The 223,795-nt window shown below is 61.0% G+C and carries 228 protein-coding genes, 3 tRNA genes, 3 rRNA genes and 4 pseudogenes (2 of these 238 cut by a window edge); 105 read left to right on the forward strand and 133 right to left on the reverse strand.

The genetic code is table 11. From position 1 onward, the window contains the following. Positions 1-6, reverse strand: partial view of a MarR family transcriptional regulator gene (locus ACZ5C7_RS05890; protein ID WP_464375421.1) — the beginning only. 354 nt of this gene lie to the left of the window's left edge; only the first 6 of its 360 coding nucleotides appear in the window; the start codon lies at positions 4-6; its stop codon lies beyond the left edge, outside the window. Between the two features lie 122 nt (positions 7-128). Between ACZ5C7_RS05890 and pcp the strand changes: the two genes are divergently transcribed. Both pcp and ACZ5C7_RS05900 read left to right on the forward strand, forming a co-directional pair. Continuing rightward, the gene (pcp, locus tag ACZ5C7_RS05895; RefSeq protein WP_464375422.1) at positions 129-770 is read left to right on the forward strand and encodes a pyroglutamyl-peptidase I; all 642 of its coding nucleotides are present in this window, start codon (positions 129-131) and stop codon (positions 768-770) included. A gap of 77 nt (positions 771-847) precedes the next feature. Continuing rightward, positions 848-1,141 (forward strand): DUF5808 domain-containing protein, encoded by a 294-nt coding sequence (locus tag ACZ5C7_RS05900; RefSeq protein ID WP_464375423.1) that lies wholly within the window; start codon positions 848-850, stop codon positions 1,139-1,141. 108 nt (positions 1,142-1,249) lie between these two features. On the opposite strand, the gene ACZ5C7_RS05905 is transcribed toward ACZ5C7_RS05900, so the two are convergent. Both ACZ5C7_RS05905 and ACZ5C7_RS05910 read right to left on the reverse strand, forming a co-directional pair. Next, positions 1,250-2,422 (reverse strand): sensor histidine kinase, encoded by a 1,173-nt coding sequence (locus ACZ5C7_RS05905; protein WP_464375424.1) that lies wholly within the window; start codon positions 2,420-2,422, stop codon positions 1,250-1,252. Positions 2,423-2,526: 104 nt separating this feature from the next. After that, a complete protein-coding gene (locus tag ACZ5C7_RS05910; RefSeq protein ID WP_464375425.1) occupies positions 2,527-4,218 on the reverse strand; it encodes an NADH-quinone oxidoreductase subunit D in 1,692 nt (563 codons plus the stop codon). A gap of 82 nt (positions 4,219-4,300) precedes the next feature. Here ACZ5C7_RS05910 and ACZ5C7_RS05915 point away from each other — a divergent pair, with 82 nt between their 5' ends. Further along, entirely contained in the window at positions 4,301-4,951 is a 651-nt protein-coding gene (locus tag ACZ5C7_RS05915) for a helix-turn-helix domain-containing protein (RefSeq protein ID WP_464375426.1), read from the forward strand. 544 nt (positions 4,952-5,495) lie between these two features. On the opposite strand, the gene ACZ5C7_RS05920 is transcribed toward ACZ5C7_RS05915, so the two are convergent. Further along, positions 5,496-5,834, reverse strand: a complete 339-nt coding sequence (locus ACZ5C7_RS05920) for a hypothetical protein (protein ID WP_464375427.1) — start codon at positions 5,832-5,834, stop codon at positions 5,496-5,498. Positions 5,835-6,163: 329 nt separating this feature from the next. Between ACZ5C7_RS05920 and ACZ5C7_RS05925 the strand changes: the two genes are divergently transcribed. The 3 genes from ACZ5C7_RS05925 (at position 6,164) to ACZ5C7_RS05935 (ending at position 8,290) form a co-directional block, all read left to right on the forward strand. Then, entirely contained in the window at positions 6,164-6,712 is a 549-nt protein-coding gene (locus ACZ5C7_RS05925; RefSeq protein WP_464375428.1) for an XTP/dITP diphosphatase, read from the forward strand. Positions 6,713-6,935: 223 nt separating this feature from the next. Beyond that, positions 6,936-7,250 carry a nucleoside triphosphate pyrophosphohydrolase gene (locus ACZ5C7_RS05930; protein WP_464375429.1) on the forward strand — a complete coding sequence of 105 codons (315 nt, stop codon included), beginning with the start codon at positions 6,936-6,938 and terminating at the stop codon, positions 7,248-7,250. Positions 7,251-7,399: 149 nt separating this feature from the next. After that, positions 7,400-8,290 carry a hypothetical protein gene (locus ACZ5C7_RS05935; protein ID WP_464375430.1) on the forward strand — a complete coding sequence of 297 codons (891 nt, stop codon included), beginning with the start codon at positions 7,400-7,402 and terminating at the stop codon, positions 8,288-8,290. 368 nt (positions 8,291-8,658) lie between these two features. On the opposite strand, the gene ACZ5C7_RS05940 is transcribed toward ACZ5C7_RS05935, so the two are convergent. The 4 genes from ACZ5C7_RS05940 to ACZ5C7_RS05955 all read right to left on the reverse strand — a co-directional run bounded on the left by ACZ5C7_RS05940 (position 8,659) and on the right by ACZ5C7_RS05955 (position 11,573). After that, complete coding sequence (locus tag ACZ5C7_RS05940; RefSeq protein WP_464375431.1) at positions 8,659-9,150, reverse strand: DUF7384 family protein; 492 nt, start codon at positions 9,148-9,150, stop codon at positions 8,659-8,661. Continuing rightward, the gene (locus tag ACZ5C7_RS05945; RefSeq protein ID WP_464375432.1) at positions 9,147-9,299 is read right to left on the reverse strand and encodes a hypothetical protein; all 153 of its coding nucleotides are present in this window, start codon (positions 9,297-9,299) and stop codon (positions 9,147-9,149) included. Before ACZ5C7_RS05945 ends, ACZ5C7_RS05940 begins: the two co-directional genes overlap by 4 nt. A gap of 73 nt (positions 9,300-9,372) precedes the next feature. Next, positions 9,373-10,485 carry a putative sulfate/molybdate transporter gene (locus tag ACZ5C7_RS05950; RefSeq protein ID WP_464375433.1) on the reverse strand — a complete coding sequence of 371 codons (1,113 nt, stop codon included), beginning with the start codon at positions 10,483-10,485 and terminating at the stop codon, positions 9,373-9,375. A gap of 260 nt (positions 10,486-10,745) precedes the next feature. Further along, positions 10,746-11,573: a hypothetical protein gene (locus tag ACZ5C7_RS05955; RefSeq protein ID WP_464375434.1), complete on the reverse strand. Its 828-nt coding sequence runs from the start codon at positions 11,571-11,573 to the stop codon at positions 10,746-10,748. A 151-nt stretch (positions 11,574-11,724) separates the two neighbouring features. Between ACZ5C7_RS05955 and ACZ5C7_RS05960 the strand changes: the two genes are divergently transcribed. The 9 genes from ACZ5C7_RS05960 to ACZ5C7_RS06000 all read left to right on the forward strand — a co-directional run bounded on the left by ACZ5C7_RS05960 (position 11,725) and on the right by ACZ5C7_RS06000 (position 23,355). Then, positions 11,725-12,837, forward strand: coding sequence for a HypE family hydrogenase expression/formation protein (locus tag ACZ5C7_RS05960; RefSeq protein ID WP_464375435.1), 1,113 nt, complete (start codon positions 11,725-11,727; stop codon positions 12,835-12,837). An 81-nt stretch (positions 12,838-12,918) separates the two neighbouring features. Beyond that, positions 12,919-14,265: a bifunctional hydroxymethylpyrimidine kinase/phosphomethylpyrimidine kinase gene (gene thiD, locus ACZ5C7_RS05965; protein WP_464375436.1), complete on the forward strand. Its 1,347-nt coding sequence runs from the start codon at positions 12,919-12,921 to the stop codon at positions 14,263-14,265. Positions 14,266-14,297: 32 nt separating this feature from the next. Then, a complete protein-coding gene (locus ACZ5C7_RS05970; protein WP_464375437.1) occupies positions 14,298-14,627 on the forward strand; it encodes a tRNA-binding protein in 330 nt (109 codons plus the stop codon). Between the two features lie 75 nt (positions 14,628-14,702). Then, the gene (locus ACZ5C7_RS05975) at positions 14,703-15,173 is read left to right on the forward strand and encodes a hypothetical protein (RefSeq protein WP_464375438.1); all 471 of its coding nucleotides are present in this window, start codon (positions 14,703-14,705) and stop codon (positions 15,171-15,173) included. Positions 15,174-15,264: 91 nt separating this feature from the next. Next, positions 15,265-18,009, forward strand: coding sequence for a DNA mismatch repair protein MutS (mutS, locus tag ACZ5C7_RS05980; protein WP_464375439.1), 2,745 nt, complete (start codon positions 15,265-15,267; stop codon positions 18,007-18,009). Next, positions 18,002-20,239 carry a DNA mismatch repair endonuclease MutL gene (mutL, locus tag ACZ5C7_RS05985; RefSeq protein ID WP_464375440.1) on the forward strand — a complete coding sequence of 746 codons (2,238 nt, stop codon included), beginning with the start codon at positions 18,002-18,004 and terminating at the stop codon, positions 20,237-20,239. Before mutS ends, mutL begins: the two co-directional genes overlap by 8 nt. Positions 20,240-20,354: 115 nt before the next feature. After that, positions 20,355-21,815 (forward strand): sodium-dependent transporter, encoded by a 1,461-nt coding sequence (locus tag ACZ5C7_RS05990; RefSeq protein ID WP_464375441.1) that lies wholly within the window; start codon positions 20,355-20,357, stop codon positions 21,813-21,815. Next, positions 21,815-22,132, forward strand: a complete 318-nt coding sequence (locus ACZ5C7_RS05995) for a hypothetical protein (RefSeq protein WP_464375442.1) — start codon at positions 21,815-21,817, stop codon at positions 22,130-22,132. The genes ACZ5C7_RS05990 and ACZ5C7_RS05995 overlap by 1 nt, the downstream gene beginning before the upstream one ends. Before the next feature lie 182 nt (positions 22,133-22,314). After that, positions 22,315-23,355: a proline racemase family protein gene (locus ACZ5C7_RS06000; RefSeq protein ID WP_464375443.1), complete on the forward strand. Its 1,041-nt coding sequence runs from the start codon at positions 22,315-22,317 to the stop codon at positions 23,353-23,355. A gap of 6 nt (positions 23,356-23,361) precedes the next feature. Here the strand turns inward: ACZ5C7_RS06000 and ACZ5C7_RS06005 are convergent, their stop codons facing one another. After that, positions 23,362-24,174, reverse strand: a complete 813-nt coding sequence (locus tag ACZ5C7_RS06005; RefSeq protein WP_464375444.1) for a CheR family methyltransferase — start codon at positions 24,172-24,174, stop codon at positions 23,362-23,364. A gap of 237 nt (positions 24,175-24,411) precedes the next feature. Here ACZ5C7_RS06005 and ACZ5C7_RS06010 point away from each other — a divergent pair, with 237 nt between their 5' ends. Further along, positions 24,412-24,657, forward strand: a complete 246-nt coding sequence (locus ACZ5C7_RS06010; protein WP_464375445.1) for a DUF7385 family protein — start codon at positions 24,412-24,414, stop codon at positions 24,655-24,657. 32 nt (positions 24,658-24,689) lie between these two features. On the opposite strand, the gene ACZ5C7_RS06015 is transcribed toward ACZ5C7_RS06010, so the two are convergent. The 5 genes from ACZ5C7_RS06015 to ACZ5C7_RS06035 all read right to left on the reverse strand — a co-directional run bounded on the left by ACZ5C7_RS06015 (position 24,690) and on the right by ACZ5C7_RS06035 (position 29,323). Continuing rightward, positions 24,690-26,174 (reverse strand): sulfatase-like hydrolase/transferase, encoded by a 1,485-nt coding sequence (locus ACZ5C7_RS06015; protein WP_464375446.1) that lies wholly within the window; start codon positions 26,172-26,174, stop codon positions 24,690-24,692. A 126-nt stretch (positions 26,175-26,300) separates the two neighbouring features. Next, entirely contained in the window at positions 26,301-27,599 is a 1,299-nt protein-coding gene (gene hisS / locus ACZ5C7_RS06020; protein ID WP_464375447.1) for a histidine--tRNA ligase, read from the reverse strand. Positions 27,600-27,761: 162 nt separating this feature from the next. Further along, on the reverse strand, positions 27,762-28,352 hold the full coding sequence (locus ACZ5C7_RS06025; RefSeq protein WP_464375448.1) for a DUF7411 family protein: 591 nt from the start codon (positions 28,350-28,352) through the stop codon (positions 27,762-27,764). After that, positions 28,352-28,702, reverse strand: coding sequence for a DNA-binding protein (locus tag ACZ5C7_RS06030; RefSeq protein WP_464375449.1), 351 nt, complete (start codon positions 28,700-28,702; stop codon positions 28,352-28,354). Before ACZ5C7_RS06030 ends, ACZ5C7_RS06025 begins: the two co-directional genes overlap by 1 nt. A 165-nt stretch (positions 28,703-28,867) precedes the next feature. Continuing rightward, positions 28,868-29,323, reverse strand: a complete 456-nt coding sequence (locus ACZ5C7_RS06035; RefSeq protein ID WP_464375450.1) for a 30S ribosomal protein S19e — start codon at positions 29,321-29,323, stop codon at positions 28,868-28,870. Between the two features lie 234 nt (positions 29,324-29,557). On the opposite strand from ACZ5C7_RS06035, the gene thiL reads away from it, so the two are divergent. Then, complete coding sequence (thiL, locus tag ACZ5C7_RS06040) at positions 29,558-30,463, forward strand: thiamine-phosphate kinase (protein WP_464375451.1); 906 nt, start codon at positions 29,558-29,560, stop codon at positions 30,461-30,463. Positions 30,464-30,540: 77 nt separating this feature from the next. On the opposite strand, the gene ACZ5C7_RS06045 is transcribed toward thiL, so the two are convergent. The 3 genes from ACZ5C7_RS06045 to ACZ5C7_RS06055 form a co-directional block, all read right to left on the reverse strand. Continuing rightward, complete coding sequence (locus ACZ5C7_RS06045) at positions 30,541-31,713, reverse strand: site-2 protease family protein (protein WP_464378405.1); 1,173 nt, start codon at positions 31,711-31,713, stop codon at positions 30,541-30,543. A gap of 173 nt (positions 31,714-31,886) precedes the next feature. After that, complete coding sequence (locus ACZ5C7_RS06050) at positions 31,887-32,126, reverse strand: DUF7123 family protein (protein WP_283835861.1); 240 nt, start codon at positions 32,124-32,126, stop codon at positions 31,887-31,889. Between the two features lie 253 nt (positions 32,127-32,379). Next, the gene (locus ACZ5C7_RS06055; RefSeq protein ID WP_464375452.1) at positions 32,380-33,210 is read right to left on the reverse strand and encodes a molybdopterin synthase; all 831 of its coding nucleotides are present in this window, start codon (positions 33,208-33,210) and stop codon (positions 32,380-32,382) included. Between the two features lie 159 nt (positions 33,211-33,369). Here ACZ5C7_RS06055 and pyrH point away from each other — a divergent pair, with 159 nt between their 5' ends. The 3 genes from pyrH to ACZ5C7_RS06070 all read left to right on the forward strand — a co-directional run bounded on the left by pyrH (position 33,370) and on the right by ACZ5C7_RS06070 (position 37,737). Further along, positions 33,370-34,095, forward strand: coding sequence for a UMP kinase (gene pyrH / locus ACZ5C7_RS06060; RefSeq protein ID WP_464375453.1), 726 nt, complete (start codon positions 33,370-33,372; stop codon positions 34,093-34,095). Beyond that, entirely contained in the window at positions 34,092-35,819 is a 1,728-nt protein-coding gene (gene lysS, locus ACZ5C7_RS06065) for a lysine--tRNA ligase (protein WP_464375454.1), read from the forward strand. The genes pyrH and lysS overlap by 4 nt, the downstream gene beginning before the upstream one ends. Before the next feature lie 76 nt (positions 35,820-35,895). After that, the gene (locus ACZ5C7_RS06070; RefSeq protein WP_464375455.1) at positions 35,896-37,737 is read left to right on the forward strand and encodes a site-2 protease family protein; all 1,842 of its coding nucleotides are present in this window, start codon (positions 35,896-35,898) and stop codon (positions 37,735-37,737) included. 267 nt (positions 37,738-38,004) lie between these two features. On the opposite strand, the gene ACZ5C7_RS06075 is transcribed toward ACZ5C7_RS06070, so the two are convergent. Further along, complete coding sequence (locus tag ACZ5C7_RS06075) at positions 38,005-38,532, reverse strand: PadR family transcriptional regulator (RefSeq protein ID WP_464375456.1); 528 nt, start codon at positions 38,530-38,532, stop codon at positions 38,005-38,007. Between the two features lie 145 nt (positions 38,533-38,677). Between ACZ5C7_RS06075 and ACZ5C7_RS06080 the strand changes: the two genes are divergently transcribed. Continuing rightward, positions 38,678-40,222, forward strand: a complete 1,545-nt coding sequence (locus ACZ5C7_RS06080; RefSeq protein ID WP_464375457.1) for a heme-binding protein — start codon at positions 38,678-38,680, stop codon at positions 40,220-40,222. 35 nt (positions 40,223-40,257) lie between these two features. Here ACZ5C7_RS06080 and ACZ5C7_RS06085 read toward each other — a convergent pair whose 3' ends face one another. The 3 genes from ACZ5C7_RS06085 to ACZ5C7_RS06095 all read right to left on the reverse strand — a co-directional run bounded on the left by ACZ5C7_RS06085 (position 40,258) and on the right by ACZ5C7_RS06095 (position 42,327). Further along, positions 40,258-40,446 (reverse strand): hypothetical protein, encoded by a 189-nt coding sequence (locus ACZ5C7_RS06085; protein WP_464375458.1) that lies wholly within the window; start codon positions 40,444-40,446, stop codon positions 40,258-40,260. Positions 40,447-40,618: 172 nt separating this feature from the next. After that, the gene (locus tag ACZ5C7_RS06090) at positions 40,619-41,002 is read right to left on the reverse strand and encodes a DUF5611 family protein (protein ID WP_464375459.1); all 384 of its coding nucleotides are present in this window, start codon (positions 41,000-41,002) and stop codon (positions 40,619-40,621) included. 266 nt (positions 41,003-41,268) lie between these two features. Continuing rightward, on the reverse strand, positions 41,269-42,327 hold the full coding sequence (locus ACZ5C7_RS06095; RefSeq protein WP_464375460.1) for a DUF7093 family protein: 1,059 nt from the start codon (positions 42,325-42,327) through the stop codon (positions 41,269-41,271). A gap of 206 nt (positions 42,328-42,533) precedes the next feature. On the opposite strand from ACZ5C7_RS06095, the gene ACZ5C7_RS06100 reads away from it, so the two are divergent. The 3 genes from ACZ5C7_RS06100 to ACZ5C7_RS06110 all read left to right on the forward strand — a co-directional run bounded on the left by ACZ5C7_RS06100 (position 42,534) and on the right by ACZ5C7_RS06110 (position 44,662). Further along, on the forward strand, positions 42,534-42,830 hold the full coding sequence (locus tag ACZ5C7_RS06100; protein ID WP_464375461.1) for a DUF6432 family protein: 297 nt from the start codon (positions 42,534-42,536) through the stop codon (positions 42,828-42,830). 110 nt (positions 42,831-42,940) lie between these two features. Next, on the forward strand, positions 42,941-44,080 hold the full coding sequence (ygfZ, locus tag ACZ5C7_RS06105) for a CAF17-like 4Fe-4S cluster assembly/insertion protein YgfZ (RefSeq protein WP_464375462.1): 1,140 nt from the start codon (positions 42,941-42,943) through the stop codon (positions 44,078-44,080). Between the two features lie 120 nt (positions 44,081-44,200). Next, complete coding sequence (locus ACZ5C7_RS06110; RefSeq protein ID WP_464375463.1) at positions 44,201-44,662, forward strand: hypothetical protein; 462 nt, start codon at positions 44,201-44,203, stop codon at positions 44,660-44,662. A 62-nt stretch (positions 44,663-44,724) separates the two neighbouring features. Here ACZ5C7_RS06110 and ACZ5C7_RS06115 read toward each other — a convergent pair whose 3' ends face one another. Then, positions 44,725-45,147: a hypothetical protein gene (locus ACZ5C7_RS06115; RefSeq protein ID WP_464375464.1), complete on the reverse strand. Its 423-nt coding sequence runs from the start codon at positions 45,145-45,147 to the stop codon at positions 44,725-44,727. A 156-nt stretch (positions 45,148-45,303) separates the two neighbouring features. Between ACZ5C7_RS06115 and ACZ5C7_RS06120 the strand changes: the two genes are divergently transcribed. After that, positions 45,304-45,714, forward strand: a complete 411-nt coding sequence (locus tag ACZ5C7_RS06120; RefSeq protein ID WP_464375465.1) for a hypothetical protein — start codon at positions 45,304-45,306, stop codon at positions 45,712-45,714. 501 nt (positions 45,715-46,215) lie between these two features. Here ACZ5C7_RS06120 and ACZ5C7_RS06125 read toward each other — a convergent pair. From ACZ5C7_RS06125 to ACZ5C7_RS06160, 8 genes are all read right to left on the reverse strand, one after another. Further along, entirely contained in the window at positions 46,216-47,172 is a 957-nt protein-coding gene (locus ACZ5C7_RS06125) for a permease (protein WP_464375466.1), read from the reverse strand. A 1-nt stretch (position 47,173) separates the two neighbouring features. Further along, positions 47,174-47,557, reverse strand: coding sequence for an ArsR/SmtB family transcription factor (locus ACZ5C7_RS06130; RefSeq protein WP_464375467.1), 384 nt, complete (start codon positions 47,555-47,557; stop codon positions 47,174-47,176). A 608-nt stretch (positions 47,558-48,165) separates the two neighbouring features. Next, entirely contained in the window at positions 48,166-49,257 is a 1,092-nt protein-coding gene (locus ACZ5C7_RS06135) for a geranylgeranyl reductase family protein (protein WP_464375468.1), read from the reverse strand. An 86-nt stretch (positions 49,258-49,343) separates the two neighbouring features. Further along, positions 49,344-49,988 (reverse strand): GTP-dependent dephospho-CoA kinase family protein, encoded by a 645-nt coding sequence (locus ACZ5C7_RS06140; RefSeq protein ID WP_464375469.1) that lies wholly within the window; start codon positions 49,986-49,988, stop codon positions 49,344-49,346. A gap of 12 nt (positions 49,989-50,000) precedes the next feature. Continuing rightward, on the reverse strand, positions 50,001-50,198 hold the full coding sequence (gene spt4, locus ACZ5C7_RS06145; protein ID WP_464375470.1) for a transcription elongation factor subunit Spt4: 198 nt from the start codon (positions 50,196-50,198) through the stop codon (positions 50,001-50,003). 2 nt (positions 50,199-50,200) lie between these two features. Then, complete coding sequence (locus ACZ5C7_RS06150) at positions 50,201-50,773, reverse strand: DNA-directed RNA polymerase (protein ID WP_464375471.1); 573 nt, start codon at positions 50,771-50,773, stop codon at positions 50,201-50,203. Beyond that, a complete protein-coding gene (locus ACZ5C7_RS06155; RefSeq protein WP_464375472.1) occupies positions 50,774-51,160 on the reverse strand; it encodes a PIN domain-containing protein in 387 nt (128 codons plus the stop codon). It lies immediately after the preceding gene. A 6-nt stretch (positions 51,161-51,166) separates the two neighbouring features. Next, the gene (locus ACZ5C7_RS06160) at positions 51,167-52,399 is read right to left on the reverse strand and encodes a translation initiation factor IF-2 subunit gamma (protein WP_464375473.1); all 1,233 of its coding nucleotides are present in this window, start codon (positions 52,397-52,399) and stop codon (positions 51,167-51,169) included. Positions 52,400-52,651: 252 nt separating this feature from the next. Between ACZ5C7_RS06160 and ACZ5C7_RS06165 the strand changes: the two genes are divergently transcribed. The 3 genes from ACZ5C7_RS06165 (at position 52,652) to ACZ5C7_RS06175 (ending at position 55,302) form a co-directional block, all read left to right on the forward strand. After that, positions 52,652-53,599: a DUF7351 domain-containing protein gene (locus ACZ5C7_RS06165; RefSeq protein WP_464375474.1), complete on the forward strand. Its 948-nt coding sequence runs from the start codon at positions 52,652-52,654 to the stop codon at positions 53,597-53,599. A 190-nt stretch (positions 53,600-53,789) separates the two neighbouring features. Continuing rightward, a complete protein-coding gene (locus tag ACZ5C7_RS06170; protein ID WP_464375475.1) occupies positions 53,790-54,179 on the forward strand; it encodes a hypothetical protein in 390 nt (129 codons plus the stop codon). A gap of 40 nt (positions 54,180-54,219) precedes the next feature. Continuing rightward, positions 54,220-55,302: a DUF5787 family protein gene (locus ACZ5C7_RS06175; RefSeq protein ID WP_464375476.1), complete on the forward strand. Its 1,083-nt coding sequence runs from the start codon at positions 54,220-54,222 to the stop codon at positions 55,300-55,302. A 14-nt stretch (positions 55,303-55,316) separates the two neighbouring features. Here the strand turns inward: ACZ5C7_RS06175 and ACZ5C7_RS06180 are convergent, their stop codons facing one another. The 3 genes from ACZ5C7_RS06180 to ACZ5C7_RS06190 form a co-directional block, all read right to left on the reverse strand. Next, positions 55,317-56,144, reverse strand: a complete 828-nt coding sequence (locus ACZ5C7_RS06180) for an MBL fold metallo-hydrolase (RefSeq protein ID WP_464375477.1) — start codon at positions 56,142-56,144, stop codon at positions 55,317-55,319. 2 nt (positions 56,145-56,146) lie between these two features. Continuing rightward, complete coding sequence (locus ACZ5C7_RS06185; RefSeq protein ID WP_464375478.1) at positions 56,147-56,590, reverse strand: DUF2237 family protein; 444 nt, start codon at positions 56,588-56,590, stop codon at positions 56,147-56,149. A gap of 87 nt (positions 56,591-56,677) precedes the next feature. Continuing rightward, the gene (locus ACZ5C7_RS06190) at positions 56,678-58,090 is read right to left on the reverse strand and encodes an ATP-binding protein (RefSeq protein ID WP_464375479.1); all 1,413 of its coding nucleotides are present in this window, start codon (positions 58,088-58,090) and stop codon (positions 56,678-56,680) included. 162 nt (positions 58,091-58,252) lie between these two features. Here ACZ5C7_RS06190 and ACZ5C7_RS06195 point away from each other — a divergent pair, with 162 nt between their 5' ends. Together ACZ5C7_RS06195 and ACZ5C7_RS06200 are read left to right on the forward strand one after the other, a co-directional pair. Then, entirely contained in the window at positions 58,253-58,621 is a 369-nt protein-coding gene (locus ACZ5C7_RS06195) for a universal stress protein (protein WP_464375480.1), read from the forward strand. 2 nt (positions 58,622-58,623) lie between these two features. Beyond that, positions 58,624-59,190, forward strand: coding sequence for an N-acetyltransferase family protein (locus ACZ5C7_RS06200; protein WP_464375481.1), 567 nt, complete (start codon positions 58,624-58,626; stop codon positions 59,188-59,190). A 584-nt stretch (positions 59,191-59,774) separates the two neighbouring features. Here ACZ5C7_RS06200 and ACZ5C7_RS06205 read toward each other — a convergent pair. Continuing rightward, positions 59,775-60,233: a universal stress protein gene (locus ACZ5C7_RS06205; RefSeq protein WP_464375482.1), complete on the reverse strand. Its 459-nt coding sequence runs from the start codon at positions 60,231-60,233 to the stop codon at positions 59,775-59,777. 107 nt (positions 60,234-60,340) lie between these two features. Here ACZ5C7_RS06205 and ACZ5C7_RS06210 point away from each other — a divergent pair, with 107 nt between their 5' ends. Continuing rightward, positions 60,341-60,817 carry a universal stress protein gene (locus ACZ5C7_RS06210; protein WP_464375483.1) on the forward strand — a complete coding sequence of 159 codons (477 nt, stop codon included), beginning with the start codon at positions 60,341-60,343 and terminating at the stop codon, positions 60,815-60,817. Between the two features lie 27 nt (positions 60,818-60,844). Here the strand turns inward: ACZ5C7_RS06210 and ACZ5C7_RS06215 are convergent, their stop codons facing one another. The 4 genes from ACZ5C7_RS06215 to ACZ5C7_RS06230 form a co-directional block, all read right to left on the reverse strand. Beyond that, entirely contained in the window at positions 60,845-61,621 is a 777-nt protein-coding gene (locus ACZ5C7_RS06215; protein WP_464375484.1) for a LysR family transcriptional regulator, read from the reverse strand. Positions 61,622-61,703: 82 nt separating this feature from the next. After that, a complete protein-coding gene (locus ACZ5C7_RS06220) occupies positions 61,704-62,471 on the reverse strand; it encodes an ABC transporter ATP-binding protein (RefSeq protein ID WP_464375485.1) in 768 nt (255 codons plus the stop codon). Beyond that, positions 62,468-63,178 (reverse strand): ABC transporter permease, encoded by a 711-nt coding sequence (locus ACZ5C7_RS06225; protein WP_464375486.1) that lies wholly within the window; start codon positions 63,176-63,178, stop codon positions 62,468-62,470. The genes ACZ5C7_RS06220 and ACZ5C7_RS06225 overlap by 4 nt, the downstream gene beginning before the upstream one ends. A gap of 167 nt (positions 63,179-63,345) precedes the next feature. Continuing rightward, complete coding sequence (locus ACZ5C7_RS06230; protein WP_464375487.1) at positions 63,346-64,278, reverse strand: ABC transporter substrate-binding protein; 933 nt, start codon at positions 64,276-64,278, stop codon at positions 63,346-63,348. A 218-nt stretch (positions 64,279-64,496) separates the two neighbouring features. Between ACZ5C7_RS06230 and ACZ5C7_RS06235 the strand changes: the two genes are divergently transcribed. Both ACZ5C7_RS06235 and ACZ5C7_RS06240 read left to right on the forward strand, forming a co-directional pair. After that, a complete protein-coding gene (locus ACZ5C7_RS06235) occupies positions 64,497-65,717 on the forward strand; it encodes a DHH family phosphoesterase (RefSeq protein WP_464375488.1) in 1,221 nt (406 codons plus the stop codon). 176 nt (positions 65,718-65,893) lie between these two features. Then, positions 65,894-66,784 carry a DUF368 domain-containing protein gene (locus ACZ5C7_RS06240; RefSeq protein WP_464375489.1) on the forward strand — a complete coding sequence of 297 codons (891 nt, stop codon included), beginning with the start codon at positions 65,894-65,896 and terminating at the stop codon, positions 66,782-66,784. Between the two features lie 103 nt (positions 66,785-66,887). Here the strand turns inward: ACZ5C7_RS06240 and ACZ5C7_RS06245 are convergent, their stop codons facing one another. Next, positions 66,888-67,580, reverse strand: coding sequence for a hypothetical protein (locus tag ACZ5C7_RS06245; protein WP_464375490.1), 693 nt, complete (start codon positions 67,578-67,580; stop codon positions 66,888-66,890). 133 nt (positions 67,581-67,713) lie between these two features. Further along, the gene (locus ACZ5C7_RS06250; protein ID WP_464375491.1) at positions 67,714-68,148 is read right to left on the reverse strand and encodes a DUF5807 family protein; all 435 of its coding nucleotides are present in this window, start codon (positions 68,146-68,148) and stop codon (positions 67,714-67,716) included. Between the two features lie 126 nt (positions 68,149-68,274). Between ACZ5C7_RS06250 and ACZ5C7_RS06255 the strand changes: the two genes are divergently transcribed. Beyond that, the gene (locus tag ACZ5C7_RS06255; protein WP_464375492.1) at positions 68,275-69,156 is read left to right on the forward strand and encodes a CheF family chemotaxis protein; all 882 of its coding nucleotides are present in this window, start codon (positions 68,275-68,277) and stop codon (positions 69,154-69,156) included. Positions 69,157-69,197: 41 nt separating this feature from the next. Here ACZ5C7_RS06255 and ACZ5C7_RS06260 read toward each other — a convergent pair whose 3' ends face one another. The 7 genes from ACZ5C7_RS06260 to ACZ5C7_RS06290 form a co-directional block, all read right to left on the reverse strand. Next, positions 69,198-70,406: a chemotaxis protein CheC gene (locus ACZ5C7_RS06260; protein WP_464375493.1), complete on the reverse strand. Its 1,209-nt coding sequence runs from the start codon at positions 70,404-70,406 to the stop codon at positions 69,198-69,200. A gap of 6 nt (positions 70,407-70,412) precedes the next feature. After that, positions 70,413-70,769: a chemotaxis protein CheY gene (gene cheY, locus ACZ5C7_RS06265; RefSeq protein WP_464375494.1), complete on the reverse strand. Its 357-nt coding sequence runs from the start codon at positions 70,767-70,769 to the stop codon at positions 70,413-70,415. Between the two features lie 119 nt (positions 70,770-70,888). Beyond that, a complete protein-coding gene (locus ACZ5C7_RS06270) occupies positions 70,889-71,629 on the reverse strand; it encodes a hypothetical protein (protein ID WP_464375495.1) in 741 nt (246 codons plus the stop codon). After that, the gene (locus ACZ5C7_RS06275; RefSeq protein WP_464375496.1) at positions 71,626-73,356 is read right to left on the reverse strand and encodes a methyl-accepting chemotaxis protein; all 1,731 of its coding nucleotides are present in this window, start codon (positions 73,354-73,356) and stop codon (positions 71,626-71,628) included. Before ACZ5C7_RS06275 ends, ACZ5C7_RS06270 begins: the two co-directional genes overlap by 4 nt. 180 nt (positions 73,357-73,536) lie before the next feature. Next, positions 73,537-75,210: a type II/IV secretion system ATPase subunit gene (locus ACZ5C7_RS06280; protein WP_464375497.1), complete on the reverse strand. Its 1,674-nt coding sequence runs from the start codon at positions 75,208-75,210 to the stop codon at positions 73,537-73,539. A gap of 11 nt (positions 75,211-75,221) precedes the next feature. Beyond that, positions 75,222-75,980, reverse strand: a complete 759-nt coding sequence (gene arlH, locus ACZ5C7_RS06285) for an archaellum protein ArlH (RefSeq protein WP_464375498.1) — start codon at positions 75,978-75,980, stop codon at positions 75,222-75,224. After that, on the reverse strand, positions 75,977-79,018 hold the full coding sequence (locus ACZ5C7_RS06290) for a FlaD/FlaE family flagellar protein (RefSeq protein ID WP_464375499.1): 3,042 nt from the start codon (positions 79,016-79,018) through the stop codon (positions 75,977-75,979). The genes arlH and ACZ5C7_RS06290 overlap by 4 nt, the downstream gene beginning before the upstream one ends. 645 nt (positions 79,019-79,663) lie before the next feature. Between ACZ5C7_RS06290 and ACZ5C7_RS06295 the strand changes: the two genes are divergently transcribed. Continuing rightward, positions 79,664-80,296, forward strand: a complete 633-nt coding sequence (locus tag ACZ5C7_RS06295; RefSeq protein WP_464375500.1) for a DUF7500 family protein — start codon at positions 79,664-79,666, stop codon at positions 80,294-80,296. Positions 80,297-80,405: 109 nt separating this feature from the next. On the opposite strand, the gene ACZ5C7_RS06300 is transcribed toward ACZ5C7_RS06295, so the two are convergent. The 5 genes from ACZ5C7_RS06300 to ACZ5C7_RS06320 form a co-directional block, all read right to left on the reverse strand. After that, positions 80,406-80,540, reverse strand: coding sequence for a hypothetical protein (locus tag ACZ5C7_RS06300; RefSeq protein WP_464375501.1), 135 nt, complete (start codon positions 80,538-80,540; stop codon positions 80,406-80,408). A 52-nt stretch (positions 80,541-80,592) separates the two neighbouring features. Beyond that, on the reverse strand, positions 80,593-82,314 hold the full coding sequence (gene flaJ, locus ACZ5C7_RS06305; RefSeq protein WP_464375502.1) for an archaellar assembly protein FlaJ: 1,722 nt from the start codon (positions 82,312-82,314) through the stop codon (positions 80,593-80,595). 230 nt (positions 82,315-82,544) lie between these two features. Beyond that, positions 82,545-83,639 (reverse strand): FlaD/FlaE family flagellar protein, encoded by a 1,095-nt coding sequence (locus ACZ5C7_RS06310; protein ID WP_464375503.1) that lies wholly within the window; start codon positions 83,637-83,639, stop codon positions 82,545-82,547. Positions 83,640-83,662: 23 nt separating this feature from the next. After that, on the reverse strand, positions 83,663-84,175 hold the full coding sequence (gene arlG / locus ACZ5C7_RS06315; RefSeq protein ID WP_464375504.1) for an archaellum stator protein ArlG: 513 nt from the start codon (positions 84,173-84,175) through the stop codon (positions 83,663-83,665). Then, positions 84,176-84,670, reverse strand: a complete 495-nt coding sequence (locus tag ACZ5C7_RS06320) for a flagellin (RefSeq protein ID WP_464375505.1) — start codon at positions 84,668-84,670, stop codon at positions 84,176-84,178. A 517-nt stretch (positions 84,671-85,187) separates the two neighbouring features. On the opposite strand from ACZ5C7_RS06320, the gene ACZ5C7_RS06325 reads away from it, so the two are divergent. Further along, on the forward strand, positions 85,188-85,538 hold the full coding sequence (locus tag ACZ5C7_RS06325) for a hypothetical protein (RefSeq protein ID WP_464375506.1): 351 nt from the start codon (positions 85,188-85,190) through the stop codon (positions 85,536-85,538). A 644-nt stretch (positions 85,539-86,182) separates the two neighbouring features. Here the strand turns inward: ACZ5C7_RS06325 and ACZ5C7_RS06330 are convergent. Then, the gene (locus ACZ5C7_RS06330) at positions 86,183-86,737 is read right to left on the reverse strand and encodes an archaellin/type IV pilin N-terminal domain-containing protein (protein ID WP_464375507.1); all 555 of its coding nucleotides are present in this window, start codon (positions 86,735-86,737) and stop codon (positions 86,183-86,185) included. A gap of 38 nt (positions 86,738-86,775) precedes the next feature. Continuing rightward, entirely contained in the window at positions 86,776-87,987 is a 1,212-nt protein-coding gene (locus ACZ5C7_RS06335; protein WP_464375508.1) for an archaellin/type IV pilin N-terminal domain-containing protein, read from the reverse strand. Positions 87,988-88,265: 278 nt separating this feature from the next. Here ACZ5C7_RS06335 and ACZ5C7_RS06340 point away from each other — a divergent pair, with 278 nt between their 5' ends. Then, the gene (locus ACZ5C7_RS06340; protein ID WP_464375509.1) at positions 88,266-88,478 is read left to right on the forward strand and encodes a hypothetical protein; all 213 of its coding nucleotides are present in this window, start codon (positions 88,266-88,268) and stop codon (positions 88,476-88,478) included. A 75-nt stretch (positions 88,479-88,553) separates the two neighbouring features. Here the strand turns inward: ACZ5C7_RS06340 and ACZ5C7_RS06345 are convergent, their stop codons facing one another. Further along, entirely contained in the window at positions 88,554-88,838 is a 285-nt protein-coding gene (locus ACZ5C7_RS06345) for an AbrB/MazE/SpoVT family DNA-binding domain-containing protein (protein WP_464375510.1), read from the reverse strand. Positions 88,839-89,187: 349 nt separating this feature from the next. Between ACZ5C7_RS06345 and ACZ5C7_RS06350 the strand changes: the two are divergent. Together ACZ5C7_RS06350 and ACZ5C7_RS06355 are read left to right on the forward strand one after the other, a co-directional pair. After that, positions 89,188-89,370 (forward strand): annotated as a pseudogene (locus ACZ5C7_RS06350) (toxin-antitoxin system TumE family protein); the annotation flags it as partial. Between the two features lie 21 nt (positions 89,371-89,391). Beyond that, on the forward strand, positions 89,392-89,841 hold the full coding sequence (locus tag ACZ5C7_RS06355) for an HVO_A0114 family putative DNA-binding protein (RefSeq protein WP_464375511.1): 450 nt from the start codon (positions 89,392-89,394) through the stop codon (positions 89,839-89,841). Between the two features lie 248 nt (positions 89,842-90,089). Here ACZ5C7_RS06355 and ACZ5C7_RS06360 read toward each other — a convergent pair whose 3' ends face one another. Both ACZ5C7_RS06360 and ACZ5C7_RS06365 read right to left on the reverse strand, forming a co-directional pair. Beyond that, positions 90,090-90,488, reverse strand: a complete 399-nt coding sequence (locus ACZ5C7_RS06360; RefSeq protein ID WP_464378495.1) for a hypothetical protein — start codon at positions 90,486-90,488, stop codon at positions 90,090-90,092. Then, positions 90,434-90,853, reverse strand: a complete 420-nt coding sequence (locus ACZ5C7_RS06365) for a DUF7344 domain-containing protein (protein WP_464375512.1) — start codon at positions 90,851-90,853, stop codon at positions 90,434-90,436. The genes ACZ5C7_RS06360 and ACZ5C7_RS06365 overlap by 55 nt, the downstream gene beginning before the upstream one ends. 202 nt (positions 90,854-91,055) lie before the next feature. Here ACZ5C7_RS06365 and ACZ5C7_RS06370 point away from each other — a divergent pair, with 202 nt between their 5' ends. Genes ACZ5C7_RS06370 through ACZ5C7_RS06380 form a run of 3 tightly spaced genes read left to right on the forward strand, consistent with a single transcriptional unit; the run spans position 91,056 to position 93,730 of the window. Then, positions 91,056-91,556, forward strand: a complete 501-nt coding sequence (locus ACZ5C7_RS06370) for a hypothetical protein (protein ID WP_464375513.1) — start codon at positions 91,056-91,058, stop codon at positions 91,554-91,556. Then, on the forward strand, positions 91,557-93,287 hold the full coding sequence (locus ACZ5C7_RS06375; RefSeq protein WP_464375514.1) for an ATP-binding cassette domain-containing protein: 1,731 nt from the start codon (positions 91,557-91,559) through the stop codon (positions 93,285-93,287). Continuing rightward, positions 93,287-93,730 carry a hypothetical protein gene (locus ACZ5C7_RS06380; protein ID WP_464375515.1) on the forward strand — a complete coding sequence of 148 codons (444 nt, stop codon included), beginning with the start codon at positions 93,287-93,289 and terminating at the stop codon, positions 93,728-93,730. The genes ACZ5C7_RS06375 and ACZ5C7_RS06380 overlap by 1 nt, the downstream gene beginning before the upstream one ends. A gap of 196 nt (positions 93,731-93,926) precedes the next feature. Here the strand turns inward: ACZ5C7_RS06380 and ACZ5C7_RS06385 are convergent, their stop codons facing one another. Further along, a complete protein-coding gene (locus ACZ5C7_RS06385; RefSeq protein ID WP_464375516.1) occupies positions 93,927-94,241 on the reverse strand; it encodes a DUF8065 family protein in 315 nt (104 codons plus the stop codon). 645 nt (positions 94,242-94,886) lie between these two features. Here ACZ5C7_RS06385 and ACZ5C7_RS06390 point away from each other — a divergent pair. Both ACZ5C7_RS06390 and ACZ5C7_RS06395 read left to right on the forward strand, forming a co-directional pair. Then, positions 94,887-95,102, forward strand: coding sequence for a hypothetical protein (locus ACZ5C7_RS06390; protein WP_464375517.1), 216 nt, complete (start codon positions 94,887-94,889; stop codon positions 95,100-95,102). Further along, a complete protein-coding gene (locus ACZ5C7_RS06395; RefSeq protein ID WP_464375518.1) occupies positions 95,099-95,326 on the forward strand; it encodes a hypothetical protein in 228 nt (75 codons plus the stop codon). The genes ACZ5C7_RS06390 and ACZ5C7_RS06395 overlap by 4 nt, the downstream gene beginning before the upstream one ends. Positions 95,327-95,428: 102 nt before the next feature. Here the strand turns inward: ACZ5C7_RS06395 and ACZ5C7_RS06400 are convergent, their stop codons facing one another. The 4 genes from ACZ5C7_RS06400 to ACZ5C7_RS06415 form a co-directional block, all read right to left on the reverse strand. Further along, entirely contained in the window at positions 95,429-96,133 is a 705-nt protein-coding gene (locus ACZ5C7_RS06400; RefSeq protein ID WP_464375519.1) for a DUF7345 domain-containing protein, read from the reverse strand. A gap of 21 nt (positions 96,134-96,154) precedes the next feature. Then, entirely contained in the window at positions 96,155-97,111 is a 957-nt protein-coding gene (locus ACZ5C7_RS06405) for a hypothetical protein (protein ID WP_464375520.1), read from the reverse strand. 164 nt (positions 97,112-97,275) lie between these two features. Beyond that, positions 97,276-98,340, reverse strand: coding sequence for a helix-turn-helix transcriptional regulator (locus tag ACZ5C7_RS06410; RefSeq protein ID WP_464375521.1), 1,065 nt, complete (start codon positions 98,338-98,340; stop codon positions 97,276-97,278). Positions 98,341-98,628: 288 nt separating this feature from the next. Next, positions 98,629-99,369, reverse strand: a complete 741-nt coding sequence (locus ACZ5C7_RS06415) for a DUF6517 family protein (protein ID WP_464375522.1) — start codon at positions 99,367-99,369, stop codon at positions 98,629-98,631. 421 nt (positions 99,370-99,790) lie between these two features. Here ACZ5C7_RS06415 and ACZ5C7_RS06420 point away from each other — a divergent pair, with 421 nt between their 5' ends. Further along, entirely contained in the window at positions 99,791-100,501 is a 711-nt protein-coding gene (locus ACZ5C7_RS06420; protein ID WP_464375523.1) for a DUF2270 domain-containing protein, read from the forward strand. A 35-nt stretch (positions 100,502-100,536) separates the two neighbouring features. Here the strand turns inward: ACZ5C7_RS06420 and ACZ5C7_RS06425 are convergent, their stop codons facing one another. The 3 genes from ACZ5C7_RS06425 to ACZ5C7_RS06435 all read right to left on the reverse strand — a co-directional run bounded on the left by ACZ5C7_RS06425 (position 100,537) and on the right by ACZ5C7_RS06435 (position 103,645). Then, positions 100,537-101,400, reverse strand: coding sequence for a CheF family chemotaxis protein (locus tag ACZ5C7_RS06425; protein ID WP_464375524.1), 864 nt, complete (start codon positions 101,398-101,400; stop codon positions 100,537-100,539). Continuing rightward, on the reverse strand, positions 101,397-102,659 hold the full coding sequence (locus ACZ5C7_RS06430) for a HEAT repeat domain-containing protein (protein WP_464375525.1): 1,263 nt from the start codon (positions 102,657-102,659) through the stop codon (positions 101,397-101,399). The genes ACZ5C7_RS06425 and ACZ5C7_RS06430 overlap by 4 nt, the downstream gene beginning before the upstream one ends. A 158-nt stretch (positions 102,660-102,817) precedes the next feature. Beyond that, positions 102,818-103,645 (reverse strand): DUF8159 domain-containing protein, encoded by an 828-nt coding sequence (locus ACZ5C7_RS06435; RefSeq protein WP_464375526.1) that lies wholly within the window; start codon positions 103,643-103,645, stop codon positions 102,818-102,820. Positions 103,646-103,787: 142 nt separating this feature from the next. Here ACZ5C7_RS06435 and ACZ5C7_RS06440 point away from each other — a divergent pair, with 142 nt between their 5' ends. Further along, complete coding sequence (locus ACZ5C7_RS06440) at positions 103,788-106,382, forward strand: COG1361 family protein (RefSeq protein ID WP_464375527.1); 2,595 nt, start codon at positions 103,788-103,790, stop codon at positions 106,380-106,382. A gap of 305 nt (positions 106,383-106,687) precedes the next feature. Here the strand turns inward: ACZ5C7_RS06440 and ACZ5C7_RS06445 are convergent. From ACZ5C7_RS06445 to ACZ5C7_RS06485, 9 genes and pseudogenes are all read right to left on the reverse strand, one after another. Then, positions 106,688-107,026 (reverse strand): annotated as a pseudogene (locus ACZ5C7_RS06445) (desampylase); the annotation flags it as partial. Positions 107,027-107,065: 39 nt separating this feature from the next. Further along, the gene (locus ACZ5C7_RS06450) at positions 107,066-108,025 is read right to left on the reverse strand and encodes a cobalamin-binding protein (protein WP_464375528.1); all 960 of its coding nucleotides are present in this window, start codon (positions 108,023-108,025) and stop codon (positions 107,066-107,068) included. Positions 108,026-108,123: 98 nt separating this feature from the next. After that, positions 108,124-108,663 (reverse strand): hypothetical protein, encoded by a 540-nt coding sequence (locus tag ACZ5C7_RS06455; protein WP_464375529.1) that lies wholly within the window; start codon positions 108,661-108,663, stop codon positions 108,124-108,126. A gap of 108 nt (positions 108,664-108,771) precedes the next feature. After that, positions 108,772-109,596, reverse strand: coding sequence for an SDR family oxidoreductase (locus tag ACZ5C7_RS06460; RefSeq protein ID WP_464375530.1), 825 nt, complete (start codon positions 109,594-109,596; stop codon positions 108,772-108,774). A gap of 60 nt (positions 109,597-109,656) precedes the next feature. Continuing rightward, on the reverse strand, positions 109,657-111,186 hold the full coding sequence (locus ACZ5C7_RS06465; RefSeq protein ID WP_464375531.1) for a carboxypeptidase M32: 1,530 nt from the start codon (positions 111,184-111,186) through the stop codon (positions 109,657-109,659). Between the two features lie 172 nt (positions 111,187-111,358). Beyond that, positions 111,359-112,156, reverse strand: a complete 798-nt coding sequence (locus ACZ5C7_RS06470) for a sensor domain-containing protein (RefSeq protein ID WP_464375532.1) — start codon at positions 112,154-112,156, stop codon at positions 111,359-111,361. 67 nt (positions 112,157-112,223) lie between these two features. After that, positions 112,224-112,628: a hypothetical protein gene (locus ACZ5C7_RS06475; RefSeq protein WP_464375533.1), complete on the reverse strand. Its 405-nt coding sequence runs from the start codon at positions 112,626-112,628 to the stop codon at positions 112,224-112,226. A 94-nt stretch (positions 112,629-112,722) separates the two neighbouring features. After that, positions 112,723-113,967, reverse strand: a complete 1,245-nt coding sequence (locus ACZ5C7_RS06480) for a M20 family metallopeptidase (protein ID WP_464378406.1) — start codon at positions 113,965-113,967, stop codon at positions 112,723-112,725. A gap of 116 nt (positions 113,968-114,083) precedes the next feature. Then, complete coding sequence (locus ACZ5C7_RS06485) at positions 114,084-115,055, reverse strand: glycerophosphodiester phosphodiesterase (RefSeq protein WP_464375534.1); 972 nt, start codon at positions 115,053-115,055, stop codon at positions 114,084-114,086. A 228-nt stretch (positions 115,056-115,283) separates the two neighbouring features. Here ACZ5C7_RS06485 and ACZ5C7_RS06490 point away from each other — a divergent pair, with 228 nt between their 5' ends. Beyond that, the gene (locus ACZ5C7_RS06490) at positions 115,284-115,517 is read left to right on the forward strand and encodes a DUF4177 domain-containing protein (protein WP_464375535.1); all 234 of its coding nucleotides are present in this window, start codon (positions 115,284-115,286) and stop codon (positions 115,515-115,517) included. Next, the gene (locus ACZ5C7_RS06495; protein ID WP_464375536.1) at positions 115,510-116,520 is read left to right on the forward strand and encodes a DUF7972 family membrane protein; all 1,011 of its coding nucleotides are present in this window, start codon (positions 115,510-115,512) and stop codon (positions 116,518-116,520) included. Before ACZ5C7_RS06490 ends, ACZ5C7_RS06495 begins: the two co-directional genes overlap by 8 nt. A 34-nt stretch (positions 116,521-116,554) precedes the next feature. Here the strand turns inward: ACZ5C7_RS06495 and ACZ5C7_RS06500 are convergent, their stop codons facing one another. Then, on the reverse strand, positions 116,555-117,310 hold the full coding sequence (locus ACZ5C7_RS06500) for an HAD family hydrolase (protein ID WP_464375537.1): 756 nt from the start codon (positions 117,308-117,310) through the stop codon (positions 116,555-116,557). A 32-nt stretch (positions 117,311-117,342) separates the two neighbouring features. Here ACZ5C7_RS06500 and ACZ5C7_RS06505 point away from each other — a divergent pair, with 32 nt between their 5' ends. Continuing rightward, positions 117,343-119,247, forward strand: a complete 1,905-nt coding sequence (locus tag ACZ5C7_RS06505) for an ATPase, T2SS/T4P/T4SS family (RefSeq protein ID WP_464375538.1) — start codon at positions 117,343-117,345, stop codon at positions 119,245-119,247. A 279-nt stretch (positions 119,248-119,526) separates the two neighbouring features. On the opposite strand, the gene ACZ5C7_RS06510 is transcribed toward ACZ5C7_RS06505, so the two are convergent. From ACZ5C7_RS06510 to ACZ5C7_RS06520, 3 genes are all read right to left on the reverse strand, one after another. Further along, a complete protein-coding gene (locus ACZ5C7_RS06510) occupies positions 119,527-120,276 on the reverse strand; it encodes a CPBP family glutamic-type intramembrane protease (protein WP_464375539.1) in 750 nt (249 codons plus the stop codon). Between the two features lie 110 nt (positions 120,277-120,386). Then, entirely contained in the window at positions 120,387-121,691 is a 1,305-nt protein-coding gene (locus tag ACZ5C7_RS06515; protein ID WP_464375540.1) for an outer membrane protein assembly factor BamB family protein, read from the reverse strand. Beyond that, positions 121,688-122,743, reverse strand: coding sequence for a M48 family metalloprotease (locus ACZ5C7_RS06520; protein ID WP_464375541.1), 1,056 nt, complete (start codon positions 122,741-122,743; stop codon positions 121,688-121,690). The genes ACZ5C7_RS06515 and ACZ5C7_RS06520 overlap by 4 nt, the downstream gene beginning before the upstream one ends. Positions 122,744-122,944: 201 nt before the next feature. Here ACZ5C7_RS06520 and ACZ5C7_RS06525 point away from each other — a divergent pair, with 201 nt between their 5' ends. Further along, complete coding sequence (locus ACZ5C7_RS06525) at positions 122,945-123,817, forward strand: NAD+ synthase (RefSeq protein ID WP_464375542.1); 873 nt, start codon at positions 122,945-122,947, stop codon at positions 123,815-123,817. Positions 123,818-123,843: 26 nt separating this feature from the next. Here ACZ5C7_RS06525 and ACZ5C7_RS06530 read toward each other — a convergent pair whose 3' ends face one another. Together ACZ5C7_RS06530 and ACZ5C7_RS06535 are read right to left on the reverse strand one after the other, a co-directional pair. Then, on the reverse strand, positions 123,844-124,254 hold the full coding sequence (locus tag ACZ5C7_RS06530; RefSeq protein ID WP_464375543.1) for a hypothetical protein: 411 nt from the start codon (positions 124,252-124,254) through the stop codon (positions 123,844-123,846). 61 nt (positions 124,255-124,315) lie between these two features. After that, complete coding sequence (locus ACZ5C7_RS06535) at positions 124,316-124,612, reverse strand: winged helix-turn-helix transcriptional regulator (RefSeq protein ID WP_464375544.1); 297 nt, start codon at positions 124,610-124,612, stop codon at positions 124,316-124,318. Positions 124,613-124,900: 288 nt separating this feature from the next. On the opposite strand from ACZ5C7_RS06535, the gene ACZ5C7_RS06540 reads away from it, so the two are divergent. The 5 genes from ACZ5C7_RS06540 to ACZ5C7_RS06560 all read left to right on the forward strand — a co-directional run bounded on the left by ACZ5C7_RS06540 (position 124,901) and on the right by ACZ5C7_RS06560 (position 128,901). After that, positions 124,901-125,218: an EMC6-like membrane protein gene (locus tag ACZ5C7_RS06540; protein ID WP_464375545.1), complete on the forward strand. Its 318-nt coding sequence runs from the start codon at positions 124,901-124,903 to the stop codon at positions 125,216-125,218. A gap of 2 nt (positions 125,219-125,220) precedes the next feature. Beyond that, a complete protein-coding gene (locus ACZ5C7_RS06545) occupies positions 125,221-127,035 on the forward strand; it encodes a ribosome biogenesis/translation initiation ATPase RLI (protein ID WP_464375546.1) in 1,815 nt (604 codons plus the stop codon). An 81-nt stretch (positions 127,036-127,116) separates the two neighbouring features. Next, complete coding sequence (locus ACZ5C7_RS06550; protein WP_464375547.1) at positions 127,117-127,434, forward strand: hypothetical protein; 318 nt, start codon at positions 127,117-127,119, stop codon at positions 127,432-127,434. 91 nt (positions 127,435-127,525) lie between these two features. Then, entirely contained in the window at positions 127,526-128,200 is a 675-nt protein-coding gene (locus ACZ5C7_RS06555; RefSeq protein WP_464375548.1) for a helix-turn-helix domain-containing protein, read from the forward strand. Positions 128,201-128,217: 17 nt separating this feature from the next. Further along, on the forward strand, positions 128,218-128,901 hold the full coding sequence (locus ACZ5C7_RS06560) for a hypothetical protein (RefSeq protein ID WP_464375549.1): 684 nt from the start codon (positions 128,218-128,220) through the stop codon (positions 128,899-128,901). A gap of 51 nt (positions 128,902-128,952) precedes the next feature. Here ACZ5C7_RS06560 and ACZ5C7_RS06565 read toward each other — a convergent pair whose 3' ends face one another. The 3 genes from ACZ5C7_RS06565 to ACZ5C7_RS06575 all read right to left on the reverse strand — a co-directional run bounded on the left by ACZ5C7_RS06565 (position 128,953) and on the right by ACZ5C7_RS06575 (position 131,212). Then, complete coding sequence (locus ACZ5C7_RS06565; protein ID WP_464375550.1) at positions 128,953-129,762, reverse strand: hypothetical protein; 810 nt, start codon at positions 129,760-129,762, stop codon at positions 128,953-128,955. 173 nt (positions 129,763-129,935) lie between these two features. Then, entirely contained in the window at positions 129,936-130,625 is a 690-nt protein-coding gene (locus ACZ5C7_RS06570; protein WP_464375551.1) for a class I SAM-dependent methyltransferase, read from the reverse strand. 65 nt (positions 130,626-130,690) lie between these two features. Further along, the gene (locus tag ACZ5C7_RS06575) at positions 130,691-131,212 is read right to left on the reverse strand and encodes an archaemetzincin family Zn-dependent metalloprotease (RefSeq protein ID WP_464375552.1); all 522 of its coding nucleotides are present in this window, start codon (positions 131,210-131,212) and stop codon (positions 130,691-130,693) included. 39 nt (positions 131,213-131,251) lie between these two features. Between ACZ5C7_RS06575 and ACZ5C7_RS06580 the strand changes: the two genes are divergently transcribed. Together ACZ5C7_RS06580 and ACZ5C7_RS06585 are read left to right on the forward strand one after the other, a co-directional pair. Further along, positions 131,252-131,644, forward strand: coding sequence for a UPF0146 family protein (locus ACZ5C7_RS06580; RefSeq protein ID WP_464375553.1), 393 nt, complete (start codon positions 131,252-131,254; stop codon positions 131,642-131,644). Between the two features lie 96 nt (positions 131,645-131,740). After that, positions 131,741-132,319: a DUF3267 domain-containing protein gene (locus tag ACZ5C7_RS06585; RefSeq protein WP_464375554.1), complete on the forward strand. Its 579-nt coding sequence runs from the start codon at positions 131,741-131,743 to the stop codon at positions 132,317-132,319. Between the two features lie 36 nt (positions 132,320-132,355). Here the strand turns inward: ACZ5C7_RS06585 and ACZ5C7_RS06590 are convergent, their stop codons facing one another. Beyond that, positions 132,356-133,792 (reverse strand): MATE family efflux transporter, encoded by a 1,437-nt coding sequence (locus tag ACZ5C7_RS06590; protein WP_464375555.1) that lies wholly within the window; start codon positions 133,790-133,792, stop codon positions 132,356-132,358. Positions 133,793-133,931: 139 nt separating this feature from the next. Between ACZ5C7_RS06590 and ACZ5C7_RS06595 the strand changes: the two genes are divergently transcribed. From ACZ5C7_RS06595 to ACZ5C7_RS06605, 3 genes are all read left to right on the forward strand, one after another. Further along, positions 133,932-134,807, forward strand: a complete 876-nt coding sequence (locus tag ACZ5C7_RS06595) for a TIGR01548 family HAD-type hydrolase (RefSeq protein ID WP_464378407.1) — start codon at positions 133,932-133,934, stop codon at positions 134,805-134,807. A gap of 97 nt (positions 134,808-134,904) precedes the next feature. Then, positions 134,905-135,831 carry a matrixin family metalloprotease gene (locus ACZ5C7_RS06600; RefSeq protein ID WP_464375556.1) on the forward strand — a complete coding sequence of 309 codons (927 nt, stop codon included), beginning with the start codon at positions 134,905-134,907 and terminating at the stop codon, positions 135,829-135,831. Between the two features lie 95 nt (positions 135,832-135,926). Next, on the forward strand, positions 135,927-137,570 hold the full coding sequence (locus ACZ5C7_RS06605) for an FAD-dependent oxidoreductase (protein ID WP_464375557.1): 1,644 nt from the start codon (positions 135,927-135,929) through the stop codon (positions 137,568-137,570). Between the two features lie 14 nt (positions 137,571-137,584). Here the strand turns inward: ACZ5C7_RS06605 and ACZ5C7_RS06610 are convergent, their stop codons facing one another. Beyond that, on the reverse strand, positions 137,585-138,409 hold the full coding sequence (locus tag ACZ5C7_RS06610; protein ID WP_464375558.1) for a glycerophosphodiester phosphodiesterase: 825 nt from the start codon (positions 138,407-138,409) through the stop codon (positions 137,585-137,587). Between the two features lie 108 nt (positions 138,410-138,517). Next, entirely contained in the window at positions 138,518-139,420 is a 903-nt protein-coding gene (locus ACZ5C7_RS06615; protein WP_464375559.1) for an alpha/beta fold hydrolase, read from the reverse strand. 41 nt (positions 139,421-139,461) lie between these two features. Here ACZ5C7_RS06615 and ACZ5C7_RS06620 point away from each other — a divergent pair, with 41 nt between their 5' ends. Together ACZ5C7_RS06620 and ACZ5C7_RS06625 are read left to right on the forward strand one after the other, a co-directional pair. Continuing rightward, entirely contained in the window at positions 139,462-139,866 is a 405-nt protein-coding gene (locus ACZ5C7_RS06620; RefSeq protein ID WP_464375560.1) for a hypothetical protein, read from the forward strand. A gap of 178 nt (positions 139,867-140,044) precedes the next feature. Beyond that, positions 140,045-141,460 (forward strand): hypothetical protein, encoded by a 1,416-nt coding sequence (locus ACZ5C7_RS06625; RefSeq protein WP_464375561.1) that lies wholly within the window; start codon positions 140,045-140,047, stop codon positions 141,458-141,460. Between the two features lie 18 nt (positions 141,461-141,478). Here ACZ5C7_RS06625 and ACZ5C7_RS06630 read toward each other — a convergent pair whose 3' ends face one another. Both ACZ5C7_RS06630 and ACZ5C7_RS06635 read right to left on the reverse strand, forming a co-directional pair. Further along, positions 141,479-142,651 carry an MFS transporter gene (locus tag ACZ5C7_RS06630; protein WP_464375562.1) on the reverse strand — a complete coding sequence of 391 codons (1,173 nt, stop codon included), beginning with the start codon at positions 142,649-142,651 and terminating at the stop codon, positions 141,479-141,481. Between the two features lie 160 nt (positions 142,652-142,811). Beyond that, complete coding sequence (locus ACZ5C7_RS06635; protein WP_464375563.1) at positions 142,812-143,213, reverse strand: hypothetical protein; 402 nt, start codon at positions 143,211-143,213, stop codon at positions 142,812-142,814. A gap of 238 nt (positions 143,214-143,451) precedes the next feature. Between ACZ5C7_RS06635 and npdG the strand changes: the two genes are divergently transcribed. Together npdG and ACZ5C7_RS06645 are read left to right on the forward strand one after the other, a co-directional pair. Next, positions 143,452-144,117, forward strand: coding sequence for an NADPH-dependent F420 reductase (gene npdG, locus ACZ5C7_RS06640; RefSeq protein ID WP_464375564.1), 666 nt, complete (start codon positions 143,452-143,454; stop codon positions 144,115-144,117). Between the two features lie 384 nt (positions 144,118-144,501). Continuing rightward, a complete protein-coding gene (locus ACZ5C7_RS06645) occupies positions 144,502-145,860 on the forward strand; it encodes a midas domain-containing protein (RefSeq protein WP_464375565.1) in 1,359 nt (452 codons plus the stop codon). A gap of 173 nt (positions 145,861-146,033) precedes the next feature. On the opposite strand, the gene ACZ5C7_RS06650 is transcribed toward ACZ5C7_RS06645, so the two are convergent. Beyond that, on the reverse strand, positions 146,034-146,303 hold the full coding sequence (locus tag ACZ5C7_RS06650) for a thioredoxin family protein (RefSeq protein ID WP_464375566.1): 270 nt from the start codon (positions 146,301-146,303) through the stop codon (positions 146,034-146,036). 140 nt (positions 146,304-146,443) lie between these two features. Between ACZ5C7_RS06650 and ACZ5C7_RS06655 the strand changes: the two genes are divergently transcribed. The 5 genes from ACZ5C7_RS06655 to ACZ5C7_RS06675 all read left to right on the forward strand — a co-directional run bounded on the left by ACZ5C7_RS06655 (position 146,444) and on the right by ACZ5C7_RS06675 (position 148,959). Beyond that, positions 146,444-146,605, forward strand: coding sequence for a preprotein translocase subunit Sec61beta (locus ACZ5C7_RS06655; protein WP_464375567.1), 162 nt, complete (start codon positions 146,444-146,446; stop codon positions 146,603-146,605). Positions 146,606-146,752: 147 nt separating this feature from the next. Beyond that, positions 146,753-147,373 carry a pyridoxal 5'-phosphate synthase glutaminase subunit PdxT gene (gene pdxT / locus ACZ5C7_RS06660; RefSeq protein WP_464375568.1) on the forward strand — a complete coding sequence of 207 codons (621 nt, stop codon included), beginning with the start codon at positions 146,753-146,755 and terminating at the stop codon, positions 147,371-147,373. Between the two features lie 83 nt (positions 147,374-147,456). Continuing rightward, positions 147,457-147,924, forward strand: coding sequence for a bifunctional nuclease family protein (locus tag ACZ5C7_RS06665; protein ID WP_464375569.1), 468 nt, complete (start codon positions 147,457-147,459; stop codon positions 147,922-147,924). Further along, positions 147,925-148,209: a phosphoribosyl-ATP diphosphatase gene (hisE, locus tag ACZ5C7_RS06670; protein WP_464375570.1), complete on the forward strand. Its 285-nt coding sequence runs from the start codon at positions 147,925-147,927 to the stop codon at positions 148,207-148,209. Between the two features lie 228 nt (positions 148,210-148,437). Beyond that, on the forward strand, positions 148,438-148,959 hold the full coding sequence (locus ACZ5C7_RS06675; RefSeq protein ID WP_464375571.1) for a hypothetical protein: 522 nt from the start codon (positions 148,438-148,440) through the stop codon (positions 148,957-148,959). A gap of 245 nt (positions 148,960-149,204) precedes the next feature. On the opposite strand, the gene ACZ5C7_RS06680 is transcribed toward ACZ5C7_RS06675, so the two are convergent. The 3 genes from ACZ5C7_RS06680 to ACZ5C7_RS06690 form a co-directional block, all read right to left on the reverse strand. Further along, positions 149,205-149,840 carry a hypothetical protein gene (locus tag ACZ5C7_RS06680; protein ID WP_464375572.1) on the reverse strand — a complete coding sequence of 212 codons (636 nt, stop codon included), beginning with the start codon at positions 149,838-149,840 and terminating at the stop codon, positions 149,205-149,207. Between the two features lie 682 nt (positions 149,841-150,522). Next, on the reverse strand, positions 150,523-151,560 hold the full coding sequence (locus ACZ5C7_RS06685) for a hypothetical protein (protein WP_464375573.1): 1,038 nt from the start codon (positions 151,558-151,560) through the stop codon (positions 150,523-150,525). Between the two features lie 640 nt (positions 151,561-152,200). Further along, complete coding sequence (locus ACZ5C7_RS06690; protein WP_464375574.1) at positions 152,201-152,824, reverse strand: DUF7978 family protein; 624 nt, start codon at positions 152,822-152,824, stop codon at positions 152,201-152,203. 281 nt (positions 152,825-153,105) lie between these two features. Here ACZ5C7_RS06690 and ACZ5C7_RS06695 point away from each other — a divergent pair, with 281 nt between their 5' ends. Beyond that, positions 153,106-153,453: a four-helix bundle copper-binding protein gene (locus ACZ5C7_RS06695; protein WP_464375575.1), complete on the forward strand. Its 348-nt coding sequence runs from the start codon at positions 153,106-153,108 to the stop codon at positions 153,451-153,453. Positions 153,454-153,477: 24 nt separating this feature from the next. Next, entirely contained in the window at positions 153,478-153,924 is a 447-nt protein-coding gene (locus ACZ5C7_RS06700) for a hypothetical protein (RefSeq protein WP_464375576.1), read from the forward strand. Between the two features lie 45 nt (positions 153,925-153,969). Here ACZ5C7_RS06700 and ACZ5C7_RS06705 read toward each other — a convergent pair whose 3' ends face one another. Continuing rightward, complete coding sequence (locus ACZ5C7_RS06705; protein WP_464375577.1) at positions 153,970-154,329, reverse strand: DUF5518 domain-containing protein; 360 nt, start codon at positions 154,327-154,329, stop codon at positions 153,970-153,972. A 164-nt stretch (positions 154,330-154,493) separates the two neighbouring features. Here ACZ5C7_RS06705 and ACZ5C7_RS06710 point away from each other — a divergent pair, with 164 nt between their 5' ends. Next, positions 154,494-155,504 (forward strand): NOG1 family protein, encoded by a 1,011-nt coding sequence (locus tag ACZ5C7_RS06710; RefSeq protein ID WP_464375578.1) that lies wholly within the window; start codon positions 154,494-154,496, stop codon positions 155,502-155,504. A 70-nt stretch (positions 155,505-155,574) separates the two neighbouring features. Here ACZ5C7_RS06710 and ACZ5C7_RS06715 read toward each other — a convergent pair whose 3' ends face one another. After that, a complete protein-coding gene (locus ACZ5C7_RS06715; protein ID WP_464375579.1) occupies positions 155,575-156,849 on the reverse strand; it encodes a DUF389 domain-containing protein in 1,275 nt (424 codons plus the stop codon). Between the two features lie 128 nt (positions 156,850-156,977). After that, positions 156,978-158,270: a TIGR00341 family protein gene (locus ACZ5C7_RS06720; RefSeq protein WP_464375580.1), complete on the reverse strand. Its 1,293-nt coding sequence runs from the start codon at positions 158,268-158,270 to the stop codon at positions 156,978-156,980. A 151-nt stretch (positions 158,271-158,421) separates the two neighbouring features. Here ACZ5C7_RS06720 and engB point away from each other — a divergent pair, with 151 nt between their 5' ends. Next, the gene (engB, locus tag ACZ5C7_RS06725) at positions 158,422-159,039 is read left to right on the forward strand and encodes a GTP-binding protein EngB (RefSeq protein WP_464375581.1); all 618 of its coding nucleotides are present in this window, start codon (positions 158,422-158,424) and stop codon (positions 159,037-159,039) included. Positions 159,040-159,473: 434 nt separating this feature from the next. Here engB and ddh read toward each other — a convergent pair whose 3' ends face one another. Both ddh and ACZ5C7_RS06735 read right to left on the reverse strand, forming a co-directional pair. Then, positions 159,474-160,403 (reverse strand): D-2-hydroxyacid dehydrogenase, encoded by a 930-nt coding sequence (gene ddh / locus ACZ5C7_RS06730; protein ID WP_464375582.1) that lies wholly within the window; start codon positions 160,401-160,403, stop codon positions 159,474-159,476. Positions 160,404-160,646: 243 nt separating this feature from the next. Continuing rightward, on the reverse strand, positions 160,647-162,047 hold the full coding sequence (locus ACZ5C7_RS06735; RefSeq protein WP_464375583.1) for an eIF2B alpha/beta/delta subunit family protein: 1,401 nt from the start codon (positions 162,045-162,047) through the stop codon (positions 160,647-160,649). 116 nt (positions 162,048-162,163) lie between these two features. Here ACZ5C7_RS06735 and ACZ5C7_RS06740 point away from each other — a divergent pair, with 116 nt between their 5' ends. Together ACZ5C7_RS06740 and ACZ5C7_RS06745 are read left to right on the forward strand one after the other, a co-directional pair. Beyond that, positions 162,164-162,934 (forward strand): coenzyme F420-0:L-glutamate ligase, encoded by a 771-nt coding sequence (locus ACZ5C7_RS06740; protein WP_464375584.1) that lies wholly within the window; start codon positions 162,164-162,166, stop codon positions 162,932-162,934. Then, complete coding sequence (locus ACZ5C7_RS06745) at positions 162,931-163,983, forward strand: 5,10-methylenetetrahydromethanopterin reductase (RefSeq protein WP_464375585.1); 1,053 nt, start codon at positions 162,931-162,933, stop codon at positions 163,981-163,983. Before ACZ5C7_RS06740 ends, ACZ5C7_RS06745 begins: the two co-directional genes overlap by 4 nt. Before the next feature lie 29 nt (positions 163,984-164,012). Here ACZ5C7_RS06745 and ACZ5C7_RS06750 read toward each other — a convergent pair whose 3' ends face one another. Then, positions 164,013-164,207, reverse strand: a complete 195-nt coding sequence (locus tag ACZ5C7_RS06750) for a hypothetical protein (protein WP_464375586.1) — start codon at positions 164,205-164,207, stop codon at positions 164,013-164,015. 151 nt (positions 164,208-164,358) lie between these two features. On the opposite strand from ACZ5C7_RS06750, the gene ACZ5C7_RS06755 reads away from it, so the two are divergent. The 6 genes from ACZ5C7_RS06755 to yciH all read left to right on the forward strand — a co-directional run bounded on the left by ACZ5C7_RS06755 (position 164,359) and on the right by yciH (position 169,935). After that, positions 164,359-164,661 (forward strand): DUF7573 domain-containing protein, encoded by a 303-nt coding sequence (locus ACZ5C7_RS06755; RefSeq protein WP_464375587.1) that lies wholly within the window; start codon positions 164,359-164,361, stop codon positions 164,659-164,661. A 100-nt stretch (positions 164,662-164,761) separates the two neighbouring features. Continuing rightward, positions 164,762-164,956 (forward strand): cold-shock protein, encoded by a 195-nt coding sequence (locus ACZ5C7_RS06760; protein WP_464375588.1) that lies wholly within the window; start codon positions 164,762-164,764, stop codon positions 164,954-164,956. Between the two features lie 292 nt (positions 164,957-165,248). Next, a complete protein-coding gene (locus ACZ5C7_RS06765) occupies positions 165,249-166,217 on the forward strand; it encodes an AAA family ATPase (protein WP_464375589.1) in 969 nt (322 codons plus the stop codon). Continuing rightward, complete coding sequence (locus ACZ5C7_RS06770; RefSeq protein ID WP_464375590.1) at positions 166,214-167,281, forward strand: DUF58 domain-containing protein; 1,068 nt, start codon at positions 166,214-166,216, stop codon at positions 167,279-167,281. The genes ACZ5C7_RS06765 and ACZ5C7_RS06770 overlap by 4 nt, the downstream gene beginning before the upstream one ends. After that, entirely contained in the window at positions 167,278-169,572 is a 2,295-nt protein-coding gene (locus ACZ5C7_RS06775) for a transglutaminase TgpA family protein (protein WP_464375591.1), read from the forward strand. The genes ACZ5C7_RS06770 and ACZ5C7_RS06775 overlap by 4 nt, the downstream gene beginning before the upstream one ends. 69 nt (positions 169,573-169,641) lie before the next feature. After that, the gene (yciH, locus tag ACZ5C7_RS06780; RefSeq protein WP_283835681.1) at positions 169,642-169,935 is read left to right on the forward strand and encodes a stress response translation initiation inhibitor YciH; all 294 of its coding nucleotides are present in this window, start codon (positions 169,642-169,644) and stop codon (positions 169,933-169,935) included. Between the two features lie 170 nt (positions 169,936-170,105). Here the strand turns inward: yciH and ACZ5C7_RS06785 are convergent, their stop codons facing one another. From ACZ5C7_RS06785 to ACZ5C7_RS06810, 6 genes are all read right to left on the reverse strand, one after another. Then, positions 170,106-170,474: a rhodanese-like domain-containing protein gene (locus ACZ5C7_RS06785; protein ID WP_464375592.1), complete on the reverse strand. Its 369-nt coding sequence runs from the start codon at positions 170,472-170,474 to the stop codon at positions 170,106-170,108. Positions 170,475-170,555: 81 nt separating this feature from the next. Continuing rightward, positions 170,556-171,158, reverse strand: a complete 603-nt coding sequence (locus tag ACZ5C7_RS06790; protein WP_464375593.1) for an NUDIX hydrolase — start codon at positions 171,156-171,158, stop codon at positions 170,556-170,558. A 98-nt stretch (positions 171,159-171,256) separates the two neighbouring features. Next, positions 171,257-171,667: a DUF5809 family protein gene (locus tag ACZ5C7_RS06795; RefSeq protein ID WP_464375594.1), complete on the reverse strand. Its 411-nt coding sequence runs from the start codon at positions 171,665-171,667 to the stop codon at positions 171,257-171,259. Between the two features lie 24 nt (positions 171,668-171,691). Beyond that, entirely contained in the window at positions 171,692-172,153 is a 462-nt protein-coding gene (locus tag ACZ5C7_RS06800) for a DUF5810 domain-containing protein (protein ID WP_464375595.1), read from the reverse strand. 98 nt (positions 172,154-172,251) lie between these two features. Next, complete coding sequence (gene rimI, locus ACZ5C7_RS06805; protein ID WP_464375596.1) at positions 172,252-172,728, reverse strand: ribosomal protein S18-alanine N-acetyltransferase; 477 nt, start codon at positions 172,726-172,728, stop codon at positions 172,252-172,254. A 92-nt stretch (positions 172,729-172,820) separates the two neighbouring features. Next, on the reverse strand, positions 172,821-173,108 hold the full coding sequence (locus ACZ5C7_RS06810) for a DUF6360 family protein (protein WP_464375597.1): 288 nt from the start codon (positions 173,106-173,108) through the stop codon (positions 172,821-172,823). A 424-nt stretch (positions 173,109-173,532) separates the two neighbouring features. Between ACZ5C7_RS06810 and ACZ5C7_RS06815 the strand changes: the two genes are divergently transcribed. The 3 genes from ACZ5C7_RS06815 to ACZ5C7_RS06825 all read left to right on the forward strand — a co-directional run bounded on the left by ACZ5C7_RS06815 (position 173,533) and on the right by ACZ5C7_RS06825 (position 174,608). Next, positions 173,533-173,667, forward strand: coding sequence for a hypothetical protein (locus tag ACZ5C7_RS06815; protein WP_464375598.1), 135 nt, complete (start codon positions 173,533-173,535; stop codon positions 173,665-173,667). A gap of 51 nt (positions 173,668-173,718) precedes the next feature. Further along, positions 173,719-174,453, forward strand: coding sequence for a DUF7119 family protein (locus ACZ5C7_RS06820; RefSeq protein ID WP_464375599.1), 735 nt, complete (start codon positions 173,719-173,721; stop codon positions 174,451-174,453). 81 nt (positions 174,454-174,534) lie between these two features. Further along, a tRNA-Lys gene (locus ACZ5C7_RS06825) sits at positions 174,535-174,608 on the forward strand. A 954-nt stretch (positions 174,609-175,562) separates the two neighbouring features. Here ACZ5C7_RS06825 and ACZ5C7_RS06830 read toward each other — a convergent pair. The 5 genes from ACZ5C7_RS06830 to ACZ5C7_RS06850 all read right to left on the reverse strand — a co-directional run bounded on the left by ACZ5C7_RS06830 (position 175,563) and on the right by ACZ5C7_RS06850 (position 180,882). Beyond that, positions 175,563-175,638, reverse strand: a tRNA-Cys gene (locus ACZ5C7_RS06830). 145 nt (positions 175,639-175,783) lie between these two features. Further along, positions 175,784-175,905 (reverse strand): 5S ribosomal RNA (gene rrf, locus ACZ5C7_RS06835). 145 nt (positions 175,906-176,050) lie between these two features. Beyond that, positions 176,051-178,972: ribosomal RNA gene (locus tag ACZ5C7_RS06840) — 23S ribosomal RNA — on the reverse strand. 211 nt (positions 178,973-179,183) lie between these two features. Then, positions 179,184-179,255, reverse strand: a tRNA-Ala gene (locus tag ACZ5C7_RS06845). Between the two features lie 153 nt (positions 179,256-179,408). Next, a 16S ribosomal RNA gene (locus ACZ5C7_RS06850) occupies positions 179,409-180,882 on the reverse strand. The 16S, 23S and 5S rRNA genes sit together here with 2 tRNA genes alongside, the layout of an rRNA operon. Positions 180,883-181,867: 985 nt before the next feature. Between ACZ5C7_RS06850 and ACZ5C7_RS06855 the strand changes: the two genes are divergently transcribed. Beyond that, on the forward strand, positions 181,868-182,245 hold the full coding sequence (locus tag ACZ5C7_RS06855; RefSeq protein WP_464375600.1) for a helix-turn-helix domain-containing protein: 378 nt from the start codon (positions 181,868-181,870) through the stop codon (positions 182,243-182,245). Further along, positions 182,242-182,538 carry a DUF7521 family protein gene (locus ACZ5C7_RS06860; RefSeq protein WP_464375601.1) on the forward strand — a complete coding sequence of 99 codons (297 nt, stop codon included), beginning with the start codon at positions 182,242-182,244 and terminating at the stop codon, positions 182,536-182,538. The genes ACZ5C7_RS06855 and ACZ5C7_RS06860 overlap by 4 nt, the downstream gene beginning before the upstream one ends. A gap of 37 nt (positions 182,539-182,575) precedes the next feature. On the opposite strand, the gene ACZ5C7_RS06865 is transcribed toward ACZ5C7_RS06860, so the two are convergent. The 7 genes from ACZ5C7_RS06865 to ACZ5C7_RS06895 form a co-directional block, all read right to left on the reverse strand. Further along, positions 182,576-183,724, reverse strand: a complete 1,149-nt coding sequence (locus ACZ5C7_RS06865) for a multicopper oxidase domain-containing protein (protein WP_464375602.1) — start codon at positions 183,722-183,724, stop codon at positions 182,576-182,578. A gap of 138 nt (positions 183,725-183,862) precedes the next feature. After that, complete coding sequence (gene lpdA, locus ACZ5C7_RS06870; protein ID WP_464375603.1) at positions 183,863-185,332, reverse strand: dihydrolipoyl dehydrogenase; 1,470 nt, start codon at positions 185,330-185,332, stop codon at positions 183,863-183,865. A 45-nt stretch (positions 185,333-185,377) separates the two neighbouring features. Continuing rightward, the gene (locus tag ACZ5C7_RS06875; protein WP_464375604.1) at positions 185,378-187,048 is read right to left on the reverse strand and encodes a dihydrolipoamide acetyltransferase family protein; all 1,671 of its coding nucleotides are present in this window, start codon (positions 187,046-187,048) and stop codon (positions 185,378-185,380) included. Next, positions 187,049-188,047: an alpha-ketoacid dehydrogenase subunit beta gene (locus ACZ5C7_RS06880; protein ID WP_464375605.1), complete on the reverse strand. Its 999-nt coding sequence runs from the start codon at positions 188,045-188,047 to the stop codon at positions 187,049-187,051. Between the two features lie 2 nt (positions 188,048-188,049). Beyond that, on the reverse strand, positions 188,050-189,159 hold the full coding sequence (gene pdhA, locus ACZ5C7_RS06885; protein WP_464375606.1) for a pyruvate dehydrogenase (acetyl-transferring) E1 component subunit alpha: 1,110 nt from the start codon (positions 189,157-189,159) through the stop codon (positions 188,050-188,052). A 295-nt stretch (positions 189,160-189,454) separates the two neighbouring features. Further along, positions 189,455-190,429 (reverse strand): lipoyl synthase, encoded by a 975-nt coding sequence (gene lipA, locus ACZ5C7_RS06890; RefSeq protein ID WP_464375607.1) that lies wholly within the window; start codon positions 190,427-190,429, stop codon positions 189,455-189,457. Positions 190,430-190,644: 215 nt separating this feature from the next. After that, a complete protein-coding gene (locus tag ACZ5C7_RS06895; protein WP_006182670.1) occupies positions 190,645-190,839 on the reverse strand; it encodes a cold-shock protein in 195 nt (64 codons plus the stop codon). A 431-nt stretch (positions 190,840-191,270) separates the two neighbouring features. Here ACZ5C7_RS06895 and ACZ5C7_RS06900 point away from each other — a divergent pair, with 431 nt between their 5' ends. Together ACZ5C7_RS06900 and ACZ5C7_RS06905 are read left to right on the forward strand one after the other, a co-directional pair. Further along, complete coding sequence (locus ACZ5C7_RS06900) at positions 191,271-191,828, forward strand: hypothetical protein (protein WP_464375608.1); 558 nt, start codon at positions 191,271-191,273, stop codon at positions 191,826-191,828. A 149-nt stretch (positions 191,829-191,977) separates the two neighbouring features. Continuing rightward, complete coding sequence (locus ACZ5C7_RS06905) at positions 191,978-192,859, forward strand: ABC transporter permease (protein WP_464375609.1); 882 nt, start codon at positions 191,978-191,980, stop codon at positions 192,857-192,859. A gap of 38 nt (positions 192,860-192,897) precedes the next feature. On the opposite strand, the gene ACZ5C7_RS06910 is transcribed toward ACZ5C7_RS06905, so the two are convergent. The 4 genes from ACZ5C7_RS06910 to ACZ5C7_RS06925 all read right to left on the reverse strand — a co-directional run bounded on the left by ACZ5C7_RS06910 (position 192,898) and on the right by ACZ5C7_RS06925 (position 195,278). Further along, entirely contained in the window at positions 192,898-193,122 is a 225-nt protein-coding gene (locus tag ACZ5C7_RS06910) for a hypothetical protein (RefSeq protein WP_464375610.1), read from the reverse strand. A 191-nt stretch (positions 193,123-193,313) separates the two neighbouring features. Then, positions 193,314-193,859: a hypothetical protein gene (locus ACZ5C7_RS06915; RefSeq protein WP_464375611.1), complete on the reverse strand. Its 546-nt coding sequence runs from the start codon at positions 193,857-193,859 to the stop codon at positions 193,314-193,316. Positions 193,860-193,970: 111 nt separating this feature from the next. Beyond that, positions 193,971-194,114, reverse strand: coding sequence for a hypothetical protein (locus ACZ5C7_RS06920; protein WP_464375612.1), 144 nt, complete (start codon positions 194,112-194,114; stop codon positions 193,971-193,973). A 123-nt stretch (positions 194,115-194,237) separates the two neighbouring features. After that, entirely contained in the window at positions 194,238-195,278 is a 1,041-nt protein-coding gene (locus ACZ5C7_RS06925; RefSeq protein ID WP_464375613.1) for an LLM class flavin-dependent oxidoreductase, read from the reverse strand. Positions 195,279-195,470: 192 nt separating this feature from the next. On the opposite strand from ACZ5C7_RS06925, the gene ACZ5C7_RS06930 reads away from it, so the two are divergent. From ACZ5C7_RS06930 to ACZ5C7_RS06955, 6 genes are all read left to right on the forward strand, one after another. Beyond that, entirely contained in the window at positions 195,471-197,498 is a 2,028-nt protein-coding gene (locus ACZ5C7_RS06930; protein WP_464375614.1) for a MutS-related protein, read from the forward strand. 187 nt (positions 197,499-197,685) lie between these two features. Then, positions 197,686-199,020: an MFS transporter gene (locus ACZ5C7_RS06935; RefSeq protein WP_464375615.1), complete on the forward strand. Its 1,335-nt coding sequence runs from the start codon at positions 197,686-197,688 to the stop codon at positions 199,018-199,020. Positions 199,021-199,132: 112 nt separating this feature from the next. Beyond that, positions 199,133-199,300: a DUF1059 domain-containing protein gene (locus tag ACZ5C7_RS06940; protein WP_464375616.1), complete on the forward strand. Its 168-nt coding sequence runs from the start codon at positions 199,133-199,135 to the stop codon at positions 199,298-199,300. Positions 199,301-199,375: 75 nt separating this feature from the next. Continuing rightward, positions 199,376-200,506, forward strand: coding sequence for an ORC1-type DNA replication protein (locus ACZ5C7_RS06945; protein ID WP_283836414.1), 1,131 nt, complete (start codon positions 199,376-199,378; stop codon positions 200,504-200,506). Positions 200,507-200,643: 137 nt separating this feature from the next. After that, positions 200,644-201,042: a DUF2267 domain-containing protein gene (locus tag ACZ5C7_RS06950; RefSeq protein WP_464375617.1), complete on the forward strand. Its 399-nt coding sequence runs from the start codon at positions 200,644-200,646 to the stop codon at positions 201,040-201,042. A gap of 79 nt (positions 201,043-201,121) precedes the next feature. Continuing rightward, positions 201,122-201,556 (forward strand): DUF2267 domain-containing protein, encoded by a 435-nt coding sequence (locus ACZ5C7_RS06955; protein ID WP_464375618.1) that lies wholly within the window; start codon positions 201,122-201,124, stop codon positions 201,554-201,556. Positions 201,557-201,603: 47 nt separating this feature from the next. Here the strand turns inward: ACZ5C7_RS06955 and ACZ5C7_RS06960 are convergent, their stop codons facing one another. Continuing rightward, positions 201,604-201,873: a DUF7553 family protein gene (locus ACZ5C7_RS06960; RefSeq protein WP_464375619.1), complete on the reverse strand. Its 270-nt coding sequence runs from the start codon at positions 201,871-201,873 to the stop codon at positions 201,604-201,606. 295 nt (positions 201,874-202,168) lie between these two features. Between ACZ5C7_RS06960 and ACZ5C7_RS06965 the strand changes: the two genes are divergently transcribed. The 5 genes from ACZ5C7_RS06965 to ACZ5C7_RS06985 all read left to right on the forward strand — a co-directional run bounded on the left by ACZ5C7_RS06965 (position 202,169) and on the right by ACZ5C7_RS06985 (position 206,238). Then, on the forward strand, positions 202,169-203,455 hold the full coding sequence (locus ACZ5C7_RS06965) for a DUF7405 family protein (RefSeq protein WP_464375620.1): 1,287 nt from the start codon (positions 202,169-202,171) through the stop codon (positions 203,453-203,455). Positions 203,456-203,505: 50 nt separating this feature from the next. Then, positions 203,506-204,813, forward strand: a complete 1,308-nt coding sequence (locus ACZ5C7_RS06970) for a DUF7350 domain-containing protein (protein ID WP_464375621.1) — start codon at positions 203,506-203,508, stop codon at positions 204,811-204,813. Further along, on the forward strand, positions 204,810-205,457 hold the full coding sequence (locus ACZ5C7_RS06975; protein WP_464375622.1) for a cohesin domain-containing protein: 648 nt from the start codon (positions 204,810-204,812) through the stop codon (positions 205,455-205,457). The genes ACZ5C7_RS06970 and ACZ5C7_RS06975 overlap by 4 nt, the downstream gene beginning before the upstream one ends. A gap of 126 nt (positions 205,458-205,583) precedes the next feature. Then, on the forward strand, positions 205,584-205,856 hold the full coding sequence (locus ACZ5C7_RS06980) for an antitoxin VapB family protein (RefSeq protein WP_464375623.1): 273 nt from the start codon (positions 205,584-205,586) through the stop codon (positions 205,854-205,856). Then, positions 205,843-206,238, forward strand: a complete 396-nt coding sequence (locus ACZ5C7_RS06985; protein WP_464375624.1) for a PIN domain-containing protein — start codon at positions 205,843-205,845, stop codon at positions 206,236-206,238. Before ACZ5C7_RS06980 ends, ACZ5C7_RS06985 begins: the two co-directional genes overlap by 14 nt. Before the next feature lie 278 nt (positions 206,239-206,516). On the opposite strand, the pseudogene ACZ5C7_RS06990 reads toward ACZ5C7_RS06985, so the two are convergent. Both ACZ5C7_RS06990 and ACZ5C7_RS06995 read right to left on the reverse strand, forming a co-directional pair. After that, a pseudogene (locus ACZ5C7_RS06990) lies at positions 206,517-207,192 on the reverse strand (IS6 family transposase). A gap of 693 nt (positions 207,193-207,885) precedes the next feature. Then, on the reverse strand, positions 207,886-208,968 hold the full coding sequence (locus ACZ5C7_RS06995) for a hypothetical protein (RefSeq protein ID WP_459888019.1): 1,083 nt from the start codon (positions 208,966-208,968) through the stop codon (positions 207,886-207,888). 647 nt (positions 208,969-209,615) lie between these two features. Here ACZ5C7_RS06995 and uvrB point away from each other — a divergent pair. Continuing rightward, entirely contained in the window at positions 209,616-211,670 is a 2,055-nt protein-coding gene (uvrB, locus tag ACZ5C7_RS07000; RefSeq protein WP_464375625.1) for an excinuclease ABC subunit UvrB, read from the forward strand. 132 nt (positions 211,671-211,802) lie between these two features. Here uvrB and ACZ5C7_RS07005 read toward each other — a convergent pair whose 3' ends face one another. Then, the gene (locus ACZ5C7_RS07005; RefSeq protein WP_464375626.1) at positions 211,803-212,285 is read right to left on the reverse strand and encodes an N-acetyltransferase family protein; all 483 of its coding nucleotides are present in this window, start codon (positions 212,283-212,285) and stop codon (positions 211,803-211,805) included. Positions 212,286-212,443: 158 nt separating this feature from the next. Between ACZ5C7_RS07005 and ACZ5C7_RS07010 the strand changes: the two genes are divergently transcribed. Continuing rightward, positions 212,444-212,734 (forward strand): hypothetical protein, encoded by a 291-nt coding sequence (locus ACZ5C7_RS07010; protein WP_464375627.1) that lies wholly within the window; start codon positions 212,444-212,446, stop codon positions 212,732-212,734. Positions 212,735-212,981: 247 nt separating this feature from the next. Here ACZ5C7_RS07010 and ACZ5C7_RS07015 read toward each other — a convergent pair whose 3' ends face one another. The 4 genes from ACZ5C7_RS07015 to ACZ5C7_RS07030 form a co-directional block, all read right to left on the reverse strand. Further along, on the reverse strand, positions 212,982-213,554 hold the full coding sequence (locus tag ACZ5C7_RS07015; RefSeq protein WP_464375628.1) for an N-acetyltransferase family protein: 573 nt from the start codon (positions 213,552-213,554) through the stop codon (positions 212,982-212,984). Positions 213,555-213,667: 113 nt separating this feature from the next. Then, positions 213,668-213,964 carry an SUI1 family translation initiation factor gene (locus ACZ5C7_RS07020; RefSeq protein ID WP_459887987.1) on the reverse strand — a complete coding sequence of 99 codons (297 nt, stop codon included), beginning with the start codon at positions 213,962-213,964 and terminating at the stop codon, positions 213,668-213,670. Between the two features lie 31 nt (positions 213,965-213,995). After that, on the reverse strand, positions 213,996-214,526 hold the full coding sequence (locus ACZ5C7_RS07025; RefSeq protein ID WP_464375629.1) for a hypothetical protein: 531 nt from the start codon (positions 214,524-214,526) through the stop codon (positions 213,996-213,998). A gap of 80 nt (positions 214,527-214,606) precedes the next feature. Further along, positions 214,607-216,349, reverse strand: coding sequence for an excinuclease ABC subunit C (locus ACZ5C7_RS07030; protein ID WP_464375630.1), 1,743 nt, complete (start codon positions 216,347-216,349; stop codon positions 214,607-214,609). Between the two features lie 141 nt (positions 216,350-216,490). On the opposite strand from ACZ5C7_RS07030, the gene ACZ5C7_RS07035 reads away from it, so the two are divergent. From ACZ5C7_RS07035 to ACZ5C7_RS07045, 3 genes are all read left to right on the forward strand, one after another. Next, the gene (locus ACZ5C7_RS07035; protein ID WP_464375631.1) at positions 216,491-216,760 is read left to right on the forward strand and encodes a DUF7967 family protein; all 270 of its coding nucleotides are present in this window, start codon (positions 216,491-216,493) and stop codon (positions 216,758-216,760) included. Positions 216,761-216,871: 111 nt separating this feature from the next. Next, the gene (locus ACZ5C7_RS07040) at positions 216,872-217,786 is read left to right on the forward strand and encodes an ABC transporter ATP-binding protein (protein ID WP_464375632.1); all 915 of its coding nucleotides are present in this window, start codon (positions 216,872-216,874) and stop codon (positions 217,784-217,786) included. Further along, positions 217,783-218,682 (forward strand): ABC transporter permease, encoded by a 900-nt coding sequence (locus tag ACZ5C7_RS07045; RefSeq protein WP_464375633.1) that lies wholly within the window; start codon positions 217,783-217,785, stop codon positions 218,680-218,682. Before ACZ5C7_RS07040 ends, ACZ5C7_RS07045 begins: the two co-directional genes overlap by 4 nt. Before the next feature lie 86 nt (positions 218,683-218,768). Here the strand turns inward: ACZ5C7_RS07045 and ACZ5C7_RS07050 are convergent. From ACZ5C7_RS07050 to ACZ5C7_RS07070, 5 genes and pseudogenes are all read right to left on the reverse strand, one after another. Next, positions 218,769-219,148 (reverse strand): annotated as a pseudogene (locus ACZ5C7_RS07050) (DUF7522 family protein). Positions 219,149-219,234: 86 nt separating this feature from the next. Further along, complete coding sequence (locus ACZ5C7_RS07055) at positions 219,235-219,771, reverse strand: hypothetical protein (protein ID WP_464375634.1); 537 nt, start codon at positions 219,769-219,771, stop codon at positions 219,235-219,237. A gap of 14 nt (positions 219,772-219,785) precedes the next feature. Continuing rightward, positions 219,786-220,370: a DUF7437 domain-containing protein gene (locus ACZ5C7_RS07060; protein WP_464375635.1), complete on the reverse strand. Its 585-nt coding sequence runs from the start codon at positions 220,368-220,370 to the stop codon at positions 219,786-219,788. Positions 220,371-220,477: 107 nt separating this feature from the next. Continuing rightward, positions 220,478-222,634, reverse strand: a complete 2,157-nt coding sequence (gene ligA / locus ACZ5C7_RS07065) for an NAD-dependent DNA ligase LigA (protein ID WP_464375636.1) — start codon at positions 222,632-222,634, stop codon at positions 220,478-220,480. Between the two features lie 171 nt (positions 222,635-222,805). Then, complete coding sequence (locus ACZ5C7_RS07070) at positions 222,806-223,075, reverse strand: DUF7571 family protein (RefSeq protein WP_464375637.1); 270 nt, start codon at positions 223,073-223,075, stop codon at positions 222,806-222,808. A 192-nt stretch (positions 223,076-223,267) separates the two neighbouring features. On the opposite strand from ACZ5C7_RS07070, the gene serB reads away from it, so the two are divergent. Continuing rightward, on the forward strand, positions 223,268-223,795 hold the 5' portion of the coding sequence (gene serB, locus ACZ5C7_RS07075; protein WP_464375638.1) for a phosphoserine phosphatase SerB. It continues 117 nt past the right edge of the window; 528 of the gene's 645 nt are visible here — the first part of the coding sequence; it begins with the start codon at positions 223,268-223,270; its stop codon lies off the right edge, out of view.

Here is a 223,795-nt window from a genome sequence, read left to right on the forward strand (position 1 = left end):
CGGCATGTAGATAGGTTGTCATCGAATGTATTAGATGTATCGGTGTATTCGGTGGATCCGGAACGGATATCGATGTTCGAATCGGAACGTTTCTCTCACTCCTCGAGCCTGAAACCACTAGACGACTCATGAGCACAGTCCTTCTCACCGGCTACGAACCGTTCGGCGAGTTCGAGACGAACCCGGCCCAACGACTGGCGGAGCGACTCGACGGAACCGAAATCGCAGACGCCGCGGTCGTCGGGACGGTGCTCCCCGTCACGTTCGACCGGGCTCGAGCGCAACTCGAGGACGCCCTCGCAACCTACGACCCCGACATCGTTTGTTCGCTCGGCCTCGCCGCGGGTCGGAACACCCTCTCGCTCGAGCGCGTCGGCATCAACTGCCGGGATACGACGGCGTCGGAGATTCCCGACAACGCAGGGCGGGAGGTGGCGGACGAACCCGTCGTCGAAAGCGGTCCGGCGGCGTACTTCGCGACGCTCCCGCTTCGAAAGATGAAGGCGGCGATGGTCGAGGACGGCGTTCCGACTGCGCTCTCGAGCGACGCCGGAACCCACCTCTGTAACAACCTGTTGTACACCGCTTGCCACCTCGCCGAAACCGACGCGAACGCCCACACGTTCGACGCGGGCTTCGTCCACGTTCCCTTCTCCCACGAACAGGCCGCCCAGCGGGACGACGGGGAACCGAGTCTTTCCGTCGAAGCGATGGAACGCGGGCTGATCTCGGGCCTCGAGGTTGCACTCGAGCGGGCGACGTTCGAGTAGGTTTCGACGAAGCGAGGATTCTTCGAGGGCGAGAAGGTCACACAATATTCTTATCAGGCGAGGCCGTACGTCCGTCCATGGTAGACAAGCCGACCTCCGGAGAGATCCTCGGGGTACCGTACAACTTCGAACGTCCAAGTATCGGCCGGATGCTCTCCTCGTACTGGAAACCGGGCGAAGGAATGCTCGTCGAGAAGCCCTTCGGCGTCGGCTACACCCTGAACCTCGCCAACTGGCGATCGTGGGTCGTCGTCCTCGTCGCCGGTGCCCTGCTCTATCAGCAGGAAGCGAGCGGTTCCGCAGAGGAAGCCGAAGACGTTCAGGACGACGAACCGGTCGAAGTGATCGTCGACGACGACGGCGACGACTGATCGGCTCATAGCGGACTCAGCTTCCTCGTTCGTTTCCGATAGCGGGCTCCTTGAGCGCGTCGTTTCGGTGAATCGCGAATGTTCAACGTATCCGAACGCCCTCGTACGCTACGTTTCCGGCCCAGGTTCCGCCGAACGCGTCGTTTCAAGATCGGAAGCGATAGTAAACGAGAACGTCGATCCCTCGTGAGGGGTCGATTCTACCCAGATGCTCCCGTCGTGCCGTTCGACGATCCGTTGACAGAGCGCGAGTCCGATCCCGGATCCGGCGTGTTCGTCGACGGCGTGGAGTCGCTGAAAGATCTCGAAGATGCGTTGCTGGTTGTCGGGATCGATCCCGATCCCGTCGTCGCGGACCGAAATCACCCATTCGGAGCCGTTCTTCTTTGCCGAAACGTGAATTCGTGGTGGGTCGTCGCCGCTGTACTCGATCGCGTTGCTCAACAGGTTCTGGAACAGTTGGCCGAGTTGACTCGCATCGCCCCGAACGCGAGGAAGGGGGTCCCTCGTGATCTCGGCGTCGCTCTCGCCGATCCTGATCCGCAAGTTCGTGAGTGCATCGTCGAGTAGTTCGTCGAGATCGACGGGCTCGAACTGATTCCCTTGCGTTTCGATCCGCGAGTACTCGAGCAAGTCGTTCACCATCACGTGCATTCGGTCTGCTCCGTCGACCGCGAACCCGATGAACTCCTCGGCGTCCTCGTCGAGGTCGTCGGCGTATCGGCTCTCTAGCAGTTGGAGATACCTCGAGATCATTCGCAGTGGTTCCTGGAGGTCGTGCGAGGCGGCCGAGGCGAAGTGATCCAATCGTTCGTTCGACGTTTTCAACCGCTGATTCGCGTCTTCGAGCTGTGCCTGCGTTCGGTGTAGTTCCTGGTTTCGCCGGGTGACTTCCTGTTCGCGGGTGAGCGCCTGCGCCTCGAGAATTCCGATCCCGAGTCCCGCGACGGATCCGAGCGCGAGTGCGATCGCGCGTTCGCCGAACGTGAACGAAGCGGCGACGTTGGGGTGGACGATCCGCAGGACGAGAAAGACGAACATCACGGCGATACCGGCGAGACACCAGCCCACGATTCGCGGATAGAGGTCGGGATCGAGGTCGGTGCGCGACAGCCAGCTGCCGACGTACAGAAACAGAAATCCAGGAAAGCTGATCAGCATGAAATCGATCACCGCGACCAGCGCGTCCCCACCACCGGCTACCTCGAGGATCGATTGAAGTGCCGCGACGACGATAAATAGGAATCCCAACGCGTAGATATAGCGCGATTGGTGGGGCATTTCCGGATATACGGCGCGACCATATTTTAGGGGTACGGTCGGTATATCATCCGATTAGAGACTATCAGGATTTCGATTACGTCGAAGCGTTTCGAGGCCCATCGCTATCGATCGACTTCGCCCATGATACAGTCGAGGCTCCCGATCGAGGCGATCAGGTCGGCGACGTACTCCCCTCGAGCGAGTTGGGGAAGTACGGAGAGATTCGAAAAACAGGGGCTTCGGATCTTGAACCGCGCCGGCGTCTCCGTTCCGTCCGCACGGATGTAGATCCCGAGTTCGCCCTTCGCGGCCTCGACGGCGCGGTAGATTTCCGAATCCGCGTCGGGTTTCAGGGTTCGGGGCACGTTCGCCTGCACGTCCCGTTCGTCGACGGGCCACTCCTCGAGTAAGTCGAGACACTGTGCGACGATCTTGGCGGACTCTTCGACCTCTCGCATCCGTACGAGGACGCGGCTGTAGTTGTCGCCGTCGTCCTCGGTGACGACGTCCCACTCGAGGTTCGGGTAGTAGCCGTAGGGATCGTCCCGACGGAGGTCGTAGTCGACGCCCGATCCGCGGGCGACCGGGCCGGTACAGCCGTAGTCCTTCGCGACGTCGGGCTCGAGGACGCCGGTGTCGACACAGCGAATCTGGAAGATTTCGTTCCCGACGAGCAGGTCGTGGTATTCGTCGATCTTCGCGGGTAACTCCGCGAGGAGGTCCCGGGTTCGTCGGACGAACTCCTCGCGCGGTTCGGGCAGATCCCAGGCCACGCCGCCGAGTCGGAGGTAGTTGAACATCATCCGCTGGCCGGTGAGTTCCTCGAGGATATCGAGGATCAGTTCGCGGTCGCGCATCGCGTACTGGAAGGCGACGGTGAACTCGCCGACGACGTCGAGGGCGTAGGTGCCAAGCGCGATGAAGTGCGAGGCCATCCTCGAGAGCTCTGCACCCATCGTTCGGATCACTTGCGCGTATTCGGGGACGTCGATATCAGCCAGATCCTCGGCCGCTCGAGCGTAGGCCCACTCGTTGAGCAGGCCCGAGGAGACCCAATCCCAGCGATCAGGGTAGGGCATGATCTGGTGACGGTACGTACTCTGCTGGCACATTTGCTCCTCGCAGCGGTGAATGTAGCCGATGTCGGGCTCGGCGTCGACGACCGTCTCCCCGTCGAGGATCGCCTTGACGTGGAGGACCCCGTGCGTGGAGGGGTGGTGGGGACCGATGTTGAGGAACATCGTCTCCGATTCGGGGTCGCGTTCGTCGCCCGCGATCGGGTTCGCGTGCTCCGTGAGCGTGACGACCTGTGGCTTCGTCTGATCGTACTCTCGCGCCAACGGGTGGCCCTGCCAGGTCTCGGGTAGAAGTATCCGTCGCAGGTCGGGATGGTCCTCGAACTCGATCCCGACGAGGTCGTAGGCCTCGCGTTCGTGCCACTCCGCGGTCGTGTAGACGGACGACGCCGACTCGCTGACCGGATCGTCAATCGCCGTCGGAACGACGACGCTCAGTTCTCGGGTCGGATCGGCGTACGACCGGAGGTGGTAGATCGTCTCGAATCGATCTTGATACTGTTGGGCGGTGACGCACGCACAGTGGTCGAAATCGGCCCGCTCGCGAAGCGTCTCGAGAACGCCCGTAACCTCGTCGGGCCGAACGACGATCCCCGGCGCGTTGACGTGGTCGTCTCGAGCGAGGATCGCCTCGCCGAGCAGGTCCTCGAGATCGGCTTCGGTCCGCCCGTCCCCCGCGTTCGCCGTGTCGGTTCGCACGTTTTCCTCGAGCGCCTCGGATTCGGAACCTGTCGACATAACTCGACGTTCGAACGAATCTCGTGAATCGATTGTGCACCAGTCGCTAGGCTATTTATATACTCGAACCGATCTGCGGACGATGAAGACCGTTCGGTTGATCCTGCGCCACGACGCCGAGACGATCCATCCGATGCACCGGTTCGTCGCCGAGCACGACGCGTTCGACTCCTACCGAATGGTTCACGGAAACTTCAGCGGCGAGGAGGAGCGGTCGTTCATCTTCCACGTCGTCGGCGACGCGACGGTCTACGAACGAGCCCTAGAGGAGTTCGGCGGGACGATTTCATACGATCTCACGAAAACGAGCGATCGGTCGTTCTCCGTCTACGTCCGCGACGCTCCGGAGGAGGTCGGCCAGGAGTTGCTCGCGGCGTTTACGCGGGGCACGCTCGTCGCCCTCCCGCCGGTCGAGTACTGCGACGACTGGACGATCCGCTTCTCGGTCGTCGGCGAATCGGACGACCTCCGGCGCGCCCTCGAGACGGTTCCGGACGGGATCGACGCGACCGTCCAGCGGATCGGCGAGTACGAGCGGCCCGATTCCGCCCCGATGTCGCTGACCGAGCGCCAGCGGGAAGCCCTCCGCGTCGCTCGAGCGAAGGGGTACTACGACGTGCCTCGAGCGGGAAGCGTCGAGGACGTCGCCAAGGAGTTGGGGGTTGCGCCGGGGACGGCCGCCGAACACCTCCAGAAGGCCGAATCGAGGGTGGTCCGCGGCCTCGAATTGTGAGTTGATTTGTAGAGAAGTGATTAGTGTGCGGTGGCGCGCGCTGAGTCGCGGCGAGCGAAGCGAGGCGTGAGCGGAGTGAAGGCCTCGAGAAGCGAACGGTGACTATCAGGAACCGTGAGCCGCTGCGAGGCGCGACTCAACGATGCGCGGGGTCTTCGGTCACGGAGTGACCGAACGGCTTGGAAGTCGCGAAGCGTCTTCCAGTGGGCGAGTGAGCCGAGTGCGACGCCTGGTCGCGCAAGGCGAACGAGTCGGTTGGGGAGGGCGAGGACGCGGCTCTCATTGTGGCCCGTGCGAGCAGAACGCTCGAGCGGTCAGCCAAAGCTGCAATTGCAATGGAGAGTCATACGGTTTACTGTAAGTCATTTCCGGCGCAACCGCGTCCAGTCCTGCGGTTGCACCGGTGGACTCGCTCCGCTCCTCCACCGAGGCTCGTCACACACGGTTCGACTCACCGCCGGTAAATCGTTGCAGTAATCCGTATCAGTTGACGCTACCAGAGGCGATCTTCAGACGACTGTGGGACACGACCAATGGTTTCCCGTCATTCGGGAACTGCTTCGAGCAAGAACCGATCGCTGTCAGTCGAAACGACGAACTCGTAGCTTTGGTCGACTCGAACGGCCGTGAACACGTCGAAGTACGTCAAATACGTCCCGAATTCATCTGCTTCGAGATCGTTTTCCGGATCGTCGGTTGCGAGCTCGATGCTGAGTTCTGCCTCGAGCCGTTCGAATTCGTCGTGCAATTCGCTCATGGGCAAATCCCCCGCTTCGAGAGCGGGATCGAGTTCGTCAGCGTCAACTCCATCTGGGAAGGCGAATCCTTCGATTCCGTCCTCGTCAGCAGAGAGAATGGATCCATGACCGCCATCGGCTGTCACTCCGAGCAACCGTCGAGCACTGACTTCACCGGTAATCGTGGTATCGTCCGACGAGTCGGTGAGACAGCCAGCAGTTCCGGTAAGACAGACTCCGCACAGAGTACCGAATTTTCTTCTAGAAATGTCCATGATCCATATTCCTCTAATTTGTTTAGAAAGTGTTGATTTTTAATATTTTCGCACCCTGCCAAGAGTTCTGCACGCTCAGTAGTTTTACCATATCGTTGTCCAGCTGGAGAGAGACCGTCCCCTACCGTATGGGTGTTCGAGTCCTCGTCTCCGGGAAAGACACCGACGACGCTTTAGCCCTCCCGAACACCTCCTCTCGTATGACCATCCAGTTCGTCACCGGAAACGAGGGGAAGGTGCGCGAGGCGACCACCTACCTCGAGGGCATCGAACCCGTCGAACAGGTCGACTACGACTACACGGAGGTCCAGAGCGACGACCTCGCGGAGATCGCCGCCCACGGAGCGCTCGAGGCCTACGAAGAATTGGGTGCCGACGAGCCGGTGTTGGTCGACGACGCTGGGCTGTTCGTCGACGCTCTCGGCGGGTTTCCGGGCCCCTATTCCTCGTTCGTCGAGGACACCGTCGGCGTCGAACGGCTCTGGCGACTGGCGAGCGAGGAGGAGAACCGACGCGCACGATTCCGGACGGTGCTGGCCTACTGCGACGAGAACGGGACCGAGACGTTCGACGGCTCCGTGGCCGGAACGCTGGTCGCGCCTCGAGGCGAGGGCGGCTTCGGCTACGACCCCATCTTCGAGTACAACGGCCAGACGATGGCCGAAATGAGCACCGAGGAGAAAAACGCCGTCTCCCACCGCGGCCGGGCGCTGGCGACGTTCGCCGAGTGGTGCGACGAGGAACGGTAGCTCGTCTGCGAGCCGTTATGAGGTTCCAGCGGTATATTGATGACCGTCCTCGAGTGGAACCTGCCGCTCGAGCGGCCTCAACCGCCTGTCACTAGCAGCAGTTGGTAGCGCGATTTCTGTATCCAGTTCAACGTCTGAAACTGAACTCCTCGATTTGGTAAGTGTGTGTGCCTATTGAGCGTCCATCAGTATCCTTTTTAATTGAATTTTCGAAGAACTACTAATGACGCGTGAGTTTGACAAGCTTGTCAGGGACGAGATTCCAACAGTTATCAAACAGAACGGAGAAGAGCCCGTGACCACCAGTGTTTCCGGCGAAACATATTCTAACCGGCTAGTGGAAAAATTGGAGGAAGAAGTGGTAGAGTATCGAGAATCTCGCTCTTTGGAGGAGTTAGCGGATGTCTTGGAGGTTGTCCACGCGATTCGGAAGAACAAGGGAGAAAGTGTCGCTGAACTACATGAAAAGCGCGAAGAGAAGGCTGAACAGCGGGGTCGGTTCGATGAAGGGATTGTCCTCAAACGGGTTGAAGAATAGTCATATTCAATCGTGATTTTTCGCCCGACAACTGCCACCCGTTCCTGATTTGGCAGTCGGCAACCGTCGTTCCCAATTTTTAGCGTCCGACGATCGGTCGTGACGAACAGTACTTTCAAGAGCATGTGTCAATATAAGCCAATTATCGTATGACCTCGCTTCGATCTCCCCTCCCACCCATCCAACCCGTTCGCGACGGCCTGACGGACGAATCGTTACGGTTCGCGATTCTCGCCGGGCTCGCGACAGTTCCGTTCACCCTCCTCCTTTCCCGGGAACCCGTCACGGACGGGGTGGTTTTCCTCGGCGGAACGACCTCCGGTGCACCACTGCTACTGGCCGCATTGGTCGTCGGCTACCGCTACAGCGACCGGGAAACGACGGCTCGACGCGCCGGCATATGGACCGGGCTCGCGGCCTCGACTGGAACGGTACTCATCTATCTCGCCAACACCGCGACGACGATGTGGAACGCCTCCGCGGAGCTGGCCGCGATTTCCGCCGTTCTGACGCCGCCTACTATCATCCTCGGCGTCGGGCTCACCGTACTCGTAACCACGGCGGTCGCTATGTTCGTCGGGTGGATGGCGACGCGACTCGATCGGAATCAGAGAGTCGTCGAACCGAACGAAACCGTGGATCGAACCGTTCGGAACTCGCGCTGGTGGATCCCCGTGGCGGTGTACGCGCTCGCGGCACCGGTCACGCTCGTCGGGGTGTTCGCCCTCGAGTCCCAGAGCGAGCTTCACGGATTGCTCGCTGGTCTGCTCATGATCTGCCTCGCGTTCTTTTCGGTACTCGCGTTCGTTTCGCTCTTTATCGACGCGACCGCCCCTCGAGCCGCGGAAACGGACTGGATTCCGAATATGTGGCTGTATATGGGTCTCCCGATCGGCGGCTACGCGCTCGTCTATCTAGCCGCGGCGATTCAGCAAGTACCAGGGCCGTCGGGCCCCGGCATGTTCGGATTCCTCACCGGCCTCTGGGCTGCAGCGATACTGTATGTCGTTGCACGGCACCGCCACGTCGGAACGATATAAAAGATAGACAAGTCAGCTAAAGGAACTCTGTTTTACAAATACAGCGTCTCTGTAATCACTCACAAACGCATACACCGCCTTCGGTAAGGGTATTCGGTTTACTTTTCATAGCAAAGAATTGCTTCGTCTTTCCACTTAAACTTTATATATAATTCGGGTGTTCGTTTATATACTGTCCGTGCACAGGAACCCGACGAGTACTCCGATCGTTCGAAAACGCTGCGATCTTCCGACCGTTCGAGCTGTAAATCCATCTCGAGAATCCATCGCGAAAGGCAGTCCGGACGGACGAGAGAGAATCTTCTTCTCGAATTGCTCAATAAGGGAGGTTCGCATTACTGACGAATATGCAAGCAGGTCACTAGACACTACGGCGATTTCCCGTCTCGAGGATCCCGATCCGGGCCGGGATACGCCCCGTCGTGACCCTCCACGGTCCGGTACAAACTTTCGGGATCGAACAGGGTCGCGAACGCGTCCGGCGGACGGATACTGAGCGACACTCGAGGTTGCAGCGTCAACCCGGCTTTCGCCGATCCGAGTCGTTCGTCGTAGCTCAGCAGGTGGGCGGCGTTGCCCTGATAGGCCGAGGCCAGCGCGGGGTGGTCCTCCGCGGGCTGTTCGACGCGAACGCGCTCGGCCTCGAGTCGTTCGCGGTGGGCGGCCGCGAGTTCCTTGTCGGCCAGCGACGCGACGAGCCGTTCGGTCTCGGCGAGCAGTTCGTCGCTCGCGAGGAGCTCGACCCAGGAGTGTTCTCGGACGTGATCGAGGGCCGCTCGAGCGTCGCCGCCGACGAACAGATCGGCCGCGAAGACGTCCGCGTCGGCGACGACGCGGGTCGGAACCGGTTGGTCAGTCATCGGCCGCCCCTCTCCTCGTCTCCGTCTGACTGTGGCGGGTTCTCGTCCGGTGAGGATTCGCGACGCTGCGCCTCGAACGTCTCCCGAATCGTCTCGCGGTCGACGTCGGCCGACTCGGCCCGATCGAAGAGGTCCGTCCAGTTCGTCATCGAACGCGAGTTGGGGCCGGACCGAAAAAGGCGTGCGCTTTTCTCGTCGGTATCGGTGGGCCTCCGTCCGAACCTAGACGCCGCGTTTCCGTCGCGCGAGCAGCCAAAAGACGATCGCTCCGAGGACGAACGCGACGCCGACGTTGACGAGCAGGCCGACGGCACCGACGCCGACGACGAGCGCGAGCGACTGGTGAGTATCGACGGGCTCGAAGGCGGCGCGGCCGAGTTCGAGCGCGACGACGACCAGCAGAACGCCGAGCAAGGCCATCGGGAAGGCCGCCAACAGTGCGCCGGCCGCGACGAGCGCGAGCGCGAGGTAGCCGATCCCGAGCATCACGTTCGCGCCGCCGGTTCGGGCTCCGAAAGCGTATTTTCCGGCGAGCCCCCCGCTTCCATGGCACATCGGCACGCCGCCGAACGGAACCGCCGCGAGGCAGGTAACGCCCATACTCTGGGAGAGATCGTCGGCAGAGACGTCCCGGTCGTAGAGGTCCCCACAGAGTAACGCGGTGGCGATCGCCGCGTTGCCGACGGTCATCCCCAGTTGAGCGACGGTACCCTCGAGCGCCGCCCCGGTGAACGAGGGGGTTCCCGCCGGGAAGAGCGCGGCTTCGGGAACTCGAGGAGTCGGAACGCCCGCGTACGCGACCGCGGCGATCCCCCCGAGTCCGAGCACGACCAGCACGCTCTGCTGGTGATAGCCGACGAGCGTGAACGCGACGACGACGGCGAAACCGGCGGCCGCAACGGGGAGGCTCTCGACGGACAGTCCGACCGCGGCCTCGAGTAAGAGTAAGGCAACGGCGAACTGAATACCGCGGATGACCGGTTCGCCGACGACGGTCTGGAGCTTCCCGACGAGTCCGAGCCGGCCGACGACGAGCAGGACGATTCCCGCGAGCAGCCCTGCGGCGGCGAGTTCCGGATACGAGAGCGTGCCGACGATCGCCAGACCGACGAGCGCTTTCATCGGCTCGACGGATAGCGGCATCCCGTAGTAGAGTCCCCAGACGATCTGAAACACGCCGAATCCGACGAGAACGTGTGGCAACGACACCGATGTCGTCGCTGCGAGTGCGACCAGCAGCGGTAAGACGGTAACCGAATCTCCTAGCGCACCCGTCAGTTCGCTCGTCGAAAACTCGAGCGACTCTCGAGTCGAATACTGTGACGAATGCGCCATCTGTAGCCACTAGGCCGACGATACCTTTTATTCTTCTCAGAAACCCTTCGACGTTATTTCTCGAGGGAAACGTAATTAATATCGTTTACAACCCTACTCGCTTCGGAAATTGGCTGACTGCCCTACGGCGATAGACGCCAAAAAGACGATGGGCGGGTCAGACCGGTCCGGAAGTCGTCTCGATCCGATGAACACCCGGCTCTGTTTCCTGCCACAGCGCCACAGTGCTGGTCCGGCACTACGAGGGTAATCCGGCGGCTCTACGCTGACTCGTTGCCTTCGCTAGCTTCGGCGTCTTCGGCGTCTTCGACGTCCTCTATATCCTCAATATCCTCAGCATCTTCGACGTCCTCCGCCGTTTCGGCGTCTTCGGGGAGTTGGATATCGACCGGTTCGTTGTGCTCGGAGATCGTCATCTCCGTCGACGACGAGATGGTCTCACCGCCGGAGGTCATCGTCAGATCGGCGTCGATACCGTGGATGTAGTTCGTCTCCTCGTCGACGTAGAGTTCGTAGGAGACGTCCTCGACGGTCGCTCCGGTCGCTTGGAAGTCCCGGGAGCTCTCGAGCTCCGCTTTGAGTTCGTCGGTCGATTCGACCGAGACGACGGTCGTTTCGACACCGTTGACGGTCTCGGTGCCGTCTTCGGTGAGCGTCCCGGATTCGATGAAGTCGGTCTGTGCCGCGAGCTGGGCACTTTCCTCCCAGACGTCGCCCTCGAGGTCCATCTCGAACCAGTCGCCGTCGATCGATGCGTACATCGTGTTCTCGATGATGTACTCCTCGACGTCGACAGTCTCGTTTTCGGAGATGAGCTGGTTGTCGGCGGTCGAACTCACGTGAGATCTATTCGCCGATTCGTTGATCGTTCCCTCCGAGACAACCGTTTCCTCACCGTTTGGCGTTTCGATCGTTTGCGTCATCTCGTACTGGTACGTGTCGACGGCTTCGACCTGTTGGAGGATCTCCGTCTGCTCGACCTCCTCGTCTCCGGGGTCGTCGCCGCCGGGCATCGCGCCGGAGCAACCGGCGATCAGAACGACCAGTACGACGGCCAGAACCGCGCTTTTTCGGATTGAATGTATCACGTTCCGTGAACGCTCAACGCACGGCTTCTAAACCGTTGTCCCGCAGTTCATTCCGCGAGAGATGACTGTCACAGAACCGTTATTGTCTCGGGACGGCCGAAGCTGTTCGGCGATCAGCACCGATAAGAGATCCTGACCGAAAGCGATCCTCGTGAGCGACCTTGGAAAAATCGACCGAACGTTCTTCGAACGCCACGTCGCCCCGAATCTCGGCGCGCGGCGAGACGATGTCGCGATCGGCCCCCAACACGGCGTCGACTTCGGCGTCCTCGATGTCGACGGGCGAGCGTTGGTGACCGCGACCGACCCGCTTTCGATCCTTCCGCCGCTCGGCCTCGAGCGCGCCGCGCGATTCGCGCTCGATTTGGTGCTCGCGGACGTCGCCGTCAGCGGCGTTTCGCCCTCGCATCTCTCGATCTGTTTTACCCTTCCCGAATCGATGAGCGACGAGGAATTCGCGACCGTCTGGGAGACGATCCACGCCGAGTGCGTCGATCTGGGCGTCTCCGTCGTCACGGGCCACACCGCCCGCTACTCGGACCCGTCCCATCCGTGGGTCGGCGCGGCGACCGCCATGGGCGTCGGCGACCACGACGAGATCGTTCGCCCCGACGGGGCTCGAGTCGGCGATAAACTCCTCCTCACGACCGGCCCCGGCGTCGAGTCGGTCGGCTTGCTAAGTACGTTGTTCGGGGATCAACTGGACCTTCCGGGCGGTGTGCTCGCGGACGCGCGAGAGCGGCTCGATGATGTCCACTGCGTCCGCGACGCGCTCGCGGCCGCCGCGGCCGGCCCCGTGACGGCGATGCACGACGTTACCGAAGGCGGCCTGGCTGGGGCGCTCAACGAGATGGCCGACGGCGCGAACCGGCGGGCGTCAGAGAGTACGAACGAAGTGGCCGGCCCAGATGTCCGATTCGAAATCGACCGCGCGGCGGTTCCGATCCGGGCGGGTGTCGCCGAGGTCTGTGCCGAACTCGAGATCGATCCGTGGCACGCGACGAGTTGTGGCTCGCTCGTGATCGCCGTCGATCCGGCGGGCGTCGATGCGGTCCGGAACGCCCTCGAGGACCGGGACACCGTCGTTGCCGAAATCGGGCGGGTGGTAGACGCCGATACCGGACGAGTGGCGGGCGAGAGCGAGGAGGTCGAGACAGATCGGCGGGACGCTCCAGACGGAGGCGTCCTCGTCGACGGGGAGCGGCTCGAACACCCCGACGTCGATCCGTCGTGGGGGGCGTACGCCGAATTGGCCGGTCAGTGAAATTGACACGACCGCCGCGGCGAGCAACACTGCGACACGGAGCCCACTACCCATTTGTACAACGGCGAGAGACAACTAGGCATGCGAACGCCAGCACCAGAAACACCACCGGTCGCCCTAACGATCGCCGGAAGCGACTCCGGCGGCGGTGCCGGAATCCAGGCCGATCTCGCGACGATGGCCGCACACGACGTTTACGGGACGAGCGCGATCACCGCGGTCACGTCCCAGCACAGCCGCGGCGTCGAACGATCGTTCCCGCTCCCGCTCGAGGAGGTCGAAGCTCAGCTTTCGGCGGTGACGGGGGACTTCGATATCGGGGCGGCGAAAACGGGGATGCTCGCGACGACCGAAATCGTCCAATCCGTTGCGACGGAGGCCGGGCGCTTCGCGTTCCCGCTCGTGGTCGACCCCGTCATGGTCGCCACCTCGGGGGATCGACTGCTCGAGCCCGAAGCCGAACGCGCCTACGAGGACCTCATCGGGGAGGCCGCGGTCGTCACGCCGAACGCGGACGAAGCCGAGGTACTGACCGGGATTGCGGTCGAAGACGAGAACAGTGCGATCGAGGCCGGGGAAGCGCTTCTCGAGTTCGGTACGGACGCGGCGCTGGTCAAGGGTGGGCACGTCCCCGGCGAAACGATCAGCGACGTGCTTGTGGCCGAAGACGGGGTCACAACGTTCGAACACACGCGCGTCGACACGGATGCGACTCACGGATCGGGCTGTACGCTCGCCGCGGCGATCGCCGCGCGGCTCGCGAAGGGGGATTCGCTCCAGGACGCAGTCAGCGGCGCGACCGACGTTCTCACCCGCGCAGTTCGATACCACTACGATGTCGGGCAAGGAGCCGGTGCGGTCAACCACGGCGTCGAACAGCGAAATCGGGCTTCGATGGAAGCGACGACCGAGTTGGTGCGAAACGCCGTCGGGCGGATCGTCGAGGCGGATATCTCGCCGCTCGTGCCGGAAGTCGGAACGAACGTCGTCGGTGCGACGCCGTACGCGGACGCCGTCGAGGAGACCGCGGCCGTCGAAGGCCGAATCACCCGAACCTTGGGCGGAATCAACCCGAATGGTGCGGTTCGGTTCGGCGCCTCGAGAAACGTCGCGCGATTCCTGCTCGACGCTCGAGAGGTGTGTCCGAGTCTGCGATTCGCGTGCAACCTCCGGTTCAACGAGGACGTCGAACAGGCCCTCGAGGAACTCGAGTGGGCGATCACGGAACTGTCCCGCGATACCGGATCGGACGCCGACGAGTGGGTGACGCCGGAGGCTGTCGAAACGGTCTTCGACGGCGGTGACGACCGTCCGATCGCCGTTATCGATCGCGGAGCCGTCGGAAAAGAGGCGATGACGTACCTCGTTGCGGCCAACACCGAGACGCTGGCGGATCGCGTTCTCGAACTGTACCGGACGATCGACTGACGTTTATATTCGCCCCGCGCATCGATTCAGGCATGGTCGAAAGCCCATTCGACGTCGACATTCAGGTCGGCGAGATACTCGAGGCGGAATCGTTCCCGGAGGCGAACAAACCGAAGATGACCAAGCTCTGGATCAATCTCGGCGACGGAAACGGCGAGATCCAGTCCGCCGGTCAGCTCGATCACCACTACGAACCCGACGAGCTGGTGGGCCGACAGGTCCTCTGTGCGACGAACCTCGGGAGCGTTCGGATCGCCGGCTTCAAATCCGAGGCGCTGACCGTCGGCGTTCCGGACGAATCGGGCTTTCCCGTCCTCGTCGAACCCGACGAAGAGGTCCCGCTCGGCGGCGTGTTGTTCTGATACTGATGGGTGAGCGAGCCCGTTCGTTGCACAGCGGCGAGTCAGCGACTGTCCGGTTGCCACGTCTGTGAGAGTATGAAAGAACAAGCAAGCACTCGAGAAAACAGCTCGAGACTCCGAGTGAACCCCGACAATCTGGGGCGCGTCTTCGGGAAGCTTCTCGCGGCTTCGTGGATTTCGTTCGTCCTGTCGGTGATCGGAACGGTAGGGAGCGCACTTATTCGGCCAGACGTCAGTCAATCGCTGACGATCACCGATATCCCTGTTATCGCACTGCTCGGTTCCTGGATCGGCATCTGGTCGTCGCTTCTCAGTTACAGCGTCTGGTCGTTCTGGCAGCTTCGGCGAATGAGCGAGGAGCGGAGTCGCCCAAAAGGACGGAACCCGTTCAAGCGACTCTACTACCTCCTTGCACTTGGGGCCGAGAAAGTCGACGATCCGACGGCATACGAAGAACGACTTCAACTGACGATACAGTCGTTCGTGTTTGGCACGATTATGTTGGTCGCCCCGGTTCACTCCACCGTGTACGGTTGGGGACGCTAAGTCGGGCACTGCTGGGAGCGTTGAGTCAAGTGCCGACCACTTCCGCCGCGGAACCCGCAGGTCTTTTGCGATGGAAGGACACCCCTCGAGTATGACAGAGGCGACGGGTATCGTCGGCGAATTTCTCTCGCTCAAGGAGACGACCGACGCGGAGGTGCTGGCGATGCAATGTGGCGACTTCTACGAGTTCTTCGACGAGGACGCCGAACTCGTCGCGGACGAACTCGACCTCAAGGTTTCCCAGAAGTCCTCCCACGGTTCGTCGTACCCGATGGCGGGCGTTCCGCTCGACGACCTCACGCCCTACCTCAAGGCGCTGGTCGAACGCGGCTACCGCGTCGCCGTCGCCGACCAGTACGAGACCGACGACGGCCACGCGCGCGAGATCGTTCGCGTCGTGACCCCCGGTACGCTCCTCGAGACGACCGACGCCGACGCGCAGTATCTGGCGGCCGTCGTTCGAGAGGGCGACGATGCTCCCTACGGACTGGCGTTTGCGGACGTGACGACCGGCCGGTTCCTCGTCGCGGGTGCCGACGACGCTGCGGAGACGCTGACGGAACTGTACCGGTTCGATCCCGTCGAGGTACTTCCCGGCCCGGCGATTCGCAACGACGACGAGATCCTCCAGCAGATCCGCGACCGGACCGACGCGACGCTGACGCTCCACGAAGCCGAATCGTTCGCACCCAAACGCGCCGAACACGTCGTTCGCGAGCAGTTCGGACGCGAACCCCTCGAGGGACTCGACGCGGCCCAACCCGCAGTTTCCGCGGCGGGGTCGATCCTTTCGTACGTCGAGGAAACGGGAGCCGGCGTGCTCGCGTCGATGACCCGAATCGCGACCCATCACAGCGACGACCACGTGACCCTCGACGGAACCACCCAACGAAATCTCGAGCTCACGGAAACGATGCAGGGCGAGCGCGAGGGATCGCTGTTCGCGACGATCGATCACACCGAAACGAGCGCGGGCGGACGATGCCTGAAGGAGTGGCTCCAGCGACCTCGCAGGTCGCTATCGGTTCTCGAGGAGCGCCAGGAGAGCGTCGCCGCCCTCTCCTCGGCCGCGCTGGCTCGAGACGAACTCCGGGACGTGCTCGGCGAGGCCTACGACTTAGAGCGCCTGGCTTCGAAGGCGACTCACGGCAGCGCCGACGCGCAGGATCTGGTCGCGGTGCGGGAAACGCTCGCGGTGCTCCCGCGGATCGCGGACGTGATCGCCTCGAACGAGGAGCTGGCTGACTCGCCGCTGTCCGCGATCGTGGATCGGCCGGACCGGACGGCGGTTTCGGAGCTTCGGGAGATGCTCGCCGACGCGCTCGCCGAGGAACCGCCCTCCACGGTCACGCAGGGCGGCTTGCTCCAGCGGGGCTACCACGAGGAACTCGACGAGGTGATCGACCGCCACGACGAGGTCGAGCGGTGGCTCGAGGGCCTCGCCGACCGCGAGAAACGCGAACACGGCCTGAGCCACGTCACCGTCGATCGGAACAAGACCGACGGCTACTACATTCAGGTCGGTCGATCGGTCGCAGATCAGGTCCCGAATCACTACGAGCAGATCAAGACGCTGAAGAACTCCAAGCGATTCACGACGCCGGAACTCGAGGCAAAAGAACGCGAGATGCTCAGACTCGAGGAGCAGCGGGGCGAGTTGGAGTACGAGCTCTTCGAGCAGGTACGCGAGGACGTCGCCGCGGCAGCGGCGCTCTTGCAGGACGTCGGGCGAGCGCTCGCGACCGTCGACGCGCTCTCGAGTCTGGCGAGCCACGCCGCCGAAAACGGCTGGGTACAGCCCGAACTGCGTCGGGGTGACGACCTCGAGATCGACCAGGGACGCCACCCCGTCGTCGAGCAGACGACCGACTTCGTTCCCAACGACGTGCGGATGACCGACGACAGGGGGTTCCTCGTCGTCACTGGACCGAACATGTCCGGAAAGTCGACGTACATGCGTCAGGTCGCCTGCATCGTTCTGCTCGCACAAGTCGGGAGCTTCGTGCCCGCTCGAGAGGCCGAAATCGGCCTCGTCGACGGCATCTTCACCCGCGTCGGAGCGCTCGACGAGTTGGCGCAGGGACGTTCGACGTTCATGGTCGAAATGAGCGAGCTCTCGAACATCCTCCACACGGCGACCGACGAGTCGCTGGTGATTTTAGACGAAGTCGGGCGTGGCACGGCGACCTACGACGGCATCTCGATCGCCTGGTCGGCGACCGAGTACCTCCACAACGAAATTCGGGCGAAGACACTCTTCGCGACCCACTACCACGAACTGACCGGCCTCGCGGAACACCTGCCTCGAGTCGCGAACGTCCACATCGCCGCGGACGAACGCGACGGCGACGTGACCTTCCTGCGGACGGTCCGGGACGGCCCGACGGATCGGTCGTATGGAATCCACGTCGCAGACCTCGCCGGCGTTCCGGATCCGGTCGTCGACCGGGCCCAGGGCGTCTTAGAGCGCCTGCGTGAGGAGAAAGCCATCGAGGCAAAAGGCGACGGCTCCTCGGAGCCGGTCCAGGCCGTCTTCGATCTCTCGAGTGGCTCGATGGAGCGAGCGGCGACGACAGACGGCGGAGCCGCGTCGGGGGCGGGTACCCAGGCTAGTCTCGGCGCGGAGTCGACGGCTGACACCACGGCCGGCACCGGCGAAGCATCCGCCGCTGACGCGGAATCCGTCGCCGATTCCGAAGCCGAGGCGAACGCCGGCCTCGGGCCCGAAACAGTCGAGGTACTCAAGGACCTCGAGGATATCGACGTGAACGAGACGCCGCCCGTCGAACTGATCACCAAGGTACAGGAGTGGCAACGGAGGCTCGAGGATGAGTGACCACGACATCCGCGAACTCGACGAGGATACCGTCGCCCGCATCGCCGCCGGCGAAGTCGTCGAGCGGCCCGCGAGCGCGGTCAAGGAACTCCTCGAGAACAGCCTCGACGCCGACGCCTCGAGAATCGACATCGCAGTCGAGGACGGCGGGACGGAACTGATCCGAGTCGCCGACGACGGCTACGGCATGACCGAGGATGCCGTTCGCGCGGCGATCCTCCAGCACACGACCAGCAAGATCGAGGGGCTCGAGGATCTCGAGAAGGGCGTCGCCACGCTCGGCTTTCGCGGCGAGGCGTTGCACACGATCGGCTCCGTTTCGCGACTGACAGTCGAGACGCGGCCTCGAGCCGACGACGACGGATCCGCGGACGGACAGACGACAGCGGCGGGCACGAAACTCGTCTACGAGGGCGGCGAGGTCACCACCGTCGAACCGACGGGCTGTCCGCAGGGGACCGCCGTCGAGGTGGCCGATCTGTTTTACAACACGCCCGCCCGCCGGAAGTTCCTGAAGACCACGGCGACGGAGTTCGCCCACGTCAATCGCGTCGTCACGCGCTACGCGCTGGCCAATCCCGACGTCGCCGTCTCGCTGACCCACGACGACCGAGAGGTGTTCTCGACGACGGGGACGGGCGATCTGCAAGAGGCCATCCTCTCGGTGTACGGCCGTGAGGTCGCGAAGGCGATGATCCCCGTCGAAGCCGAGGGCGACGAGCTCCCCGTCGGCCCGCTCGAGTCGGTGACGGGCCTTGTTTCACACCCCGAAACGAACCGCTCGAGCCGGGACTACCTCGCAACGTACGTCAACGGCCGTGCGGTCACCGCCGACGCGATCCGCGAGGGGATCATGGGTGCCTACGGAACCCAACTCGGGAACGACCGCTACCCCTTCGTCGTCCTCTTTCTCGAGGTGCCGGGCGAGGCCGTCGACGTGAACGTCCACCCGCGCAAGCGCGAGGTGCGCTTCGACGACGACGACGCGGTGCGCCGGGCGGTCGACGCCGCGGTTGAATCCGCGCTGTTGGAGCACGGACTGCTCCGCTCGAGCGCGCCGCGAGGTCGGTCCGCTCCTCGAGAGACGCGGATCGAGCCGGATCGAAACGGCGGCGGTGCGGATGACACAATCGAGACGGGAGGAGACAGCTCGAGCCGGGTTCCGGAGACCGAGGCGTCCGAGGGTTCCTCGGAACCGGCCGAGTCTGCCTCGGGATCACCCGAATCTACAGTGGATGAAAGCGAAGCAGGCCCCGCGACCGGTGGAGAGGGGGGGACCAGTGCAGAGACAGAAGTGGAGACGGACGTAGGCGAAACCAGCTCCGAGTCCGAGGGGGAAACGGCTCGAACGACGCCCGCGACGCACGCGGGAAACCGGGTTTCCCAATCGGAACCGGACGATCGCAGTTCGGAGTCGGAGGGCCGAGACTCGAGTCCCGACGACGATTCCGTCGAATCGTCTGTGTCCGGAATCGAATCGAGTACCGAGACAACGGACCCGACGGAACGATCCGGCTCGACGGAACCCTCTACTCCCCTCGAGTCCGATCGCAAGTTCTCCGGCGGGACCGAGCAACGAACGCTCGCGGGCGAGGCCGCAACCGGCGACGAAACCGAGTTCGATTCCTTGCCCAACCTTCGGGTCCTCGGGCAGATGCGAGACACCTACCTCGTCTGTGAGACCCCCGACGGCCTCGCGCTGATCGATCAACACGCCGCGGACGAACGGGTGAACTACGAACGACTGCGGGAAGCCTTCGCCGACGATCCCGCCGCGCAGGCGCTGGCCTCGCCGGTCGACCTCGAGCTAACGGCCGCCGAAGCCGAAGCGTTCGAACACTACCGCGAGGCGCTCTCGCGGCTCGGCTTCTACGCGGACCGCGTCGACGACCGGACCGTTGCCGTGACGACCGTCCCCGCGGTGCTCGAGAAAACGCTCGAGCCGAGCCGGCTCCGGGACGTGCTCGCGTCGTTCATCGCCGGCGACCGCGAAGCCGGCTCCGAGACGGTCGATGCGCTAGCCGACGAGTTCCTCGGCGATCTGGCGTGTTACCCCTCGATTACGGGCAACACGTCGCTTACTGAGGGGTCGGTCGTGGACCTGCTCGAGGCGCTCGATGCCTGCGAGAATCCCTACTCCTGTCCGCACGGCCGGCCGGTCGTGATCCAGTTCGACGAGGGGGAGATCGAGGACCGATTCGAGCGGGATTATCCGGGCCACGGCGGATAACAACAACCGAGACTACTGCCAGCGTGGCGAACCATCGGCTGAAGTCGGCGCGACCCCGACCATGGGAACATTACGTATAACACGTTTGCAGCTGTTGTGCTAGCTAGTGTCAAACATGGCAGAAAGTGAGGCGAAAACTGCTCGAGCGGAGTGGGGAACTCGGTTCGGATTCTTGATGGCGATGGTCGGAGCGATGGTCGGCGCAGGAAACATCTGGCGGTTCCCGTACGTGATGGGCGAAAACGGCGGCGGCGCGTTCGTGCTCGCGTTTCTGGTCCTGTTGTTTCTACTGGCGGTACCCGGACTCATGGCCGAAGTTGCGCTGGGGAGATACACGAACAAGGGCGTCATCGGCGCGTTCCGGGACGTGCTCGGACCCGGCGGCATGGTCGGGTTGGGCGTCGTCGTCCTCCTAGTGAACATCGCGCTAATGTCCTATTACTCGCCCCTAATCGGGTGGACGCTGTACTACGCGGCGCACTCGTTGTTGTTTACGTTCACGGCTACCGGCTTCGAGGCCGATACGTTCATGAACAACTTCTTCGCGAATCCGGCGCTGATGATCGGACTCCACACGCTCGTGATGGCGAGCGTCGCGGGAATTCTCATCCTCGGGATCCGACGCGGCGTCGAGCGGATCGTCGTCTACGCGGTCCCGGCGCTCGTAGTCTCGCTGGTCATCATGACGGGCTACGGACTGACTTTGGATGGTGCCAGCGAGGGGATCGCGTTCACCTTCGGCATCGACTGGGAGTATCTCACCTTCAGCAGCACGTGGATCGAAGCGCTCGGACAGGCGCTGTTCTCGACGGGGCTCGGGTGGGGGATCGCCCTGACGGTTGGAAGCTACCTCCGGGAGTACGATGACGTTCCACTCGGGGGTGGCGTCTTCACCGCGCTCGGCGAGTCGAGCATCGGGATCCTCGCCGCGCTCGCGATCTTCCCGGTCGTCTTCGCGGTCGGCGTCGAACCCGACGCAGGTGCGGGGCTCGCGTTCGTCTCGCTCGTGCAAGTGTTCCCCGAGATTCCGTTCGGCGGACTCGTGGCAATCCTGTTTTTCGTCGGCTTTTTCATCGCGACGTTCACCTCCGGGCTGTTGATCACCGAAGTGAGCGTTACGACGGTCGCCGAGGAAACGCGATTCGATCGGACCCAAACCGTCCTCGGGATCTGCGGGCTTATCTGGCTCATCGGCCTCCCGAGTGCGTTTTCAGCCGACTTCCTCGACTTCGCCGACTTCATCTTCGGGAGCTGGGGACTGCCGCTGGCGACGCTCGCGATCATCCTCGTCATCGGCTGGGTGATGGGGCCGGAGCGACTGCGCGTCCTCGCGGTGAACAAGAACGCCGGCATCTACGTCGGCAAGTGGTGGGATCCCGTCATCAAGTACGTTATCCCCGCCGTCATGATCTTCATCATGGGCTACTTCGCCTACGACGAGTTCGGGACGCCGGAGATGATCGGCGGCATGCTGGTCATCGTCCTGTTCCCGATCATCGGCTACGGGATCATGTCCGTCGCCGATCGCTCCGCGGCCGAAACTGATACCGCCGAGGTCACCGGAGGTGACGACTGATGGCGTTGACCGCCGGCGTCATCGGCATGCTCGCGTTCACCCTGCTCGCGTTCTGGGGAGTCGCCATCTGGGCGCTCACCCGAACGCTCCGCCAGGAAAGCCGCAAGGTCGAAATACTCGAGCAACAGGACCGCCTCGACACCTACTCGCCGAAGGCGCTCGCGGAACTGCGCGACTGGATCGAACGGAATCCGAACGACCCGCTGGCGGCGGAAGCCAGGGCGCAGTACAACGAGTGCGTCGACACCCTCGAGACGACCGATCGGCACTTCTACGACTGGAGCGATCGGGAGATCGAGTCCCTCGAGCGGCTGTAGGCTCACGGTTGCGGGTTTTTGTACAGCTATCGAGTACCTAGCGTATCCCGGGACACGGCTCGCACAAAGAGGACGACTCGTGCAGACGATGCGGACGGTGCGACCACGTGCGAACAGTGCGACCACACAGACAGCGAAACCCACGCAGACAACGACGATTCACGCGACAATAGCCACAGACAATGCACACTGAGACGCTCATCGAAACCCTCGATACGCACACGGCCGGAGAGCCGACGCGAATCATCACGAGCGGAACCGATCGCGCGCGGCTCCACGGCGGAACCGTCGCGGAAAAATGTCGGCAGTTCGCGGACGGCCAAGACTGGCTCCGGGAACTCGTCCTCTGTGAACCGCGCGGTCACGACGACATGTTCGGCGCGGTCCCGGTCGAACCGGCCGCCGAGGGAGCCGACCTCGGCCTGTTCTTCATGGACACCGGCGGCTATCTCGAGATGTGCGGCCACGGGACGATCGGCGCTGTAACGGCACTACTGGAGACGGGCCAGCTCGAGGCCCGGGAGACGATAACCGTCGAAACGCCAGCCGGTCTCGTTCGAACTCATCCCGTCTTCGATGAGACGGGCCGCGTCGAGTCGGTCGCGATCAGAAACGTCGAGTCGTTTGTCTACGACGTGATCACGGTCGCGGTCGAGACCGACGGGGCGACGCGATCCGTCCCCGTCGATATCGTCTTCGCCGGGAACGTCTTCGCGCTCGTCGACGCCCAGGTTCTCGAGCGAACTATCGAGCCCGAACACGTCGAAGCCTTCGTCGAGGACGGCCTCGAACTCCGGCGAACGATCAACGACCGCCTCGATGTCGTCCACCCGTTTACGGGCGAGCACCACCCCGTCTCGCTGGTCGAGTTCTACGAACGGGGCGAAGGCGAGAAGGCGGATCGAAACGTCGTCGTCTTCGGCGACGGCCAAGTCGACCGATCCCCCTGCGGGACGGGGACCTGTGCGAAGATGACGCTCCTCGAGCGGGAGGGAGCCCTCGAGGTCGAGGAACCGTACACGTACGAAAGCGTTATCGGAACCCGATTCGAGGGACGGCTGCTCGAGGTCGAAAAACGGGACGGGATTGCTGTTACGACACCCGAAATTAGGGGCTCTGCACACGTTACCGGACGCCACACGTTCCTCAAAGATCCCGAAGACACCGTGACGGGCTTTTCGTTGACCGGATCGGCGGACGGTACCGGAACGGATACGCTGTAGGCGAGATCACTCGACAGCGGGGTACTGGTAGGTCTTATCGCCCGCGTTCACCGAATCGAACTCCCGGCGCATGCCGATCGGGATCGTCTCCGATTTCCCGATGACCATGTAGCCGCCTTCGTCGAGCGAGTCGCGGATGGTCTCGAAAATCGGCGTCTTGTGCTCGTCGTTGATGTAAATGAGGATGTTCCGACAGACGACCATGTCGAAGCCGGACTTCGAGCGGCCGTTGATCAGGTCGTGGCGCTCGAACTCGACTGGGTCCCGAATCGTATCCGCAACCTCGATCTGCCCGTCGCCTTTCGTAATGTAGCGATTCGGGCGCTCGAGAAAGTCCAGTTGACTCGAGATATCGTCCGTCTGGAGGTCCTGGTAGACGCCATCCCGTGCGGTCTCGAGTGCCTCGTCGCTGATATCAGTCGCGAGAATACTGAGACGAGATTCGTCGATGTTCCGGTCACTGTGGGCGAGCATCGACAGCGAGTACGGCTCGCGGCCGTCCGCACACGCCGCACTCCAGATGCGAACGCGTGACTGTTCGTCGGTCAATTTCTGCAACAGCGTCTGGATCCCCTCCCAAACGCTGGGGTTTCGAAAGAACCCGGTGACGTTGATACTCAACGCATCGAGAAGTTCCTCCTGTTCGATTTCGTCCCGTTTCAACAGCGTGTAATAGTCGCCGTAGGATTCGGAGTCCGTTCGACGCATTCGAGAGGTAACGCGGCGATCGAGATATCGTTCGTTGTAGTAACTCGTCGCGAAGGAGAGTTCCTCCTCGACGAACTCGAGAATCGGTTGAATAGTATCTGATGTACTCATAGCGTACGCGGTCCGAGATATATCCACACATGTAATCAGCGGTCTTATACGTATCGGCAATTGGAAGTTTCGGATATTTTATATCTATAGGTGCTAAAGAGGAGACTGCGACGGGGTAGGAGGAGGAACATGAGTGGTACCATCCCTCAAATATCAATTGAGTGTAGTTCTCTGTCTCGTCGGTACTGCTGGCAGTGAAGTTGAAATGGGTCCCGTCGGGAGTATACACTGACCGAAATGGGACGAATCGATATCACTGACGGCTTTAGCATTCACGACTACCGGACGAAACTGAAGCTCCTGAACGATACCGGGGACACGCGCGTTCTCGAAAACAGGGAAGAACTCGGCTGTCCGTCGTGTGACCAGCCGTTCGACCGGTTGTTCGTCACGGAGAACGCAACGTCGTCGTTCGACAGCCCGCCGGAGAAACCGTTCTGTCTTGCCCGAACGGACGAGAAACTGCTGCTTTTAACGCACTGAGTAGCCGGAATCCGGTACCCCTCGGGAAGCGGTTATTCGAACGTCTGGGGCACCCATGCTCGATTCGGATCCGCCGTCGCCTCCATCCACTCGAGGAGCCGCTCGGCCATGTTCGACCGGACCCGCTCGTAGTTCGGATGCTCGATCAGGTTTTGCAGCTCCGCGGGATCCGCCTCGAGGTCGTACAGTTCGTTCACGTCGGGGCCGTTGTAGACGTACTTGTATCGTTCCGTCCGGACCATTCGCTGGGTGTAGAGGCCGAACTCGTCGCCGTGGTACTGTGCGAACACCGAATCCGGACGGGTCTGTACACTAGTCGGGTCACCGCCGCTCGCAGTCGCGCTATCACTATCCTCGAGTAAGGGTACGAGACTCCGAGCGTCGAACGACTCCGGAACCGAAACGCCGCCGATATCGAGGAACGTCGCCGCCAGATCGTGGAGGTGAACCGGCCTTTCACAGACCGATCCGGACTCGACGACGCCCGGCCAGCGAACCTGCAGGGGGATGTGGTAGGTATCGTCGTACATCAGCGGGCCTTTGTTGAACTGCCGGTGAGCCCCCGCAAAATCGCCGTGGTCGGAGGCGTGGACAACGACCGTCTCCTCGGCGAATCCGGTTCGGTCGAGGGCCGCTATGATTCGCTCGAGTTGGTCGTCGATCAGACTGACAAAGCCCCAGTACTTCGCGATCGCTTCGGCCCAGAGCTCCCAGTCGAAGCCGGTGACGCCGCGATACTCGAGGTAGTTTTCTTGAACCTGCGGTTTCCCGTCGTAGGTCTCGGCGTAACTCTCCGGGGGCTCGATATCGTCCGGGTCGTACATCGAGGCGTAAGGTTCGGGAACGACGTAGGGGTGGTGCGGGCCGTAGAAATCGGCCCGGTGAAAGAACGGATCTCCGCCGTCACCATCGGCGTGGCCCTCGAGCGCGTCGATCGTCCGTTCGGCGAGAAACCAGGCTCGAGTCTCCTCGACGTCGACCGGCGTTTTCGCGGCGACGAACGTCCCCTCGCTTCCGTCGCGCGGATCGTCGCCGGTGTAGATTACCTCCTCGAATTCGGTATCGCCGAGTGGAACACCGCGTTCGGCGCGATACTCGCGAAACGCGTCGTCGATGTCGTCGTGGTGTTTGTCGCTGCCTCCGAGATACGAGAAACCGAACTCCTCGGGGGTCTGATCCCGGCCGACGTGCCACTTTCCGGTGTAGGTTAGCTCGTAGCCCGCATCCGCGAGCAACTCGGAGAACGTCGGCAGCTCCGGCGGAAGGTTCGGCTGGATCGCGTCGGCCTCGTGGCAGTTGTTGAGCATGCCGTGGCCGTGGGGAAACAGGCCGGTCAACAGCGACGCGCGGGCGCTCGAGCAGATGCTGATCGGCGTGAACGCGCGCTCGAACCGCATGCCCTCGCTCGAGAGTCGGTCCATCGTCGGCGTTTCAACGGGTGGCCCGTCGGGCGCGCTACAGTCGTAGCGCTCCTGGTCGGTGAGCACGAGCAAGACGTTCGGCGGTGAATCGGCCATCGGGACGGCTACACCGCTCGGTCAGTTAACCCTTACACCGCCGCGGAAAAGTGGTCGCAACTCAACTGAGAGGGGAACTGGGAGTCGAGCCAAGACAGGTTCCAACGAAACGGAGGCAGTACCGAGTTACGAAAAGTCCTCGGCCGTCGGCCGCTCGAGGTCTCCGGGGAACGCGTCGACGGGTGCCTGAACCTGGTCGCCCGACTCCATGTCCTTGATCGTCACTTCGTCGTTCGCCAGATCCTGTTCGCCGACGATAACGGTGGTCTCGGCGTTGATCGAGTCGGCGTAGTTGAGCTGTGCGCCGAAGGATCGGCCGGAGACGTCGGTTTCGACGACGTGGCCGCGATCGCGCAGGGCTCGAGAGATCTGAGCGGCTTCCGTTCGCGTGTCGCCAACCTGCAACACGTAGTAGTCCGTCGTCACTTCCTCCTCGGGCCAGACGCCAGCTCGCTGCAACAACAGCGGCAGGGTCGCGTGGCCGGGCGCGACGCCGACCGCGGGCGTCGGCTGGCCGCCGAACTGTTCGATCAGGTCGTCGTAGCGGCCGCCGCCGAAGATCGAGCGCGAGACCTCCCCCGCGGAGTCGAAGCACTCGAAGACGATTCCCGTGTAGTAATCGAGTCCGCGCGCGGTCTCGAGCGAGATCGTACAGTACTCCCGAACCCCGAAGTCCTCGGCCGCCTCGAGCACGTTCTGGAGGTTCTCGACCGCCTCGGTCATGCGCTCGGTGCCGGCGAACGCCTCGACGGCCTCGAGGTCGCCCGACGCGATCAGGTCGTCGAACTCCTCGGCCTCGTCCATTGTGAGTCCGGCGTCGACGAGCAAACCGTGGTACTCGGTCGCCGAGATCTTGTCGGATTTGTCGACGGCGCGAATCGCCGCCTCCGTGTCGATATCGGCGTCGTAGGTTTCGAGCACGCCGCCCAAAATATCTCGGTGGGAGATACGAAAGTCGAAATCCGCCGCCTCGAGGCCGAGTCCCGTAAGCGCGTCCGCGGCCCACGCCAGGATCTCGGCGTCGGCTTCGGGCTCGCTCGAGCCGAAGATGTCGACGTTGGTCTGGTAGAACTCCCGCTGTCTCCCCTGTTGGACCTGCTCGTAGCGCCAGAACGGTCGCGTCGAGAACCACTTGATCGGTTTCGAGAGCTCCTGTTGTTTGGCGACGACCATCCGCGCGACGGTCGGCGTCAGCTCGGGCGTGAGCGTGACGTGGCGTCCGCCCTGATCTTCGAACGAGTAGAGTTCGTCGACGATGTCGTCGCCGCTCTTGTCCGTCCACATCGCCGCGCGCTCTACGGCCGGCGTTTCGATCTCGCGAAAGCCGTACTGACGGGCCGTGTCCTCCAGCGTATCGATGGTCTTCCGTCTAGCGGCCATCTCGCCGGGATAGATATCACGAAAGCCCTTGATCCGGTCGTACATGAGCATCCGTTTAGCGAGCGCGAACTTCTAACCTTTCGTTCGCGGACGCGATTCGCGTTCGACCGAGCGATCGCTCGAGAACCAGCGTCGCGGACGGCACCAATCACCGAACGACCGTTACGCGGGTTCTTGTCCCGACTGACCGCTACACAGACCGCTTCGCTATCGAACGTCGGTCACGTGGGTCTGCTCGTGATCGGGAAAGAGCTCCCCGATCGTGGCCTCCCCATCAGTATCGACGATGAGGGCCCTGAGCTCGGCCTCGTAATCCGCTCGCGTGATCTCCTCGCTCGGGCCGACGGTCACGTCGAGGGTGTTTTCGACAATGCAATCGACGGCCGTCCGCCCGAAACCCGAGAGCGGGGCGATGTAGTCGACCCCGTGGCGATCCTCGAGGCTCTGGGCCTGCGCTCGCGACACCGTCGGAACCCGGTCGTCCCGCCGCGTGCCGTCGGCGACGGCGTCGTACCCTTCCTCGGCCGCCCGCTCTAAGGCGTGCTGGTGGACGAGCTGAATCCCGTTGCGGGGAAAGCCGTCCTCGCGTATCTGCTCGGCGGCCTCCTCCGCGACACCTGGCTCGAGTTGGAGGCGCTCAAATGCAAAACCGATTGATTCGGCCGTCCCTCGGGCGTGTTTCCAGTCGTCGGTGACGCCGAAGTGGGCGGTCAACAACGTGATGTCGTAAAACTCTTCGAGAACCAACGCCGCGAGCGTCGAGTCTTTGCCGCCGCTGTAGAGCAATCCGAGCTCCATCAGCGCCGCTTGATGTCGAAGCTCTTCTTCTCGGGCTGGAGTTCCTGGAGCAGTTGTTTCATCTTCTCGTCGTCGATCTTGCCCTGGATACGCCCGCTTTGGGCAAGCGCGACGACCTGTCGTTCGACCTGCTCGCCGAACTGTTCTTTGCTCATCTTGACGGTGTTCAACCGCTGGCGGGCCTCGTCGGTCAGGTGTTTCCGAAGCAGCGCCTGCTTCTGGGCGTCGGCTTGCTGTTTCGCGGCCTCCTGGGACCCTTCGCCGCCCTGGTTTTCCGCACGGTTCTGTAGCTTCTCCATTTTCTTCTGACGGAGCTCTTCGATATTCTCGTCATCAGGCGTGTCACTCATACACTCATCTATTCCCGCAGTGGGGAAAATGATTACGGACCCGGGCGATCAGTGCAACCGCTCTCCGAACGAAATCGTTCGAAAACGAGTCGATAGTCGCCTCGTCTCGAGCCGTCCGGTCGACGACGTGGAACGTCCCAGCCGTCGACGGCGGCGGTGAGTCGTCTACGCGTAGCGCTCGAGTTCCGGTCGGTCGAGGTCTTCGAGGACGTTGCCGGCGGTTTCGTCGAGGAAGCTGCGACCCTCGGCCGTGATTCGGCGACCCTCACCCTCCGCGGTCTCGACGAGGTCTTCCTCTTCGAGTTGCTGGAGGATGGTTCGGATTATGTTTCGCGAGCCGTCAGTTCGTTTGTCCGAAGAGACCTGGTAGCGGTTCGATCCGCCCTTCGCACCGCCGTATTCGGTCGAGAGGCGTTCGACGCCGACCGGGCCGGTGTCGGCGATCTTGCGGAGCAGGCTGCCGGCGCGGACTGCCCAGAAGTTCTCCTGTTTCGGTGGCAGGTCGCGGCTTGCGCCGGTCTTCGTGAATTGTGCCCAGTCGGGTTCGTCGAGTCGGTCCTCGAGGTCCTCGGCGAGCGCATCAATGAGCGCGTCCGCCGGAACGTCGTACATCGTAGCCATTGGCGTTTGGTTCCCTTCCGCGGCATTTAAGACCATCGTTGTGGGTGCAGCCGGAAACTGTGGTCCGTCGTGACACGACACGGGTGCCCGGGTCTGAGGTGATCGAATCACCGGCGCAGTTCCGGCAATCGAACGCGGTTCCGGCGTCTCGGGTCTGTCGGTCGCGATTCCGCCGTATCGGACGAGGTTCCGTCGTGCCGGACCGTTTTTCGCCCTCGAGTCGAAAGGAAGGGTATGGACGAACGCGCCGCGCTGGCAGTGCTCGAGGACGAACTCGAGCCGGTCGGGGACGACGCCGCCGTCGTCGACGATCTCGTCGTGACGACGGATATGCTTCACGAGACCACGGATTTTCCGCCGGGAACGAGCCGGTACACCGCGGGCTGGCGCGCGGTCGGCGCGTCGCTCTCCGACGTCGCGGCGATGGGTGCAACGGCGACCGCTGCCGTCGCAGCCTATGCCGCCCCTGAATTCGACGAGGAAGAGCTGTTAGCGTTCGTCCGCGGCGCGAGCGACGTTTGTTCGCTCGTCGGCGCGGAGTACGTCGGCGGCGACCTCGACGATCACGAGGAGTTTACGGCCGTGACGACGGCGTTCGGCACGACCGACGAGCCCGTGTTCCGAAGCGGTGCCCAACCCGGCGATCTCGTCTGTGTCACCGGAACGCTCGGACGCAGCGCGGCCGCACTCGAGTTGTTCGAGCGCGCTCGTAACCAGGACGGCTCGGGCGACCGAGACGCAGACGGCGACCGTGCGAACGAGCTGTTTCGGTTCGAGCCTCGAGTCGCCGCCGGACGGGTGCTCGCTTCCGACGCGACCGCGATGATGGACTCAAGCGACGGACTCGCCAGATCACTCCACCAGCTCGCCGAGGCTTCGGACTGTGGGTTCACAATCAACGCAGCGGAAATCCCGATCGACGACGCCGTCTTCGAGACGTCCGAAACGGAGGGGAAAGCGCTCGAGCGGGCGACTACCTTCGGAGAGGACTTCGAACTCGTCGCGACGATTCCCGAACCGGCGTTCGAATCGGCTCGAGAAGCGACGACAGTCGGGCTGAGCTCGATTGGGACGGTCGTCGAGGACGGCATAACGATGGATAAAGAGCCGCTGCCGGATCGGGGATACACACACGGGTGAGCAGGAGCCGAAACGACAACGACACACCAGCGACCACAAGCCGGGAACGATAGCCCTGCACTCGAGCCGAGGAACGACTAGCCGACCACCGTCACCGGAACCGGCGTGAAACAGAGAATTCCGAGGCCGAACGTGAGTATTCCGAGCGCGAACCGCTTCTTATCGAGCGGGTCCTCTCGAACGGGGTGAGCGGGACCTGCAGTGGCAATAAACACCGTTATCAGCCCCCAAAAGCCCCAGATGAGTATCGAATTGCCGTCGTGGCCGTTGACGTAGTAGAGATACCCCGCGAGTGCGAACAGGACGCCCGGAACGAGCGCTGCGATCGTTCGTTGAACGGAGCCAGCCATCGCGCGGAGAATGTGCCCGCCGTCGAGTTGGCCCACGGGAATGAGATTCAAGAACGTGACGAACAGCCCGACCCAACCGCCGATGACGACCGGATTCACGTCTCTCGTGGGGTCGTCCTGATACAGCGGCTGATCGAAGACGGATGCGAGCATCTCCATCAACGGTGGATACCCGATGATGAACTCGACGGTGTTCGGGTTATTAAGCAGCGCCTCAGGACGCTCAACGGGCGGCAGATGGAGCCCGATGCTGATTACGCCCACCGTGGCGACTAACCCTGCGAGCGGACCCGCAGCGCCGATATCGAACAGCGCCTTGCGGTCGGGCATTCGGCCTTTCATCTTGATGACCGCACCCATCGTTCCGATGAGCGTCGGTATAGGGATGAAATAAGGGAGCGAGGCGTCGACTTTGTGGTACCGGCTCATCAGATAGTGCCCCATCTCGTGGACACCGAGTACGCCGAGAAGGGCCGCAGTAAACGGCCAGGCCCGCCAGATCTCCATCGGATTCGAAAACGGATCGATGTAGTACCACATCGAGCCCGCGAACAGCGTCGAGACGACCGTCGCCACGAACAAAAAGAGGTTCGTCCAAGGGATCCCGTCGATACCGACCTGAGTCGGTTCGGCGACGATCACGTAGTTTCCGTCACGAACCGTGAGCTGTGCTTCGTATCCCGACTCGCGGAACACGGACCACAGTTCGCGCATCATCGCCTCCGGTGACACGAGCGGCGTACCGAAGTACAGAAGCGTCTCCTCCTCCGTTCGCGTTTCAGAAACGACGAACGTCGACTCGATTCGCTCGAGCGAGGGACCGTCGTCGGGAGGATCGACATCAGTTCCGGCAGAGGAATACCAGTGTCGTCCGACGTCGGACGAATCCGGACCGTCCATCATCGGTGGTTCACCCTCAGTTCGTATAAATAACGTGCCGGGTGGCAGACAGTGAGTATCGGTCGGTACCGTGTCTCGAGAAAACGGTGGGAAAGAGTGTGCCGGATAGCGTCACTGACGCGCCGACACGGACAGGGGGTGGACAACGTGTGACCTGGAGGCGACACCAATTATTAGGCCGGTTCAACGCGCCAGGTGGTCGCACTCGTGTACGACCACTTCTCGACCTCGAGGTCCGTCGCGGACTCCGAGAGTTTGACCATTAGCGCGCCGATCTCTTTGGGAGACATGCCGACATCATCAGCGATGAACTTCCCTTTGAAGTACAGTTCGCCGTCCTCTGCGCGATTACGCAGGTAATTCTTGAGGCGACGTTCCTTGCTTTCCGTGGAGGGTTGGGCTGTAGTGCTCATCGACAATAGCTCCTTGTCGGGGTAGTATGTTATAAAGGAAGGTCGGTTAGCAAAATTTCGGCTGTATTCAGGGAGAAAGGGGGCTAGAGACGTTTCACACCCATTTATAATCGCCATTAGGACTGTTTCATATCAAGTTAGAAGTTTTATAACAGTATCTAATACGTTATTTCGATTTTGAAACTCACGATTTCCAAACATTCAAGATATGACACCATATTCGTTAATCCATCGACAAGGACAGGGAGATAAATTATCGAGACTGTTCGTGGACCCAAAATTCGTCTTCGACCGTGACCTCCTTTTTGAACAGTGGGACCTCGTCTTTCAATCGGTTGATTCCGTCTTCGACCGTTCGAAACGCCTCTTCGCGATGACCGGCCAGAACGACGACGAACACGATATCCTCGCCGTCTTTGACGACGCCAGTCCGGTGATACATAACGACCTCGTAGACGCCGTCTCGGGATTCGAGATCCTCGCGAAGCGCAGCCATGCGCTGTTCGGCGACGCCCTCGTACTTCTCGAACTCGAGGTACTCCGTGCGCTCGTCGCCGGGGTCGTCTTTCGCTCGGACGCGGCCGGTGAACGTCGCGATCGCACCGGCTTGATCCGCCTCTGGTGACCGTTTGACCTCGGCGACGAGCGATTCGAGGGTTTCGTACGGTTCGTGGGCCTCGAGCGCATCGACGAGGTCGTCTTCCTCGAGGTCGCTGGACGACTCGATCGACGCGAGAACGGTGCCAGCAGCCGACTGTTCATCCCCCTCGCCAACCACGACCGAGGGGTATCGGGGTGTCGAAACGCCGACGACGACCGCGTAGTCGCAGTCGGGGACCAGCGCGTCGAGGGCGTCTCCGACGGAGAGTCCGGTTCCGGCTGCCGTCCAGTCACCGTCGGCACCGAGATCGTAGGTGACGTCGCCACCGGGGGTCAGCGATTCGTGTGTCCCGTCGGCGATCGTCGCATCGTATCGAACCACGCCGACGCGTCCCGCTCGAGAGAGGCGATCGACCACGCGGTCGACGACCTGATCGAGCGTCCCGTCGCTCGAGCCGCGGTCGAGAATACCGAGTACGTGCATACGAGAACGGTAGCACGCGTTGGTCTTTGTAGCTGTCGCCCTCGAACGCGGACCGTCGATCACCGGGAAACGCCCGTCGACACGGTGAAAGAGACTCCCACCCGCTCGGAGTCAGGCTTGATAATCCTTAAGCCCGCCACCACGCTACACCGCTGTAGTATGAAAGTGGTCGTTTCTATCGGTGGTAGCGTACTCGTGCCCGACCCGAGTTCGGCTCGAGTCGCAGAACACGCCGAGGTTGTCGAAAACCTCGTCTCGGAAGGGTGTCGCGTCGGGGCCGTCGTCGGCGGCGGCGGCGTCGCTCGCGACTATATCGGCGCGGCTCGAGAGCTCGATGCCAACGAGATCGAGCTCGATCAGCTCGGGATCGACGTCACTCGGCTGAACGCACGATTGCTCATCGCCGCGCTCAGCGAGGAGTCGGTCACCGCACCCGCACAGAACTACGAACAAGCGAGCGAAGCCCTCCGTCGCGGGAATATCTGCATTATGGGCGGCGTCGCACCTGCACAGACGACGGACGCCGTCGGAGCCGCCCTCGCGGAGTACGTCGACGCCGACCTCTTGATCTACGCGACCAGCGTTCCGGGCGTCTACAGCGACGACCCCAACGAAACCGACGGCGCGACGAAGTACGACGAACTCACCGCGAGCGAGCTCGTCGACGTGATCGCCGGCCTCGAGATGAACGCCGGAGCCTCCGCACCAGTCGACTTGCTGGCCGCGAAGATCATCGAACGCTCCGGGATGCGCACCATCGTCCTCGACGGCACCGACCCGGACCGAATCGCGCGAGCCGTTCGACAGGGAGAACACGAAGGAACCGACGTTATCCCGGAACGAGCGGGCGAAGAACCGACCTACTGGGCGAGCGACGAGCAATGAGTCCCGATCCGGACGCGACGAACGTCGACGAAACCGAGACCACCGAGGGCGCTGGAAACGACGAAACGACCGATTCGAGCCCCTACACCCTCCAGCGCGAAGACGATAGCGAAACGCACCACGCCTTCTGGGCGGACGACGTTGCGGATAGAGTCGAAGCGCGAGAGCCGGACGAACCCGTCGTCATCAAGGGCGGCATCTCACCCTCCGGCGTCCCCCACCTCGGGAACGTCAACGAGATCATGCGCGGTTACTACGTCGCCGAGGTCCTCCGAGAGCGCGGCCACGACGTGACACAAGTGTTTACCGGCGACGACCGCGACCCGCTTCGCGGTCTGCCCCGAACCCTCTGCGATCTCGAGGGGAACCTCGTCGACCTGGGCGAGGTAAACGCCGGCACGCTCGGTCGAAATCTCGGCGCGCCCTACACCGACATTCCGGACCCCTTCGAGTGCTGTGATTCCTACGGCGACCACTTCTCACAGATCATCAGAGACAGCGCCGAGGCGGTCGACGTACCCCTCGAGTTCGTCTCGACCACCGAGCTGTACGAAGACGGCGACCTCGAGGAGATTACCAGAGACGTCCTGGAGAACCGAGAGACGGCGCGCGAAGTCCTTTCGAAATATCAGGACAAAGTGGACGAGAACGGCGAGTACGTCCCCTTTAACCCGATCTGTTCCGATTGCGGAAAGCTCACCGAGACGGTGACGGATATCGATCTCGAGGCCGGAACCGTCGACTACCGCTGTACGGATATGGACGCCGGCGACCAGACCATCGACGGCTGCGGCCACGAGGGAACCGCGACGCTCCGCGAAGGGAAGATGCCGTGGCGCTTCGAGTGGCCTGCCCAGTGGCAGGCGCTCGGCGTCGACTTCGAGCCCTTCGGAAAGGACCACGCCGAAGGCTCCTGGCCGAGCGGGATCGACGTCGCCGAGAACGTGCTCGGGATCGAACCGCCGGTCCCGATGGTCTACGAGTGGTTCACCCTCGACGGCGAGCCCTTCTCCTCCTCCGCGGGGAACGTAATCTTGGTCTCGGACGTTCTCGAACTGATCGAGCCCGAAGTGCTCCGGTACTTCTTCGCGAAGGATCCGAGCAAGGCTCGAGACTTCAGCGTCGAACGACTCGACCTGCTCGTCGACGAGTTCGACCGCTTCGAGTCGGTTTACTACGGCGAGGTCGAAGCGAGCGAGGACGAAAAGGCGTTCGCAGAGCGCGTCTATCCGTTAGTCGTCGACGAACCGGACGAAGAGCGGATCCGACTTCCCTACACCTTCGCGGCGGTACTGGGCATGACCGACGATCTGGACCTGCGCGAAGAGATCGCGCGTCGCGAGGGCCACATTCCCGACGACGCGCCGGAGTGGGCCGTCGCGGACGCGCTCGGTCGCGTCGAGCAGGCCAGAAACTGGGCGCGCCGGACCGAGAACGAGTTCGACTACGAACTCAAACGTAGCGCGATTCCGGACCACGACTTCGACGAAACGACCGAGGTTGCGCTCGAGGAACTCGCGGATTTCATCGAGGAGGGACACGGTCCCGACGAAATACAAGAGGAGATCTACGAGACCGCAAAGCGCCACGACGTCGAGATGGGATCGTTCTTCTCGGCGGGTTATACGCTCTTTTTCGACGAAGAGCAGGGGCCGAAGCTCGGGCCGTTCCTCGCGAAAGTAGATCAGGGGTTCGTCGTCGCGCGTCTTCGACGCGAACGGTAACGAAACGGTGGGCCGTCGAATTTCGGAGCGTTCGTAGACAAAAGCCATTTGAGAGCCCCTCCCTGATAGGGTGATAATGGAGTCCGGTCCGTTTACAGCGACATCACCTGCTTTCCTCGAGATGTTTACCTCGGGGATCTTATCGTGGATTCTCGTCGGTCTCGCGGCGTACTGGCTCGCGATCATCGCGCTTCGGAAGCGAGGGCTATTACCGTCGTACGTCGGCGCGCAGGGGCCGATTCTGACGATTCACACGAAACGCGGACGGGCGTTTTTAGACTGGGTCGCGGGTCCCAAACGGTTCTGGCGAGCCTGGGCGAACTTCGGCGTCGGCATCGCCATCGTCGTGATGGGGAGTATGTTCGTCTTCCTCCTGCTCGCGGCCGTCGGTGCGCTCATGTCGCCGGAGCCGTCCGGAATTCAGACGCCGCGGAACGTGCTCGTTATCCCCGGCGTCAACGACTTCTTGCCGCTCTCTGCCACGCCGGGTATCATCTTCGGCCTGCTCGTCGGCCTCGTCGTCCACGAAGGCGGACACGGACTGCTCTGTCGGGTCGAGGACATCGATATCGAATCGATGGGCGTCGCGATGCTCGCCGTGTTGCCGATCGGCGCGTTCGTCGAACCTGAACAGGAGAGTTCGAAAAACGCGAGTCGCGGCGGACAAACCCGGATGTTCGCCGCCGGCGTGACGAACAACTTCGCGATTACTCTCGTGGCGTTCGCACTACTCTTTGGCCCGATCGCCGGTGCGATCGCGGTCGCTCCCGGTGCGTCAGTCGGCGGCGCTGCACCGGGCTCTCCCGCCGCGAACGCCGATATCGGCGCGAACGATCGGATCACCGCGATCGACGGAACGGAGGTCGAATCGAACGACCACCTCGACGAACTGCTTACGGAAATCGACAGCGACGAGGTTGAGGTCGAACTCAACGGAGGGGAAACGACGACCGTCGAGCGGTCGTTACTCGTAACCGTCGCGATCGAAGGCGGACCCGCGGACATCGACATCGGCGATACGATTCTCGAGGTTAACGGCGAAGACGTCGGCACGGAAGCCGAATTCTTCGACGCCGTCGGCGACGACGAAACCGTCACGCTCACCGTCGAACGCGGCGACGACGGCGAGATCGTCGAACTCGAGGACGTGCCGACCGGCGCGGTCGTCGAGGTGGGACAGAACGGGCCGCTCGCCGAGGCGGGCGCACCGACCGACGAACCCGTCGTGATCACGGAGATCGACGGCGAGGTGACCCAATCGACCGACGATCTCAACGACGTCCTCGAGGAAACCGATCCCGGCGACGAGGTGCTAATTTCGGGGTACGTCGGCGGCGAGTCCGTCGAGTACGACGTGACGGTAGACGAGCACCCTGAGTTCGGCCACGGGCTCCTCGGCGTGGGAACGATCGAAGAGGTCTCGGGGTTCTCCATGAACGACCTCGGAATCCAGTACTATCCAGCCGGCGAGTACCTCTCGATCCTCGGCGGTGACGAAGACGACAGCTTCGGCGGGATCACCGATTCGTTCCTTGGAAAGATGGCACTCGTCCTGTTCCTCCCGATCATCGGCATCACCGACCTGTTGCCGTTCAACTTCGCCGGCTTCACCGGCGGCGTCGAGAACTTCTACGAGGTGCAGGGGTCGCTAGCGGCGCTGGGCGACGGAACGGTGTTCATCGTCGCGAACCTGCTGTTCTGGACAGGTTGGATCAACGTCCAGCTCGGCTTCTTCAACTGCATCCCCGCCTTCCCGCTTGACGGCGGACACATCCTCCGGACGAGCACGGAAGCCGTCGCCTCCCGATTACCGATCGAGGCGAACCGTGGCATGATTCGGATGGTCACGACGATCGTCGGCGTGACGATGCTGATCAGCTTCCTCGCGATGCTGTTCGCGCCGGGAATGCTGGCCTGAGAAGCGTCCAATAGCTTGCTGGTGTTCACTACAGATGCCAACCTTTTGCTCTGCGTGCGGTCGCTCCGCGACCGCACTCGGCAAAACGTTGATGAAAAGCACGTCGTCACCCCCTCAGCCGCGCCGTTGGCGCGGCTTCGAGGGAATCCTCGGCCCGCTCGCTCCCTTCGGTCGCTCGCGGTTGGTGTGATATGTGTACCGCCTGTACTTACCACAAGAACTCGAGCAAACCAACGACGAACGACTGGTCCGCATACCCGTCCACAGTTACTCGTCGTCGTGGGCGACGTCGTGTCGTTCGTAAAACTCCTCGGGCGTGTCCTCGATGCGTTCGAAGTCGGCGTCGAAGTAGTGCTCGTGGTGGCGAACGACCTGTTCGACGACCCACGCGCTGAACTCCTCGTCGAAGCGCCACTCGCCCTCGAGGTCGGGAATCTCGAACCGGTCGTCGGTCGAGAAGGCCGCATAGACGTGGAAGAATCCGAGGATAACGTCGGCGAAGTCTCGAGCTTTTTCCGACCCGCTTTCGCGACGGTTCTCGAGTTCCTCGTACCCCGAGTCGGTGAGTTCGAAGTACTTCCGGTCGGGTTCGTCTTCGCGTTCGATTCGTTCGGCCCACCCCTTCTCCTCGAACTTGTACAAGATTGGGTAGACGGAGCCGTAGGACGGTTCCCAGTGGCCACCGCTGATGTCGCGAATCTCCTTAAGTATCTCGTAGCCGTATCGCGGCTTTTCCTCGAGCAGTTCGAGAACGAAATAGGCGATAACTCCTTTCGGTGGCCCGCTTTTCCGCATATACGCCCTGATTTAAATCGGCGGACGTAAATGGTTTCGGTCGGCGCAATCGGCGGCCGGCGTCGGAACCTGTGGCGTGAGTAGCCGACGGCTACCTGCGACGAAAACCCCGTCCTTCTTAGCGACCCCGACCTAACCCCGTCGTATGGAACGACGCAGACCGCCACAGACCGAGGAAGGCTGGTACGTCTTTCACGACTTCCGGTCGATCGACTGGGACGCCTGGCGAGACGCTCCCGAGCGTCGCCGCCAACAGGCGATCGAAGAGGGAATCGAGTACCTCTCCGCGTGCGAACGACTCGAGGACGCCGAGGAAGGAGACTCGGCGACGTACGGGATTCTCGGCCACAAAGCCGACCTCATGTTCTTGCATCTTCGCCCGTCACCAGCGGATATCGACGTCCTCGAGCGGCGGTTCGAACACACCGCCCTCGCCGAGTTTACCGAGCAGGTCGACTCCTACGTCTCGGTGACCGAAGTCTCGGGCTACATGTCAGAAGAGTACTTCGAAGAAGACGGCGAAGTCGAAGATACCGGCATGGCCCGCTACATCGAATCGCGGCTCAAACCCGAAATTCCGGACTTCGAGTACGCGAACTTCTATCCGATGGACAAACGCCGCGACGACGAGTGGAACTGGTACGATCTCTCGTTCGACGAGCGAGCCGACTACATGTCCGGCCACGGCGAGATCGGCAAGCAGTACGCGGGCCGAGTGACGCAGATCATCTCCGGCAGTATCGGTCTCGACGACTACGAGTGGGGCATCACGCTCTTCGGGGACGATCCGACGGACATCAAGGAACTGCTTTATGAAATGCGATTCGACCCTTCGAGCTCCCGATTCGGCGAGTTCGGACGATTCCTCTTCGGCCGCCGGTTCGCACCCGAAAACCTCGGCGCGTACCTCTCGGGCGAGTTCGTGCCACAGGAGGCCGCGAGTTCGGGCCACGCGCACGGAGACGACCACGGCGACGAAGGCGGCCACCACCACGGTGGCGAAGGCGGCCACGGCGGTTCCAGCGGACATCACGGCGGGTCCGGTGGAGACAGCTACCACGACCACGGCGGTGACTCCGGACGGGACAGCGAAGACGACGCGGACATCCGCGAGGAACTCGAGGACGTCGGCGTCTACGCCGGCCAGCCACACGGCGAGGACGTTCACGCGGTCGTCCTCTACTCGGCGGCAGACCCCGAGGAACTGTTCGAGGAGGTTGACGGCCTGCGGACGAACTTCGATCACTACGACACGCACGTGAAGACGGCCGTCTACGAGTCTCGAGACGAGGACGCCGAAACGGCTATTGTGAGTCTCTGGGACACCGAGCGCGCGGCGAGTACGGCGGCCGGGTTTCTCTCCGATCTCCCCGAAATCGTTCGACAAGCCGGCGACGACGAGTCGGACTCCTGGGGAACGATGGGAATGTTCTACACCGTCGAGGACGAACACCGGGAGGACTTCGTCGAGACGTTCGGCGACGTCGCCGGTCTGCTGGCCGATATGGACGGCCACCGGAAAACGGATCTGCTGATCAACCGCGAAAACGAACTCGACATGTTCATCGCCAGTCGCTGGGATTCCCGCGAGGACGCGATGGAGTTCTTCCGAAGCGACGCGTTCGCCGAAACTGTCGAGTTCGGGCGCGACGTTCTCGCGGACCGGCCGCGACACGTCTTCTTAGCGTAGCCTAATCGAAGTCGTCGAATCGGTCTTTCCCCCGTCTAGATGCTGCCCGACCCCTCGAGTTCGTCGTAAAAGAAATAACCTGCAAGCCCCGCGAGTCCGAACGCGAGCGTGATGTACGGCCAGTTGCCGGACTCCTGATCGGTCCAGTTCGCGTGGCCGACGATGAACATCGCGAATCCGAGGTGTGCAACTGCCGTCGCGAAGATGAACGTCTGCAGTTCCATTAGCGGGCGATTGCGGTGAAAACGTTTTAGCTATTTCGAAGCAGACGCTCCGGAGAGCGAGACGCCGTCTCGAGCGCAGAACGAACATCCCTCGAATTTCAAAACCGACTGTGTGGTCGGCGAAACCGCAAGCTCCCGACGGAAAACGGATCGAAACGCAACGAGAAACCGCTTACAGATCGTGGTCCGGATCGTCCTCGACGGAGCGTTTCAACGAATCGCGTCGGGACTTAGCGTCTCGAGCGGTCGCCTCAAGGAGGAAATCGTTTTTCGCGTCGACGGCGTCGCCAGCCGCCTCGAGTTCGTCGGGACCCAGTTCGGCTGGATCGCGCTCGACGAAATCGACGGCGAGTTTGTCCTTCTTGCCGGAGTACTCGACTGTACCGACGATAATACGTTCGAAGACGGGGTTGTCCGGTTCAGCGATAACGTAGAGATCGCTTCCTTTGAACTCCTCTGTGCCGGTGATTGGTCCGAAGTACTCCTCGACCGTGGCTTCCATGTCCGGAATCCGATCCTCGAGGTGTTCACCACGTCGCATCTTGTACTCCTTCATGAATTGGAGATATACGGCGGAGTGTTTACCTCTTTTCATAGTCTCCGGCTGGCGAAGACGAGGTTGTCGCCGAATGACGTCCCCGCGAACGCAAAACCAGTATCACCAGACTAGCAACAAGAGTAAGTGACCCTACACTACTCGCTCGTACTTTCACCGGGGCCGAAAGCCCGGTTCCTTGAGGGTGAAACCTCCGCCTTGAAGACGGTGAAACAGTAATCGGAGATCGATCGGCGGAATCCTGAACGAACGGACAGACTGGATCGCTACGCCGTTCGCTCGCCGAGATATCCTTTCTTACACTCGGGACAGATGTCGCCAGTTCGGAGCGAGCCGCTGTCGCCCGGCGCGACGAACCGACACTGCGGACAGTAAAACTCCGTGGCCTCTCCATCCGGGCGCGAACTCTCTCCCGGAGCCGGTGCGCTCTCGGCACTGGCGATACCGGTTTCGGGACCCGACGAGCGTGAGCCAGCGGCGGACTCGGTGACGGATTCGGCCTGAACGGCGCTCGTCTCGGAGCCCTCGGCCGGCTCGGGATCGGAGTCGGGTTCAGCGATCGGCTCGCCGCTCGCATCGACGGAGTGGTCGAACTGTTTGCCACTCGACGTGGCCGTCGTCTCCGACCCGCTCTCGAGGATCACGGCGTCGTCTTCGGGCTGGTCTTCGAATTCCGACGAGCGGTCGCCGGCTTCGTCGGCGTCGGTCACGGCCTGTGCACGCGCTTGTTCGTCGTCGGGCCAGGCGCTGGGTTCCGTATCGCTTCCGACGGGCGGGCCGACATCTTCCGAGTCGGGCCACTCACCGTGGCGTCGATCGCCCGAAATCGAGGCGTCATCGCCTTGGTCGTCCTCGAGGATTTCCCCATCGTCGACGATCGGCTCGTCGTTTTCGTCCGTCGGAACGTCGATTTCGTCGGCGGGACCATCCGGAGCGGCCTCGGGCGGCGTTTGGTCGGCCGCGACGGCGTCTCCCGGTGCGGTCTCGACATCGACGGATCCAGCGTCGCGCTCGGCATCCACGATACCACTCGAGTCGGGTTCGATGCCCGTTGCCCGTTCGGCGGACGGGTCGGCCGATGTGGAACGAGCAGCGTCAGCTGCTCGGTCGGTACCATCAGGAGCGTCCGAAGCGCGGGGAGGCGTCTCGTCGGGGACGATACTCGTCACTTCCGTGTTCTCGCTGATGATGTTTCGCTCACCGCAGCGCTGACACGCCTGAAACTCCGTGACAGTGAGGACGACTTCGCTGCCCCGTTCTTCACGCTCGCGATCGACTTCGGGCTCGCCGTAGTTGTGGCCGAGCAGCGAACATCGCAATACCATTATCCAATCGTATCTATTCACGGCATAAAAAACGTACTGCAAGTGGTATTCTCGTTGACGGCTAGACAGTCGTCCGTCAGGGTTGCGGAAACAACCCTGAAACGACCTCACTCCGGCGGATATGCCGACGGACGAAGAAACGGGATCCATTCAGAGGTCAACCGAACGGCAAACGTCAAATCCCGGGTCGACAAATACGTCACTGAATGAAAGCGAAGCGGGAGTACCGGGACCGGGAACGAACGCAAGTGGCGGTACTCGACGTGCTCGTCAACAATATCGAAGACGGGATGACCGTCTTCGAGCTTCGCGCGGCCGTTTCGGTCGAAATAGACGACCTGGAGGACGCGTTGGCGACGCTCAAAGACGACGATCTGATCGTCGTCGAGCGAGACGGGCGCGGCGCGGTCATCAGACCAGACGATCGAGTGGTTCCCGACGAACCGGACGAGAACGAGGAGTCGTCACTTCGCGACTGGATTCGCGATCAGTTTCCGTTCTGACGATCTGAACACCGCGCGAACGGAGCCGAACAATCGACGCACCGCGCGAACGGAGTCAAAAGACTCGAGAGATCGAAACTCCTGATAGCGTCTGGCCCTTCGATCACTGTATGACTGTCATCGAGTCGCTACACGAGGACCACGGGGCAACGTTTGGCGACCGAGCGGGGCGAACTATCGTCGAACACTACGGTCGCCCGGAGCGGGCGCACAGAGCCGTTCGAAACGCGGCCGGCTTGATCGAGTCGGCCTACGGCGTCGTCGTGGTCGAAGGAGACGAGCGCGTCGAGTACGTCGACAACGTCGTCACGAATCGGGTTCCGGCCGACGACGGAAACGGCTGTTACGCGCTCGTTCTCGACCCACAAGGCGGAATCGAGGTCGAACTCTACGTCTACAACGCGGGCGAGCGACTGCTCCTGTTCACCCCACCGGATCTCGCCGACGACCTCGCGGAGGAGTGGTCCGAGAAGGTGTTCATTCAGGACGTCGAGATTCGCGTCGCGACCGACGAGTTCGGGACTTTCGGCGTTCACGGCCCGAAAGCCACCGAGAAGGTCGCCAGCGTGTTAAACCAGTCGTCGACGCCCGACGAACGCTACTCCTTCGTTCGCGGATCGATGGGTGACGAGGGCGTCACCGTGATTCGAACGGACGCGCTCACCGGCGAGGAGAGCTACGAGATTATCTGCGGAGCCGACGACGCGGCGGCCGTCTACGATACCCTCCTGAATCAGGGACTGAACGCGGCACCCTTCGGCTACCGAACCTGGGACACGCTCACGCTCGAGGCTGGTTCACCCCTATTCGAGACCGAACTCGAGGGACGCATCCCGAACGTTCTCGGACTCGATCACGCGGTGGACTACGAGAAGGGCTGTTTCGTCGGCCAGGAGGTCGTCTCGAGGGTCGAAAACCGGGGGAGACCGAGCAAGCAACTCGTCGGCCTGTCGCTCGAGGCCAGCGGCGGCGAGGAAAGCGATAACGATGCCGACGGGAGCGACGGAGACGAGACGATTCCCTCGAGCGGCGCGGCCGTCTTCAACGGCGACGACGCGGTCGGCGAGATCACCCGCGCCGAGACGAGCCCGATGCTCGAGTACCCGATCGCTCTCGCGACGGTCGACTACGGCCTCGAGGCCGAGGAGCTAACGATTCGAGTGGACGGGGAAGAAGTCCCTGCAGAGCGAACGACGCTGCCGTTCGTCGAGGGGTCCGACCGATCGGCTCGGCTGCCCGTCTACGAGTAGGTACCTGGATTTCGCTGGCGAGTGGCTTCCACTCGTTGGCCAACAGAAGGCTCGCCGACCTCCCCCGGGGTGAGAGATCACGATAACTACTATCCCTCGCGAAAAACGTCGTAACACAGCATGCGAGCGTCGATAATTCGAGCCCTTCGAGGCGTGTTAGCTGGCGTCGCCAGCCTGTGTCTCCTCCTCCTTTACTTGCTCCTCGAGTCTCGAGTGCTGACGATTCGGGCCGCAGTCGCCCTGTTGGTCGTCGGCATCGGCTCGCTCGCCGCCGCGGTTGGGCCCACGGGAATCCTCCGACTGTTCGGAATTACACCGAGAACGAACGAGTCAAACGCCGTCGAGGGCGACTGGTGGCTCGCGAGACTCGAGCCGACGCTCGAAGACTCGTGGAACAGGTGGTCGGATCTCGTCCTCTCGCTGGGACTCGGGGCGGCGGGCGTCGGGGCGCTCGTTCTGGTCGCCCTTTCGCCCGACGGCGAACCGCCCCTGGGGCTGCTCGTCGTGGCGCTCGTCGGAATCAACGCCTCGCTCATTTCGCTCGCGTTTGTGGGTCTGGACGCGAGTTCCTCGGCGGAGTAACTCGAGGGGCGGTTACCTCGAGGCCTCGTTTTGAATGCGGCGAGTTCCCCTGCGGAATGCGTTTACGGAGCGGACAGCGACCCACGAGAGCGCCAGTACCCCGCGACACCGAGTCCGAGAATAGCCGGATCGTTGTTCGCGAAACCGAACGATATCGCGGCAACCAGGATCCGAACGAGGACAACGGCCGCAGCGAGTGCGACGACGCCCAACACGCCGTGTCGGGCCAGTTGCCGCGAACGGGTCCCCCTATGGAGTTCCGAAAACCCGTGCAAGCGAACCCGACAGATCTCCATCGCGGTGACGTACCCGAGACCTAACGCCGCGAACAGGACCGTCGCGTGGACGAACCCGTTCTGGGCTGGGCCGAAACCTGCGACGATCCGGAGGGTATCAGCCGCAGCGAGGACCGTCAGGAAAGTCAACGGAACGAACAGCAACAACGAGCCCGACAGCACGGCCGCCGTCGGCAGATAATCCCTCATGATACTTAGTTGAAATACCTTCGAGACCGACCGTTAAAGCTTTTGTCAGAACGAAAGCGGCAGCATAGCATCTCGAGGTCAGATTTCGGGAACGAAATCTCGGCCGCCTGTACTAGCCGGGTACAGCGACTTGGTCCTACACGGTAACGATCCGGTATGGACTCGAGTACGGATTTCGAAGAGCTGTCTGCACGCGTGCGAACCCAGTCCGAAGACGCCGCGGGTTCTGACACGGAACGGGTCACGATCAGATCGCTCGAGGAGGTGAGCTACGACGGGATCGAATCGCTGCTCGAGGTGTACGCGGTCGAAAACGCCGACACGGCAGATCTCGTGCTCGTCCTTTCGTCGCTCAACGCGGAACTCGTGTTCGAGACCGACGGGGCCGATATCGACAACGCCGAGGATCTCGAGGACCAGCTGGGCCACGACGTTCGCATCGAAGAGGGAATGCCCGAGGACACGATCTTGGTGCTGGATTCGGACGCGGTGTCGGGCGAGGAAATCATCGAGCCCGAGAAGATCGTCTGTGGAATGGTCGGCGCGGCCGACGAGCCGGACGAGTGACTCGAGCACAAGTTCGGAGGATAACGAATCTACAAACGAGAACAGGCGGTCTTTCGTGCGGTGAACAGATGGAAACAGCGAGCTCGAATCGCTACTCAGTGGTACTTATTCAGAAAGGGTTACGAGCAAATTCCAACGAAGTGGCTAATTGCTCGGTTTGTGTGCCCGAATAGTCGCAGAAACGAGTACCTCGTCTAAGTCGCGGTCGTCACCCCACTCCGGATGAAGTCTTGGGTTTCGTCCTGAGGTTCGATTTGGACGTCTTGGAATCCCGCCTCTTCGAGAAGATCGTGCTGTTCATCGTCAGTGAAAGTCGACTCTTCTTGAAAGATAGTGTTTTCAATCAGTGTTATTTATCGGTAGAGTGTCATGTTTTTCGGAGTCTGCTGTGGCGAGGATTGTGTCGACTGCTGGTTTGATGGGTCAGGACCCAGTCTGCAATCCAACAGGCTTGCTACCTTCACTAGAGTGTCTAAGCGTTGGTCTCTGATATTATGGAGATCAGATGATGAAGAGATTGAACACGACGCCAACGGTAATACCGATTGTGACGACGGTTCCAGCGTAGACGAGCAATAGTCGGCGTTTGAACAGCTTGTTTAGGAGGATTAGATTCGGAATGCTCACGCCTGCGCCACCGATAACGAACGCAAGAACGGTCCCGACCGCAATCCCCTGTTCGCTGAGCGAGGCGGCGATGGGGAGCATGCCACTGAGGCTAATGTAAACCGGGGCACCAGCTAACGCCGCTAACGGCACGGCGAGCGGGTTCTCCGGACCAAGGACGGTATGAATCACATCAACCGGAACGGCGCCGTGAATCAGCGCACCGATCGTCATTCCGAGTATAAGATACGGAAGTGTATCGACGAAGAACGACCACGCTTCACGCGCGGCCGATTCGAAATGCTGTCGATGCGTCTGCTCTACATTCGCTGTCCCTCCGGCACAGCAATCAACGGTCCCGCCGTCCGCTACGGCCTGACTCGTACTATCCGTAATGCGGACCTCTTTGACGTGGTCAACTAATCCGAGCCGTCCGATGATGATACCACCAACGACAGCGGCAACGAAGGTGATCGTAACGTAGTAGGCAGTCACCTCAATTCCGAAGAGGCCGAGAAGCAGAACCACTGCAATCCAGTTGACCAGGGGCGATGCAAGTAGAAACGAGAACGCGAGTCCAAGCGGCGCACCTGCTTGCAACAAACCAGCGAGGATAGGGACAGTCGAACACGAACAAAACGGAGTTACCGCACCGAAGCCAGCTGCAGCAACGTTGCCAGTCCCTTCGTCATGACCATGGAGCTTGCGTTCGACCTTCTCTGGGGGGAGATACTCCTGTGCAAGGCCCACGAGGAAGGAGGCCCCAATGAACAGCGGTACGAGAACGACGGCGAGGTGCAGGAAGTAATCCCACGAGTCGAGGAGTGCGTTGGTAAGGCCTGGTGGAAGCATTTCAAACGTCCTCTTGAATGGCGTGGGCGAGGTCGAGCAGTTCGAAGACTGCGGTATCGGCGATGCGATAATAGCTCCACTTACCCTTCTTCCGGGATTTGACCAGTCCTGCCTCTTTCAGCTTCCGGAGGTGGGTGGCGACCGTCGATTGGGGTGCGTCGAGCACGATCTGTAACTCACAACCACAGCACTCGGATTCGCGGAGTGCGCTCAGAACTCGGAGGCGGTCCTCATTCCCGAGGGCCTTGAAGACGGTCTCCTGACCGGCGACATCTTGTTCAGATGGCCGGATATCCTGCAAGGTGGCGATTCGTTCTTCTGGATCGTCGTACAGCCGTTCGAGTGCGCTGTAGGCTTCGTCGGGTAGCGAATCTGTCTTAGGCATATTTGATTTTCTCGATTCGAATTATTTGCAGCAGCTTTCGGACTCGGTTTCTGTCGAATCAGATTGGACTTCTTCGATAGCCGTTCCACAACATTCGGACCCCTCATCCTGCCTGTATCGGTTTGCGAGACGATTCCAGATTCGGTTGAGGGTACTCTGAGTCATCACCATCATATCGTATTTTCTCGATTCATATGAAGGTTATGGTGGCACAGGTTTAGCCTCGCAGTTGAGAAGAGGATTTGCATGGTCACGCTTCAGCACAATACTTAGCGAGAGCGACGTTGACGTGAGTGGGCGCTTGATGACCTCAAAAGACAGAATCTAGACTACATGCATAAAATTCGCGATGAAATCGAACAGCGAGTTATCGACCTGTTTGAAGAGTCCAGCGAGATTTTACAAAAATAGTCTCGCTACTCCCTACTGGAGTAAATAGCGATCAGGTTTGTGGTCCCCCGGACTGCTTCCCACTGGAGTGATTAAATATACGACTCACCATGATAGAAATATAATTATCTGTAGCTACTCACCTTCCGAACCTCTGCTCGAGGAGCGGTACAAGAGCTGAGAGCAGCCCAACCCGAGAAGAATCGTCCCCCATCCGGTCACCGCCGCAGACTCGAGACCATGGCCTGAGCGTGCTCGAGGGAGAACGCTGACGTCGGTCGATCCATGTGAACGCCGATTTCGCCCGAGAGCGCGCCGAGCCCGATCCGCTGGACGGGTTCGGGAAGCGAGTAAGCGCGACGGATAAGGTGGCCGAATCGTTGTTCGCGCTCGAGTTCCTCACGCCAGGCGTGTTCGTAAGCCGCGAGGGAGGTCGGGCGGTCGGGATCGATTTCTCGAGCGGCGTGATCGGCGCAGGTCATGCTGTAGAGGATGCCGCCGCCGGTGAACGGTTTCGTCTGGCCGGCGGCGTCGCCGAGCAAAAAGCCTCGTCGGGTCGTCACGCGATCCGGCGGTCCGATCGGAATCGCTCCCGAACACCGGTGGGAGACGTTGACCTCGTAGCCGTCGACGAGTTCCTCGAAGTGCTTGTTCACCTGTACGCCCGGCGGCGCGGCGAGACCGTACTCGACGCCGGCGTCGCCGCGGGGGATCCGCCACGCGAAAAACCGGGGCGCGGTGAGGTGGACGTCGACGAAGTCCTCGTCGTCGGCCTCGTCCGAGAACGCGAGAACGCCGTGGAGCAGTTCGTCCGGTTCCGGGAGCGAAAGCGCCTCGCGAACCCTCGATCGCGGGCCGTCACAGCCCGCGACCATCTTGGCCTCGAACGTCCGCTCCCCCTCGGGCCCTTTCGCGTCGATTTCGACCGACTCCGTGGATTCGCGTACGGCAGTTACGGTGTGTTCGTCTCGAACGTCCGCGCCTGCCTCCCGTGCGAGGGCCGCGAGGTGGCGATCCAGCCCGACACGGTCGATCACGTTCGACACGACTTCGTCCTTGTAGAAGGGGTAGGCTTCGCTCCCCGGCCCTTGGACGTGAAATCGCGCACCGCGAACCTCGTTCTGAAGGAGTTCCTCGCGAGCACCCTCCCCGGTGAACGTCCAGATATCGGTACTGACGTGTCCCGAACAAGCCAGCGGCTCGCCGATCGATCCTTTCTCGAGTGCGAGCACGTCGTAGCCGTTCTCGGCCGCTCGTCGGGCGAAGCGCGCCCCCGGCGGGCCGACGCCGACGACAACGAAATCGTACATATACATCACGTTCACGCCGCCGAGTAAATAGTTTCTCGACTCTCGCTGTGTGTCCGAATCCGGATTTTAGGACCGCAATCGGCGCATTAGACGTCTTCGAGGAGAGCCCAGATTGCGTCGCCGTCGCCCTCGAAGCGCTCGAGTAACGTCCGAACCCGACTCCGAACCTCGTCGTCGACGCGAACGTGGACCATTCCTTCGTCAGGTTGACCGTAGACGACGCTCGCGCCGTTGGGTGCGGCGACGATCGCGGGCAGCGCTGCGAGATCCTCCTCGCCGTCGACGAGGATCGTAATCGGGTCGTCGGCCACGAGTGCCTCTACTAGCGCGCCGACGAGTTCCTCGGTGATGACCCCCGGCGGGTTCTCGACCTCGAGGTTGACGCCGTCGGTGACGGCGCATTCGATCTCCTCGTCGACGGCGCTGCGTTTGGTTCGGCCGTCGACCAGCGAGACATCCGGCTGGTGGCCGGTCTGTAAAAAGTGATAGGTGACGACGTCGCCGACGGCGACGAGCGGTCCCGAGACCGATGCTAACAGGACATCGGCGTCGGTTTCGATTGGTCCAAATGGGTCTTTTAGCTCCCCTCGAGCGTCGACAGGAAGCGAGAGCGAGGACTGGCCGTCGCTGCTCGAGTCAGTGTCACTCGGCGGAGGAGATTCGACTTCGTCGGCGTTGTTGTCGTCGCTGTGACCTGTGTCGTCGTCGGCATCAGGGCCAGTTCGAGTCACGGTTTGACCGCGTCACCGGACCTTGAGCGCGTACGCGCCGGGTTCGGTGACCTGCATCTCTGTTGCGATCTGGCTCTCCGTCGGATGGGCGATGACGACGTAGCCCGCCCAGTCCTCGGTCAGCGACGACGACGCACAGCTTTCGCAGGTTTCGGCGTCGGCGTCGTTGACCCGGTGACACTCTCGACAGACGAGGCGATTCGAAGCCATCGTTATTCACCTGCCGCGGCTTCTTCGCGTTGTTCTCGGTCTTCCTGGAGCCACCCGTGTTTCCCGAGACCGGGCTGTTTCGCGGTCAGACCGATCTTCGAGTCCCGCGGATTGCGTTCGTCGATACTCTTGGTGACGATCCGCGCGCGAACGGCGTCGTCGACGCCGAGCGTCCGATTCGACTCGTTCGAGGCGAGTTGCTGGTTCTCCGCGTCGAACGCGAGATACTCGTCGCTGATCTGGGAGACGTGGAGCAGTCCGTCGACGGGGCCGATGCCGACGAAGGCACCGAACTCGACGACTTCGACGACGGTGCCGTCGACGACCTCCTGCATCTGCGGATCGAAGGTTATCGCGTCGAATTCGGCCTCGTAGTAGACGCCCGGCTCGTTCGGAAGAACCGTCCCCTCACCGATATCGATAACATCGGTGACCGAGACGACGCTTCCGACTTCCTCGTCCATTCGTCCTTCCAGTTTGTCCTGGAGTAGTCGCTTGACGAGCAGCGGCGAAACGTCGCCGAGCTCCTCTGGCGGTACTTCTACGGTGTCAGTTAATCTAGCCCGTTTGTACATCTATGGTTGAGTTACTGCCAACTTGTTTCTCCCGCGTAATGCAATTACCGGTCTACTCGCCTCGAGCACCCGGTCGCGTAGCGGGCGGTCGTTCGTGACGACGTAGTCGACCGCGCCCTCGCGTGCGAGTTCGACCAGCGCGTCGTCCGCGTACGATTCCTCCGTGTCGACCACGAGACAGCGGTCGGTCGCCAGGTCGTGGCCGACGTTCGCCGCGGTGCCCTCCGTGCCGCCTTTCTCCGACAAGCGACGAAGTTCTTCGACGACGGGTTGTGGTGTCGTCGGCTCGAACTCCCCGAGTATCCGGTCGAGTTCGTCGAACAGCCGCACGTCGAGTTCGACCGGCATCATCAGCGCACTCGTATCGAGGGCAACCCGCGAACTCATTGTGACTTACTCCGTGAGCGTTCCGAGGCCGATCAGGCGCCATCGAGCGCCGATCCGGCGGTTAATCGCAATTTTCGCGCCCGGGTCCGCACAGACGGGGCGTTTGAGTTTGACCTCGCACTCGCCCTCGCGCGCGCTCGTGACCGCGCCGACGGTCGTCGACGTGCCGACGGTCATCATGAGCGGTTCGCCCGTACTGATCTCGTCGACGGTTTCGCCGCCGTCGACGCCGACGACGCGCTCGAGCAGGTCCACATCCATCGTGAACTTCTCCCACGTCGGTGGAAGCGAACCCGGTGGGCCGGCCATCTGGCCAGCTAACGCGTCACCTTTCGTCAGCGACGGATCGAGACCGGTTCCGACGCCGAGCAGTCCGCCAGGCGTGACGGTGTCGACGTTTTCGCCGCCGGCCTGCAGCGATCGGATCGTCGTTTCGATCGGAACGTACTCGCTCTGTCCACCCTCTTCGATCTCGCGGCCGGGTTTCACCTCAAGGTCGTCCTCGACCTCGAATTCGCCGGCGACCAGGCTGCCGCCGAGGACGCCGCCGGTGAGGTCCTCGAAGGTCGTTCCCGGTTTGTTGATATCGAAGCTCCGGGCGACGTGAAGTCGAGCGTCGGTTCCCGGATCGCGTTCGGGAGTCGGGATCTCCGATTCGATGGCTCCGATGAGCAGATCGATGTTTACGTCCTGGCCCGCGCTGACGGGGACGACGGGGGCGTCTTCGGCGACGGTTCCCTCGACGAACTCCTGAATCTGTTCGAAGTTGTTTCGCGCCGTCTCGCCGTCGACGAGGTCGACCTTGTTCTGTGCGATGACGATGTTCTCGATACCGATGAGATCCAGCGCCATCAGGTGCTCTTCGGTCTGGGGCTGTGGAACGGGTTCGTTGGCGCTGACCACCAACACTGCGCCATCCATCAGCGACGCTCCCGAGAGCATCGTCGCCATCAGGGTCTCGTGACCCGGCGCATCGACGAACGAAACGGTCCGTAGCGGCTCACTCTCCGAGCCGTCCGGACACTCCTCTTCGACGGTGTAGCACTCGGGTTCGTCCATCCCGGGACACGTGCGGAAGGTTGCGTCCGCATAGCCCAGCCTGATGGAGATTCCGCGTTTCATCTCCTCGCTGTGTTGGTCCGTCCACGAGCCGCTGAGCGCCTGTACCAGCGTCGTCTTGCCGTGGTCGACGTGGCCGACGAGCCCGATGTTCACCTCCGGTTGTTGATTTCCTGCCATAAGACGATGAGTAATCTTGAATATGCCTTCCCGTGTGCGCTTGATAAACCTACTGTTCTCGGAGCGAATCCGCCGCCGGAAACGTACTCGAGTGACTGTCGGTCACCCCAATTGGTAGTTCGTGTAAACGTTTTTGTAACGATTCCAACCGTAGTTCGTGAGCGGTTCGGGCAGGAGAACTACATTGGTTGGAATCGTTACAAAATTTCGACTAAGGGAACGATTTTGTCAGTTGATCGCGTGAACCACCACATGAGCCGATCAAACGCTTCACGACAGTCGGGCGAATCCGAGGGAGTCCTCGAGTGTACCGACTGTCTGGATCCCGCCGACGCGTTCGCGTTGATCGGGAACGAAACCCGGCTGGCGATCCTCGAGGCGCTGTGGGCCGCCGACGAACAGCCCGTCCCGTTTTCCGAACTCAGGCGCGGGGTCGGGATGCGCGACTCCGCGCAGTTTAACTACCACCTCCAGAAGCTGACGGGGCACTTCATCAGAAACGTCGACGGCTCGCTCGACGGCGACTCCGCCTCGACCGCGAACGGCGGCTACGAGTTCAAACACGCCGGGGAGAAGGTCGTTCGGTCGGTTATCGCGGGCTCGTTCACCGAAACGCCGACGATCGAACCGTTTCCCGTCCAGGGCGGGTGTGTCACCTGCGGCGGTCCGCTGCAAGCCGAGTACGTCGACGAGCAGTTGGCGATCGAGTGTACGGACTGCGACCAGCGCCACGGCGAGTACTCGTTTCCGCCCGGCGGACTGAACGACCGCACGTTAGAGGAGGTAGCCGACGCGTTCGATCAGCGGGTTCGACACCTGCACTGTCTGGCGGCCGACGGAGTGTGTCCGGAGTGCAACGGCCGAACGGAATCGACCGTCGTCGAGGAAGCCGACGGGGAGTGCTGTCTCGGCGCCGGCGTCCGCGTCGATCACGACTGCCAGCAGTGTGGCCACAGCCTGTGTTCGGCCGTCGGACTGCAACTGCTCGACCACTCGACGGTCGTGAGCTTCCACCGCGAGCGGGGCGTCTCGCTCGACGAGCGCCCGTACTGGACGCTCCCCTGGTGCGTCTCAGACCAACACACGTCGATTCTCGAGCGCGATCCGTACCGACTCGAGGTCGCCATTCCGCTAGCCGGGGACCGCCTTCGGATCACGCTCGACGACGAACTGGACGTCCTCGAGACGGTGGTCGACTAGCGAATTCGGATACACATCCGCGGTAGAACCAACGATTCTGCGCCCGAGCGACGCCGGCGTTTTTCCTCGGCACCCGTGGTTTCCCATCACTACTCGAACGATTTTCAGTCCGATACATTACAAAACCATATTTCAGATTATACTTATTCTCGGCCGGGGCGTCCACTCACTCGAGGAGCCAACTCGAGTCATGTACACCAATTCACCGCCCGATTCCGTCGAACCGGCCGCTTCTCGAAGCCCGCTCGACGAGCTGGTACTCAGTGTCGCGACTGCGATCCTCCTGCTCGTCGTTCTCGCCAGCGCCTTGGCCGTCGTCGCCGTCGCCGACGGGCCGACACCGGTCGTGTATTCAGCCGCGTTGACCACTGGGTTCGTCGTTCTCGTCGGCATTCCGATCGCGGGACAAGTGCTCGTCCGTACGGTTGCAGAGACGCTCTCGGCCCGTCTCGAGGACCGACAAATGAGACAACGAGAGAACCGTCATGCTGAGAACGAGGGCCGTTTCCCGAACCGACAACACGAGGCCGAATCTGAACCGGAACCCGTCTCGGCACGTACGCGGCCGTCGGACCGGTAGATTCCGACAGTTTTTGTCGATCCGTTCTCTCTCTTCGGTCGTGTCTGAGTTCGCGTTCGAACTCGAGCTGTGTGCCCACCTCGAGTCCGCCGGCCGGCCGGGAACGACCGGCGACGGCATCGTCGCCAGGCAACTCGGCGGAGCCGTCGCCGAGCCGGGCGGGCGGATCCTCGACGTCGTCTGCGTCGAGCCGGGGCCGGCGTTCGAAGAGCGACTGGCGCTGACGAGTGAGACGATCCCCGACGCCGCCATCGAGGCCGACGTCGGCCCCGGAACGGCTCGCTACTGGAAAGATGCCTTCGCCGACGACTGTCACCCCGAGCGAGCGAAAAGCGCGGTCGAACGCGCCCTCGAGATCGACTTCTTCGAATCCGAACTGCGAAACGGCCGCGAGTACGTCCGACAGGTCGCGCGCTATCCCGACTGGTACTCGCGAATCGTCGGCATCGAAAACAAACCCGATCTCGGAACGCCGGGCGACCTCGAGGCCCAGCTCCGGACCGACGCGAGCCTCGGGCTCGTCGACGAAGCCATCCTCGCGACCGAGAGCTACGTCACCGGCGCGCACCTGAACCGAATTCCAGAGGAGGTCGGCGTCTGGCGCGTCTCGAGGGAGGGGACGGATGGTAGCGTCGGAGAGGGAGGGCTCGTGATTGAGGTAATCCGAGAACCGACGCCGCTCTCACCGGACGAGCCGGGTATCGAGCCGCTCGAGTACCAGCCGGGCCACACCGACGTGGCGGTCGTCTCGCCCGAACGGAAAGCCCGGACGCGGAGACAAATGGCGGAGCGCGCGTTCGGAAAGGGGTGGCGAACGTTCCGGTTTCCCGACTGTGGGGCCTGCGAGCCGTCGACAACCGGTGCTGGAGACGAAACGGAGGGGGTCGAGAACTCGGGGAGTCGCGGCGAATCCGTGCCGAACTCGTCGACGCCGCTCCCGTTCTGTTCCTGGAAGGGGCGAATCGTCGACGCCGAGTCGGAGTGTGGCGCTTCGTGTCCGGGTCACGATCCGGCGACCGAGCCGGAGATCGACCTCGAGGCCGAACGTGGCCGTCGAACGCCGTGGCGGTGCGACCCGAGCGGCGAGCGCCGGCGGCAGTCGGGGCTAGATCAGTTCGGGTAGCTCGAGGAACGAGTTTACTCGAGAACGTACTGTTCGCCGTCGAGCGCCAGCGGTTCTTCGAACGCTTCGTCGGCCGGGTAGTAATGGGCCACGTGAACCAGTCGCGTCTTCTCGGCGTTCAGTTCGTCGGCGAGTTCGATTGCTCCCTCTCGAGTCATGTGTTTCGTGCCGAACGTCCGGGGAACGCCGTCGAAATTCTCGTGGCGACCGCCGATCGGATGGAACTCACAGAGGTGTGCCGGAACGATCCCGTCGGCCAGCAGGAGATCGGCGTCGGCCAGCACCGCTCGAGACTCCTCGGGAACGGCGTAGCTCGTGTCGCCCGAAATCGACAGTTTCGAGCCCGTCTTGGGGTCCTCAATCGCCAGCCCGTAACAGACCAACGGTGGATGGGAGACGGGGACGAGCGTTACGTCGAAGCCACAGAGACGAACCGGCTCGAGCGGCGTCGTCGGATGGACCGTCACCGGGTCGAGGTAGTCGTAATCGTTCGCGACCGTCTCGGCGACGCTTTTGCCCGTCTTCGGATCGGTCTCGTCCGCGGCGTACACGTCGAGTTCATCGAGTACTCGAAAGACGTTGCCCAGTCCGTCTAAGTGATCGAAGTGGATATGCGTGATAACCGCAGCGTCGGGCAACGGCACGTCTTCGCGCAGAAACTGATAGCGAAAGTCCGGACTGAAATCGATCAGGAACGACTCGTCCGTTCGCTCGTTCTCCACATGGACCGAAAACCGAGTGCGTTCGATATCGCGGTCTCGAGCGGCTTCGCAGGTGTCACAGTCACAGCCGACGGTTGGCGTCCCCGTCGTATCGCCGGACCCGAGTAACGTGACTCGCATCGTCACGTCTCGTCGTCGAGAACTCCGCGTTCGTCGCTGTCACTTCCTCGGTCGTCGATCCGCCAGCCGGAACCGGTCTCTCGTTCGTATTCGTGTTCGCGCAATAGATCCGGTTCGACATCTCGAAGCACCGCCTCGTTGGTCGCCTCGAGAACGACCGGCGGCGCGTGGCCGGCCTCCTCGGCCTCGATCCAGCGGCCGAGACAGAGACACCAGCGGTCACCGGGCTCGAGGCCGGGGAACTCGAACTGCGGTTTGGGCGTCGTGAGGTCGTTTCCCTGCGCCTTACTGAAGGAGAGAAACTCCTCGGTCATCACGGCACAGAGTTCGTGGCGACCCCGGTCGCCCTCGATGCGCCGACAACAGCCGTCGCGGAGAAAGCCGGTCTCCGGATCGGCGCTACAGGGCTGGAGTTCGGTTCCGTAGACGTTCCGATCGGTGGACATACGTACAGGTATCGGACGGGGGGACGAAAAGAGTGGCGTCAGAGATCGCCTGCGGGGAGTCGAGTAGTGGGGAAGAACGAGCCGACGCTAATCGTCGTGACTGTGATCATGCGCATGATCGTGGTCGTGATCGTGCGAACGGTCGTCCTCACTTTCGCCGCCGATATCGCCGCCTGCAACCAGCGCGTCGTGATCGCCGTCGATCATGTCCATATTCTTCAGGTTATCGCGCTCTTCGAACTCCTCGACCGCGTTGAGCAGGTCGCCCTGAGTGAGATCTCGACGGTTCTCGGTCAGCGCCTCGAGAACGGCCTCTCGGAGAACCATTCGGAGGTCGCTTCCGGTGAGTCCCTGGGTCGCTTCGGCGATGACGCCCGGATCGAACTCCTCGATATCCATCGTGCTCGTGATCACCTGGAGGATGTCCGAGCGCATCCCGGAGTCGGGTTTCGGGAAGTTGACGATCTCGTCGAACCGCCGCCACGCCGCGGCGTCGAGTTGGTCCGGGTGATTGGTCGCACCGATGAGCAACACTTCGTCCTGAATCAGCGAGATGTTGTCGATGCTCTTCAAGAGCGTGTTGACCGCTCGCTTGAGCGCCGCGTGCTCGTCGCTCCGGCGAGTCTTGGCGACGGAATCGAACTCGTCGATGAAGAGGATACACGGCGAAAGCCGTTTGGCGACCTCGAAGGTCTTATCGACGTTTTTGGCCGTCTCGCCGAGGTACTGGCTCGTGATCATCGAGAGTTTGACCTCGACGAACGGCAAGTCCATGTCTCGAGCTAACGCCTGCGCGGTCGAGGTCTTTCCCGTCCCTGGCGGGCCGACGAACAGGAGCTTTCCGATCTCTCGGAGCCCGATGTTCGCGAGGTAATCGCGGTGTTCGATCGCTTTCGCGATCTTGTCGATTTCGTCCTCCTGGCTCTCGGTCAACACCAGATCGTCGAGCGTAATGTCGACCTCCTCGGGGGCACGAATCTCGACCAGGTCGAGCATGTCATCGTCTTCTTCCTCGTCGAAGTACTCCTCGAGCAGGCCGTCGATCCAAACCCGATCGGCCTGGATCGGCCGGTTTCGCTCTCGAGCTTGCTCGTGATCGACATCGAGGTCCTCGCGGTCCTCGAAGTGCTTCGCGAGGGTCGGGTTCTCGAGGACCCGCTCGTCGCTTGCACGTTCGGCGAACCAATCCTCGGCCATGTCCCGTTGGGTGAGCGAGACGGTTCCGGAGAACTCGTCGCGATCGGTGAACATGAGATCGCCGACGGCGTTCCACGGGGCGTCGACGCCGGTCGCCTCTCGAATTGTCTGATTGGTCGCCGACAGCGGACGGCTGATTCCACCCTGTCGATTTCCGCCCTGTTCGTCCTCGTCCCCCGAGCCGCTGGTCCAAAACACCTGACGGACACCGGGTTGCAAGTCGTTCTCGTCTAACGATCTATCGTCTGAATATACGCTCGTCGTGAGCAAAAACTCGACGACATCGAGCGCCGCATCACTCATTCCGTGAGCCTATTGGCCACACGGCCTTAACGCCGTCGTCACGCACACATTGTGCGATATGCGTCTGTGAGTCCCATGCACAGTTGCTACTCTCACACGGACCTGCCTCAGAACGGGCGGCTGGGCACAATCATTTTCGTCCGTCGGCACGCACACGGAGATATGAAGGTATTGCTGGGTCTCGCTGGGAGCGACGAATCGATAAAAACGCTTCGGCGAACGATCGAGCGAACGTCGGACGTCGGTGACGACCTCACCGTCGTCATCGTCGATAAACCCGAATCCAAGCGATCCCAGGAAGAGATGCACGAACAGGCGACGAAGCTCCTCACCGAAGCCGGCATCGAGACGGAGGTCAAAACCCTCGAGGGCGACCCGGGAAGCGCACTCGTCGACTTTTCCGAGCGAGGCGAATTCGATCAACTGGTCATCGGCGGCGGAACCGTCAGCCCGATGGGAAAGATCAGACTCGGCCCGATCGCCGAGTTCGTCCTGTTGAACGCACCGACGACTGTCAAACTGGTTCGATAACGATGGAACGAACACGAGAGTACTCGGACGAACCCTCCGGGCCGTTTCCGAAGCCGCCCGATTCGTTCGAAGACGGCAACGAACGAACGATCGAGATCCGGGCACCGACCGAAGTCGACGACGAGGTGCTCGAGAACCTGATCGAAATGTACGACGCGTTCGACCCGGTCGACCGCGCGCAGGGCATCCCGCCGACGGGCGAGGAGCGGATTCGTAACTGGCTCGAGTCCATCGTGGACATCGGCGTAAACGTCATCGCCCGTCACGACGGCGACGCCGTCGGTCACGCGACGCTCGTCCCGGATTCCGAGGACCCCGCGAACGTCGACGATCCCGCCGATATCGAGTGGGAACTGGCGATTTTCGTCCTGCAGGACTACCAACGGGCGGGGATCGGCACGCAGTTGCTCGAGCACCTGCTGGGCCACGCGAGCGAGATCGGCATCAAGCAGGTCTGGCTTACCGTCGAGCGGTGGAACGGTCCCGCGATCGCGCTCTACGAACGGGTCGGCTTCCATCAGACGGGAAGCGAGAGCTTCGAACAGGAGATGACGATTCGTCTCGAGTGAAGTCGCCCGTTCGGACGGTGAACGCCCCGCCTCGAGTGAGACCGTCCAGTAGAGAACGTCCGGCAGATCGACCCTCCCCAAATTTTCCACGGTTCGTCACGAATAACTGGCCTCGAGAAGTATTGTCCCCGCTCGAACGAAAACGTAGAGTGTGGTTGTTGCCCCAGCTACCAGAAAGGCTAGTACCCACAGCAGAGTTGAGTCGTGAACGGACCAAACGAGCGACACTCCGAGGTAAATTCCAAACCCTTCGAATACAACCCGTGAAAGCCACAGGAACGTCCGAAGAAGGAATACTATTCCGATCCAAAACAGAAAGATACCGGCGATGAGCGCCCCTTCGTGGAGTAACCACCGGAAGGTATCGCGGGGGGACTCGAGAGACTGTCGCGGATCCATCGTATTACACTCGGCTACTAATTTCAAATAACTAAAATCTTTTTGTCAGCGTTTCTTCGACCAGCAATCGAGGAAACGGTACCGGCGGTTCGAAGGAGGTCACTGGAAAAACGGATGGACGAACTGCCGACAGGACGGGCTGGAAAGGTAGACAGACAAAACGAAGTTAGACAGACAAAACGAAGTTAGACAGACAAAACGGGTTGGCTCGCGTACGCGAGCACGTATTCGGCCGCCTTCTCGAGGATATCGGCGTCCGAATCGGTGACCGACTCCCGCGGGAGGACGATGAAGTCGGCGCCGATGTCGTCGGCCGCGTCGAGGACGGCACTGCCGGGGTGGCGCGTCTTCTGGGTTTGTGAAAAGCCGTGTGTCACCGATCGCGAGAACTGGACGTCGGAGTCGGCGGCGAGTTGGCCGATATCCTCGAGAAAGTCTTGCGTGCTCTCCGCGATATCGGACTCGTCGACGGTTCCGGCGTCCATGCCGCGGACGATGCCGCGTCCCAGCACGTACAGCGTGTGGACGGACGCGTCGTACCGATCGGCGACAGCGACGGCGTACTCGGAAGCGGTAGCCGACTCGACACTGCCGTCGACCGGGGCGAGGACGGTATCGACGGCGACTGGATCGCTAGCGTCCATACTCGTGAGTGCGTACCCGGACTTCAAAAAGCCCCCTCCTCGTTCCCCTCCGTTTTCGGCGTCGCTTCTGCTGTACGTTTATATCGGCTCGGACGCAACGTCCCCGTATGTTCGAAACGGTCGTCGTCGCAACTGACGGCTCCGAGAGCGTGAAACGTGCCGTCGACGTCGGACTCGACCTCGCGAACCGCTTCGACGCGACGGTCCACGCCCTCTCGGTCATCGACGCCGGCGAAGTCGACGCCTCGCCCGAACAGCTCCGCGAGGAACTCGAGACGGCCCTCGAGACCCACGCCGACGCCGCGCTCGCGACCGTCGAGGAGCGCTCGAGCCTCGAGCTCACGACGGACGTCCGTGAGGGCCGCCCCGCCGCGGAGATATGCTCGTACGCGCGAGACACCGACGCCGACCTCGTCGTGACCGGAACGCGGGGTCGCCACGGCGAAAACCGACTGCTGCTGGGAAGCGTCGCCGAGCGCGTCGTCCGAACGTCGCCCGTTCCCGTCCTGACGGTTCGACAGCTCGAGCCGTCCGAAGACCCCTCGAGCGGCGATTCGGCCGCAAAAGACGCCGTCAACACCTGATTCTGCGGCGAAGCCGATAGTTCGTTTTCAATCCAGTTGATCGGGCTGGTCGTCGCTGGACGGGGCGACAGCCCTCGGAATCGCTCGAGCAGCCGTCGCTTTGAACGAGGCGCGCATTCGCGTTCCGGGGTCGATATCCAACGCGTCGACGCTCCTCTGCGTAACGATGGTTTCGAGTTCGAACGGATCGCTGGAGTCGTCCGCCGCGTCTGAGTCGAGCGCCGAATCTCGAGTCCGTTCGAGCGCGAGCGTAACCCTCGCGATTCCGTCGCTCGCGTCGACCGAGGAAACCGTCCCGGTGAACTGGTTGCGGAAACTCGTTTCCTCGCCCGCAGAGGATCCATCGGGTGCGGAGAGGACGACAGCGTCGGATCGAACGCCGACCTGAACGTCGGTCGTCCCCTCCGGAACGAGCGCTACGACGGGGCCGACAACCGTTTCGACGGTGCCGAGGGCTCCCGTCCGCTCTCGAACCGTTCCCGGAAACACCGATTCGGTCGCTCGAGCGACCCCGTCGAGCTCCGTCTGATGGCGCTCGAACTGCTGGCGGACCTCGAGAGCCGTTTGCGTGAGTTCGGTCCCGCCGCCGCCTTTGCCGCCGCGGCGTCGCTCCGTGAGGTCGCCAAGCGACTCCTCGAGTTCGACGATCCGGCCCTGAAGCCGGGCGTACGATCGCCCGAGGGCGTCGGCGGCCGCGTGCATCGAGCCGCGCTCGTCGATCGCCTCGAGCATCTCGATGTCGCGCCGGTCGATCGTCTTGCCGTCTACGGCTAGTTCCGTCTTGTACTCTTTTTCGAGTGTCATCGGTGTATTCGGTCGTCGGTGAGTCGTTCGATGAGCCGTCGGTTCGCGGCTCCGCCAAACCTGATCGGGCCGAGTTCGTCTTTCAATAAATCAACTCGCCATCAATAAATTTCTGTGTGCGCTGGTCCGCCGGATCCTCGAAAATCGTCTCGGTCTCGCCGACCTCGATGATCCCGTCGCCGAGGATAACGGCGACTCGATCGGCGATCCGCTCGGCCTGGTTCATGTCGTGGGTCGCGATCGCGACGCCGATACCGCGATCTCCGGCCTCGCGGACCGCCTCCTCGATCACCGCGGTGTTTCGGGGGTCGAGGTCCGACGTCGGCTCGTCGAGCAGGAGAAAGTCAGGTTCGTACGCGAGCGCGCGAGCGAAGGCCACCCGCTGGGCTTCCCCGCCCGAGAGCGATTCGGCGTGCTGTTCGAGTTTCCCCTCGAGGCCGACGACCTCGAGCGCCTCCATCGCCGGACTCGCCCCGTTTCGGAGCCCGACGAGGTCGGCGAACTCGCGGTGGAGCCGATCTCGCCACGACCTGCGAATGTGGAGGCCGTACTCGGCGTTCCGCCGGACGTTCGCGTCGAAGAGGCTCGCCTCCTGGAACACCATCCCGATATCGCGTCTGTACTCGAGTCGGCGCTGTTCGGATGCGTCCCACACGTCGGTGCCGTCGTACTCGAGCGAGCCGTCGAGGGGCCGCTCGAACATCGCGAGCAAGCGCAGGAGCGTCGTCTTCCCGACGCCGGAGGGGCCGATGATCGCGACGATTTCACCGGGTGGAACGTCGAGCGACACGTCCTCGAGGATGTCTTCGCCGTCGTAGCCGTGATCGATATCGACGGTTCGAAGCGTCATCGGTAGCCACCCCCGTCGTCGCCCAGACGGACGACGATCGCGTTCACGAGCAGGACGAGCGCGACGAGGATCGCGCCGAGGATCATCGCCGTCTCGAAGCGGCCCTGCCTGGCCTCGAGTTGGATCGCCGTCGTCAGCGTCCGGGTCACGGATTCGCCGTCCGCACCCGCGATGTTGCCGCCGACGATGAGGACGCCGCCGACCTCGCTGATCGCCCGTCCGAAACCCGCGAGAACTGCGGTCGCGAGCCCGTACCGGGCTTCCTTGATCGTCACGAGTGCCACGTCGTAGCGCGTGCCGCCCATCGCGAACGCCGCGTCCCTGACCTGCTGTTCGACGCTCGAGACCGCGGCCAGGCTCACGCCGGTGATAACCGGTACCGCGAGGACGATCTGGGAAAGGATCATCGCTTCCGTCGTAAAGACGAGATCGAACGAACCGAGCGGTCCCTCGTTCGAGACCGCAAAGAGCACGACCAGTCCCACGACGACGCTGGGGAACCCCATCCCGGTCGTGATGATCGACGTGAGGAAGTTCTTGCCACGAAAGTCCCTGAATCCGACGAGCAACGCGATCGGGACGCTCACGATTGTGCTGAGGAAAACGGCGGTGAGGCTCACGTACAGCGAGACCTCGATGATGCTCCGAACGTAGGTCCACTCGAAGGGAAACGCGGCCACGAGGGGGAGCAAGGCGTCGAATATCATGGCGAACGCACCGGTGTTCTCGTGTCCGAATAGCTCGACTCCGTCGGGAAGTAGTGTTCGAAACGGAGCGCCGTCGCGGACGCGGCTAACAGACGTTTCTCAGCCCGGCGTCGCGATTCCCCCAAGCGCGTGATACGCGCGGTCATCATCGCACAGCAACCCGACAGCTACTCACCGTCGCCTCCGGTCCACTCTTCGGGAACGTACTGGTGGAAGTTCGGATCCTCCGAGAGCGCCTCGGGGAAGAACAGCTGCTCGTCCTCGACGGTGTACTCCCCGATTATCTCTTGCGCCTCGGGACTCGTGATGTAGCCGATGTAAGCCATCGCGAGATCGTACTCGACGTTATCGTGGACCTCGGGATTGACGGCGACGATCCCGTAGGGGTTTGCGAGCAACTCGGGACCGTCCTCGATCGGGCCCTCGACGAGGATCTCGAGGTCGATATCACTTTGCATCGAAATGTAGGTCCCTCGGTCGGCGAGCGTGTAGCCACCTTGCATGTCGGCTTCGGTCAGGATCTCGCCCATTCCGCCGCCGCCGTCTACGTACCAGTCGCCGGACTCTTCGACGGCGACCCCCGCCTCGTCCCAGAGCTCGAGTTCCTTCGTGTGCGTTCCGGAATTGTCCCCGCGCGAGACGAACAACGATTCGGAGTCGGCGATCGAATCGAAGGCCTCGGCCGCGTCCTCGCCCCCGCCGATCCCCGCCGGGTCGTCGGAATCCCCGACGACGACGAAGTCGTTGAACATGATATCGCGTCGGTTCACGCCGTAGCCGTCCTCGAGGAACTCGTCTTCCTGCGATCTGGCGTGGACCATCACGACGTCCGAGTCGCCGGATCGGGCGGTCTCGAGGGCCGCACCCGTCCCCTGGGAAACGGTGTCGACGGTGACGCCGTAGCGTTCCTCGAACGGGAGGTTGATCTCGTCGAGCAAGCCCGTATCGTAGGTGCTGGTCGTCGTCGTAAGCGTCAGCGTCGTGCCGACGATCCCCGCCTCGTCTCCGTCGGGGTCGTCGTCCCCGCTAAGACAGCCGGCGAGCGCGATCCCGGCGCTACTCCCCACAGCAGCGAGAAACGTTCGTCGTTGTATCGACATAGATACCACGAAGAACGCGTTCCTGAAAAAGGTATGGGCAAAGACGTAACTGAATGAGGTTATCGAGCACCCATATACAATCCATATTTGGGAAGAAAAACTGGAAGTAGTTACAATCGAGACGCTCGAAACCGCTCCCAAATGAAGGGATTGCTGGGCCGGCCCGCTCGAGCATCGATACCGGCGGGTTCTTCCCATAGCGTCTCTCAACTGACGGTATGTACGAAGATATCATCGAGAGCGGCGAGTTATCGCTCGCTCGCAAGTCCGTCCTGCCGGGGACGGGCTTTTTCATGCCTGACACCCTCGAGGAGGACCTCGAGGAACAGGAAGCCAAATCCGCACTCGAGGGCGCGGATGTCGCCGTCGTCGCCGACCCCGATGCGGACGGGCTGGCCTGCGTCGCGCTGTTGCGCGAACTGTACGGCGATGTCCAAAATATTCCGGGGCCCGATACGGGAGAGAGCGACGAGGCGGACGCGACCAACGAAACCGACGAGACCGCCGATGAGGACGAGGAACTCCTCGAGGAACCCGAGCCGACCCCCCACACAGTCGCGCTCGTTCCGGGAAGCCCGCACAACCTCGAGGACTCGCTCCAGCAGGTCGCCGACCACGGCGCGGACGGGATCGACCTCTACGTCTGTGACCTCTGTCCGGACCGATACGAGTACGTCGAGGACGAACTCGAGGCGGCGCTCGAAACCGCAGGAAGCATCGAGTGGTACGATCACCACCAGTGGGACGACGACGTTGCGGCGTCGGTTCGGGACGCCGGCGTCACACTCGTCGTCGGCGATTCGGACAAGGAGTGCACGGCGGACGTCGTCTACCGCTCGCTCGAGTACGACTTCGACGAGAAGTTCGAGGAGTTGGCCGCGGTCACGCGGGATCACGACCTCTGGCTTCGCGAGGATCCCCGAAGCGACGACCTCGCGGATTACGCCTACTGGACCGACCCAGCGGAGTACGTCGAGGTCGTCCGCGAGTACGGCGCGAACTTCCCCGAGTGGGTCGAGGAGTACATCGCCGAACGCCGGGTCGAGAAAGAGGCCCTGATCGAGCGAGCCGTCTCCCGCTCGGAGCTTCGAGAAGTCGGCGACTACACCGTCGGCATCACCTACGGCCGGTGTTCCCAGAACGAAGTCGCCGAAGCGATGCGCGAGCAGGGAGCCGACGCCTCCATCATCGTCAAACCCGCCGGCTCGGCCTCGATCCGGGGCACCGACGAATTCGAACTGTGTCACGAGGTCGCCGGGAAGGTAAACGGCGGCGGTCACCCCAAGGCCGCGGGCTGTAAGCCCGACATCTACGACGACATGCTCGACTACGCCAACCACTGGACGACTCGAGGATCCGTCGCGAAGCAGGTAATCTTGGACGCGTTCGGTGCCGTCGTCGAGGACGAAGCGAGCGAAGTGAACGAAGCGGACGAGTAAGCCGCTGGGAAAGCCCTTTATTTCGTACTATAGTACACCTAGTCAATGCTCGATGGCGGCGGACACTCCCCGGGGCGACACTGAGTATGGAAGACGAAGCCCAACGTCGATCTTCTCTAGTCGTCCGTTCCGCTCGGGCCCGCGATTGGCTCGCAATATATCTCAAGGGGTTCTGTATGGGGGCGGCAGATATGGTCCCCGGAGTGTCCGGCGGCACGATCGCGCTCATCACGGGTATCTACGAACGCCTAGTCACCGCGATCGCCGCCCTCGACCTGCGCGTGCTACCGAATCTAATGGACATCCGAACGGGCGCGGCCCGCGAGCGATCGTACAAACTGCTCCTCGAAATGGACGTCCCGTTCTTGCTGGCCCTCGGGTTCGGAATCGCCACCGCGGTGCTCGCGACCTCCCGCGTCATCGAAGTCGCGTTCACGTCCTTCCCCGCCGTGATGAGCGCGTTTTTCTTCTGTCTCATGGCCGCTTCCGCCGTCGTGATCTATCGAGACGTCGACCTCGAGACGATCGGCCAACGGACGGCGGGCGTCAGTGCTATCGTGATCGCGTTTACCGTGAGCGGCGTGACGAGCGGAGGAGCAGCGGGAAGCCTCCCGATGATTTTCGTCGCGGGTGCCATCGCGATTTCGGCGATGGTGCTTCCCGGTATCTCCGGCGCGGCGTTTCTCTACATTCTCGGTCAGTACGAATTTCTCCTCGGCGCGTTGAACGAATTCGTCGGTGCCGCCTTCGCCCTCCCGAGCGGCGGAAGCATCGACGCGCTGGTCGAAACCGGACCCCTTCTCGTCGCCTTCATGACCGGCGCTGTCCTCGGACTCGCGACGATCGCTCGCCTGGTGAAATGGGCGCTCGAGCGATATCGCGTCGCCCTGATGGCGTTTCTCACCGGGCTTATGGTGGGCGCACTGCGTCTTCCCGTCGAGCGAGCGCTGGCCGAAACGGCCCAGTGGACGCCGCGTCTCATCGCCGGAACGGTGTTCGCGGGCGTACTGGGTGGCGGAGTTGTGCTCCTGCTCGATCAGTATACGGATTCGCTCGAGTACGCGTGAGAAATCGTCGCGGTGTGATTTTACGACACCATAGATCCGTTCTTACGCGATCAAACGGGCTGGCTACCGCCGGTTCTACGAACGAAAATGGGTGCGACGATTTCTACTCTCGAGCGAAGAACCGAATCACGAGCTGCAGGACGTGGACGAAGACGCCGGCGACGGCGATGTAGACGCCGATGGTCTGGAGGCCGACCGGCATGTCCCGCTGATCTCGGATGCGCCAGATCTCCCAGCCGAGCCGCAGGATGAATCCGAGGAAGATCAGGACGAACCCGACCGGCAGGACCGGTGCGAAGAACGTCCCGATGGCGATGGCGATCACGCCGCCGATGAACGAGTAGTTGGCGTACGATCCCCAACTCTCGAAGGTCTTCGAGCGCGCGTAGACGTATCCCGATATCAGTGCGGTCATGATCGCGACGATGATCGCCGTCACGCCGAGGATCGCGAGCTGACTCTCCGACGGTGCGAACGAGAGGACGCCCGCGCCGAACGTGCCGAACGCGAGTTGCAAGACCACCATTCCGACGAAGGCGATGCCGAAGTCACCGCCCTCGACGCCCCGCTCGGCGATCAGTTCGCCGACCATGATCGCCGCACCGTAGACGAGCACGCCGATGATCGGTGCCTGAAACAGGTAGTCGTTAACCACTGCGAGCGGCGTCTCGACGAAGACGGCCATCAGGGCAATGTTGATCGCCATGAGGATGCTCGCCCCGCCGATCACGCGAGCTTCGCGACTCGAGATGCCGAACCCGCGGTCGGTCTCGTGTGGCGTTTCGAAGGAACTCATAGGCGGCCGTACCCCGCTGGGACGGATAAAGATGGTCCTTTAGGGTGGTTCGAAAGCGGATATCCTCTCGAGCGCGAGAGAGCATCACGACGGCGATGGAAAAAACCGCGACGGCGACGAAAAACGAGAGCGACTACTCGGCAACCCAGCGGTCCGAGTACGACGTTTCACATTGACATTGCGCGTACGCGTGAACGACATCTCCGTCGGCATACACTCCGCCAACCTCCTCGTTTTGCTCCTCGGCGAACGCGAAGATGTACTGGACGCCGTGCTCGTTCGTCTCGTCGTCAGAACCGTCTCCCTCGGGACAGACCCCGTCCGTGAGGTCGTCGTCGATCGGGCTCTCGGTCGCCATCGCCGATTTCGCGAAGGCCATCGCGTCCGTGCCGGTCGCGGCCTTGAACGCGTTTCGCCCGCTCTCGCCGTCGACGACGATCAACACCCCGCCTTCGACCTCCTCGCCGAACTGTTCTAACCTGTCGTCTTCGACGTAGGATTCGGCCAGAAACAGCGCGACGTCGTCGGGCCGCTCGCCCGCCAGAAACTCCGCACGTGGATCACTCATAGCTCGACAACGGGTCTCGAGTGGGAAAAAGGCCGTCATTGACCGCCAGCGAGCGCGCGTGCGACCGTCCAGTCGGACCTCGAGAATGTCCGAAAAGCTAAGATAATCCAGTCAGTAGCAATTGCCATGGACGAGGATGTCGTCGCGGATATCACTGGTCGCTTTATTTTGAGCAACGGTGGTGAGAACGCGGGCAAACCGGTCGAGGGGCGGATTATCATGACCGAAAAGCGGATCGTTCTTGCAACGGGCAAAAGAAAGGAAACGGTCCCGCTGTCGAAAGTCATCGACGTGAACGTCGGAACGGTTCCCCAACACGTCAAACGGTTCTTCGGAGATACGGCGACGATCGGCTACCGAACCGACGACGGCACCCAGAGTGCGGTCATCGAAAGCTCGGACGAGAAGGTCGAAACATTCGTCGCGATTCTCTTTCGGACCTTACTCAACGGACAGAAAGTCGCCGTCAAACACCCCGCACGGGTCGGCGGCCGATTGAAAGACTCGAGCGTGGTTCTCGGAAGCCTTCACATCAAGAACAGGCAGGTCGAAGTCAGGACCAAAAATAGCAGCTTCAGCATCGACGTGGCGACGGTGATGAACATCGACCGGACGAACAGGATCGGCGACAGCGACGATCGAGTGACCCTGGTCGTCAAACACACCGATCAGGAGTCGGGCATGACCCAGACGTCACAGATCGCCCCCGCAAAAAGTCAGTTCGTAAATCTGCTGGCGCGATACTTCAGGCTCGAGTACGACGAGGTCCGCGAGGAGGTCGAACAGATCGAGTTGACCAACCCGGAGAAACGCGTCCTCGTCAGCGTTCACGCCACGGGCGGCGATATCGACTTTACGAACATGTTAGACGGCGATCCGACCTACGTGACGAACGTGTTGAACTCGGTCCGAAACAAGCAACTGGTCGTCGAGAACGGCGAGGGCATCTCGCTGACACCGCAGGGTCGAATCGTCGTGAGTCAACGCATCGAAGACGTCAACGCGTGAAAAATCCCAGCAGGTCGTTTCTCGAACGAAGCCGAGTGTTTTCAGAACAGATCGTCGGGATCGGCCTTCGTGTTATCGGAGTTGTCGATGAGGATCTCGTCCAAGGCCTCCTCGAGTTCGTCTCGGCGCGGTAGGGCGAGCATCTGACAGGTGAACACTCGGTCGCTGTCGGTTTCGATGCTCGAGTCGAGCATGAACGCGTGGTCGTCGGTCTGGGCGATCTGAGCGATGATCGGGCTCATGATCGACGAGCCGATGTCGGCGACGAACTTCGGCGGCGAGTGTTTGATCTCCGCGTTCAACACGTTCGCCCAGCCGTCGATGAAGCCGCTGGTCATGATGTTGCCCAGTTCCTGTAAGGCACCCTGTTCCATCTCGCCCCACTCGCCTTCGGTTTCCATGGGAACGAGCGAATCGACGACCGCACGGCCCGAGGGTTGATCGAAGAGGATGATCAGGTAGCCGCCCAATTTGCCCTCGAATTCCATGACGGTCCCGACGTAGCGTTTGTTCCCGACTTCGGCCGGGATGTCCTCTAAGGGAACGAGGCTCAGCCGACTGATGTTGACGCTCGTCTCGATGCCGGTCATCGAGGTGATGTTGTCGGCCGATTTCTCCGCGCCCTCCTTGGTCATCTCGTTGAACACCTCGAGCTTTTCGAAGGAGATGCTCGTCTCGGTCTGTGGCTCGAGTGCGGTCTCGAGCGACGCCTGGTCGGGAACGAGCAGGATGCGAAAGTCGACGGGTTCGTTCACGCCACCGCGTGAGGCTTCGACTCGGCTCCGGAAGACGAGGAGGTGGCTGTCACCCTCCGTCGCGGACCGCGGGAGAACGTCCGTCCCGGTTCCTTCTATATAGGTCGGCGGCGAACTCTTGATCTTCGTGTTGAGGTGGTTCGCCCAGCCGTCGATGAAGCCGCTGGTCATGATGTTGCCGACCTCTTTGATACTGCTCTTTTTCATCTCGGGGTCGTCGGCCGGGACGAGCACGTCGGTAACTGCCGTCCGCGCCTGCTCGTCGAACGCGAGAACCGTCTCTCCCTGTATCTCTCCGGTCAGATCGATGCTGACGCCAGCGTACTCGTTGCCGATGAACTCGTACTGGAGATCGGTCGGCGACATCAACGAAACGTCGGTTACTTCGACTCGAGTGTTGATCCCCGTGAGCTGAGAGAGCGATTTGACCGCCGACTGTGCGCCGTCGTGAGCGAGTTTGTTGTACGTCTCGAGGGCCTGAATATCGATTTCCATGAAAAATTACCCGGCGGTGATGCTGTTGACTTCCTCGAGGACGCTTTCCTTCTGGAACGGTTTCGTAATGTAACCGTCCGCACCGGCTTTGATCGAGTCTTTCATCTGCTCGGCTTGCTCGACGCTCGTACACATGACGATGGTCGCATTAGGATCGATATCCGTAATCTCGTCGGTCGCTTCGATCCCGTCTTTGATCGGCATGACGATATCCATGAAGGCGATATCCGGCTGTTCCTGTTGATACAACTCCACGGCTTCGACGCCGTTTTCGGCTTCCCCCACGATGTTGTGCTCCTCCTCGAGAATTTCCCGGAGAAGATCCCGCATGAATCCGGAATCGTCCGTAATTAGTACGTCCATGAGCGGTTCGACACACTCAGTTTACTTAATAAGATTGGCCGTCTCCCGGTCGCAACGACGAACGACGAGTCCACAAACACGGACGTGTGCGGAACGAAGGATCTCGGCTCGCGCTCCGATCAGGAACCGCTCGGGTCCCGACCACTATCGTTGCGGCTCTCCGCCGTTGGCGCCGTCGAATCCGCTTCGACGACCTGAGCCAGCGCGTCGCGACCGCCAAAGAGGATGACGGCAAACCCGAGTATCAACACGATGTCGGCGTAAATCGCGATACTCGAGCCGACGAACGTGTCGGTCACCTCGAGGTTGTATTCGGCCAGCACTCCCGAAACGAGCATGGCGACCCACGTGAGAATAGTGAGGTACATGATCTTCACGTACAGCAGCTGGCGTTCGTCGGTCTGCTGACCGGCCCGCCGCCTGAACGGCTTCGTGAGCAGATAGACCGTGACCCCGATCATGACCACCATCAGCGTCATGATACCGAGTTGGACGAACCCGTCGGTCAACCAGCCGCCGAGCGTGCTCCAGTTCGCCCACAACAGGGCGACGATCAGAGCGCCGGTGGTTCGAAGACCGACGCCAGCGGATTGTTTCAACACGTAGGCGAAAGCGAGCCACAGGATCGTGTATCCGATAAACCGAGCGCCCGACGTTTCGACGCCGGGCTCGACCTCGATCATCAGAAACTCGACCGACATGAGCACGTACGAGAGACCCATGCCAGCGGCGGCCAGTCCCGGAATGTACCCGTACTTGCGAACGTCCGCAGACAGCCACTGCGACGCCCCGATGATACCGAGTGAACCCACGAGCAACAGCACGCCGAACCACCTGTAGAGGACGAGCTCGCTGATCATCGGTCCACCTCCTCGTCAACTCGAGCGCCGTCATCCGTCGAGTTGTGATCGCCGTCCGCCTTCCCGTCCACCGCACCATCCGTCCAGCCGCCGTCCGCTTGCAGTGTCGTCCGTTCGGAAGCCGAACCGGCTCGAGCCCCGAGGTCGAACTCGCTCATCATCGATGCCAGGACCTCCGCCTGGTTCCCGAGCGAATCCGCCGAACTCGAGACCTGTTCGATCGTCGCCGTGGTCTCTTCGGACGCCGCGGCGACTTTCTCAGACTGGTTGCTCGTCTCCGCCGAGACGTTCGTCACGTCCGCGAGTACCGAGGACAGTTCCTGTGCGGCCTCGGCCTGGTCGTCAGCCGTCGAATCGATCTCTCGAATTCGCATATCGACTTGCTCGATTCCCTCGTTGACCGCGGTCAGCTGTTCGTTCAACTGTCGAACCAGTTGCGAGGTCTGTTTCAACTCCCCGTCGACCGAATGGACTTCCTCCGCGGTCACCGCCGCCTGGTCCTGAATCGCGCTAAGTCTCCGATCGATATCGTCGACACCGTCCATCGTTTCCTCGGCCAACTGCTTGATCTCGTTCGCGACGACCGAAAAGCGCTCGCCGCTTTGACCGGCGCTCGAGGCCTCGATGTTCGCGTTCAGTGCCAGCAAATTCGTCTGGTCGGCGACGTCTTCGATGAGCTCCGTGATCTCGCCGATCTGTTCGGCTTCGTTGGTGAGCGCCTCGACGGTTTCGACGACCGAATCGGTCATCTCGACCAGGCTCTCGATGTTCGCTTCGACCTGTTCGGCGTGTTCCTGTCCCTCGCTCGCACTCGCGGTCACGTCTTCGGACGTTTCAGCGATGTCGCTCGTCGCGGCTGCAACCTCTTCGCTTCCCGCGGAGAGTTCGCTGACGTTCGAACTCGCGATATCGAGTTGCTCGCTCTGTGTCGTTGCCCCCTCGGAAATCTCTTGCATCGACTCGGAGACGTCGCCGCTCGCGTCTCGAATCTGCTCGCTCGAGGCCTCGAGGTCGACCGCCATCTCGTCGACGGTCGAACTCATCGTCTGGACGTTCTCGAGAACGTCGGTGATCTCCTCGAGCATCTCGTTGAACGAGTCGGCGATGGCTTCGATCGCCTCGTTTTCGATCTGGGGCTCCAATCGATTACTCAGGTCGCCGTCGGCGCACGCTTCCATCACGCCGGAGAACCGTTGTGCTTCGTCGATCAACTCCTGATTTTGCCGTTCGGCCTCCCGCTGGGCCTCTCGAAGTTTCTCCTGTTGCACCTCGAGTTCCTCCGAACGCTCTCTGGCGTCTTCTTTGGCTTCCTGTGCCTGTCGTTCTTTTTCCGTTACCTCCTCGAGCGTCGTCTCGAGCGAATCGCGCATCTCGGCGAGCGAGGTGTACAGCGCGCCGATCTCGTCGGTTCGCTCGGTCTCCAGATTGACATCGAAGTCGCCGTTGCCGATCCGTTCGGCCCCGGACTCGAGTTGTCGCAGTTCCATCCCGACGTTCCCGCCGACGACGATCCAGGCGACGCCCAGATTGATGAACGTCACCAGCAACAGACCAGCCAGCGACGCAGTCGATCGCTCGACGACGGTTTCGGACGGTCCCGAAACGATATGAAGCCGAAAAATCAGCCCGGCGACAACCGTCGTGACGATGATACCGGCGAAGATGACGGCGAGTTTCGCACTATACTGCCTCCGAATCCGTTCTACCCCCAAAACCCCGTAGTTCATTAGTATCCCTTATCTTGATTCGTAATCGCACGCACACCTACCAAGGTCCGAACGATATGTGCTAACTATTTGAATAATTCTACGGGTAGTTAATTCTTCTCGCCGTTACGGAACCAGTGTCGCCAAGAGAAGGATTAGTTCGCCCGAGTGAACACGAGTCGTTCGATCGGCTGCGGACGATCAGTCCGGACGCGTAATATGGAACGGAAGCCCTTCGATGCCGTCCCGCTGGAACTGATCGATCGTCGAGTTCACTTCGTGATACTCGAGGATGTTCTCCTGGATCATCCGCTCGATAATGTTCGATCGGAACTCGAGGTCGTCGTAGATGTCTCGCGTGTCGGCGTATCCGAGCAGCGTCGCGATCTGTTCTTCGAGGACGTAGGAGTTGTTCATCCCCTGGAAGACGATTTCGTCCTCGACGGGGTCCCAGTAGAACACCTGCCGGGTGACGACGCCGTCCATCTGATCGGAGTAGCCCTCGATCTCCTGGACGCTCGTGACCCGCCGCAGAACGTCGTCGCCCTGTTTCACCCGATTCTGGAACAGGGCCACGTCGGCGTTGTCCATGAACGTCTCGGGGACGTTGATCGGGTCCCCGGTAAATCGCTGGATCATCGAGACGATATCGCTCGCGTGGAATGTTAGCATGACCGGGTGACCGGTCTGGGCCGCCTGGAACGCCATTCGACCCTCTTCACCACGGACCTCACCCACGACGATGTACTCGGGGCGGGAACGGAGCGCCGCCTCGACGAGATTGAACATGTCGACGTCCGCGCTGTCCTCGCTTCGGCTCTCTCGAGTCAGTAGCTGCTGCCAGGTGTCGTGGGGCGGCAGCACCTCGGCAGTGTCCTCTGCGGTGTATATCTTCGAGTCCCGCGGGATGAACGACATGATGGAGTTAAGCGTCGTCGTCTTCCCCGACGCCGTCTCGCCGACGACGAACACCGTTCGCTCGTTCTCGAGACACAGCCAGAGATACGCCGCGAGCTGGGGCGAAAGCGTCCCCCAATTCGTAATCTGGGTGACCGAAAGGGGCACCTCGTCGCCCTGACGGATCGTGAGACTGGGGCCCTTCACGCTCACGTCGTCGCTGTAAATCACGTTCAGACGGGAGCCGTCCGGGAGCGTCGAGTCGACAATCGGCTCGGCGTCCGTCATCGGGTTCCCGATCCGTTCGCCCATATTACTCAGCCAGCTATCGAACTCCTCTTGCGTGCCGAAATCGACCGTCGTCTCGACCATGCCGTAGGTTCCGTGATCGACGTAACACTCGTTGGGGCCGATCACGTGAATGTCCTCGTTCGCCGGGTCACGCATAACCGGCTCGAGCGGCCCGAGACCGACGATATCTCGATTCAACCGGTACCGAATGTTCTCGTAGGTCTCCTGTGGTATCTCCTGAATGCCCGGGTGAAACTGGACTTTGAGCCGATCGAGAAAGTTCTCCAGGTCGTCACCCTTGATGTGGGTTGCCTCTTGGAGCAACTCCTCGATCTGGTCGTCGTACTCGGCGTCGTTTTCGGGTGCGGTCTTGCTCGTACTCCGGCGCAACAGGGAGTCTTTGACCGTCTGGAAGACCTCTTTCTCTTCTTCCGAAAGCGTCGGCTCGACGGTGAAGTACTGCATTTTCGCACCGACATCGCCGTAAATGTGACTGAAAATCGGGCCCCCAACCGGATACAGGACGTTGGGGTGATCAGTTTCGTACTCCGCGGACGGCTCGTCGATCAGGACCGGAAACTCGCCGGTGATCTGTCTGAATTTCTTTAGGTGTTCGCGGAGGTGCGGTCGACGCGCGGCGAGTTCTCGAAGCTCGTCCGACGGCTTTGGTGTTCCCAGCTCAGTCATTACTAACTCGCTTAGGCAACGCTCCGGTTCTCGATCACGATTCCCGTCCCCGATCGGACCGAATAACCGATCCGGTCACCGACCTGTTCGCCCATCCCCGCAAACCGCTTGATGAACAGCTGCCGTCGGATATCGTTTCCGACTTCGATCATCTCTAACTCCATGAAAACGTCCGCGATCGATCTGAACGGCCCGATCGCCTCCTCGCCGACGGTCGAGGGGTCGACCGTCAACACGACAACCTTTCCCTGTGAGATGATATCTCTGAGGAACGAAATTATCTCGAGGGCGGCCTGCCGTTCCTCGTTCTGTCTGACCAGCGCCTCGAACTTCGGATCGTTTCGCAAGATCGCATCGAAGGTGTCGATGATCACGACATCGGCCGTCCAGATGGTTTCTTCTTCCATCAGATCGGTCAGCAGATCCTGTCGGGTCTGTTCGTCGTCGCTGGCGGATAACACGCTCCCACTGTCGAGGTCGCCGTGTAAAAACAGCATGTTCTCGAACAGGAGATGCTCTTCGACGTTGTAGTTCAGCGAGTGCATCTGTTTGACAAAGCCCTGTACCTCGAGTTCGGTCGAGAGAAAGGAAACCGATTTCCCGGTCTCACAGAGGCCGTAGGCAAAGCGCTGTGACAGCGCACTTTTTCCGGCACCGTAGTCGCCCTCCATGAGGACGATACTCCCGGTCGGAATGCCGCCACCGAGTTCCTTGTTCAGTCGGTCGCGATCGTCGAGGCCGATAGAGAAGATATTATTGAGTTGACTCATTGTTCCTCCGCATCTGCGGATTCTTCAGATTCCGAGACGCCGTCGTGGCGCTCGGCGTTCGCGTCTCCGTGCGTCTCCCAGGAGTCCTCAGCGGAAGCCGACGACCCGTCGGCGTTCTCCCAGAGCGCTTGACCGCCGTCGGTGTCCACGCCCTGTGGAGTGACCTCAGCCGGATTCCGAGCGCTTGGATCGTCGCCCGACTCGGACGCCTCAGGTCCGTTTCCCGATTCGTCGGACGGCTGCCAGAAGCCATCGTCCTCGCCGTCCGCGTTGGACGAATCCGGTTCGGAGTCGTCCCAGAGCGCGTTTTGCCCGTCTGACTCCGCCTCACCCCAGAGATCACCGGGATCGTCGTCCGCGTCCGGCGCACTCTCGTCGGAATTCTCGAGCCAGTCGATTTCGTCGTCGGTATCGGCTTCGGAGACGGCCGGATCGTCGGGTTCCTCGTCGACTTCGGACTCCTTCCAGTCGAATTCCTGTTCCGGAGAGTCAGACTCCGCCGACTCGTCGACATCGGTCGCCGGTTCGGTGTCAGCCGGTTCGAATTCGGTCAGTTCAGCAGCGTCCGATTCGGTCTCGGCTAGTTTAGTTTCGGCCGGTTCAGTCTCAGTTTCAGCTGGTTCGGTCTCGGCCTCAACTGGTTCAGTCTCGATCGATTCGAACGCCGTCGATTCGGGTTCGGTTTGCTCGAGTTCGGTCGATTCAGCATCGACCGTGTCGGATTCCTGCCACTCGAGTTCTTGTTCTGACGCCTCGGACGCCGCCTCGTCCCACTCGTCCGCGTCCGGTGAGTCGTCGGGAACTGTCGCCGACTGGTCCTCCGCAACTGGGGACGATACGTCGTCCGAGACCGGTGTTTCCGGATCGTCTGTAACTGGGGCTGGCGAGTCGTCCGAAACTGGGGCTGGCGAGTCGTCGTCTGTACCCGGAGACGGCGGCGAATCATCTGCGATCGCGTTCTCTTCAGCCACGGGGTCGTCGACGGCTAGGTCTTCAACAGCCTCAGCGTCGGTCTCAAACGGCGCGCCCCCAACAGCCTCAGTTTCGGCCGCGGCCGGGATCGGCGTCTCGGCGTCGGCTTCGTCAGTATCCAAAATTTCTTCGACAGCTGCAACTGCTTCGCCAGCGGAAGGCTCCTCGACGCTCTCGGCGGCATCCACAGGCCGTTCGGCGGCGTCAGTCGTCTCAACAGCTACCGACTCTTCGACGGCATCAGCGTCGATCCCAGTCGAAAGCGTGTCGTCGGTCGAAACTCCCTCGTCCGTAGTCTCCTGTTCGCTCGAGTCGGGGGTATCGACTCGTTGGGACTCGGACTGGTCGTCGAATTGCTGAGACTCGGACTGATCGTCAGGTTGTTGGAGTGCGGGCTGGTCGTCGGATCGGTCGGGTTCAGACTGGTCGCTCCCCGATTCGCCTTGGACAATCCAGCCGTTCGAGGCCGGTGCCAGGGACCCGTCGTCGTTCTCGACGCCGATATAACTCACAAAGGTGAGCTCCGTTCCGGTGCTCTCGGCGTCGGTCCCATCTGTCCCTTCCGCGGCCGCTGGAACAGCGTTCGATGAGTCCGCCTCGACCGGTACCTCGCTCTCGGTCGTCGACTCGAGCTCGTCATCGCGGTCGAGTTCGGGCTCCGTCTCGAGGGCCGTCGCCCGCTCTTCGATTTCGGCGGCATCGAGTTCGGTCTCGAGTCGGCTCGCCGGAATCCCTTCTTCTCGGACCCACTCGCCGAACGTGCGCTGCTTTTTCTTCGGCGATGCGACCTGACTGATCCACCAGAGGCTTCGACGATGGTCGATACCGAGCGAAGAGTTCGGTTGCGGGTCGTCGACATCGGGGCCGCCGCCGAAGCCGTTGAGCATCGTTTGCAAGTACTCCTCGACGGGGTCATCGACCCAGTGAACCGAGCCGTAGAACCGAACCGTCTGGGCTGCACCCTCGAGGCCGACCTCTTCGACCAGGTAATCCAGCCACTCCATGACGAGAAACTCCGTATCGTATTCGGAGGGGAGCGACTCGAGGTACGGTCGACCGCCGTCGCTCCAGGCGTTTTCGATGCTGTCGTCGACCGGGGCTCCGGCCGCCTCGGACGGAGCGGTATCCGAGTCGAAGACATCGGCCGCGGTGGTCGCCTCCGTCGACCCGGTATCGACTTCCGTTTCCGAGCCAGTTTCGCCAGTCTCGAGGTCGTCGGTCGTCTCGTCGCCCTCGCCGTCCCACTCCGCGGATCCCGATTCGTACTCGTCTTTGAGTTCGTCAAAAGAGAGGTCCCCGCCGCCGATATCGTCGTCCGAGCCGGTTTCGGCTCCGAGTTCGTCGTCAGCATCGTCGAACTCGTCACCGAACCCGTCGTCCGGATCGTCCTCGATGACATCCTCGTCGAGGAAGTCTTCCGCGTCCGCATCCGAGATATCGTCGTCGACCGCCGCTTCCTCCTCCTCGTCGCCGTCGAAAATGCTGCTATCGCCAAAATCACCGGTCCCTTGTGCACCGCCGCTTCCGTCGTCGAACGAGTCGCTCAACGAATCGCCTTCCACGAAGGGGTTTACCCCCTGCGTTACCATCTCGTAGACTTCGAGCAGTTTCCGAATGTTCTCCTCGATATCCTCGAGCGATTCGCCGATCTTCTCGTTTTCACTCTGGACGGTGTTTACCGTCGAGGAGAGCGATCCAACGTCGTTTTCCATCTCTTCGACGCGGGCTTCGATCTCGCTGGATGCACCGCCTTCGGCGTCACCGCCGTCGTCCATCTCGTCGAAGGACATCTCGCCGCCACCCATCATGTCGTCACCGCCTCCCATCATCCCATCGCCGCCCATCATGTCACCGCCGCCACCGCCCATCATATCGTCGCCGCCGCCACCGCCGAGGAGATCATCACCGCCTCCCACGGCGCCACCGCCATCGGTGCTTGAATCAGGCATCAAGCCGCCGTCACTCGTGCTCCCGGAGATACTGTCGTCTCCCATCAAACTGGAATCACCGCCTCCGGAGCCGTCGTCGTTATCGCCGCCGAACATATCTCCGATTATAGATAGCATGACTGTTCATCCCTCAAGCGGGTCGTTGTGTCCCTCCTCGCCCCAGCGTACTGGTACGTGTCTCAAAGGAGAAACCGATAAATCTCCGTGTTGCTCGGCGACGAGGGTACCCATATGGTATGTAACTATGAACGTATGTATTAAGTTATTGTGGCCGACGAGATCCGGACTCTCGAACGCACTAAACCGCGCTTACAACGCGTTAGATTCGATATCTGTGGGACGGGGGAGCCACTACTGCGCTTTTAAATTCTCCAACAGCAAAGAGTAATAATTGACAGTTGTCGCACGCGGACGGAAAACCGATAACCGAATTGCAGAGACCGACACCGAACGGGCCTCGTCCTCGAGGGCGGTGACCCTCGAGAACTCCACGATACGCGAACATCCACACGCGAGGCGACTCGCCCTCTGAAGAACTCGAGTCAGCCGGAGGAGCCAAGGCTCCCCCACCAGCACCGGAATTTCGAATATCGAACCGGACGCCCTCCGCCGGGGCGATAGCGATGAAATCGATCGTTGCTGGCAGCGAATTCACCGGCGGTCACGGAGTACCTCGACGGAACGATTCGGATTTTCACACTGTCAGGTCGGGCGAAGGATTCTTTCTCCCTCGGCCCTAACTCCCGTGTAGAGGGATGGGCCATGACAGACGGTAACACCGACGATCCGAAAGAAAACGCAGACGTTCCACCCGTTCTCCCCGAGGAACAGCAAACACCTGCTGACAGCGGGGGGATTCTCTCGCCCGACGATCTGGATATCTCCGAGAGCCCGTACGTGGCGGAAATTTCGGACAGTCGGTACGTCGTCTCGCCGAACAAGAGCCCGCCAAACGTGTCACAGGAAGAGTCACTCGAGCCCCGAACGCAATCGACCGAACCAGCCCGCTCGGGGGCCGACCACGGAGGCGGGGGACCCGACCGGTCGGGGACGCGGGGAGAGATACGGAGCCCCGAAGCCGCTCGGACCGTCCTCGCCGACGAACTCGAGCGACTCGATTCGAGGTACGCGATCGATCTCATCTCACAGTTCGACGACAACACCGTCCGACACCGGACCGCCTCGGACGACGTCGTCGGAACGTTCGACAACCTCGTCCTCTGGTACGCCCAGAGCGTCTCACAGAACACGCCGACGACTCGAGCGGTTTCGCTCTTGCTCGCCAGATCCGAGTTCAACGCACCGCTGACCGAGAACCGGATCCGACAGGAAATCGGCAAACACGGCCTCAACGAGTCGAGTACGATCGGCGAGTTGCTCGCGAAACTCGAGTGACGGGAGAATCTTACCCGGCCTGTGATCGGTCGTCCGCGTCCCCTAAGACAACCCTATTCTGAAGAGGCTATTACGGCGATTCCGGAGCGATGGAATCGTCCTGCGCGTCCTACGATCCGTTCAGAAAGATTACACCGGCCATGAAAACCGCCAGCACGAGCGCGTAGCCGAACAGCAACATGCCGCTGTGTACCGATTCGACCGCACGCGAACGCAGTCCGAAGTGTCGTGGTCCTTGAGTCATTCTCTGAGCGAATTTTTCGATGTGAGGGTTATTGCTCTTGTGGCCACCGGAATCACAGATCGACCGAGATCAGCATGTCGATCAGCCGCTGGGTGAGCGCGCCGGTGACGCCGCCGATCCAGAGCAACGCCGTAAAGTGGAGGTAGGAGTTTCCGAAGTGGCCGCCGTCGGCGAGCCGGAGCACGAGCGAGGAGATAAACGCGTTGAAAATGAGGACGACGACGATCAGGTACCGAAGGACGTAGACGTTGTACTGGTCAGTGTGAATCAACGACCCGGAGACGATGTTCTCGCCGGTGTCGATATCGAACCCCGAGAGCATCACGGCCAGTTCCAGTCCGATGAACAACGCGAACGTTGCGGCGACCGAAATCCCGTAGATGACGCCGACGAGCGTCGTCACCTTCTGTTTTCGCTCCTCGCGAAGGTTGAGGATCACGTTCATGTTCGTACTGATGAGTTCGCCGAGACGTTTCGGGCCGCCACCCATCTCCCGGCCGATCAGGTACATGTTACTGAACTTCTGGATCAGGAACGAGTTCGCCTCACCGGTGAAATACCGCCAGGATTTCTCGGTGCTCAAGCGCATGTTCAGCCGCCGGTAGAGGTTGTCGATATTCTCGGACAGCGGCCCGAAATCTTTCGTTCGGAGCGTGTCGAGTACCTCCCCAGTTGTCGCCTGCTTTGCACTCTCGGTCGTCCCGAGGGCGCGAATGAAGTTCGGGAACTCCCGATCCCGCTCGAAGGTGTTCTTCTCCTCGTACCAGAACACGAGTCCGGGAATCAACATCGGGAGGGTTGCGACTGGCATGTACAACAGCAACGGAATCGACCGAACCGGGAACAGCGGCGGAATCAGCCGGAAGAAGACCAAGGTCATCATGACGACGAAAAAGAGGCTGAGCGAAAACCCGGCTATCGTCGACGCGAGCATCCGCTGTTTCGTTTTCGTCCGGTATCCCTCCTCGAGATACCAAATCGGATCGTTCGGAACGACCGCTTGAATCACGAAGAAAAAGCCGATCTGGACGAACATGAACAGGACGATGACGAGCGAAACGGTCAGCGTCGGGTTCGCCCCCGACAGGAGCGGGAGAACGATCGCGAACACGAGCGCGAACGTCATCGAGATAATCATCGACAGGTAGAGATCCTTGATGACGTCCAAGTTGTTCATCGACTGTCTGTAGACCGTCGAGTACTGCTCGATCAGGACTTCCTGCTCTTCGAGGAGGAATTTGTCCAGTTCTTGGCCAGCCTCGAGGGTGTAGGCCATCCGTTCGAACAGGTCCGTTACCGACTCGCTCGGGACGGCCTTGGCGCGGCGGCGACAGGCGTCCCCGAGGCTCAGGTGCCAGACGTCGACCAGATCGACGATCCGCTGGATCTCGTCCGCCAACTCCCCGTACTGATCCTCTCTGGCGAGCTGGCGAAGGACCTCCATGCGGTCGATGTTGGTCGTCGCCAGGACCGTCATGTGGATCACGAGCAGGTGGAACCGCTGTTCCATCTCGATGCGTCGACTGTCCACGGCGAGGCGCGGATAGCCGAGCGCCGTCACGAAGACCAACAGCCCGAGGACGGGAACCAACAACCGGACGAACAAAAAGACGTCCAGCAGGAAGGCGACGACGAACGTTCCCAAGAAAAACACGAAGGCGGGGACCAAGACCCCCAGCACGTAGTACTTTGCCGGGAGCTCCATCTCCTCGTACGAGCGGATGATGGATCCGCTAACGTTGGCCGCCGCCGCCGTGTTATCTGCGATTCCCATAATCTTCCTCAACCGTTCTCTGTCCGCTCGTTTCGACCGCGTGCGGTGACCATCACAGCAGTACAGTAACGACCACCGCGCCGATACGAGGTCGGCCACTGCACCGATGCAGTTTCAACATCCGACACAGGACCCTGGCCGCCACCGGCTCGAGGAACCGGTCGCCGTCGAAACAGGACGGTGACCGCCGCCGTCGGGTACCGTAACGTGTCGGTTCGCTGTATGCAAAATCACCGGCCAGTCGCCTCCTGGTCCGGCGGCGTTAGTGCCTCCCGAGCCGGCGTCTCGGTCACCAGCTCCGGGGCCTGCTCCGGCGTTGCGATCCAGGCGATGTACTGTAAACTCCGCTTGTGCTCGTCGGTCTCGAGGACCGACCGCGGTTCGGGGTCCGAGGCGATTGCCGTCGCCGGTTGCGAGTCGTCGCCGAAGCCGTTGAGCATCGATTGTAAGTACGTCTCGACCGGCGGCGAGATCCAGCCGACCGACTCGTAGTAGGCGAGCGTCTGAGCCGCGCCGGAAACGCCAACCGTCTCGACGAGGAAGGTGAGCCACTCGATGGTCATCAGCTCTGCGTCGCTTCTCGAGGGCTGGGTGGCGAGATACGGCGGATCGCCGACCTGACCGTTCTCGCCGAGATCGATCCCGCCGACCGGAGACTGGGCGGACGGGTCGGGTCGAGTCTCCTCGGCGAGATCGTCCTCGATTTCGTCGTCGAGTTCCGAGCCGTCCCCCGACGCCTCCTCCTCGTCACCGAGCGTGTCGGAGAACTCGTCGTCCTCGAGTCCGTCGTCCGTAAACGCATCGTCCTCGAGCGAGCCGTCCTCGTCGAACTCGTCGCCGAACCCGTCGTCTTCGTCCTCGTCGTCTTCGATATCGTCGTCGAGGAAATCGTCCGCCTCCGCGTCGACGATTTCGTCGTCGATCTCGCCGCCGAGGTCGTCGTCATCGCCGCCGAAGATCCCGCTCTCTTCGGTGTCGAAAGCGTTGCCGATCTCCTGGTCGGCGGCGAAGGGATTGACGCCCTCGGTGACGATTTCGTAGAGGTCGACGAGTTTGTCGACGTTTTTCTCGACGGTCGTGATGGAGTCGCTGATCTGCTCGTTCTCGCCGCGGACGGTCTCGACTTTGTTCTCGAGAGATTCGACCTCCTTCTCGATTTCGTCGAGCTGATAGGTGAGTTCCATCTCCGAATCGTCGTCCTCGTCGTCGGCGAACATCGTCTCGTCGCCCATCAGCCCGTCGTCGGCACCACCCATCAGGTCGTCGCCGCCGCTCGTGTCGTCCGATGCGTCATCGCCGCCGAGTCCGCTGAAGTCCAGTACCATATGTGTGAGTCACCAAATCAGCGTTAGTCTCCGCCGTCGTCGCCCGCGACGTGGAAGTCGATGCTGTCCTCGTTGTCGTTGACGATTACCGTCGCGCTCGTGTCGCCGTCGATCTCGATATCGCCGTTCGCCCCCTCGAGATCGATCGTCAGTTCGACCACGTCACCCGTCTGCCAGGAGCTACTGTCGGCGTACAGGTGCTCGAGTTCCGTGTGATCGCTCGAGACGTACTGGCCGTTGACCAGAATGTCGACGGCCGAATGGTGGGCCTCGAGGTGTTCGGAGCCGATGTTCTTGACGTAGAGCGTTATCCGCTCGTCAGTTTCTTCGTCGCCGGCGTCGTAGATCGAATCCGGTTGACCGGCGTCGCTGATGATATCGATCTCCGTTTCGATCTCCGTGGATGTCGCCGAGCCCTGCGTTTCGATCGCCCCGCTCAAGTTGTCGACCTCGAGGACGAGCGTGCCCGCGATCCCCGCCGCGACCACGATACTCGCGATAAACAAAATGAGATGTGTCGCTGAAACGCTCGCCATCTACGATCCCTCCTCGTACTCCGCACTCGCCGTGATTCCGTACTCGGTGACGAGCTTGACGCGGTCGATATCGTCTTCGTTGTCGACGCCCGAAATCCCATCGAGATCGAGTTCGATCTCGAGTTCAGAACCCGGATGCCAGATATCCGTCTCCTCGTACTCGACGGGATCTTCCTCGCCAGTCTCGGTAACGACAGTGGTCGCATAGTGATCGTAGTGGACGTACTGGCCGTTGACCAACACGTCGACTTTCATCACGTCGATGGTCGTCGTTCCGTCGTTGGACGCGACGACGGTCGGTTCGTCTGCGTCCGGATCAGGGGACTCCACGATATCGATAGCGGTGTTTATCTGGTCTCGAGTCTGCTCCGCCTGGGCCGAGAACGCACTGCCGGTATCACCACCGGCCGCAAACACCGCCGGAAACAGAACACCCGCCGCTAGGAGAAAGCCGATGAGCATAACCGCAACCGCAGCGCTCGTGCTAAACCCCATTATTTCTCCGAGACACAATGCACGTGCAAAAACGCTCTGGCCATCGAATGATAGCAAGTGTCAGGACAATCAGACCCAAAAGTAGAGACGGGTGACTCGGAAACGAGAATCCACGGAGCTGATTTCCGCTCGACCGGAGCCGCGGTGTGCTCGCGGATCGAACGAACTCGAGTATTCGCCGCTCGAGAACGAGTATGCAACATTGTGAAGAAATACCAATTAAAAGTCCGCTGTCGGGGTACCTCTAGTTGGCGAACGAATGCGTAGTGAGAGGATTCGGGAGGGCGGGTAGCCGATAAACCTGAACTTAACATTTCTTCGGGGAGAAAGCCTCTTTTAGCACGACTCCGTCTGGGAGTTTCGGCCGGGAGGTGACTACGAGCCTATTTTCAGTAGTACGGGCGACTTATCAACGATTCAGAGTCCGTAATCCGACTGAATTACAGGTAAGTTGAGTTAACGGCTCGGACGATCAATCCGTATTATTCCCTCTCACAGACTCAGACTCGAGTGCAGCATGACAGAACCCACGCTTACACGACGACGGTTGACCGTACTCGCCGGATCCGGTCTCGCGGTTGCGCTGGCCGGTTGCAACGACGACGGAGAGGACCCCGAAGAAGAGGATCCAGCGGCTCCCGAAGACGAGGAACCGCCGGAGGAAGAGGATCCAGCTGAAGAGGAGGAAGATCCAGCAGAGGAAGACCCGGCTGAAGAGGAAGAGGACCCGGCCGAGGACGAGGAGGATCCAGCCGCGGACGAAGAGGATACGGAGAACGGGAACGAAACCGACGAAGAAGAGAACGGAATGAACGACGAAAACAACGAAACGGACGATGGCGAAGACGGGAACGAAACCAACGGATAACGGACACTATCCCCGATTCCTTTTCTCGAAACCGATTGGCGACCGCCGCGAACGATCGACCACCCTAACGCGGACGAGGACGGGGAACGGTGCGACTCGAGAACGGTGGTAGCGTCGTTCGAGTAACGCCGCCGCGAGGAGCGTTGACGGCCCGATGGGAAGAGAGCGACAGCCCGATAGCAAGGGGTGATAGCTGCGTCGGAAAAAGGCCGGGGGCGGCCTTTTGAACATATATCAGTTCGGGGCGCGTGAGGGAGTGAATTTCCGGGTGCCTCTCACAGTAGTGATCGGACTCTCCTCCGACCCCACACGTGGTTTTCGATGAAAACACTATCAAACTTATTGCTAGTTCGTTCGTTGAGTCTTCACAAAACATGTATTTTAAAAAATGTGACTGAGCGAGAATCGAGTTCCGAGACGCTCTCGGCCGTCCGTCGGTCACAATTCTCGCCGCCCCGGCGCTCGCTAGGTGGGTTGAGTCGAACCGAACCACGCAGAGTGAGTTCGAGGGCGGTGCTACCGGAGAGGCGGGTTCAACTCGAGGGGGAATCACCCTCAGCGTCGAATTACCAACTCAAAAGAAGGGGCCCCGTTCGGACAGTGGTCCAACTCAGGCACGGGCCCAACTCAGACACGAGTCTCACTTAGAGGCGGATCTTCTCGCCTGCTTCGCCGTCGAGGGTGGTCGGCACGATGAGTTCCCGGCTGATCTGGGCCCCGTCGTTGGTGATGATCGTAATCGCCGCGCCGTCGCCCGGCTCGAGCGGGCGGGCTTTCTCCTCGAGCTCGAGCGTGATCGTCCCGCGGTCGGAGCCGTCCTCGAGCACCGTGCCCTCGGAGCCGTCGACGGCGACGTGCTCGCCTTTGACGTAGGCGTGGTCGTTCGGCCCGAGATAGTCGATGACGATGTTCCCGAGGTCGATGGGGTTGGAGCCGGGGCCTAAACTGACCGTCATATCGACCGTCTCGATGTGTCCGTTTTCGTCGAGGGTCCCGACCGAGGTGTACACCTCGAGGGTGTTCGAAACCTGTGCCGTACTCTCCTGCCCGGTCGCTTCGGCCTGTGACTGAAGGACGCCAGCAGTGTTCACGAGAACACCCGCCGCGACGACGGCGATGAGCACCATCGCTACGAACATGATGAGTGTTCCAATGCCTGCTTGCGCGCGTCTATCTTCGTCAGTGGCCGTCTCGAGCATCAATAAATATAATTACCCGCGAGGTCTCTAAAGCCGATTTAGAGACTGATTGCGTCGGACGTCAGCGTCGACGGTGCCATCAGGACCTCGGTGGTCTGTGCGTTATCCGCGGTTACGATACGGAACTCGGCGGAGCCACCTGCTTCAATCGGCGTGAAGTCTTCGTTACCCCCACCGTTGAGTTCGAGTTCGATTTGGAATCGGTCGTCAGACGTGAGAACAGCGTCGTCGAGATCGCCGTCGTCAAGACTGTTTCCGTTCAGATCCTCGATGTCGAGATTATCGAGGTCGGCTGCCTGTCCACGTTCGGTTTCTTCGCCAACGTACTCGAACGTTGCTGCCTCGAGGTCGACTGCGTCAGCACCGGGTCCGAGCGAGACCATCAGCGAGGCGCTCTCGATGTAGTCGCCGGTTCCGCTTCCACTTTCGTACTGAGCGTCAATCTCGAGAGCGATACCTCCATCTCCATCTTCGACAACGTGAATTGGATTATTCAACGCCCGTGCGTCGACTTCAAGCGTGGCTGACTCAGTATCGTACTCGCCACCGTCATCAACGGTAGCTATCATCTCGTTGTCGCCGCTGGTGAGATCTCCGAGATCCACATTGTCTGCCTGAAGATCCGTACTACCAGGGTTAAGATCATCGCTGGTAATATCAACGGAGCTAATTGCGCCAGTCTGGTCGTAAACTGAGACAATTGTGCTCTCGAGCGGGTTTTCAATTACGAGATTGTTGTTTGTTTCATCGTATTGTGTTGCAGTGAGTATTAGCTCTCCATCTTCATTCACATAGCTCGAGTCAACGTCACTCGAACTAGACTCATCAGCGGCATCTGTAGTAACTGAGATCGTATCAGTATCAGTCAGATCACTACCGGCCAATTGATCCTCAACCTCTGTATGAGTACCAGATGCTAATACGTTCCCGCCACCATCTGACACTTCGATGTTATCGGCAGTAGTGAGGTCATCTGCAGTAGTGCCATCATCAGCCAGTTTAACATCAACGCTCTGGAGAAGATCCCCGGAGCCAGCTACTTGACCCGTAGCTGATTCTATTTGGACGACGTTGGAAACCTGTGCTGTACTCTCCTGACCCGTTGCCTCCGCCTGCGACTGGAGAAGACCGGCCGTGTTGATCAGTACACCTGCCGCAATCGCTGCGACAAGCACCATCGCGATGAACACGATGAGCGTACCGATACCCACCTGACCGCGTTCTTCTTCGTCTGTGATTCGTTCGAACATTGTTAGTTGTGTTTGCGTCCAGCACCACCCCCGAAGTTCGTGTGTGCCTCCGCTGGGAACTGCCGGAACGTATCAACGATTTCTAACTAACCTGTATTAAGTCTATTCGCCATATCTGACACTATATAACTCTACTTGCCGATGGCGTTATACCTTAAATCTACTTGCCGTCGTCGCGTTTTCCTATTTAGTTCTACTTGCCGATCGGCCATACCATAAAATATCCATCAATTAATTCGGACGGGACACTTAAGCCCACTGGCCTGAATTTCTCGAGCATGGACATCATCGACGGAACCAAAGTCGAGTGTAGTCGCTGTGATGAACTCACGTCGCTGGACGACGTCAACGTACTGGGGAAACGAAACAATCGCACGTACGCGAAGCCGATCTGTGACGGCTGTCTCGATAACATCGGCGTCCCGCGCGGGTACGAACTCGAGCGCGACGTGAGCTACCTCAAGCAGAACTCGGACGAAACCCACTCCTGAGTACCGCCGGTCGAACCCGTCTTCTGGATCTCGAGTGCACGCCGACGAGCCGCCGGCTCGAAATTCAACGTCGCATCACTCGTCGGTAGTGTTTGCTGCGCCGCTTCGAACAACAGCCCGATGCTTCCGAGCAATTGGATCACCACCGTCGTCAACCGGGGCCGTCTCCCCGTCTTCTGAAGCCGTTTCCGCAACGAGACGGTCCATGCGTTCGATACTCCGTTCGGGGGTATCTTCGGGTTCGACGACCGCCGTTCCGCTCTCCTCGTAAATCGTTACCTCTGTCCCGGGCGTCATCCCGAGCCGTTCTCGAAGCTCCTGCGGAAGGACGACTCGTCCGTTCGAATCTACTTTTGGCACATTCCCATAACTGGTGGGAACTGACATGACGGTTTTGCACAGCACACTGATCCATCGACGCGGTGGATGAGCAACGTATCGGACCAACGACAGGGTCGCTCGAGCGCGATGTGGGCTACCTCGAGCAGGGAGCGGACGAAACGGACTACAGGTCTCGTCGGTCGATCCTATAGAGGCAGAGTATCGACGAAGACGGGACTGGCGAAAGGAATCCGGCGAGTAGTGGGGGGAGGAAGACAGGTATTGTTCTTGCGACCAATGGCCTTATTGCATTGGCCTCTGTACCAATAGGAGAGGATGGCCTCAGTGACCGACGATGACCTCGATGGCGTGAGCGAAGCGATGGCACCCACCTCGCACGCTTGCTGATGGGACGATTCGTCGACTGGATAATTCGCACGAAGACACGAAAGGGCACGAACTGCACGTTGCACCGGACCCCGAACCAGAGATACTCGAGTTTCCGGGAATGGTCGAACGCTGGGAACGGTTCTGGAGTGACATTCCGAAAACCGAGTACGAGCTCGAGTGAGGCCATCTCCACGGTGATACTATGAACGATACCACGCCGCCGCTGCACCCGATGGAGCGCGAACAGCTTCGAGCCGAATCAACGCTCGTCGTGACCGTGAAATCGTCCGACGAGTTCCACGACGACGTCGCCGACGGCATCGAGGCGCTGGAACGAGGCGACGCAGTGGATTCCACGCCGACGCTCTCGTTCACGAGTTACGACGAGCTTATGAAGACGCTGACACCGCGTGTTCTCGATCTTATCGAGGCCATTCGTCACGAAGAGCCAGCCAGCATCAACGAGACCGCACGGGTTGTTGATCGGGACATCAAGAACGTCCACGAAGAACTCAACCGGCTTGCCCAGCTGAACATCCTCTTTTTTGAAGCGGACGGGCAGAGCAAACGCCCGGTCATCTGGTTCGACGAACTCGTGATCACTCTCCCGTTCGATCCAGAGGGGAGCAACACGGCAACCGCAGCCTCGTGAGAAGGTGCAACCGCTTTCTTTCTGAGAGCGCATTACTGCACTACTCGCAGGAATACGTTTGAAATAGCACTACGCGGAGCATAGTAGCAGTAGTTGATAATACGGGTTCTTTATTCAGAGTGGGTCGTGAAACTCGCGTTCAGTATAGGAAAAGCAGTTATCGAACTCATTCCTCGCAGCGGATATTGGTGGTCAGCTTTCAAACGGAAGACTTCCAAGGAATTCGTCACTCTGGTAATCGAGATGGTCTAATCGAGGACCGAGTAGTTCACGGACAAGGACCACAAGGGATTAGTCGTTCCTTCACCGGCCATTCCGATCTCCGTTTTCGTCCCATCAGCATCTTCGTCCCACAGACCAACAACGACTTTCGCCCGATCAGCAACAATCAGACGACTTACCTTAGGATAACGCGACTGTTCGTACATCCAGTCCATCTGGGGGTCCCAAATCGTCGCTTCTAGAAGACGATCACGGAAAAACTCCCGCGACTCTCGGCTTTTCGTTCCGGCATGAAGTTCAATTCCTCGTTCGATAGCTCTCTCTGCATGGGGGAGACACTCCTCGTCGAGGAGTTCATCAGAACCGTAAATCAGAAGCAGTTTATCCTCGGCTCTATCAGCCAATCCCCGGCAGTAGTCGTACACGGCTTCGCGCCCTTCCAGTCGTCCAACGGTGCTTTCGTCTGTTCTGCGACCCGCTTTGAACGTGAGATCTGGTCATTGAGTACGTCTATGTCCATCCACTTGACGTCACTTGCCAAGCAGTTCTCGCTGGTGACGATGTTTTCATCGCGGTCGTATTTGATCAGCCCTACTTCGTCAAGCCGAGGCAGATAGTTGTGATGGAGCGAGATAACCATCTGCTCGATGTTCCCTTTGTCCTCCGAAACGAGTTGTTCAGAAATCTCGGTCACAGAAAGTCCGTGTGAAGCATCAGTGAGAGCGGTCAAAACTTCCCGATTAGTGGCATCTGTAAATAGCCGAATGAGTTCTTCGTCCTCCGAATCCATTACCAGAGAATACTCCTGAAAGGTACTAAATAGAAGGAGTCAATCCACATACATAATTATTGAATTACTATATATTATTTTTGTTGAAGTTTAAACCACCCCCATGGTCAAAAGCACACGTAGTTGTCGTTCAGCACATAGGGCTTCTTAGCGCAGTCTATCATAGCCAAGAATAAGCCAGTCGACATAGCAACCAAGTAGTGTGTCTCTGATCCGTATCATTACACAAGCCGGGCCCGGGGGAACCGTTGTGTCTATTCTTGCCTACTCTACTGGAAAATACTGGTTTCCAAATATCGCCAGAAACGAGTTAGTACTTGCAGCAGCAGCTTTCGGCTTCATGTTTGGCCTCATCTTGAAATTGCTCAGCAAGCAGGCAATATTCTTTGTTTCGTTTCCAATCATTGTCCGGGCGAAGAGAGAGATCAACAAAAAGAATGATCAGGGACATTTCTATTTTGACAATGAAGATAAGAAAGATGACTTCGACAAGTTTGACGGCCAAGTCTTCCAATACACCTGTCTATTCTATTCTGGGTTGCTTGTTGCCACGGCATCCGGAATCCATGCTTACCTGCTAACAGACCCACTGGAAACTCTCGGGCTTCTCACAATTACTGGCCTCTCTATTGTTATACTATGTAGCTTGCCGATTATAAAAATAAGGAAGATTATTCTAATGACCCCCGTAATGTTCGAATAGATGAAAGTAAGAGATGTTTACTCTCGGGAATTTGCGAAAGAGGAGTACGGGGGATTCGAACATACGAATATTGAGGGAGAGAATCTGCTCATTCAGGGCGGCAATCGCACCGGGAAGACTCTCACATTCAACGCGATTCTGTACAATCTTCTTGGACCACAAGAAACGATCGATCTGTCCACTGGCCGGAACAACAACGTAAGCCTTGGATTCACCGACGGAGTCGAGTTCCGCCGAGGTAAGCTGGGTGCGCAATTCAGGGAAGACGATACCGAAAAGAGTGAAGATGAGGCTCAGGAAGAGCTCGCAGACTGGCTAGCGGAAGATCTGTCCACGGAGGTCTCAAGTACGGATCTGATCAAAAACCACTTCGTCCATACCCATATCGAACGGATGCCGCTTTCGCGGCTTTCGGAAGACGCTCGGCTAGATCACGTTCGGTCGGCAGTTGATCAAGACACCCAAGAGAGTATCGAGGTGACTGAGGAAGAGATCTCACAACTGGAAGAACGAATCGCAGAAATCAAGGCGAGTCTACGTCGGGATCGGGGGGATAAGCGCGAGCGCGAGAACAACCTTCGTAGCGACGAAAATCAATTAGAAAAGTTCCAACAAATAAAGTCGCTTGCAGAGTCCGGGAAACTCGAAGACATCATTGAGACAATAGAGTCTGACGAAGAGCTTCAAGAAACACTCTCCGAGTTGTCTAAGAAGCAGGACTTCCTCCAGCGCAAGCAGAGAAGTAAGCGGAAGGATAAGAGGCAGTGGGAACGATACCGAGAGTCGGAGAGGAACGCAATCATCGCTGAAGCGGTCAACGACTTCGTCTGTCCCGCCTGTAGCGGCCACGTCGATACGGACTTAGCGGAGAGTCGCTTGGGGCGGCGCTGCCCATTCTGTGCCGTCGACGGTCGTAGCGACGACCTAGAGGCGGATGTCGATGAGAAGATCAGCCGCTCCGAAGAAGAGCTAGAAGAAATCGAGGAAGTACTGGAGGAGATCGCATCTGAGCTAGAAGAAGTCAACGAAGAGATTGCCAACATTCGAGAGGAGCAACCCGAACTGGGCGACATCGACGGCCGGATTGAGCGAGTCATCCGAAATAATGAGTACGACTTCTCCACTATCGTCGAAGAAACCGTAAAGCAACTGGAACGCTATCAGTCGAGCATCGATGAGACCGAGGAGGAAATCTCGGAGAGAGAAACCGAAATTGAGGAACTGGAAGACGAGTTGGATTCCTCACAGGAACGTCTGGAGGAGGCTAAGGACGAGGTGAAAGAAATGCGGGAGGAGAGCGTCAACGCCGAGATCAATGAGTTCTCCGAAGAATGGCAAGAGGTTTTCGAGGAGATGGCCGGCGAGATCGGATTAGAGATCCAGATGATGCAAGATGGGGACATCGAGATTCCTGGGTCTGAGGGGCCCCGAAAGTACGACCGAGCGGGAGACCTGAGCGATGCGGAGATCTCCTTCATGAACATCTCGTTTGCAGTTGCGTACAATCGCTTCGTCCGAGAAGCGGGAGCGACTGAGTGGTCGACAATCGTCTGCGACGAACCCTTCTCGAACCTCGACGCGGAAGGTCGGGAAAACCTTCTTGAGTTCATCCAGTCGTGTGACGAGCAATTCATCTGCACATCCTCCAACGAAGAAATGCTGGAGGAGTTCCCGAAGACTGGAAAGCTGACTCGGCAGCGGATTCAGGCATCTCTCGGGAGGTACGCATAATGAAGGACGAAGAGGGGAAGAACCACCCTCATCTCCTCATGCTCGATGAGTTCGATGGAGAGATCGATGGGGAACTGAAGTACCAGAAAGTCCTCTACAAGTATCGAGTGAACGCACTTGAAGAGGAAGACTGGGGTTTCACGAGGGAACGTTGGGGCCCGACCGACCCAGGCTTCACTGAGATCATGCAGTCACTGGAGGACCTTGACCTCGCGGAACTGGAAGAGGACGACCGTATGCACATCTTCCGACTCACAGATGCTGGGGAAGAGGTGGCAGATGGGCTCAAACGGGGGCTCAGTAAGCTGGATCCGGGGTTTAGTCCCCGGATTCAGACGATTCTGGGTATCGCGGAATCCGATAAGGACCGCTCCGGGTCGGAGATCGTTGAAGACGAAATCGTGCAGAACGCGAAGGAGGAGACAGAGCAGTCGCAGGTGTAGGCAAGTAAGGACGCACACGTAGTTACCGAACTACCCGATTCGGTTTCAAACACATTTCTGAATAAAGAAATTACGCTACTATCTACTGGTAGAGAGCAAGAATCTAATACGAGTCATCCGAAGACCAGTAACAATCACGATAGGTTCAAATAATGTGAACGCACCAGAACAGGGTTCCGGATTTGACTCGCTTCAACTACTGCCTACCATCCTTATTCTTGGAAGTATCAAGCTCCGAAGCCTCCTCGAAGGCCGTCCGTTCGCGCTTGATCTCCTCCAACGCATCGCCCAACAGGATCTCTGCAATCTCTTCGGAAAGCTCTCCTCGTTTGTACCGCTGATGGAGGGTGATTTTCTCCTCGTCGGAAAGCGTTTCTCGCAGTTTCTCCTGTAGGCCCTGTCGAGCAAGCTCACTGGTGTTGATCCCGCCGAGGCGCATCTGATCGACGATCTGTGTCGCCTCCTTTTCAGCTTTCCCCCGGAACTGGATTTTGTCGTTGTTCGTCGCCATCTTGCCTTCCCGTTCGCTCTGTATCGATATAGCTGTTGTGACGCGCCATCCGTGTCATGACAGTATCTCGCGTTATGTTCGACGACCCCTCCGAATCGCCGGCATCCGCGTGACCGGTCGCCGGTCGCGTATTCGATTCTCGAGCGAATTCTGTACGGAGAGACGAGCGCAGAGACCCGATCTCAGAAAAGCAGACGCGACCGATTACGCCCCGATTCGAACCCGTTCGCTTCCACTCGAGAACGGTTCCCAAACCGCAAGACGTAGCCACGGTAGGCGTTCCCACAGGGCGAGGTGAGCTCCACCTGAAACGTGAGCTCTCGAGGCGGAAACGCCTATCCGAGATTCGAACGTTCAGGAAGACCAGATATTATTTTCACTCCATAACAGTAATTATATGACACTACAGCACATCGGCCCAAATGGAAGTCATGGACTCCGCACACGGGGGCGTTTTGTATTGAAATGCCCCGGGTGGTAGAAGCACCCGAGACGTGGCTTCCAAACCCGAGAGGGTTTGTCAACCATGTTCGGATTCATTCTCCGCGGGCTTAAACATCCCGTCCGACACCTGAATCGAATACCAGATACCAGCGCCCTCGAGCGGTTGCGTTCCCGCCGATCGGTCCCCGAAGGTGGGACTCGATGACCGCCTCGAGTCGACCGCTCGTCGTCGAAATCGTCGAAACGCTCGAGGCCCACGGACTCTCGCGAGACGCCTACCGGCTGGCCGACGAAATCGACCCCGAGGCGCTCGAGCGCGTCCTCGAGTCCGGCGGGCCGAAAACGGCGGTCCGGTGCTCGATTCGGGAGATCCCACTGGTCGTCACTGCCGACGGCCCGCGGGTGATATCGACGTGAGCGACTCCGAACGCGACTCGAGTGCCGACCGTGAGTCAGACCTCGAGGGCACCCCCGATTCGGCCCCCGACTGGGCGGACGAGACGGACCTGGACCCGGCGGACTGTCCATTCCCGCTCTGTCCCCGCTGTGGCCGACCCGTTACTCGAGTGACCAGCACCGGCCCCGCCGACCACACCGCGGGTCCGTGTGGCTGTCGCGTGAGCGGGAACCTGCTCGAGTAGCTCCCTTCCGACGATCCCGTTCTCACAATCTCAGCGGGTGCAGACGGACTCCGCCGCTTCGGTAAACAGATCACACCCGAAGGGGTTTGAAAGCGACTCGAGTTACCGTAACCGAAGGCCGAGGAGAACGAGGATCGAACCGACTGCAACGATTCCGCCGAACCCGGGTGTCCCATCAGACTCGGTCTCCTCGCCGTCGGACACCTCATTCTCGGATTCCTCGCTCGCCGGGGCGACGACCGCTTCGAATCCGTCCAGTTCGGTCTCCGTCTCCCACATCGCCCGTTCGCCGTCCGCGACGGTCGGTTCGGGTGTCGACGACTCGAGTGTGGACCCTGTTGGGCCCTCGAGGACGAGCGGCCGATCGGTCTCGAAACCGCTCGCAAACGGTTCGTCGACGACGAGCGAGTCACCATCGACAGCCGCCAGCTCGTGCCAGATTACCGAGAGCGACACGATACCGCGGTCGTCAGCGGACCGGAGGGTGACCTCGTCCCCGGCAATCGACGTATTGTCGGACGTGTCGATCTCAGCCGAGACGGTTTCCAACCGATCGGTGAATCGCTCGAGTAGTTCGGCCTGCGTCTCCTCGTCCGCTCGAATCGATTCGAACGACTCGCGTTCGTCCGAATCGGTAACGTCGTAGACCGAAACGAGCGTCACTGTTGCATCACCCTCGTCGGAAAGTTCGACGTGGATAGTCGGCCCCTCGGTGTCCGCGGGGCCGGAAATGTTCTGCACGCCACTCGAGCCGGCAACTGGTGTGGCTACTGCACTCAACAGAACCAGCGACACCAATCCCACCACAGCGACTGTTCCCCGCATGATTTAGGCGAGTGCCGGTCGCGCGTTGCTAGAGCCGCTATCGGAAGGGTGAGTGTCCGAACTGCCGCCCGAGGTGGATGCGTCGGATCCGCCGTTGTCTTCACTCGAGGATTCACCGTCAGAACCGCCATCCGTGGATTCGTTCCCGTCAGCGTCTTCCGCTCCGACCGTGTCCCCATCGCTATCTTCGGCCTGTTCTCCGGGAGTTTCTTCAGCAGCCCCGTTCTCGGGGCCAGCAAACGCAGCGTCATCAGTGCCGTTTTCTCGTTCCAGGCCAGCCGGGTCCCCAGCAACGTCCGGCGTTTCGTTCCCGTCGACGCCCTCGTTCGGAGCGTCGACTGGACCGCCTGGGGCCCGATCGCTCACAACCGAGTGACCAACCGAATCGCCAGCGATTGATCGAGCGATTTCAGCCGTTTCTGGCCCACTAAGTTCGTTCGCACGGTCGCTGAGTTCCTGAATAGCGCTGGTGTTGATACCGCGTTCTTCGAGTACGTCCGCCGGGATTTCGCTCGCATTGGTCGCCGTACTGTTAGCCAGTCGGTCTGCGGTTCGGGTTTCGGCTTCGATCGTCGCAACTGCGGCTCGGTACTGTCCCTCGCTAATGTTCCCAGCCTCGCGCTCCGCTTCGAGCGTCTCCTGGCGCTCCTCGAGGGATGCAAGTCGTTCGTCAACGTTTTCGAGTTGCTCGCCAACGACGGCCGCTTTCGTTTCGTTGGTCTGAGCGCTCGCAATCTTGATACCGTATGCACGATCCGAGACCTCAGCGTCGATCTCGGCTTCCTGCACTCCGATAACGCCGGTTAGCCGTTCGCCGGGGGCAATAGATTCGTTCGATTCCTGCTCGACCTGTTCGCTTTGGTCGGGATCATCCGCAAGGGCCCCCGCTGCCCCCAGTGGCAGTACAGCCAGCGAGACAACGAGTGCCACGGCCAGCACGATCGGTGTGATTTTGCTCATTGTACTCGACCCCAGACATCCTCCACTAATAGACTATCACGATACTATCGGCGGTTCAACGACGTTTTCGACGGTTTAACTCGGTTTTCGTTCCGCTGTCTGCTGTCGATTCCGCCGGACAGACGATGATCTTCGCCTGATTGTCAATCGGAGACCACAAAACGTCACGTCGATTGGTCGGCTGACGCCTCCTCAGTCTCATCGGGAAGCGAAAGCACGTTCTCACGACCGAGTCGGAACGACTCGAGGTTCTCCTCCTCTCGTAAGCCACTCACGACCTTGCTCGTCTTCGCGTCCGTCCAGTCGAGGGCTTCCACGACCGCTTGTTGTTTCATTCGCCCACCGTTTTCCTCGAGCAAATGCAGGAGTTGCTCCTCGTTACTCATGAGCTCCGGTGGGAGGGGCGACGGTTCGGCACTGGAGTCCGAGCTATCAGACGTCTCATCTGCAGATTCAGCGGGCGAGCTATCGGCAACCGTCCGCTCGGACTCACCCCGACGAGTTCGATACCACCAGCCGATACCGATCACGACCACACCGACGACCCCAGCACCGACTGCGGCGACTACGGTGCTCAGTCCCTCGTCGGCGGACGAGACGACGAGACTCGGCTCGTCGGAGATGAAGTCGGTTTCGCCCCCGTACCAAAGCGCCGCTTGGTGGCGCTGATCGTCAGGGTCAGGGGAAATCGACTCGAGGTCGTGTCCCTCGGGCCATTCGATCAACAACCGCGTTCCGTCGTCGATATTGATTCCGTCGATCGCATCACCGACGTGCACCCTATCGTCTTCGACGCCGGCGAAGCCCGTCCACTGGAACGAGTAGCTGATGACGCCGTACTCGCGTGCGAACGATTGGCGGTCAGTCTCGACCTGAAAGTCGTTCGCTGACATCTCCCGGTCCGTTGTCACGCTCGCCCCGTCGACCGTGGTCTCGATCCGATCCGCGAACTCCTGTGTGTGGGTGGCTGGGTCCTCGTCGATATCGTCCTCGAGCGATTCGAACGCATCGATCGTCTCGGCATCGTCGAGGTGAACCCAGAGTTCGATCGTCCACGCAGCCGATCCGTCGGATTCGACCGCGATGTTCATTCGAACTTCGTCTGTGTCGATGTCCTCGGGTTGTGAGACTAGTGGATCCGATTGGGCGGCGTCTGCAGTCACGGTCGGTCCACCCACCACGGCCGCACCCATCACGAGAAAAACGATTATCCCGACGCGAACGTCCATACGACCACTGTGTGAAGAGCTTCGTATAAAATATTCGAAAGACATGAATGTTCAGCCGAATAGGGCCATAAGCCCTATAAGTAAGAATATAGTCCATTTGAGATAATTGGCAGTCTAAAACATCAACATAGGACAATATATAACGTTCTCTGAGGCGGCTCCGAAACCCTTCCTCACCGAGTTCCCCAACTCAAACCTCAATCGCGACGAAAAACCGGTGACGTTTCCGTAGACAACAGGAAGCGCCCAGAGAATCGCAGAGCCGTATCGCTCGGGACGGTAACGGTCTCAGAGGTCGACGGAGTCATCATCTACCATATCGTCCTCCTGGCTGTCGCCATTCGATTCGTCGCCCGACTCGGTAGGAGATGCTCCGCCGTCAGCCTCATCGAACTCTTCGATGACACGTTCCATAAGCGTGAGCACGTTCTCTTCCTCTTCTATCCGCACCGGCTCCGGATAGACACCGATAGTCACGAGGTGGTCGTCATTGCTCTCGATCGCTTCGGTCACGTGAAGATAGACGTCGACGTCCTGCCCGTCAAATCGCGCGTCGGCACTGAATCGCGACTGAACCGTCTCCTGATCGAGAATAATGACATCATCGTCTTCCTCGCGTGAGATGTTACTGATGTCATCGTAGTTGTCTTCGACGAGTTCGACTAACTCTTGGGCATCCATCTCCTCAACGGGGTTGAACTCTCGACCGAAGACGCTCACCTGTGGCGTCGTAAGCACGAGAAAGACGGCACCGCGCCGATCGCCGAGCGGTCCCATATCGACCGATTTTTCGTACTCGGTTAGCTGATTGGTGACGGACACGCTCTCTTCGTAGAGCACTAAATCAACCTCCTCTTCGACGACTATCTCCTCAATGCCGACGCTTTCGTACTCCGTCTCCTCAAGCACGCTTTGTTCGACACCGCCTGGTTCCGAGGAATGCTCGTCGAGTCCAGTAAGGCCCAGGCAGCCTGCAAAACCCGTGAAACTTACCGTCCCAGCGCTGGCGAGAAGGAGTCTCCGATTCATTGTAGGGAAGAATCTCTCTTTCGTTTATTTGAGTTTATCGGCTTCTAGAAGAACGTGTAATCGTGTATAACAGTACTTCAGAGGATACGAGCAACCTGAAGAACGAGACGGTCCCAGAAACCTATTTCTCGAAAGCAGGGAAGACCACTAGGCACCGTCTCTCACCTTCACGTTGAAATAGAAGTATCGTGGGCCACTAACGAACCGTTCCTTTGACTGAAAACAAGGAGTGTGCCTGTGAAAAGCCGTTCGCTGAAAACGAAGGGTGACCTTCGATACGCCGCACTCATCGGCCCGTAGATCGGCGAACGCCACTCTCTCGAGATGACTATCACCTACGGAGTGTCTCCGAAGAGCAGACAGTTCCGACTTCTCACAATTCCGCTACGGGATTTTAGCCGTCCGTCTCGAATCAGCCTACATGCCCGACGACGATCATCGCACCGACGAGCCCCTCGAACGCGAAGACGAGGAGATCGCCGCCGAAATCGCCGGTGACGCGGAATCGCTCCTCGACGCCCTCCCACACTACTACCGAGGCGAAGTGGCCCACGCGACGACCGCCCAGGATCGGATCGACCAGACGACGAACTGGGCGATTACGGTTCTGGCGGCGCTACTTTCGGTCGTCTTCTCGAGCCCGGATATGCCCGCGTACCTGCTTCTGGTCGGCATCGTTATCCTCTCGATTTTCCTCTCGTTCGAAGTTCGGCGGTATCGGTTCTACGACGTCTACCGATCTCGAGTGCGCTTCTTCCAGGAAAACGTCTTCGCGAACGCCCTCGATCCGACCGGCGTCGAACATCCCCGGTGGCGCGAGGAACTGGGTGACGATCTGCGCTCCCCAACGTTCAAAGTCAGCGCGCTCGAGGCGCTGTCCCGACGCGTGCGGCGCATTTACGCGCTCCTGTTCGGGGTTCTCGGCGTCGCGTGGGTCGCGAAAGTGACGCTGTTCACCCCGGAAGCCCAGTGGACGGAAGCGGCCGAGTTGCCGGGCATTCCGGGAACTGCGGTCGCCGGGTTACTCGGACTCTTTTATCTCGGTCTCGTCGTGCTCGCGAAGTGGCCGGGCGCCCGAGAGGCCAAAGGCGAGATACACGGGACCGAACCCGGCGAGTGGAAAGAAGAGTGACCGAGAACAGCTCGAGTCGGAAGGCAACCCGCGCGCTACTTGTTGTTCATCGACTCGCTCGCGATGTTTCGCCCGCGGGGTTTCAACGCGACCTCCCGGCGGACGCGGACTTCCTCTAACACGTCGAGTTCGATCATGCGTTCGTACATCTCCTCGACGTTGTCGGTGTCGATATCGAGGAACTCCGGCACCTCGAACGGCGAGACGCCCGAGTAGATCGCCATCAGCACCTCCTGTTCCTGACTCGAGAGGTCGATCTGGGAGGCGTTTTTCTCGGCCCCGCGGTCGAGGACGGATTTGAGCATCGCGCAGTTCTGGCCGCCGCCCGAGAGGTACGTCTGGACGCTCGTTCCCTCCTCGGTGTGTTCGGCCTCGATAACCGGCCGCTCCTGGCCTCGAACCCCGCGTTCGTCGTTCTCGACCGTGCCGACGTCGTCCACTTCGATCTGGACGAAGTTGCCGTTCTCGACGGCGAAGTTCGCGACGCCCTCGTTGATCTTAACGCGGGCTTTCTTCCACGAGGAGTCCTGAACCACTCCGCCTTTCACCGCGGGATGTTTCACCAGCACGATTTCGCCGTCCAGAATCGCTTTCTGGATCTGCAGTTCGAACGCCTCGACCTCGCCCATCGAGACCAGGAACACGTTCTGACCGGCGTTGATGCTGATGTAATCCGAAACTTTCGCGATCGTCTGGTTGACGTCGTACCGGCCGCGGATCGACTGAATTTGTCCGAGCGGCATCGTCTGTTTCCCGCTGTTGCTCGCGATCACCAGTCGCTTGTTCGAGAGGACGATCCGTCCGTTCGACCAGTCGGTATCGGAGAGCTTTCGGCCGTCTTTGACGACCTGGGTGAACTGGCCCGTCACGTCGGCGAGTTTCGTCTCGGATTTGCTCATGCGAAGTCACCGGTCGGTGCGCCAACACCGCCGAGTTTCGAGAGCGCGGAGAAGCCGCGCTTGCGCAGTCGGTCGTTCTCTACTCGATCGACGAACCCCGAAAGTCGCTCGCGCGACGGATCCCCGCCGATTTTCCCGAGGACGAACAACGCTCTGACGCGAGTTTCCACGTCGACGTGGCCGTTCTCGACGAGGTCGAGCAGACGCGTTTCTAACTCGTTCCCGTCGAGCATCGAGAGACTCGTCGCGGCGAACTTCGAGGTCATCGTATCCTCGTCGCCAAGCGTCTCGATCAACGCGTTCTGGGCCTCGCTCCGGTGTTCGGTATCCGCAACCCGACCGAGCAACCAGGCCGCGTTCCGGCGCTGGGCGGTCTCGGTACTCTGCTCTAAGATGTCGACCAGCGGTTGGACCGATTCGCTCGCGTTGGCCTGCTCTAACTCGCCGACGATCTTTTCGCGAACCTGGTGGCTCGCGTCCGCCGGGGCTTCCGAGAGCAACTGCACCAACGAGAACATCGCCGTCCGGCGGACCGTCTCGGAGTCGTCGCGCAACGCCTCCGCGAGGAGACCGACCGCCTCGACGCTTCCGAGTCGCCCCAGCGCGTCGACGGCGATCCGTCGCAAAGTCTCGTCCTCCGCATCGGCAACGCTCGAGAGTTCGCGGATCGCGTTGTCGGTCCCGATATCCGCGAGCGCGTAGGCGGCCTCGACGCGAACGTCGTACTGATCCTCGTGGAGGAGCTGTGAGAGGCCGGGAACGCTTTCGGCTGCTCCGATGCGACCGCAGGCTCGAGCGACGCGTTTTCGCACGCTGGGATCGGGGTCGTTCAACTGGTTGACCAGCGGCCTCACGACGTTGTCCTCGCCGATTCGGCCGAGGCCGGTCGCCGCGGCCATCCGCAGTTCCGGTCGGTCGGCGTCCAGGCTCTGTGCGAGCGCCTGGGCCTTTTTCCACTCCGCAACGTCCTCGAGTTTCTGGCCGATAATCTCCCCGATAAGTTGCTCTAGAGCCTCCTGTCCGTACTGGTCGAGGGCGTCGATCGCGGCGGCGCGTGCGGCTTGGCTCTCGTCGTCGTTCGCCGCCGCCACCAGCGCGTCGACGATATCCTGTCTCGGAAACCGACTGTCGGCTTCCTCGGATTCGAGACTACCGAGTATCTCCGCCGTTCGGCTCCGTACCTTGGGATTCGAGCTCGTCTCGAGATGCTCGACGAGTTTCTCGAATTCCGCGTTCCGCTCGAGTTCGAATAGCGTCATTGTTGCGTTTTCACCTTCCTCGAGGGGAATGTCCCACCAGCCGATGCATGGCCAACTATCTCCCCCACCTGTACTTACTGTTTCCGTTGATTTTCAACGCACTTGGAATGGTAGTATTCCCAATGGAACGGCGAACCGCCCGAACACAGCTCGAAACGTCATTCTGCATCGGTTTCGTTCCCTTCCGAATCTGTCGTCGAATCGCTTCCGTCGTCGGATTCGTTCTCGTCAGTAGACTCGTCGTCTCCGGTTTCGGTACCGTCGCTCGATTCGCTTTCGCTGTCGGTCGACTCGTTTCCACCGTCGGAAAGGTCGCCGACGTCGTCTTCCGAGAGATCGCTCTCGTTTAGCGAATCGTCGTCACCGATTTCACCAGCATCGCCGTAATCTCTGGTTTGCATAATCGTCTGGAACAGCGCCTCCCAGGAGATTTCCTCGGCGAGATACTGGTCGGCCCACTCCGTCTGGATTCCCCACCCGTCGGCCTGCCCGTCGAAGCCGCCTCGGACTTCCGTGAACAGGTTCTCGATATCGGAGCCGTGTTCGATGAGGCCGTCGGTGTACACCTGCGTGATGATGACGATTTCGTCGTTCGATTCGATCTCTTCGTCCGCTGTCGACTCGTAGAACAGGTGTAAATCGTTCTCCGCCTGATCGTAATAGAGCTCGTCGACGGTGATACCGTTGGTCTCGAGCCAGTAGTGAAACTCCTCCGGAGTCCCGTCCGGATTGTCACCGGGATCCGTCGGTTCGACCAGTTCCTGCCCGTCGCCCTCGAGGCCGGGAACGGAGCTCAGACAGCCGGCAATCGCACCCAGCGACAGCGTTCCGGCGGCCGCAAACGCTTCTCGACGGCTGAGCGTTCGATCCGATCGAGCCGTGCGTTTCGACTGCGTCGCTCGCGTTGCTCGTGACGATCCGGAATCGAATTCCAACTCGAGATCGTCGTCAGCGTCCCTGCTGGGAGAGCCGGCTTCCCGTGACATCTATACGTCAGCGTAGCACCAACTACGTGAAAAGCGCGTTGGCCGTCCGAGCCCAAAACATCAGTTAGTATATAATAATCGCCCAGAGAGTATTTCAATACCCCATCCAAACAGTTTGAAACATACGATTGGTGTCGTTTGGATGAAAACGAATCCGCTCTCGCACTCGCTAGTCAGTTTCGGTAGGTATACCTCTCTCTTTGCACGCGTCCGATCAACACGACCGAATCGAGACGTACTTCGAAACGGTCTCGCTCGAGGAACTCGATCTGCGCTCGCGGCACTTGCCGCGTTCGCGGTCGGTTTCGCACTCCTCGGACTCGTGTTGGGTGCGGGTTCCGGGGTCGCGGCCGGGTCTTCGGATGCCGCCGCCAGCGACCTCGAGTCGTTTGCCGACGGGAACGGAACTCAAATAGAGGTGCTCCTCGCTGAAGAACCGTTCGACGATTCGGACTACGACGACCACAACGTCGTCGTTACATTCGATGGAGATATCGTCAGTGGGGAATATGCCGATGCCGACGAAACACCGATAGATCCCACGGTAACAGTCGAAGGACAACCCGTCGTGGTTGCTTCCGGAACCCCTGTCGTACTAGACGATGGAGACAGTACACCTGTCACCGTTGGCGACGATGTTGAGACCGAGGTTACCGAAGACGGATCGATCGAAACGACGGATGGGGACGGTGATAAGCTATACGTTGACGAGGATGACGGAATCGTCAAGGCTGATAGAGAAGATGGGGCAGAACAGGCCGAAGTTAGCGGAACGGAAGTCGAGTACGAACACTACGAGGAGAGCACGTTCGTAGCCGAATTCCACGGAGGCGACGAAACCTCTGAGGGCGAACAACTCTCGATCACTGTTGACGTGACTAACAAAGGGTTCAACGGAGTAGAAACTGAAGCGAACCTCTACGGTGTCGATACCAGCGGAAGCTATGACGATGTCTCGATGGGAGGAGCGGGGATCATCAACGTTAGCGGTGGCAGCCAACCAGACCTAGAACCCTTCGACTACGACCTCGAGGAAGGCGACCATCAGATTGACGAACTACGATTCGAGATCGGCTCCGAGCAGTTCACGGAGTCGATCAACGTCACCGAGGCCGAAATCGCGATCACGAATTTCGAGACGAACGAACCGGTTGCGGGCGAAGATCTCGTGGTCGAGGCCGAGTTCGAGCGCTTCGGCGAACTGGACCTGGGCTATCGGGAGGCGACGTTCTCGGTCGACGGCGAGGAGCAAGAATCGACGGCCCTGAATCTCGCCCCCACCGAAACGACGAGCGAGGAGTTCGTCTACGAGACGAGCAGCGACGACGGCTCGGAACTCGACATCGAAGTCGAAGTTCCGGGCGACTCGAACTCGGAACAAGCCGACGTTCGCGTCGTCTCACGGGGAGACCACAACGAGAGCATGTCCGCGAACATCACCAACGAGCCGGCCGCCAACCTCTCCGAAGAACTCGAGGTCGAGACGAAAATCGACTACGACGGGGACGTTCCGGGCGGGGAAACCGACGTTCCGACGACGTTCCTCGTCGACGGTTCGGTCGCGAACGAAACGAACGTGACGGTCGAGGACGGCTCGCCGACGGACGTAACGTTCGCGACGGAACTCGACGAGGACACCGTTCCGGTGACGAGCGTAACTGTCGAAACGCCCGGCCGGAGTGACACTGTCAACTTCGCTCGAGCGGTTACGACCGATGTCAGCGTTAACGATCCGTTCGCGTCGAACGAATCCCTCGAGGCGGTAGTCGAGATCGAAAACGACGGCGACACGCCGGAGGTGGTGAACGTCACGGTGTCCGTCGACGATCCGGCCAGCGTGGAATCCGACGGAACCGAATCCCGGGAACTATCGGTGAACGCATCCGAAACGATCGAGGCGGAATTTACCTTCGAGCCGACCGATCACGCATCCTCCCAGATCGAAGTGACGGCGGAGGCGGGCGATTCGTCCGATACGGCGACGACGAATCGGCCGGTGTTCGAGGTCGAAGCCGTCGAACTCGAGGGAGCGGACGACGCCGGTTCGGGACTCACCATGAGCGGAAACGTAACGAACACGGGCGAGATTTCGGACACCCAGACCATCCAGTTCATGCTAGACGGCGAACTGGTCACCGAGGAGAACGTAACGCTCGATGCCGGCGACTCGGAAACGGTCTCGGCCGATATCGAGCCGCCCGAGGAAGACGGTGAGTACGGGTTCGGAATGACGGCGAACAACGAAACTGCGACCGCGGGCGAGTCCGCCGAAGGGAGCACACAAATCGACGTCTCCGGAACGTCGCTCCTCGATCGACTCTCCTCGCTGGCTCTCCCGCTCTTGTTGGTTGGCCTCCTGCTCGTCGGCGTGGTCGCCCTCAAATACCGCGACGATCCACAGGCGTTCAAACGCCGCATCGCGACGGCGCAATCGACCGTCCAGAGCGCCGTTCAGGGGGTCGTCGGTGGCGGCGGGTCGGTCATCGTCGAGAACGGACTGCCGCGGGACTCGACGGTCCGGATACAGGTAAAGGACGCCAACGGCGTCGTGTTCCAGGAGGACCTCCAGCTCGCGAACGGCGAACAGCGGGAGTTCCCGTCGCTTCCCGACGGCGGTCAGTTCGAGGTCGGCGTCGGCGTCGACGATGTCGCCTCGCACTCGGAGGTCTTCCAGGGGCCGACCGACAGCGTGGGAGTCGTGCTCCAACCGGACGGCATTACGATCGCGGAACTTTGAGATCGGGACGAACCCGACCGAAACAACGCAAATCCTACGAAATCTTACTCGAGGACGATCCGTTCGCGCTCGAAGTATCCCTCGTCGTCAGGTCTGTCTTTCTCGTCGCCGGATCTGTTTTCCTCACCGGATCTGTCTTTATCATCGGGGTCGGTCGCTCCACCATCGGCACCGTCGCGCCATCGCCAGGAACCGAGCCGCGCTCGCCGGAGGTTCTCAGCGCTCGGGTCGCCCTCACTGTTCGAATCGTCGTCCCCGCTCGAGTCGTCTCCGTTCGAGTCCCCGCCCTCGTCGCCCGAACCGTCCGCCTCGAGCGAGACGATGAGATACGACCGATCGGGCCAGGTCGCCAACTCCCTGTCCGTGTCGCTCGGCTCAAGCGGCCCCCGCGGGTGGGAGTGATAGAACCCGACGATTTCCTCGCCTCGCGCCTCGAGTCGATCGAAAATCTCGAGTTGTTCTTCAGGATCGAGTCGGTACCGTGTTCGGGTGTTCCGGGCGGCGTTTTCGGCCGGGTAGTGAGAGCAAACGCGGCGGGAATCGGCGTCGAACGACCCGCCCAGAACGCCACAGATTTCATTCGGCGCGCCGGCTCGAGCGGCCGCCAGAATTTGCTCGCGGACGTCGGCTGGGAGTTCGATCATTTGTCTCGAAGAAAGCCGATTTGATTCATGAGTAACGGCTTACGCCGGGACTTCCTCGAGGCGCTCGAGCGGGAGCGCAACTGATTCCTCGGGAGCACCCTCGAACAGGTCCGGCGAAATAATCGGGGCGAGCGCCTCGAGCGTGTCGACGAGCCGCGGGCCGGGTCGATTGAGATAGTGGTTGCCGTCCATCGCCCAGACACGTCCCGCTTCGACGGCCGAAAGCTCGTCCCATCCCTCGAGTCCGGTTAGGTCCTCGAGGTTCGCGGCCGTCTGCTCGAGGTCGAATCCGCAGGGTGCGGCGACGATAACTTCGGGATCGTACGCGCGGATCTCCTCCCACTCGCGGGGTCTCGAGCGCTCGCCGGGATCGGCCAGTCCGTAGGAGCCCCCGGCCCACTCGACGAGTTCCGCCGTCCAGTGGCCCGCGATCATGACGGGGTCTGTCCAGTCGAAGATGGCGACGCGTGGACGCGAAGCCGCGTCGTCGGATCCGTCGCTAGGATCGTCGGGTTCGTCCCTCGCTCGCGACCGAACCGCGTCGATGCGCTCTTTGAGGTCGTCGACCACGTGACTCGCTCGCGTCGGATGCCCCGTCGCCTCGCCGACGCGCTCGATATCACCCAGTACGTCGCCGACGGTGTGGGAGTCGGTCGTCAGGATCTCCGCCTCGGCGGAGATGTGCTCGATGGCCTCCTCGATCACCACCTCGTCGACCGCACAGACGTCGCAGATCCCCTGCGTGAGAACGAGATCGGGGTCGAGTTCCGCGAGCGTTTCGAGGTCGACGTCGTAAACCCCGTCGCCGTCCGCAACCGACTCGAGCACCTGTCGGTCAATCTCGGAACTCGCGGCGTCGGGGTCGACGCTCGAGGCCGTAATCGACGGCAGTGATCGGACTGACGGCGGGTAATCGCACTCGTGGGAGACCCCCGCGGGCTCGAGATCGAGCGCGGTGACGATCTCGGTCGCCGACGGAAGGGTCGTGACGATTCGCATAGCTGGCTAGTCGGACTGGAGGATTAAAAACAGGGTCGCTCGAGACGGCTTCGGGCGCAATCGGCCACTACCAAACAGCGTCGGTCCTCGAGAGCAGTCTACCGCTTACCGGGCTCTTCGTCGGTGTCGAACTCGCGGGACTCCTCGTCGATGTCGAATTCGTTGGCCTCCTCGTCGATGTCGAATTCGTTGTCCTCCTCATCGATATCGAATTCGTCGGTCTCGAGTTCGTCGCCGTCGACGTCGACGGTTCCGTCTTCGATTTCGATGACGACGCCGTCCGTGGACGGGTCCTCGCGTCCGAAGACGCGCTTGGCCGCGGCCTCGGTTTCCGCGTTTACTTCCCAGGCGAATCGGAGGACGGTCTCGAAGTCGGTGCCGGCGGCGCGCCCGGCATGGTCGTCCGCGAGTTCAGCGAGACTCTGTGCACCCTCCGGGTGGAGATACTGGATGGGGTGGTCGTTCGGGACCTCCTGCAGGTCGACATCGAACGACCACAGGTACGGCAGCAACTGGACGGCGTATCCGTGCGGTTTCGGCGCTTTCCGCCCGGCCGCTGTGAGCGCGACCGTCGCAGCCGTGTTCTCGGCGCTCGTGTCGTAGTAGACCCCCTTGAATCCCGGAATTGGTACTTTCATGGAACGATCATAGATGGCTCCGTTCGAGAGTCTGTACCCGGCACAGCCAACCCCGTTTTGTCGGGGGTCGTACGGCGAAACTCGAGGCAGTCGACTCGAGCGATCGGCTCAAAACCCGCTGAATTTGTCCCGGCGAAAGAGGTCGAGTTCGCTCACGCTCGAGGATTCTCGCGTCGCCGCAAAGGCGATCGCCTCGGCGATTTCCGCCGGCTCGGTCGCTTCCTCAGGATCGAACCGCTCGGCGAAGGTGTCGCCGTCGGTCGTTTCGAACTCCGAGCGGACTTCGGAGGGGTTGACGATCGTAACGCCGATATCGTCGTCGCCGACCTGCGCGGCGACGCTTTTGGCGAAGCCGCGAACCCACCACTTCGTCGCCGCGTAGACGGGGTTAAACGGTCGCGGGTACTGTCCCGCGAAGCTCCCGACGAAGATCAGGTGGCCGTCGCGCTCTCGGACGTGGGGGATCGCCGCCCGCGTCGCGTAGAAGACGCCGTCGACGTTGGTCTCCTGCATGGTTTCGAACGCCTCGGTCTCGAGGTCTTCGACGGCGCTTCCTCGAGCCAGACCCGCGTTGTTCACCAACACGTCGATCCCGCCGAAGCGGTCGACGGTCTTCGAGATGAGCGAATCGACCTGGGACTCCTCGCGGACGTTCGTCGGCACGACGAGCGTCTCGACGCCGAAATCGGCCTCGAGTTCGCCCGCTAGCTCCTCGAGTACGTCCTCGCTCCGGGAGGCGAGGACGACGTTCGCCCCTTCGGCCGCGAGCGCTCGAGCCGTTGCGGCTCCGATTCCCGAACTGGCACCGGTGACGATCGTCGTCTGTCCCTCGAGCCGGCCAGCGGGGCGGTCTGTTGTCGGCGCAGTATCGGCGTTCGTCTCGGGCTCCTCCGAGTCCGCCGTCGGCTCTTGTGCGTGTCGCTCGTCGGACATAGGTGTGTTCTCGAGACGAAACGGGTTGTAGCTTGTCCCGAAATAGTCCGCAAGCCAGCGCTACTCGAGCTCGTACAGTTCGCCGTACTTCGAATCGACGTACTCGAGGAAGTGGTCCGCGCTGAAGGACTCGCCCGTCGCCTCCTCGATCAGATCGGGCGTGGTGTAGCGTTTGCCGTGGGCGTGGACGTTCTCGCGGAGCCAGCCGTTGAGATCGTCAAACTCGCCGTCACGAATGCGGTCGTCGAGTGCTCCCAGGTCGTCCTCGGCGGCCGCGTAGAGCTGCGCCGCGAGCACCGAACCCAGCGAGTACGTCGGGAAATAGCCGAACGAGCCGTGGCTCCAGTGAATGTCCTGCAGACAGCCCTCGGCGTCGGTCTCGGGACGCACGCCGAGGTACTCCTCGTACTTGTCGTTCCAGACCTCGGGGACGTCGGAAACGTCGAGGTCGCCCGAGATGAGCGCGCGTTCGATCTCGAATCGGATCACGATGTGGAGGTGGTAGGTCAGCTCGTCCGCCTCGACGCGGATCAGGTTGTCGTCATATACCTGGTTCGCGGCCTCGTAGGCCTCCCGTGGGGAGACGTCCTCGAGTTCGGGGAACCGCTCTCGAGCCGTCGGGAGGAAGTGCTCCCAGAACGGCCGGGAGCGCCCGACGTGGTTCTCCCAGAGCCGCGACTGGGATTCGTGGACCGAGAGGTCTCGCGACTCACCGAGCGGAGTTCCGTACTTCTCGTCGGGGAGCCCGATAGTGTAGTTCGCGTGGCCGAACTCGTGGATGACCGAGGTGATCGAGCCGAGCAGGTCTTCCTCGTCGAACCGGGTCGTCACGCGGGCGTCGAACTGAGTTCCCGAAGAAAAGGGGTGCGGCGCCGTATCGAGGCGGCCGCGACTCCAGTCGTAGCCCAGCGCGTCGAGGACGTCTCGAGCGAGTGCCTCCTGATCGTCGTCGTCGAACTGCCCGGAGAAGGCGTCGGTCGCGAGGGCAGCGTCGCTGTCGTCGATCGCTTCGATCAGCGGGACGAGTTCGTCCCGCAGCCGCTCGAGGATTTCCTCTGCGGTCTCGAGGTCGAGGTACGGCTCGTACTCCGCGAACAGAACCGCGTAGGGGTCCGCGTCGGGATCGATATGCTCGGCGTACTCGCGTTTGAGCTCGACGAGTGTCTCCAGAGTCGGCGCGAACTGCTCGAAGTCGTCCTCCTCGCGGGCCTCCATCCACGTCGGGTGCGCGTTGGAGGTCGTCTCCGAAATCTCTTCGACGAGCTCCTGCGGAACGCTCGTCGCCCGGTCATATGTCCGCCGAACCTCGCGGACGACCGCTCGCTGTTCGTCCGTGAGGTCGTCGCTCGAGGCTTCTAACTCCTCGAGAAGGTCGCCGGTTTCATCGGCGGTCAGCAGTTCGTGGCTGAGCGAGGAAAGCGTCGAAAGCTGTTTCGCTCGCGCCGGCGTCCCCGCTTCGGGCATGATGACTTCCTGATCCCAGCGCAAGATACCCGCGGCGTTGCCGACGTTCGAAATCCGTTCGACGCGTTCCTCGAGGCGGTCGTAGGCCTCGGCCGCGTCGGTCGTCTGTGTCTGATCCGTTGCCATTGAATTACAGTACTCGAGCCGGACCCATCAACGTCCGGGTTCCGGTGAGCGAAAACGGGAGTCGGCGGTCGGATCGATCGTCCGGTTGGTCGCCGTTCGCACCGTCCTCTTCGGGTCGTTCGGCCGGGCGGTCGGTGTTGACTCCGCGGTCGGCTTCGGTCCGTCGACCGTTTCAGTCGTCGGTTCGTCGGATCGCTCGGCCGTCGGGTCCGTCCGTCTCAGTCGTCGGTTCGTCGGGGGTCTTTGTGGTCCACTCGTCGGGCATCTCGAACCTCGGTTCGTCGGTCGTCTCTTCAGGCGAGCCATCGGATCCGTCCGGTTCGCCGAGTAGTGCCGCTGCCATCCACCCACAGACGGTCGCGAACGCGTTAGTCGCGTGGAGGGCGACGATTGCAAGGAATATTCCGACCGGAACCGCCACCATCGCCTCCGGGAGCGTCTCGATCGTCCAGGCGATGGGTTGGGAGTTGATCGTGACGAGTTCCGCCTCGTAGGGATAGTGAAGCGGTGCGGTGAGCAACGAGAGCGTACTAAAGAACAGGAAGACCAGAACGAATCCGAGCAGTCCGACCCACAACTTCAACGCGAGAAAGCTCAGTCCTCGCCAGGTCGAGGGAGCCTCGAGATACGCTTGGGTCGTGACGTAGAGACCGTCTTCCGGGGACGAACGAACGTCGTCGGCGCTTTTGATCTCGAGCGCAAGTAGGGCGTTCGCGAGCCATCGTTCGAATCGCGTGAGAAATCGGGCACCGAAGACGGTCCCGAGCAGGATTCCGATGCCGACGAGCAAGATAGAGAGGATCGTACCGAATGCCAGCCCAAACATCAGTCCCATGCTGTAGGCAAAGCCCAGCGGGAATGCTACCAACAAATAGAGCAAATTCTTGTACGTCTGTCCGTCGGTGACTACGCCGAACGCATCTCTCACCGAATAGCCGCTGGCGTGTCCCGACGACTCTGTGGAACTCATTAAGAAGGGTGTCGACACGCGGATACGAAAAAGGGCGTCGGCAATTCCAGAAGGAGAAACAGCCGTCTCAGTCGTCGATATCGTGCTGATAGATCGCCAGATAGATCGATACGATCGCACAGACGATTCCGCCCGCAAAGAGCAACGAATACGGCGATTCGTCGGGCGTGAGCCACGCGTCGGTCACCGTTAGCCCGATGAAACCGATCGGAAGCAGGACGAACGCCCCGTTTCGCAGCGCCATCGCGATCCGCCAGGCCCACCCTCTCGAGCGTGAAGAGTCCCCGGATTCGCCCGTCTCAGTGCCTTCGGCGTCGTCTTTCGCGTCGGGTGAGTCGTCCGTTTCGGACGAGATATCCGGGTCGAACCCATTCCGGCCTGACAGCTCAGAGCCGTCTCGAGCCCGCGGTTCGTTCCGAGCCGATCGTTCGCGCCGGTCGGTTTGCTCCAGGTCGTTGCCTCCGGGATCCATTAATCGAACTGACAGTCCGGAGGCTCGTAAGTCCACCGCCGGCAGAGTCGCGGGTCGAAGAGCGCACTCCCGCGATGAACGGCCGAATTCGGCCTCAAATCCACCGTTCTGCGGTTCGTCGATAGGTCTCGAGGCAGCGCTCGAGGACCGAAATCGAGACGCTTTCGGTCTTCGTGTGCGCCTCGCCGGGTTCGGAGGGGCCACAGATCACACACTCTGTGCCAGCCTGAGAGAGCCACCCCGCGTCCGTCGCGTGGGGTTTCGTCACGAGTTCCGGGACGGACGATTGGGACCGATCCGCGGCCTCGAGAACGGCCTCCGCGAAAGCGTAATCGTCGCACTGCATCGGCGGCAGGTCCTGGTCGATGGTCCACTCGACCCCCTCGAGTTCGGTCGCGGCCTCGAGGGATGCCCGTTCGCCCGGAACCGTCCGCTCGTCGATCGTGATCGAACACTCCTCGGGAACGACGTTCCACGCCGAACCGCCGTCGATTTCGGTGACGACGAGACTTCCCGCGAGTCGGTCCCCGGCGACCTCGAGGGTCGGGACCTCGAGTTCCCGAACCAGATCGACGGCCTCGGCGGCGCGGTAGATCGCGTTCTCCCCGGCCTCGGGTTCGCTCGCGTGTGCGGCGGCTCCGCGGGCGGTGATCGTGCTCGCGCGCCGACCCTTGTGGGCGACGGCGACGTCCGTCACGTTCGGTCCGGAGTAGTTCGTCGACCCCTCGCCGACGACTGCGTAGTCAGGAGCGAATCCGTTCTCGATGGCGTGGCGAGCGCCCGTGCCGCCGATCTCCTCGCCGACAAAACTCGCGAAGACGAGTTCGCTAGGACGAGCGTCGGCGTCAGCGTGGGCGCTCGAGTCCGGGTCGGCACTCGAGTCGAAGTCACTGCCCGAATCGGAGTCGGCACTCGAGCCGAAATTGTCGCCGGGGGCGGACTCGAGGTCACAATCCCGGAACGCGATCGCCGCGGCGGCCACGGCTCCTTTCATGTCCGCGGCTCCGCGGCCGTAGATTCTGCCGTCGCGTTCCTCGACGACGTACTCGCCGTCTGCGACCTGGGACTCGTCCGGCGGAACGACATCGTGGTGGCCGACGAACGCGAGCGTCCTCGTCGATGACGGAGTGTCACCGTCGTCCGACGTTCCCGAGTCGATCGGGCCCGCTTCGCCGAGATTGGGAGCGCACTTTCGCGCGATGACGTTTCCTATCTCGTCTCGGGCGACCGCGGCGTCAGTTTCGGTCCGAAGCCACTCCTCGAGAAAATCGCCCGCCGCAGTCTCGTCCTCGTGGCTCGGGATGGAGACCAGTTTTCGCGTGAGATCGACGACAGTCATACCGAGCAGTTCGGCCTCGAGCGTGTTCATCCCACCGGAACCGACGTCGGAGCGAAACCGCGTCGAGGGTTCGTAACCGCCACCGCCATCCGTCGGTGGCGAGACCTCGACAACCGTCAGTACTGCTCGAGCGCGCCCCAGCGGACGATCTCGGAGTAGTCGAGGATGAGTCCGTCGACGCCCGCCTCGAGGAGTCGTTCTGCCTCGTACCACGTGTTGATCGTCCACACGTTGACCGGCAGGTCCCGTTCGTGTGCTTCGGCGATGAGATCGATCGATTCGTACGCGCCGTCGTCGAAGAACGGAGTTCTACAGATCATGTCAAGCGGCGGGTTGATCGCATCGGCGTCGTACTCGTCTGTTACCGCGATCCCCTCCTCGATCGAGGCCGAGAGGAGGTAAGCGACCGGAACGTCGGGAGCGATCTCCGTCAGAGTTGCGAGAGCGCCCTCCCAGAACGTCGAGAACAGGAGTTCGTTCTCGTAGTCGGTCGCGATCTCGACGACCGTCTCGAGCCACTCCCACTCCTCCCGTTCGGTCGCCGGGTCCTCGACTCGACCGAACTGGACGTCCGGAGACCCCTCCTTTACGTCGATGTTGACCCCCGTTTCGGCCGGAATGGCGTCCATGGCTTCGTCCAGTGACGGAACGGTTTGGCCGCTCTCGAGGACCTCCGCCTCGAACACCGTTTCGGCGGGCGTCTCGTAGACCGCGCCCTCGATATCGGTCAGGTCGTCCAATTCGGCGTCGTGAAACACGGCGATGTCGCCCTCGAGCGTCGGATAGACGTCGAGTTCGACCCAGTCCGCCCGTCGCCGATTAGCGGCATCGGCGGTTCCGCCCTGGGTTGCGAGTTCGAACGCCCCGATCGTGTTTTCGGGGTAGGTGTCGGCGAATCCACGGTGAGCGATGACCGTCCCGCGGTCGTCGCGAGCGTTCGAATCATCGCCCCTGTCGGCGTTCTGGTTTCGGGTCTCGTCAGTTCTCGCCACGACGTCGGTCGACGATCCGACCGCGCCGCCCGTTATCGCCGTGCCCGTTCCGATCACGAATCGCCGCCGGTTCAGCATACTTGTCGTGTCTCGCATGACAGTTGAATACTGGTGGGACCTCGATTGATCCTTTATAATTTTGATAAATATAGGGTCGTATATAGCGAATGTGATATAGAGACGACAGTGCCGAAACGATACACGGGGAGACGAAATGAGAAATAACGAGTTGCACCGCAGCGACGAAGCAGGACGGTGGTTCCGTCCCGGACGAACGACGCATACAGGGCCAATCGTTTTCCGTGATTTCGTGGTAGAGCGCCCATGACATCGGATGCCGAGGCGATATGGGAGTACGAGACGGCTAGGCCCCCTCGAGAGGCCACGAGAGAGGAAGCCGACGATCCGGAAAACCTGTTGAACGAGTACGGAAGCGACGGCTGGGAGTTCGTCGACACGATCGAGTACAGCGGCGGCGGAACGAAGTTCCTCGTGTTCAAGCGTCCCGTTCGCGGCGACGGCGACGGAAAGCGACTGACGGAAAACGACAATGAGTGACGATCAGGTCAGTACGCAGGACACGATGCGGGAACGAGCCGATGAAAGCCGGCTCAAGCTCTGGTTGCTCGTCGGCGCGAACCGACTGCTCGTCACCGCCGTCCTCTCTGCCACCTTCTTCGTGCTGTTCATGCTCGGTGCCCTCGCCGACCCGACGCTCTCGGATCTGCTCGAGGATCGCGGCGTCATCGAGTCGCTGTTTTCCTCGATGGTCAGCGCGCTCATCACCGGCGTCACCCTGGTCGTCACCATCAGCCAGTTGATCGTCTCCCAGGAAAACGGGCCGCTCGGCGAACAACGAACCCGAATGAGCGAGACGATGGACTTTCGAGACTACGTCAAGGAACTCGTCGGGAAACCCGCGCCCGCGGATCCGTCGACCTTTCTCCGAGAGATCGTCGGCGCGACCCAGACTCGCGCCGAAGACGTCCGAGAGCGCGTGCAATCGACGAACGATCCGGAGCTTCAGGACGAAGTCGACGAACTGGTCGACAGCATCATCGGCAACTCCGAAACCGTTCAGGAGAAACTCGACGGCGCCCAGTTCGGCACCTTCGACGTCGTCTACGCGTCGATGGACTACAACTACGCCTGGAAGATCTTCCAGATCGAGCGGATCGAAGACGACTACGAGGACGTCCTCGAGGACGAACACTTCGACGCGTTCGACGAACTCCGAACGTCGCTGGTCATGTTCGCTCCCGCCAGAGAACACATCAAGACGTTGTACTTCCAATGGGAGCTCATCGACCTCTCGAGGCTGATCCTCTACGCCGCGATTCCGGCGTTGCTCGTCTCGGGGATGATGCTGACCTTCGTCGACGCCTCGACGCTCCCCGGAACGACCCTCGGTGCGGAGAACGTCCTCTGGGCCGTCGGCATCGCCTTCACGTTCACGCTGATTCCGTTCCTGATGTTGACCGCGTACGTGCTTCGAATCGCGACGGCCGCGAAACGAACGCTCGCGATCGGCGCGTTGATCCTGCGAGATTCACAGCGCTGAGGAATTCCGGGACCGTTAGCTCTGCACGAAGCTGCTAATTCCATCCGAAAACCTCGGGAAGCTCCCCGAACCCGTCTTCCTCGTATCGGTGGGCCGCCCATCCAGCCTGCGCCGCGCCCTCGATATCGCCGTCTGCGTCCCCGATCATCGCGTACTCGTCGGCCGGGAGGCGTCGCTCGGCGAGCGAGAACGGTTCCGGGTCGGGTTTGTGCGCACCCGCGTCGTAGGACGAGACGATCGCATCGAAATGCGCGTCGAGGTCGTGCGCCTCGAGTTTGTGCAACTGCCACGACCGAACCCCGTTCGTCAGCACGCCCAAGTTATGCTCCTCCCCCAGCGCCTCGAGGTGGGCGTGGACGCGTTCGGGCGGTTGGCAAGCCTCGACTTCGCGCTCGCGGAGTTCCTCGAGAAGTTCGTCGGGGTTCTCGCCGACGGTCGCGAACGCGTTTCGGGACGGATCGGGCTCGCACGCGGAGAATACGTCGTAGAACGTCTCGTCGTAGGCCTCGAGCCACTCGTCCCGAACTTCTCCTTCGACCGCCCGGAACGTTTCGGCCAGCAGGTCGTCGTACGCTCGAGTGAAGTGCAAGAGCGTTCCGTCCACGTCGAAGTAGATCGCTTTCATGTCGTGGATAACTCCTTCTACCGGATTCGTATAGTATCCATTGACGATCCTGTTTCGACCGACGCGTTCGACGACTCTCCATCGGACCGCCTCCAGCGACCAGCGGTAGAAACGACCCCAAAACAGCGCTCGAGCCCACCAGAACCCATCCCGCTCGTTGAACACCCTTATTGGCGTCGGCCACCGTAGATCGACACATGAACGTCGTGCCGGACACGAGCGTGGTCATCGACGGCCGCGTCTCGAAGACGATCGAAGACGGGCAGTTCGAGGGAGCGACGATTTCGGTACCCGAAGCCGTCGTCGCAGAACTCGAGGCGCAGGCTAACGACGGCTACGATAGCGGCTGGGACGGCCTCTCGGAGCTCAAACGGCTCGCCGACCTGGCTGACGACGGCGTCATCGACGTGGAGTACGTCGGCGAGCGCCCGAACGCCATCGAGCGGGGCCACGCCTCCGAAGGAGAGATAGACGCCCTGATCCGGGATCTGGCCGAGGATCTCGAGGCGACCTTCATCACGAGCGATATCGTGCAAGCCGAAGTCGCCCAGGCGAAAGGTCTCGAGGTCGAGTACCTCTCCCCAAAGGTTCGCGAGGTCGGTACCCTCTCCGTCGAGGATTACTTCGACGAGGAGACCATGAGCGTCCACCTCAAGACGGACACCGTACCGATGGCCAAACGCGGTGCGCTCGGCGAGATGCGCTACGAGGAGATCGCCGACGAACCGCTCGACGAGGAGACGATGGACGAGTACGCCCGCGAAGTCGTCGACGGAGCCAAGGAGTCGAGCGACGGCTTCATCGAACTGAAGGAGTCCGGGATGCAGATCGTCCAGTTCCGTGACTTCCGGATCGCCATCGCCCGACCGCCCTTCGCGGACGGGATCGAGATCACCGCGGTTCGCCCGATCGCCCAGACCGACATCGAGGACTACGAGCACGCCGACGAGTTGAAAGATCGCTTGCTCGAGCGCCAGCGCGGCGTCCTCATCTCCGGCGCGCCCGGGGCGGGCAAGTCCACGTTCGCCCAAGCGGTCGCCCGGTACATCTCGGACAACGACTACTCGGTGAAGACGATGGAAAAGCCCCGAGACCTGCAGGTCGGCCCTGAAATCACCCAGTACACGGAACTCGGCGGCGAGATGGAAAAGACCGCTGACGCCCTGTTGATGGTTCGGCCCGACTACACCATCTACGACGAGGTCCGCAAAACCAACGACTTCGAAGTCTTCGCGGACATGCGACTCGCGGGCGTCGGGATGCTCGGCGTCGTCCACGCCACGCGGCCGATCGACGCCCTCCAGCGGCTCATCGGCCGGGTCGAACTCGGGATGATCCCACAGGTCGTCGACACCGTCGTCTACATCGAGGCCGGGGAGGTCGCGAAGGTCTACGACGTCCAGACGGAGGTCAAGGTCCCCGCGGGACTCACCGAGGAGGACCTCGCACGACCGGTGATTCAGGTCAAGGAGTTCGAAACCGGCGTTCCCGAGTACGAAATCTACACGTTCAACCGCCAGGTCGTCACCGTTCCGCTCGACGGCGACGAGGACGGCGGACCGGGATCCGAATCCGGCGTCGACCGCATCGCCAAACAGGAGATCGAACGGGAGATTCGCTCGATCGCCCACGGCTACGTCGACGTCCAACTCAAGAGCCAGGACCGCGCGGTCGTCTACGTCACCGACGACGACATCTCGAGTGTCATCGGGAAGGGCGGCGGCCGGATCAACGACGTCGAGAACCGACTCGGCATCGACATCGACGTTCGCACCCACGACGAGAATCCCCACTCCGGGGAGGGCGGTACGGGCGGCGGAACGCAACACGCGGGTGGCAACAGTCACGCGGATGGGGGAGCAAGTAGCGGCGGCCAACAGGCCGGGCAGATCGTTCAGCCGGAAATCACCTCGAGGCACATCGTGGTCCCCGTCGACGGCCACCAGAGTGAGACCGTCGAAGTGCAGGCAAACGGCGAGTACCTGTTTACGGCCACGGTGAGCCGCGGCGGCGAAATTCAGGTCTCTCGAGGGAGTGCGATCGCCGACGAGTTAGAGAAGGCGATCGATCAGAAGGATCCGATTACGGTTGTGCCGTCGTAAGTCGTTGTCCCGCGAGTGAGTGGAGCGAACGAGCGGCTTTTTAGCGTAGATTTTTCGAGGAGGGTGACCCCGAAGGGGGAACCCGACGAGAAAAAGGTACGCGTGTGAGATTCAGGTCTCTCGAGGGAGCGCGATCGCCGACGAGTTAGAGCAGGCGATCGATCAGAAGGACCCGATTACGGTTGTGCCCTCCTAAGCAGTTGGACCGCGAGCGAGCGCAGTGAGTGAGCGGCCTTTTTGGTGGAGATAAGCGACCCGTGAGGCCGAGGGTTCGACAGGTCAATTGAACCGTTTCCGAGTGAGGTAGAGGATGACCGCGGTGACGAGGAGAATACCGAGGTAGGCTGTTGCTTCTTCCCAGCCGAATACGATACTGTCGAGTGTCCCCTGTGAGCTTCCGATAGCCCACAGGATCGGCCAGAGAACGAGGAGGTTCCGGTCGAACGCACGAAAGAGTGCCCCATGAATAGCCCCGAAAAACAAGAGGACGAGTAATCCGGCCAGTGTCGTCGTTCCCACGTGAAACAATGCGAAGGCGGCGCCAGCGAGTACGATACCGGGGCCAGCACCGAACGCCTGCTCGAACCGAATCTGAAGCCATCCGTGGACGAAAAACGGTTCCCAAATCATCAGCCCGACCGTGACGATATGAGGGACTAAAACGGCGGCAGGTTCGTTCACAAAGATGAGGCCGGGAAGGAGTACCAGCGCAGCAATAGTTGATGCAACGACAGCTCGCCGCCACCCGTGAGTCGTAATACCGAGCTCCGAGAGCGGCTCGTTTCGCACATAACACGCGTAGTAAATGGGGAACACAATAGTGAGAGCGAAGTTTCCGACCAGCAAGAACAGGAGAAGTGACTCGGTCGAGTCGCGTACCGACTGTAAATAATAAATACCCCAGAGAGTGAGCAATGACAGAATCGCAACGACGGTATCAGCGTTCGGTTCGAATCGGACATCTCTCACCGTTGCAAACGCAGCGCTGATTCTCGTCTGTAGCGTCTTCGTGGAGAGAAAGCGAGCCATGGAAACAAATATGGCCCCCATCTAATAAAATATAAACAACACGTCTACCACAGCCACGGTGCAATTATCTAAAAGTAAGCGGATACCACGAGCCGAGCCGGCAGAGTACTTCACAGAACAGTAAACCGCCGTCCGGACGTTTTTCGGAAACCGTACAGCTCGCCGTTATCGACGACCACCAGTCGATCCTCGAGCGCGAACAGCTCACCCGAGCAACCGACCTCGGTCGGCACGGACGCCGTCCAGGCCGCCTCGCCGTCGGGGTCGAGAGCGATCAGCCCGCAGCGCTCCATCGCTTCGTCCGTCCCCTGTCCGTAGAGTCGCTCGCCGTCGGCGGCGACGTCGCCACGGATCGTGTAGGCCTCGTTCGTCCAACGGCGCTCGCCGGTCGACGTGTCGATCGCCGAGATCGTTCCATCGGCGTCGAAGTAGGCAGTCTCGCCGACGATAATCGGCTCGCTTAATGCACGCTCGAGCGCCACTCGTCCGCGACGGTCGTCAGAGTCGTCGATCACCCACAGTTCGTCCTCGCCGTCCGACGTTTCGATCCCGACGAGGGCGACGGATCCGGCCGCCTCGAGCCAATAGGGTGTCGACGGAAGCGAGCGGTCGACGACCACCTCGCCCGCGGAATCGTAGCCGAGGAGGACTGGGTCGTCGGTGCCGTCGTTGTTGATGTCCTCGTTATCAGCGTCGCTGTCGTTGTTGATGTCAGTATTGGCGTTGTCGTCGGGATCGCCGTCGTTGCCATCGGAGCTGTCGGTATCGACGGCGACGACCCACACAATCTCGCCACCAACCGCTACGGAGTCGATTTCGTCGAACGGTTCCGCCTCGAGGGCGATTGCAAACCGTTCCTCGCCGTCGTCCGGATCGAACGCGACGACTCCCTCTTCGTGAACGCCCGCAACGATCTCGTCCGACGCGGAGAGCGAGAGCGCGGACCCGCCCCAGTCGGTCGTCCACGCGGTTTCGGCATCGTCAGTGCTGTCCCGCCCGGAATCGTCGTCGGAGGGCGACCGCTCGAGGGCCGCCACGGTTTCGTCTTCGAGCGAGAAGAAGACCCGCCCGTTCGCGATGCTCGGCACGCCGGTGTACTCGCTCCCCGCGTCGCCGCTCCAGACCGTCGAACCGCTCGAGTCGGAGGCCGTAACGTGGGCGCCGTCGACATCCTCGAACCCGCCCGGAGCCGGCTCGCGACCGCTCCGATTGCGGATCCGGAAGAGGTGGGTCCCGTCCGAGCGCCAGCGTTCGTCGCTCGAGGAGCCAAAGCCGACGTTGTGTCCCGTCGACTCCTGCCAGTCGAGGTCTCCGCCGCCGGGCTGATAGCCGCAGCCGGCGACGACGGCCGATCCGGCGGTCGCGAGCGCGCCCAATACCCGTCTCCGGGAGAGGTCCGGGCGGTCGCCGTTCATTCGGTCACCCCCTCGCGCTCGAGTTCGCGAAGGTGCTCGATTCGGTCGCTCGTCTTCGGGTGCGTATCCGGAAAGATGTCGGTGCTAATCAGTTCCTTCGAACCGAACGCGCGGGATTCCAGCGGCGCGAGGTAGAGCGCTTCGGCCCCGCCGTCGAGCGAGCGAAGGTCCTCGTCCGGGAGTTCCGGCATCGTCCCGTCAACCTTCTCGAGCGCGCTCGCGAGGGCCGCCGGGGAGCCGGTGATGGTCGCGGCCGCCCGATCCGCGGCGTACTCGCGGTGTCTCGAGAGGACGCGATAGAGGAGGACGCTCGCGAACCAGAACATCGCCGACACCGCGAGCGTGATCAGTGCGCTGGCAACGATGACGACGATGGCGACAGCGATCCCGCGACCATCGCGGTTCCCGCCCGACGTACCGCCGCCGGATCCGAGCAATCGAAAGAGGCCGTACAGCACGTAAAAGGCCGCAATTGCGAGGAAGTAGGTGATCGTCGGCAGGAGCCAGGCCGTCGTCATCAGGTTCGCGTCTCGGTTCGAGAGGTGTGAGAGTTCGTGGGCCAGCGTCGCCTCGAGTTCCTCCTCCGAGAGGAGTTCGAGAAGCCCGGTCGTCACGACGATGCACTCCGTTCCGCCGCCGGCGACTGCGAACGCGTTGGGAACGTCGCTGTTGATGACCGCGACGTCCGGTTTTGGGATGTCGGCCTGAGCCGCGAGTCGAGTAACCGTCGCGTGGAGGGTCGGATACGCGTCGGCGTCGACGCGGCTCGCACCGACCGAATCGAGGACCGCTCTCGGCCCGTAGCGGTACTGGACGACGAGCCCACCGACGACGAAGACGGTCAGGAGCAGGGGGTCGACGTAAAACTCGCCGTTGTACGGCCGCTCGTTCGCCCACTCGAGCAGGGCGATTCCGACCGTGTTCGCGAGAAAGACGAACGTGTAGACGAACGCGAACGGGAGCAAGACGATCAGACAGAGCGCACAGAGCATCCGCAGACGTAACTCGCGATCGGGCTCGAGACCGGTTTCGAGGGCAAATTGGAGGGACATTGTGAACTGGGGCCGAGGTCGTACCAGCTACTGGAACCGTCCGAAAAATAAACCTGTCTACGGAGAGATGTGACGGACTCGACTGGTAACGGTACGCACTTTCTGGCTACTAGTTGTTTAAGGTGTACTTCTAAATACGAGTAGAATATCGAATAATTCAGACGATGACTAGCTACTCTCTGCGCCGTAGCGGTGAAAAACGTGAATATTGACAAACAAAGTCACGCATCCGATGGGAGCCTGTTCCTGACCGATCGGGACAGCCTGCGGACCGTCCACGAGCGCGCGACATCCTCCATTGAATCGATTGTCGACGAAGCCGATGCCGACGGCGTCGTCGTCGCGATGAGCGGCGGCGTCGACTCCACCCTGACCGCGACGCTCGCCGCCGACGCGGTCGGAAGCGAACGGGTACTCGCGCTCGGATTACCGTATCACAAGACGGAGCAAGCGGACATGACCGACGCTCGAGCGGCCGCCGAGGAACTCGAGATCGAGTTTCGAGAGATCCACCTCCGATCGTTGATCAGTGCCTTCGACGAGACGGTCTCGCCCGCGCTCGAGCCGGATCAGGAATCGATGTCTCGACCGAACCAGCGCAATCACGCGCTCGGAAACGTCGCCGCGCGGATGCGGATGGTTTCGCTGTACTACGCGGCGAATCGTCAGTCACGAATCGTTCTCGGAACGGCGAACCGCTCGGAGTCGTTGCTCGGTTACTTTACCAAGTACGGCGACGGTGCCGCCGACTGCTATCCGGTCGGCGACCTCTATAAGACGGAGGTCCGCGCGCTCGCGAGCTATCTCGGCGTCCCCGACGACATCATCGATAAGGAGCCAACGGCCGGGTTCTACGTCGGACAAACGGATGCGGACGAACTCGGCGCACCGTACGCCGTCATCGATCCGTTGCTGGAACGAGTCGTCGACCGGAACCAGTCGCTCGAGACCGCTATCGACGAGATGGGGATCGACCGAACGACTGCCGAAGACGTGCTGGCGATGTACGGCGCGTCCGAACACAAACGAACCGTCCCGCCGACGCCCGGAATCGGCGAGCGAACCGAACGATAGCAAGAACTCGATTTCCGCCGGCGAGCTTAGTCGCTTCCGACTCGGTACAGATCGGTGTTGCGCCAGTAAAACAACCCCCAGGCGGTGACGAAGCCGGCGATCATCCCCAACAACTCGCGGAGAAGTTGCCTCAATCCGGCATCGAGTGCGAACGTGACGGCGAACCCGGACGCGACAATCGCCCCCAGCAGGATGAAAAACACATCGCCGAAGATGCTCGCTTTCGAACTCTCCCAGTAGTGTTCGCGGTCGTCGTCGTACCAGACGCTGATGTAGATGACGACGACTGACATTCCGGCTATGAGAGTTACGACGTGGTAATCCTCGGTAAGTCCGATCGGACCAAGAACAGTAGCGTTGAGAAGTTGTGATACCATCGCCATCCCGAACAATCCGATCAACAGCCAACCCCACTGTGGAAGCCGCTCTTTGTCCATACTCGAGAACGTCACCGCGTTAAAATAATCCTGCCGTTCTCACAGTTACGCCGGGGACGGATTATTCGGCACAGCAGGCGTCTTTCTCCGCGGGTGCCTCCTCGACACCGTTTCCGTCGGCCGCGACCGGTTCCTCGATTCGATAGAGACTCTGGCGAGCATCGGCGAAGTAGATATCCTCGTCGACGATGCCGATCTCCTCGAGTCGCTCGAGGGCGTAGCGGACCGTTCGGGCAGAGAGCATCGACTCCTGAACGATCTGTTTTTGGGTCAGCGGACCATCGTACTCGAGTACCTTGAAAACGAGTTTGGCACTCGGCGGCAGATCTTCGATTTCCTCTCCGTCGGTCTCTTCCATACTACGAATCGAAAACTCCCAGAAGCATAAAAGTTGAGCCTTGCTCCCGGGGCATCCGCATAAGTATTCCAACCGCCTCTTGAGAAAAAATCCGGTATGGATCGTTACAGCCGCGATATCTGTCTAATTGACCGGTCAGTCAGTATCGGCCGCAATCGTTCCATTCGGCCAGAGAATACGAACGCACCCCCTACGGAGGGACGACAAACTGTGGATACTCGAGCGCCAGAACGTCCGCGTTCCCGACAATGCGAACGGCTTTTCACCGACGGCGACAGAGTGCGTCTCATGTCGACGGAATCGATTAGCGACCGATACGAGCACATTCGCTCGATCAGCGTGACGGCGCTGTCAGCGTTGCTCGGGGTCGTAGCCGCGTTTGTCTGTCTCTCTCTTTACGGGACGGGCGATGCCGGTGCGCAAAATCAGGAGGCGCTATTGATCGTCCTCGGAGCGATCATTATCCAGTTCCCACTCATTCAGGTGTCTGGAATCTACGGCGAGGACGAGTTCGGGTTCAAACACTACCTGTTCATCGCGTTCATGACCTTCTCGCTGTGGTTCGTGACGTGGGGTATTTTGCTCACGACGGAGGTCACGATTTAACGATGGCAGACGATAGCATCGCCGTCGTAGACTTGGACCGATGTCAGCCGGATCGGTGTAACTACGAGTGCAAGAACTACTGTCCGCCAAATCGGACGGGAAAGGAGTGTATCACACTCCGCGGCGAGGAGCCCGATCAGGGCCAGCCCGAACAGGTCCGCATCTCCGAAGAGATTTGTCTCGGTGAAACCTGCGGTATCTGCGTCGAGAAGTGTCCCTTCGACGCCATCGAGATCATCAACTTGCCACAGGAACTCGAGGACGAGCCGATCCACCGCTACGGCGAGAACGCCTTCTCGCTGTACGGACTCCCCGCCCCACAGGAGGGGCAGGTCACCGGGATCCTCGGCCCGAACGGGATCGGGAAAACGACCGCGGTCCGGATCCTCGCGGGCGAACTCGAGCCCAACCTCGGCCGGTACAACGAGTCACCGGGCTGGGAGGAAGTGTTAGACGCCTACCGGGGCACCGAACTGCAGGACTACATCGCGGACGTCCGCGACGGCAACGTCACCGTCTCGAGGAAACCCCAGTACGTCGATCAGATTCCGGAGCAGTTCGACGGCAACACGCGACAGTTGCTCGAGGAAACCGACGAACGCGACGCGCTCGACTATCTCGTCGAGCGGCTCTCGATCGGTCCCGTCATGGACCAGTCTATCGACGACCTCTCGGGCGGCGAGCTCCAGCGGGTCGCCATCGCGGCCACGCTCGCTCGCGACACCGACTTCTACTTCCTCGACGAGGTGACGCCGTACCTCGATATCAGCCAACGAGTCACCGCCGCGCGGCTCACCCGAGAACTCGCCGAAGAGGAGGGCAAGTCGGTGCTGGTCGTCGAACACGACCTCGCGATTTTGGACTTGCTTTGTGACACCCTCCACGTCGCCTACGGTGAGCCCGGCGCCTACGGTGTCATCACGACGCCGAAATCCGTCCGCAACGGGATCAACGAGTACCTCTCTGGCTACCTCGAGAACGAGAACATGCGGATCCGTCCGAACCAGATCGAGTTCGAAGAACACGCCCCGCGGGACGCGACCCATCGCGATTCGCTCGTCGAGTACCCGGACATGACGAAGTCCTACGGCGACGGCGAGTTCGAACTCGCGGTCGAGGGCGGCGAGATCATGGAAGGCGAAGTGCTCGGTATCGTCGGCCCGAACGGGATCGGGAAGTCGACGTTCGCGCAGTTGCTGACCGGCGATCTCGAGCCTACGACAGGCGACGCCGATCTGGATCTCGACATCTCCTACAAACCGCAGTACGTCACCATCGACCAGCACATGCGCGTCGACGTGTTCCTCTCGTCGATCACCGACCAGTTCGGCTCGTCCTATTGGAACACCGAAATCGCCCAACCGCTTCAACTCGAGCGGATCATGGAACAGAACCTCTCGGATCTCTCGGGCGGTGAACGCCAGCGCGTCGCCATCGCGGCCTGTCTTTCCGACTCCGCGGATCTGTACCTGCTCGACGAGCCATCCGCACACCTCGACGTCGAACAGAGGGTGCAGGCGACGAACGCGATTCGACGCCACGCCGAGATGCAGGACTCGACCGTGCTCGTGATCGACCACGACACCTACGTGATCGACCTGCTCGCGGATCGCCTGATGGTCTTCGACGGCGAACCGGCCCTCGAGGGCCGCGCCGGGACCCCACAGCCGATGCGCGAGGGGATGAACGACTTCCTCGAGAACCTCGATATCACGTTCCGCCGCGACGAGCGAACCTCGCGCCCGCGGATCAACAAGCCCGACTCGCAGTTAGATCGGGAGCAAAAACGCGAAGGCGAGTACTACTACTCGGTCTGATCGGAGCGATCGGTCGACCTGTTTTTGCCTCGAGTTGTTGACGATCGGAACGTTCATGCGAAGTGGTTATCATTTTGATGCATGAGTTCAGTTTCCCGCCGTCAGTTCTCACGCCGGTCCTCGGCGGTCGCGGTCCTCGGAATCTGCGTTGCCCTCATCGCAAGCGTCCTTACCGACCCCTTCGGTCTGTCGACGATCGCACTCGCCTACGGAATCGGGATCACGATCGCTGGCGCGGTCTGTTTTGCTATCGATTCGCCCGCAATCGTTCGATACTTTGGCGCGTTCGTCGCACTCGTCGCGACACAGTTGCTCCTGTTCAGCGGGGTACTCGGTCTCCTGGGTCTCGTCGGACTGCTTTCGGTCCTCGGGGTCGCGATAGTCAGTCGGCTCGAGTGAGTCCGTCGTGGTGACAACACGGCAAAGCGAGACCGGTGAGAGAAAAAATTTTGTATGGCTATCTCTATAGAGATAACTACGAGACAAACAGATGGTCGCCTATGAGCTGATCGATCCGACTGCTGCGAAAATCGTCTTAGCAGCGGATAGAGGTGACTCAATCAATCAAATAGCTAACAAAATTGGCAACTCGTACTCGTGGACGTACGAGTGGATCGAGCGGTTGGCCGATGAAAATATTATCGCTAAAACCGATACTGGAATTCGTGTTGTTGACCACGAGATGCGCCAATGTTACGAAGATATTATGGGGGCGGTTACCCGTCGCAGTCACGTTTCACCGGATGAAGCATACACCATCCCGCAGTTCGCTGGGATGGAATTCGCGTTCACCGAGATCGACGCTGCGTTCGTCTGGACCCACGGCGGGTACCAGATCGCTCGAGATACCGAAGATTATCCGATTTTTTTGCGGGTGCACGATCGCGATGTCGAACGATGGGAAGTCTTTCTCAACCGGTTCGGATTCGAGACTGCAATAGCCGAGCGGCCGCCTGCAAGCGACGTTGACGGGAGTATCTACTACGTCTTGTATCCCGTCGACAGCGGATTCGACATCGAATGGGTCGATGGACGTCCAGTAATTCCCGTAGAAAATGCAGTCGAGCAGATGCGAGAGAACCGTCCCGCGTACGAACCCGCGTTGGAGATGGTCGCAAACGAGTACGGAGTGGACATCAAAACGAATCACCACGACGCCAACTAAATGGAGATGAAAGACGGTTGAGCCTCACCGAACGACAAGCGGAACTGATAGAGACCCATCGGACGGTTCAAGATGCCGAATTACCCTACATCCTCGTCGGTGGGTGGGCCGTGTCAGCATTCCAAACGCGGTTCACAACCGATGTCGATATGGTGCTTCCAGAGTCTTCACTCGAGGAGTACGATACGGTCCTTACGGAGAGCGGGTATGCGAAAGTGTTCGACAACGATATCTCCAACGTGTATCAAGGACGCATCGTCCGGTATGAAAAGCCGGTAGGGGAGAACGTCGTCGAATTCGATGCGCTCGTGGGAGCGCTTCGGTGTCGACAGACCGACGCCGAATGGTCGTATCGGTATCTCGAACAACACAGTACAACTGCATCCCTCGCCATTGCCGAAGATCTCGAGGTTCGGATTCCAGAGGCGGAACTACTCTTCGCGCTGAAACTACATAGTGGACGGCTTGCAGATACCCGCGATTTGGTCGTCGTCGGGTCGGAAGCGTCGTTCGAGCGAATCGAAAAGCACCTTCACCGTGGAGACAAGGAAGCACTCGAAACGCAGATAGCGAGCGTTCGCGACCGACTTACCGAGGACAGTTTTGAAGATTCGTTCAAGGGCGTCTTTCAACAAGAATCGCTCCCGGAAACGGATATCTCGTCACTCGTCGACTTTCTCTCTCAGCAGATAGCCGAATGAGATTGCGGCGAAGAGACAGCGAAATCTCGCGTGCTCAGTCCAGAAAGATGGTTAGTCAGCGTCGCCGCTGAGCGAATACGCGATCAAAAACCCGACCAGCGCGAGAATGAGGCCCGGTATCGCGTACGCAATCGCGGCGCTCGAGACGACGACACCACCCGTAACTCCAAACACCGCGCCAGCGGCGGCCGCGAGGACTCCCGCGAGAATCAGCCCGAGCGCGATCGAGACCGTCACAGCGTCGAATTCGCTTTCCTCGACGGGGTCGGGGCGTTCGCGCGGATCGACGAGTCGCCAGGTCGGCCCGGTTTCGGTCTTCTCGAAGCGGCCGCCCAGCGAGGACTCGAGCAGCGAGTTCACCGTCCGACCCGCCACGCGTGCGGAGTTCGTCCAGAGCCCGTCCCAGCCGGTCGTGTCGTCGTCCTCGAGATCCGCTCGCGTGACGAACACCGATTCGCCGACGAGGTGGCCCACGGAGGCGGCGTCGTAGCCGACGTCCTCGACGATTCGCGCCAGCAGAAAGTCCTCAGACCACGGGATGGGTTTCTCGAGGACGAACGAGGTCATCCGGTCGTGCGGAAGTGCGACCTCGAGACGAACCGTGGTCTCGTCGACCGTCTCGAGGTCGGTCACGCGTCCCTCGACGTAGCCCTCCGGCGTCGACATCACGTCGATGCGGCCGAGTTCGTCCTCAAGATCGCGTCTGCTAATCGTTTCGGGATCCTCGAGACGGTTTGGATCGTTGCTCCACGGCCCGGTCTCGAACTCGGTATCGCTCGAGAGTTCGTCGTCCAGCGACTCCTCGTCCGAGGAGTCGCCGGTCTCGATTTCGATTTCGATCTCCCGCTCGTCGTCGGTCATCGGCTCCCACCGGGGTTATCCCCGAGACGGTCGCTCATCACAGCCGCGCCAACCGAACTCTGCTGGGAGAGACTGTCGAGTATCACGGCAGTAGTGTCGACCGTTCGTAGGGCGCTCGAGCCTAAATCATTGTTCCCTCCGGTGGTGCGAAGCGACTGTCGGGCGGATCGACACTACTCGAGCGTGGCTCGAACGACGCCGAACAGTCCCTCCCCGTGGCCCTCGCGAACGAGTTCGGGTTCACCGTTTGCCTCAGTTTTGGGGGATTCAATCGTGGACTCGTCGAACACCGTCTGGAGCCGCTCGCGAACCACGAACCCAGCGGCCTCGAGATGGGTACAGACCTCTTCGCCGGTAACGAACTGGGCGTCCGCGTAGAACGGGCTCTCGTCTTTGTTCTCCTGATACGCCCGCCCCATCGGGCTCGAGCGATCGAGAAACGCGACGACGAGCTCCCCGTCGGACGCGAGGACGCGGCGGGTTTCCGCGAGCGCGTCCTCGATATCGTCGAGGAAACACCAGACGGTGACGAACACGACGCGCTCGAACGTATCGTCGCGCACTGGAAGCCGTTCGGCGACGCCTCGAACCGGATCGACGCCGCGGTCGTGAGCCTCGAGGAGCGGATTCATCGCCGGGTCGATTCCGACCGGGATCTCGAGCGGGCCGGCGAAGCGGCCGGTTCCGACGCCGACCTCGAGCGTGGTCGGTTTGACAGATTCGGCGTCGCTGGCCGCGGAGGGTGGCCGTTCCGTGAACACCCGCTCGAGAGCGGTTAGTTCCGCTCGATAGGCGTCGCGATTCGTCTCGAACCAGTCGTCGTACTCCGCAGTGAGGGTTTCGAAGGGGGCTGTGGTGGGCATTGATCCGACAAGGAAGGGAGGGGAAGAAAAACTAGGTGTTCAGAGGGAATGTCGCGACATCGAGCCTACTTGATTAAGCGCTGGCAGCTGCCACAGAGGTTCTCCTCTTTGATGTCGACCTCGCGAACCGTCGGCGAGAAGTTCATCACGCAGCGGTTGTTGTCGCAGTGTTCGAGCCCGTAGGTGTGGCCGATCTCGTGGACGATTTCCTTTCGGACCCGGTCCTCGAAGATGTCGGCGGCGCTCTTGTTCGAGAAGCCGCCGTCCGAGGATGTCTGAAGTCGATACGTCGAGACGACGCTGCCACTACCATCGAGGTAGGCGAGTCCGAAAACGTAGTTTCGGCGTCGGTAAAAGAGGTCATGTGGCGTGATCGCGATGTTCTTGTCGCCCCGGCCGGACCGTTCTGCGAGCTGGATGAACGCCTCCGCAGAGTACTGGTTTCGTCCGTCATCGTACGCACCGCTTGGAATCGACTGCGAATCGTTGACCGTCACCTCACAGTCGTAGACCGAACGCAACGCTGCGGAGGCCGCCCGCTTGACCTCCGCGGAAACGGATCCCACCGGAACGATATCGACGAGCATGAAAACGACTATGGCCGCAGGTGCCATAAACGTCCCGCCATGGCACACTCTCGCCAGAATATCGAAGCAATCCGAGATTACCTCTCGAGCGCAGATCGTGTGATCGAGGTGGGAATCGGGCGACGAACCGATCTGGCGAGTCTGCTGGCGAAATCGGGGGTTTCCGTCACTGCGACCGACATTCACGAGCGTGACGTACCCACGGGCGTAACGTTCGTTCGCGACAATATCGTCGATCCGGCCCTCGAGGTGTACGAGGGTGCGGACGCGATCGTCGCCCAGAATTTGCCACCCGAGTTGCATCGACCAACGCTCGAAGTCGCTCGAGCGGTCGACGCGACGTTCGTGTTTACGACCCTCGGCGGCGACCAGCCGACGGTGCCGGTCGAGAGAAAGACGATTCCCGGCGACACGCTGTTCATCGTCGAATGACACGCTGTTCGTCGTCGAGTAAGCCAACCACCCGATCGAGTTCGGAGACGGTCACCGACCCAGAACACTTAGGATTCCGTACTGCCGTTCTGGGATATGCTCGCGTTCATCGGGTTTTTCTTCAGTCTCCTCACCGCTCCCGGCGTCGTCGTCCACGAGTTCGCCCACAAGAAGGCCTGCGACCTAACGAGCGTCCCCGTCGTCGACGTCGCGTACTTCCGGCTGGGGACGCCCGCGGGATACGTGAAACACCGCGAACCCGACCGCTACTGGCAGTCGTTCGTCATCAGCGTCGCCCCGTTTCTGCTCAACACGGTGATCGCGTTCTGTCTGTTCGTCGGCTTCGCCGCGTTCGTGCTCTCGAGTGGCAGTCCGGACCTCGGGCTCGGTTTCGATCCGACTCTCACGACGACGGAAACGCTCGCGGTCGCGCTCCTGTTCGGCTGGCTCGGATTTAGCGTCGGCGTTCAGGCGTTTCCCAGCACCGGCGACGCGAAGACGCTGTGGAATCGATCGCGATCGGAATGGCGGCGCTCGCCCGTCGTTCTCCTCGGGGTTCCGTTCGTAATCGTGATCTACCTCGCGAACCTGCTCTCGTGGTTCTTCCTCGACGTGCTCTATGCCGTCGGCTTGCTGGCCCTCGCGGTACAGGTCGCGCTGGCGCTCGGGTTCTGAGAAGGGCGCAGATTTTGAGTTGGCGCTCGAGACCGGTCAGTCGGCGTCGGTTGCCGAGCCCGGACGATATCGCCGACTCACTTCCTTCCAGCGGCCCGTCCGGAAGAGCCAGTAGTTGATTCCGCCCGGAACGAACGTCTCGAGCAGGAAGGCGAGATAGAGGGCGGCGATACCGAGCGGGGTCGCCAGCCCCAGCGCGGCCGCGGGAAGCGCAAAGGCGTACCGACCGACGAGCGAGGAGACGAACGGCCAGCGGGTCGCGCCTGCACCGAGGAGGGCTCCCGCCGCCGCGCCGTCGATCCCGAAGCCGACCGCGCTGATCGCACCGATGGCGACAAAGATTGCGGCCTGGGAAACCTCGTCAGGGCTCGAGACGAAGATGCTGGCGATCGGTTCGGCGAACAGCACGACGAGGGCCGCCGCGGTGACGTAGATCACCAGAGAGAGTCGAATGATCGCGCCGCCGTAGGCCTCGGCTTCGTCCTCCTCGTTCGCCCCGAGGTGCTGGCCGACGAGCGAACTCGAGGCCAGGGACATCCCCCAGTTGATGCTGTTGATCAGGCTTCGCACGCGTCTGCCGACCTCGAAGGCGGTGACGATTACCGGACCGAACGCCGCCGTGATCCACAACAGCGGGAAGACGACGATCCCCTGTGCGAGTCGACGACCGATTTCGGGTATCGATATCTCCATCAGTTGACGGATGATCCCGACGTCCAAAAGGGGTCCCGCGCGGGTGATCGGAACGGGGCTGGGTTCCATCCCGAACCCGCCGTAGTTCCGCCCGACCATCCCCCACGCGAGGACGACGGTGACGAATCCCGTCGAGAGCGTGGTCCCGATGGCCGCGCCGGCGACGCCCATATCGAAGCCGAAGATGAGGAGCGCGCTGAGAATTATATTGAGCACCGCGCCGCCGCCGCGGGCCATCATCTCCGTGAACGTGTCTCCGATCCCGGTGTACGTCCGGCTGGCAATAAGATTGAGCAACTCGAAGAGAACGGCCGGCGCGACGAGGGCGAGATAGACGCTTCCGTGGTAAAGCGAGTCCGGATCGTTCGCGAGTACTCCGATCAACGGCTCCGCGAGGAAGAAATAGGCGGCCATGATCGGAATCGCGAACGCGATCGCCACCAGAACGCTCTGTTTGACCACGATCGATGCGCGTTCGGTCTGCTCGCCGCCGTAGTTCTGCGAGACGAGGGTGACGGTGCCGCCCGCGAGGCCGAGTCCCAGCATGGTCACGACCTCCCAGTAGGCTAACGCGAACGCGAGTCCCGCGGTTCCAGTCGTGCCGACCGCGATGCCGACCATCGCCAGGTCCGCCGTCTGCTTGGACATGATCGCGAACCCGGTCCCGATCCGGGGTAACGCGAGCTCCATCGTCGGCCGGAACCGCTCGGCGGAAATGACGCCGAGTCGCTCGAGCCCCCTCGCGACGATATCGACGACGGTCCCCGTTCGCCCACTCATCACGCGCCCATTTCGGGGACGGAGACTTCCGTTTGCTGGTTCGAGCCAGCCAGTTCACAGACGCGAGGTTCAGCCGACCGAATTCGGCGTGTTTTATCACCTCGAGTCCGTTCGGCCACGTATGAACGCAGCCCCCAGCATCGACGCCGACGCGGTCGTCCTCGACATCGACGGGGTGCTCGTCGACGTCGAAAACTCCTACCGACGAGCGATCATAGAATCCGTCGAGCGAGTCTATGACCGAACCATTCGCAAGGAAGACATCCAGCAGTTCAAGGACGCCGGTGGATTCAACAACGACTGGGAACTCACCTACGCGGCCGCCCTCTACGTATTGGCAACCGAAGAGGGGTATCGCGGCTCGATCGGCGAGTTTACCGACGGAATCGCGGCGAACGGGGGCGGTCTCGAGGCCGCTACCGCGGTCGTCCGCGAGGAGATCGGCGCGAACGCGATCCAACGCGTCAAAGGCCGGTGGGATCGCGACCGGCTCCGGGACGTGTTCCAACAGCTCTATCTCGGCGAAGAGCTCTACCGCGGTCTCGAGGGCGGCGACCCCGACATCGAAACGCGCGGATTCATCCACGACGAACCGGTGTTGCTCGAGGACGAGACGCGGGACGCCCTGACGGCAGACTACGACGTTGGCGTGGTGACCGGACGGCCGGAAGCCGAGGCCGAAATCGCCCTCGAGCGCGTCGGCCTCGAGATCGGTGCCGACGACCGATTCACGATGGACGATTGGGAGGAGGGCAAGCCACACCCTCGAGCGCTGACCACGCTCGCGGCGAAGTTCGACGCCGACACCGTCGTCTTCGTCGGCGACACGCTCGACGACGTGCGGACGGCCGTCAACGCGAGCGAAAACGATCCGGATCGAACCTACCACGGAATCGGCGTACTGACCGGCGGGCTGACGGGCGAGGACGGGCGGCAGAAGTACGACGAGGAGGGTGCGTCGGTCATCCTCGAGTCGATTAACGAGTTGCCGGACGTACTCGAGGGCGAAGATTGATTCTATCGACTGTGCTTTGTCTGGCCTCCTCGAATCCCGAAACGGTTGACAGAATGCGCCACAACACATAATGGCTGCACGATACGTCTGTGAATCAATGCGAACCGCCATCGGAGTCTTCGTCGTCGTTGGGCTCGTCGTGATGGCTGGTTGTGCAGGGCTCGGTATCGACGACGGCCTCGGGACGCCCTCGGACGGGACCGATGATTCGACCGCAGAATCGGACGTGCCCGACGCGAACCCCTACGGCGCGGAGACGCTGATAGTCGCGTACGACGACTCAGCCGTCGAGATGGACAAACGCCACGTCGTCGAGGATTCGCTAGAATACTGGGAGGAAGAGAGCGAGCAGTACGCCGGGTATCCGATCTCGTACGAACTCGATCAGTCCGATCCGGACCCGGACAAGCACATCGAGTTCGTGGCCGACCTCGAGCGCTGTGGCGAGGCGTTCGACTCGTTCCACATCGGTTGTGCGGACTACGTCACCGAGCAGGCTCCCGAGACGGCCGAGATCCGCGTCGAGGCAGGATACACGAACGCCACGCTCCGAAACACGACGAAACACGAACTCGGGCACACGCTGGGGCTCGACCACGACGACGAACCGCAGTCGATCATGGCTCCCGAACAGGAGCGAGCGATCGACCGGGACACGAACGTTCAGCTCCGCATCGCGGACGCATACGACGAGGGAAGCGTCGTCGAAGGGATCGAAACGGCGCTGGAAACGTGGGAGACTCACCTCGAATCCAAGGGGCACGAGACGACGACCACCGTGGATGTCGTCGAGGAGTTCGACGGCGACGCGGCGATCGCGTACAACGCGACCGACTCGCGCGACGCATGTGGCGAGGCGTTAGTGTGCCAAACTGACGACACGGACGAGGGAGACCTCGAAGTCACCACCGAATGGATTCACGAGGACGACCACGAGAGCGTGATGGGAAGCGTGTACGGCGCGTCCCAGGGGATCCAGACTGACGATGCTCCGCCCGAATATCAGCACGAACCTGGCAACTAACGCACTCCTTTTACTCCTGCCCCCGTCCTCGGCGCTCGCGGACCACTCCGTTCCCCGCTCGTTTTTTGCCGCCAGCGATTGTATCGACGGGCCAGATGGCAGACGAATTTACCCGGCCCGGCGACGACCTTCCCGGCGAGCCGACCTCACCCTGGCTCGCGACGACCCTCGAGGCCGGCTACGGCCCGCTCGAGTCGAACCTATCCGTCGACGTCGCCGTCGTCGGCGCGGGAATCGCGGGGCTCTCGGCGGCGATCGACCTGCGGGACCGCGGGAAGTCGGTCGTCGTCCTCGAGCGAGACTCCGTCGCGGCGGGCGTCACCGGGAAATCGACGGCGAAGCTGACGAGCCAGCACGGGTTGATCTACGACCACCTTCGCCGGGAGTTCGGCCGCGACGCCGCGGGGCGGTACGCGACGGTGAACGAGCGGGCGATCGACGAGGTCGAACGGCGAATCGACGATCTCGAGATCGATTGCGGGTTCGAACGACAGCCGTCGTACCTCTATAGCGACAATCGGGACGAGATCGAACGGGAGGCCGACGCGGCGACGGTGGCGGGGCTCGAGGCAAGCGAAGTTCGGTCCGTGCCGCCGTTCGAACGTGCCTCGGCGGCGCTGCGATTCGAGGATCAGGCGTGGTTTCACCCCCGGCGGTACCTCCTCGGGTTGGCCGAGGAGTTACATAGGAGTGGCGACGAGACTGGCAAAAGTCGAGAGAGTGGAGGCAGTGCTGATGAAAACGGGGAAATCGGAGACAAGACTGACGAAGGAGGTGAAACCAACGGCGAAACGGAGATCTACGAGCACACTCGAGTAACCGACGTCGAACCGGGGAACCCGTGTCGTCTTCGAACGGAACGAGGGGCCACCGTCACGGCCGGCAACGTCGTCGTCGCGACCGGCTATCCGATCCTCGATCGGGCGGGTTACTTCACCAGAATGCACCCGAAACGGTCCTACGTGCTGGGCGTTCGAATCCGCGGTGAGCCGCCGTCGGGAATGTACTACCGCCCCGGCGACCCGTACCGTTCGGTCCGGACCCACCGGGCGGGAGACGACGAGGAACCACTAGTGCTCGTCGGCGGCGAGAATCACAAAACCGGGCAGGGGGGCTCGACTGCGGATCGGTACCGGCGGCTCGCACGCTGGGCGCGCGAACGCTTCCGAGTCGAGTCGATCGACTACCGGTGGTCGACCCAGGACTACGTAACTGCGGACCGGGTGCCATTCGTCGGTCGAGCGGGCGTCGCCAGCGAGAACGTCTACGTCGCGACCGGCTTTCGCGGCTGGGGGATGACGAACGGCGTCGCCGCCGGGCGACTGCTCGCGGAGCTGATCGACGGCGAGCGACCGCCCGAAGCCGAGCTGTTCGATCCGCTCCGGTTCACGCCGAAGACCTCCGCGGCGGACGCGCTCACCGAAAACGCCGACGCCGCGAGCCAATTCGCGACCGATTGGCTCCGAACACTGTTCTCGCCGGACTTCGAGTCTATTTCACGGGGCGAAGGACGAGTCATCCGCGACGGGCCGAAGCCGATCGCGGCCGCTCGAGACGGCGACGGCGACCTCCACACCGTCTCCGCCGTCTGTACACACACCTACTGCGTCGTCGACTGGAACGACGCCGAGTGCAGCTGGGACTGTCCGTGCCACGGCTCGCGGTTCGCCCCCGACGGGACGATTCTCGAGGGGCCCGCTACCGAGGATTTGCCGCCTCGAGACGCGGATTCACACTGAGCGCGAGAAGGATTTTAGGATTCGATCGCGAGGTCGGGATAATCTGCGATGATCCCGTCGACGCCTGCCTCGGCGAGCTGGTCGAACTGAATCCACGTCTCGGCGGTCCAGACGTTTACCGCTCGGCCTTCCTCGTGTGCCACCTCGAGTAAGTCGATTTCCGGTTCGTCGTCCGAGAATCCGGCGTAGTCCGTTCTCGCCAGCGGCGTTTCCACGATCGCGTTTCGCGGCGGGTGAATCGCCTCGCAATCGTAGCGACGGGCGATCTCGAGGCCGGCCTCGATGTCGTCCCAGATCAGCGGGGCGACGGCGTAGGACGGCCCAATGTCGCGGACGGCCGCGAGCGGCCCCTCGCAAAACGAAGAAAAGAGGATTTCGCCGGCGAAGGCGTCACAGTCGGCGACGACCCGTTCGACGAACGGTTTCCAGACCGCCTTTCGCTCCTCGCGGTCGCTCTTCGGGAGCGACTCGCCGAAGCGAAGCGACTCCGTCCCGGGGTTTTTCAGTTCGACGTTGACGGCCATCGTATTCGGGATCGCCTCGAGAAACGTCTCGAGCGTCGGCACCGTGTCGTCGGTTCTGAGAACCTTCGCGCCCTGCACTTGCTCGAGGTCGGATTCCCAGACGAGGCCCTCGGCGTCCGTTAGGGGCCGGCCGTCGCGGGTCCCCTCGAGTCGCTCGTCGTGGATCACGACCGGGGTTCCGCAGGCCGCCGGCTGGACGTCGATCTCGAGCATCGACGCGTCGGTGTCTTCGACCGCGTTGCGTGCCGCGGCGACGGTGTTCTCCGGGGCGACGCCGGCGAATCCTCGGTGGGCGATGACGGCGGGCTCAGCCATTGGCGAAACGAACGAAGGCGGACGTGTTGTATCTGTTCCCGGCCGCTCGAGATCGTCTCAGGATCTGTCTACCAGACGAGTCCTCCGCCGCTCGAGGATTCGATCGCGTCACCTCGACGACTGCGCCTCGAGAACCGAACGAATTGCCGCCGTCGCGTCGGCTCTGCCCGCCGGCGAGGGGAAGTGTCGTTCCGCCGGCAACACTCTGTAGTCGACGTTCGGCGACAAGGTACGATGGACGCGCTCGCGGAGTCGATCGCCGGGAAAGAACGGATCGCGCTCGCCGGTGACGACCAGCGTCGGCGCGTCGAACCCCGACAGCGCGTCGGACCCGTCGGGTCCGGGAAAGTCCGCACTCAGATCTCCCGTCCGGAGCGCCGCGGCGATAGTCTCGAGGACCACGTCGTCGACGGTCTCGACCGGCTGGGTGAACATCGCCTCGAGGGCGCTGATGAGAAACCGTCTATGGGGGACGAAACGATAGGCCAGCGACGGGAGGATCACGCGGGCGAGATCCAACGAGAACGCGGTTCCGAACCCCGCGGGAACGACGAGCGCGGCCGCGGAAACGCGATCGGGAGCCGTCGCCGCCGTCTCGAGAAGGACGCCTCCGCCGTGGGAGATGCCGATCATCGCGGGGCGGTCGAGACCGAAGGCGTCGAGAACGTCGACGACCCACTTCCCGTATGAAGACGGCGCGACCGCGGCGCTCTTGCCGGGTTCGCCTATCGTGTCGGGCGCGATCAGTCGGTACTCGTCGGCGAGGGACTGGCACCACGATAGCGTGACCGGGTTTGTGACGTTCCCGCCCTGAAGAACGACCACCGGCGGCGCGAACGGATCGCCGGAGAGCAACGCGTGCGTTCGCCCGGCGTCGGTTTCGATCCACGCCTCTTCGACGGGAACGTCGAGCAGCGCCGCGACCGCACGGTCGTAGAGTTCGTCGAACGGCGCCCCACCGAACTCCTCGTCCGCGGTATCGCCGTCGTGATTCCGGCCCGGTGTGACCATGTACATTCCGTCCGTGGCGAATCGTCTTAACCGTCCGTGGGGTGCTCGTCGGCAGAGATATCGTCCGCGAGGCACTCGTTGGGTCGTTACACTGCCGCGTCGACCGATCGGGGAGACGGATCGATCCGGATCTCGAGTCGGTCTGCACGCAAACGTTGAAACGCCGCCCCGTAGAATCGCCGACCATGGCCGACGCGACGCTTTCGGACGTCGAATCCGCCCTCGAGCGGGCGACTGATCTCGAGACCGAGGCTGCGGTCGACCTCCTCGAGCGCGCCCACCGAAATCTCGAAGAACTCGCGGACGACCCGGACATCGACCAGGAGCACCGCCGAGCGCTCGAGAACCGACTCGAACAGCGGATGCGAGAGCTCCGAAATCGAGACGCCTACGACGGGGGCGACCTCGGGGCGGCGATAAACCCCGACGAGGACGACGCGCCGTAGCTCTCGAAGAGCGACAGCCAGAACGGGACGCTACAATCGTCTGCGGAAAACCCGTCGTAGGAGAAGAATAAAAATCGGTTTGAATCGCGAGCCTGCTCGCTCCTCGAGTCGAAATACTGCGTTTGATCGCGGAACGGTCAGCCTCCTTTTGCGTTCGGGCATCGAGTCGGCGTGCGCTATGAGGGGACGAGATCTCACGCGGCGGCGGGTGCTACAGGGGGTAACGACCGGAAGCATCGTCCTGGCCGGGACGCAACTCGGAGGTGGATCGGGTTTGCGCGGGCGAACCGAAGGGGATGCAACGACCGCACTCGAGACCGATGCCACGAACCGACAGATCGACACCTCGAGTCTGGAGATCGAAATCATCGAGACGAACGCGCCGGTCAACGCCGGCGAGTATCTGCAGGTGACCGCAGAGATCGAAAACACCGGTTCGTCGGCCGTTCGACCCGAGGTGGAGTTCGTCGTCGGCTACGCCGAAGAACGACTGGGACGGCGAACGATGACGATCGAAGCCGGCGAGACGGTGACGGTCAATCAGGGATTCGACACGTATCCGGTCCGGAGCGACGACGAATTCCCGGTTCGAATCGAAATCGACGGATCCGGAGCCGAACGAACCGTGGCGGTGCACGCGGCGTCGGAGCTCTCCACCGCGATGCCGGATAGCGAACTCGCCGTCCAGCCGGGAACGACGGTGCTGTTCGAGGTCGAGCCCGTCGATCCGGACGAAAGTCACGAGGTGAACTGGTGGGTCGACGGCGAGTCCACCGGGGCCTGGATGGGGCCCTGGACGGGCGCGTACTTCGCCGAAGTCGGGCGGTATTTCCACATGCACACGTTCGACTCCGCGGGAACGCACGAGATCGCCGCGTCGGTGGCTCGACGGGGGGATAGCGGGTTCGGCGGCGGGGACGAAACCTACGCCGCGTACTGGGAGATCGACGTCTCGAGCGGCAGCAAAGGATCGCCGTCGATCGAACGCCGAAGCCCGAGCGAAGAGACGCTCGAATTTTCGCCTGACGACGAGTTCGAGTTCGAACTCGAGGTCTCCGTCTCGGGCGCGGACAGATCCCTCGATCGAGTCGTCTGGTGGTTGACCCAGGCCGATTCCATCATCGACGTGACCGACCTCTCCGGCACGCTCGATACGGCGACGCTTCCGCTCACCGGGAGCGCACTCTGTCACACCTGCCGGGTCAGTCCCTGGATCGTCTGTGCGGACGGCACCACTCGAGAACTCGACGAGGCGTGGATCGTCAACCGGGTCGAAGATGACGATGGTACCGACGACGGAACGCTCGAGGTTCGGATTCTCGAGACGAACTCGCCCGTCGATGCGGGCGGGGTTCTCGAGGCGATTATCGAGATCGAGAACACGGGAGGATCGACCGCATCGGACGAACTCGAGTTTATCGTCGGCCACGACCCGGAGCGGGTCGACACGCAGGAGGTCACCGTTTCGGGCGGCGACACCGGAACCGCCACGCTCGAGTTCGAAACGTATCCGACCAGTCGGGACGAGCAGTTCCCAGTTCGTGTCATCGGCGCGGACGACGCGGACGAGACGATGGTCGAGGTGATCGCCTGAGCGAGACCTCCAATGACGCTAGTAGCCGAGCCCGAAGGCTCGGTTTGCCGTCAGGGCGAGAAAGGAGACGAAAAACAGGATCGCCAGCGACCAGAACGCGACGCCCCAGCCGAAGATGTCGGCGGTGAGGCCGACGCCGACCGATCCGCTCGCACCGAGGACGGTGTATACCGTTCGAACGAGGCCGAACCCGGTTCCGCGCTCTTCGACCGGGAGCGCGTCCATGAACCGCGGATCGATCGCCGCGAAGAAACTCGATCCGACGCCCGCGAAGGCGATTCCAAGGGCCATCGGAAGAAGCCCCGAGCCGAGCACAACCAACGGAATTCCGACCGCTCCGGCGAGCATCGAACTGCCGATCGCGACGTCCCGGCCGTACACGTCCGAAACGCGGCCGAGGACGATTTGGCCGCACGCCCTGATGACGAAAAAGACCGAAAAGGCGACGCCGGCCGCGGTCGGCGTGTAGCCGTGAAACGCGACGAGAAACGCGGGGAAAAACGATAGCAAGCCCTGCACGACGTACGTTCCGGCCATCGCGATGAGGAGCGGAAACGCGATCGTCGGTCGCGAGACCAGTCCGACCAGCGAGCGCAACTCGAGGCTCTCCCGGAGCGGTTCGTCCGGCCGTCGCGGTTCGGTCGGACGGATCCGCCAGACGAAGAGGACGAAAATCGGGACCCCGACGATCGCGGTCAACGCGACGGCGGGACGCCATCCGTACCGGACGCCGACCCAGGCTGCCGCAACCGGTGCGACCAGACCCGCGAGCGGCCCTCCGATCGAATGAAAGCCCACGGCGGTGCCGATATCGTCGAACGTCCGCGACAGCAGCGTCGTCGCGACCGCGTAGTGGAGCCCCGCGACGCCGCCGAGGGCGATCGCGGCCGCGACGAACGCGCCGTACAGCGGCGACAGCGCGAGTGCGACGCTCATCACCGTCGTTCCGCCGACGGCGACGAGGATAATCAATTTTTCACCGTACCGATCGGCGAGGATGCCGCTCGGAAACTGAGCGAGACCGTAGGCGAGCCACATCCCCGTTAGCGCGAACCCGATCAGCGTGTTCGTAATCCCGAAATCCTCGGTGATCAACGGGACGACCGGGCTGATCGCGAGGCGAGCGAAGTAGGTGACGAAAAACGCCAACAGACACAAAACGAGAACCGTGTGCCGATACTGCCAGTTCATGTGAGTGAGAGTCTACGTGAGTGACTCGAGCGAGCGCGCATGAGCGTGGCGTTTCCGGTACTCCGTGCTCGGTTAGGAGACGCGAGAAGAGTTTGACGCCACCTCGGAGTCGAAAATCACGCGTCGTCCCTTATCCCGTCCCTTGGGCCCTGTATGTGGTCTACGAACCTCCGCTTTCATCCGCGCGGAACCGTTCCGGGACGACCGTCTGCTCGGCGAGAAGTGCGACTGAGGACCCGACGAGACCGCCGACGATGAACGCATCGAAGAAAAAGAGGACGCCGCCAAGCGCGAGTTCGACTCCGAGTACGAGGAAGAAACAAACGAAAACGGCACCGAGTACCAGATACGTGAGCGATTCCCGTCGTTCGGCCGGAACGCGGTCACGAACGAGCCAGGCGAGCGGCCCGATAAGAAAAAACGCCGCGATGGCGTACCCTCCGGCCCAGATCCACGCGCTCGAGCCGTAGTTCAGAAGATCGGCGACGCTCTGGAGACCGAAGAAGGCCAAACAGCCGACGAGGAGAACGCGACGGGTTCGGGCCGATACTGAAAATCCCATGCGGATACGTATTTCCGTAGTGTCAAATGTCCTTTGGGACCTCGAAAGTCGGCTGCTGGGAGCGATCCCGAGAATAATCGGACGGTTGATCCCAGCGGCTCCGACAGGGGTCGCTCTTCTCCGCCACTCGCCGAACTCCGAACCCAGCGTCAATCGCGATTTGCCTCCCCAACCGGGATTCCGGCGAGTTCGGCCGAACTCCCTCCCTTTTATTCGAGTGCCACCCCGAGAGACGGGTATGCGAATCGCACTACTGGGCGGAACCGGCGATATCGGCGAAGGGTTGGCGTTGCGTTTTGCACACGACACCGACCACGAGGTTCTGATCGGCTCTCGAGACCCGGAGAAGGCTCGAGACTCGGTCGAAGAGTACGAGGAGATACTCGAGGATCGCGGCGTCGATTCGTCGGTCAAGGGATTCACGAACGAGATGGCGACCGATCGGGCGGACGTCGCCGTTCTCTCCGTGCCGCCGTACTACGCCGGCGACACCGTCGAAGCCGTCGAGGAGAAACTCGACGAGGACACGATCCTCGTCACGCCCGCGGTCGGGATGAAAGGCGACGAGGACGGGATGCACTATCACCCGCCGTCGGCCGGCAGCGTTACCGAACTCGTGGCGAGTCGAGCGCCCGACGAAACCCCAGTCGTCGGCGCGTTCCACAACCTCGCGGCGGGAGAGCTCTCGGACCTCGATCACGACCTCAACCTCGATACGCTCGTCGTCGGCGAGGGAACCGCTAAGGAGACGGTCACGTCGCTGGCAAGCGAGATCGACGGCCTTCGCGTTCTCGACGCCGGGCCGTTGGCGAACGCAGCCGAAGTTGAGAGCGTCACGCCGCTGGTTATCAACATTGCACGCCACAACGAGGAATTACACGACGTCGGCGTCAAATTCCACTAGTCGTCTCGACAACGGAGATTTCCACCAAGAAACGACGACAGAACGGGAGACGGCGTCGGACAACTATTATTCGGTGAGAAAATAATACAGCAAATCGGAGTTATATACGGTATTACTCCGTCGAGTGGTCGTTTTCGTCGATCGGTGGTCCGTCGATAGTCGGGTTCCAGAGAGGTATTCGTGCGCAGCGCCGGACCGATTCTCGAGGACACGCCTTCAACGGGAGTGGTCGGCGACAGAACAGTTCCACTCGAGCAGAGTCGTATTTCAGGTCGGACAGTTCGAGGTTTCGACGGGGGAACAACTCGAAGAAGGGTGCCAGACGACCATATTCCGGGCATAACAAAGGCCGAAATTCCCGTGTGGAGGTATCGGATGAGAGACATGAAATCCACGACAATTGCAGACGAACGGACACCAGTATCGAAACGAAGTGTACTCGCGATTTTTCTCGCAATCGTGATGGCTGTCGGGATGGTTGGCGGCGCTGCCGTCGTCGGCGCATCCTCCGGGGAGGCGACCGCGGAGAACGGTCTCGAGGAACTCACCGCCACCGATCAGTGCGTTGCGGAGGGCGGCGAGATTACGGTAACGAATTCGAACGATGAGGACGTTCTGGTAACACTGAACGCGTCCGACGACTCGGGTGCTGCGGACGACCCGACTGCCGACGACGGCGACGATGACGGACTGAACCAAACTGAACTCGTCACGAGCGACGACGAAATCACGTTCTCCGAACTCGAGAACGGCGACTACGCGCTTTCGGCGAACGCGAACGACAAGACGGAGGTTCCGATCGACAACGATGAAATCACGATCGACTGCGACGAGGCGGAATCAGCGGCCGACAGTGACGACAAAGAACCCGCCGACGAGAACGATGACAAGGATGTCGCTAAGGCCGTTGTGACTGACGACGACAAACAGGACGCCGTGACTGACGACGACAAACAAGACGGTTTCGTTGACGACGGCAAGCAGGTGGTCGCGCTTGACGACAAACAACCGGTCGCAGATACCGAAGAGAAAGAAACGGAAGCGCTCGAGAAAGCGGATGATGTCGCGGTCGAGACCCTCGCCGACGCTGACGACGACAAGGCCGTCGAGGACGGTGACAAGGAAGCCGATGACGATGTCGACAAGGAAGTCGCCGACGACGCTGACGAACCGACGGTCAGCCAGATCGATGACAAAGGTGTCGTCGATGACACGGATGATAAAGCGGTCGATGACCGCGAGGAGGACGTGCCAAAGAACGTCACGAATGAAGACGAGAAGGAAGGCAACGTAACGGCGGACGATGAGAAAGACACGGTCGAGCACGAGGATGACGACGAGCCGAAAGAGGATGTGTCGGAGAAAGACGATGAGAAGGACCACGACGAGAAAGACGACGTGAAAGAGGAAGACGAGGACAAGAAAGAAGATCAAAAGGACCGCCATGACCTGAAAGATGACGAAGATCAGAAGGAGGATGTGAAGGATACCGACGGTGAGAAGGACCGCGACGAACCGAAAGATGACGACGAGAAAGAGGAAGACAAGGACGAGAAAGACGGTGACAAGAAGGATGACGAGACCAAGGACGATGACGACGAGAAGGAGGAATACGACGAGCAGGCTGACGACGTGAAGGACGAGGACGACGAGAAGAAAGACACGAACGACGACAAGGAAGATACCGGTGAGAAAGACTACGACAACGGTGACAGCGACGACAACGACACCAAATCAGAATAAGGGACAGCCATCAGAACCATCGAAGTACAGTCACTATCACCGAAACCCACTCTCGTTTTTCTGGACGCGATAAGCGAGGCTCGAGCGTCCGGTACCAGTCTACTCGAGTGAGAACAATACCGACGACTCGTCGGCGTGAGGCGCTGTGAAAACGACGAATTGCTGGTTTCAGATCACGCGCCAGCGGACTCGAGGGCGTCCTCGATATCCTCGCGCTGTGTAACGCCGACGAACCGTTCGACGATTTCGTCTTCGTTTTCGATGACGAGCGTTGGCAGCGAACGTACCTGATATTCGTTTGCGACGTCTTGCTGTTCGTCGACGTTTACTTTCTCGACTTCGAATCGGCCCTCCCAGTCGTCCTCGAGATCCTCGAGGATCGGATCCTGGGTCTTGCACGGGCCACACCAGTCTGCGTGGAAGTCTTTAAGTGTGACAGTCATACCGTTCATTGGCTCTTCCCGCGCAGCGCGCATAAGGGTTTCCCACCAGTGCGGATTTGCCGTGATCGCCGACGCCGCTCGAGTGCGAATAGGATCCGTACGGTCGAAAGATTTAGTGCCTGGCGGACCAATGGAGAGGTATGGATAAAGGACAAAACACTGGCGGACTGATGTCCAGTGCCGGACTGGTCCGGTACTTCGACGCCGAAGACTCGAACGCGATTCGCATCGACCCCAAAACTGTCATCGCGACCGGTGTCATGATGGGCGTTCTCATCCAGCTGCTGGCGTTCGTCTCATAACGCTTTACTCGTTTTCGTCTTCGATCTCAACCGATAGACAGCGACATGTTCTGACGGTTCAGTACTCCTACCGCGGAGTATCGGACAACTCGAACCAACCACGGTGCGTGACGCGGGATTTTTGACGACACTCCACTTAGGTCGGCCATGTCACTGGTTGCAGGCGTCGTGGCCGTGCAGGGCGACGTTTCCGAACACGCAGACGCTATCAGACGGGCGGGCGACGCCCGCGGCGAGACGGTCGAGGTTCGCGAAATTCGCGAGTCGGGTATCGTCCCCGACTGCGACCTGCTCGCGATGCCCGGCGGCGAATCGACGACCATCTCGAGGCTCGTCCACTCGGAGGGAATCGCGCCGGAGATCCGAGAACACGTCGAGGGCGGAAAACCGCTGTTCGCGACCTGCGCCGGGCTGATCGTCGCCTCGAGCGACGCGGGCGACGAGCGCGTGGACACGTTGGATCTGATCGACGTGACCGTCGAGCGAAACGCGTTCGGGCGACAGAAAGACAGCTTCGAAGCGCCACTCGAGGTGACCGGCCTCGCCGATGAGGAGCCGTTTCCCGCGGTGTTCATTCGCGCGCCGGCCATCGACGACGTAGGCAACGCCGAGGTGCTCGCGTCGTGGGATGGAAATCCGGTCGCGGTGCGGGACGGCCCCGTCGTCGGCACTTCGTTTCATCCCGAGTTGACGACCGACGATCGAATTCACGGGTTGGCGTTTTTCGAGAACGACGCGGCGTCAGTGCCGGCACTCGAGCGGTACTGACTCCGTTTTGCAGTCGGCGATCCGACGGAAAGCGAACGTCGCAGGCGTACAGACTTTTCCCCTTCGCCTTCATGAGTCGAACTATGAATGCGTCCATCGACGCGGTCCGCGTCGCGGGAACCCAACAGGGACCAGTTCCGGTCCTCATCCTCGCTATCGACGGCGAGGATGACATCGTCCCGATCTTCATCGGTTTCAACGAGGCGACGAGCATCGCTCGAGGCCTCGAGGCCGAAGATATCGGCCGGCCGCTGACCCACGATCTCCTGCTCGACGTAATGGAAGAACTCGGCGGGCGGGTCGACCGAGTCGTCGTCAACGAAATCGAAGAGCGCGCCGACGGACAGGGTGGGACCTACATCGCGGACATCCACGTTGATACGCCGCGGGGCGAAACCGTGATCGACGCCCGACCGAGCGATTCGCTCGCGCTCGCGGCTCGAACCAACGTCCCCATCGAGGTCACCGAGGCCGTCTTCGAGGACGGACGAGACGACAGCGAGAAGTTCGCCGAACTCGAAGACATTCGTGACGTTCCCGGTGAATTATAAATGGACGAAACACTCGAGGAGTTGTTCGCCGTTATCGAAGACCGCAAGGAAACGCTACCCGAAGAGTCCTACACTGCTTCGCTGTTTACCCACGAGAAAGGGGAAAACGCCGTCCTGGAGAAACTCGGCGAGGAGTCGACGGAACTGATTCTGGCCGCCAAAGACGACGACCGCGAGGAAATCGCCTACGAAGCCGCCGATATCGTCTACCACCTGCTGGTTTTGCTCTCGATGAAGGAGATGAGTCTCGAGGAGCTCGAGGACGAACTCGAGGCGCGGCGATAGAGGTGAACACCCACGGAACGCAGGGTCGATGCGTCCGAAGCGAGACGATTCCGCGAACGCCCGCCGGTTCGACGACAAAGTGGATCAGATACAGCCCCGACGTCGATCACGAGATGCTTGACAACCGATAGTATCTCCTTTCGTGACTGTAATAAATTCAGTATTTTTGTAATGTTGTGTTATAGGAATTACCACAAAACTCATCCCAGATGGCTCAGAGGAACAGCTATGGGATTGTTTGGTGACGACGGGAGCGGGGCCGAGGAGACGGCCCAACTCCCAATTCCGGAATATGAGCATTTTCCGACGGAGACCTATAGCGTCGCGTGTGCCGTTGCAATTTACCGAGAAGATCTGCGTGCCCTACGAGACCTCCTCGAGAACGAAACTGCGACGACGACCGTGATCGAACAGTCGACGTTCCTCTCTCGAGCGGTTGACGACAAGTTGCGAATCCAGCAAACTGAGGAGGATCTCGCGGCATTCATGCACGAGTTAGTCGAGACGTGGGAGAGCCAGATCGATAGCGATCCATCGGCCGTCTGGTGGTCGGTTGATACGGACTGGCGAGCGAGATTGTACCTGCGATACTGCAACGCGAGAGCCGAGCACGACGGCGACGAGTTCGAATTCTCGGCGAGCATCGACCGAGTTCGGACGCTGATTTCCCGGTGTGAAGCGGCCGCAGAAAACGATTCGAAACGAGGGATCGTCCACAAAGATCACGTTCCGGGTGTAGAACCCGAGTAAAGCGAGTGATGGACGCGGTCAGTGACGCGAAAAGAGCAGACGGACACTGAGAACGTAGCCGGTCGAACCGCCCGACACTCGTACTCATCCGCCCCACTGATACCCAACGGTCGTGACGAGTACCCATGTGGTACTCGAGTACTCGCTATTTTCGACAGGGTTCTCGACTTGGGCGTTCAAATACACGTTGAAAAGTCGTTCAAACACGCGCTGAAAGGTCTTCGGGGTACTCAACACCGAACGGATTAGTCGTCGTCTTCTTCGTCCTCATCGACAGTCTCGAGCGCATCGACAGCACTGGATAGGTTCGTGTCGTTTGCCTCAACACCGTCTGCAGCGTTGCGTAACCCGTCGACTGCTTCCTGGGCTGCATCGCCGAACTCGTCGTCGATTTCGTCGGCTTCCTGACGGGCTTCGTCGGGGGTACTAACGTCATCAGCGATTTCTTCGCCGAGAAGGTCCTCCGACTGAACGTTGATCTCAGCAACGACCTGATCGAATATCTCATCTTGGAGTCTATCGGTCTCACTCTCGAGTCGGTCTGCCTCCGCTTGAGCGTCGTCAGCGGTTTCGGCTTCAACCTCGTCGACCCCTTCGACGTCGTCGACGTTCTCGAGTTCGGCGTTGATGTCCTCGACGGTTTCGTTCACATCGGCAACCGGCCCGACGTTTACCTCCTCGACCGTCTCGTCGACTCCGGCCACCGAATCGTCGATCGGATCCTCCTCGGGTGGTTCGTCGTTAGAGTCGTCGTCCTCTGGCGAGTCATCGTCCTCCTCACTTTCTTGACCGGTATCTTCGGTACAGCCACTTACACCGATTATAGCTGCCGTTCCGGATAGTTTGACAAGTGTTCGACGTGAAATGCGAGTATCTTTCATCGTCAACCGTCCGAACGAGTACTACATTATTTATTATCGATGAGTTAGATTGCGATGATACTCACAACTGATCACATATCACACAAGGAACGGGAGTGAACCTACGAGTAGTTGGAAAACGGGCGAGTTGGGGCCGATGAAGTGCGTTCCCTCGGATTTGCCCAGAGCACCGAACGAGTCTCTCGTTGGGCGGGTGCCGAAATATCGTGACAATCGAAGGGGCGATGGCACCGCGAGACGGGTTTCGATAGGGGATCTGTATACGAGTCGGCGAGACTCGACCTGATCGAACCAGAACGAACGAATTGATCGAACCAAGAAGTTCGCTCCCGACATCGTCCGCTTCACCGTTCGTTCACCGCACTCGCTACCGTTCGGCCGAACGATCGTGGTATCACCGGGGAGGCTACGTTGCAACTCGAGGTGGACGTGAGCGAGAAGCGGCCTCGCAGTATGTTGGCGGTCACAAGAGGTCGAGGAACGCCTCCAGTTCCAGTATTACGCGATCAGAACTAGCGAAATACGTCCACATCAACCGCTTTTGAGGTGGACGTGACTAAGTTGCTCGCGAACGTATCGGTCCGATTGCAGAATTATTCGTCGGAGCAGACCACGGACCGTTACCGACGAACGAGCAGAAAAAATCAGTCGGAAATCTGGCGACTATTGTCTTGTTGGCGAGTCAGCAGTCGATTGAGTCCTCGCTCTCGTCAGGTTCCTCTACTGGGTCCTCATCGATCGGCTCGTCGATGTCGATTGGCAGTTCATCGAAATCACCTTCCTCGAGCACGATTACGGTGAGGTTTTCGATGGTGAGTTCTTCGGCAGTGATGTTCTCCGCATGAACTAGAACGTCTTCAGGGATATCCGATTCATCGATCGGGATATCATCAACTTCGCCGCTGTCGTCTTCGTCGGCTTCGTCGCTATCGTCTTCATCGGCTTCGTCGCTGTCGTCTTCATCGGCTTCGTCGCTGTCGTCTTCGTCAGCTTCGTCGCTGTCGTCCTCGTCGGCTTCGTCGCTGTCGTCTTCGTCAGCTTCGTCGCTGTCGTCCTCGTCGGTTTCGTCGCTATCGTCCTCATCGGCTTCATCGCTGTCGTCTTCGTCAGCTTCGTCGCTGTCATCCTCGTCAGCCTCGTCGCTATCGTCCTCATCGGCTTCATCGCTGTCGTCTTCGTCAGCTTCGTCGCTGTCATCCTCGTCAGCCTCGTCGCTATCGTCCTCGTCAGCTTCGTCGCTGTCGTCCTCATCGGCTTCGTCGCCGTCGTCAACCTGCTCGGCGAGGTCCTGGATTTCCTCGACGCTATCGGCAGCGTCGTTCAACGCATCGATCGCTTCCTGAGCTGGGGCACCGTACTCTTCTTCGATGTCCTCAGCCTCTTCGCGCGCTTCCTCGGGCGTGTCGACATCGTCGGCAATCTCCTCACCGAGGAGTTCCTCTGACTGGGTGTTGATCTCGGCAACGACCTGTGTGAAGATGTCGTCCTGTACGTTGTCCGCGGTGTCATCTTCGACTTCGTCGATCGTTTCGACGTCATCGACGTTCTCGAGTTCTTCGTTGATGTCCTCGACGATCGCATTGATCTCGTCGACCTCGTCGCCGCCGTCGGCTTGAGTGTTCGCCCCTACAACCGAGCCGACGCCGGCAAATGCGGCCGACGTGACCATGAAAATCGCTACTGCCAGTGCAATCACTTGCGTTTGCTTGAGTCGTGTCATTTGATCACTGCCTTCGATGGCTCCCGCCAGTGTCGAAGGCGAGAAATTCATCGGATTCGGACAGTATTAAACAAAGATATTGTTCAAAGTTGAGGCCTATTATAACAGTGATCCAATTGTGAACGTCGCAACGATTGATGGAATCAAATCATCGTCTCAACGAGAACTCGCGTCTGCCTTTATTGTATATTTATTTTGGAAGAATAGAAGTTGCTTCTCGAGGATACTATTTCAAATTCTGGCCGAATTTCAACCATAAAAGATCCTCCACAGGTCAGTGACAATAGCCCGCAAGGTTGCGATTTTCTCTCACGGGGGCAATACGAGGAGACGATTCCACACGTATCACGCAGATACGACACAGAAGACAAGTGTATATAGATAGATCTTGATTATTTCTCTATTTGTGCTATTTTGTGTGTTATACACGAAAGTTGGTCAATTTAACCAGATAACCGACGAACTTACCCAGTCGTGTCAAGGATTATTCAGGAGAGAACGAGTATTAGGCAGAACGTCTCTGTCTTTAATCGATCTGTAAGAGACGGGTACGAGCCTCGTGTTGGTTGAACGGGAAGAGACCACCGACCCATCGCCGTTCTCGAGATGAACGGTCCGCAATCGAGTCAACAGTGGAGCGTCAGTGGCCCGTTTCACTATCCTCGAGGTCCGAAGTGAGCCCTCCAGAGATGCGGGTAGCGGCGCCGGCAAGAACTCCGCCGATCGCGCCGAACACGAGCGGATACAACAGCCCGGCAAGCGCGACAGCGAAGATGGGCGCGGGACGCATCGCCCCATCGCCCGGATCGATGGTAAAAACGAACAAACCGAGAACGACGAGCGGGAAGTAGCCGACGACGACCGCTCCGCCGGTCAGTGCAGCGGTCGCCGAGGACTCGAGGTTCTCCGAGGCGGACGACGCGACTACCCCACCGGCGAGGAGCAAGACCACTACCGGAACGAGAAACAACAACAGGGTGCTCCCCCCGTCTGCGAGGACGAAATTGTGAGTCGGCTCGAGCGCTTGCAACACGCTGTACTGGGGCACTTCAGCGTCGACGTAGTGTGCGTTGTAGAACAACAGGCCGACCATTTCGAACTCGATGGACCCCTCGACCGCGAGTCCCAAAGTTTCGGCTTGTTCGTCCGCCCTGATGTCGGTTATCGCGCCGGCGTACGTGATTAGATATCCCAGTATCCACGCCGACGCACCTGCTAGGGCCCCCGCGGCGATCAAGGGTGCAGGACGTTCACTACCAACCATGGTGAATGCTACCGAGAGTATTGTACATATTCTTTGTTGAACGTTGAGGGAAAGATTCGGCGTTTATTTTCCAAAGATCAACAGGACGTGGTAAATCATATAGATTACTTCCGCGACTAGAAACCGGCAGATTACCGAACCCTGTTCGGACGAGAACTAGACGGTGAAGGCGAAGCCGACGAGCAACGACTCCGAATCGCCGTTCTTGCTCGAGCCCACTCGACACCCCTGCACTCGCCCGTGCCAGCTTGAAACCCGTCACCCGTGTTCGAGTACCTACGATGGCACTCGAGCAACTCGAGCACGCGGACGACCACATGCAAGAATGTATCGACAACTGCCTCGAAGCTGCACAGGTCTGCGAGTGGTGTGCGGACGCCTGTGCGGGCGAGGGCCAAGAGATGGCCCGTTGCATCCGACTCTGTCGGGACGTAGCGGACCTGGCGACGTTGCACGCACGATTTATGGCACGCAATTCGGGCTATCATCGAGAGCTGGCGTCGATTTGCGCCGACGTCTGCGAGGAGTGTGCCGAAGAGTGCGAACAGCACGATCACGATCACTGTCAGGCCTGTGCGGAGGTTCTGCCGAAGTGCGTCGAAAGCTGTCGGGAGATGGCCGCGGCCTGATTCGACGATGAGCGAGGACCGACAATGAGCGAGGAAAACGTCTCCGATCAGGCGCAGTCGGGACAGGCGCTATCCGACCGACTGCTGCCCGGAACGGCCGAACGAGTCCCAGCACAGACCCACGAAGAAGTAAACGAACAACTTCGACGGGAAATGGGCGATCGACTCGAGTACTACGCGGCCCATCCCGACGAAATCGACGACCGGCTCCGGGAACTCGAGCGCGAGTGGGATATCGAGCGAATGCTCGAGGCGAACGCGTCGGCGCTGACGCTGGTGTTTCTGGGGCTCGGAGCGACGGTGAACAGGAAGTTCCTCGTGATGCCGGCGATCATTGCGACCTTCCTCCTGCAACACGCCCTGCAAGGGTGGTGCCCGCCGGTTCCGCTCTTCCGGCGGCTCGGCGTTCGAACCCAGCGAGAGATCGATGTCGAGCGCGCCGCGCTGAAAGCGGTACAGGAGACGGCTTAGGTCGGTGTCACAGCGCCGTTCGGCAGTTCCGCGAGAAAGGGCGATCTAGGCGTTCAACAGTCCACCAATTGCTCCGGCCAGCGCGCTCTCGATGGCCATAATCATGGCCAGCAAGGCCGCGAAGACGAAGACGCCGACGCCGAACAGTCCGCCGATCGGTCCCAGAGTGAGCCCGGTGAGACCGACGATGATCCCGACGATGAGGCCGCCGAGTATGCCGCCGAACGCGCCGGCGAGCAGGCCGTGCCAGCCGCCACGAAGGAGGCCGCCGCCCGCGATGAAGCCTGCGGCGAACCCGCCGATAAGGCCAGCGGCGAGTTGCCCGATTCCGGGAACCGCGAGCCCGATGATCGAGACTACGATCGTGAGTACGAACCCGATAATGACCGCTCGCCAGTTAGTCATAGAGAACGTACGCTCCGGAACGAGATAAGGACGTGGCCGGATCCTCGAGGTCACGTTCGGGCGGAAGAGTTTGCGGCGGATCGAACGCGAACGGGCGGAGAAGAGAAGTCAAACGACGAACGAACAACGAACGCCCTTTTAGTGTCGAGGCGCTATTGGGGACTATGATTTTCGAAGACCTTCCGACGACGCCAACGTCGGAAGAGCTGATCGACAAGGCGTTCTCCCGGGCGGCCCGATCCGGAAACGCCAAGAGCGGCCTCGAGGCCCAGCAGTCGATGCTCCAGACGGCGGCGAACATTATGTCCGACAATCTGGAAAACGTCGTGACCGCGTGGCCGGATTTCGAGTACGACGTCGACCCGTTCTACTACGAACTCGCCGACGCAATCCTCGACGTCTCCATCTCCCACTCCGAGGAGGACGCCGAGCCGACGACCGGCGTCGACGCCCTTCGTCAGAGCCTCTCGCAGGTCGGGTGGGCCGGCCGAAAGACCCGCGAAATTCACGAGGAGTACCAGTCGCGGCTCCGCAAGACCGACATCGACACCGCTCGAAAGCACCGCCAACAGGCGTTCGCCCGGCTCGCCGACATCGTCGAACAGGTCGACGAACACCTCCGGCTGATCAACGACGCGCGAAACGCGCTTCGGGATCTCCCCGAGATCAACGCCGACGAACCGACGATCGTCGTCGCTGGCTACCCGAACGTCGGCAAATCCTCGTTCGTCAACGACATCACCAACGCCCGCGGCGAGACGGACTCGTATCCCTTCACGACGACCGGGATCGGACTCGGACACTTCGAACGAGACCACATCCGCTACCAGATCGTCGACACGCCGGGACTGCTCGATCGACCTCCACAGGAGCGAAACGAGATCGAATCACAGGCCGTCAGCGCCCTCGAGCACCTCGGGGACTGCGTCCTCGTCTTCCTCGATCCAAGCGGCGAGTGTGGCTACCCGCTCGAGTCTCAACTCGAGTTGCGCGAAGCCATCGAGGACCAATTCGACGAGGTTCCGGTGCTGACGATCGGGAACAAAGCGGACCTCTCGCGGGACGTGGAGGCCGACTACCACATGAGTATCGAAACCGGCGAGAACGTCGAGACGGTCGTCGAGGCCGCGGTCGAAGCGATCGATTACGAGCCGGAGCTGCCGTTCGACGGCTGAGAACGTTCCGAGCAGATCAGCCCACGTTTCCGCGACCAGTACGTACCGTTGATCTTTGGGAACACCGCTTTCATGCAGACGCAGATTCGTACTCGACCGGTTCGACGCGAACGTCGACGGCCTCGCCGGTCCGTTCTTCGATCGTTTCGGCGACATCGGCGGCGAACGCCGCGGTGTCCGCATCACCTTCTTCGCTTACCTCGACCGTCACGCCCCGCGGACCGGTATAGGGCGACATATCGGCGTATTGGGTCTGAACTGACACGGCAGTGAGGTCCTCGTAGGCCGGATCCTCGAGCGTCTCCTCGACCGATGTGGCGACCTCCCGATCGACGCCGACCTGCTGGACGGTGGCAAATCCCACGGAAAGCGTAAGCGCGACGACGATGATCGCGAGCACGCCAGTCGCGATCAAGGATCGATCGAGTTCGCCGCCCGGCGAGGTGCGTTCTCTCGAGGCGTACCCCAGGAGGACCAAGACGGCGAACACGGCGAGATTGATCGCGACCAACGTGGCGAGCAACAGGACCGCCGTCCCGATGGCGAGTTCGGGCTCAAGCCAGGCGATCGAGATTCCCGTCGCGGCGGCCGTCGGGATCAACGCCGCGGCGATCATGACGCCAATGATCGAGGTCGGCCCCTTCGTGGTCAGGCCGACGCCCGCCGCCGTTCCCGCCGCGACGGCGACGACCAGCGAAAGCATGTTCGGCGCGAGTCGAACCCCGAACAGATCGAGCGCCGGGAGATCGATCGTCGTCGGAACGAAGCCGCCGAACCGAAATCCCGCCGCCAGCGCCGCCGCAGCGATGATAGCGAGCCCGAGCCCGTACAGTTGCATCCAGAAGCTGTCCGCGATCATCTTCCGGTCGCCGGTGACGGTCCCGACGCTCGCGGTTAGCGCCGGGCCGATGATCGGGGCGATCACCATCGACCCGACGACGATCGCGGGCGAACTGATCAGCAGTCCCGCCGTCGCGATCAGCGCGCTCAGGATCATTAGCGCCGCGTACGATGCGGTGTCCCTGCTCAGGTCGCGAGCCTTCGTCCGGAGCTCGACGGCCGTCATCGGCTTGTAATCGCCGGCGTACTCTCGCTCGAGCGTCTCCGACGTTTCGGTCATCGCCGTCTCACCGCTGGCGACCACGGTGTACTCCGTAACATCGACCTCGGCCCCCTCGAGCGCGTCGAGCACGTCACCGACCGCGTTGCTCGGCGCCGGAATTTCGAACATGACGTGGTCGTCGGCGACTATCGGAACGACGGTGAAGGTGAACTGCTCGTCCTCGAGCGCCGCACGGGCCGCGTCTCGGCGTCCGTCAGGAACGGTGACGTGAACGAGGCGCACGTATGACACCCCACCACGTGGAACAAAAAGTGTCTGGCCTGTGTACGCCGATATTCGGTCGTTCGATCGAGAAACGAAATATTGTGCAAGGATGGGGCGCGACGCAAATCAATTGAGGAAAGCCAAACTCAACGCTCGGCGACTTCGACGTATCGGATTTCGACGCCGACGGGTTCGTCCGCGTGCTGATTGATCCGTTCGTGGAGTTCGTCCGCTAACTCTGGAGCCGTCTCGTCCGGCGGACCGCCGATCGTCACGATCACCCGTTCAGGGCTCAAGAACGGGTAGTCGTCGTCCATCACCACCTCGAGTTCGAGCAGCTGGTAGGCTTCGTACTCCTCCTGATCGAGGAGAAGCTCGACTTCTTCGCGGGTATTCTCCTCGAAGGTCCCCGCGGAGTACGAGGAGTACGTGATCCCGCCAAGGAACACGCCGAACAGGAGGACGATGATGACCAACCCCGCCACTCGACGCCTGACTCGCTGTTGAGTCGGGCCGAGTTCGAACAGGTTCTCCGGGCGATAGCCGGCGTACCACAGCGTGAGTAGTCCCGCGAGGTTCACCGAGAGGACGTTGACGAACACGAGCGCCGTCGACCCGATCGCCGCCGACGGCTGTCCCCACGCGATCGCGATTCCGGCCGCCGCGGCTGGCGGAATAAGCGCCGCGGCGATCATCACGCCGACGAGCGCGACCGAGATACCCGTCGAAATGGAGACGATCCCGGCGACACCCGCACCCAGGGCGACCGCCAGCGAAAGCAGGTCCGGCGCGAGCCGCTCGGAAATTTCGTCGACGGCCGAGATATCGAGCCCCGGCGGGACGATGTTCGTCACCCGAACCGTCCACGCGAACACCGCGGCCGCCCCGATAGCCAGGAGCACGCCGACGAGTTGATACTTGATACTCTTGAGGAAGAGGTCCTCTTCGTCGAGGACGGAGCCCACACCGGCACCGAGCGCCGGCCCGATCAACGGGGCGATAACCATCGAACCGACGACGACGGCGGGCGAATCGAGTAACAATCCCGCCGTCGCCACGACGGCACTCACGATCGTCATCGTCGCGTAGACGCCGAACGTCGGCGTCAACGACTCTGCTTCGGCCTGCAGCTCCTGTCTCGAGATCCGATCCGATTCGACGTCCCCGTTTTCGTACTCCTCTCGTAAGGACTCGAACCGGCGAGAGATGACCGTCTCCGCGTCGACGACGACCGTATAGGCTTCGTCGTCGATCCCCTGATCCTGTAGCGAATCGAGAACCGGTTCGACCGCCGCAGAGGGAAGCGGGAAGTAGACGACCGCCGTATAGTCGCGGTCGCTCGTCTCCTCGTTGACGACGTAGTCGATTCCCTTGTCATCGAGCGTCTCGAGGATAGTTTGCCGTTGGCCTGTCGGAACCGTCAACTGTACGAGCCGCACACCCGTATCTCGCCCCCCGGTATGATAATTCCAGTGTTCGGAAACGACGCCCGACGATGCGGCGCTGTCGTTCGGGATCCGAAACCAGTCGCACCTCGTCCGATCGAAGGCCGTCGCGGCCCTTATTACTCGCCGCCCTCCTATGTCAGGTATGTTCGAAAATCGTCCGAACTGCGACGCCGAAGTCGCACTCGTCGGGCGCTCTAACGTCGGGAAGTCCACACTCATGCGGGAGTTAACCGGACACTCCTTCGACACTGGCGGCAAGCCGGGCGTCACTCGCTCGCCGAATCACTACGACTGGTCAGCTGAGGATTTCGTCCTCACGGATCTCCCCGGATTCGGGTTCATGAGCGGCGTCGAGGAAGACCATCGCGAGCAGATCAAGACCGATATCGTACACTATCTCGAGGAGTACGCCGACAACATCCTCGTTGCTGTGCTGGTTGTCGACGGGAAGAGCGTCGTGGACATCATCGACCGCCACACCGGCCCGGATTCGATCCCCTACGACGTCGAAATGTATCACTTCCTGCAGGAGTTGGGGATTCCGACCGTCGTCGCCGTCAACAAGATGGACAAGGTCGACGATCGCGACGAACGACTCGACGAACTCGCCGAGCGACTCGGTCTCTACCCGCCGTGGAAACAGTGGCAGGACACGATCGCGCCGATCAGCGCCAAGCGCGAACAACTCGACCCGATGCTCGAGGCCGTCCGCACCCACCTCCACGAACAGGAGCGCGACGACCTGTTCAAGTTTTTCTAGACCAAACGTTTGCGCTGCGGGTGCGGCTGCGCCGCACCCTCGGCAAAACTTTGATGAAAAGCACCGGAAGACGTTCCAGCTCACTACGTTCGCGGGCTGCGACTTCCGAGCCTTCGTTCGTTCCACTCACGAAGACACTCCTCCTTTCTCTCCGTTCGCATTGCTCACTTCGAGTCAGTCGTCGGCCCGCTCGCTCGGCCTGCGGCCTCGCTCACGGTGAATTATCGGGCACGTGCCTGCCCTCCCCCGTTGAGCGAACGCATCGCGTTCGCGAGGCCGTTGGGCGGCAACGCCGCCCGACTGCTCGAGGGACCGGTGGTCCCTCGAAGCTCGGAAGAGCTTGCTCTTCCGTAGGGTTGCACGGCTCTCGTCGTACTCGAGCCGTGCGCCCGGCCATCGAATCGGATGCGCTGCACTACGAACCAACGATTTGCTCAAACGACCCTATTTTTCAGGTCGTCGTCGCGCCCGAGCCGACCCACGTTCTCGCGGACGATTTCGCCGACATCGGACGCGTAGTCTCGAGTGAACGCCGCGCAATGGGGCGAAATAATCACGTCGTCCACCCCCCAGAGCGGCGACTTCTCGGGAAGTGGTTCGGTTTCGAACACGTCCAGTGCCGCACCCGCTATCTCGTCGGTCTCGAGGGCGTCGACCAGCGCGGGTTCGTCGACGACGCTCCCGCGGGCGACGTTGATGAAGTAGGCGTCTTCGCGCATGGCAGCGAACGCGTCGGTGCTGAAGAGGTGGTGCGTTTCGTCGGTCAACGGGACGGTCACGATCACGAAATCTGCGTCGGCGATCGCCTCGAGCAGGTCGTCGGTCGCGTACATATCGTCGAACGCTGGGAGCGGCTCCGCCGATCGGCGAACGCCGGTCACGCGGACTCCGAGCGATTCCAGCACGTCGGCGACTCCAGTTCCGAGGGTTCCGGTTCCGACGACGCAAGCGCTAGTTCCGGAAAGCGTGAAGGCTTCGTCCCACTCCGGACGGTCCCAGCGGCGATCCCGTTTGTTCGCGGCGTAGTCGTGAATCCGACGAGCGAACGCGAGCAGATATCCCGCGACCGTTTCTCCGACGGATCGGCCGTGAATTCCAGTGCTGTTTGTCAAGATCACGCCCTCGGCTTCGAGGGTCTCGAACGGAAATCGATCCACGCCGGCCTGAATCGAGTGAATCCACTCGCACTCGAGCATGGCGTCGTCGTACTCGAGCGTGACGACGGCGTCGCAGTCGGTAATTTCGTCGTCGCCGATTGTGGCAACCTCGAGCGGGAGGTCCTCGAGATGATCGACGAGTACGCGGGCAGGAAAGACGGCACTGACCGACTCGTGAACGCCGAGCCGGTCGAGATCGAATTGCATGGCCAGAGGTACAGACGGCTTCGTGTTCAAGGTTTCTGCGTTCGAGGGCGACTCGGGAGCGATACGCGCGACGTACAGAAACGACTACTCGAGATCGGAAACGACGGCGGCTCGGGAAAATTCCTCGTCACAAGGGGCTCGGAGGGGGTAACTCTTCGTCACGGCCGCCGGGAGAGCGTTCGGCCTCGAGGGGTTTCGGTCTGTCGTTTCACGCGAAAGCCTCGGGCCGCGATCCGAGGCGGTTCACGCCTCGAGCCACGCCGTCAGTTCTCGTAATTGCTGGGCGACCGACTCGATGTCGACTCGGTAGAGTGCGCCGCGTTCGGAGACGTACTCACTCACGCAGTCGGCCGGCGTCACGTCGAAAGTCGGATTCAGCACGTCGATCGACGCGTCGCCGTCGTAGACGGCGTCCCTCGAGCCGGACTCGATGTTGACCTCCGAACGAGTCGAGACCTTGTCCGTCGCAGCGACGACCGAGACGGGAACGCCTTCTCGAGCGGCCGCGAGCGCGATCGATCGCGTGCCGGTCTTGTTGACCACGGAGCCGTCAGGGAGGATCGTATCGGCACCGACGAGGACGCGGTCGACCTCCTCGCGTGCGAGCACCGACGGCGCCGCAGCGTCGGTATGGAGCGTCACCGGTACCTCGTTCGCGAGCGTTTCGGCGACGGCGACGCCCTCGCGGGCTGGCCCTGATTCAGCGACGAAAACGCGCGAGGGTGAGCCGCTCTCGAGCGCCTCGAGGACCGTCCCCGAGCGCGAGAGGGTCAACACCGTATCGCCTTCGATCAGTTCGGCGGCGGTCTCGGCAGCTCCGCGGTCGGCTTCGACCGCGCGATCGATGCCGGCTATCGTCGACTCAAGGATTCCAATAGCGCCGGCTTTCGAATCGTCCGCGACCGGCTCGTCAGATTCAACCTCCGTCGTGGCACCCGCCATCGCTCTGTTCACCCGGTTTCGCAGGACGGCCATCGAGGGTCGGCTCTCGAGCAGACGCCGAGCGAGTTCCGCGAGTTCGTCTCGTTCTCCGGCGGGGTCGACACCGACATCGTCGCGCTCGTCGATTAACAAGCCCGCACGGTCCCGGAGCACTTCGAGGGCGCGGATCGAGAGGAAGGCAGCGCCGTGCTCGTCGTCGGCGGCGACCGACCGAACCGAAGGCGCGACGCGCTCGTAGGCTTCCCAGAGCTTCGGGACCGTCGCCCGTCCATCGATGCCAGCGATCTCCGACGGAATCGCTCCCGTTCCGTTCTCGAGGTCGAGCGCGACCGTCGGCGAGACCCACTCGAACTCCTCGTGTTCCTCGCTCAGTTCGACCGCCCTCGACTCGCAGTCGAACAGGTACGGGTGAACGATCCACTCGCGCTCGAGGTCCTCGTCGGTCACGTGGAGTTCGCGTCCCGAGCGGACCAGCGAAACGCGCTCCTCGAGGCCCGTTTCTTCGGCGATTTCGACGCAAACCTGCTCGTCGGGATCGCCTTCGGCGAAGCCCGAGACGCCACCCCACTGACCCGTATAGGTACCGACCGCGTCGCTGCGTCGTAACAGGAGCACCTCGCCGCGATTTCGAAGAAACGCGGTAACGACGTGACTGGGCGCGTTCTCCTCGCTGTCCTCGCTCCCCGCTCTCGAGTCGGTCATACGTGGGCGAACACCGGCCTCGAGGGAAGACGTTTCGGCACGGCAGCGACGAGTTCGATACCGACGCCATTCTCCGATGACGGTGCGTTTTTGGCGCGGCTCACCCTCTCTCCGATATGGACCTACACGCAGTGACGGACCTACCCGAGATCCGTCCCGGCGACGACATCGCCGAACTCGTCGCGGATCGGGCCGCCCTCGAGGCCGGCGACGTGCTCACCGTCGCGAGCACGATCGTCTCGAAGACGGAGGATCGAGCCGTCGACCTCGAAGCGTTCCCCGTCAGCGGTCGCGCGACCGAGATCGCCGACCGACTCGAGGGGATTACCGGCGAGGAGAAGGACCCGCGGTTCGCACAGGCGGTGCTCGAGGAGAGCACCGAATTACTGATCGACGCGCCGTTTCTCCTGACCGAAACTCGGTTCGGGCACATCTGTGTGAACGCGGGAATCGACCGCTCGAACGTGCCGGACAACGATATCCTGCTTCTGCCCAAGCGACCGACCGAGAGCGCCGAACGGATTCGATCCGGACTCGAGGAACGCGGGATGGAGGGCGTCGCCGTTATCGTCACGGACACCTGCGGACGGCCGTTCCGACACGGCCAGCGCGGCGTCGCCCTCGGCTGGGCGGGCATGCACGCAAGCCGGGACTGGCGCGGCGAGGAGGACCGCGACGGCCACGAACTCGGCGTCACCGTCCAGTCGGTCGTCGATGAACTCTCCGCGGCGGCGAACCTGGTGACGGGAGAAGGCGACGGCGGAACGCCTGCCGTCGTCGTTCGGGGTTGGGACTTCGGCGACCACGACGGAAGCGACGAACTGTTCCGATCGGTCGAAGACGATCTGATCCGCCAGGCGCTCCGAGAATGGAGGTTCGACGGATGAGTGATCACAGCCAGAACGACCGAACCCAAAACGGGTCCTCGAGCGACGAAAGCAACGGCCCGACTTGGGGGATCGAGCTCACCCCCGAGCACCCGCCCGAGCGGATCGCTTCGCTCGCGGCACAAGCCGAAGACGAAGGGTTCGACATCGCGTTCACGAGCAGTCACTACTTCAACCGCGACCCGTTCGTCACCTGCTCGAAAATCGCCGAGGAGACCGACGAGATCCGTATCGGACCCGGCGTCGTCAACCCGTACGAAACCCACCCCGTGAAACTCGCGGCACAGGTTTCGACCATCGACGAGGTCAGCGACGGCCGTGCGGCCTTCGGCGTCGGTGCCGGCGACCGCTCCTCGCTCGCGAACCTGGGCATCGATCGCGACCGCCCGCTTCGGCGCGTCCTCGAGACGTTCGACGTCGCGCGAGACCTCTGGGCGGGTGAAACGGTCACCCACGAGGGGACCTTCACCGCCAGGGACGCTTCGCTCAACCTCGAGCCGCCCTCGGAGCGGATCCCCGTCTACGTCGGGGCACAGGGACCGCACATGCTCCGAATGAGCGCGAAACACGCCGACGGCGTCCTGATCAACGCCGCCCACCCGGCCGACCTCGAGTGGGCGAGTAACCAGCTCGAGCAGGGACTCGAAGACCGCCCCGCCGAGTACGGCGCGTTCGAATCGCTCGCGTTCGCCAGCGTGAGCGTCGCCGAGAACGAGGTGACGGCGAGGGAAGCGGCCCGTCCGCCCGTCGCGTTCATCGTCGGCGGCGCGGCCGACCCGGTTCTCGAGCGCCACGACGTCGACCGCGAAGCGGCGACCGCGGTCAGCGAAGCTCTCGAGCGCGGAGACCTGCCCGATGCCTTCGGTCGCGTGACGCCCGAAATGATCGACGTGTTCTGCATCGCGGGGACGACCGAGACAGTCGCCGAGCGCTTCGAAGCGGCCCTCGAGCACGTCGACGGAATCGTCGTCGGCTCGCCGCTCGGGCCGGATCTCGAGGATGCGATAGAACGAGCGAGCGAGGCGCTCGGGAGAGCGACCGGAGAGTAAGAGAAACAGTATCCAACCGGTTGCTACCCTTAGTTCGCGGTGAAGAGATTGCCGACGGCCCCGAGGGTTAGCACGCCGAAGATTCCCAGACTGGCGATGATGATGAGTGTGCCCACCGCGACGAGCAACGGCGCGACCCCATCGCCCAACGCGACGTCGGTGAAGAGTTCGTTCATCTCGGTGATGTTGTCCACGATGACGTTCAGCGGTACGGCGGTGTCCATACGTGCGGGTTGTCACCCATGATACTTGGCCGTGCCGGTCCGTAACGCGGTACTCGAAGGGGAGAATTACCGACCTCCCTTCGATGCGCCGTCTATCCACCCACCGATCCTCGTCGGAGCCGTTAAGCCCCGGCATTCCGTATCCCCATCCGTGACAGAGGACGCGACACTCTCGTCGTTTCAGGATTCGAAAGGCGACGCGGACGCCAGCGAAGAGCGAGCGGACACCAGCGACGAACAGGCAAACACCGGCGAAGAGCCAACGAACGCCGACAAGACGGAATCCACGGTCGAAGCCGCCGAGGGGAACCAAATCGACACAAACACCGACGCCGAACCGGCGATATCGACGTACGTCTGGGGAACGTACACCTGCGACGACTGTGGGGAAACAGTCGCTCGAGCCTGGCGCGAAGACGAGGGGCTCGTTTGTCCGTCGTGTAAGGAATGGTGACGAAAGTTGGGGCCCCACGCCGGTTCACAGGACAGTACCGGCAACTCTCGCTGAATTATCCCGAACATTTATGCTACAGTCCTTGCTCTTTAGAGTTGCAATGGCGAAAGGCACGGTCGATTTCTTCAACGACACAGGCGGTTACGGCTTTATCGAAACCGAGGACGCTGACGAAGACGTATTCTTCCACATGGAAGACGTCGGCGGCCCTGACCTAGAGGAGGGTCAGGAAGTCGAGTTCGATATCGAGCAAGCAGACAAGGGCCCGCGCGCGACAAACGTCGAGCGCCTCTAAGCGCCCGGAGAAGGGGTATCGTTTTTCGAGTAACTCACCGATCGAAGAGCGACGCAACCGTGTCGACTGGTTTACCGAACGAACCGCGACGCGATCGAGCGCTCCTCGAGGATCAGTTATATCAGGATCGACGTGGATTCGAATCCTACTACGAAGAGACGTCAACAGGCCTCAGGCAATACACTCCCGACCCAACCTGATTGTCACAAAACATATATTGGTGAACGATAGATACCCCACAAATAGCCGATCGAAATAGGTCCTCGTATTCGGTTACTGCACCCAGCCATCCATGACAAACACAAACACGACAGCCAGACCAGCTAGCGACCACTCGTCACTCCCGGTCGAGACCGTTGCCGCGCTCTCCGAGGAGATTCACGACAACGTCAGCCGGGTGATCGTCGGCCACGACGAGGCAATCAGTCACGTCATCACGGCGATTCTCGGCCGCGGCCACGTCCTCCTCGACGACGTTCCCGGCGTCGGCAAGACGATGCTCGCCCGATCGATCGCCACCTCGATCGACTGCGAGTTCAGCCGAGTCCAGTTCACCCCGGACTTGCTCCCGACGGACGTTACGGGCGTGAACGTGTTCAACCAGAAGACTCGCGAGTTCGAGTTTCGACCCGGCCCCGTCTTCGCCAACATCGTGCTCGGCGACGAGATCAACCGCGCGCCGCCGAAAACGCAGTCCTCGCTGCTCGAGGCCATGGAAGAGAGACAGGTCACCGTCGACGGGACGACGCGACAGCTTCCGAACCCGTTTACCGTCATTGCGACCCAGAACGCCGTCGAACCGAATCGCACCTACGACCTGCCGTTCGCCGAAGTCGACCGGTTCATGAAAAAGCTCCACCTGGGCTATCCCGACCCCGACGAGGAGTCGGAGATGCTCGGCCGAACCGTCGGCCATCACCCGATCGACTCGCTCGAGGCCGTCACGAATCTGGAAACGATCGTTCGGGCGCACGAAACGGTCGCCAACGCCACCGTCGAAGCGCCCGTCCGCGAGTACGCGACTCGGCTAGCCGGCTACACGCGCGAACACGCACACATCGGCATCAGCCCCCGCGGGACGATTTCGCTCCTGCAGGCGGCACAGGCCCACGCCGTCAGTCAGGGGCGGGGATACGTCATCCCGGACGACGTCAAACACGTCGCTCCGGTCGTCATGAGCCACCGGATCAAAACCACCAATCGGGAGCGGGACGGAACGGCCGTCGTCGAGGACGCTCTCGAGAGCGTCCCCGTCGAATGAGGCCGACGCGTCGAGGCGTCGGTGTCGTCGCCATTCTGGCGTTTTCGTTCGCCATGGCGTGGCAGTACGGCCCACGCGCGCTGAGTGCGATCATCTTTCCGCTGTGCATCGTGAGCCTTGCGGCAATCGTGACGACGTATCGCGCCGAAAAACCCGCGGTGAACCGAACACCGATCAACGCGGGCTTTATCGGCGAACAGCGAACGGTCGAGGCGCACATCGAGCCGAACAACCCGGTCTCAGCAACCGTTCACGACGCCGTCAGCGAGACGGGCGGCCTCACCGCCGCCGGTGCGAACCGAGCGGAGACGACGATTTCCACGGAGCATCGCTTTCGATACGACGTTCGACTCGAGGCCCGAGGCGAACACGATGTCGGACCGCTCTCGATCACGATCACCGACCTTTTGGGGCTTGTAAAACGCCGATTCGAAGACGGCCAGACGGCGTCGGTACGTGTCTTTCCCCGCGTCTACGATCTCAGCGATGGGTCGAATCGCGACCTGCAGGCGCTCGCCGACGCCGCCGGCATCGCCAGCCGCGAGGAGTTCGATCACCTGCGAGAGTACGTTCGGGGCGACTCGCTGCGAGACGTCCACTGGAAGTCCGCCGCGAAACGCTCCGACGGCGAACTCGTCGTCAAGGAGTTTATCGACGACGAGGATCGCGGCTCCGCTTCGATCGCCGCGGAGTGTATCCCCGGCCGCGAAGACGAGATGGCCGCCGCGGTCGCCAGCGTCACAACCTACTTACTCGAGGTGAACGTCTCGGTCGGCGTGGCGCTCCCCGACGCAACGCGGCCACCCTCGACCGGCGAGGAACACCACCGTGACGTGTTAGGTCTACTCGCCGTGGTCGAGGCCGGCGAACTCGACGAACAAACGAGAACCGACGCCGACATCCTCGTTCAGGCCGACGCGAACGGGACCGTCGTGCTCGTCGACGGCCACGAAATACCTTTCCACCGGCTCCGCGGAAGAGCCGCGAAACGGGCGAATACGACAGGAACCCGCCGATCTCCCGAATCTCTCGAGACGGACGGTCAATCGGAGGTGTCCCCATGAGTTCACGATCGGAGCGGGGGGTCGCGTCGATCGACCTCGAGGGAACGATCGGACCGCGGACGTTCCGAATCCTTGCACTGGGCGGTATCGGGATTCTAACCGCCTCCTACGTCCGAGTGTTGCACCAAGACGTTACGTCGGTCGTCGGCGGCTCAGAGACGCTGTTTGCCGTCGTCGCGTCGATGCTGGTCGCCGCGACAGTACTCGCATACGCGATTCGACCGCGAACCGCGGTACTGACGGCAACAGTCGCGGCGGCCGTCGGGTTTTCGTACTACCTGAGCGCGGCCGGCGTCGAACTCGGCGTCGCGATTTCGGCGTGGGACGCCCTCCTTTCGGATGCGATCACCCTCGCGACAGGGCACCCGATACTCAGGATGGTCGAAGCGGGAACGTGGGCGCTCGGGTTCGCGCCGGGTCCCGTCTTCCTCTCGTGGTATCTCGCGATGCGAGAGCGGTACGTCTTGAGCGTCGTTCCCGGTGGATTCGCCCTGCTATTTCTGGTTCTGACCGGAAACGCGGGAATACCCGTCACCATGCTCGGAACGCTGGGTGCGATTACCGCGGTCGCGTTCGGCGAACTCGCCCACCGCGGCGGATCGATCGCGCAAGCGGATATCCTCGCGATCTTGTTCGCGCTGATGATCGCGCTCTCGCTGTCGGTCACGTTCGTCCCCGGCGGAGACGGTGGGGGTGGTCCCACCTTCCTCGATACCGACGGTCCACAGACCCTCGAAGGGACGATCGACTCTTCGCCCGGTCACTCGGGAATCAGCGGGCAGGTCGATCTCTCTCCCGAGGTCAGGTTCACGGCGGAATCCGAACAGGCAAGCTACTGGCGAACGGGCGTCTACGATCGTTTTACCGGCGACGAATGGGTTCGAACGGGAGATACCACCGAGTACGACGGCAGCCTCGACTCGCCACCCGGTGACTACGACACCGTCGAACAGGAAATCGACGTCGAGACCGAAATCGGGACGATGCCGACGGCAGCCCATCCGCTGTCGGTCGAAGGGAGCGGTATCTCGGTCGCTGAAGTTACGGATCACGGGCAGATTCACCCGGTCGAAACGCTTCTCGAGCGCGACGAGTACACCGTCGAAAGCGCGATCCTCAACCCGGAACCCGGCGAGCTCAGAACAGCCGGACGGAACTATCCGGACGAAATTCAAGCTAGCGAGTACCGCCAGACGCCGGAAGACACCTCAAGCGAGTTTGAAGAAGAAACGGCCGAAATCGTCGAAGACGCCGACAACCCCTACGAGAAGGCTGTGGCAATCGAATCGCATCTCCGATCCTCGAAGGACTACTCCCTCGATGTCGAGAAACCGTCGGGCAACGTCGCGGAGGACTTCCTCCTCGAGATGGACGAGGGCTACTGCGTCTACTTCGCGACGGCGATGACGCAAATGCTCCGCGCGGAGGACGTCCCCGCCCGATACGTCACCGGCTACGCGGAGGGTCAACAGGTCGACGACGACGAGTGGGTCGTTCGAGGTCTAGACGCCCACGCCTGGGTCGAAGTCTACTTCCCCGGTCACGGCTGGGTCGAGTTCGAACCGACGCCACCGGGTGACCGTCAGGACGCCCACGACGATGTTCTACAGGATGCACGCGACGAGGGCCAGAGCGGTATCGATACCGACCAGAGCGAAGACGTCCCGCTCGAAGAGGAAGAAGACGAAGATGAGGATCCAAACGGCGAAGACACCGACGAGAACGGGACAGAAGATCCCGACGAGAACGGATCGGAAGACGGCAACGAATCCGAATCGGGCAACGAGTCGAACGGAAACGAGAGTAGCCCCGATCCCGACGAGACCGGCGGAACGGATACCGAATCGGAAACCGAGGAGTCCATCCTCCCGTCGCTCTCGTTCGAAGACATCGTAATCGGGCTCTCCCTACTAGTCGGACTCGGTGCAGGAATCCGGCGAAGCGGTGTCGGTTCCCACGTGAGTCAGACGGCTCACCTCTACTGGCACGGTTCGCGAGACACGCCGAGCGAGGACGCCGAACGCGCTTACAATCGACTCGAAATCCTACTCGAGCGAACCTACCGGTCGCGACGGAAGAGCGAATCGACGCGCGAGTATCTCGCGACGCTCTCGGAGACCGACGAACTGGACCCGCGCATCATCGAAGTCGGTAAAACGTACGAGTTAGCCAAGTATAGCGGGGAAATCAGTCAGGAACGGGCTGACGAAGCGATCGAACTCGTAGACGAACTAGCACGTGAACGACTCCCAGTTATCGGCAACTCGCCCGAGACGCGAACCGACCACTGAAAAAGAACCACACGAGGGAGGGAAGGTCCCGATAGTGTTTAATATGCTGGTTTCGTACGGTCGAACGTAATGTCGGAAGTCTGCTCGACGTGCGGGCTGCCTGATGAGCTTTGCGTCTGCGAAGACGTTGCCAAAGGTCAACAGCAACTCACCATCCGCATTGACGAGCGCAGATACGGTAAGGAGGTAACGATCATCCAAGGATTCGACCCCAAAGACGTCGACCTCGACAGTCTTTCGTCGGATCTCAAGTCAAAATTCGCCTGTGGCGGCACAGTCGAAGACAGTCAGATTGAACTACAAGGAAATCACTCCGGTCGCATCGAGGATTTCCTTCGGGACCGCGGCTTCAATGTCGCATAGGATGATCTGACACGACTCCCGAACCCACGACAGTCCCGTATCGTTTCGCTATCGTCCCCCGTTTTCTCCGCGGAGATTCGACTGAACAGTTCGAATAGCGTCGCTTGCAACGTCACTTCAGCTCGGCTCTAAGCGGGAAGCTCAATTCGGCTCCAAAACCGCAAGTGCATTCAAAACGGCGATTCGGTACTCTGTGCCGATTCCTCGGGTGACTCTTTCTCGGAAACGAGTCCGTACTTTAGCCCGTACTCCTCGAGACCGCCTTCCATGCTCTCGACCGTCGCATCGGCGCTCCCTTCGTACGAGCCGATGAGGTTGGCGGCCTGCACGCTCGCTTTCCCGTGTGGACAGACGGTGACGATGCGTTGTGCACCCTCGAACTCCTCGATGCGTCCCGAGAGTTCGTGGAACGGAACGTTTTCGCTGCCTGGAATGTGGCTGTGCTCGAAACTTCGTTCGTCACGGATATCGACTATCCGAACATCGGCGTCGTCCTCGAGGAGTTCGTTGACCGCTTCGGTGGAAATTTCGCCGTCCATTTGCCCGGGTGTTAGACCTCGGACCGAATAAGACCACGGGTCGAACCCGATGTCGACATCGCTGATGAAATCGCGACCGCGTCACAGAAATCCGTCTTCGCGAGCCAGCAATAACGCGCTGATCGTCGAATCGTTCGCGGGTTGCTCGCGAGCCCGCTCGAACGCCTCCTCGACCGGAAGCGACGTCACTTCGAGAAATTCGTTGGAGTCAAGTTGGGCTTCTCCCGGAACGAGCCCGTCCGCATAGACGACGGCACGGTCGTGATCAAGCACACCCGTCGCGACGGCGTACTCCTGGAGGAGCACGATCGTCGAGGGCTCGAATCCCGTCTCCTCCTCGAGTTCTCGCGCCGCGGCTTCGGTGTAGGACTCGCCGTCTTCGACGATCCCCGCGGGCAACTCGAGGTGGTGTTCGCGAATCGCCGGGCGGTACTGCTCGACGAAGAGAATTCGATCACCCTCGACCGTCGAGTCGCTCGAGCCGATTGCGGTTCCCGGAACCTTGGCGACGACGACGACCGCCGGCGGCAGTTCCGCCCAGTAGTAGCGCTTCTCGGTTCCGTCGGGCTGTTCGACCAGATCGTAGCCCCCGTCGTACCAGCCCGTCTCGTACTCGGTTTCGCGCTCGATAACGTCCCACTCGTCTGGGACAGTCGGTTCGCGTGGCTCGTCTGTGTCGGTCATCGAACCCGAATGGGGTCTGGAGTCGGTAATAGGTGCCGTTTTCGGCACTTCTCAAGCGTTCCGCTCCGGAGAATTCCCGCTTGAACTGGAAAAACGCTCTACAAGAGCTCTCGATACAGTCGTCCGAACGCTTGCCGCCGAAGCGTCGCAACCGCAGCGTCCTCCTCGTCCTGAAAGGTCGCGGCGACCGCCTCGCCGTTCGGGCCAGCGTGCCAGACGACGTGGTCGACGGACTCGTGGCCCGTTTCCGTCACCTCCCCCTCGTACTCCTCGAGCCACTCGGTATACGCTTCGCGCGTGCCGACGCGAACCGAGAGCATGCTCGCGAAGAGGGCGTCTCGAGCCGTCTCGACGACATCACTCGAGACGCGGTTCTGATACTCCTCACGGTCGAACTCCATCGCCTTGGCGACCTCACGGACGACCGTCTGTGCCGCAGGACCGATACTCTCGTAGCGTTCGCGCGCATCCGCGACCGAGTCGGGGGAAAACGAACCCATCGTGTGCATAGCAGGACAGAGGAGAGCGGGCGATTACAGGGTTTCGTTGTCCGACTCCGCGGTCGTCTCCGTGGAGTCATGGTCCCGTGACTCCGCGGGTGAATCGTCATCTCCGTTCTCGCCTCCGTCCGACGACTCGTACAGTTGTCGAGTCAGTTCGCGAGCCTCCTCGAGAGCGCCTTGAGCCTCCGGACTCGGCTCCTGCGTCATCGATCCACGACCCGGTTGACGAGACTGAGTGGCCAGTTCGGCCTCGAGTGACGGAGAGTGACCGTGGTCGCTTCCCCGTTCGATCGCCGGTGTCTCAACCTCGGACGCGTGCTCAGTGACGATTTCGGCGAGCTCGTCCGGGCCCTGCTCGTTCCAATCGGGCGCATAGGTTTCGAGCCACTCGAGATGGTCCTCTCGACCCAGTGAGGCGGTTACTGCGAAATGATTCGCGAGATGCACGCCGTCGGCTTCCTCGGTTGCACAGACTGGACAAGCGTATCCCATACCGGCACGTACGGTAGCCAGCGGTAAAATCGCCACGTCTCCGGATCACGGTACACGAATCCAACACTACGCGAAGGAAGCGAGAACGATGTCCGATCCTACTCGAGTTCGTAAATCATCACGATGGCATCTTCGTCGTTATCGTAATAGTTCGGCACGCGTCGAAGCGGGTCGAAGCCGAAGGTTCGATAGAGGCGTCTCGCACCGTCATTAGACGGTCGAACCTCGAGTTTAATCGAGTGTGCATTGTACGTGCCGAGCACGGAAAGCGCTCGAGTGAGCAATGCCGAACCGATTCCCGAGCCACGGTGGTCGGGATGAACGGCGATATCCTTGATGTGACCCAGGTTGCGCCCGTAGTTCGGCGTGACATCGGAAACGACGTATCCGACGATCGACCGATTTTCGCCGATGGCGACCAGAAACCCCGGCTCGCCGAGAAACGTCTCGAACGCATCGTAGGGCCAGGGTTGGGAAAACGACGCGTTCTCGATCCGAACGACGGCAAGGAGGTCGGCCCGTTGGGCTTGCCGAATCGAGAGGCTGTCTCCCCCCTCTGGAACAGGGGCCGTCATAAACGGGACTATCACACCGAACCATAAAAACGAACCGTCGGACAGATCGCGGTGCTCTCCTGGTTCAGACGTACTCGAGTCAACGAGAAACGTTAGCTATCGGTATCTTCCACTTCGAGACGCTGGGCGTGCTTCTCGAGGTCCGCCGCCAGCGCTCGAGCCTGATCGGGGTCTAACTGGAGCTCCACCATGTGCGCCGGGAAGTGCTCTTCCGCTCGGTTATCCAGTTCGACCTGTAGCTTGACATCGTCCGGATCCTCGGAATCTGTCGTCGCGTCTACCACGGCAACCGACTCCGTTTCGAACTCGTACCCGGTTGCAACCGCATCGACGTAATCTAACGTCGTGTACGCAGTAACTGACATCTGGCGGTTCGTCATAGCGACAGTGTCGCTTCGAATCCACTTAGCCGCCGCGGCTTCGACTGATAGCTCGAATAGAATAAAACGGGATCGTCGACAAGCAGTTGTACTGTAGCCGTCCTACTATTTGTTCGAAAAGTGACCTAATACTCACACCTGGCTACGGCACCCTATCGCTCGAACAGGAGGTGAGAAATTTGGTGACGAGTCGAGTGAACAAAACCGCAGTACTCAACGGGATTCGACCCATTAAACCGAAACCGAGATACCGGATATCCTTTCCGGCACGAGCGAGTACGGGTATCGCTTGCACCCGAGGGCGAACTTATGGGCTTGTCGAACAAACGAGCGGTTATGATCCGCGTTTCACGAAATCGACTCGGCAGACGACAGCACGTTTCGGCCGACGTCGCGCCAGAACTACACCGATCGGAGGGCCAATATGACGAAAACTGAATGTGCGACTGAGGCAGTAGACGAGGACGACGAACGCGACGACAGTCATCTCGACGACGTTGAGGTTGGTGCGGGCTGTACGGAGATCTGGGAACACCTCGCCGAAGAACGCGACGAGTGAGCCGATACCGGAGCAGGAGCTTTTTGACGGCTTACTCCCTACTATGTCGTCATGAGCGATAATCGGCGCGGCGATCAACCATCGGAAGAAACTGGGCAACCGGTTCCAACAGACCGTAAGTCACCTGTTGGCGCACCAGTCATCCGTGGTGACGAATCGGTTGCCGGCAACCGCGCCCGCAAAGCCGTCCAATTCGACCCTGACGACCCCGACAGTCTCGCCGATGCAGCCGAAACGGTCAGACAGTTTGCGGCCGGGAACACCACGGGGGATCACCTCTACATGCTTCGGGGAGCAGCCGCGTGTGCGGCCCTCGTCCGCGGCGAAGGATCGTACAAAGCCGCCGCAGAGCGTGCACGCGATGGGGTTGACGACATGGATCTCGATGAAGGAGATTCCGAACCCGAAATCGCTACCGTTTCGTTCATCCGAAAGTGGGCTCGCGTTCACGATCTCCCACGATCCGTACGACGGCAAGTCGCACTCGGACAGATCGCACCAACCGCGGCCAAACACATCGCACGCGTTTCCGGCGAATCTCGCCTCCTCTTGGCGTGGGCCACACTCGACGGCGACCTCACCGTTCGACAGGTCAGAAGCGTTGCAAGCGCCGTCAACGATGACACCCCCATCGACCGCGCCCTCGCCCAGTACGATGTCCAATTGGGACACCTCGAGCTCAGCCTCCCACCGGTTATCTACCGCGACCTTCGACAACAGGCGTCTCTCGAGGGCAGACCTCCCGGCGAGATCGTTTCGGAAGCAGTAGAGCAACACCTCGAATGAGCGTTGACCACCGATTCACCGCTCAGTTCACCGTCGGAGAAAGAAACGTTTAACCACTACTCGCCGATAGTACAAGATACAGGGCCGGTAGCTCAGTTTGGCAGAGCGTCTGGCTTTTAACCAGACGGTCGCGTGTTCAAATCGCGCCCGGCCCGCTTTTGCGACGAATACTTTCGTGAGGAGCAAAGCGGCCAGAGAGATTTGGACGCAGGGAGGTCGCGCGCCACATAGTGAGCACGTCCGACCGTGTGTTCAAATCGCGCCCGGCCCGCTTTCTGTCGGCGAACAAAATCGTGAGTCGATAGCAACGGAACCAGCGGGATTTGACAGAGATCGGTATCTCTCTAGGCATCGGCGGTGCTTCACTGCAGAAGGTCGCGAATTTACCGAACGCGTTTCGGTCACTGAGAGCGAAGAAAGAAGTATGGATATACTTCTAGCCATCCCGCCGGAGTATATTAGCGCCCACACTGACGATGTCGCGTTCGGGATTACACTTTAGAAGCCGGGTACCTACTCCTCTGGATCTTGCGAGCAATGTACCGCGGTGCATAGGAATACACACAGTTGCCACCACGACTCATCGAGAGTCGCTTCCGGGCGAGCTTCGAGCAGTTTTTTCGCGATCTCGATCACGACAGCCACGCAGTTGCCACGGGAGTAGGCCTACGGTTAGAGGGTGTATCGCTAGAACACGTACTGGATTTCTCCGCGATCAGCTGAACAGCTACTGGCGGTGTCAGGAACAAGTGTTCTCTCGAGCTTTGGAACAGAGCGAATCACGTGTCTATGAGAGAAGAGAGCGATTAATACGCTTATACCGGTGTTTGGGTTGAGAGAAGAGAACTTACAATAAGTTTTTACCAGCGCCCTTTGCTGGCTAGCGACGCCATCACCGGTTATAGATGCTCAGTATTTCCTCGAGTCAGTCACTTATTGCGTTCTACCGAGAAGATCGAACGATCGCCCGTTCATGTGACAGCATCTCCGTTAGGTGGCGCTATCGCGAGGGTATGTACGATATTCTCCGGAAATAACAAAACGTGTAGCTTGGGCGCGTACGATATCTACGATCTCATAATCCAGTTGGATTTGAGGAAGTTAATGGAAGCCAAGGGCCGGATTTGAACCGGCGGTGGGCGGCTCTGCAGGCCGCTGCGTTCGGCCGGACTCTGCCACCTTGGCGCAGATAGTGGTAGACGAGTTGCGCGCATAACGGTTACGGTCCCCGATGGTTATACGAACGCGGCTCGTCGCTGTCGGTACTCGAATACGAAATAGCAAAACCCCAACCAGCGTTCCCACTGATTGAGGTGATATAAAGTATGAGTGAAGGCGGCGAATCAGGTTTCCCAGAGGGTCTCCCACTCCAGTACTCACCGAAACGCAGGCGGGCTTATCTTCCGTGTTCGGGATGGGTACGGGAGGAACCCCGCCGCTGTGGCCGCCGTAACGCCGAGCTACGGATTCGAACCGCCACACACGCTCCATTGAGCGTGTGACTCCAGTCTCGGTATACGGTGCCGAACCGTGTGTACGTGTAGTCCAGTTCACGCCTGGACCCGTTTCCGGGTCCGTACATGATCCAAATGCGTATGAATGGTGGCTCGATCTGTTAGTGCTCGCGGACTCAACACCTCGTTGCCTTGGTGCGTACATCCCGAGTCTATCGAACTCGTCTTCTACGAGTGATCTCAGTTGGTATCTCTTTTTCAAGTGGGTTTCGAGCTTAGATGCGTTCAGCTCTTACCCCGTGGTGCGTGGCTGCCCGGCACGTGCTCTTTCGAACAACCGGTACACCAGTGGCACCCATTCGTAGTTCCTCTCGTACTATACGAACGTTCTCGTCAGATACCGTAACACCCCCAATAGATAGCAGCCGACCTGTCTCACGACGGTCTAAACCCAGCTCACGACCTCCTTTAATAGGCGAACAACCTCACCCTTGCCCGCTTCTGCACGGGCAGGATGGAGGGAACCGACATCGAGGTAGCAAGCCACCCGGTCGATATGTGCTCTTGCGGGTGACGACTCTGTTATCCCTAAGGTAGCTTTTCTGTCAGCAATTGCCCGCATTAAGCAGGCTAATTGGTTCGCTAGACCACGCTTTCGCGTCAGCGTCGATTGTTGTGCTCGACACTGTCAGGCTTCCTTATGCTCTTGCACTCTTACTCGGGTCTCCGACCCGAGTGAGGAAACCTTGGGGCGCGCTCGATATCTTTTCAAGCGCGTACCGCCCCAGTCAAACTGCCCGGCTACCGGTGTCCTCCGCCAGGAGTGAGAGTCGCAGTCATCATCGGGTAGTATTTCAATGTTGCCTCGGTGGCCCGCTAGCGCGGGTACCTGTGTAATGGCTCCTACCTATGCTGCACAATGACGACCACGTCTCAGCGACAGCCTGCAGTAAAGCTCTATAGGGTCTTCGCTTCCCCTTGGGGGTCTCCAGACTCCGCACTGGAATGTACAGTTCACCGGGCCCAACGTTGGGACAGTGGCGCTCTCGTTGATCCATTCATGCAAGCCGCTACTAAAGCGGCAAGGTACTACGCTACCTTAAGAGGGTCATAGTTACCCCCGCCGTTAACGGGTCCTTCTTCTCATTGTACTGAGCGTTCAGATACCCGCACTGGGCAGGATTCAGTGACCGTACGAGTCCTTGCGGATTTGCGGTCACCTATGTTGTTACTAGACAGTCGGAGCGCCCGAGTCACTGCGACCTGCCTCTCTCCGAGGCAGGCATCCCTTATTGCGAACGTACGGGACTAACTTGCCGAATTCCCTAACGTCGGTTGATCCCGACAGACCTTGGCTTTCGCCGCCACGAGTACCTGTGTCGGATCTCGGTACGGACAGTGTGATCGTCTTTTCACGGGCTCCAGATTGACCCAGCTTGCGGCATCCCACCATTCATCCGCTTCGTGCCATTACGGCTTCCACGGATTTCGATGGTTACACCGGGCGAGTGCCCGGCCTGGGCGGCTCCAAAGCGTCGACTTCTAATTCACACTGGCATAGGAATATTAACCTATTTCCCTTTTGTCTCATTCGAACTGCGGTGAGACTTAGGACCGGCTAACCCTCAGCTGATCAGCATTGCTGAGGAACCCTTACTCGTTCGGCCGTCGGGGTTCTCACCCGACTAACGCTGCTACTATGACCAGAATTTTCGTTACTGAACGGTCCACACGAAATCTCTTCCATGCTTCCATCCGAACAGTACGCCAACCTACGGAATCACATTGTAAAATGTGTCGCTCGGTCTCGGTGGTGGACTTGAGCCCCGATCATTTTCAGCGCGCCGAACCTCGGCCGGTAAGCTGTTACGCTTTTCTTAGAGGGTAGCTGCTTCTAAGCTCACCTCCCGGCTGTCTAGGGCTCGGCACCACTTTCGATCGCACTTAGTCCACACTTGGGGACCTTAACCCAGCTCTGGGTTGTCTCCCTCACGGTACACAGGCTTACCCCGCGCACCGGACTCCTCACGTCAACAGCGTTCGTAGGTTCGGAGTTGGACAGGGAGGCGAACTCCTCTCGGAGGCCGGTCTCCCAATCCGTCGCTCTACCCCACAAACTACCTCGGTGAAGGTCATGCTTCGACATGTTTCGGTTGGAACCAGCTGTTTCCGGACTCGATGGGCCTTTCACCCCTACACATAAGTCACGAGAGGGTATTGTAGGACACCAACTCTAACGGACCTCCACGTGCCTTTCGGCACGCTTCGTCCTGCTCATGCGTAGATCGTCCGGTTTCGGGTCGTGTCCGAGTGGCTCCCCGCGCTTGAACACGGTGACCCTGGTGCAAAGCACTGCGGTCATATCGGTTTCCCTATGCCTTCCCTGATGATCAGGTTAGACTCGCCAATCAGACACACTCTCTGGTTCGTTTTTCAAAACGTACGACAGAACACCGGCTTCCGACACTGCTTACTACAGATTCGCATCTGATTCATTTCGTGTCGGACCTTGTGTGCCCTGTCGTTCTATCGCCAACTGATTTCACGCCCTATTACACCTCCCTTCTTGGGGTGCTTTTCAGCGTTCGCTCACGCTACTTGTTCGCTATCGGTCTCAAGGAGTATTGAGTCTTTGCGGTCAATGCCCGCAACATTCACGAGGAATATCCAATCCCCGCTACTCTGGAGCTGACGCACACTGTACTGATCTACCATACGGGACTGTCACCCTGTTTCGTACTCCGTTCCAGGAGATTTCTTGTAGATGGTCCAGTGCTGAATGTCAGTCCGAACACCACATTGCCCGTAAGGGCTTCGGTTTGGACTGTGTCGGGTTCACTCGCCGTTACTAACGACATCGCGGTTTGCTTTCTTTTCCTGTCGATACTAAGATGTTTCAATTCTCGACGTTCCCCATTGCGCGAAGCAATTGCGGTGGGGATTCCCATTCGGAGATCCTGAGTTCTTTGCCTCCGTGCGGCTCCCTCAGGCTTTTCGCAGCTTGGCACGTCCTTCTTCAGCTCTTGAGCCGAGCGATCCACCAGCTGGCACAGTAGCCACGTTCTTTCGGATCAGTAGTGACCCGGGAACGGGTCCAGTGGACGCCTGGACTACACGTACACACGGTATCATCTGCACGCCCGTAGACAGCGGGCCTGCATTAACCCTTCCCACCCACACTTGCGCGGGGTGGTGCATTGGTTCGTTGCTTCGGATTACATCAAAGCGCTGTCTCCCACTTAAGGGACACGATTCGTTTTGATCTAACCCGAGTCATGGACCCACAGGGATTCGAACCCTGGGCATCCTCCTTGCAAAGGAGGCACTCTACCACTGAGCTATGGGCCCACCCCACTCTGCTGATGTGCAGACTGGGGATCAATCGGGAGTGTTAGCCTTGACAGTTCTAAGGTGCTCGGTCGGCCTGACGGTGGTCGATCGAACGTGTGGACCGAATCGCGAAACCGCTGTGGGCCGGGGCGTCGCCCCGGTCCCGGTCTGTGGAGGTGATCCAGCCGCAGATTCCCCTACGGCTACCTTGTTACGACTTAAGCCCCCTTGCGAAGCCCAGATTCGACCGGCGTAACGCCGGCCTCATCCGGACCTCACTCGGGTGCTTTGACGGGCGGTGTGTGCAAGGAGCAGGGACGTATTCACCGCGCCCTTCTGAGGCGCGATTACTACCGAATCCAGCTTCATGCGGGCGAGTTTCAGCCCGCAATCCGAACTACGATCGAGTTTCGGAGATTAGCGTCGCCTTTCGGCGTAGCATCCCACTGTCTCGACCATTGTAGCCCGCGTGTAGCCCAGCACATTCGGGGCATACTGACCTACCGTTGCCCGTTCCTTCCTCCAGTTTGGCACTGGCAGTCCTCTTAATGTACCCAACCACCTCAAGGGTGTTGCTGGCAATTAAGGGTGCGGGTCTCGCTCGTTGCCTGACTTAACAGGACGCCTCACGGTACGAGCTGACGGCGGCCATGCACCTCCTCTCAGTGGCTCCAGTAAGCTCATCACACTGACTTTCACTGCACACTGTCGATGCTGGTGAGATGTCCGGCGTTGAGTCCAATTAAACCGCAGGCTCCTCCGGTTGTAGTGCTCCCCCGCCAATTCCTTTAAGTTTCATCCTTGCAGACGTACTTCCCAGGCGGTCTGCTTCACGGCTTCCCTACGGCACAGCACAGGCTCGTAGCCTGTGCCACACCTAGCAGACATCGTTTACAGCTCGGACTACCCGGGTATCTAATCCGGTTCGTGACCCGAGCTTTCGTCCCTCACCGTCGGATCCGTCTTTCCAGAGCGCTTTCGCCACCGGTGGTCCGTCTCGGATTACAGGATTTCACTCCTACCCCAGACGTACCCTCTGGATCTTCCGGTCCCAAGCCATGCAGTTTCCACCGGACGCCTACTCGTTGAGCGAGTAGATTTCCCGATGGACTTGCGTGGCCAGCTACGGACGCTTTAGGCCCAATAATAGCGGTCATCACTTGTGCTGCCGGTATTACCGCGGCGGCTGGCACCGGTCTTGCCCAGCACTTATTCGCCGACCATCCTACGGTCGGAAAAAGCGAGGACTATATGCCCTCGCACTTGGAGTCCCCTTATCGCACTCTCGTGCAGTGTAAAGGTTTCGCGCCTGCTGCGCCCCGTAGGGCCCGGTATCTTGTCTCAGATACCGTCTCCGGGCTCTTGCTCTCACAACCCGTACCGATTATTGGCACGGTGGGCCGTTACCCCACCGTCTACCTAATCGGCCGCAGCCACATCCTATCGCGCCTGAGCATTTCTAGCTCGCGCCACTCCAGGCAGCGAGCCGTATGCACTATTAACCTCAGTTTCCCGAGAGTATCGTGCTCGATAGGGTAGTTTGGCCACGTGTTACTGAGCTATTTGCTACGAGTCTAAACTCGTACAACTAGCATGGCTAAATCGGACTCCAATAGCAATGACCTCCGGCAGGATCAACCGGAATGCTAAATCCCCTGCAGAGCAGGGGGGTTTGGCGGTGAATGGTATAAATACACACTCACACATTGCGTGGTCCACAGTTCGGCAACCAGATCGTCGACCGATCGAGCGTCACCGAACTGTCAAGGCTAACATCAGATCCCATCTTAACGGCGGACCGCAGGGGTGAGATCCTCATTTCCTTCGGACTCTATCCTAAGTCAGCCAGGGTACAAAACCCCTTCGACTGTAGTAGTCCGAGATGACGAGCCGAGTTGAACGGCCCGTCGATCACGTGTTCGTTGCGTTCATATCCGAACTGCCCTATCCTTATAAGGCCGTCGGATCTGAATCGGCGCCGGAATCGATCCCCGGCACCGGATTTCACGTAACCATTCGTAGACGACGACACCATATAAGGGCGTCGTCTCGAGGCGACCGGGTCGACCCCGATCGCGGTCACGTTCATAGTCGAATCCCTTCGAGCACTTAAGGTCGTTGGAACGACCTCGACTCGAGGGGGAACGAACTGCCCTCCGTGCCGGAATCCGGCCAGAGGGGACGCGACATCCTGCGTCACGTCGTTTACATTCATAACGAGGAGACGGTCCCTACATAAGGCCGTCGAACGAACCTCCCTCCGGAAACCGCTACCATGCCACGGTTTTCCACCTGCCAATGAGTTCGCTGACAGTAATAAATGAGAACGAAATCAGAATAGCGCACTCGCTCGAGAAACGGTAATATCACGCGGGCGGAGGTCGGCCGATCATTCCGTCCTTGCAGACACGGTCTGACCGAATGATACCCGCGCAGTTTTGTATTCGAGTGTGCACGCAAGAACTCTTTCTTTCGAACACCGGGCCGAGTATCACGTTGCCACACCGAGACGGGGACCGACACACGACCGGCAATCGGAATCTAATATGTTCGTGTTCGAGGCGCCAGCAGGCAACAGCGGTGATCAGCATCGATGCGAATAAATCACGGGGGTGACTAGAAGGAGACGAATGGTCCGGGACCCGATCGCTTCGGAGTCGATGCCCTCGGCCGAAGAGATTTGTGCTGCGCTCGACGACCCCGACTGTCGGGAGATTATCCGGAATCTCGACAAGCCGCTGACAGCGTCCGAGCTGACCGAGCGGTGTGAAATTCCACAATCGACGTTGTATCGAAAACTCGAGTTACTTACCGACGCGACACTACTCGAGGAGTCGACCGACATCAGACGCGACGGCCACCACGCGAGCAAGTACACGGTCGCGTTCGAAGAGATAACTCTCGTTCTCGAAGACGACCGTTCGCTGGCGGTCCGAATCGAACGGCCAGCACGAACTGCAGACGAACGGCTTGCAGAGCTGTGGTCGGAGGTGCGAAAGGAAACATGAGCACGGAACTAATCGAACCGACCACCGCCTCGATGGCGTTGATGGTCGTTAAAACGTTATTACTCGTCGTTGGGAGCATAATTACCTACTTCGCGTTCAAGGCGTACCGCCGAACGCGTCAACCCGCACTCGGCTACCTCACTGCCGGTTTCGGAATTGTCACGCTCGGATTCGTTCTCGCGGGAATGGTTCACGAAGTGTTGAATATCGGGCTGACGGTTGGAATTCTCGTCGAGAGCCTCCTGGTGCTCGTCGGATTTATGATCATCGCATACTCGCTGTACGTGCAGTAACGACGTTCACAGCGGAGAGAGGAGGAGCTGAAAACGCCTACTCTTCGTATCCCGCTTCGTCCATAATTTCGCCGAACTCCTCGGTTTCCATTGCTTCTTCGTAGACGATAGCGGTCGCCATTCCGCCCGGATACCTTCCGTTAGTGGTTACGTGGTGGACTTTATGACAGTGAGCAGGATAGATGCCGGGATCGGCCTCCGCCTCGAACTCGAGCGTGAACCGTTCGGCGGGGGCGATATTGATGACGTCTTCGTCGTACTGCGCCGACTCGGGAATCGGCGAGCCGTCTTTTTCGACGACCGTGAACCGGTGGCCGTGGGTGTGGAACGGGTGACTTTCGTAACCGTTGTTCGCGATGTGGAGGCGAACCGTCTCTCCCGCGGAGACGATCAGCGGCGATCCGAGTTCGGGGTGGAACGTCGTGGGAGCGCTCCGCCCGTTGATCGTGTAGGCGTCCGAAGAGCGATCCGTCGGCGAGTAATCGGCGTCGCCGCCGGCGTTTTGCTCGTGAAGGCGAGTATCCCAGTCGCGAAGCGTCAGGAAATACTCCCGATCCGGCGGTTCGTATCCTTCCGGATCGACCCGGATGATACCGTACATTCCCATATCGAGGTGGTTGTGAGTTTGATAGTGACAGTGATAGACGTGCGTCCCCGGAACGTCACCCTCGAGCGTGTAGGTGTGGCTCTCGCCAGCCCCGACGCGGTCGCGGTTGGTAACGGGTGCGCCGTCATCGTCCCACACCTTCCCGACGGCGTGGACGTGAACGGTGTGCGGTCGGTCGTGATCGTTGTCGTACGTGAGCTCGAACGTCTCGCCTTCTTCCATTCGGTAGATCGGACCAGGAACCGACGGATCTCGATCGTCCGCTTGCCAGGCCCACACCTCGGGAAGCTCGAGTGGGCCACCGCTGGCCTCCTCGGTCACGAGTTCGTGGCGTGCGGAGACCGTCTGGAGCGTCGATTCGTATCCCTGACCGGCGAGATCCACGATTTGGGGTGGAGCCGTGTAGGGATAGTCGGTCAGCGGTTCATCGTCTTCGTCGCCATCGTCGGACTCAGAAACGTCGGGATCCGCTTCGAAGAGCGAAGAAGTACACCCCGAGAGTGCCATCAGCCCACCTGCACCGACAGCTGAAAGAACGGTGCGACGTCGAACGGTTGCAGTCGAATTCAGGTTCCCCATGGTACAGTTACGGATTCACACCGAGGGGTGAAGGAGTCGTACGGGAGTTCCTACGACTCGGGAAAAAGCGAGAAAGACGAGGGTGTAGCCGTCGAAGGGTACAGAAACGATCGGGCGGCGCTCGGACGGCGTACCGTCCTACCGATTGAGCGTGTGAATCGCGTGCCCGAGCGCGTTCTCGGCGGCCTCCATCACGGATTCCGAGAGCGTCGGATGGGTGTGTACCGTTCGGGCGATATCCTCTACGGTCGCCCCGAGTTCGATCGCGAGGCCGAGTTCGGCGATCAGTTCGGAGGCTTCGGGAGCGACGATCTGTGCGCCGAGCACGAATCCGGCCTCCTCGTCGGCGACGATGCGGACGAACCCGTCGGATTCGTTTATCGTCAGCGCGCGCCCGCTCGCACGAAGCGGGAACTCGCCGACGAGCGGGTCGAATCCCTGTTCGGCCGCTTCATCTTCCGTCAAGCCGACGGTTCCGATTTCGGGCTCCGTGAACACGGCCGCGGGCATCGCCTGGTAGTCGATCGCCGACGGCTCGCCGGCGATCACTTCGGCGGCGACCTGTCCCTCCATCGATCCCTTGTGAGCCAGCATGGGTTCGCCGGCGACGTCGCCGACCGCGTAGACGTCCTCTCGGTTGGTTCGCGCTCGGTCATCCGTCGGGATGAACCCGCGCTCGTCGGTCTCGATCCCCGCAGCGTCGAGATCGAGCGTGTCCGAGACGGGTTCGCGGCCGACGGCGACGAGTACCTTCTCGGTGTCGAGTTCGAGCGAATCGGCTTCGGGGGTTTCCATCTCTCCGCCGTCTGCGGCCGCCTCCTGGGCGGGTTCGGCAACGACACGGATCTCGTCACCGTCCTCGAGATCGTGCCACTCCGATGCCGTGTAGCCGAACTCGAACGCGACGCCGAGTTCCTCCGCGCGCTTGCGAACGGGACGCGAGAGCTCGTCGTCGTAGCCCGGAAGCGCGTCCTCGAGCATCTCGAGGACCGTCACGTCGGTACCAAGTTTCGCGAAGACGCCGGCGAGTTCCATCCCGATGTAGCCCGCGCCGACGATCACCATCGAGTCGGGAACCGACTCGAGGGCCAGCGCTTGCCGCGAGTCGAGAACGGGCTCGTCGCCGTACTCGAAGCCGGGGATCTCGATGGGACGGGAGCCGGTCGCGATGATCGCGTCTTCGAACTCGAGGCTCTCGCTACCCTGTCCCTCGCCGTCGTGGGAGACCCGAATCGTGTTTCCGCCGTCGAACTGGGCGATTCCCTCGAGCAAGTTGACCTGGTTCGCCTTGCAGAGTTTCTCGACGCCGCTCGTGAGCTGGTCGACGACGCCGTCTTTCCAGCTCATCATCCCCGAGAGATCGATCGCGGGGTTCGCGTGGATGCCCATCTCTTCGGCGTGGCTCGCCTCGTGGGCGACGTTCGTCGCCGAAATTAGCGCCTTCGAGGGGATACAGCCGTGATTCAGGCAGGTCCCGCCGTAGGCGTCCTTTTCGACGAGCGTGACGTCGAGGTCCAGTTGTCCGGCGCGGATCGCGGCCACGTAGCCCGCGGGTCCAGCGCCGATTACCAGTACGTCCGTGCCAGTTGTGACATCTCCAACGACCATTGTAGTGAGTCTCTATTTCCGCTCGCGTGGGTCTTCGCTCGCCCGCTACTTCAACAGTAGCAGTTCGGGGTCCTCAAGGTACTCCATGAGCGTGTTCGTAAACTGCGCGCCGACCGCGCCGTCGATCAGCCGGTGGTCGAACGACAGCGACAGGGTCATGATCGAGCGCGGTTCGATCGATTCGGTACCGTCCTCGTCGGTGACCACGCGGGGTTTGCGCTTGATTTCGCCGATCGCGAGGATGCCCGACTCGGGGTAGTTGAGGATCGGCGTCGCGTACTCGCCGCCGATGCCGCCAACGTTCGTAATCGTAAACGTCGATCCCTGTAGTTCGTCGGGCGAGATCGAGCGCTCTCGAGCCTTCTGGACGAGTTCGTTCGTCTCCGAGGCGATCTGGAGCAGCCCCTTCCCGTCCGCGTCGTCGACGACGGGGACCATCAGCCCGACGTCGGTCGCCGTGGCGACGCCGATATTGTAGTAATTCCGGTAGACGACCTCCTCGTTTTCCTCGTCGATCACCGCGTTCATCTCGGGGAACTCCTCGAGGGCGGCGACGACGGCCTTCGTGATGAACGGCATGTAGGTCAGCTTGATCCCCTGCTCTTCGGCGCGAGGCTTGAGCCGCTCTCGGATTTCGACGAGTTCGGTGACGTCGACCTCATCGTGGTGGGTAACGTGTGGCGCGCTGTACTTCGACTCGACCATCGCGTCGGCGATGGCCTTTCGGACGCCCGTGAACGGCTCCCGACGTTCGCGTTCCCCCTCGAATTCGTCGGCGGCCGAGCCGGCTGAGGAAATAGCGGCCGCGTCGGCTTCCTGGGCTTGCCGTTGCATCGTCGCGTACTCCTCGATCGCTTCGGGCGTGACGAACGGCTCGCCGTCCCGCGTCTCGTCCGTCGGAACGGCGTCGATATCGATGTCTTCATCCTCGGCGAGTCGACGCGTCGCGGGCGCTGCGAGCGTTCGTTCGCGGTCGGCTGACTCAACGCTTTCCTGGGACTGGGCCACCTCACCGGCCGCATCCGCGACCGCACTCGAGTCCGCCGGTTCGGCTTCGTTCCCGGAAACGGCGCTGGCGCTCGAGGAAGCGCCACCGCTCGAGGAGGAGTCGACGCTCGAGGTGCCCCCGCCATCCGATCCGGACGCGGCCTCGGTTACGGAATCGGCCGCCGAGGGCTCGGCGGCCGCCCGAACGTCGCCTTCGGTGATCCGCCCGCCGGGACCGCTCCCCTGAACGGACTCGAGGTCGACGCCTTCCTCGCGCGCCGTGCGTCGCACACGCGGGGGCGCGAAGACTCGTCCCTCCGGCGTCGCAACTTCCTCGATATCACCGCCCGTCGCGCCAGGGTCGCCTGCGGGTTCGGCTTCGACGGAAGACTGGGATTCAGATCCGGAATCGGCTGTCGCCGCTGATTCCGCCGCTTTCGACGCACCGTCGCCATCTTCGGCGGCGGCGGACGCGTCAGCGGTCTCCTCGCCTTCGACGTCGAACGTGATGATTACGTCGCCGACGGGGACGATCTCGCCTTCCTCGGCGCGCAGTTCCCGCACCGAACCGTCGACGGGCGAGGGAACCTCGACGAGGGCTTTGTCCGTCTCGACCTCGGCGACGGGCTGGTCCTCGGAGACCGAATCGCCCTCTTCGACCAGCCACGAGACCAGCTCGCCTTCGGCGACACCCTCGCCGACGTCGGGGAGTTTGAATTCGCGAACCATCTAGAACCCCACCGCGTCTCGGATACCCGACTCGATACGCGCGGGTTCTGGTAAGTAGTAATCCTCGAGCGCGTACAGCGGGAAGGGCGTGTCGAAGCCGCTGATCCGCTCGACCGGCGCCTCCTGGTAGAGGAGCGCCTCCTCCTGAATCGTCGCGGCGATCTCCGCGCCGAATCCGCCGGTTTTCGGCGCTTCGTGGACGACGGCGGCTCGACCGGTCTTCTTGAACGAATCGACGATGGTGTCAACATCGAGCGGCGACATCGTCCGCAGGTCGACGACCTCGACGTCGATTTCGCCCTCGAGGTTCTCGGCGGCCTCGAGGGTCGGCCTCGTCATCGCACCCCAGGTGAAGACAGAGATGTCGGATCCTTCCCGACGGACCGCCGCCTCGCCGAGTGGCACCTCGTAGGACTCCGTGGGGACTTCCTCGCGGAACGCGCGATAGATGAGCTTCGGCTCGAGGAAGATGACCGGGTCCGGATCGCGGATCGCGCTCGTCAGGAGCCCCTTCGTGTCGTAGGGCGTCGAGGGGATGACGACCTTGAGCCCGGGTTGGTGGACGAACATCGCTTCGGTCGACTCGGAGTGGTGTTCGGGAGCGCGAATGCCGCCGCCGTAGGGGGCCCGAACGACCATCGGACACGTGTATCGCCCGCGCGAGCGCGTTCGGAGGCGAGCGGCGTGGCTGACGATCTGGTCGAAGGCGGGGTAGATAAAGCCCAGAAATTGCATCTCGGGGACGGGGCGCATTCCGTACGCCGCCATCCCGATTGCCGTCCCGACGATACCGGATTCGGCGAGCGGGGTATCGATCACTCGGTTCTCGCCGAACTCCTCGTAGAGACCTTCCGTCGCGCGAAAGACGCCGCCGTTTTTGCCGACGTCTTCGCCCATGACGAGGACGTCCTCGTCGCGTTCCATTTCGGTGTACAATCCATCTCTGACCGCCTGTACGAGCGTGAGATTTTCGACCTCCGCCGTGGATTCTGCTGCCATTGTTAGTCCTCCAGGAGCGCGTCGTCACCGTGTTGCTCTCGAATCGTTTCGAACCACTCGAGCTGTTCCTGTAATCGTTTGGGCATTCCCTCGTACACGTGGGCGAAGATTTCCTCCGGATCGGGGCGCTCGACGTTTTCGGCGGCTTCGATCGCGTCGGCAACCTCGCTCTCGACTCGCGAATCGATCGCGTCGACGCGTTCGTCGTCGAGGATCCCTTCCGATCGCAGGAACGTCTCGAGGCGCGAGATCGGGTCCTTCTGTTTCCAGCGTTCGACCTCGTCGTCGTCGCGGTAGACCGACGGGTCGTCGGCCGTAGTGTGTGCGCCGAAACGGTACTGGACGGCCTCGATCAGCGTCGGACGGAGTTCGCCCTGGCCCGGATCCTTCGCCTTCTCGACGGCGTCGCGGGTGACCTTGTACACCGCCAGCGGGTCCATCCCGTCGACTTGAACGCCTTCGAATCCGTACGCTGAAGCCTTCTGGGCGAGAGTCGCGCTCGCGGTCTGGCGCTCTCGCGGAACCGAGATCGCCCACTGGTTGTTATTACAGAAGAAGACCGTCGGCGTGTCGAAGACGCCCGCGAAGTTCAGCCCCTCGTGAAAGTCCCCCTCGCTAGTCGCCCCGTCGCCGAAGTAACAGAGGAAGGCTTTCTCCTCGCCCTTGAGTTTCGACGCCCACGCGGCACCCGTCGCGTGTGGAATCTGGGTGGCGATCGGGACGGCGACAGTGAACGTGTTCGAATCCTCGGATATCCGGTTTCCGAGTTCGTGGCCCATCCAGTACAGCATCGTCCGTTTCAGCGACGTACCCCGAACGAGTGCCGTTCCGTGCTCGCGATAGCTCGGGAACACCCAGTCATCGTCCGCGAGCGCGTGCGCGCTCCCGATCTGTGCCCCTTCCTGTCCCGACAGCGGCGGATACGTTCCCATCCGACCCTGCCGCTGGAGACTGACCGCCCGCTGGTCGAAGTGACGAACCAGTCGCATCTCCTCGTACATCTCGACCATCTCCTCGGACGAAATATCGGGCACCGACGCCCCCTCGAGGAGCTGGCCGGAGTCATCGAGCACCTGCACCTTCTCTCGAGGATCGCGCTGTAACGTACTCATGGAAAGAACCTCCGTAGCATACCCGTATCAACAACCGCTCGAGGTAAAGAATTTTCGTAAATAGTTTACTGTTAGAAGGAAAATTGCCATCATTGTACAAATGTGTTCAGCGAGTCGAATCATGGGCGGACGAATGTCTTATTTTACGGACTGTCTGAATCGAGCGTTCAGAAGATAACGATTTTTCGCACACGTTTTGGACAGACGGCCAGCTCTCGAGAAAGCTGACAAAACAGCGTGCCGTGATCGCGACGAAAAAAGCATCGACGGCGGTCGGACGCGTTATCTATAGCGGTTAGACGTGGCTTCTTCGGGCTTGCTCGCGTGCTCGCTCGACGCTCTCGCCTTCGCGTAACACCGCGTCGACGAACAGTTCGCCGGCTTTGTACGACGAGCGGACCATCGGTCCGCTTGCACAGTAGAGATACTCCAGTTCCTCCTCGGCGACGCGTCGCCACGTCTCGTACTTGTCAGGATGATCGTAGCGTTTCACGTCGAGATGTGATCGCGAGGGTTGGAGGTACTGTCCGAGCGTAACGATATCGACGCCCCGCTCGCGCAGGTCGGCTAACGTCTGATAGACCTCGTGGTCGTACTCGCCGTGGCCGAGCATGATCGAGGTCTTGGTGTAGATGTCCGCGTTCCGGTCGACGTACTCGAGCACCCCGAGAGTCTGTTCGTAGCCCGCGCGACGATCTCTGACGGGGAACTGGAGCCGTTCGACGGTTTCGACGTTGTGAGCGATGACGTCCGGTTCGGCGTCGATTATCTTGTCGAGAAGCCGTTTTTCACCCTGAAAGTCCGGAATGAGGACTTCGACGAGGATGCCGGGGTGGCGTCGTTTGATCTCCCGAATCGTTTCCGCGAACTGACCCGCGCCCTGGTCCGGCAGGTCGTCGCGGTCAACGCTTGTGAGGACGACGTAATCGAGACCGATTTCGGCGACGGCGCTCGCGACGTTTTCCGGTTCGTCGGGATCGAGCGGCTCCATCCCGCCGGTCTCGACGTCGCAAAAGTTACAGCCTCGAGAGCACCGATCCCCCAGTAGCATGAACGTCGCCGTCCCGCCGCCGGCCCGTCCGTCCGGGTCCCCCGCACCGGCCGAGGGCGCACTCGAGCGCCCGGACCAACACTCGCCCAGATTCGGGCAGTTGGCCTCCTCGCAAACGGTGTGGAGGTTTTGCTCCCGCAAGGTCTCACGGATATCGGCGAACTCCCGGCCCGACGGTGGCCGACTTTTCAGCCAATCGGGCTTTCGCGAACTGCTCATACGAGTGTGATGGCGGCCCGTGGTGAAAATCGTGGTGGTGTCCCCTCGTCCGCTTGTCAAGAGCGGATGGATTGAAACGGCGTACCGACGCAGTCTTCGTGAACAGGGAAAAACGGCCGCGAGCGTTGTCACTCGAGAACGGTGGATCAAATCGAGAGCGCGATCGCTCTCGAGTTGTGAAGAAAGCAAAATCCGGCTACTGAACGCGGACTCGTTTACAAACGAGTGACGTTGGTTGCGCGGGGACCTTTCGGTGCTTGTTCGATGTCGAATTCGATCTCTGTGCCTTCTTCGAGGTCCGGGCCGCCAACGTCTTCCATGTGGAAGAACACGTCGTCGTCCGCGTCGTCTGTCTCGATGAAACCGTAGCCGCCTGTGTCGTTGAAGAAATCAACGTTACCTTTCGCCATTACAATTACATCAAGTGCCACGAGCCGTATAATGCTTGTGTTATATACTTCTGTAGGATAGGGCAGAAATAGAGCTGAAAACGGGAATTGCGACAGATCCATTTGGGTTTCTATTCAGTATCACTTCGAATACCGCAAATCGGGAGGTGTTCGTCGAGTTTCGTCTACGGTTCCCGAAACGGCGGCGAACGAGCGAGAAGTCACCAGTAGACGTGGTGTGAGTACGCTAGACGTGCGGAGAGATATTAGTCGAGTGCATAGTAGCGGTATGTATTACGAACCGAACGCGGGCACTCACTGACGACGAGAACGGAAGACGACAGCGGAGAGAGCGATAGCAAAGGATCGACGGATAAAGCGGTGAGCGTAGCGGCTAGTGCACGCACGAACGTTAAGTTTCCACAGGTTGTGTGACTGGTCTGTAGGCTACAATGTTCGTATTCGATCGGTTACGTCAGTTGCACTCGAGTAGCGATACCGAAGAGGACGGAACGCGATCACGAGCGGAACACGCCGCCTCGGCTTCCGTTCGGGGGCTGCAAGCCGGATTCGTCGCGACCTGTATCATGACCGCGTTTCGGCTCCCCATCCTCCGATCGCTCCCGCCGTCGGCGAACTTCTGGACGCAGTACGTCGCCGACGGAGAGCCGGACGATCATCCGGTCGCCGGACTCGTTTTGCACCTCATCTACGGGATGAGCGCGGGGGCAGTCTTCGGCGGCCTCTTCGCGCTGCAAGACGCCGAGCGCTCGATAGAAGCCGAACAACGGGGTATCATCTGGGGATCGGTGTACGGAATGGTCCTCTCGGCGTTCGGCTCCCAGATCATGCTCAAAGAGATCCTCGATATTCGACTCGAGAACGACGAGCTCGCGCTGTTTCACGCCGGACACCTCGTCTACGGACTCGCACTCGGCGCGTGGGTCGGGTCGCGAACCGAGGGCGTCGAAGATCCGGAGACGGAGTACGAATACGACGACGGCAACTGAGGACTCGGGTCGAGTTCACAACTACCCTCGCCATCAACGTCACTTCTAACATTCACCCCGCCCGAGTTAGCAACCGTTAACAGTCGTATTACGACTTCTCGAGAACGGTCATAACAACCTGTTTACCGACACCTGCCTGCGGGTACAGTATGGAGATCGGGGTCGTTCTCGGCGTCGTCGTCATCGGATTCGTTCACGGCGTCCTGCCGGATCACGGCTGGCCAATCGCGGCGACCTACGCGTTGAATCGACAGCGCCGGCTGTTTTACGGGTTCGTCGCCGCGCTCATACTGGGTGTCGGTCACCTCGTGAGCAGCGTTGTGTTGGTCTTCGCGTACTTCTGGTTCAGTACGTTCGCCACTTTTGCGGAAGGACCGTGGATGCGATACGTCGCCGGGATACTCCTGATCATGCTCGGAATTCGCGAGTATCGCCACGGGAGCCACGCGGTAGAAGAACACGATCACGACGACCACCACGACGGCGAACACGACCACCACGACGGCGAACGAGCAAACGGCGGAGACGACGGAGACGGTCATCACAATCACGATCATACCCACGAACACAGCAGCCACAGCCATCATACGGACGGCGGGGACGAGACGCACCACCACGACGATACTCGCGCCACCCACCGTCACGAGACTCGAGAAACGAACACATCCGAGCGCGGCGTTTTCAGCCGCTTGCGAGGCTATCTCCCCGGTGGCGGCGGGCATCAGCATCTCGAGGAAGAACACGCGGAACGGGGACTCTACGCCCTCGGGATGACCGCCTTACTACTGGGGTTCGCTCACGAGGAACCGATCCAGATTCTGGCGATCTGCGTCGGAACGGATTTCTGCCTCGAGTTGATGCTCATTTACTCCATCTCGGTGATCATTGCCATCATCGCCCCGACGCTGTTGTTGATCGCGGGCTACGAACACCATCAAAGCCGAATCGAACGGTACACGCCGTACCTGCCGACGATCACCGCGATCGTCCTCGTGGCGATGGGTCTCGCGTTCATAATCGGCATCATCTAAAACGGCGCGTCGGCTGACGGTCTCTGACCCGCGAAAACTTAGCTCGGGCTGGCACCCGACGAGCGCCCGCCCCGCAGGAGTTTGACGACGCCCTGTGCGGCCATCCCGATCACCGCCCATTTCCAGGCGAAGACGGCGACGAGCAACAAGAGAGCCGCTCGAGTCCGCTTTCCGCGGTCGAACGATCGCTTCGCTTCGACGAGGACCGAGAGAACCGTTAGCGATCGGGTCGCTTTCGAGCCGAGGAACCGTGTGAGTGCCATACGTGTCTTTTCTCAGCCAACAAAATAACGACAGCGCCGGATCACGCAAGCCCAGAGCGGTTCGTCGTGCTCGAGTTACCGATTCGTCCCGTCGCGTTGTGACGGCTTGATTGGCGTCTATTCGCTCGTTTCAGTGGGTTCGTTCTCTTCGCCAGCGTCAGTGTCGTCGGCACCTGTCGGCGTCGTCCGTATCAGGCGTCCTCGGCGTCAGTGTCGTCTGTACCAGTCGTATCGTCGTCTTCGACCTGCGGTTCGTCGTCGCCCTCGCGTTCGTCCGCCTCGTCGGTTTCGCCGTCGACGACTTCCTCCGCAACCTCCTCGTCGATCGTCATCTCGCCCGGCTCTGCGGGTTCTTCCTGCACGTCCGTCTCCGCGAGCTCGCCGATTTCGGCGGCCGAGCGGTCCGTCGTCGAGGCGGATTCGATGGAGCCATCGCCATCCGCATCGTCTTGATCCGACTCGGAAGACGGGTCGTCGATCGTAATCTTCTGTGCGCCCTCGAGCCCGTCGCCCTCGAATTCGTCCGACCCGAACGGATCGGGTAACTGCCGCTCGAGGCCCGAATCCTCGCGGTTTCGGCGGCGAACGAGCAGGTACGCGAGCGCTCCGATTCCGAGCGCGACGGCGAGTTTTCGTCCGAGTCCGGCGCTGTCAGAAGACGCCGCATGCCGATCTTCATCCGTCGGGGTCTGGGCTGTCGTGTTCTCGTTCCGACCGAGCCGTGGGAGACGAACCATAGGGTCCGTACCGTTCGGACGAGGAAGTTCGTTGGGGGTGCATACACAGCCACCGCTACCGGAACTGCTCGCGAAAGTCCTCTTCGAAACGAAAGGGGACGGAGGAGTCGCTCACTGACTCAGATAACCGCCTTCGATGTCGAGGTCTGCAACGACGACGCTTGTGCCGCAGTCTGCGAACTCGAGTGCGGTCATTCGTCCGATTCCCAATCCCCCGCCGGTAATCAGCGCAATCGACTCGTCGAAAGCCACCATATTTGACGTTTTCAATCTATTCGCAAAAGAACAGTGGTTGAGAAAAAGACACCCGATACTGTGTGAGAAAGGCTTACTCCGCGGACTTGTGTCCGCCAAATTAGTTATATTTGAACCGAGGAGTCAGCGCGGCGAGAGATCCGCCGCGTCCGCGAGCAGTTCGTGCGACCGGAGCACGTCGTCGGGATTCGCGAGTTGTTGCTGGATGACGACCTCGTCGACGCCCGTTTGGGCGGTCATCTGGTCCAATAGCTCCCGCACCGTGGACGGACTCCCGGAAATCTGGCGGGGCCACTGTCCGGGCTCGAGTGCGGTCGGGGTCGGCTCGGGAACGTACCCCAGTTCCTCGATCGCGGCTTCGGTCGATCGGATCGGCGGCCGATCGATCGTTCCCTGTCGGAGCCGCTGATGCGTCGCTTCGGTCGTCGCGCGGAGCCGAGCGGCCTCCTCGTCCGTCTCCGCACAGGTGACGTTCGCCGCGATCATCCCGTGAGGTTCGTCGGGACCGGCCCCGAACGAGGACGGTTGGAAGTTCTCCCGATAGGCCTTAAGCGCCCGAACCGCGGGCTCGGGTCTGATGAACGCCGCAAAGCAGTATCGAAGCCCCAATTGACCGGCGATAGCGGCGCTCGAGGGACTCGAGCCGAGGACCCAAATATCCGGAATGGTCTCGCGTGCGCGAGCCAGTTCGAGCTGACTGAGCGAGTGCTCGTCCGGGAAGCCGTCGTAGAGGTGAGCGGCCACTTCGTTGATTTTCTCTTCGTGATCCTCGTTGGAGCCGGGACGGTGCTGGCTCCTATCGTTTTGCAACGCGCGGTCGCTGACCGGGTTTCCGGTCGCGCGACCGAGGCCGAGGTCGATCCGGCCGGGAGCGAGCGCGTCGAGGACGCTGAACGTCTCCGCGACCTTGTACGGGCTGTAGTGATTGAGCAGGACGGTGCCGGAGCCAACACGAATATCCGACGTTTTGGCGGCGATATGCGGAATCAATGCTTCGGGAGTCGTACTCGCCAACGAATCGGCGAAGTCGTGATGTTCGGCGACCCAGACGCGCGAGTAGCCGAGTTCCTCGGCGTTCTGTGCTCGTTCTACCGTGTTCTCGAACGCTTCCGTTGCTGACCCGCCCTCGGGTATGGGCGCGAGGTCGACGATGGAGAGATCCACACCAGGTGGTCGGGGACAGCGAGTAATGAAGGATGCGCTCTCGGAACTCTGGAACCGGCGATTCCGTCCGGTTACAGCGTTCCGGGAGGCGGATACTGCTGAGCGACCCCATCGCTCATTCCGATCGCGGCCGGAGAGTGAACCACCGCGCGGACGGGACCTTTTTCTCGTTTCGATAGAATAGCCCGGTCGATGGAGCTCGAGACGATTCCGGGCGTCGGCGAGAAGACCGCGCGATCGCTGGCAGCGCTCGAGGACCCCGAGCAGGCGCTCAGAACGGGCGACGTGGCGGCGCTCGCGCAAGCACCGGGGATCACGCAGGGGCGGGCCGCCCGAATCGCGCGCGGGGCGATTCGACGCGAACACGACGATCCCGGCGGCTTTCTCGCGACCGATCGCGCACGCGAGATCTACCGGGAGGTGCTCTCGCTGTGCAAGGATCGCACCGTCACAAGCTACGGCGCCCAACGTCTCGAGACGATTTACCCGAGTCCGTGCCGGTCGCGGATCGAAGAAGTACAGAGATTCGCGCGAGAGGCGCTCGAGCGCGACCCCAGCCCGCCCGTCCTTGAGGCGCTCGAGGGGGTCGAACCGCTCGAGACCGGCGGCGACGTCCAGGTTCGCGAGCGGTGTCTCGCGACGACCGACGCGGAACGGTATACGGCCGCTCGAGAAGCGATCCCGGAACTCTCCGTCGAAGTCGTCGAAGACGCACAGGGGCTGGCCGAGCTCGCTCGCGGCTACTCGACGGTGATCGCGCTCGACGAGGCGTTCGCCGGCGTCACCGTCGAGGGCGACGTCCAAGTTCGTCCCGATGCCCTCGAAAATCCGGCTGACGTCGTCCCCGAGCGCTCGCTTGCCTTTTTCGCGCGCAATCGAGACAGCTTGCGCGCGGCGATCGACGTCCATCGCAACGCCAACCTCGAGACGGACTGCGATCTCGCGGCGCTCGAGGACGGCCTCTCGAGAGTGGACAAAAACGGTACGGTCGCTGGTGACGAGGAGTTGGATCGGCTCGCGACGGCGATCGACGACCTCGACGCGGCCGTCGGAGCCGGCGAATCCGTCGCGAATGACCACCTTCGACAGGCGATCCGCGAACAGGACGTTACGATCGAAGGCTCGGACCTGCTTTCGCTGGTCGAACAGGGAGCCGGCGTCGACTCGTTGCTCTCTCGAGAGCTGGCAGACGAGTACGCCGCGGCCGTCGAGGCCGCCCGCGAGCACCTGATCGACGCGCTCGACCTCGACGCGGGCGAGGCCGAACTCGCCCGCCGCGTCTACGGCGACGAGCCGACGTTTCCGGTCGAACGAGACGAAGCAACCGTCAGCCGGCTCCGAGAGGAGCTTACTGCGACCAAAGAGCGCCGCGGCGCGCGACTGAAACGCGATCTGGCGGCTGATCTCGCCGATCAACGCGACGGCGCCGAACAGCTCGTCCGGAACGCCCTCGAGCTGGACGTCGAACTCGCGATCGCCCGATTTGGGCGCGATTTCGAGTGTACGATGCCGGAGTTCGTCGACAGCGGTGCCTCGAACGGTTCGACGAGCGCGAACGTCGACGACCGGAGCGAGAAAGACGGGTTCGAGATCGAAAACGGCCGATCGCCGCTCCTCCCGGAGCCACTCGAGGAGATCGAGCCGGTCGACTACGACGTTTCGGGCGTCGCGTTGCTGTCGGGCGTCAACAGCGGCGGGAAAACCTCGACGCTCGATCTGGTCGCGAGCGTCGTCGTACTGGCCCACATGGGACTTCCAGTCCCCGCAAATCGGGTTCGCCTCGAACGGTTCGACGACCTCCACTATCACGCCAAGACCCAGGGGACCCTCGACGCGGGTGCGTTCGAGTCGACGGTTCAGCAGTTCGCCGACCTGGCCGACGGCGGAGAAGGATCGCTGGTGCTCGTCGACGAACTCGAGAGCATCACCGAACCCGGGGCGTCGGCGAAGATCATTGCCGGTATCCTCGAAGCGTTATCGGAAAACGGGGCGACGGCGGTGTTCGTCTCCCACCTCGCGGGGGAGATCCGCGAGATGGCCGCCTACAACGTGACCGTCGACGGCATCGAAGCGATCGGGCTCGTCGACGGAGAACTCGAGGTTAACCGCTCGCCGATCAAGGACCACCTCGCGCGCTCGACGCCGGAGCTGATCGTCGAGAAGTTGGCCGACGAAAGCGAGGCCGTCTTCTACGACCGACTGCTCGAGAAATTCGAGTGAGGTCCCGGGAAGTCCAGTGACTCCCCGGAAAGACTTCCCCACCGAGTATCCGAAACGGACTCAGAACCCTCGAGAGTCGGTACCTATTTACAATCCGTCGCGTTACGTCCCACCGTGATCGGTTGCCAACACGTGACAAGGATGGAGAGCCGGCACAGCGTCGGAACGGCGACTGCGAGGTAGCCGAATGACGGGAGCGAACGCGCTGAAAACCGATCCGAAGCTCTACGCCATTCTTGGACTCGCCGGCGTCGGCGTGCTCTCGAGCACGCTCGTCTCTCCCGCGCTGCCGGGGATGGCGTCGACCTTCGACCTGACGGAGGCTCGAGTCGGGATGGTGATGACCGCTTTCTTCCTGACGGCTGTGGTCGCGATTCCGACGGTCGGTGTCGTGACGGATATCTGGGGTCGACGGACGGTGTTTCTGTGGTCGCTGCTGGTCTACGGCGCGGCCGGCGTGCTGATCGGGTTCGTCGATACCTTCGCGGTAATCCTGCTCCTCCGTGCGGTTCAGGGGTGTGCCTTCCCGGGCCTGCTTCCGATGGCGATTACGCTAATCGGCGACCTCTACGACGGAGCTACCGCGACCACGGCACAGGGCTACCTCACGAGCATTACCGGACTCGGCGGCATCGTCTCGCCGCTGGCCGCCGGCGTTCTCGTGGACGTCTCCTGGCGGCTCCCCTTCGGGCTGTACGGCATCACGTTCGTCGCATTCATTATGTGCTATTTCTGGCTCCCGGAACCCGATTCGTCGCCGAATCCAGGTTCTTCGAAGGGAGTTTCTGCCAGCAGCAAATCCGACGCCTCGCCGAACCCTGAGACTGGAACGCGCGAGAGCCCCGACGTTGGAACGCCCGAGAAACCCGGCACTGGAACGCCCGGAAACCCGGACACGCCCCCGGCGGGCGACACGCCCGCTCCGGCCGTCAGTTCCCGCATTGGCGCGATGGCACGGGAAGTCTGGAACGCGCTCACGAGAGAGGCCGGTATCGTCATCTTCGGTGTCATCGTCCTCTTTTTCGTTCGCTACGCGCTGTTTACGTTCATCCCGCTGTACGCGGTGACCGTGCTGGGAACCAGCGAGTTGATCGGCGGCGTGGCGGTGGCTGTCCTCGGGCTGGGCCGGTTCGTCGCCGCTCCCTACGCGGGACGGCTCGCCACTCGCATCAGCCGGCCGACGATTCTCGTCTCGAGCCTGCTCTGTTTCGGCGTCGGGACCTGGGCGCTCCTCCTGACGACCGATACCTGGATCGTCATCACCATCCTCGCTCTGACCAGCATGGGCGACGGCCTCTTCGACCCTGTCGCGAACGATATCGTCACGATGAGCGCCCCGGCCGACGTCCGCGGGCGCATCGTCAGCGTCCTCGAGGTCGGAAAGACGGGCGCGATTTCGGTGTCGCCCGTCGCGTTCGGATTCTTGCTCTCGGTGAGTTCCTACGCGATGCTCTTCCTGACGGGCGGGGCGCTCATGGCCATCACTGCGGTGATCGTCGGAATCGTCCTGTTCAATGGGTAATACGAGAATCAGTTCAGCATTCGGAATCCGACGATTCCGATAAACTTTCACGGGTAAATTTCCACGAGTGTGCAAGTACAACGACTATTCCCGTTCGAACGGACCCTATGGTATGCCATACCAATTTGAATGCCCGCGGGAGCGCTGTTCGTTCATGCTCCGGGCCGACGGCGACGGGGAAGCGGAGACGCTGGCTCGAGCACACGCTCGAGTGGCCCACAGTTCCCGTATCGCTCCGGCGGATCTCGACCGATGGATCGAACCGATCGAGACGGCCTGAAACGGGATATTATCGGAAACGGAACCACCCGTACGCCAAAAACAACTAAGTAGCTCGGAGAGCGTGGTGAAACTAATGGATGGGGACCCCGAAGAGGGGATGTTGTCGTGGGACGAATCCGTGTTCAGGAACGAGCACGTCTTCGAGATCGACTACGTCCCCGAGACGTTCAAACACCGCGAGAGTCAGACACAGAGCCTGACCTACGCCTTGCGCCCCGCGGTTCGAGGGTCGCGCCCGCTCAACGTGATGGTTCGGGGACCGCCCGGGACCGGCAAGACCACCTCGATTCAGAAGCTGTTCGACGAAGTCGGCGCGCAGACCGGCGACATTCGGACGATTCGAGTCAACTGTCAGGTCAACTCGACGCGCTACTCGGTGTTCTCGAGGCTGTTCGAGGGAACGTTCGACTACGAACCGCCCTCGTCGGGAATCTCCTTCAAGAAGCTGTTCGGCCAGATCGCCGAGAAACTCGTCGAGGAGGACCGGGTCCTCGTCGTCGCGCTGGACGACGTGAACTACCTCTTCTACGAAAACGAGGCCTCCGATACGCTCTACTCGCTGCTTCGAGCCCACGAGGAGTACCCCGGCGCGAAGATCGGCGTCGTCGTCGTCTCCTCGGATCCGACCCTCGAGGTGATCGACGAACTGGACTCGCGCGTCCAGAGCGTGTTCCGCCCCGAGGACGTTTACTTTCCGGTGTACGACCAGCCCGAGATCGTCGACATCCTCGACGAGCGCGTCCGCAAGGGGTTCAACGAGGGCGTCATCACCCGGGACACCCTCGAGTACGTCGGCGAACTGACCGCCGACAGCGGCGACCTCCGGGTCGGGATCGACCTGCTTCGACGGGCGGGGCTCACCGCCGAGATGCGCGCCAGTCGCGTCGTCGAGCGCGAAGACGTCGAGAACGCCTACGAGAAATCCAAATACGTGAGCCTCTCCCAGAGCCTTTCCGGGCTCAGCGACACGGAACGCGCCCTGCTCGAGGTAATCGCCACCAACGACGGCGAACAGGCCGGCGACGTTTACGAGGCGTTCCGCGAGGAAACCGAACTGGGCTACACGCGGTATTCGGAAATCGTCAACAAACTCGACCAGCTCGGGCTGATCGAAGCCGATTACGCCGAAATCGACGGCCGCGGGCGCTCGCGGTCGTTGACGCTCGCCTACGAGAAAGAGGCCGTGCTGGATCGACTCGAGTAGCCTGCAGGGTTGGTTCGCTCGAGTAGCCGGCGGCGCTGGACCACTCGAGTAACCCACCACAGTTCACTCGCCTCGGATTTTCCCCGACATGCATTCGCCAGCCGAACGCCCACCGACCGGCCGGCTGTACCACTAGTATGGAACGAGACGAGTTTTACCATACCGTCGAACAGCGGGCGGAGCTCGCGGACCGAGACGATGCCGTTGACGCCACTCGAGCAGTATTAAAAACGCTCGGCGAGCAACTCGAGACCGACGACGCCCAACGGCTCCACGGGGAACTGCCCGAGGAGATCGGCGACGAACTCACCCACGGGAACGACGACGAACGCCTCGCCACCGAGGAGTTCCTCAAGCGGATCGAAAAGCGCGCCGACAGGACGGATACAGGCGAGACGGAGACGATCACGCTGGCGGTCGTTTCGACGGTGATCGAGCACGTCGACGAAACGGAGCGAGAGACGATTCTGGACCGGTTCGAGGCCTTCGGCTACGACGACCTGTTCGAGGAACTCGACGCGGTCGCGACCGAGTGAAAGGACGACGTCGATAACGGAAACACCGCCTGCACGTGCTACCCGAACCCTCAGGGGGCGGTCCGCTGTGTGGCCGCACATGGACCAGACGGAGTTTCTCGAGACCGTAAACGAGCGAATCGACGGGAAAGAGCTGGGCGGAATTCACGACGAGACCGCGATGGACGCGACGCGGGCGGTCCTCTCGACGCTCGGCGAGCGGTTGAGCGAAGATCAGGCGACCGACCTCGCGGCCCAACTGCCGGGGGATCTGAGCAGCCCGCTAACCGACGGCGAGTCGGGCCGTCGGTTTCCCAAATCGGAGTTCGTCGCTCGAGTCGACCAGCGACTCGAGACCGAGGAGCTCTCCGGCGAAAGCGTCTCGCCGACGGTGATGGGCGTCGTCCTCGAGCACGTCGACGCGGGCGAGCGATCCGCCGTCGTCGACCAGTTCGAGCACATCGGCTTCGAGGAGTTACTCGAGGAGACGAACGCCGAGGTGGACGTGCAGGATCGCTCGCCGAGGGAATCGTAGCGAGGCCGTCTCGAGTATCGGTTATTCGGGACGACGGAGAGCACTATTTACGACTGCTCGAGTTCCTCGCGGTAGTCTTCAGCGTGTTCGAGCGCACGATCGACGGCCGCCTCAGCGTCGCCCCCGGCTCGTTGTTTCAACTGGCGGAGGATGTTGAGGTGTTCGTCGAGAACGGCGTGGTCCACGTTTTCGGTCTCCGTCGCGAGTTCGGCGAACGCACCCGCCGCGTCACGGAGGTCGTCTCGAATATCGTCGTCCGCGGTTTCGACGGCGTCCTCGAGTTCCGTCCGAGCGTTCTGAAGTTTGGCGGCGTCCATACCCAGACGCCACCACGACATCGCTCAAAACGCTGTGGGTCGTGGTCATCGAACGGACCGAACCGGTTCGGTTCGATCGCCCGATGCGGGGCGGGTGGACTCGGAACCGTCACAACCTTTGCCGTATCCGACGACAGCCTGACAGCGTTCGATTTCATCGAGACAATCAAAATTGACCGTCTATAGCTTTCGGGCAGGAAATCACACCAGAGAGGCAACGCGAATACGTCCACGGTAACGGCGGGAACCGAGCCTGAAATACACATATATATTTCTCGAGACCAACACCTCGACAGTGACAGTTCCAGCGCGGAATGAACTCTCTCGTCGGGACTATCTCCGAATGGCCGTCGCGGTCGGCGGAGCCAGCGCCATCAGCGCCTGCGTCGACGAGCAGGACGATATCGACGTTCCGACGGGAACCGACGACCCCGACTCGCTTCCCGAACGCCAACACGCCTGGAACGAGTTTCTCGAGACCGACGACGACGGCAACGTCCAACCGCCAGAGCACCACGTGCTGGTCGCGCTTTCCCTCGAAATCGAATTCGACGATGGAGATGGCAACTCGTTCGACGACGCATCGGACACGGTCGAGGCGAGCCTGCGAACGCTCGAGCGGGCATACGAGTGGAGCAACGACGGACTGCTGTTTACGATGGGCTATACGCCCTCGTACTTCGACCGGTTCGACGAGTCGCTGCCGGAAGCGGTCGACCTGCCGGTTCCGGAGCCGTTGACCGTCAACGAGGATCCCGAATTCGACGAGTTCGACGCGGTTCTCCACCTCGCGAGCGACCACGCCGATGTCGTGCTCCGGGCGGAAGAGGCCCTCTTCGGCGAACTCGAGGAGCTAAACGACGAACCGGTCGAGGACGATCTGACGGGCGTGTTCGGTCGAGTCGACGAGCACCGCCGGACCGGGTTCGTCGGCGAGGGACTCCCGGCCGAGCACGCGGACGTCGGTGGCGTTCCGGACTCGGTGCCGGAGGACGCTCCGTTTTTCATGGGCTTTCGATCCGGCTTCCGAGAGAGTCAGGCGACCGAAGATCGGGTTACCATCGAAGAGGGTCCCTTCGCTGAGGGGACGACACAGCAGCTCTCCTCGATGGGGATTCAACTCGAGGTCTGGTTCGAACAGGAAAACCACACCCAGCGCGTGATGAAGACGTTCAGCCCGGAACACGCAGAGGAGGATCTGGTCGGCGAAGTCGGCGAAGCGTTGGGAGCCTCGAGCGGACTCACCGACGAGCGGATCGAGGCGACCGAAGCAGACGCGACGAACCCCGGCGTCGTGGGACACGCCCAGAAGGCCGCGCGGGCTCGAGAAAACGGCAATCCGCTTCTCTTGCGGCGGGACTTCAACACGGTCGACGGCGACAGTCCGGGGCTGCACTTCCTCTCACTCCAGCGCGGACTCGAGGAGTTTCGAGCGGTTCGCGACGCGATGACAGGAGACGACTTGGATATCGGCATCCGCCAGAATCACGGCATACTGGGCTACATCTTCGTCAATCGACGCGGAAACTACCTCGTCCCGCCTCGATCCCGTCGCTCGTTGCCACCGGCGTCGCCCGAATAGTCGACCCCAAAGCGAACGATTACAAGCAACCAATGTCAGACACACACCACATGAAGCGGCGAATCGATCGACGACGATTTCTCGCACACGCAGGCGCAGCCGCGGGAATTGCGGGCCTCGCAGGCTGTACGCTCGAGCTCGACGACGAATCGGCGGATCCGGATCCGACCGACGACCCCGCGATGCCCCAGTTTTACGAGATCGAGGACAAACCGGACGCGGTCTATCTCCCGACACATCGCGAGGCGATGCGGATGCTCGAGCCGGTCGAAGCTGGCGAGTACACGCTCGCACCGATGCTCTCGTACACGCACCCGTTCTGGATCATCAGCGGGAACGAAATCCAGGAAGAAGTGCCCGAGGACGGCAACGGCGTCCACCTCATGATGACCGTCTGGGACACCGACACCGGCATCGTCCTCCCCGTCGACAGCGGCGCACAGCTTCGAGTCGAGAAAGACGGCGAACAGGTCGGCTCGCCGCGGACGCCGTGGCCGATGATCTCCCAGCAGATGGGCTTTCACTTCGGCGACAACGTCACCCTCGAGGAGGACGGCACGCACACCGCCGAGGTGACGCTGCCGCCGCTCGACGTTCGAACGACGGGCGAACTCGAGGGCAAGTACGAGGAAACCCAGACGCTTTCGTTCGAGTTCGAGTACGACGACGAGTTCCGCGAGGAGGTCGTCGCCGGCGTCGAGTACTTCGACGAAGACGAGTGGGGTGAACTCGGCGCGCTCGAGCCGATGGACCACGGAGAACACGGCCACGGGGACGAGGAAGATCACCACCACGAAGACGACGATCACGAACACGGCGACGACGGTCACGAACACGACGAAGAAGACCACGAACACGGCGACGAGGACGATCATCACGACCACGAGCACGATGCTGACGGCGAGCACGATAATCACGCACACGTTCCCTACTCCGAGTTACCACCCGCCGAGGAGTACCCCGGCACCCGCCTCGAGCCGGCCGACGGGGACGAGGAGGCCACGAGCGGCGACGCCGTTTTCGTGGCGACACTGCTCGAGTCCGGCTCGCGGTTCGTCGACGGCGACGAACGGTACCTCCTCGTTTCGCCGCGGACGCCGTACAACCGCGTGCCGCTGGCGGACATGTCGCTGTCGGCGTCCGTCGACGGCGCGTCCGAGGAATCGGTCTCGCTCGAGCAGACGATCGACGACGAGTTCGACCTCCACTACGGCGGGGCCCTCGAGGGCGTCGAACCGGGCGACGACGTGACCGTCGAAATCGATTCGTTCCCGCAGGTCGCGCGCCACCAAGGGTACGACACGGCGTTTCTGGACATGCCGCCGGTCGAACTGACGGTTCCGGAGGTCGACGAATGACGACGGGACGGCTCGCTCGAGGCGCGGTCGTGGTCGCGGTCTGTCTGGTCGCGAGCGCGCTCTTGGTCGCGCCGGTCGGTGCCGGGGACGGCTCCGCGGTCATGTCGTTCGACGACGAGGACGTGACGGCCGTCCCGGGTGAAACCGTCGAGGTCGACGTGCTCTTCTCGAGCCACGGCGACGGTTCTGGAAACGGCGTGACCGATATCGATGTGACCGTTGGCCACGATGCCGACAACCTCTCGGTTGCGAACGTCGAGTACGGTACCTGGTTCGAAGAGGAGATAGACGGCGACGAAGTCGAACTCCACCGGTCGAACGAAGTCGACGAGGAGACCGGCAACGTCACGATTCAGAAAGAACGCGACCCACCCGGTAACGGCACGACGAACTACGCCCCGGTCGCGACGATCACGTTCGAGGTCGACGAAGACGCTGAACTGGGCACGAGCGAACTCGAGTTCACGGACAGTTCGGCGGGTACGTCTGGAGACTACAGACAGAACGCGATCGAGCGGACCGGAACGATCGAGATCGAGGAAGCGACGGGTGACGAGCCGATGAGCGGGTTCGGAGCGGCCGTCGCGGTCGGCTCGCTCTCGCTCTTGCTCGCGGTACTCGTTGGTCTCCGGCGACGGCGGTAAGCGGCTCAATTGCTGGCTGAGTTAGGTAGTTCGCTCGAAGGGCAGTAATCGCGAGGGAAATCAGTTGTCACGAACGTCATCGAAGGAGCAGTAACAAACTTGTGTTTGTGTACACAAACACAAACCATGGGGACGAATACGATCGGCGTTCGAGATGAGATATACGAGCGTTTGAAGGCTCGAAAACGGGAGGATGAGAGCTTTACCGATCTCATGGATCGCCTCTTGGACGAAACGACCACCGACTGGCGTGAAGAGTTCGGAACGCTCCCCGAAGGAGACGCTGACGAGCTCGAGCAAATCGTTGCGGACTCCCGTGGTCAAACGAGTGAGGGCCTAGCAACGCGGCAACGAGAAGCACTCGAGAAGATGGCAGACACAGACAATGAAACTGCTTGATACGACCTTTCTCATCCATTACTGGGCGGGCCGAGACGAGGTTAAGCAATATCTCGAGTCACACGAAGAGAGCGAGTCCGTAACGACGACCCTGAACATCAAAGAGATCGCGGTCGGACGAGAACTACAAGGACAACTCGATCCGTTCGAGATACGCTCGAAATTCGAGTGGCTAACTATCGTCCCGTTTCGCGTCGAACATAGCGTTATTGCAGGAGAGCTAGAAGCAACACTCCATCGAGACGAGCATATAAATCGAGATAAAATGAATTCCCTCGTCGGAGACGCATTGATCGCCGCCGTGGCCAAGGAAATTGGCGCAACAGTCATAACACAGGATGATTTTCAGTTCTTCGATGATGTGGCCGTCGAATCATGCTGATTTCTCCAAGTAAATCCACAGACAATGCAGCGAAAAACGGCGTAGTCGGCGAATCCGCCGCCGCCCTTCGGGGTAGTGGATGCGCCTCAACCACCAACAGCGCTTTTAGCTAACGTCACTACCACCATAGTGAAGCAGGAAATTTTAGACATGAACCATCCACCGTTTTCGCTTCAACTTCTACTTGTAACGAACCAAGTCGGCGCATTCTGATGGTTTACCAGAGCCAATTCCTCCTAGAAGTCGAAAAGTATACATTAAGGGATTTCCGGCAGTGTCTAGTTTAGCACCTCCTCAGCCGGCGTTCGTCCATCGAGTGATTGATGCGGTCTTTGGCGGTTGTAGTAATGCACAAATTGTTCAATCCATTTGCGAGCGCTCCGCCGACTGCCCACCCATGAGTTATGGAAACGGTCGACGCGCATTTTGAATGTGTGAAACCACTTTTCGATGAGGTTTCGGTCGGTATAGTCAACCCGACCGTTCAGTCCTAACCGCGCAAGGGAAGTCTGATAGCCAAACTGGTCAACGAGAAACACCGCCTCGGAGAGATCGTGTTTCTCGCGGTCCATGCAGGAACGCAGCCGCCGGATCGGTGCCGTGGCGTCCGAACAACTGAGCGTCGAGAATCAATTTCGTATCGAGGTCTATTGCAGCGTATAACCAAGACCATTCGCCGTTTATTTTGACAGCGGTCTCGTCAACCGCGACCCGCGAGGGCTTCGCCCTCGGCGGGTCAAGAACGCTGTCAGCCAGCCGATGTACCCAATTCCAAACTGCGCCATGAGTGCGTTCAACGCCTAGTTTAGCGAGAATAGTTGTTGTCTCGCGAAGTGAGCAACCGGTGGCATGGAGGCGGACGGCAAACGCCCTGACGGGCGTCGCCGTCCGCTCGTTCTCCCAAGTTTCTTTGAAGTCCGCGTCATAAGACTCGCTGAGCAGGTCTGCGAGCATTGTTCCAAACTAACTCAACGACCTGCTCACTTCTCAAACTGGCTCAACTAGACAGTGCCGGATTTCCTTGTTTGGAAATTAACTTTGGAGTCGATAGAAAAGCAAACAGAGCAAGGTAAGGCTAATATGATTCGCACATTAGTTCTGTAACAATGTCCTCGTATACTCGACGATCTATCTTGACAGGAGTTGTGGTCAGTTGTAGCCTAGCAGGGTGTACAAACGTTTTCAACGCCAATCATAAACAAGTACACATTGAGTTTATTAATGCATATGAGGAGGAAAAGACTTTCAACTTTCTCATGGAAGAAGACAGTGAAACTGTCGTTTGGGATTCGTTCCAGATTGAAGGTGCACATGAAGCAGATGGGTCCGTCGGACAACTTGTGCCAAATCTCAGAATTAACAGTAAATTAGATGGTCCACTCTCGTTGCGTTTCCGAGTTGACGATCTATACGAAGATCGGGTCCTCGAAAACGGGACGTTCGAGTGGACATCTGATCGAACGAAAGCCGATATTCACGTCAGTTTTTGGCTACAAGAAGATGGTAGGTTGAATGTGAGGAAAAATGACTAAGACCATCTCCCGCAATCAAGTTCTCTAATAATAAGGAATGTGTTTAATGGTGTGGATTGGTTGTATTTGCGTATGTTGGGTGATGAGTTGAAGCGACTGAAGATCGAGCAAACGGTTACCAGATATATGCCGGTGGGCTATCTTCGTCTTTGTCTCGTTCTAGTAAATTAATCGACCATGATTCGGTGTCGTAGTTATTAAGGTAGCTCTCCACTTGTGTTTCATCCGAAACTTCCTCACGGTAGCCTCCGCGGCCCGACGCCACTAAATCGGCAATATCGACAGAATCCTCAACTACTAATTGACAGCTCTCGCCGGCAGGCACATATATGCTGAAATACATGTAGTGTTCGAACCACTGATTCGAGCCACCACCGCCGATGCTTGGATCAAATTCGAACGTGAAGCTGTCGTCAGACATCTCAGCCTCGCCATCTCCTCCACTGATGAGCGAGAGCGCTAGTCCACCTACAGACAGTCCCGCGCCTATGGCGGGAAGCATTGATGCGAGGCCCCCAGAGAAGGTTGCACCCCCAATACCGAACGCAGTTCCAAATCCCGAAATGTAGTCAGATTCCCTTTCAAGATCAAATGATTCATTATCCAGGTCGTCTGCAACCCAGTCTTCGTGATCAATGAACTCGTCATCCTTGAAATACGATCGACCGTAAATGTGGGGGTCTTCGTAATTGAAAAATGTTCCTAGGGAGTCATTCCCGATGAAATCTCCCTCATTCACCTCCACAGACATTCTCTGACCTCGGTTTTCGAACGGTGTTAACGACGATTCTTCTCTCGCAGTGGAACAACTGCCCCAGAGGGTTGGGGTGTTCTCAGTTCGACATGCATCAGCACCGAACGCCGATAGAGTAAATTCGTATAGATGGCCGTCACCATCGTAGCCATGGTATCCGTTCATGAAATTTGACCGGAGAAACGTGAGCGTTCGATTGACACTGAGGCTGTATTCGCCAGCGGAAACAGTAGAGGCCCAATCTACTTCATCGCAACCGAATTCCTCATGCATTGAGCCCTCACTTACAGCCGTACTTTCACCCGTACTCATTATTGATAGCTCCCCTTCCTCTGACTCCATGGGATAAAGAGGCTTGGCTTCATCCGGCAGTTCGGGATCCCTAGATGCAGCGACGGAACTGCCACTAGCCATTATTCCAAGACTTCCAACCGTGGTTGCCATACCTGATTTGAGTACGGTTCTCCGATGAATACTGTCTTTATCTCGCATACTTAGATGTATATCACCCAACCATATTTATACTTTTACAAGTTCTGAAACAATTAAATTCTAAATTTATTAGCCATAATATTTTAAATGTGTAAACAAAGATAGATAGGTAAGACTATGAGTTTGAATCGGCGAAGCAAGAGAATTTGAACATGAAGCATCCGCCGTCTTCCACTTCAACTCCTAGTTGTGACGGATCAAGTCGCGGTATCTGTCCATTTATCGGAGCCCTACAATCAGTAGAAATGACGAGGAAACGTCTATAAAATCAAGCGTGCTGTGAGCTAGACAAATCCAACGCTATATGACGATTCACTACGGGCAACGTATCCAAACAGACTCATTGGAACTCGCTTCCTTGTGTACTGTTCCGGAAGAGTGGTTGGAATCTGATGGCGCGATCTCCCCTCGACGCCACCATTTCCCGAACCGTTCGGCCTATTCGCTCGCAGAAGTGCACTCGAGTAACATATCCACTTGTTCAGTTGATTCTGCGTCTACCGTCGACTCGAGAGTTCCGCTGAGTGTGATCGACTCGAGCCCCCGCCTCGAGCGCCAAGCGTGCGGGTAAAGTGCCTCGAGTTCCTATTCGGGTCATCGTGAGCGACACTCGAGGCCCACTACAGCCGGACCGTCCTGACGCCGCCGAGCCGTTCGAGGTCGACGCCCCGTTCGATCCCGCCGGCGACCAACCCACGGCGATCGAGGAGTTAGCCGAGGGATACCGGTCGGGGATGGACAGACAGACCTTACTCGGCGTGACGGGATCGGGAAAGACCAACACCGTCTCGTGGACGGTCGAGGAGATCCAGAAACCGACGCTGGTCATCGCCCACAACAAGACCCTCGCAGCCCAGCTCTACGAGGAGTTTCGGAGCCTGTTTCCCGAGAACGCCGTCGAGTACTTCGTCTCCTACTACGACTACTACCAGCCCGAGGCCTACGTCGAGCAGAGCGACACCTACATCGACAAGGACGCCTCGATCAACGACGAAATCGACCGCCTCCGTCACTCCGCGACGCGATCCTTGCTGACCCGAGAGGACGTCATCGTCGTCGCCTCGGTGTCGGCGATCTACGGCCTCGGTGACCCGCGAAACTACATCGACATGTCGCTGCGACTCGAGGTCGGCGAGGAAGTCGGCCGCGACGACTTGCTCGCCCAGTTGGTCGATCTAAACTACGAGCGCAACGACGTGGACTTCACGCAGGGGACCTTCCGCGTGCGCGGCGACACCGTCGAGATTTACCCGATGTACGGCCGTTACGCCGTCCGCGTCGAGCTCTGGGGCGACGAAATCGACCGCATGATCAAGGTCGATCCGCTCGAGGGCGAAGCCAAGGGCGAACAGCAGGCCGTGCTCGTCCACCCCGCGGAGCACTACTCCATTCCGGAGACGAAACTCGAGAACGCGATGGACGAGATCCGGGACGACCTCGACTCCCGAATCAGCTACTTCGAGCGCAAGGGCGACCTCGTCGCCGCCCAACGGATCGAGGAGCGGACCTCTTTCGACCTCGAGATGATGCAGGAGACGGGCTACTGTTCGGGGATCGAGAACTACTCGCTGTACCTCTCGGATCGCGACTCCGGCGAAGCGCCCTACACGCTGCTGGATTACTTCCCCGAGGACTTCCTAACCGTGGTCGACGAATCCCACCAGACGATCCCCCAGATTCGGGGCCAGTACGCCGGCGATAAGTCCCGGAAGGACTCGCTGGTCGAGAACGGATTCAGGCTCCCGACGGCCTACGACAACCGCCCGCTGACCTTCGAGGAGTTCGAGGAAAAGACCGACCAGACGCTGTACGTCTCGGCGACGCCGAGCAACTACGAACGCGAGGAGAGCGAACAGATCGTCGAGCAGATCGTTCGGCCCACCCACCTCGTCGACCCCGAAGTTGAAGTTTCGCCCGCGAGCGGCCAGATAGACGACCTGATGGACCGGATCGACGGCCGGATCGAACGCGACGAACGCACACTCGTGACGACGCTCACCAAGCGGATGGCCGAGGACTTGACCGAGTACCTCGAGGAAGCCGGGGTAAACGTGGCGTACATGCACGACGAGACCGATACGCTCGAGCGCCACGAGATCATCCGGTCGCTCCGATTGGGTGAGATCGACGTGCTGGTCGGAATCAACCTGCTCCGGGAGGGCTTGGACATCCCGGAGGTTTCGCTCGTCGCGATTCTTGACGCCGACCAGGAAGGATTCCTCAGGTCCGAGACGACGCTCGTCCAGACGATGGGGCGTGCGGCCCGAAACGTCAACGGCGAGGTCATCCTCTACGCCGACGAGCCCTCGAACGCAATGGCCGACGCGATCGAGGAAACCCAGCGCCGCCGTCGGATTCAACAGCGATACAACGAGGAACACGACCTCGAGCCGACCACCATCGAGAAGGAGGTCAGCGAGACGAACCTGCCGGGAAGCAAGACCGATACCTCGAGCGTCTCCGGACGCGACCTCGAGGACGACGACGAAGCCGCCCGGTATATTCAGGAACTCGAGGATCGGATGGAAGAAGCCGCGGAGAACCTCGAGTTCGAACTCGCGGCGGACATCCGAGACCGGATGCGAGAGGTTCGCGAGGAGTTCGAACTCGAGGGCGGTGACGAAGGAATTGCGCCGCCTGCAGAGGAGTTCTGAGGGAGGCGATCGTTCTCGTCGATTGTACTACGACGTGAATCAACAGCGTTTGTTTTCCCTCGTTGCACAGAATCAGACAGTGTCCGAGGAGATGAAACGAGATATAAAGGGATGACTGAACGTCCGGGATCATCACAACTCGAGCGTGTACACCACTTCTCGCCGTTTCTCGCCGCCGATTTCGACTTCCCCTTCGCCGGTCCGTTCGAACCCCTGTGACTCGTAGAACGCATGCCCGCCCTCGTTGCCCGCCAGATCCATCGCTCGCATTCGATTCATGTTGAAGTCCTCGAGGTTCGCTCGAAGGCGCTCGTGGAGCGCGGTTCCGATGCCGTCGTTCTGGTGGTCGGGATGGACGTACAGTCGGAGGATGTCCCCCTCGTCACCCTCCACGACGCCGTGGGTGAAGCCGACGATCTCGTCGTCGACGACGGCGACGAGAAAGGCCGTTCCCGGTCTCGAGAGGGCGCGCTCGAGAGCCTCGTCGCTGTACCACTCCGCGACGGTTTCCTCGATCGTCTCGAACTCGAGTTCGTCGTAGGTGTCGTGCCACGTCTCCCGGGCGACGGTGCGAATGGCCTGTCGGTCGGCTTCCGTGGCTGGTCTGATCTCCATGACCGTGCCTCCCACGGCGATCACGAAAGAACTTCCACTCGAGTTCGGGTAGGTGCCGGCGATAGCGCATTGATCGGTAAACGAACCCATTTCGAAGCCAGAACTGAACAGCGTGGATTCCCCAGTTTTTATATTCGTATGACACGAATACGAGGGCGATGGCGTCTACGAAAACGGAATCCAGCCCGACCTGGTTCGTGTCGCCTTTCAAGGAGCCGGAAGGGTGGCCGGGGAACGCGGTAGCCGTTCTAGTGGCAGCAATTTGTTTTACGTTGCCACACGTTCGCGGCTACGGTGGCTGGGTGACGATCGGATGGATTCTCGTCGTCCTCGCTATCGCCGAATCGGTTCCGGCGGAACGAACAGCGCTCGCGGGAACCGTTCGGATCGGCGGTATCGGTCTCGTTCTGCTTGCTGCCCTCGCGGTCGACTTCGGACTCGTTGCGTAGCCCACGGCTCGTTGCTCTCCCGGCTTGACGAGCATCTGCTGGAACGAGTGAAGCTCGACGGTCAACTCACGCACGTGCGCTGAACGGCTGATAGGCGGCGTCAGTACCGAAACGAATCTGCTCTCGTCTTTGGTCTGAACGAGATCCTTCCAGCCAACGGAAGTTCCACCCGAAGGAAGGGGGTCGAACTCGAGCGGTGACCCCTCGAGGGCGACTCGAGCGAGCGACCAACTCCTTACTCGAGTCGTCACACCTCGAGCGTGTACACCAGCTCCGGGTAGAACTCGCCGTCGATCTCGACCTCGCCCTCGCCCGTTTGCTCGAAGCCGAGCGACTCGTAGAAGCCCCGGCCCTCGTCGTTGAACGCGAAGTCGATCAGCTGAATGCGCTCGACGTCGTAGGCCTCGAGTTGGATTCGGAGTCGCTCGTGGAGCGTCGTTCCGATCCCTCGGCCCTGATAGTCGGGATGGACGTACAGCCGAAGCACGTCCGCGGTGTCGCCGTGGACGACGGCCTGGGCAAAGCCGACGAGGTCGTTCTCCGCCTCGTCGTCCCGCTTGTCTGCGTCATCGTCTCTCCCATCTCCGTCGTCGCCTCCGTCTTCGACCTCTTGACCGCCCTCCCACTCGCCGTCCTCGAGCTCGACGACCAGCATCACGGTTCCGGGCGCCTCGAGCGGAATCCCGCCCTCGCCGTACCACTCGTCAATGGCCCAGTCGATCGTCTCGGGCTCGAGTTCGTCGTAGGTGTCGTGCCACGTTTCCCTAGCCACGGCGCTGATCGACTCGAGGTCCTCGGTCGTCGCGAGCCGAACGTGCATACCCGAAATTGGGCGGAGAGCGGTAAAGGTGTTCTCGATGCTCGAGGAATCACTATCCGCTGCGATGGACCCCTATCGAGAGAAGCGGATTCGCTTCAGCCCAGAGAGTGTGCTCAGCTCCGGATTTCGAAGCCGCGGTCGCGAAGCAACTCCGGCACGCGATCCTGATGGTCGCCCTGTAGTTCGATCCGTCCGTCGTCGACCGTCCCGCCGGCGCCGACTGCACTCTTGAGATCCGACGCAACAGATTGTACTTCCGAATCCGAGAGGTCGAATCCTTCGATGATCGTCACCGGCTTGCCGTACCGGCGGGTTTCCATCCGAATCGAGAGCTTCTGTTGGGAGGTCTCGAGGTCTCCCTGGCTGTCGAGTTCGTCGAGCAGGTCGTCGAGTGGGTCGTCTGCGGGCACGTGTAAGCGGAGGTGTTCCAGCGCAATAGACCTAGTTACCGGTCGGATTTCCGGACCGTCGCGCGACGAGTTCGGTCGCACCGACCGAGAGGACGGAGAGCCAGAGGGCACACGCGATCAGGGCCACCGTCGTCGCGAGCGCCGAGTGAATCGCCAGCGGTGCGAGGACGAGCAGCGGAAGCCCGAGCAAGATCATCACAGCAGTCAGCGCGTCGCCGAGGATGGCCGGGCCGATACCGGCGAATTCGACGAGCGCCCAGATTCCACAGAGCGCGACGAACCCCAAGAACACGGCGAGCGCGTTGGTATCCGGCTGGAAGATTCGCTGCCGGTACGGCAGTTCGTGGGCCCCGGTGGTTCGATTCCTGCCGACGAACGCGAGAAGCGCCGCGACGGCGGCCGAACCGACGACCGCACCGCCCAGAGCGAGCAGAATCAGCTCCGGACTCGGTTCGATTGCGGGCGGGAGCCGATCCGTCGTCAGGTTCCGGTTGATGAACCAAACCGACGGAAAGAGAGCCATGAAGAAGGGGACGACCATCGCACGAACGAACTCCCTCATAGGGAACTGTTCAACTCGAAGACAGATATGTATTGCTGATCGAACGTGATGGCGTTCGACGTGGCAGTCACCGTCGCCCCCTACAGCCGTGACTTGATCGTCTCCGCGGTCTTCTTTCCGATGCCGGAAACGCTTCGCAGGTCTTCTAGCGTCGCCTCGCGGACGTTTTCGACGCTGCCGAACCGCCCCAAAAGCTGTTTTCGCGTCTCCGGGCCGACGCCGGGCACATCGTCGAGTACCGTCTTCACCTCGTCGCGGATCGTCTGGTGGTACTGCACCGCAAAGCGGTGAGATTCGTCGCGCACGCGCTGGAGAAGGTGCAGGTGCGGGGCGTCCGACGGCCAGGAAAACTCCCGATCGGGCGTGATCACCTGCTCCTCGGCTTTCGCCAAGGCGATCACCGGTCGATCCCAGCCGACAATCTCGAGCGCGTCTCGAGCCGCCTCGAGCTGACCCGCTCCGCCGTCGATCAGCAACAGGTCGGGATCGGGGCGGTCGTCTCGCCCCTCGACGGCGCGGCGAGCGCGCCACTCGAGGAGCGCGCGCATGTTGTCGTAGTCGTCGTTTTGGTCGGTGAGTTTCTTCCGACGGTAGTCGGCCTTCTCGGCGTTGCCGTCGACGAACGCGACGTTGCTGCCGACCGCCGATTTCCCCTGGGCGTGGCTCACGTCGAAGCCCTCGATCCGGTCGGCGGCCTCGAGGCCGAGCGCGTCCGCGAGCATGCCACACTCGTCGCGACCGCCGACGTTTCTACGGGCGTTTTTCAACGCGAGGTCGACCAGTTTCGCCTCCCGTCCGGCACCCGGGACGCGAACGTCGACGCCTTCGGCCTCGAGCCAGGCCGCAACCTCCTCGTCGCCGTGGCGTTCGGGCAACAACAACGCGTCGGGCAGGTCCCGCTCGGCGTAGTACTGGACGAGAAACGCCGCGAGAACGGGCGCGATGCGCTCGCTCTCGCGGTCGGGTGCCGGGGCGTCGACGCCGTGGCGGTCCCGTTCGACCAGCTTGCCGTCCTCGGCGCGAAGCCGGGCGACCGTCGCGTCCTCGCCTTCCACGGCGACGCCCAGCACGTCGACGGCCCGTTCGTGGCCGGCCGATTGGACGGCTTCGCCGCCCTCGCCGTGGAACGCCTCGACGGACTCGAGGCGATCTCGGAGGTTGGCCGCGCGTTCGAAGTGCTGCTCCTGGGCCGCGGCGTTCATCTCCCGGCGCAGCGGGTCGGCGAGGATCCCCGTCTCGCCCTCGAGGAATCGTTCGACCGCGGTTACGTCCTCCCCGTAGCTCTCGAGGTCGATCTCTCGCGTACAGGGTGCGGTACAGAGTCCCATCTCGTAGTCGAGACACGGCCGGTCTCGACCCGAATACTTGTGATCCGAACAGCCCCGGACGCCATAGGTTTCCCGCAGGGCCTTGACGACGGTTTCGACCCGCCCTTTGTTCGTGTACGGGCCGAAAACGGTCGCGGACTCGTTGGGGTCGCGCGTGATCTCGATTCGGGGTGCCGCGTGGTCGGTCAACTGGACCATGGGATACGACTTGTCGTCTTTCAGCCGGACGTTGTAGCGGGGCTGGTGGCGCTTGATTAGGTTCGCCTCGAGCAACAGCGCCTGCGTTTCCGTGTCCGTGACGGCGATCTCGATTCCGTCGGCTCGGTCGACCATCCGGCGAATCCGCGCGCTTCGCGGGTCGGCGTAGGACTGTACGCGATCCCGAAGGTCGACGGCTTTGCCGACGTAGACGGTGACGTCGTCGGCTCGAAACTGGTAGACGCCGGGCTCTCGCGGTAACGATTTCGCTCGCTCGCGAACCGTCTCGGCGTTCATCGGCGGGCCTAGGGAGTCGAGGGGTTTCAGCCTACCGTCACAGCGTCTCCCACACCGACTCGAGTCGGTCCCTCGAAGGATCGACTATTTCCGGAACCCCGGCGCGGTACTTTCTCGGTGGTCGGCCCACAACAGACAGTCATGAGTGATTCGACGGAACGGTGCTGGCTGGTCGAGCGGACGTTCGACGATCGAAACCTCGTCACGATCGTCTACGCGACGCCCGACGGTTCGCGGTACCAACAGCGAGAACGGTCGGCGATGTCCTTACAGCAGGGTTCGGCGGTGACCGCGGCGGCCGACATCGACGCGGAGGAACTCGAGGCGGTCCCCGACGAGGAGACTCGAGAGCGCTACGCTGGCGAAGTCGAGCGGACTGCAGAAAAGTACGACCCGGACGAGGCAATTTAATCCGAAAAACGTCGATTTGGTCTCGAGACGGGTCTCAAGCCCCCAGGTGCGTTATCTCACCGCCACCGTCGGTGGAAAAACCTTATCGGCCCCCAGTGAGAGAGGCCACCTATGGCCGCGATAGAAGCCAATGCCCTGACAAAATCCTATGGCCAAACGCTCGCGCTCGACGACCTCACGTTCGAGGTTCAAGAGGGCGAGGTGTTCGGCTTTTTGGGTCCTAACGGTGCTGGAAAGTCCACGACGATCAACATCCTCCTCGACTTCATTCGGCCAACGGCCGGTGAAGTAAGCGTCCTCGAGATGGACGCACAGGCACAGAGCCGAGACATCCGCCAACGGACCGGCGTCCTCCCCGAAGGGTTCGAGACCTACGACCGGCTCACCGGCCGTCAGCATCTCGAGTTCGCCCTCGACTCGAAGAACGCCGACGACGATCCGGACGAGCTCTTAGAACGCGTCGGCATCGCCGACGCCATCGACAAGAAAGCCGGCGGCTACTCGAAGGGGATGTCCCAGCGGCTCATGCTCGCGATGGCCCTGATCGGCGAACCGGACCTCCTGATCCTCGACGAGCCCTCGACGGGACTCGATCCCAACGGAGCCCGCGAAATGCGAGAAATCGTCCTCGAGGAAGCCGACCGCGGTGCAACGATCTTCTTCTCGAGTCACATCATGGAGCAGGTCGAAGCGGTCTGTGACCGCGTCGGCATCCTCCGCGAGGGAGAGATGGTCGCGATCGATACGGTCGAAGGACTCCGTGACTCCGTCAGCGGCGGAACCACGCTTCGCGTCAACGTCGACCGCATCGACAACGGCGTGGTCAACGAAATCCGCGCGTTGCCGGAAGTCACCTCCATCAGAACCGACGAGAGCCCGCCGTCGCTCGTCGTCGAGTGCAACGGCTCGAAGACGACCGTGCTAAGCGAAATCGAAGACCAAGGTCTCGAGGTCAAGGACTTCCAGACCAAGGAAGCATCGCTCGATGAAGTGTTCCGGTCGTACACAACGGAGGCTCGAGTATGAGTTCGGTCAATCCCGGAAGCGTTCGTGCGATCGCGAAGAAGGACTTTCAGGACGCCGTGCGTTCGTGGCTGTTCTGGGGGCTCAGCGTCTTTTTCTTCTTCATCATCACCGGGCTCGGTGCGCTCGTCGGGTACCTCGAAGACGAGTTCTCCACGGAAGCCCTGATTTCGATCTTGAGTCAAAGTACGAGGCTCATCATCCCGGTTATCGCGATCGTCCTCGGCTGGAAGGCCATTGCGGGTGAGCGGGAGTCGGGCAGCATCAAGGTGTTGCTGTCGTTGCCACATTCCAGACGAGACGTCATCCTCGGGAAGCTTATCGGCCGATCGGCGGTTCTGACAGTTTCGCTGGTGATCGGCTTCCTTCTCGCAGGTATCGTCGTCGGGGTCATGATCGGTTCCTTCGCGATCGGTGACTTCCTCGGCTTGCTGGCGATTTCGATCATCTACGGGATCGCGTATACGAGTATCGCTGTCTCCATTTCGTCGCTGACTCGATCGACGACCATCGCCGCTGCAGCCGGCTTCTTCATCTTTGCCCTCTTCTATATTATCTGGAATATCATGATTATCGGACTCGACATGCTGAGAATGCAGGGATACATCTCGGGTGTCGAATACACCTTCACGGCTAACGGAAACCGGTTCCAGACCGAACGACTCCCCGACTGGGCCCTGTTCATCAGCAACATCGACCCTGGTAACGCGTTCGCGAACGCGCTGACACTGACCACGGAAGCGAGCGGATTAGAGGGAGCGGGGATGGTCCAAGAGCGAGCCTTCGCGGACGGGATCCCGTTCTTCCTGCAGGATTGGTTCTCGTTCGTCGTCTTGCTACTCTGGATCGTCCTTCCGGTGATTGTCGCGCTCTTGTGGTTCGATCGGACCGATCTGTAGTCCGCATGGACACCACCGTTCACGATTTCGTTTTCGGGTGGCCGATCTGTTTCGATATGTAGCCCCGCTCCATGATCGAAACGTGTCTACTCTGCTGATTCGAGAACCGATCGTAACGCCGTCGAGAGCTCTTCGAACCGCTCGATCGAGGCGGATCGGTCGTCACCCAGACGCCGGCATCACCGGCGATAACACGCGTGAGGTAGCCGTTTTCGAACATCCGTATCGTCGCCTCGTACTCCCCGAGTTGGGAGTTACGATAGGCCGACTGCGACCGAAAGCCCAGCGCCTCGTGTTCGGCGAAGCCGACCAGATCGGCCGTCTGCTCGAGGTCTGACCGGAGATACAACTGTTCGACGTCGTCTTCGGTGAAGTAGGTGATACTTCGGAGTTCGTCGCCGACCGCGGTGCGACAGACGCTCTCGAGTTCGTCGGCCGACTCCCGTCCAATGCTACCGTTACTCATACGGTACAATTGGAGTGGACTGGTAATAGCGTGACGGTGGCGGAAACCGAACAGACGCAACCAACCACGACGATTGCGATGAAGCGCTAGCTCTGCGTGATTTCTTCGATTAGTTCGAACCCCTCTTTGAACACAATTTGGCCAGCAAATCCGTGAGCTTCTAGTGCAGCAACGACGCCGTTTCCCGCATCGAGATCAGTCGTACAGACACAGATCACGGAGACGTTCCCGCCTTCCAAGAGCTGAGCTGCGACGCCCCCGAGTGCAGTATCTGCCTTCTCGATGTCGTCCTCGGAACGATTGGACTTCCGCGAAATGAATCTCCGAACATGATCCATAACGCTCGACACGGTCGGATTCGTGTAGTCTACTTCGTCAGCGACAGTCACCCAACCAGCATCGATGGCACTAGTAATCGGCGTCTGACCGGGAGTACTTCGATCTGGCGCACCGCCGAGTTCTTCATACACTCGCCGGGGAACCACGAACGAGATCTCGTTTCGACGAGCGAACTGTTCTAATGCCACGTACTTGGTATGCTGTTGACGACCGCAGGCGATGAAAAGACCCGAATCGGCGACCCAAACGGCGTTTTCGGGGACCGGCTCGCTTATCCCTTCCATGTATCGGAAGCCGGCTATACTTCCCCATCGATCGGTTCGTCACGTGCATTCCGAATCCGATCGAAGTACGGATCGTACTCCTGCATCTCGAGAATTACCTCGCGGAGTGCCTGAAGCACCGCAATTGCGAACGCGGGCTGTAACTCGAGTTCGCGGGCTGCGAGGCGCTCCGTCATGCCACCTTCAACGTATGGAATTGCGTACGTAAGCGCTGCAGCGAGCTTACCCACCCCGTGTTTTTCGATCAGCAGGTCCAAATCTCGATCCGTGGGAGACCGACCGATCGCCTCGACGAGCGTCGGCGTAATCGTATACGTATCACCGTCGAGACTCGTTGTGAGCGTGATCGGGGTAGCCGAGAACTCGTGCGTTTTTTGTTCCTCGTCTCGCGTGAGGACGCCGAGATCAACGAGTACACCGGTATCTGCGTATGCGGTCGTGCGCGGTATTTCGGTATCGGCGACGATATCGTCGATCGTCACGTCGCCCTCACGGAGAATATACGTATAAAGGCGGGCGAGGCGAGGCTCCTCGAGAAGCTGTGCCACCGACATGAATCCATTAATGGCGCGTTCTGGATCCCCGCTGGCTTTCGACATACAATACATAATTCGTGTATTGTATAATAATGCTCGGGTCCACCCATCCGACAAGCGGTGTGCACTTTCGGGAAACCGCCGTCCCGTACGCCAGTACCGAAGGGTACCTACTCCTCGAGATCGATCCCGTTCTCCACGAGCAACTCCCGAAACTCGCCTTCTTCGAGCACGTCCACGTCGTTTTCCTCGGCGTCCTCGAGCTTCGTCGCCCCCGGACTCTCGCCGGTGACGAGGTAGTCGGTGTTCCCCGAGACGCTCCCCGTCGCGTTCGCGCCGTGGGCTTCGACGGTCTTCTGGGCCTCCCCGCGGGTGACGCCCTCGAGCGAACCGGTGAAGACGAACGTAAGGCCCTCGAGTTCGTCACCGGCGTCGATCTCGGAATCCACCTCTCGGGGCGAGACGCGCTCGAGCACGTCGTCGACCGCCTCGGCGTTTGCCTCGCTCGCGAAGAACTCGTGGATCGTCTCGGCGACCGTCTCGCCCACGTCGTCGACGCCCTCGAGTTGATCCGGTTCGTCCTCGACGGCTTCGCGAAACGCCGCGAACGAGCCGAACTCCCGAGCGAGTTCGCGGGCGGTCGCCGGTCCGACGTGAGGGATGCCGAGCGCCGAGAGGAAGTCCGGAAGCGGCGGGTCGCGGGCCTCAGCGAGCTCCGAGAGCAGGTTGTCGGCGCTGGTCTCGCCCCAGCCCTCGAGTGCCGTGAGCTCCTCGCGATCGAGTTCGTAGAGCGAGGCGATGGAGTCGACGAGGCCGGCGTCGACCAGTTGGCGGACGCTCTTCTCGCCGAGGCCCTCGAGGTCGAGGCCGTCATCGCTCGCGTAGTACTCGATCGAGCGCCGAAGCTGGGCGTCACAGGCGAGGCCTCCGGTACAGAAGGCCATCGGGCCGTCGCGTTCGATCGGACTATCACAGATCGGACAATGCTCGGGAAGTTCGTAGTGTCCCTCGCTCCCTTTCTCGATCACCTCCTCGACGTAGGGAATCACGTCGCCCGCTCGCTGGACGCGCACGGTGTCGCCCACGTTGACGTTCTTCTCCGCGATCTCGTCGGGGTTGTGCAGGCTCGCTCGAGAGACCGTCACGCCGCCGACGTCGACCGGCTCGAGGAGCGCGACCGGCGTGACCCGACCAGTCCGGCCGATCTGGACGGCGATATCGACGATCGGAGTGATTTCAGCGCGTGCGGGGAACTTGTAGGCGAAGGCCCACCGGTCGTGACGAGCAGTCTGACCTAGTTCCTCGCGGACATCGCGGTCGTCGACTTTGATCACGACGCCGTCGATCTCGTAGGGGAGGTCGTCCCGGTCCTCGAGCAACCGGTCCCGGTAGTCGATGGCCGCCTCGATCGCGTCTCCCGATGCTTCGTCACCTGCGGCGTCCGCGGAACTCCGCTCCGGGCTTTCGACGATCTCGACGCGGTCGTTCGTCCGCAGGCCGAGTTCCGGGAATCGCTCGAGTTCCTCGCGGTGGGTGTCCTCGAGTTCGCTCGCCTCGAGCACGTCGAAGTAAAAGACCTCGAGCGGGCGCTGTGCGACCACGGCGGGATCGAGCTGGCGGATGGTACCTGCGGTCGCGTTTCGCGGGTTCGCGAAGGGCTCTTCGCCGCGCTCGATTCGTTCGCGATTGTGCGCCTGAAACTCGTCCTTGGGCATGTAGACCTCGCCGCGGACGGCGAGGAAGTCTGGCGGGTCCCCGTGGAGTTTCTGGGGAACCGAGCCGATCGTGCGCGCGTTTCGGGTGACGTCGTCGCCCTCGCGGCCGTCGCCGCGAGTGACCGCTCGCACCAAGCTCCCCTCCTCGTAGACGAACTCCATCGAGACGCCGTCGAACTTCGGTTCGCAGACGTAGCTGATATCCTCAATATTGTCGAAATCGCTGACCTCGTCGCGAACTCTGCGGTCGAACTCGCGGACGTCCTCGGCGTCTCCGCTCTGGGCGATCGAGAGCATCGGCGCAACGTGTTCTACGGTCTCGAAGGCGTCGATCGGCTCCCCGCCGACGCTTCGGGTCGGGCTGTCTGGATGAGAGAGCGAGAACGCGTCCTCGAGTTCCCGAAGCCTGTCGAAGAGCGCGTCGTACGTTCTGTCGGCGATGATCGGATCGTTCTCGACGTAGTAGCGACGGTCGTGTTCGCGAATGGCCTCGCGTAACTGCTCGGCTTGCTGTTCGGCCTCCTCCGTCGAAAGATCCTCGACGGGATCGAACGCCGTCGGCGGATCGCGGAGGTAGGGGTTGTCGTCCGAAGATTCGTCGGCGACTGACATTGCTCGAGGGTAGACACCGACCCGTTAAAGTCGCTGTCTCTCACGCCGGCTCGACGGGCAAAAGACCGAATCGGTAGAGGTAACCCACGTTGGGCGACGCTACGTCGTTATCTACTCTCGAGGAAACGTGGATCCGCAAACCGGATCCGTGACGGTACCGTTACGCGCCGTTCAGACGGACGGGGTGTCGAGATTCCACCCGGGATCCTGACCCGTTCGGTCGATGAGGTCGGATCGACACGCCGGGCAGTAGTCGGGCGTCGCAGTCGCATTTCGGGGGACGTAGACCGCACCGTTGCACTCTACGCACGCATCGGAAACGATGGTCGCGCAGTCGACGCAGACGTTGAAATCGTCGACCGTGAGTTCACGCAGGGGTTCGAGTTGTTTGTCCAAGAGATACTCGTCGATGACCGCCTGACAGTTTTGGCACGGTTTCATGTCGATGCACTCGGATCCATGTCACAGTGGCACAAAGGTCTGTCGCCCCCCGTCGAAACCTGCCGACACTTCGCCGTCGAGAGATTTCGGTACTAGCGGGGAACGAGCGCAAACGAACGAAAACGGGGTCAGCCGCCGAACGGCGATCCAAAACCTGAACTGGTTTATTCCCGGCCTGAAAACCATCGGTCGATGACCATCGTCGCTTTCGACTTCGACGGAACGCTCTCCGATTCAGAAATGACCGTCCTGCTCGGCGACCGCTGCGGGGTCGCCAGCGAAATGGAGGAAATTACCGAACGCGCGATGAACGACGAAATCGGCTACGCGAAGAGTCTCCGCGAGCGCGCGGCGCTGCTCGAGGGGCTCTCCGAAGCCGAGGCCCAGTCCGCCTTCGACGAGGTCGAACTCCGCGAAGGAGCAGCCGGATTACTTCGGTCGCTGAACGACGCCGGCGTCACCACCGCGATCCTGACCGGCGGCTTCAAGCGCGGCGTCGCGACGGCGCTCGAGGATGAAGGCGTCGCCGTCGATTACATCGTCTCGAACGAACTCCCGATCGAAGACGGCGAATTGACCGGGGACGTCGAGGGACCGCTCGTCGAGGGAACGAAAGATACCGCACTCGAAAGCCTCGCCGGCGACGTTGGGGTCTCGATGGCGGAAACGGTCGCCGTCGGCGACGGCGCAAACGACCTCCCGATGCTCGAGGTCGCCGGC

The organism is Halostagnicola alkaliphila (assembly GCF_055379965.1).

Coding starts and splice junctions, on each gene's coding strand:
- ACZ5C7_RS06765 (WP_464375589.1), top strand. CDS start 165,249: ATGACAAACACAAACACGACAGCCAGACCAGCTAGCGACCACTCGTCA.
- ACZ5C7_RS06795 (WP_464375594.1), bottom strand. CDS start 171,667: ATGCACACGATGGGTTCGTTTTCCCCCGACTCGGTCGCGGATGCGCGC.
- ACZ5C7_RS06505 (WP_464375538.1), top strand. CDS start 117,343: ATGAACGTCGTGCCGGACACGAGCGTGGTCATCGACGGCCGCGTCTCG.
- ACZ5C7_RS06330 (WP_464375507.1), bottom strand. CDS start 86,737: ATGCTCGAGACGGCCACTGACGAAGATAGACGCGCGCAAGCAGGCATT.
- ACZ5C7_RS06005 (WP_464375444.1), bottom strand. CDS start 24,174: ATGAGTACATCAGATACTATTCAACCGATTCTCGAGTTCGTCGAGGAG.
- ACZ5C7_RS06190 (WP_464375479.1), bottom strand. CDS start 58,090: ATGAGTGATGCGGCGCTCGATGTCGTCGAGTTTTTGCTCACGACGAGC.
- ACZ5C7_RS06540 (WP_464375545.1), top strand. CDS start 124,901: ATGTCGACGGAATCGATTAGCGACCGATACGAGCACATTCGCTCGATC.
- ACZ5C7_RS06410 (WP_464375521.1), bottom strand. CDS start 98,340: ATGGACGTTCGCGTCGGGATAATCGTTTTTCTCGTGATGGGTGCGGCC.
- ACZ5C7_RS06645 (WP_464375565.1), top strand. CDS start 144,502: ATGAAATCCACGACAATTGCAGACGAACGGACACCAGTATCGAAACGA.
- ACZ5C7_RS06050 (WP_283835861.1), bottom strand. CDS start 32,126: ATGAGCACTACAGCCCAACCCTCCACGGAAAGCAAGGAACGTCGCCTC.
- ACZ5C7_RS05910 (WP_464375425.1), bottom strand. CDS start 4,218: ATGTCGACAGGTTCCGAATCCGAGGCGCTCGAGGAAAACGTGCGAACC.
- ACZ5C7_RS06615 (WP_464375559.1), bottom strand. CDS start 139,420: ATGGTCACACCGGGCCGGAATCACGACGGCGATACCGCGGACGAGGAG.
- ACZ5C7_RS05930 (WP_464375429.1), top strand. CDS start 6,936: ATGACGCGTGAGTTTGACAAGCTTGTCAGGGACGAGATTCCAACAGTT.
- ACZ5C7_RS05945 (WP_464375432.1), bottom strand. CDS start 9,299: ATGACGAACTGGACGGACCTCTTCGATCGGGCCGAGTCGGCCGACGTC.
- ACZ5C7_RS06600 (WP_464375556.1), top strand. CDS start 134,905: ATGCGAACCGCCATCGGAGTCTTCGTCGTCGTTGGGCTCGTCGTGATG.
- ACZ5C7_RS06340 (WP_464375509.1), top strand. CDS start 88,266: ATGGACATCATCGACGGAACCAAAGTCGAGTGTAGTCGCTGTGATGAA.
- hisS (WP_464375447.1), bottom strand. CDS start 27,599: ATGTACGACCGGATCAAGGGCTTTCGTGATATCTATCCCGGCGAGATG.
- ACZ5C7_RS06985 (WP_464375624.1), top strand. CDS start 205,843: ATGAAACTGCTTGATACGACCTTTCTCATCCATTACTGGGCGGGCCGA.
- ACZ5C7_RS06815 (WP_464375598.1), top strand. CDS start 173,533: ATGACGAAAACTGAATGTGCGACTGAGGCAGTAGACGAGGACGACGAA.
- ACZ5C7_RS06460 (WP_464375530.1), bottom strand. CDS start 109,596: ATGTCCGACGAGCGACACGCACAAGAGCCGACGGCGGACTCGGAGGAG.
- thiD (WP_464375436.1), top strand. CDS start 12,919: ATGCGAACGCCAGCACCAGAAACACCACCGGTCGCCCTAACGATCGCC.
- ACZ5C7_RS06700 (WP_464375576.1), top strand. CDS start 153,478: ATGAGCGAGGAAAACGTCTCCGATCAGGCGCAGTCGGGACAGGCGCTA.
- ACZ5C7_RS06295 (WP_464375500.1), top strand. CDS start 79,664: ATGACAGACGGTAACACCGACGATCCGAAAGAAAACGCAGACGTTCCA.
- ACZ5C7_RS07035 (WP_464375631.1), top strand. CDS start 216,491: ATGAGTGATTCGACGGAACGGTGCTGGCTGGTCGAGCGGACGTTCGAC.
- ACZ5C7_RS06015 (WP_464375446.1), bottom strand. CDS start 26,174: ATGGCCGATTCACCGCCGAACGTCTTGCTCGTGCTCACCGACCAGGAG.
- ACZ5C7_RS06260 (WP_464375493.1), bottom strand. CDS start 70,406: ATGGAAATCGATATTCAGGCCCTCGAGACGTACAACAAACTCGCTCAC.
- ACZ5C7_RS06385 (WP_464375516.1), bottom strand. CDS start 94,241: ATGGCGACGAACAACGACAAAATCCAGTTCCGGGGGAAAGCTGAAAAG.
- ACZ5C7_RS06950 (WP_464375617.1), top strand. CDS start 200,644: ATGGAACGAGACGAGTTTTACCATACCGTCGAACAGCGGGCGGAGCTC.
- ACZ5C7_RS06120 (WP_464375465.1), top strand. CDS start 45,304: ATGGACTCGAGTACGGATTTCGAAGAGCTGTCTGCACGCGTGCGAACC.
- ACZ5C7_RS06510 (WP_464375539.1), bottom strand. CDS start 120,276: ATGGCTCGCTTTCTCTCCACGAAGACGCTACAGACGAGAATCAGCGCT.
- mutS (WP_464375439.1), top strand. CDS start 15,265: ATGACAGAGGCGACGGGTATCGTCGGCGAATTTCTCTCGCTCAAGGAG.
- ACZ5C7_RS06855 (WP_464375600.1), top strand. CDS start 181,868: ATGGTCCGGGACCCGATCGCTTCGGAGTCGATGCCCTCGGCCGAAGAG.
- pcp (WP_464375422.1), top strand. CDS start 129: ATGAGCACAGTCCTTCTCACCGGCTACGAACCGTTCGGCGAGTTCGAG.
- ACZ5C7_RS06880 (WP_464375605.1), bottom strand. CDS start 188,047: ATGGCAGCAGAATCCACGGCGGAGGTCGAAAATCTCACGCTCGTACAG.
- ACZ5C7_RS06245 (WP_464375490.1), bottom strand. CDS start 67,580: ATGAGTTCCTTCGAAACGCCACACGAGACCGACCGCGGGTTCGGCATC.
- ACZ5C7_RS07060 (WP_464375635.1), bottom strand. CDS start 220,370: ATGTCGAAAGCCAGCGGGGATCCAGAACGCGCCATTAATGGATTCATG.
- ACZ5C7_RS06530 (WP_464375543.1), bottom strand. CDS start 124,254: ATGGACAAAGAGCGGCTTCCACAGTGGGGTTGGCTGTTGATCGGATTG.
- ACZ5C7_RS06170 (WP_464375475.1), top strand. CDS start 53,790: ATGTACACCAATTCACCGCCCGATTCCGTCGAACCGGCCGCTTCTCGA.
- ACZ5C7_RS06335 (WP_464375508.1), bottom strand. CDS start 87,987: ATGTTCGAACGAATCACAGACGAAGAAGAACGCGGTCAGGTGGGTATC.
- spt4 (WP_464375470.1), bottom strand. CDS start 50,198: ATGGCTTCGAATCGCCTCGTCTGTCGAGAGTGTCACCGGGTCAACGAC.
- ACZ5C7_RS06580 (WP_464375553.1), top strand. CDS start 131,252: ATGGCACACTCTCGCCAGAATATCGAAGCAATCCGAGATTACCTCTCG.
- ACZ5C7_RS06010 (WP_464375445.1), top strand. CDS start 24,412: ATGGGACGAATCGATATCACTGACGGCTTTAGCATTCACGACTACCGG.
- ACZ5C7_RS06160 (WP_464375473.1), bottom strand. CDS start 52,399: ATGGCAGGAAATCAACAACCGGAGGTGAACATCGGGCTCGTCGGCCAC.
- ACZ5C7_RS05940 (WP_464375431.1), bottom strand. CDS start 9,150: ATGACTGACCAACCGGTTCCGACCCGCGTCGTCGCCGACGCGGACGTC.
- ACZ5C7_RS06280 (WP_464375497.1), bottom strand. CDS start 75,210: ATGACTGAGCTGGGAACACCAAAGCCGTCGGACGAGCTTCGAGAACTC.
- ACZ5C7_RS06490 (WP_464375535.1), top strand. CDS start 115,284: ATGACATCGGATGCCGAGGCGATATGGGAGTACGAGACGGCTAGGCCC.
- ACZ5C7_RS06095 (WP_464375460.1), bottom strand. CDS start 42,327: ATGGTATTGCGATGTTCGCTGCTCGGCCACAACTACGGCGAGCCCGAA.
- pdhA (WP_464375606.1), bottom strand. CDS start 189,159: ATGAGTACGTTACAGCGCGATCCTCGAGAGAAGGTGCAGGTGCTCGAT.
- ACZ5C7_RS06635 (WP_464375563.1), bottom strand. CDS start 143,213: ATGGGATTTTCAGTATCGGCCCGAACCCGTCGCGTTCTCCTCGTCGGC.
- ACZ5C7_RS06300 (WP_464375501.1), bottom strand. CDS start 80,540: ATGACTCAAGGACCACGACACTTCGGACTGCGTTCGCGTGCGGTCGAA.
- ACZ5C7_RS07030 (WP_464375630.1), bottom strand. CDS start 216,349: ATGAACGCCGAGACGGTTCGCGAGCGAGCGAAATCGTTACCGCGAGAG.
- ygfZ (WP_464375462.1), top strand. CDS start 42,941: ATGACTGTCATCGAGTCGCTACACGAGGACCACGGGGCAACGTTTGGC.
- flaJ (WP_464375502.1), bottom strand. CDS start 82,314: ATGGGAATCGCAGATAACACGGCGGCGGCGGCCAACGTTAGCGGATCC.
- ACZ5C7_RS05990 (WP_464375441.1), top strand. CDS start 20,355: ATGGCAGAAAGTGAGGCGAAAACTGCTCGAGCGGAGTGGGGAACTCGG.
- ACZ5C7_RS06165 (WP_464375474.1), top strand. CDS start 52,652: ATGAGCCGATCAAACGCTTCACGACAGTCGGGCGAATCCGAGGGAGTC.
- ACZ5C7_RS06680 (WP_464375572.1), bottom strand. CDS start 149,840: ATGAAAGATACTCGCATTTCACGTCGAACACTTGTCAAACTATCCGGA.
- ACZ5C7_RS06430 (WP_464375525.1), bottom strand. CDS start 102,659: ATGACGCTATTCGAACTCGAGCGGAACGCGGAATTCGAGAAACTCGTC.
- ACZ5C7_RS06630 (WP_464375562.1), bottom strand. CDS start 142,651: ATGAACTGGCAGTATCGGCACACGGTTCTCGTTTTGTGTCTGTTGGCG.
- ACZ5C7_RS06800 (WP_464375595.1), bottom strand. CDS start 172,153: ATGGGATACGCTTGTCCAGTCTGTGCAACCGAGGAAGCCGACGGCGTG.
- ACZ5C7_RS07015 (WP_464375628.1), bottom strand. CDS start 213,554: ATGCACGTTCGGCTCGCGACGACCGAGGACCTCGAGTCGATCAGCGCC.
- ACZ5C7_RS05900 (WP_464375423.1), top strand. CDS start 848: ATGGTAGACAAGCCGACCTCCGGAGAGATCCTCGGGGTACCGTACAAC.
- ddh (WP_464375582.1), bottom strand. CDS start 160,403: ATGCAATTCGATCTCGACCGGCTCGGCGTTCACGAGTCGGTCAGTGCC.
- ACZ5C7_RS06650 (WP_464375566.1), bottom strand. CDS start 146,303: ATGACTGTCACACTTAAAGACTTCCACGCAGACTGGTGTGGCCCGTGC.
- ACZ5C7_RS06900 (WP_464375608.1), top strand. CDS start 191,271: ATGTTCGTATTCGATCGGTTACGTCAGTTGCACTCGAGTAGCGATACC.
- ACZ5C7_RS06605 (WP_464375557.1), top strand. CDS start 135,927: ATGGCAGACGAATTTACCCGGCCCGGCGACGACCTTCCCGGCGAGCCG.
- ACZ5C7_RS06585 (WP_464375554.1), top strand. CDS start 131,741: ATGCTCGCGTTCATCGGGTTTTTCTTCAGTCTCCTCACCGCTCCCGGC.
- ACZ5C7_RS06355 (WP_464375511.1), top strand. CDS start 89,392: ATGAACGATACCACGCCGCCGCTGCACCCGATGGAGCGCGAACAGCTT.
- ACZ5C7_RS06975 (WP_464375622.1), top strand. CDS start 204,810: ATGACGACGGGACGGCTCGCTCGAGGCGCGGTCGTGGTCGCGGTCTGT.
- ACZ5C7_RS06575 (WP_464375552.1), bottom strand. CDS start 131,212: ATGCTCGTCGATATCGTTCCGGTGGGATCCGTTTCCGCGGAGGTCAAG.
- ACZ5C7_RS06970 (WP_464375621.1), top strand. CDS start 203,506: ATGAAGCGGCGAATCGATCGACGACGATTTCTCGCACACGCAGGCGCA.
- lpdA (WP_464375603.1), bottom strand. CDS start 185,332: ATGGTCGTTGGAGATGTCACAACTGGCACGGACGTACTGGTAATCGGC.
- pyrH (WP_464375453.1), top strand. CDS start 33,370: ATGAAAGTGGTCGTTTCTATCGGTGGTAGCGTACTCGTGCCCGACCCG.
- arlG (WP_464375504.1), bottom strand. CDS start 84,175: ATGGCGAGCGTTTCAGCGACACATCTCATTTTGTTTATCGCGAGTATC.
- ACZ5C7_RS06940 (WP_464375616.1), top strand. CDS start 199,133: ATGCCATACCAATTTGAATGCCCGCGGGAGCGCTGTTCGTTCATGCTC.
- arlH (WP_464375498.1), bottom strand. CDS start 75,980: ATGAGTCAACTCAATAATATCTTCTCTATCGGCCTCGACGATCGCGAC.
- lysS (WP_464375454.1), top strand. CDS start 34,092: ATGAGTCCCGATCCGGACGCGACGAACGTCGACGAAACCGAGACCACC.
- ACZ5C7_RS06535 (WP_464375544.1), bottom strand. CDS start 124,612: ATGGAAGAGACCGACGGAGAGGAAATCGAAGATCTGCCGCCGAGTGCC.
- ACZ5C7_RS06415 (WP_464375522.1), bottom strand. CDS start 99,369: ATGAATCGGAGACTCCTTCTCGCCAGCGCTGGGACGGTAAGTTTCACG.
- ACZ5C7_RS06695 (WP_464375575.1), top strand. CDS start 153,106: ATGGCACTCGAGCAACTCGAGCACGCGGACGACCACATGCAAGAATGT.
- yciH (WP_283835681.1), top strand. CDS start 169,642: ATGTCGGAAGTCTGCTCGACGTGCGGGCTGCCTGATGAGCTTTGCGTC.
- ACZ5C7_RS06405 (WP_464375520.1), bottom strand. CDS start 97,111: ATGAGCAAAATCACACCGATCGTGCTGGCCGTGGCACTCGTTGTCTCG.
- ACZ5C7_RS06480 (WP_464378406.1), bottom strand. CDS start 113,967: ATGACTGTCGTCGATCTCACGCGAAAACTGGTCTCCATCCCGAGCCAC.
- ACZ5C7_RS06435 (WP_464375526.1), bottom strand. CDS start 103,645: ATGTCACGGGAAGCCGGCTCTCCCAGCAGGGACGCTGACGACGATCTC.
- ACZ5C7_RS06495 (WP_464375536.1), top strand. CDS start 115,510: ATGAGTGACGATCAGGTCAGTACGCAGGACACGATGCGGGAACGAGCC.
- ACZ5C7_RS06075 (WP_464375456.1), bottom strand. CDS start 38,532: ATGCGGAAAAGCGGGCCACCGAAAGGAGTTATCGCCTATTTCGTTCTC.
- ACZ5C7_RS05935 (WP_464375430.1), top strand. CDS start 7,400: ATGACCTCGCTTCGATCTCCCCTCCCACCCATCCAACCCGTTCGCGAC.
- ACZ5C7_RS06865 (WP_464375602.1), bottom strand. CDS start 183,724: ATGGGGAACCTGAATTCGACTGCAACCGTTCGACGTCGCACCGTTCTT.
- ACZ5C7_RS06775 (WP_464375591.1), top strand. CDS start 167,278: ATGAGTTCACGATCGGAGCGGGGGGTCGCGTCGATCGACCTCGAGGGA.
- ACZ5C7_RS06320 (WP_464375505.1), bottom strand. CDS start 84,670: ATGGGGTTTAGCACGAGCGCTGCGGTTGCGGTTATGCTCATCGGCTTT.
- ACZ5C7_RS06710 (WP_464375578.1), top strand. CDS start 154,494: ATGATTTTCGAAGACCTTCCGACGACGCCAACGTCGGAAGAGCTGATC.
- ACZ5C7_RS06230 (WP_464375487.1), bottom strand. CDS start 64,278: ATGTCGATACAACGACGAACGTTTCTCGCTGCTGTGGGGAGTAGCGCC.
- ACZ5C7_RS06135 (WP_464375468.1), bottom strand. CDS start 49,257: ATGTACGATTTCGTTGTCGTCGGCGTCGGCCCGCCGGGGGCGCGCTTC.
- ACZ5C7_RS06070 (WP_464375455.1), top strand. CDS start 35,896: ATGGAGTCCGGTCCGTTTACAGCGACATCACCTGCTTTCCTCGAGATG.
- ACZ5C7_RS06860 (WP_464375601.1), top strand. CDS start 182,242: ATGAGCACGGAACTAATCGAACCGACCACCGCCTCGATGGCGTTGATG.
- ACZ5C7_RS06980 (WP_464375623.1), top strand. CDS start 205,584: ATGGGGACGAATACGATCGGCGTTCGAGATGAGATATACGAGCGTTTG.
- ACZ5C7_RS06520 (WP_464375541.1), bottom strand. CDS start 122,743: ATGTCCCTCCAATTTGCCCTCGAAACCGGTCTCGAGCCCGATCGCGAG.
- ACZ5C7_RS06235 (WP_464375488.1), top strand. CDS start 64,497: ATGTACGAAGATATCATCGAGAGCGGCGAGTTATCGCTCGCTCGCAAG.
- ACZ5C7_RS06665 (WP_464375569.1), top strand. CDS start 147,457: ATGAATGCGTCCATCGACGCGGTCCGCGTCGCGGGAACCCAACAGGGA.
- ACZ5C7_RS06675 (WP_464375571.1), top strand. CDS start 148,438: ATGGGATTGTTTGGTGACGACGGGAGCGGGGCCGAGGAGACGGCCCAA.
- ligA (WP_464375636.1), bottom strand. CDS start 222,634: ATGTCAGTCGCCGACGAATCTTCGGACGACAACCCCTACCTCCGCGAT.
- ACZ5C7_RS06130 (WP_464375467.1), bottom strand. CDS start 47,557: ATGCCTAAGACAGATTCGCTACCCGACGAAGCCTACAGCGCACTCGAA.
- ACZ5C7_RS06690 (WP_464375574.1), bottom strand. CDS start 152,824: ATGGTTGGTAGTGAACGTCCTGCACCCTTGATCGCCGCGGGGGCCCTA.
- ACZ5C7_RS06365 (WP_464375512.1), bottom strand. CDS start 90,853: ATGGATTCGGAGGACGAAGAACTCATTCGGCTATTTACAGATGCCACT.
- ACZ5C7_RS06390 (WP_464375517.1), top strand. CDS start 94,887: ATGACCGCCTCGAGTCGACCGCTCGTCGTCGAAATCGTCGAAACGCTC.
- rimI (WP_464375596.1), bottom strand. CDS start 172,728: ATGACGGCCCCTGTTCCAGAGGGGGGAGACAGCCTCTCGATTCGGCAA.
- ACZ5C7_RS06735 (WP_464375583.1), bottom strand. CDS start 162,047: ATGACCGACTCGAGAGCGGGGAGCGAGGACAGCGAGGAGAACGCGCCC.
- ACZ5C7_RS05915 (WP_464375426.1), top strand. CDS start 4,301: ATGAAGACCGTTCGGTTGATCCTGCGCCACGACGCCGAGACGATCCAT.
- ACZ5C7_RS05950 (WP_464375433.1), bottom strand. CDS start 10,485: ATGGCGCATTCGTCACAGTATTCGACTCGAGAGTCGCTCGAGTTTTCG.
- ACZ5C7_RS06155 (WP_464375472.1), bottom strand. CDS start 51,160: ATGAGTTCGCGGGTTGCCCTCGATACGAGTGCGCTGATGATGCCGGTC.
- ACZ5C7_RS06380 (WP_464375515.1), top strand. CDS start 93,287: ATGAAGGACGAAGAGGGGAAGAACCACCCTCATCTCCTCATGCTCGAT.
- hisE (WP_464375570.1), top strand. CDS start 147,925: ATGGACGAAACACTCGAGGAGTTGTTCGCCGTTATCGAAGACCGCAAG.
- ACZ5C7_RS06790 (WP_464375593.1), bottom strand. CDS start 171,158: ATGACCGACACAGACGAGCCACGCGAACCGACTGTCCCAGACGAGTGG.
- ACZ5C7_RS06450 (WP_464375528.1), bottom strand. CDS start 108,025: ATGCGAATCGTCACGACCCTTCCGTCGGCGACCGAGATCGTCACCGCG.
- ACZ5C7_RS06465 (WP_464375531.1), bottom strand. CDS start 111,186: ATGGCAACGGATCAGACACAGACGACCGACGCGGCCGAGGCCTACGAC.
- ACZ5C7_RS05925 (WP_464375428.1), top strand. CDS start 6,164: ATGACCATCCAGTTCGTCACCGGAAACGAGGGGAAGGTGCGCGAGGCG.
- ACZ5C7_RS07040 (WP_464375632.1), top strand. CDS start 216,872: ATGGCCGCGATAGAAGCCAATGCCCTGACAAAATCCTATGGCCAAACG.
- ACZ5C7_RS06685 (WP_464375573.1), bottom strand. CDS start 151,560: ATGACACGACTCAAGCAAACGCAAGTGATTGCACTGGCAGTAGCGATT.
- engB (WP_464375581.1), top strand. CDS start 158,422: ATGTTCGAAAATCGTCCGAACTGCGACGCCGAAGTCGCACTCGTCGGG.
- ACZ5C7_RS06440 (WP_464375527.1), top strand. CDS start 103,788: ATGAAAACGAATCCGCTCTCGCACTCGCTAGTCAGTTTCGGTAGGTAT.
- ACZ5C7_RS06590 (WP_464375555.1), bottom strand. CDS start 133,792: ATGAGTGGGCGAACGGGGACCGTCGTCGATATCGTCGCGAGGGGGCTC.
- ACZ5C7_RS06610 (WP_464375558.1), bottom strand. CDS start 138,409: ATGGCTGAGCCCGCCGTCATCGCCCACCGAGGATTCGCCGGCGTCGCC.
- npdG (WP_464375564.1), top strand. CDS start 143,452: ATGCGAATCGCACTACTGGGCGGAACCGGCGATATCGGCGAAGGGTTG.
- ACZ5C7_RS06750 (WP_464375586.1), bottom strand. CDS start 164,207: ATGGACACCGCCGTACCGCTGAACGTCATCGTGGACAACATCACCGAG.
- ACZ5C7_RS06125 (WP_464375466.1), bottom strand. CDS start 47,172: ATGCTTCCACCAGGCCTTACCAACGCACTCCTCGACTCGTGGGATTAC.
- ACZ5C7_RS06740 (WP_464375584.1), top strand. CDS start 162,164: ATGGACCTACACGCAGTGACGGACCTACCCGAGATCCGTCCCGGCGAC.
- lipA (WP_464375607.1), bottom strand. CDS start 190,429: ATGAGCAGTTCGCGAAAGCCCGATTGGCTGAAAAGTCGGCCACCGTCG.
- ACZ5C7_RS06100 (WP_464375461.1), top strand. CDS start 42,534: ATGAAAGCGAAGCGGGAGTACCGGGACCGGGAACGAACGCAAGTGGCG.
- ACZ5C7_RS06785 (WP_464375592.1), bottom strand. CDS start 170,474: ATGGACGGCGAAATTTCCACCGAAGCGGTCAACGAACTCCTCGAGGAC.
- ACZ5C7_RS06325 (WP_464375506.1), top strand. CDS start 85,188: ATGACAGAACCCACGCTTACACGACGACGGTTGACCGTACTCGCCGGA.
- ACZ5C7_RS06275 (WP_464375496.1), bottom strand. CDS start 73,356: ATGAACTACGGGGTTTTGGGGGTAGAACGGATTCGGAGGCAGTATAGT.
- ACZ5C7_RS06055 (WP_464375452.1), bottom strand. CDS start 33,210: ATGCACGTACTCGGTATTCTCGACCGCGGCTCGAGCGACGGGACGCTC.
- ACZ5C7_RS06960 (WP_464375619.1), bottom strand. CDS start 201,873: ATGGACGCCGCCAAACTTCAGAACGCTCGGACGGAACTCGAGGACGCC.
- ACZ5C7_RS06030 (WP_464375449.1), bottom strand. CDS start 28,702: ATGAGTGACACGCCTGATGACGAGAATATCGAAGAGCTCCGTCAGAAG.
- ACZ5C7_RS05975 (WP_464375438.1), top strand. CDS start 14,703: ATGAAAGAACAAGCAAGCACTCGAGAAAACAGCTCGAGACTCCGAGTG.
- ACZ5C7_RS06375 (WP_464375514.1), top strand. CDS start 91,557: ATGAAAGTAAGAGATGTTTACTCTCGGGAATTTGCGAAAGAGGAGTAC.
- ACZ5C7_RS06905 (WP_464375609.1), top strand. CDS start 191,978: ATGGAGATCGGGGTCGTTCTCGGCGTCGTCGTCATCGGATTCGTTCAC.
- ACZ5C7_RS06920 (WP_464375612.1), bottom strand. CDS start 194,114: ATGGTGGCTTTCGACGAGTCGATTGCGCTGATTACCGGCGGGGGATTG.
- ACZ5C7_RS06565 (WP_464375550.1), bottom strand. CDS start 129,762: ATGACCGACGACGAGCGGGAGATCGAAATCGAAATCGAGACCGGCGAC.
- ACZ5C7_RS07025 (WP_464375629.1), bottom strand. CDS start 214,526: ATGAGGGAGTTCGTTCGTGCGATGGTCGTCCCCTTCTTCATGGCTCTC.
- cheY (WP_464375494.1), bottom strand. CDS start 70,769: ATGGACGTACTAATTACGGACGATTCCGGATTCATGCGGGATCTTCTC.
- ACZ5C7_RS07055 (WP_464375634.1), bottom strand. CDS start 219,771: ATGGAAGGGATAAGCGAGCCGGTCCCCGAAAACGCCGTTTGGGTCGCC.
- ACZ5C7_RS06210 (WP_464375483.1), top strand. CDS start 60,341: ATGTTCGAAACGGTCGTCGTCGCAACTGACGGCTCCGAGAGCGTGAAA.
- ACZ5C7_RS06625 (WP_464375561.1), top strand. CDS start 140,045: ATGAGGGGACGAGATCTCACGCGGCGGCGGGTGCTACAGGGGGTAACG.
- ACZ5C7_RS06110 (WP_464375463.1), top strand. CDS start 44,201: ATGCGAGCGTCGATAATTCGAGCCCTTCGAGGCGTGTTAGCTGGCGTC.
- ACZ5C7_RS06425 (WP_464375524.1), bottom strand. CDS start 101,400: ATGAGCAAATCCGAGACGAAACTCGCCGACGTGACGGGCCAGTTCACC.
- ACZ5C7_RS06250 (WP_464375491.1), bottom strand. CDS start 68,148: ATGAGTGATCCACGTGCGGAGTTTCTGGCGGGCGAGCGGCCCGACGAC.
- ACZ5C7_RS06290 (WP_464375499.1), bottom strand. CDS start 79,018: ATGCTATCTATAATCGGAGATATGTTCGGCGGCGATAACGACGACGGC.
- ACZ5C7_RS06455 (WP_464375529.1), bottom strand. CDS start 108,663: ATGAAAGTACCAATTCCGGGATTCAAGGGGGTCTACTACGACACGAGC.
- thiL (WP_464375451.1), top strand. CDS start 29,558: ATGGACGAACGCGCCGCGCTGGCAGTGCTCGAGGACGAACTCGAGCCG.
- ACZ5C7_RS06705 (WP_464375577.1), bottom strand. CDS start 154,329: ATGACTAACTGGCGAGCGGTCATTATCGGGTTCGTACTCACGATCGTA.
- ACZ5C7_RS06570 (WP_464375551.1), bottom strand. CDS start 130,625: ATGCCCACCACAGCCCCCTTCGAAACCCTCACTGCGGAGTACGACGAC.
- ACZ5C7_RS06910 (WP_464375610.1), bottom strand. CDS start 193,122: ATGGCACTCACACGGTTCCTCGGCTCGAAAGCGACCCGATCGCTAACG.
- ACZ5C7_RS06655 (WP_464375567.1), top strand. CDS start 146,444: ATGGATAAAGGACAAAACACTGGCGGACTGATGTCCAGTGCCGGACTG.
- ACZ5C7_RS06000 (WP_464375443.1), top strand. CDS start 22,315: ATGCACACTGAGACGCTCATCGAAACCCTCGATACGCACACGGCCGGA.
- ACZ5C7_RS06215 (WP_464375484.1), bottom strand. CDS start 61,621: ATGACACTCGAAAAAGAGTACAAGACGGAACTAGCCGTAGACGGCAAG.
- ACZ5C7_RS06555 (WP_464375548.1), top strand. CDS start 127,526: ATGGTCGCCTATGAGCTGATCGATCCGACTGCTGCGAAAATCGTCTTA.
- ACZ5C7_RS06945 (WP_283836414.1), top strand. CDS start 199,376: ATGGATGGGGACCCCGAAGAGGGGATGTTGTCGTGGGACGAATCCGTG.
- ACZ5C7_RS06080 (WP_464375457.1), top strand. CDS start 38,678: ATGGAACGACGCAGACCGCCACAGACCGAGGAAGGCTGGTACGTCTTT.
- ACZ5C7_RS06045 (WP_464378405.1), bottom strand. CDS start 31,713: ATGGACGGTCCGGATTCGTCCGACGTCGGACGACACTGGTATTCCTCT.
- ACZ5C7_RS06770 (WP_464375590.1), top strand. CDS start 166,214: ATGAGGCCGACGCGTCGAGGCGTCGGTGTCGTCGCCATTCTGGCGTTT.
- ACZ5C7_RS06205 (WP_464375482.1), bottom strand. CDS start 60,233: ATGGACGCTAGCGATCCAGTCGCCGTCGATACCGTCCTCGCCCCGGTC.
- ACZ5C7_RS06760 (WP_464375588.1), top strand. CDS start 164,762: ATGGCGAAAGGCACGGTCGATTTCTTCAACGACACAGGCGGTTACGGC.
- ACZ5C7_RS05970 (WP_464375437.1), top strand. CDS start 14,298: ATGGTCGAAAGCCCATTCGACGTCGACATTCAGGTCGGCGAGATACTC.
- ACZ5C7_RS06875 (WP_464375604.1), bottom strand. CDS start 187,048: ATGGTTCGCGAATTCAAACTCCCCGACGTCGGCGAGGGTGTCGCCGAA.
- ACZ5C7_RS06550 (WP_464375547.1), top strand. CDS start 127,117: ATGAGTTCAGTTTCCCGCCGTCAGTTCTCACGCCGGTCCTCGGCGGTC.
- ACZ5C7_RS06240 (WP_464375489.1), top strand. CDS start 65,894: ATGGGGGCGGCAGATATGGTCCCCGGAGTGTCCGGCGGCACGATCGCG.
- ACZ5C7_RS06225 (WP_464375486.1), bottom strand. CDS start 63,178: ATGATATTCGACGCCTTGCTCCCCCTCGTGGCCGCGTTTCCCTTCGAG.
- mutL (WP_464375440.1), top strand. CDS start 18,002: ATGAGTGACCACGACATCCGCGAACTCGACGAGGATACCGTCGCCCGC.
- ACZ5C7_RS06420 (WP_464375523.1), top strand. CDS start 99,791: ATGCCCGACGACGATCATCGCACCGACGAGCCCCTCGAACGCGAAGAC.
- ACZ5C7_RS06025 (WP_464375448.1), bottom strand. CDS start 28,352: ATGGAGCTCGGATTGCTCTACAGCGGCGGCAAAGACTCGACGCTCGCG.
- ACZ5C7_RS06255 (WP_464375492.1), top strand. CDS start 68,275: ATGGACGAGGATGTCGTCGCGGATATCACTGGTCGCTTTATTTTGAGC.
- ACZ5C7_RS06475 (WP_464375533.1), bottom strand. CDS start 112,628: ATGGATCCCGGAGGCAACGACCTGGAGCAAACCGACCGGCGCGAACGA.
- ACZ5C7_RS06485 (WP_464375534.1), bottom strand. CDS start 115,055: ATGCGAGACACGACAAGTATGCTGAACCGGCGGCGATTCGTGATCGGA.
- ACZ5C7_RS06185 (WP_464375478.1), bottom strand. CDS start 56,590: ATGTCCACCGATCGGAACGTCTACGGAACCGAACTCCAGCCCTGTAGC.
- ACZ5C7_RS06810 (WP_464375597.1), bottom strand. CDS start 173,108: ATGACGAACCGCCAGATGTCAGTTACTGCGTACACGACGTTAGATTAC.
- ACZ5C7_RS06220 (WP_464375485.1), bottom strand. CDS start 62,471: ATGACGCTTCGAACCGTCGATATCGATCACGGCTACGACGGCGAAGAC.
- ACZ5C7_RS06895 (WP_006182670.1), bottom strand. CDS start 190,839: ATGGCGAAAGGTAACGTTGATTTCTTCAACGACACAGGCGGCTACGGT.
- ACZ5C7_RS06310 (WP_464375503.1), bottom strand. CDS start 83,639: ATGGTACTGGACTTCAGCGGACTCGGCGGCGATGACGCATCGGACGAC.
- ACZ5C7_RS06935 (WP_464375615.1), top strand. CDS start 197,686: ATGACGGGAGCGAACGCGCTGAAAACCGATCCGAAGCTCTACGCCATT.
- ACZ5C7_RS06915 (WP_464375611.1), bottom strand. CDS start 193,859: ATGGTTCGTCTCCCACGGCTCGGTCGGAACGAGAACACGACAGCCCAG.
- ACZ5C7_RS05905 (WP_464375424.1), bottom strand. CDS start 2,422: ATGCCCCACCAATCGCGCTATATCTACGCGTTGGGATTCCTATTTATC.
- ACZ5C7_RS05995 (WP_464375442.1), top strand. CDS start 21,815: ATGGCGTTGACCGCCGGCGTCATCGGCATGCTCGCGTTCACCCTGCTC.
- ACZ5C7_RS06180 (WP_464375477.1), bottom strand. CDS start 56,144: ATGCGAGTCACGTTACTCGGGTCCGGCGATACGACGGGGACGCCAACC.
- ACZ5C7_RS07010 (WP_464375627.1), top strand. CDS start 212,444: ATGGCGTCTACGAAAACGGAATCCAGCCCGACCTGGTTCGTGTCGCCT.
- ACZ5C7_RS06090 (WP_464375459.1), bottom strand. CDS start 41,002: ATGAAGGAGTACAAGATGCGACGTGGTGAACACCTCGAGGATCGGATT.
- pdxT (WP_464375568.1), top strand. CDS start 146,753: ATGTCACTGGTTGCAGGCGTCGTGGCCGTGCAGGGCGACGTTTCCGAA.
- ACZ5C7_RS06115 (WP_464375464.1), bottom strand. CDS start 45,147: ATGAGGGATTATCTGCCGACGGCGGCCGTGCTGTCGGGCTCGTTGTTG.
- ACZ5C7_RS07045 (WP_464375633.1), top strand. CDS start 217,783: ATGAGTTCGGTCAATCCCGGAAGCGTTCGTGCGATCGCGAAGAAGGAC.
- ACZ5C7_RS06085 (WP_464375458.1), bottom strand. CDS start 40,446: ATGGAACTGCAGACGTTCATCTTCGCGACGGCAGTTGCACACCTCGGA.
- ACZ5C7_RS06270 (WP_464375495.1), bottom strand. CDS start 71,629: ATGATCAGCGAGCTCGTCCTCTACAGGTGGTTCGGCGTGCTGTTGCTC.
- ACZ5C7_RS06745 (WP_464375585.1), top strand. CDS start 162,931: ATGAGTGATCACAGCCAGAACGACCGAACCCAAAACGGGTCCTCGAGC.
- ACZ5C7_RS06930 (WP_464375614.1), top strand. CDS start 195,471: ATGGAGCTCGAGACGATTCCGGGCGTCGGCGAGAAGACCGCGCGATCG.
- ACZ5C7_RS06035 (WP_464375450.1), bottom strand. CDS start 29,323: ATGGCTACGATGTACGACGTTCCGGCGGACGCGCTCATTGATGCGCTC.
- ACZ5C7_RS07005 (WP_464375626.1), bottom strand. CDS start 212,285: ATGGAGATCAGACCAGCCACGGAAGCCGACCGACAGGCCATTCGCACC.
- ACZ5C7_RS06545 (WP_464375546.1), top strand. CDS start 125,221: ATGGCAGACGATAGCATCGCCGTCGTAGACTTGGACCGATGTCAGCCG.
- ACZ5C7_RS06820 (WP_464375599.1), top strand. CDS start 173,719: ATGAGCGATAATCGGCGCGGCGATCAACCATCGGAAGAAACTGGGCAA.
- ACZ5C7_RS06195 (WP_464375480.1), top strand. CDS start 58,253: ATGAAGGTATTGCTGGGTCTCGCTGGGAGCGACGAATCGATAAAAACG.
- ACZ5C7_RS06995 (WP_459888019.1), bottom strand. CDS start 208,968: ATGGCAACCACGGTTGGAAGTCTTGGAATAATGGCTAGTGGCAGTTCC.
- ACZ5C7_RS06200 (WP_464375481.1), top strand. CDS start 58,624: ATGGAACGAACACGAGAGTACTCGGACGAACCCTCCGGGCCGTTTCCG.
- ACZ5C7_RS06470 (WP_464375532.1), bottom strand. CDS start 112,156: ATGAGTTCCACAGAGTCGTCGGGACACGCCAGCGGCTATTCGGTGAGA.
- ACZ5C7_RS06955 (WP_464375618.1), top strand. CDS start 201,122: ATGGACCAGACGGAGTTTCTCGAGACCGTAAACGAGCGAATCGACGGG.
- ACZ5C7_RS06150 (WP_464375471.1), bottom strand. CDS start 50,773: ATGTACAAACGGGCTAGATTAACTGACACCGTAGAAGTACCGCCAGAG.
- ACZ5C7_RS07070 (WP_464375637.1), bottom strand. CDS start 223,075: ATGAAACCGTGCCAAAACTGTCAGGCGGTCATCGACGAGTATCTCTTG.
- ACZ5C7_RS06515 (WP_464375540.1), bottom strand. CDS start 121,691: ATGAACGGCGACCGCCCGGACCTCTCCCGGAGACGGGTATTGGGCGCG.